Genomic DNA, 230686 nt, shown 5'->3' on the forward strand with positions numbered 1-230686 from the left:
TGCCCAGCGTCACCGCGAAGCCGCGCACCGGTCCCGCGCCCAGCATGTAGAGCACGGCGGCCGCGATGAAGGTCGTGATGTTGGCGTCCAGAATGGCCGAGAGGGCGTGGTTGTAGCCATTCTCGATCGAACTCGCGAGCGTGCGCCCGTTCTGCCATTCCTCGCGTATGCGTTCATAGATTAGCACGTTGGCATCCACCGCCATGCCGATCGTCAGCACGATGCCTGCAATGCCCGGCAGGGTCAGCGTCGCCTGGAGCCCTGACAGAGCCCCCAGCAACAGGAAGATATTGGTGATCAGTGCCGCCGTGGAGACCACGCCGAAATAGCCATAAGCCAGCCACATGAACACGATCACCAGACCGAACCCGATGAGGATGGCGATCTGGCCCCGCTCGATGGAGTCTTGCCCCTGGCTGGCGCCGACCGTGCGCTCCTCGATCGGTGCCAGGCGTGCCGGCAGCGCGCCTGCCCCGATCATGGTGGCCAGGTCCGTGGCCGTGCGGACCGTGAAATTGCCCTGAATGATACCCGATCCGCCCAAGATGGCAGAGCGGATCACCGGCGCGGTGATGATAACGTCATCAAGCACCACAGCGAAGCGCCGCCCGATATTGGTCTGGGTGGCTTCGCCAAACGCACGCGCGCCGGACTGATTGAAGGTGAAGGCGACCACGGGCTGGCCGTTTTCGTCAAAGCTCTGACCGGCATTGGTGAGCTGCTCGCCCGTCACCAGGGCGCGGCGCTGAACCGCCAGGCAAGGCTCGTTGGGATCGTCAGTCGGATACACCACGATGCCCGGTGGTGTGCGGCCGCGGCAGTCAGGACCGACATCGACGCCCGTTTCCACCATGTGGAAGGTCATGCGCGCCGTCGTGCCGACCAGTTCAATGATGCGCTGCGGATCACTCTCTCCGGGCACCTGGACAAGCACCCGGTCATCGCCCTGGCGTGCGATAATGGGCTCGGTCGTGCCCATGCCATCGATACGGCGGCGGATGATGGAGATGGATTGCTGCACCGTACGCTGGCGGATTGAGTCCAGCTCAGCATCAGTGATTTCGATCATGATGGTTCGCCCGTCCCCGGAATCACGAATGTTCAGGGTATTGGCCGTGCCCGCCTGGCCGCCGGCGGCGGTGACCCGCTCATTGATCTCGTCGAGGCGCTCAAGCGCCCGGCTCATGTCCGCCGGGTCCGTCAGCCGCACCACCACCTGGTTGTCGATGACAGCTGGCGGGGCCGACAGGATCGGCTGGGCGCGCCGGAACAGGGATCGCACATCGTCCTGAAGATTGTTCAGCCTGTCCTGGCGCACTTCATCCAGATCGACCTGGAACACCAGATGCGAGCCGCCCTGGAGATCAAGGCCCAGATTGATGGTCTGGTTGGGCAGGAACGACCACGGTGCACTCGCCTGCCCGTCGCGGTCATACCGGACGGACTCCGGCACGAAGTTGGGCAGGGTGAACAAAAAGCCGACGAGGATGACGGCCAGGATCAGCACCGTCTTCCAGGGGGGGAAATACAGCATGGGCGTTCCGGTCTGACTGGCGCGGGAGCCGGTGATCAGCCCCGCGCGGCGCGCTTATTCGGACGGCGTATCGCCGGCGGGCTTGGCCGGGGCCTTGCGGGCGGCGGGTTTGCGCGCAGCGGGTTTCTTGGCGGCAGGTTTCGGCGCGGGCTTGGTCTCGCCGTCATCATCGTCTCCGGCGTCATTGGCCGGCTCGGTGCGGGTGCGCACCTGAGTGATCGTGCTCTTGATGACCTTGACCCGGACGCCCTCAGACAGCTCCAGCGTCGCTTCATCGTCGGTCAGGCGCGTCACCTTGCCGATCAGACCGCCGCCGCTGACCACTTCGTCACCCCGGCGCAGATTCGCGATCATCTCACGATGACGTTTCACCTGCTGCTGCTGGGGACGCATGATGAGGAAGTAAAAGATGGCGATAAACGCCACAATCATCAGGAGCGTGCTGAGAAACTGAGAGCTTCCGCCTGCTGCGGCGATAAGGAAAGTGTCGGTCGCGACGGTCATAAGCGCTCCACGGTTGAGGGGGATTGAACTGCGCCGCGACTATATCGGGGTGCGCCCGCGTTGCAACAAGGCCTGACGGCTGATTTCTAACGCCTGGGCAATTGATCAATCGGATTGACCGGCGTCACTCCGCGGCGAATCTCGAAATGCAGCACCGGCCCCTCGCCAGGCCCGGCTCCGCCCGCGTCCGCGATATGGTCGCCAGCATTCACCCGCTGGCCCTGCTGCACCCGCAAGACAGAGTTGAGCCCATAGGCGGTCACCCAGCGGTCCTCATGACGGATCAGCACCAGCTCGCCATAGCCCTGCAGTTCATTGCCGGCGTAAACGACTTCCCCGGCTGCCGCGGCGCGCACCGGTTCACCGACACGCGCCGAAATCCGGATGCCGTCGAGGCGCCGGCCAGACGTGTTGCCGAACTGCGCCACGACCGGTCCCTGGAGGGGCCACACGAATGCCGGTGCCGTGGCGCTCGCCGGCGGCGGGGGTGGAGGTGGTGGCGGCGGACTGGCCGTGACAGGCGGCCGCGCAACCGTGCCGCCGCCCGTGGTCTGGCGCGGCGGGGCCTCCGCGACCGCCTGACGCGGCGCGCCGGATACCCGCAATTCCTGCCCGGGATGAATGGTCGTGTTTTCGCTGATACCGTTGAGCCGGGCGAGCTCCCGCGTGCTCATGCCGTGATTGAGGGCAATCCGGTACAGATTGTCGCCGCGCCGCACTCTGTAGACCGACGGGCCGGGGATACGCAGCGTCTGACCCGCTCGCAAGGTGTACGGCGACGAGAGGCCGTTCTCGGCTGCCAGCGCCTGGATTGTGGAGCCACATCTCACGGCAATTGCGCTGAGCGTGTCGCCGCGCTGCACGGTCACGGAACGTCCGCAGGACGCCGCAGGCGGGCTGGACAGATCGCCATGGTCAATGGGTGCCGGCGCGCGCGGGGCGGTTCCGCACGCGCCAAGCGCCAACACCACACTTCCAAGCAACAGGCGCCGGGCGCTCTGACGCATGGCTGGAAACCCTCGCCAATGATCCATAGTCACACGCGATCATGACGCGGGAGCGTTAACCGCGCGTTGACTAATAGTTCGTTTCTCCGCCCGCCGCAGCGGCCGGTTCCACGCGCTCGAACACACCAAGCCCGCAGGCACCCGCCTCCATGCGTGACCCGGTATCAATGACGCGGACGATCTCGCCCCGGCACAGCTGGCTGCCTGACACCTGATACTGGAGATAATTGAACGAGCTGGCCGCACCGTGGCAGCCGCGGCTGACCTGGTTGATATACGTGCCGCCGCCGCGCATCGTCACCAGCCACCGCGTATCATCAATGGGCGTGATGCTCCGGATACGGGTTGTCGACAGGCAGGTGGTGGTCTCGCCGGTCGCTGTGAACTCCGCCAGACGCGCTTCGGCGCGCTCCTCTGCGGTCTGCCCGAGGGCGGCGGCACTGACACCGGCAGACAGGATGGCGGCGCAAATCAGATGCTTGATCATAGCGGTCTCCTCAACGTTCGCGCCGATGCAAAGCCATCGTCGCGTGAGCTGATGATAGCATTGTTTCGCGCCATTTCCTCCCGGCGAGTTTCGATACCTGATTAATTCCCACTCAGATTGCTTTCATGCCGGAGCGCAGGGGGCGGCATGAACGTTGCGGTCAATTGCACATCGCCCTGATCCATTGCGGAAATGCGCACCATGATGAAACACCTCATCGTTCCCATCGCTCTCGCCGTGTTAGCCAGCGCCAGCGCAGCAGCCCAGAACCCTGGCCAGATCGCACGCGCGCAATCCGGAGCTGATTGCCCCGGCTGCAATCTGTTCCAGGCCGATTTGTCCTATCGCGCCCTCGACCGCGCAGATTTCTCTCGCGCCCGGCTGCGTCAGGCCGATCTGAGCCTGTCGACCTTCAATGACGCCCGCTTCGACGGTGCCGACCTGGTGACAGCCAATCTGTTCGCGGCGCGTTTCACCGGTGCCAGCTTCATGAATGCCGATCTCAGCCGCGCGACCCTGGTCGGGGCTCATTTCGGCGGCGCCAATCTGGCTGGTGCGCGCCTGGACGGAGCGAATATGTCCGGGGCCGAGCTGGCCGGGGCCCGCGGCCTGACGCAAGCGCAACTCGCTGCCGCGTGCGGCGACGCCGCCACCACCCTGCCCGCTGGATTGAGCACGCCGCCGTGCCGCATGACCGGCCTTACTGCGAATTAAGTCGCGTCCTACGCCTGTGCGCGCTAGCGTTGGCGCTATGATCCTGCGTGTCTCACTCGCCATCACGTGCGCCTTTTTTGTTGCCGCGACCCAGGCCGCGGCGCAGGAGCCCCATCGTCGGCTCGTGATCAGCGGCGACTGCTTGCAGTGCGACTTTGCGGGCAAGAATCTTGCGGGCATTCATATTCTGGGCGGGGATTTTTCCGGGACGACTCTGGCCGGAGCTGAAATGCTTGGGGCACGGATCCTGGACGTCCGGCTGGAGGGTGCCGATCTGTCGGGCGTCTCGCTGGCCGAGGCACACCTGGCCGACACCTCGCTTGAAGCGGCCTCACTGACCGGTGCCCGGCTGGACCGGGCGCGCCTGCACCGGGTCAATCTTCAAAATACCCGTATGGACGGGAGCCGGCTGGACGGCGCAGTCATGCTGCTGACCGACCTGTCAGGTGCCCGGCTGCGCGAGGCCAGCGCGGTCGGGGCGGTCTTGCGCCAGACCAGTCTCGAACGCGTCGATGCCCGTGAGGCGAATCTGAGCGGTGCCCATATTGTATCAGGCCGCCTGGGCGGCGCTGATCTGCGCGGCGCGATCATGACCGACATGATTATCGAAAATTCCGATCTGACAGGCGTCGATTTGCGCAGTGCCAGCCTGACTGGCGCGCGCTTTATCGCCGTCAACCTTTCCGGTGCCGATTTTCGGGGCGCTGAGGGTATGGATGCAACAACCTTCCGCCTGGCTTGTGGCGATGACCAGACACGCCTGCCGGATGCCACGGCACTGCCTTCGTGCAGTGAGCCCATTCAGATAGCCCGCTATGTCACGGCGCAGCGCTCGGGCCGGTTGTCTGGCGACCAGCGAGCCCGGATGCATGATGTGCGCACGGCACTCGAGCAGGCGCTGGCCGAATCCGAGCGCGCCTTCATGTCGCGCCACCATGCGCCGTCCGAAGCCTTCGAGGCCGCCCGTCAGGGCCTGCGCGCTGCCGCCGAGGCCATGGCCGCCGCCGAGCTGGATGCCGAACAGACCACTTGGCGCTTTGAAATGCGCCGGTCGGAAATCGGCGAGCCGCTGCGCGTCATGATCGAACAGTCGGCCACACCCCGGCGCTCAGCCTTGACGGCGGAGCCGGTGCGCCCCGCCCAGCCGCCCGAGCCGCGCCGGGACCGGCCGGACCGCTAGCGCGCAACCGGCCTGCCCAGGGCATTCCCGATCTGTTTCAGGCCTTCTTCGGCTCCGGTGCCACCGTGCGCAGGTGCAGTTCGCGCAGCTGGCGCAGTTCTGGCTCGGCGGGCGCATTCATCATCAGATCGCGCGCCTGCTGGTCTTTGGGGAACATCACCACTTCGCGCAGATTCTCCACGCCCGCCAGCAGCATCACGATGCGGTCCACGCCCGGCGCGATCCCGCCATGGGGCGGTGCGCCGCAGCGGAAGGCGTTGAGCATGCCGCCAAACGCCGTCTCGACAGTTTCGGGGCCGTAGCCGGCGAACTCGAAGGCTTTCAGCATCACGTCCGGGCGGTGGTTCCGGATGGCGCCGGAGGAAAGCTCCACGCCGTTGCACACAATGTCGTACTGCCAGGCGTTCAGGCCCAGCAGCGTCTCGTGATCGTCCGGCCTGAGCGCCATGAAGGCGTCGGCGTCCATTTGCGGCATGGAGAACGGGTTGTGGGAGAATTCCACCTTCTTGTTCTCCTCGTCCCACTCATACATCGGGAAATCGATGATCCAGCAGAATTTGAAGACATTCTCCTCAAACAGGCCCAGCTCGCGCCCGACCACGTCGCGCGCCTTGCCCGCAAAGCTGTAGAACGCCTTGGGGTCACCTGCTGCAAAAAACACCGCATCGCCCGCTTCCAGGCCCAGCTGGGTGCGGATGGCGTCGGTGCGCTCGGGACCAATATTCTTGGCGATGGGGCCGGCCCCCTCGAGCGCACCGGCCTCCTCGCGCCAGAAGATATAGCCGAGCCCCGGCTGACCTTCTTTCTGTGCCCAGGCATTCATCCGGTCGCAGAAGGCGCGGCTGCCGCCGGAGCTGGCCGGGATCGCCCAGACTTCCACTTTCGGGTTCTTCTCGATCATGCCGGCGAACACCTTGAAGCCGGACCCGGCGAAGTGCTCGGTGACCGCCTGCATGCGGATAGGGTTGCGCAGATCGGGCTTGTCCGACCCATAGGAGCGGATCGCCTCGGCATAGGGAATGCGCGCGAACGCCTCGTCGGGGACATGGCGGTCACCAGCGAATTCCTGGAACACGCCGTGGAGCACAGGCTCTATGGCGTTGAACACGTCTTCCTGGGTAACGAAGCTCATTTCCATGTCGAGCTGATAGAACTCACCCGGCGCGCGGTCGGCGCGCGCGTCCTCGTCGCGGAAGCACGGTGCGATCTGAAAATACCGGTCAAAGCCCGAGACCATGATCAGCTGCTTGAACTGCTGGGGTGCCTGGGGCAGTGCGTAGAACTTGCCCGGATGCAGGCGCGACGGCACCAGGAAGTCGCGCGCACCCTCCGGCGAGGACGCGGTCAGGATCGGGGTCTGGTACTCGGTAAAGCCCTGATCGACCATGCGGCGGCGCAAAGAGTCGATGATCTTGCTACGCAGCACGATGCGCTTGTGCAGGCTGTCGCGGCGCAGATCGACATAGCGGTGCTTCAGGCGCACCTCCTCGGACCAGTCAGGCTCACCGAACACCGGCAGGGGCAATTCCTCGGCGGCTGACAGCACCTGCACGTCGGTGACCCGCAGTTCGACTTCACCTGTGGGCAGACCAGCGTTCACCGTGTCGCCGGTACGCGCCACCACCTCGCCTGTGACGCACACCACGCTCTCTACCCGCAGGCGCTCCAGCGTGGCGAAATGGGTGTTGTCCGGCTCCAGCACGCACTGGGTCAGGCCATAGTGATCGCGCAAGTCCACGAACAACAGCCCGCCATGGTCGCGCTTGCGATGGATCCAGCCGGACAGGCGCGCGGTCTGGCCGACATCGGCCTTGCGCAGGGCGCCGCAAGTATGAGTGCGATAGGCGTGCATGGCGTGATGATCCGATCCGGAGTGGCGGGAGTGACGTGCAGGCAGGCGAGCGCGGGTTTTGGCGGCGCCTGCGCGCGCTTGTCAAGGAAGGCGCCGCCGTCTTGTGAAGCGGCAAGAACCTCTCCAGCATGCGCAGCCATGCGTGCACACATCTTCAACGCCGGTTTCTGGGCTCTGTCAGCCCTTGCGGTGCTCCTCTTCTCGCCTGTCCTGCTGCTGCCCGGCCGGGGCGGCGTGGCCTTCGCCATTCACTGGCATGCGCGCGCGTTTCGGCTGTGGCTGAAGGCCTGCGGCGTCAGCGTGGAGTATCGCGGGCTGCACCACGTGCCTGCCATCCCCGCCCCGGTCTTCGCAGCCAAGCACCAGAGCTGGGGCGACGGACTCTTGCAGGTCGCGCGTGATTCTGAGCTCGCCTATGTCATCGGCGACCACATGCTCGCCTTCCCCCTGGCGGGGCGGTATCTGCAGAAAGCCGGCGCGGTCGTGGTGGACGCGAGCGCCGGCGGGCGCCGCGCGCCGGGTGCATTCGAAGCCGGCGTGGAGCGCCTGGCGCGCGAGGGGCGCGCCGCGTTGATCTTTCCCGAAGGCGGCATTGCCGAGGTCGGGACGCGCCTGCGCTACCGCAAGGGTGTGCACAAACTCGCGCGCGCCCTGGACCGCCAGGTGATTCCCGTGGCGACCAATCTGGGATGCTTCTGGCCGCGGAAGGACTGGACGCTGACGCCCGGCAAGGCAGTGGTTGAATTTATGGCCCCCATGGCCCCCGGCGATGACGCCATCGCTTTCGTCAAGCGGATTGAGGACGTGATCGAGACCCGAACACGCGCGCTTGAGGCCGAAGCACGCCGCGCAACGTGGTGAATGAGCGCTCACTCATTTTTCTATTGACCGGCCGGTTTTGTCTCGATATTGAATGAGTGAACGCTCACTCATGCGCCCAGCGAGGCCAAACATGTCCACGCCGTCAAAGCCTGCAACCGAAACCGCAGTCCCAGCCGATGCCGACAATCGCGGCGTCATCGCCGCTGACGGCACGCCCATGGCGCGCATCGAGCGCGCCGCGCTGGTTCTGTTTGCCGCCAGCGGCATTGACGCGGTTACCACCCGCGCGATCGCCACGCGGGCGGGTGTCGCTGAAGGCTCGATCTATCGCCATTACCCCAGCAAGGAGGCCCTCGCCCGCGCCCTGTTCGACGCCATCCACGGACGGCTCTATGCGCTGGTCGAGGACGCCATCACCGGTGCAGGCGACGATTTCGAAGCGGCGGTGGCGCAGGTTGTCGCGGTCTATTGCGAAGCCGCCGACCGGGACCGCATCCTGTTTGAATACCACCTCACCCACATGTTCCGGTTTGCCCGTGCTGAGAGTCCCGGGCGTCCCGACCCGACGGCGCTGATCGTGACGCGCGTCCACCGTGCCATGGCCGATGGCGATTGCCCGCGCGGCGATGCCGAACTGAAAGCCGCAGCAGCGCTGGGCGTGGTCCTGCAGCCCGCGGCGCACCGCATGGCGGGCCGTTTCTCATTCGGTCTGTCGGAACAAACCGAATCGCTGGCACGCGCGGCGCTGGCGGCCTTGCACGCGGCCTAGGCCGCTATTCCTGACATTCGCCAGCCCCGGCTGGCCCTGTTTCACCCTGGAGCGATCTCATGATCCGCAGCCTTGCGCATGTCATTGCCTACTGGCTCATCACCCCGGTGGCGGCGATCGTTTGCGCCCTGCTCGCGCTCTGGCCCGGGCGTGGGCCGCTGGCTGCCGCCATTCGCCTCTATGGCATCGCTCAGGTGCTGGCTTTGCGCTGGATCGCCGGCGTGCAAATCGACGTGCGCGGCCGCGAGCGCCTGCCGGACGGTCCCACCGTCATCGCGGCCAAGCACCAGAGCTGGGGCGACGGCTTCGTCATGGTGGCCGAGATACCGGGCCTGGCCTTCGTCGCCGGAGATCATCTGCTCAGATTTCCGCTGATCGGCTGGATCCTGAACCGGCTGGGCACCATCGTCCTGTCCAACAATGGCGGCGAAGCCGAGCGTCAGCGTATGCAGACCGGTGTTCTGGGCCTGAAGCGCTCGCACCGGTCTGTGCTGATCTATCCCGAGGGCCATCTGGCGGCACCCGGTGAGGCGCACCGTTACCGCAAGGGCGTGTTCCACCTGTATGACGCGCTGCAACGCCCCTGCACGCCCGTGGCCACCAGCCTGGGGCTGGGCTGGGACCGCCAGAGCTTCCGCAAACGCCCCGGGCGCGTCACTGTGGAATTTCTGGACCCGATCGAGCCCGGCCTGGGCAAGGAGGACTTCATGTCGAGACTTGAGGCCGTCATCGAGGCGCGCACCCACGCCCTGCTGGCGGAGGGCCGCGCATGAGCCCGCTCGCGACGTTCGCATTGCTGGGCCAGAGACGCTACTGGCCGATCTGGGCCGGACAGGTTCTCGGCGCTTTCAATGACAATCTGTTCCGCTATGCGCTGGTGACGATGGCGGCGTTTCAGGGCCTGTCTGTGTTCAGCATGACGGCAGAAGAAATGGCGCCCATCGCTGCGACAGCCTTTACCCTGCCGCTCTTCGTGTTCTCCGCGGTCGCCGGCCAGATTGCAGACAAGTTCGACCGCATGAAGATCATGAAGGTCACCAAGGTCGCCGAAATCGTACTGATGGGGCTGGCGGGGATCGGATTCCTGCTGGGACAGGCCTGGATCCTCCTGGCGGTGCTGTTTCTGATGGGGGTGCAGACGGCATTCTTTGTCCCGGCCAGGTCCGCCGCGATGCCCAATGTACTGGAGCGCCAGGAGCTCGTCGGAGGCAATGCGCTGCTCTCGGGTGCCATCAACATCATGATCCTGGCCGGTGCCATTGGTGGCACCTTGCTGGTGGGAGAAGCCTGGGGCCCCGGAGCGCTGGGCGCGATCTTAATCAGCTGCGCGGTGCTGGGCTGGCTGGCCATGCGTGAAGGCGTGCCTGCGCCGGCCAGCAATCCGGCCTTGAAAGTCAGCTGGAATATCGCCGGTCAGACCTGGCGCATTCTCGTCTTCGGGCTGAAAGACCGCCTGGTAGTGGGGCCGCTGCTGGGTGTGGCCTGGTTCTGGCTGCTCGCCGCCGCCGTGATCACGGTTCTGCCGGTGCTGACGGCGAATGTGCTGGGCGGCGCGCCGTCCGTGGTTGCGCTGTTCCAGCTCATGTTCACTGTCGGTGCGGCGCTAGGTGCTGTCCTGTGCGCCGTGCTGGCGCGCGGCGGCGAGGCGCGATGGCTGTCCATTGTGGGCGCGGCAGGCCTTGTCATCTTCCCGCTGGACCTGGCGATCCAGGCGCTGGGCCGCACGCCGGGGCCGGAGCTCATCGACGCCGTCACCTTCCTGAATGCGCCGGAGAATTTGCGCTTCCTGATCGGGTTGACGCTGGCGGCGGTCTCCGGCGGCCTGTTCCTGGTGCCGCGCCAGGCCATGATCCAGGGCCGGGCCTTGCCGGAGCGCCGCGGCCGGGTGCTGGCCGCCAGCGGCGTTCTGAACGGCGCGTCCGCGACGCTGGGCCAACTGGTGCTGCTGGCACTGGCCTGGCTCGGGGCACCGCTGCCAACCGTGTTCATTCTGATCGCGGCCGGATCGGCTATTATCGTGCTGACCGATATTCTGCGCCCCAGCGGTCCGCCCCCGCGCCGGAGCGAGTGATGAGGCCTCTCGCCAAATCGCAGCGGCGGGGCTAAGCCGGAAATCATGGAGTGGATATCTGACACAGCCCGTTTGGCCGACGCGTGCGCCGAAATGCGCAAGGCCGAGTTTGTGGCGGTGGACACCGAGTTCATGCGCGAGACGACGTTCTGGCCCCAGCTCTGCCTGATCCAGGCAGCGGGCGGGACACGCGAGGTGCTGATTGATCCGCTGGCCGAAGGGCTGGATCTCACCCCTTTTCATGAGCTGCTGACCGATCCGTCGGTGGTCAAGGTCTTCCACGCCTGCCGCCAGGACCTTGAGATTTTCTTCCACTCGGGTGGCGGGCTGATCCCGACGCCGCTGTTCGACACCCAGATCGCGGCCATGGCTGTGGGTCTGGGCGATTCGATTTCCTACGACAATCTGGTGCGCGCCTATCTGGGCCAGGGCGTCGATAAGGGATCGCGCTTCACTGACTGGTCGCGCCGGCCCCTGTCGGACGCCCAGAAAATCTATGCGCTGGCGGACGTCACGCTGCTGCGTGACCTGTTCCCGCAGCTGCGCAGCCAGCTCGCCGAAAGCGGGCGCGAAGGCTGGCTCGCCGAGGAAATGAAGACGCTGACCGACCCGGCCACCTATCAGATGAAGCCGGAAGACGCCTGGAAGCGTCTGAAGCTGCGCAAAACCACGCCCAAATGGCTGGCCGCCCTGAAAGCCGCCGCCGAATGGCGCGAGATCGAAGCCCAGACCCGCGATATACCGCGCAGCCGGATCATGAAGGATGACGGGCTCTACGAGCTCGCCCAGGCCGCGCCGCAGAGCGTGGAGGAGCTGGGCGTGCTGCGCGCCGTGCCCAATGGCTTTGAACGCTCCAAGCCCGCCGAGCGCCTGATCGCACGCATGCAGATGGCCTTGGCGGACCCCAAGGCCTATGCGCCCAAGCTTGACCCGCTCACCGCCGTGCCGCCCAATCTCGGCCCGGTCATCGAGCTCCTCAAAGTGCTGCTGAAGGCCGTCGCGGAAGACGCCGATGTGGCGCCGCGCCTGATCGCCACCATGCCCGATCTCGAACAGATCGCCGCGTTCGACGACGCAAAGGTCGCCGCCATGAGCGGCTGGCGGCGCAAGGTGTTCGGCGACAAGGCCTTGCGCCTCAAGCGCGGTGAGCTGGCTCTGGTGCTGGAAAACGGCAAGGTCGAAGTGGTCGAACTGGAATAGCGCCACGCGTCCCGGTCTGCCACACTGCGTCCATGACGACGCAACCTGCTCCTGTTGTCGCGCAACGCGCCCGCCCGGCTGGCGGCGCCATGGCGCGTGCGCTCCTGACTCTGGGTGTGGTGTGTTTTCCGCTGGGCATCACCCTGCCGGTGATGGAGACGACACGCTTCTGGGTGTTTCGCGACAGCTATTCGCTGTTCGGCGCGGTCAGTAAGCTGCTTGAAGCGGGCGAGTGGCGGCTCGGACTGTTGGTTGCCCTCTTCTCCATGGGGGCACCGCTGGCCAAGATGATGCTGGTGGCGGCGCTGCACGCGCGCCCGGCCGGGGCAGACGGTGGCTGGCTCGCACGCTGGGTGGAGCGGCTGGGCAAATGGTCCCTGACCGATGTGCTGGTGGTCGCCTTGCTGATCGTGATCTGGTCCGGCGGTGCCATGGTGACGGTGGTCAGCCAACCCGGCCTGTGGTTCTTCGCCCTCAGCGCGATCTGCCTGATGCTGGCGTCCGGGCGGATCATGCGCGATCTGACGCCGTCACCACAGCCATAACCGCACGCCGCGTCACGGCAGTTCTCTGGAATGAAAATGGTCGGAGCGGCCGGATTCGAACCGGCGACCCCTGGTCCCCCAGACCAGTGCGCTAACCGGGCTGCGCCACGCTCCGATACCAAGTCGTCCGGGCAGTGCCCGGTCCCCGGCCCTCGGTGCCGGGAGGCGTCTTATAGGCGGGCCGCACGGCTGCGGCAACCGGGCGCGGCACCCGCCTGCAAACGATATCCAGGTGTCCCGTCAGCCCGCCGGGCCAAGCACCTGATCAAGCCGCGCACGCGCCGCCTGCACATGGTCCAGCGCCCGTTGAGCGGCGGACCGCTGGGCGGGTGTCAACTCCATGGAATGAGCCGGGATGGGACCGGAGGCGCGGCCGGGGGCAACGGCCCGGGGCCAATCCTCATCGTCACGCATCTCCACTGGCTGACGCGCGCGCGCCGGCGGTGTCTCGATCTGCGGGGCCGCGCCGGCGGCATCAGGCGCATCCGCCCCGCCGGGCGATGCGGGCGCGACGGTGCCATCAGCGAGCGCGCAGACCCCGGCCACGCCGTGATCCTTCAGGTATTTCTGGGCCCCCTTGATAGTATAGCCTTCTTCATAAAGAAGATGCTTCAAGCCCTTGAGAAGATTAATGTCATGGGGACGATAAAGCCGCCGCCCGCCGGCTTTTTTCACCGGCTTGATCTGGATGAACTTGCTCTCCCAGAAGCGCAGCACATGGGCCGGCAGTCCGGCTTCCTCGCCCGCTTCGGAAATGGTCCGGTAGGCGTCAGCAGACTTGCCGCTCATGCGCGCTTCCTAGCGTGACAGAGCCGTATCGACCCTGTCCTTGAGAACCTGGGAGGGTTTGAACACCAGAACGCGCCGCGGTTCAATCGGCACTTCCTGACCGGTTTTCGGATTGCGTCCGACGCGGCCATTCTTGTCACGCAGCACGAACGAGCCGAACGATGACAGCTTCACCGACTCGCCATCCACCAGTGTCTCGGCCACCATATCCAGCACGGCCTCTACCAGTTGCGCGCTTTCCTGCCGGGAGAGCCCAACCTCCCGGTTGACGGCATCGGCCAGATCCGCCCGCGTCAGTGTCTTGGAACCCATATGTCATCCCCTAACCTGTCCTGTGCCCCACACGTTACGGCGAGCACCGCGGCAAGGTCAATGTTAACCATAATCACAGGGTTAGTACCGCGCTAACGCCGCGCCCCAAGTGAACCCGCCACCCATGGCTTCCATCAGAACGAGATCTCCCCGTTTGATGCGCCCGTCCCGCACCGCCACGTCAAATGCCAGCGGAATCGAGGCAGCCGATGTGTTGCCGTGCAGGGCGACGGTGGAGATGACGCGCTCGTGCGGAATGTCCAGCCGGTTGGCGACACCCACCAGAATGCGCTGGTTGGCCTGGTGCGGCACGAACCAGTCAACGTCGGCGATGGCGATTCCGGCCATCTGCGCCAACTCACTCATGGAGCCTGCGATCTTGTTGACCGCGTGGCGGAACACCTGATTGCCCTGCATGCGCAGATGCCCGACCGTCTTGGTACGCGACGGCCCGCCATCGACATAAAGCATGTCGCAAAACTCGCCGTCCGATCGCAGGTGGGTGCGGATGATGCCTTTGTGCGCATCGCGCGACCCGGTCTCGGCAGTGAGCACCACCGCTCCAGCCCCGTCGCCGAACAGCACGCAAGTGGTCCGGTCGGTCCAGTCGAGAATACGCGAGAACGTCTCCGCGCCGATCACCAGGGCCGTCGTGGCCTGACCGCAGCGAATGAAATTGTCGGCGGTCGCCAGGGCATAGAGAAAGCCCGAACACACCGCCTGCACATCAAACGCGCAGCCGCGCTTCACGCCCAGTTTTTCCTGAACAATGGTCGCAGTGGCCGGAAAGGTGAGGTCCGGCGTGGCGGTGGCCACGATGATCAGGTCGACATCCGAGGCGGACAGGCCGGCATGGTCCAGCGCCCGGCGGGCCGCTTCCACGCCCAGATCGGACGTGTACTGCCCCTCCGCCACGATATGGCGCTGGGTGATGCCGGTGCGTTCGCGGATCCACGCGTCCGTGGTTTCCACGATGGCTTCCATCCCGGCATTGGTCAGCACCTTTTCCGGAAGATAGGATCCGATGCCGGCGATGCGTGAATAAACGTCTGTCACGCTGATTCCCTTTGCGCCTGATCCGTGCCGCCCTCGCCCGGCACCTCAATGGCGGCCAGACGCGCCAGATTGGTCTCGATTTCTCTGAGAAAGGCGCTGTCGGCCATCTCCAGTGCGATACGCAGTGATGTGGAGAAACCGGCAGCATCGGTTCCGCCGTGGCTTTTGACCACCACACCGTTGAGGCCCAGAAAGACCCCGCCATTGACGTTGCGCGGGTCCATGCGGGCGCGCAATTGCTTGAGGGCGCCCAGCGACAACAGGGCCGCGCCGGCCTTGGCCAACAAAGAACTGGTCATGGCTTCCTTCATCCAGCCCCCGACCAGCCGCGCGGTGCCTTCAGCGGTCTTCAGCGCCACATTCCCAGTAAATCCGTCGGTGACGACCACATTGGTGGTGCCCGCCGAGATATCGTCGCCCTCGATGAATCCGCGATAGTCCATGTCCAGCCCGGCCGCACGCACCAGCGCATCCGCATCGCGGATCACCTGGCTGCCTTTGAGCTCTTCCTGACCGACATTGAGCAGGCCCACGGTCGGGCGCGCCGCGCCATGCATGGCGCGATGAAAGGCTTCGCCCAGCACGGCAAACTCGACAAGCTGAGAGGGTGTGCAATCCACGTTGGCACCCACATCCAGCACGGTGGAAAACCCGCTGGGGGCCGGCCAGCTGGCGGCAATGGCGGGGCGGTGGACGCCCGGCTTCATGCGCAAAATGACCTTGGATATCGCCATCAGCGCGCCGGTATTGCCTGCCGATACGGCCACCTGCGCCTCGCCGTCCTTGACCGCGTGCACAGCGTTCCACATGGAGGACCCGCGCGAGCGGCGCACCGCTTCGGACGGTTTGGCGGACATGTCCACCTCGGTATCGGTGTGGCGGACCTCGCTGGCATCGCCCAGCACGTCATGGCGCGCGATCAGGGGTGCCAACACGTTTTCATCGCCATGGAAAATGAGGCGGACCTTGCGTCGCCGGGCGCTCAGAAACAGCGCCGCGCCGTCCACGACGCTTTGCGGCGCGTGATCGCCCCCCATGGCGTCAAGCGAGAGAACCAGTCCTGTTGTCATATCAAATCCGGACAAAATGAATGGACATCGCGCCTGAATGCGGGCGGCGCGCGCACCTTACCTTGCGCCCTTCGCGATGCAAACCGCGCCAGCTCAGCCGATGAGCGATCGCGCAAAACGGGGCGTTTCGCCTTCAATCAGCGCCTGCGGTGCCTGATCGGCCAGCTGTGCGGCGCAGGTCATCGCATAACGCGCGAACGCGGCCGCCTTGGGGCCGGCACCGGCATCGCCATCAAACATGTTGCGCGACATGGCCTCGGCCAGGGCGCTTTCGTCCCCGGCGGCAAGTGCGGCTTCATAGGCTTTGGCGCGGCCATAGAACGCCTCGCCCATCGCCTTGATTCGCTTGCCGACAGACAGGTCCCCGGTGCCCATTTCGCGCAAGGCCGCATCCATGTCATCGAACATGATGTCGAACACAAGCTGGGCCAGGCGCTTGCCCGACTCGCCCCCGTCGCGCAGCCGCCGCAACAGCAAAATGGCATGCAACACGATCAGATCGAAGCGCCCGTCCACCGTGTCCGGCGCCCCGTTGGCACCATACAAAGCCGGGCGGCGCGCGGCCTCGAGCACCGCGTCATACAGGACGCGGGCACGCGCCTTGAGAGGGTCTTTTGCGAACAATCGGCCGAACATGCGCGAACATCTCCCAATCAGGCCCGCTTGAAGCTATGGTCGCGTCACGGTACGTCAATACGACAAGCCGCAAGCCCGCTTGCGGCCTTTTGACAGCGTTTGCAGGAGAGTTCCATGGCCTTTCGCCGCGCCCTCATCGCCTCCGCCATCATTCTGGCGGGCGGGCTCGTCACGGCCTGTAACCCGACCCTGCGCAGTCACGGTTTCCGGTTTCCTGATGGCGAAGTGCCAGTCATCACTGCAGGCGAGGACACCCAGGCAAGCATTCTGGCGACGCTCGGCAGCCCGTCCACGCGCGGCATGTTCGACGACAACACCTGGTATTATATCGCCGATACGCGCGAGTATCTGGCCTATCTGCGTCCCGAAACCCGCGAACGCCGCGTTATCGCCGTGCGCTTCGACGAAGCCGGTGTGGTCAGTGCCGTCGACGAGTACGGGATGGAAGACGGCCGCATTGTCGCCTTTGTGGGCCGGGAGACGCCGACGCGTGGACGCGAACTGTCCGTGCTCGAGCAATTGCTCGGCAATGTGGGTCGTCCCTCGGCTGATCAGTTTGGCGAACAGCAAAACCTGCCCGGCGGCGCCGGCGGCCCGCGCCGTCAATAGGATTCCAAAGCGATGGATCTGGTGATTCCCGCACCGGCGCTGGTTACCGCGCCGGTCGAAGGCGGCGGCGATTTTCCAGTGCGCCGGATTTACTGTGTCGGGCGCAATTATGCTGACCATGCCCGCGAAATGGGTGCCGACCCCACACGCGAAGCCCCGTTTTTCTTTTCCAAGCCGCGCGATGCACTGGCCGCAGGCGGCTACATCCCCTATCCGCCCGCCACCGCCGATCTGCACTATGAGGTCGAGCTGGTCCTGGCGCTGGGCAGCGGCGGATCCAATCTGACGCCGGACGCAGCGGCAGCCTGCATCTGGGGCGCCGCGGTCGGGATCGACTTTACCCGCCGTGACTTGCAGGCTCAAGCCAAAGACAAGGGCCGCCCCTGGGATACCGCCAAAGGATTTGACGCCTCTGCGCCCATCGGACTGATCCGCCCCGGTTCTGCACCGGGCAGCGGTGCCATCACGCTGAGCGTCAATGGGCAGATCCGCCAGAGCGGCGATGTCGCCGACATGATCTGGTCATCTGCGGAAATCCTCAGCCATCTGTCTGCCCTGTTTGACCTGGCCGCCGGCGATCTGGTTTTCACCGGCACCCCTGCGGGCGTAGGCCCGGTCAGCATCGGCGACACGCTGGATGCGCGCGCGGGCGATTTGCCCGGCCTTCAGCTGACGATCGCGCCGCGCACCTGACCTTGCCGCATCCCATGGGCAGGTCTAGACCGGCAGGCCATCTGCGAGCGGAGCATGTCATGAGCGAGCGCATTCGCACGTCAGTCGACCTCGAAGGCGAGAACATTCACTGGGACCCGCGCGACGGGCTGTCCTACAGCAAGTATCTCGGTATTGACGCCCTTCTGGCGGCCCAGACACCACTGACCGATGAACATGACGAGATGCTGTTCATCATCATCCACCAGGCCAGCGAGCTGTGGCTGAAGCTGTGCCTGCACGAGCTGAATGGCGCCATCGCCCATGTCCAGCGCGACGAGGTGGGCCCGGCGCTGAAAATGCTGGCGCGCTTCGCCCGCATCCAGGAGCAGCTGTCCCAGTCCTGGGCCGTTCTGGCGACGATGACGCCATCGGATTATCTGCGCTTTCGTGACAAGCTCGGGCACTCTTCAGGCTTTCAGAGCTGGCAGTACCGTTGCATGGAATACCGCCTTGGCAACAAGAACCCGGCCATGGCGCGCGTGTTCGCCAATGAACCCGACGCCCAGGCCCGGGTGATGACGGCGCTCAATGCGCCCAGCCTCTATGATGAAACCCTGGCCATGGCGGCACGCCGCGGCCTGCCGGTGCCTGCCGCGGTGCTGGAGCGGGATTTTGCGAGGGCCTATGAGCCTTCACCTGGTGTCGAGGCGGTCTGGCGTACAGTCTATCACGACACTGCGCGCTGGTGGGAACTCTACGAATTTGCCGAAAAGCTGGTCGACGTCGAACAGAAGTTCGCGCAATGGCGCTTCAATCACATGAAAACCGTTGAACGCATTATCGGTTTTCGCCGTGGCACGGGGGGTAGCTCGGGCGTGTCCTATCTGGTTAAAGCCCTTGATTTGCGCGTCTTCCCCGAACTGTGGACCGTGCGCACCGCGCTCTGACACGACAAGGAAACTCCATGCATTTCGGCGTGTTCGACCTGTTCAAGATCGGTGTGGGTCCGTCAAGCTCCCACACCGTGGGGCCGATGAAGGCAGCGCGCAGCTTTCTAGAGCGCATTGAGGCCGAGCACGGGCTGGAGGCGGTGACACGCATTCAGGCCGAAGCCTATGGATCACTGGCGCTCACCGGTTCGGGCCACGCCACGGACCGCGCGATCCTGTGGGGTCTGGAAGGAGTGCGGCCTGAGGAGGCGGACCCCGACGCCCTGCCTGCCATCATCGAGCGCATACTTGAGGCAAATGAGCTGCGTCTGCTGGGCGGGCATACAATCGCGTTTGATCGTCAGCGCGATTTGCTGATGAAAGGCGAAGTCCGCCTTCCCTTCCATTCAAATGCCATGAAATTCATTGCCTTCAATCAAGAATGCGATGTGGTGCGCGAGGAAATCTGGTATTCAATCGGCGGCGGTTTCGTTATCGATGAAGCCGAGGCCGGACGCAATTCCGCCGCCGAGGCTCATACCGGCGAGCCCTATCCTTTCGACAATTGCGACCAGCTGCTGGCGATCTGTGACCGCGAGGGCCTGTCCATTCCCGACGTCATGATGGCCAATGAAACCGCCTTCCGGCCCGAGGCCGACGTGCGAGCCCATATCGCCGGGATCGCCGCGGCCATGGAGGCCTGTATCGAGCGCGGCACGCGCATCGACGGCGAACTGCCCGGCGGCCTGCGGGTGCAGCGCCGCGCACCGGGCATGCGGCGCAAGCTGATGGCGGCAGCGGCCCGCGCCGAGACCGACCCGCTGGCGTCCATGGAATGGGTGAATCTGTGGGCCATGGCGGTCAATGAAGAGAACGCCGCCGGCGGCAAGGTGGTCACCGCGCCGACCAATGGCGCGGCAGGGATCATTCCGGCGGTCGCGCGCTACTACGACCGGCATCACCGGCGCAGCGAAGATCACAACGCCATGGCGCGCTTCTTCCTCACCGCCGCCGCCATCGGCGCGCTGTACAAGAAGAACGCGTCCATTTCCGGTGCAGAGGCGGGCTGCCAGGGCGAGGTGGGGGTGGCCTGCTCAATGGCCGCCGGCGGGCTGGCCGCGGCGCTGGGTGGGTCAAATCGCCAGATCGAGAACGCCGCCGAGATCGCCATGGAGCATAATCTGGGTCTGACGTGCGATCCGGTGGGCGGGTTGGTGCAGATCCCGTGCATCGAGCGCAATGCCATCGGCGCGATCAAGGCGATCAACGCCGCGCGCCTGGCCCTGATCGGCGATGGCGCCTACAAGGTCAGCCTTGATCAGGTGATCGAGACCATGCGCCAGACCGCGCTAGACATGTCTGACAAGTACAAGGAAACCTCCACCGGCGGCCTGGCCGTCAATGTGCCGGTGTGCTGAGAGGTTCGGGACCGGACCCACGCTCGGACACAGGGCCAAGATTAGCCGTCACGAGCGCCGATTCCATGTACGCGCCGCGGAAAATGTGCGTACTCAACGCGCTGAGGATCAGATACGCGCCTGCGCCGGCCCATGAGGATGGTATGTCTCCGGCGGAACCGGCGAACAGAGCAATTGACTGAACCGGCACGCCACGTGTCAGGTCGAACAGGACCCAGACCGCCGTATTGACGGCGGTGAGGACAAAGAGTGCCCACGCAAACCCCCACAAATGCCGTTGCACGCCTGAAAATCCGGCGAAGACCGACATGCGCCCCTGCACGATTGTGAGGGAGACCCCGCAAATAAACCGGTACGCGATGAAGGCCACGATCAGACCTATCGGCGCCACGATCAGCCCGACGACCGGGGGCGGCGCGCCCGCGCCCTGCGACAATAACAGCCAGAACGGCCCCAGCACGGCGAAGGTGCAGATCAGCAGCACACCAATCAGAATCAAGGCCACCACCGAGGCGCCGAACACGAGCCCCTCCTCATGCCACAGCCGCCAGGGCAGTCCGGCGCGGGCCGGCTTGCCAGCCAGAAATCTCTGCCAAGCCGTCTCCCACATCAAATACATCAGGAGCATGGCGACGACCGCACACGCGGCCAGCGGCCCCTCCTGCCAGCCTGGCGGCTTGGTCGCCATGAAGGCGGGCCAGGCGAACAGGAAAAAGCCCAGGATCAACCCGATCGCGACGGCGTCCATGGCGAACAGCCGCGCCGCCTCGGACGGGCGGTCCGCGACCGTGCGCACGAACCGGGTCAGCGCACCGGCGGCCGAGAAACGGTGGGTCGTGTAAAGGTCAGTCATCGCCGCTCCGTCTGTCAGGGGCGATCGTGCATCAGCGATACGCCTGCATCAATCCGGAGATTGCGTCTCTTGTACGCTTGTTGTGTCATGGCGACGCATCGCAAACACGCCTAGCGCGACCACCAGAACTGCCATCGCGGCCATCTGGCCGAAGACCTGGGGCGGCAGACCGGTCCCCTCGCCGCCCGTACCGGTGGCGGAGGTCAGGACGCGGGACAGGATCTCGCCTGCGTCAAGGTCCGGGCTTACGGCGTAAAGCGCGATGGCCGGCACCGCCACCGCGAGGGCATTGAACATGCCATGCGCACCGCACGCCTCGATGATCGAACCGCGCCACAGGCAGAGCATGGCGAAGACCAGCCCGGTCAGCCCCAGCGTGACCAGAGCCGAAATGCCGAACACCAGCCCGGACACCAAAACATGGGCGTGCAGGAGCATGAAAGCGGTGCTGGTGACAATCACGCCTGTGCGCAGGCCCCAGCGCGCGACCAGAGCACTCATAAGCCAGCCACGAAACACCAGCTCCTCGACTGCGCCCTGGATAAGAAAGCCGAGCGCGACCAGTCCCAACAGGCCTGCGAACGCCAGCGGGACCGACCGTGTATCCGCTGCCGCCACCAGTGCGGGACCGTCAGCCGGTGCCATCACAGCCATTGCTGCCAGCCCGCCAAGGCTGGTGAGTGTCAGCATGAGGATGCCGACCAGCAGGCCAACCGCGAAGCGGCCGCCAGCGCCCCGCCAGCTGAGGCCGAGGCTAGACGCCCCACGGCGCTCCACAAGGCCGGCCCACAACGCTGTCAGCACAGCCCACAGCACGAACTGGCCGAGCAGCAGCGGCAGCAGGTCAACGACAGAGGGCTGTGTCCCGCCTGCCTGCAGCGTCAGGATGACGGTTCCGATGATCACCGGCAGGCTGGACAGGACATAAGCCACCACCAAAACGCCGATCGAGGCCAGACCCGGCAGGCTGCGCGCACCCTCGGGCCAGGGCGCGTAAAGGGCAGCGCGGATCAAGAGGCCCACCCGGAACGGAGCACGGCCACCATCATCCGGCGGACGGCTCGGGTGCCGGGTCCGGCGCAGCAGCCGGCGTATCGGCCGCCACCGCCTCTGCCACCGCGCCATGGCGGCGCGCGACATAGGCCCCGACACCGTGCCACAGGCCCTCAAACGCGATCTGGAACGCAAACTGGGTCACAACAATGATTGCCACCAGCACCATCCCCATCGGCGATGTCAGCGTCTCGCCCAGGATTGCGAACACTTCGGATGCATCCGGTTCGCCCGCCCCGTCCATCGCCATAAACGCCGCCACCAGATCCGAGGCGGCGAACAGAAGCGCGACCTGCTGGATCATCGACACGACAATGGCCCCGGCGATCCAGACACCGACCAGGACGAGGTAAGACAAGAACATCATTCCGGCGACGCCTTTGGACGCGGCCACCGCGCCGAACAGCCGGAAGCGGCGGTCATGAACTGACATCGCCGGTGCCGCTGCAAACCGCAGGCAGATTATGATCAGCACCACGACGGCGATCAGGACGGCAATCGTGCCGGCCAGCGCCCCGACCGCAATGCCGCCAGCACCATCCATGGCTCCGATCAGGACGGCACCGCCCAGGAAGGCGATGGAGAGAACCAGGTAAACGGCAAACCAGAACGCGATGAAGACGAAATTCACACCGAACAGGCGCAGTTCATCAAGGCCCAGACGGAAGGGAATGACGGGGCGCATTTCATCACGCGTCAGAAGCCGCAGCCATGCGCCTTGCGAGGCCAGCGACAGCAACAGCGCGCCCAGACCCAGAAGCATGAACCAGCCGGACGATTGCAGCAATGTCTGAAGGACAAGGGCCTCATCATTCATGTCGGTCTCGGCCGCGAGTGTCAGCAGCGGCCAGAAAGCGGCGAAAAACCCCGCCATCAGCGCACAGATCAGCACCATCTGCAGGAAGCCGATCCAGAGCGCGGCCATGGGGCGGCGGGCGACCACCTGGAAAAACTGGAAGGTCGCGGCCAGAAAGTCATACGGCGGTTTGGTCATGATAGTCCCCCCGGGATCAGTTGAAACGCTCCGGAGGGGAAATCTATCGCCCTGAACGCGACGCGTCTCGCCCAATCAGGCTGTGGCTGTCGTATCTGAGGGAAATTTAATGTAAAGCGCCCCCAGAGCCACAGCGCCCGGTGCGATCACCAGCGCCAGCTTGAGGGCGCCATGGATCGCACCCAGCAGCGTCACGGCGGCCAGCGAGCCCGCTCCGGCACCGAGATGGGCGGCCCCCGGCCAGACCCCGAACAGCGCCTGCGCCGTAAGATTGAAAGCGATCAGGATCGCCACGCCCGGTGCAGCAGCGGCCAGCAGAGTCAGGCTGATCTCGATCCAGCGTTTTGACGAGACCGGCCAGATCGACAGGACCCGTACCCGCCCGCTGTGCAGCGTGGCAGGCAGGCTGACGGCAAGGCGCGCGACAAGCCAGAGCGAAAACCCGACAAAGGCGATGAGCAGGAACCCGGCCACAATCCATTCGCCAATCCCGAACAGGGCGTAGATATCCACCATCCCGGCGGGTGGCTCCGCAGCGACATCCACATTGATGACCGCCAACGCTGTGAGCATGAACATCAGGGCGAGACCCGCCGTGCCCAGCACGGTGAACAGCAGCACCCAGATCAGCGCCATCACGCCCAGTACGCGCCGCTCGTCATCGCCAACGGCCAGGCGTCCCGCCTGTTCGAGACCGATGCGGCCGAAGGCAGCAAGCGCCGGGACAGTGGCAACGAAGCCGATCACCATAGCGCCAAGCCACTGCCACAGCGGTGCCTCGCCTGCCGCCAGCCTGAAGGCGGTCAGGGACTCCAGCGCGTAGGCGAGCGCGTAGATCGCTGCAGCCACAAGCGCGATGCGGCCATGGCGCAGGACGCTGACGATTCCGGTGCGGGCGGAGGGGAGATCAATGAGGTTCATGGCGCGGGACGTAGACCGAAACCGCGGCCGGGCCAAGCGGGTGCGCGCTCAGGGCGCAGGTGCGCGCCCGATACAGTTCGCCTCCGGCCAGCGCGCCGCGCCATCAGCCGGGTAGCGGGGCTCGTTCAAGACAGTGCGCACCACCCGCCAGCGGGACCACTGGAAGCGGTCTGCGGTCGCGGTGTTCCGCTTGCGCCAAGGGGCCGGTTGCGCGCACGCTCCGCCCGGCTTGGGTCCGCCTGCGCCACGACCCAGAGGCTGTGCCGCCCACAGACAGACACCGGCATCCCGCTGCAACGCCCCCCACACGCCGGGCGCAGGCCGGGGCTTTAAGCCGGTCGCCCCGGCGCGTATATCTCGGCCCCATGACACACCCGATACACATTATTGGCGGCGGCATGGCCGGATCGGAAGCGGCGTGGCAGGCGGCTGAGGCCGGTGCGCGCGTCGTGCTGCACGAGATGCGCCCGGTGCGCACCACCGAAGCCCATCAGACCGATGGCCTGGCCGAGCTGGTCTGCTCCAACTCGTTCCGCTCCGATGACCATGAGACCAACGCGGTCGGGCTTCTGCATGAGGAAATGCGGCGCGCCGGCTCGCTGATCATGGCCAAGGCGGAGATCGCCCGCGTGCCCGCAGGCGGCGCGCTGGCGGTGGACCGGGATGTGTTCAGCAAGGCCGTGACGGGTACGCTGGAGGCCCATCCGCGCGTCGAGATTGTCCGCGAGGAAGTCGCGAGCCTGCCGCCCGAAGACTGGGACAGCGTGATCATCGCCACCGGCCCCCTCACCTCGCCCGCACTGGCCGAAGCGGTGCACGGACTGACGGGCGAAGGCGAGCTCGCTTTCTTCGACGCCATCGCGCCCATTATCCACGCCGACAGCATCGATATGGGCGTGGCCTGGAAGCAGTCGCGCTATGACAAGGGCGACACGGAGGAGGACAAGGCCGCCTATATCAACTGCCCGATGGACCGCGACCAGTACGAGGCCTTCATCGATGCGCTGATCGCCGCGCCCAAGACCGAGTTCAAGGACTGGGAGAAGGACACGCCCTATTTCGACGGCTGCCTGCCGGTGGAGGTGATGGCCGAGCGCGGGCGCGAGACCCTGCGCCATGGTCCCATGAAGCCGCGTGGCCTGACAAACGCTCACAACCCGGATGAAAAACCCTACGCCGTCGTGCAGCTGCGCCAGGACAATGCGCTGGGCACGCTGTTCAACATGGTCGGCTTCCAGACCAAGATGAAATACGGCGCGCAAGCCGATGTATTTCGTATGATTCCGGGGCTGGAGAACGCGAGCTTCGCGCGCCTGGGCGGCATTCACCGCAACACCTTCCTCAATTCGCCGCGCCTGCTCGACGGCCTCATGCGCCTCAAGGCGCGCCCCAGCTTGCGCTTCGCCGGTCAGATCACCGGGGTGGAGGGCTATGTAGAGAGCGCGGCCATGGGATTGCTGGCCGGGCGTTTTGCCGCCGCCGAGCGGCTTGGACTGGCTTTGACGCCCCCGCCGCCCACCACAGCGCTGGGCGCACTGCTCACCCACATCACCACCGGCCATGTGCCGGGCAAGAAGGGCGCGTTCCAGCCCATGAATGTGAATTTCGGCCTGTTCCCGGACATGGAAGGCCCCAGCCGCGGTCCCAACGGCGAACGGCTGCGCGGCGCGGCCAAGGCGCAAGCCAAGAAACGGCTGATGAGCGCACGCGCCCTGGCCGATCATGAGGCGTGGCTGACGGGCGCGATTGCAGCGGCAGCAGAGTAGCAGCGCCCGGATCAGACCTGGCCTGACGCCCGGTCTGGCTCGCTGGTCGCGGTGAGGGCCTCGGCCACCGCGCAGTGTGCGCGCGTGGTGTTACGGCAGGTGCGCAAGGACGCCTCCAGCTGCGCTTCTATCTCGCGCAGGTCTGCGATTTTCGCCCTTACGGTCTCCAGGTGCCGCGAGGCCAGCGCGTCAATCGCGCCGCACTCGGCCTGCCGGTCTTCCAGGAGGTTCAGGAGGTTGGACACGTCGGCCAGGGCAAAGCCCAGGCTGCGCCCACGGCAGATGAAGCGCAGCCGCTCCTCCTCGGCCCGTGTGTAGGTGCGGTGCCCGCCCTGCGTGCGCGCGGGCGCATTGATCAGGCCCAATTGCTCATAATAGCGGATCGTCACCACCTTGCAGCCGGTGCGGCGCGCCAATTCTCCAATGGTCAGAACCTCGTGCATGACAGGCTTGAACCTATAGCGGCTGTAGAAATTACGCTGTGCCCGACTCGGCCGCTCAAGAATCCGGCCCGCGCCTGAGACGGGGATTGATCGCATGACGCTGCGCATTTGCCTACCGGAACGCTTGCACCGGTTCCTCTTGAGCGCTTCAAGCGCCGCCCTCTTCGGCCTCGCAGCGGCTGGCCCCGCCCCCGCTCTCGCATCATCCGATCCGCATCCCGGACACGCAGAACACGAGGAGGAGGATGCGCACGATTCGCACGATGGACACGACGCGCATGACGAGGACGTCGTCACAGTCAGCGCCACCCGGTCACGCCGCCGCGTGCAGGATGATCCGATCCGCGTCGAAGTGATCGGGCGTGAGGAGATCGAGGAAAAGATCATCATGTCGCCGGGCAATATCTCGGTATTGCTGGCCGAAACCGGCGGGCTTTGGGTGCAGGCGAGTTCGGCGGCGCTGGGTTCGGCGGGCATCCGCGTCCAGGGGATGAGCGAGCGATACACCCTTCTGCTCGCCGACGGCCTGCCCCTCTATGGCGGTCAGGCGGGCTCCATCGGGCTGTTGCAGATTCCGCCGACAGATCTGGCGCGGGTAGAGATCATCAAGGGCTCCGCCTCGGCGCTCTATGGCGGGTCAGCGCTGGGCGGGATGATCAACCTGATCACCCGGCGGCCGGGCGATGCGCGCGACGGCGATATCCTGATCAATCTCACCAGCGAGCGGGGTGCGGACATCACCACCTATGCCGCCGCGCCTCTACCGGGCGGCTGGGGCTATTCGGTCACGGGCGGCGGCCACTGGCAGGATGTGCGCGATCTGGACGGGTCAGGCTGGGCGGATATTCCATCCTATGAGCGCTATACGCTGCGCCCGCGCCTGTTCTGGGACCGGGCCGCCGGCGGCGGTGCCCTGTTCACATTTGGCTACGCTCAGGAAACCCGCAGCGGCGGGACCCTGCCCGGCCGCACTGTACCCGATGGCGATCCGTTCGCGCTGGGCCTGGACACCCAGCGCCTCGACGCCGGGTTCAGCCTGGATCTGCCGATTGGCGAGGATCTGGACTTTGGGGTGCGGGCCTCCGCCATGGAGGCGCGCCACCGTCACCGGTTCGGCACCGCGATGGAGCGCGATCAGCGCCGCACCCTGTTTGGCGAAGCGACACTGGCCTGGTCTCATGACGGGCACAGCCTGGTGGGCGGGGTGGCGGTGCAGGCCGATGCCCTGGACACGGACGATTTTCCAAGCCTCGACTATAGCTTCACCGTGCCGGGCGTGTTCATTCAATATGATCGCGAACTGACCGACGACTTCACGGTGTCGGGCAGCCTGCGCGCGGATTCACACAGCGAATATGGCGACTTCCTCAGCCCGCGCCTGTCAGTGCTGTGGCGCCCGGGCGTCTGGACGCTGCGGGCGTCAGCCGCACAAGGCTTCTTCGCGCCCGGCCCCTTTATTGGTGCGATTGAGGAGACCGGCCTGTCGCGCCTTGATCCCCTGACAGGTCTCGAGGCCGAACAGGCAGAGAGCCTGTCCTTCGATATCGGGCGCCGGTTCGGGCCGGTTGAAGCCAATATCATTGCGTTCCAGACACGCGTGACCGACGAGGCTTTGCTGATCCCCACCGGCGCGGTCATGCCCGATGGCACAAACCGGCTGCGCATCGTCAATTCACCGGGCGAGACCGAGACGCGCGGTGGCGAGTTCCTGCTGCGCTATCGCTATGAGCACTACGTGGTGACGGCGAGCTATATGTACACCCAATCAGACGCCCGCGATCCGCTCACCGGCCGGCGCAGCGAGACGCCCCTCACCCCGCGCCATTCGGCCGGCTTGGTCGCCATGTGGGAAGATCATGATCGCGGCCGGATCGGGTTCGAGGCCTATTACACCGGCGGACAGGCGCTGGAGGACAACCCCTACCGCGCCCGGTCGCGGCCCTTTGTCAATATGGGGGTCCTGGCCGAATGGCGCGTGGGACGGTTCAGCGTGTTCGGCAATGCCGAGAACATCCTCGACATCCGCCAGAGCCGCTACGACCCGCTGGTGCGCCCCGCGCGCGGATCAGACGGACGCTGGACCGTCGACGCCTGGGCGCCCACGGACGGATTTGTCTTCAATGGCGGGGTGCGCGTGCGCTTCGGGGCGGCGCAGTGAGGACGCATCCGGGGCTGAGGCAAGGCCGTCGCACTTGACCGCTGAGCGCTTGCTCCCTCCCCTTCAGGGTATTTGGACCGGGCCTATCAGTCCTCCCTCCCCCACCGGGGGAGGGCCGGGGTGGGGGCGCGCCTTTTCAGCAACCCTGACGCTACCCCTTACCGCCGCACACCCCANCCCCGTCAGACGCCTCCGGCGTCTGACCCCCTCAAGGGGAGGGAAAAAGTGCTCAACGCTCAAATGCGATAGCCCTCCCCCAGCGGAGAGGGAGAGCCGCCTGCACGGCTCCACCCAAACCTGACTAAGCCGTCCAAAAGCGATCATCCTCAGGGCTGAGGCGGGTGGGATTTAAGCCGCCACGCCTTCCTTCACCCGGAATTTCGCTTCGGTCTGGGCCTCGATCTGATCCAGCGTGACGCCGGGTGCCATTTCGATCAGCTCCAGCCCGCCCTCGACCACGTCAAACACGCCCAGCGTGGTGATGATGCGGTCCACGCACGCCTGGCCGGTCAGCGGCAGCGAGCATTCTTTCAGGAGCTTGGGTTCGCCCGCCTTGTTGGCGTGATCCATGATCACGACCACGCGCTGCACGCCCGCAACCAGATCCATGGCACCGCCCATGCCCTTGACCATTTTGCCCGGGATCATCCAGTTGGCGATATCGCCCTTTTCGGAGACCTCCATGGCCCCCAGGATGGACAGGTCAATATGGCCGCCACGGATCATGCCAAAGCTGTCCGCCGAGCTGAAATAGCTGGTGTGGGCGAGCTCTGTGATGGTCTGCTTGCCCGCATTGATCAGGTCGGGGTCCACCTCGTTCTCACGCGGGAACGGCCCCATGCCCAGCATGCCGTTCTCCGACTGCAAGGTGACATCCATCCCGTCGGGAATGTGGTTGGCCACCAGCGTCGGAATGCCGATGCCCAGATTCACATAGAAGCCATCCTGCAGCTCCCTGGCGGCGCGTTCGGCAAGCTCGTCGCGGGTCCAGGCCATGGTCATCTCCTTATGCGGGCGTGCGGCCAATTGACCGCTCGGGTGAAACTTACAGTGTTGGCCGCGCGTTACTGCGAGGCACCGCGCAGCAGGGTCGCCGCCTCGCGGTTATCCTGCGGCAGGTCGCGCCCGCCGGCGCGGGCCCGGTCGAGCTGGATACGCAGCGCCAGATCGCGCGCCGCCTGCTCGTTCGGGACGATATAGAGATTTTCAGTCCGGCACATGCGGGTGCCGGAGCGCACCGTGCGCGGAGCGCATAAAGCGGCGCTGGCGGGCAGGACGCGGCGGCCCACATCCAGCATGCGGCACGGCTCTTCGAACTCGATCAGCACGGTGCGCGCCTGACCGCTCACCTCCACCCAGTGGAAACGCTGTTCATAGACATCGTCGGTCAGCCAGGCTTCGCGGCGAAAATCATTCGGCGCGGGCAGGCAGCGCTCGGCAACTTTCAAGGAGGCAGGATCGACGTCCAGGTAATCGATGTCAGATGCGCCGGCCGGCGCGGACATCATGGCGGCGGCAACGGCGAGCGCGGCCAGACAGGTCAGGGATCGCATGTGCGCATCACTCCTCATCAGCGTTGTCAGCCCCGTCATCATGATAGCGCAAAGACCCGCGGATCGCTGCCCTTGAAATGTGACACCTGCGCCTGAGCTGGCGTCAGCTGCGCACCGTGCGCTGTTCGATGCGCTTCTCGTGGCTACCCTTGATCAGGCGCTGCACAAAAATGCCCGGCGTGTGGATGGCGTCGGAATCGAGCGCGCCTGCTTCGACGATCTCTTCCACCTCGACCACGGTGATCTTACCCGCTGTGGCCATCATCGGATTGAAGTTCCGCGCGGTCTTGCGGTAGATCAGATTGCCTGCGGTATCGGCCTTCCAGGCTTTGACCAGCGACACATCGGCGATGAGGCCGGTCTCCATGATATAGGTCTCGCCGTTGAAGTCCTTGTGCTCCTTGCCCTCGGCCACCAGCGTGCCGACGCCGGTCTTGGTGTAGAAGCCCGGAATCCCTGCCCCGCCCGCACGGATGCGCTCGGCCAGCGTGCCCTGGGGATTGAATTCCAGTTCCAGCTCGTTCGACAGGTATTGCTTTTCGAAGGTCTTGTTCTCCCCCACATAGGAAGAGATCATTTTCCGGATCTGGCGGGTGTGCAGCAACAGCCCGAGCCCGAAATCATCCACCCCGGCATTGTTGGAAATGACGGTCAGACCGGTGACGCCGCTATCGCGCAGCGCCGTGATGAGGTTCTCCGGAATGCCGCACAGGCCGAACCCGCCCGCCATCAGCGTCATGCCGTCGAACAGCAGGCCATCCAGCGCCGATGCCGCATCCGGATAAATCTTGTCAGCCACCGCGCCGTCTCCTTCAGACCCGAATTTCAACGCTCGTTTAATCTGTGCCCCGGTTATAGCGCCGGCACCGCAAAACGCCAGTAGGCTTAGCCCAGCGCGCCGCCCGCTTTCAATGCGGCGATGTCACTTGCGCTGAAGCCCCAATCGGCCAGGACCGGTTCGGTATCCGCGCCAGGCCTGGGCGCCGGTCCCTGAATGGCACCCGGCGTGCGTGAGAAGCGCGGCGCGGGGGCTGCCTGCATCACCCCGTCCACCGCTTCGAACACGCCACGCGCCTGCATGTGGGGATGGTCGCGCGCCTCGTGGATATCCAGCACCGGCGCAAAGCAGGCATCAGCGCCCTCCAACAGGGCCGTCCAGTGATCGCGCGGCTGGCTGGCGAAGGTATCGGCCAGAAGCCGGCGCATGGCCGGCCACTGCGCGGCATCAAACTGTTGGGCCATAGCGGGGTGGTCATGCAGCCCCAGCTTGCCGATCAGCAGGGCGAAAAACTCCGGCTCCAGCGGCGCAACTGACACAAACTTGCCGTCGGCGCAGCGATAGGTGTCGTAGAACGGTGCCCCGCCATCGAGCAGATTCTCCCCGCGCGGAGCGCTCCACAGCCCCATGGCTGACAGCTGGTGTACGGCGGCCAGGAGATGCGTGGTGCCATCCACTATGGCGGCGTCCACCACCTGGCCTTCGCCGCTGACACGCGCATGCAGCAGAGCGGCTAGAACGCCCACGGCGAGGTACATGGAGCCGCCGCCGAAATCGCCCACCACATTCACCGGGGGCACGGGGCGCTCTTTGGGGCCGATGGCGTCGAGCGCACCGGTCAGCGCGATGTAATTGAGATCATGACCGGCAGCATGGGCCAGCGGGCCGTGCTGACCCCAGCCGGTCATGCGTCCGTATACCAGCGCCGGATTGGCCTTCAGGCAGACATCCGGTCCGAGCCCGAGCCGCTCCATCACGCCTGGACGATAGCCCTCCAGAAGGATGTCGGCAGACGTGAGGAGCTTGAGACAAGCCACTACAGCTTCAGGCTTTTTAAGATTGAACGCAACGCTTCGGCGCCCCCGTGCCAGCACCTCCGCCGCGCCGCCGCCACCGGCACCGGGCCGGTCGATGCGCACCACCTGCGCACCGAGATCGGAGAGCAGCATGGCGCAGAAGGGTGCCGGGCCCAGCCCGACAAACTCAATCACTTTAACGCCGTGCAAAGGCCCTTGTGCTTTGTTCTGTCGGGGCATTCTTTCGTCCCAGGCTGAGAAGTCAGGAAAACGGGTTGTGGCGCCGAAGCTGGACAGACACAATACACTCGGGACAATCCGCGGGGGGAGCATGGGCCGGGCGTATTCGATCCTGGTGATTGCCAAGGGCGACGCCGCTATCGACGCGGTCGCCGGTCTGCGCCCGTTGGGCTTCGATGTCACCATGGCCGGGCCGGACAACGCGGCACAGTCGCACGCCTTCGAAGCGGTGGTTTCTTTCAGCCCGGTGCGCGCCAGTGACATTGCCGACCGGGTCCATCTGGCCGTCGGCGATCACACGGCGTCCGGCGCCGGCGGGCGGTTGCAGGCCGGGGCTCATCCCATTCAGATTGCGGCACGCTTGCGCGCGCTGATCCGCCTGAGCGTGCTGGAAGACGCCGCCCGGCTGCGCGCCGAGGATGCGCGGGCTGCGGGCGCCGCCCCTGCCGCCATGCCAACCGGCACAGACAGCGGCGGCGTGCTGTTCGTCGGTGCCCCCAGCCCGGGCTTCCTGCGCCTGGAGCATGCGCTGCGCGGTGCCAATGTGGAGACAGTCGCAGCCTTCTCGACGTTCACCGCGTTCGACTATCTCCATGAACGCCCGTTTGACGCCGTGGTGCTCAACGCCGAGCCCGATCCCGATCTGGCCCACACGGTGTGCTCGGCCATGCGCCGCAATACGCGCCTGTACCACACGCCCGCGGTTCTGATGACGCGCAGCGATTCTTATGCCGGCGCGGACGAGGCATTTGCGCGCGGGGCGTCGGATCTGGTCTCGGCGCGCGCGGACGACACCGACATGCGCACGCGCATCACAGGCCTGGCCGCCGAGCGCCGCCGGCGGCGGCGTGCCAAGACTTTGCTGGAAGCCTGCCGGGCCCCCGGCTTTCTCGACACCCACAGCGATCTGTTTGCATCCGGGTTTGGCGAGCGCCACCTGACATCGCTGCTGATGCGCGCCCAGGATCGCGGACAGGCGCTGGCGCTGGTGGGCCTGACCGCCGAGGCGCCGGCCGATTGCGGACCGGCCCACGCGTCTGCTGCGCTGAACCAGTTCGCGGCCATGCTGCGTCACTGCGTGCGCGCCGAGGACCTCGCCGTGCGTCAGGGACCGGGACGCTTCTGGCTCGCCCTGCCCAATACCCGCACTGAAGACGCCCGGCTGGTGGCCGCCCGGGTCGCAGCCATCGCCGAATGTACGGCCTATGAGGGCAGCGACCCGTTGCGTCCGTTCCTGCTGGATGTGCGCAGCCAGGTGTGTGAACCGCCCGCCGGAGCCGACGCCAAAGCCGCCCTCGCCCTGGCGTTCGCGCCCGAACCGGCGGCCCGCGCCGCTACCGGCTAGGCGGCGTCGCGGGCGCGCCTCGCCGCATCCGCGATCGGCGCCAGCAGGCGCTGCACGCCCTTGAGGCGGTCGATGATCTCCGGGAAATCGCCCCGCAGCACGATGGAATTGTCCGGGCGCAGCTTGTAGTCCAGCGGCCGGCGCGTCATCAGATCCACCAGAGCGGCCGGATCGGCGAAGGCGTGCTCGCGGAAGGTCGCGACCGCGCCCTTGGGCCCGGCGTCCAGCTTGGACACCCCGGCGCGCTTGCACAGACCCTTGATGGCGACCACCTGCATCAGGCTCTCCACCTCTTCAGGCAGCGGGCCGAACCGGTCGATCAACTCGGCGGCGAAGCCTTCGCGTTCAGCCTTGGTCTCCAGCCCCGACAGGCGGCGGTAGAGCGCCATGCGCACGTCCAGATCGGGCACGTAATGGTCCGGGATCAGCACCGCGGCACCCACATTGATGGCCGGCGACCAGTCGCGATTGTCTTCCGGGGCCTGCCCCTGCAGCGAGGCGACGGCCTCTTCGAGCATGGCCTGATACAGCTCCACTCCCACATCGCGGATATGGCCCGACTGCTCCTCGCCCAGCAGATTGCCGCCACCGCGCAGGTCCAGATCATGGCTGGCCAGCGTGAAGCCCGCGCCCAGATTATCCAGCGATTGCAGAACTTTGAGCCTCTTGTCCGCGCCTTCGGTCATGGACTGGTTGGCGGGCGTGGTCAGATAGGCGTAGGCGCGCGCCTTGGAGCGGCCGACCCGTCCGCGCAGCTGATAGAGCTGGGCCAGGCCGAACCGGTCGGCGCGGTGGACGATCAGTGTGTTGGCGGTGGGAATATCGATGCCGGATTCCACGATGGAGGTGGACACCAGAACATCGTACCGGCCCTCGTAGAACGCCGTCATGATGTCTTCCAGCTGGCTGGCCGCCATCTGGCCATGAGCCAATGTGAAGCTGACTTCGGGCACCTGCTCGCGCATGAAGGTGGCGATCTCGTCGAGATCGGTGATGCGCGGTGCCACAAAGAAGCTCTGACCGCCCCGGTAGCGTTCGCGCAGCAGCGCCTCGCGCACGGTCACCGGATCAAACGGCGTCACATAGGTTCGCACCGCCAGGCGGTCGACGGGGGGCGTCGCGATGATGGTCAGATCGCGAATGCCCGACATGGCCAGCTGCAGCGTGCGCGGAATCGGCGTGGCGGTCAGCGTGAGCACGTGCACGTCGGTGCGCAGCTCTTTGAGCCGCTCCTTGTGCTTGACCCCGAAATGCTGCTCCTCGTCGATGATCATCAGGCCCAGCGATTTGAACTCGATAGTCTTGGCCAGCAGGGCGTGTGTCCCCACGACGATGTCGCATCGCCCTTCGGCCAGGTCCTTGCGTGTCAGTGCGGCGTCCTTGGCCGGGACCAGCCGCGACAGCTGGCGCACCTGGACCGGCCAGCCGCGGAATCGCTCGGCAAACGTGGAATAGTGCTGGCGCGCCAGCAGAGTCGTGGGCGTGACCACCGCCACCTGACGCCCGCTCATGGCGGTGATGAAGGCCGCGCGCAGGGCGACCTCGGTCTTGCCGAAGCCGACGTCGCCACAGATCAGCCGGTCCATCGGACGGCCCTTCTTGAGGTCCTCGAACACATCCTCGATGGCGCTGAGCTGGTCGTCGGTTTCCGCAAAGGGGAAGCGCGCCGCGAACTCGTCATACAGGCCGGACGGGGCCTCGATCACCTCGGCGTCCCGCGCATTGCGGGCTGCAGCGATGCGGATCAGCTGGTCAGCCATATCGCGCAGGCGCTTCTTGGCCTTGGCCTTGCGCGCCTGCCAGGCCGCGCCACCCAGCCGGTCCAGCTGCGCGGTCTCGCTGTCAGCGCCATAGCGCGACAACAGTTCGATATTCTCAACCGGCAGGTAGAGCCGAGACTCCCCGGCATATTCAAGCTCCAGGCAGTCATGGGGCGCGCCGGTCACGTTCAGGGTTTTGAGGCCCATATATCGGCCCAGACCATGATCGGCGTGGATGACCAGGTCGCCGGGGGTCAGCGCGCCGGCTTCGGCGATGACATCGCTGGCCTTGCGGCGCTTGCGCGGCCGGGCGAGGCGGTCGCCCAGAACATCCTGCTCGGAAATGACGACGAAATCGGGCGTTTCAAACCCGTGTTCCAGCGGCATGACGATGCGCGCAATGGCTTTGCCGGGCAGGCGCAACGCCTCGTCCCAGCTGCCTACGGCTTGAACCGGCGACAGTCCATGTTCACCCAGAACGCCACCCAGGCGCTCTGATGCCCCCTCGCTCCAGCTGGCGAACAGAACCCGCTTGCCAGTCTGGCGCACGCTGGCGGCGTGCCGCGCGGCAGCTTCAAACACGTTCTGGTCGCCCTGCCGCTCGGCGGCGAAGCTGCGGCCCTGCTTGCCGCCCGCGTCCAGCACGTGCTCGCCGGGTTCCTGAAAGCTGGTGAAGCGGCGCACCGAGCGCGCGCCCAGCGCCGCCTCCCACTCGTCTTCATCCAGGAACATGGCTTTGGGTTCAATGGCGCGATAGGCCGGCGCGCCCATGGCCCCGGCACCGGATTTCTGGGCCTCCTGGCGGGCCTCGTAATAGTCCCGAACCAGTTCCAGCCGCTCTTCCAGCGCGGGCCGTGCCAGCGGATCGAGGCCGATCAGCGCGTCTTTGCCCGCATAATCAAAGACCGTGTCGAGATGATCGTGGAACAGGGGCAGCCAGTGCTCGGCTCCGGCCGGGCGGGCCCCGGCGCTGACCGCGTCATAGACAATATCGCCTGATCCGGCCGCGCCGAAACGCTTCAGGAACCCGGTGCGGAAGCGCGAGATCGCGGCGGCGTCCAGCAGAACTTCACTGACCGGCGTGAACCGGACTGCCTTGAGCTGGCGTGTGGTGCGCTGGGTTTCGGGATCGAAGGCGCGCACGCTTTCCAGGCTGTCACCGAAGAAATCCAGGCGCACCGGCTCGGACGCATCGGCGGGAAACACGTCGATCACGCCGCCGCGTACGGCATAATCGCCGCGCTCGGTTACGGTGGCGGCGCGCACGTAGCCGTTCGTGGTCAGATGGGTCTTGAGCACTTCGCTGTCGAGTATTTCGCCCGGACGCGCAGACAAGCCGCCACCGGCCATCGCATCACGCGGCGCACACCGCTGGACCACCGCGTTGACCGTGGTGATCACCAGAAGCGGGCTGTCATTCGCCGTTCGTTGGGCCAGGCGGTGCAGCCCCCCTGCCCGGCGCGCGGCTGTGCGCGGGCTGGGGCTGATCCGGTCATAGGGCTGACAATCCCAGGCCGGAAGGCGCAGGCGGTCCAGATCAGACGCGAAGAATCGCACTGCCGCGTCAAACGCGCTGGCGCGCGCCTCGTCAGCGGCGATGTACAGGCCGAGCCCGCCGCGGGCCCGCAGCGCATCACAAAAGATCAGCGCATCAAACCCATCCGGCGCGCCACAGACTGTCAGCGCACCGGGGGTGCGGGCAATACGGTCAAGATCGTTCAAGGAGCGGCCCTTCCAGAACGCCAATGGGCCCGCGAGGCGAATATTCGCCCCCGGGTCAAGGCAGGTTGTTCAAGCCCCAGCCTGCGCGCAGGTCAAGACGCGAGGCGCGTTTATAGCTCGCAAGCCTCACGCAGAAAGGCCGCGTGCTGATCAAGGATGACCACCATGCGCCAATCTGCGCCCTCGGCTACCAGGCGCTCGCGCCAGTGGCCGATTACGGTCTCCTGGGTCATCAGCCAGTCACGCACGGAATCGGACAGGGGGCTCGGCCCGGGGCCGCGCGCCGGCCCTGCCCGCTGAGCCAGGCTGCGCGGGCCGGGAAAGGCGATGACCTGGGCGCTGGCATGAGGCATGGCGAGTCCTTCTGGCGTTCCGGGATCACCATCTTGCGACTCACTCGCATTCGCGTCAAGCGCAGGGCAGCAAAAAGCCCCTGCGCCGCAGCGCAAGGGCCTTCATGCCACGCTCAGGCAGGCGGCTACGACCTAGAAGCGGCGGACGTAGCCGAGCGTCCAGACATTCGCATCGCCGTCGAAGTCATACCGGGTGTAGTCGAAGCGAATCGCGTTCGGACCCGAGAACGCCCACTCGGCACCCACGCCATAGGCCGGGCCGTCATTGTCTTCCTGGATGGTGAGGCCGGACGCCGACGCGTCAAATTCACCCCACGCATAGCCGGCACGGGCGAACACGGAGAATTGCTCGGACACCGGGTATTGCGCTTTGGCAAAGCCAGCGAGGCCATAATTGAGGCCGACATCGGCGGTCAGTCCGCCACCGATCGCCACTTCGTCATCCTGAATGCCGATCTGGCCCTCGGCTTCCACGCCAAAGAACGCGGTCAAGTCGAACCCGCCGCGCACGTAAATGGCATTGAAGTTGGCACCGTCAGCGTCGAAATGGGCGACACCGCCGCCGATATGGGTGCGGCCGTCTTGAGCCGAAGCGCCCGACGCCAGAACCAGCGCTGCGGCGGTGGAGAGGAGAATCGTTTTCATGAGTTGTTTTCCTTGTTGTTAGAACCGGAACGCGTCCGGCCCGTCACAAGACAAGCGCCTCCCGCCACGGGGCAGCAAGCCGCTCCTGGCATCTGTGACCGTTCTGCGAATGAGGTGGTGGCGAACAAGATACGCACACAGGCAGAAGTGTGGCTGAACCGACCTGAATGTGGCCCCTTTGTGCCCAACATAACCAAGATATTTCAGCTATTTAATTAAGTGGATGTCATGTTTGACATCAGACCGCGCACTGGCCACCGGACAGCAACCGCGCTAAGGCGCGCCCATGCGTCTGACCTTTACCGATTCGCTTCTCGACCATGCCGGCCTGCAGCGGGCGAACCCCGACTGGATGGCGCAGCAGCATGTGCACGCCGAGGGCCGCGCTGTTCTGTTCGCCGGAGGCTCCATCGCCCTGGCCGAGGACGGCACGCCGCTGGTTCTGCCGGCGGGCATCGCCTCCGGCCTGGCGCTGAAATGGCCCGGCCTGATCTTCATCGGCCTGCAAAACGGCGCGCCCTGGTTTGCTGGCGCGCTGGAAAACGGCTTTGCCGAGCGCGGCCCGGATTTCCGCATGACGGCCATGCAGTTGGCACCGGAGCTGGCTTGCGTTTTCGGGCGGGCCCGCTCCATCCTCATGTGGTCCGGTCGCAGGCGTTTTTGCTCCAATTGCGGGTCGAAGAACGAGTTCTTCGACGGCGGGCTTCGCCTGACCTGCCCGTCCTGCGGTATGGAGCATTATCCGCGCACCGATCCCTCCATTATCCTGCTGCCCTATTCGGGCGACCGGTGTGTGATGGGCCGCCAGCCCAGCTGGCCGCCAGGCATGTACGCGACGCTGGCCGGCTTCGTGGAGCCGGGCGAAACGCTTGAGGCGGCCTGTGCGCGCGAGACGGCGGAGGAAGTTCACCTCAAAGTGCTGCGCACCGAGTATGTGGCCAACCAGCCCTGGCCCTTCCCCTCCGCGCTGATGATCGGCTTTCTGGCCGAAGTCGAGGACGGCGAGGTGCAGCCGGACGACGATCTCGAAGACGCCAGATGGTTCACCCGTGACGAGGTGCGCGAACTCTATGACGGTGCGATGGCCAATTGGGCCCCGCGCCACTTCTCGATTTCCAGATTGCTGATCGAGCGCTGGCTTGGACGCGATGACGGCGCGACCCTGTGACGCGTCTTGTCCGCGGCGACTTGCGTTACATGGATTAGGCGTGTGTACCGGTTGCTTCGCCGGGCCGGGCGTGCCAAACACCCGGCCCGTAATCAATGAAATCTGTCGAGGGCGCTGATGGGCGATCTTTTCTTCAACAAGGTGGCGGGCGTGATCCTCGCCGTGGCCCTGTTCATGATGGCGCTGGGCGAGTTGTCCAACATCGTGTTTGGCGGTTCGAAGACCGCGGAACTCGCCTATCCGATTGATCTCGCCGCGCTGCAATCGGCTGCGCCGGTGGAGGACATCGAGAGCGGCCCGGTGGACTTCGGCCTTCTTCTGGCCAGCGCCGACCTGTCCGCAGGCGAGCGCGTCGCGCGCCGCTGCGCGGCTTGCCATACCTTCAACGATGGCGGCGCGAATGGCACCGGACCGAATCTGTGGGGTGTGATGGGCCGCGGCGTCGCAGAGGTGGCCGGCTTCAATTACTCCGGCGCCATGAACGCCTATGGCTCGGGCGGCACGCGCTGGCTGTTCGAGAACATGTACGAGTATCTCGAAAACCCGCGCGGCTATGTTCCGGGAACCTCCATGAGCTTCGCGGGCCTGCGGAACCAGGAAGAGCGCATCAACATCATTGCCTACATGCGCAGCCAGGATGATGATCCTCTGGCCCTGCCCGACCCTCTGGCCGCAGCGCCAGCCGGTGACGACAGCGTTGCCGGGCCCGAAGCCGAACCCATGGCGGCGGACGCCTCCCCTGCAGAAGCCGGAGACGACAGCCAGGAGCCTGCGGACGAGGATGGCGGCGCGCTTTAGGCCCCGCCCCTCACGACGCACACAAGAAGAGGCGCGCGCTGCACAGCGCGCGCCTTTTTCGTTTCTGCCAGGCCGGGATCAGGCGTGGAACACCAGAATGGTCCAGCCGTCTTGGGACTGCCCGGCCGCAGGGGTCAGTCCGGCCTTCACATACGCCTCACTGACACGGTCCGCCTGTTCATCCAGGAGCCCGGCAAGGATGACCCGGCCGCCCGGTGCCAGATGACCTGCAGACTGTTCAGCCAGGGTGATGAGCGGGCCAGCCAGGATATTGGCGAAGATCAGGTCGAACCGGCGCCCCTCGAACACCGGATGGTCATAACCGTCCGCCTCGATCGACTCGATCCGCGGGGCCACGCCATTCTTCTGTGCGTTCACCAGGGTCTCGGCGACGGATTCACAATCGATGTCCGTGGCGATGATCTGCGCGCCCGGCCACAGCTTGGCTGCCGCAATGGCGAGCAGTCCTGACCCGGCACCCAGATCCAGCACGCTGGCGGGCTCAAAGCCCTCGCGCTCGATGCGGTCCACAGCCTCAAGACAGCCACGCGTCGTGGCGTGATGGCCGGTGCCGAAGGCGGGACCGGCTTCCACTTCCAGACCGATGCAGCCTGGTGCCAGATCTTCCGCAGCATGGGCACCGTACACGGCGAAGCGACCGGCCTGCACGAGCGGCAGCCCTTTCAGGGACAGCGCGACCCAGTCTTCCTCGGGCAAGGGCGCGATGTGAACATCGATGGACACCGCATCCAGCCCCGGCGTCGCCGCCATGGCTTCGGCGGCGGTCATCGTCTCGCACAATATATCGAGGCGACCGGCCACTTCCGACCCGTCCTCGAACAGCGACCAGCTCAGGGCCAGAGGCTCTGGAACGGCGTCCAAAACAGCCAGAACCTCCCGCAGTGCGGCCATGGGGCCGCGCGCTTCAACCCGCCACAAAACACTCATTCCCTCACCTCATGCGCCAGCAGGCGCTCAATCTCGCCGACAATCACTGCCCAGGCCGGGGCGGCCGGGTCAATCAGTTCAAAATGCCCGGCCTCCGGCACGACGATCTCCCTCACCGGGTCACCGGCCGCTTGTGCGGTCCGGGCATAGCGGGTTCCCAAGGCCGGGGGAATGATGGCGTCAAGCTCGCCCGAAATGACCACTTGGGCCACGCCCAGTGGCAAGAGACGCGCCGGAGAGGTGTCCGCAAAACGGTCACCGCCGCGATCAGCGCCGGCCAGCGACATCACTGTGTCCGGTTCGCCGCAGCGTCCCGGGCCGTCGGCCGCAAACGCCTCGAGATCCGGAATGCCGGCCAGCGCGATGACACCCGCGACCGGCAAGGGCGCGTCAACGGCCAACGGTCCGTCCGCGATTCGCCCGCGCGCGGCCGCCCAGACTGCCAGATGGCCTCCGGCTGAATGCCCGGTCAGGACCATACGATTGAGGTCGATGGCATGGTCGTCAGCCAGCCTGCGGACATGGTCCACGCCGGCTGAGATGTCGAGAAATGTGCCGGGCCAGCCGCCTGTGTCGTGCCCGATGCGGGCATATTCCAGATTCCAGACCGCGAAGCCCCGTGCGCGCAGATCACCCGATGTCAGGTCCTGCAGTTCCAGCCCTGGCATGCTCGCGAGCCAGCACCCGCCATGGATCATGATCACCAGCGGGTGCGGTCCCGGCCCTTCCGGCAGCCAAAGCTCGCCAAATTGATGCTCGCCGGGTCCATAGGCGATCCGGTGATCGGCAGCGGGGCGCTCACGCTCCATCAGAGTGGTGAACCGGATCGGACGCTCCGCCGCGTACGGATCAACCGGCGCGTCGTCCGGCGCGCTGCGCGGCCCGCAGGCCGCCAGCAACGCAACCAGGATGATGAATGGCAGACGGCTGATCATGGCGCGTTCCCCTCATGGTCACGCGCCGCTTATGTCATCACAGCCCGGATTGAGAAAGCCGTCCGGGTCAGCGCCGCGTCAGGCCGCGCGCGCGTCCGACAGCATTTCGGCGAAGAAGTCGGTCTCGTCATCGACGACCTGGGCGTAATCAGGCTTGTTCGCCAGACGCAAGGCATCGCGATAGATCGAATAGACCAGCTTGTCAGCCGGAGCAGGCTTGGCGTCCGGGCTGTTGAGCCCATCATGGACCCAGCGCCAGAGCGCCAGTTTCGAGGTCAGATCATCCCAGTCGGCGCTGGGGACGCTGGCCACAGCGGCCAGAAGATGGGCCGGCGGCTGCGCGCCTTCGTTTTCCTTGACCTCACGCCACATGCGAAAAGCCAGGGTGATGAAGCGGCTGTTCTGTTCCATCGTTCAACTCTTTCTGCCCCGCTGCGCCGTCACCGCGCAAAGCTCAATCAGATACCAAGGCGGCAGCTCAGCGGCGCGCGTCTTGACAGGCCGCGCCGGCAAACTTGCCATGAGGCTGCAGACCCGCGCTGGGCACCTCTGCTGCCGCGGGCTTCCTAGAGACGAAAAAGGGCGCAATCGCGGCGAGTATGCGGCACTGCACAAAAACCATCATGAAAATGATGGAATGCCCTCGAGCCGTCGGCAAACCGCAGCGCCGCCCGCTTGCATCTGCACCGGCCAGCCCCGATAATCATTTATAGGAAGGTCGGCGGCGGACGAGCCCCTCGCCAACCCGGTCAGGTCCGGAAGGAAGCAGCCGTAACGAGTTTTGGTTCGGGTCGCCGTCCGGCCTTCCGCCACCTTCCGCCTCTTTCAAGGCCCGTATCGCCGGGTTCGCACGCGCGGGAGCCTGATATCCCATGATGGACGACGACGCGCCCGGCCCCGACGCCCCGGACAGCAGCGACAGCCCCGCCCTGCCCGGCTTCGAGCCGGCGCCAGCGGGACCGGCGGGCTATCAGGTGCTTGCGCGCAAATACCGCCCGCAGACATTTCCCGATCTCATCGGCCAGGAGCCGATGGTGCGCACCCTCACCAATGCCTTCGCCGCCGGGCGCATCGCCCATGCCTACATGCTCACCGGCGTGCGCGGGATCGGCAAGACCACCACGGCCCGCCTGATCGCCCGGGCGCTCAATTTCGAAACCGACACCATCAAGACACCGTCGATCAATCTGGATCCGCCGGGCATTCATTGCGCGGCCATCACCAAATCCTCCCATGTGGACGTGATGGAAATGGACGCCGCCTCGCGCACCGGCGTCGGCGACATTCGCGAATTGCTGGACGGCCTGCGCTATTCACCGGTCAGCGCGCGCTACAAGGTCTACATCATTGACGAGGTGCACATGCTGTCCACCTCGGCCTTCAACGCGCTCCTGAAGACGCTGGAAGAGCCGCCGCCGCACGTGAAATTCATCTTCGCCACCACGGAAATCCGCAAAGTGCCGGTGACCGTGCTCAGCCGCTGCCAGCGCTTTGACCTGAAACGCGTTGACCGCGCGGTGCTGGCAGAGCACCTGGCCAAAATCTGCGAGACTGAAGGCGCACCGGTGGAGCCTGAAGGCCTGATGGCCATCGCCCGCGCCGCAGAAGGCTCGGTGCGTGACGCGCTGTCCTTGCTGGATCAGGCGATCGTGCAGGCCGAAGGCGGCGGACCGGTGAGCGCCGCGCAGGTGCGCGACATGCTGGGTCTGGCTGACCGGACGCGGGTGCTCGACCTTCTGGCGGCTGCGCTGGAGCACCGCGCGGCGGACGCGCTCTCTGAGTTGCGCCACCAGTATGATTCGGGTGCCGACCCGGTCGTTCTGATGCGCGACCTGCTGGATTACCTGCACGCCATGACGCGCCTGAAGGCCGCCGGTCCCGACGCCGATCTGGGCGAGGCGAAAGAGACCATTGCGCGCCTTGCGGCCCTGTCTGACTCCCATTCGCTGGCCTCGCTGGGACGGCTGTGGAAGACGGCGCTGACCGGCCTTGATGATGTACGCACCGCGCCGGACCCGTCCTCGGCGGCGGAAATGGCCGTGATCCGCCTGATGAGTGCGGCCAGCCTGCCCTCGCCGGAAGACGCCGCGCGTCTGCTGGCCGGCGCCCCGCGCGCAGAAACACAGGCGGCGGCGCAGCCCGCCTTGCCCTCCGCACCGGCTCCGGATCAGCCGGAGGCGCGCGGGCCTGAAAACAAGATCGTGCCGTTCAGCCGCCCCGCCCCGCCCCCGCCTGCCGAAGCCCCGCCAGCCGACGACGCCGGGTATGACGATCACGAACCCATCGGCGACGCCCTGCCCGGGCCGGATAGTCTGGACGCGCTGATCGCCGATATCGAGGCTGCCCGCGAAATCGGGCTGAAGCTGGATGTGGAGCGCTACGTCAAGCTGGTATCCTTGCGGCCTGGGGCCCTGTCATATGAGCCGGCCCCCGGCGCGCCGTCCGATCTGGGCGGACGGCTGGCGCGCTTCCTTCAGGACGAGACCGGTGCGCGCTGGCTGGTGGACAGCTCGGCCAGGAATGGCCAGGAGACGGTCCATGACCGCCGCCGCCGCGAGGCCGAGGCCGAACGCGACACGGTGATGAAAGACCCGGCCATGGTCAGCGCGCTGGCCGCCTTTCCCGATGCCGAGTTGATCGCCGTGGAACCGGCACCCATGGCCGCCAAACCCGCCCAAGACCGCCAGGAGACCCAGCGATGAAGGACCTTGCCGGCCTGATGAAGCAGGCCCAGGAGATGCAACAGCGTATGCGCCAGGCGCAGGAACGGCTGGAGACGCTGGAAGTCACCGGTGAAGCGGGCGCCGGCCTGGTGCGCGTCACCCTGACTGCCAAGGGCGAGCTGCGCGCGCTGTCGATCGATCCGTCCATCGTCACGCCGGACGAAAAAGAAGTGCTTGAAGACCTCATCAAGGCGGCCCACGCCGACGCGCGGCGCAAGGCCGAATCCGCGCAGGCCAAGGTGCTGGGCGAGGCCACCAGCGGCATGTCCCTGCCGCCCGGTTTCGATATGCCCTTTGGGATCAAGCCCTGAGGCGCACGCCTGGTCGCTTTGCTATCCTCAAACGCGCTCTATCTTGCATGACAGACGCCAATTCGGGGACACGGTTTCATGGACTTACCGGTAGAATGGATCATCGCAGCGGCCGCAGCCGTGATTGGCGCGTGCATGGGGCTGTTAAGCCTGATCGTACCGCAATGGGGCGCGAGCGTGGTGCGCCTGGCCCCCGATCCGCGCTGGAAAGGCGGCTTCGCCGAATTTCGCGCCAGCTATGGCGGCGCGCTGGTGCTGGCCCATGGCGCGGTGCTGCTGACCCTGGCCATGAGCGGTCAGGCCGGGGCCGGTGCGGTGATGGGCGCCAGCTTTGCCGTCGCGCTGTACTGGGGCGGCATGGCGATAGGCCGGGCGGCCTCCATGGTGCTGGACCGCCACAAGGAGACCGTCACTGGCTATAATGCGGGCGCAGTGGGTTTTGAGACCGTGATGGCGCTGGCGCTGGCCGCGCCGTTTATCGCGCATCTGGGGTGAGGCTAATCGCTTAGCGCTCGAACTTGAGCCGTAGTGGCTTGGTGTGCCAAACTACGTGCTTGATGTTCCTGATTGCGGACTTTTCGTGCCGCCTTGTGGTGTTTGCTACGCAGAAGAACAAATATTCGCCAAAATCTAAGATTCCTCTTATTTCAATAAGGTTTGCTTGCGCATTTGATTTCGAAATCACACTTTGATGATCCGAATTTTGAAAGTGCGGAACCAATGTTGTTATAACGTCATTTCCGTAAAATGACCTTACCCTCATCACCATCATTGAATGAAGATCATCAATCGAATCGTTATTTTTACTTTTCAACCAAAAACCTACATACATGAAATTGGTGTGGTACAACGCACTCTCGAACGAGTGTGTGATAGGATACATAACTGCTGGACCCAACCCGTAGCGCGTACTGTCTATCACCCACGCAAATGGAGCAAGGAGTAGCGCGCCAGCACCCCCTGCATGAGGGATCCCGAACGCGCCTTGAAATTGACTGAGCTGTGTGGGCGAAAGGATTTCCAATTCAATGTTGCTGGAAAGGCTGGAAACCCGCTCATAGGCCGCGTCCGTATACCCCTTATTCGTAACAATTATAAATCTGTCGCAGCCAATATCTTCAGCCATACCAATGGCGGATTCAACTGTTTTAATGCTAACCTTCTTATTATAATATTTGCAATCTATCGCCGATATTATTTTATCAGTTCCAAATTTTTCAACGACGCAGACATCCACTTCTCTAACTATTTTTGATGTTTTGCCAGCCACCTTTGCATTCTTGGTGACAGTAGCACCGGGAAGCTTGAAACAGATTTCTTCATAAATGTAGTTTTCATAGTCACGCCACGTTCGAATATCCATCACGTGCGCCCCTCGCTCACGCCCTCTCCGCAATGCTCCACGCATAATCGGCCATCGGCGCCACCAGCGCGCCCAGCTCCTTGGCCCGCTCATTCGAGGCATTGCCCTGCACCGAGCGCGCATATACGCCCTGGGCGATGCCGGCCAGGCGGAAGATGTTGTAGACAAAATAGAAATCGAGATTCTCGATGCCGTCGCGTCCGGTGCGGCGGCAATAGGCGGCCACGTATTCATCTTCGGTGGGGATGCCAAGCGCCTTCAGGTCCACGCCGAGAAAGCCGGAACGGATTTCCTTGGGCGTGCGCCACTGCATCAGCTGGTAGGTGAAGTCGGCCAGCGGGTCGCCCAGCGTGGATAATTCCCAGTCCAGTACCGCGATGACGCGCGGCTCGGTGGGGTGGAAGATCATGTTGTCGAGGCGATAATCGCCGTGGACCACGCTGATGCGCTCCTGCGCCGGCGCATGGGCGGGCAGCCATTCGATCAGCCGGTCCATGGCGGCGATGGGCGTGGTCTCGGCAGCTTTGTACTGCTTGGTCCAGCGTGCGATCTGGCGCTCGAAATAATTGCCCGGACGGCCATAGTCAGACAGCCCCGCCGCCTCCACGTCGATGGCGTGCAATTGCGCCAGCGTGGCGTTGGACGCGTCGTAGAGCGCGGCACGCTCGGCCGGCGCCAGATCGGGCAGATAGGCGTCCCAGAATATCCGGCCCTCGACAAAATCCATCACGTAAAACGCCGTGCCGATGACGCTTTCGTCCTCGCACAGCGCATGCATGTGCGGGGCGGGGAAACCCTGCCCGCCCAAGGCCTTCATCACCTGATATTCGCGTTCGACCGCATGGGCCGAGGGCAGGAGCTTGCCCGGCGGCTTGCGGCGCAGGACATAAGAATGACGCGGCGTGGTCAGCTTGTAGGTGGGGTTTGACTGACCGCCCTTGAACTGCTCGACGGTGAGCGGTCCGGCAAAGCCCTCCACATGCTGGTCCATCCAGTTTTCCAGCGCGCGCTGGTCGAATTTCAGCGCGTCGGCGACCGCCTTGGTGCCGGAAAACGCGTCATCAAGCTGGGACATGCGGGCAGTCTCCTGAGCAGGCGGCAAAACGGAGCGGCGTCCGGCGTGCAGTTCACCCGGTTCGGACGCCCGCCTCAAGGGCGATGGTCATTCGGCATCGGCGCGCCACGCCACAGCGCCATCGATGACCGTCATCACAGGGCGGGCATCGCGCAGATCGAGGTCGGCTGCGGTCATCAGATCGGTGTCGAACACGCTGAAATCGGCGCGCTGGCCCACGGCGATCTCGCCCAGATCCCCGTCCAGATGAACCGTCCAGGCCGGCCAGAGGGTGAAGAGTTTCAGCGCATCGTCGCGGTCCAGCGCCTGATGCAAATTCCACCCCTCCCCGGCGTAGCCCTCGAGATCGCGGCGCACGGCGGCGGCGTAGAACTCGATGCGCGCTTCACCGCGTTCCACCGGCGCGTCGGACCCGCCCGCGACAATGGCACCGGTCTCCACCAGCGACCGCCAGGCATAGGCGCCCTCCAGGCGCTGCAGCCCGATGCGCGCCGGCGCAAAGTGCAGATCGCCGATGGCGTGGCTGGGCTGCATGGACGCGACAACGCCCAGCGCGCCGAAGCGCGCAATATCATCGGGGTGCAGCACCTGGGCATGCTCGACCCGCCAGCGCGGCTCAGGCCTCGCGCGTTCGCCGGCCGGCACGGCGTCCAGGGACGCCTCCATCCAGTCGAGCAGGCGGCGATTGCCCGCATCCCCGATGGCGTGGGCGGATATCTGCACGCCATCTTTCAGCGCCCGGCGCATCATCGCCTGGCTCGCCTCGTCACGCGCAATGAACAAGCCGGTCGAGCCCGGCGAGTCGTCATAGGGCGACAGGAGCGCTGCGCCGCGCGAGCCCAGCGCGCCATCCATGTAGAATTTGATCCCGTTGGCGGTCACCCGGCCGCCGGCCTCGACGCGCGGTGCACGCCCGGCCACCGCGTCATAGTGTTCGGGATTGGCGAAGACATGGACGCGCAGGGGCAGCCGGCCCTCTTGCGCCAGCTGCGCCAGAATATCCACGTCGTCATAACGCACCGACATGGAATGCGCGCCGGTCCAGCCGGACGCCGCCAGAACGCGCGCGCCCGCCTCATAGGCACGCACCCGGGCCTCGCCTTCCGGCTCGCGCAGGAAGATGGAAAATGGCGCCATGGCCGTGTCGATGATCATCCCTGTCGCCGCACCGGTCTCGTCGCGCAGGATTTCACCGCCATCGGGATCGGGCGTATCCGCCGTCACCCCGGCCTCGGCCAGCGCAGCCGAATTGGCCACCAGCGCATGCCCGTCCGCGCGCACCAGCACGACCGGGCGGTCCGGCACGACGGCGTCGAGATCGGCAGCGGTGGGAAAGCGGCCTTCGGGCCAGTGCGTCTCGATCCAGCCGCGCCCCGCCACCACGTCCACGGCCCCATCAGCGGCGGCCGCGACGCGCGCCTGCAGCTCGGCAATGGATCCCACGCCTTCCAGATTGAGGTTCAGCTCTCGCAGGCCCACGCCCAGGATATGCACATGGGCGTCCGTGAAGCCGGGAAACATCGCCGCGCCATTTAGATCGACGCGCTCGGTCGCGGGGCCGGCATGGGCCTCACAGGCCTCGGGCGCGCCTGCGCACACGATCCGGCCGCCCGCCACAGCGACCATGTCCACCTGACGGTTTTGCGTGCCACCGGTATAGATCACGCCCCCTTCAAAAATGCGCTCGGCAGCCGGCGTTCCGGATGCGGCGGGCAAATCCGGATCCTGGCAGCCGGCCAGCGCCAGAACCGCCAATCCTGTCAGAATGATGCGCATGTCTTCGCCTCCCCGCGAGTGAGTCCCTGCGCACGCTAGCGCGCCGGGGCCCGGACGCCAAATCGCCCGGCGGCCTGCTACCGGCCCTCCCGGCGCCAGGCACCGCCCAGCAGCCCCATCAGCACAATCGCCAGCGCCAGCCCGGGTGCCAGCGGCGTACGCTCGGCGCTGGTGACCACATAGGCCTCGTTGCGTTGCAGCCCGGCCCAGTTGGGTCCGGCCTGGCGAACGCCAGCGCGGGTGCGCCGCAGGTCCGGCACGCTGACCTCCGACCCCAGCATGAACACCCCGCCACCGCTGGCGTCGGCCAGCGCGGACAGACCTTCGGGGTCGGGACGCAAATCGGTGAACTCGCGCGGATTGAGCGGGCCGGACGCGGTCACTGCGGTGAGATCGCCCGAGCGCAGGCGCACCAGCCCCTGCTCCTCGGCGTCGGTGGCCGCTGTGAACCGCCCGGGCTCCACCTCGCTCATGTCCAGCACCTGGCTGGCACCCGACGGCCATTCGATCTCGAGCGGCGGTGCGGTTTCAGCCAGCGTGGTGCGCGTCACCGAGAGCTGCCCGCCCGACACGCTGGCGGTCAGGCGCTCCTCATCCAGCTCCGGCTCGCCCATCAGCCAGTGGGCCACCCGGCGGAACAATTCATCATGCGGCCCGCCGCCGTCATACCCACGCGCCCACAGCCAGGCCTGATCAGACAAAAGGATCGCCGCACGACCCTCGCCGGCCCGCGCCAGAGTCAGCAGTGGCGCGCCATCGGGGCTTTCCAGCACGGTCTCGCCTGCGACCGACCGCGCGCCGATGCGCCTGTGCCAGTCGCCCCAGCCCGCCTCACCGCCCGCCATGGGCGCGGTCACGGGATGACGCGCGCCGGCCTCGGAGATGCGCGGCGTGAAACGCGTCTCGATCACCGTGCCGTCCGGGGATGCCGGCAGAACGCCTGCCAGCGCCGTGCGCGCCAGGCTGTCAGGACCCGCAAACGGCGGCCCCGTGGTGACCAGCAGCGCGCCGCCTTCTTCCACGTAGCGGGCAATGTTTTCAAAATAGAGCGGACGCAGAATGCCGCGGCGGCGATAGCGGTCAAAGATGACCAGATCGAATTCGCCGAGACGCATCTGGAATAGCTCGAACACCGGAAACGCGATCAGAGCGAGCTCGTCAGCGGGGACTGAATCGTCCCGGTCGAGAGGGCGCAGAATGGTGAAATGCACCAGATCCACGCTCGGGTCAGACTTCAGGAGATTGCGCCAAGCCCTTGCGCCATTATGGGGTTCTCCGGTGATCAGCAGCACTCTCAGCCGGTCGCGCACTCCGGTCACGCTCACCGCCGCCCGGTTATTGACCAGGGTCAGCTCTTCTGTGCCCGGCTCCACGGCGATCTGGACCACATTGGTTCCGCGATTTCGGATTTCAGCCTGGACCTGCACCTCGCGGCCTATGGCCACGCGCGCCTCGATGGGTTCGCCGCCATCCACCGACAGGGTCACCAGAGCGGTCCCGCCCTCATCGGCTTCATCCTCGACGCGCAAGGTGAAACTGACCAGCTCGCCCACCAACCCGTAGCGCGGCGCTTCGGAAATGATCAGGCGGCGGTCGCGCGCCCGCGGGTCGCCGGTAACCAGGTGATGCAGGGGCGCGGTCAGACCCAGTGCATCGCCGTCGGCCGGCGCATCGTGGACCTGGCCGTCCGAGGCGACGAGCACCCCGGCCAGGCGCTCACGCGGTATGCCGGCGAGGCCGCGCTGGACCGTCTCCATCAGGCGCGTGCCGTCGGCGGCGCGCCCGCCGCGCACTTCCACCAGCTCCAGCGAGCCGTCACGGTCGGCCAGCGCACGCGCCGTCCCGGCCACGGCCTCAGAGGCGGCGGCACGCCCGTCCACCTCCATGGAGGCACTGTCATCGATCACCAGAAGCGCGATATCGGTCAGCGGCTCGCGCGCCTCGCGCACCAGTGCTGGGTTCATCAACGCGGCCGCGATCCCCAACGCCGCCAGCGTCCGCCACAGCCAGCCCTTGAGACCACGCGCCAAAGCCAGCCCGGCACCCGCCAGCGCCAGCGCCGCCAGCACGGCGATCACCGGGGCGGGGATCAGCGGCGCGAAGATCAGGCTGGTTGCATCCATCACTGGCGCCCCAGCCGCTGCAGGATGGCCGGCACGTGCACCTGGTCTTCCTTGTAGTTTCCGGTGAGCGCATACATCGCCAGATTGACACCAAACCGGTTGGCCAGCTCGCGCTGGCGCGCTCCGCCCTCGACCGGGGCCAGCGCCCGGCCCGCCTCATCCGCCGCCCAGGCAGAAGCCCAGTCGGCCGATCCGATGATCAGACCGGAGACGCCGTCGCGCGCCGACCCGTCGCGGCTGGCCTCCACCCAGACCTCGCCACCGGCATAGCGGCCGGGGTAATCGCTCAGGAGATAGAAGGTCTTGCCCAGGACATGATCGGGACCAATGCGCTGCAAGGGTGGCACATTGATGCGCTCCAGCGTGCGCATCAGGCCGGGATGGGGCTGGCCGGCACCGGCGCTGTCGCGTCCGTCGCGGGTGTCAAAGACGATCAGGCCGCCGCCCTGAAGGTACGCGCTGACCCGCGCCGCGGCTTCATCTGACAGCGCAGGCGCCTCCGGCGTCAGCGGCCAATAGACCATCGGGAAGAACAGGATGTCATCGGTCTCGATGTTCACCGCCGTCGGGGTGCCCGGCTCGACAGCACTGCGCCGCCGGGCTTCGCGCGACACGCCCTCCAGCCCGGCCCGGCTGATGGAGTCGATGCGGCTGTCGCCGGTGAGGACATAGGCGAAGCGCACTTCCAGCGCGTTGGCCGCGTCATCGGCTTCGGCCGGGGCGGGCAAAGCCAGGCCGGCCGCAAACACAAGCGCGATCGCGGCCGTGCTGCGCGGGACCGCCACCCGCGGCATCCGCCCCGACAGGGTCAGCGCGATCAGGGCGTCGATGGCAAGAATGAGCAACGCCAACGCCAGCAAGGCCCCGGCGAAGCGAAGCTCTCGCCCCTGGCCGCGTGCCTCGTAGACCGCCCCCGGCAGATCGCGCGCCAGCGGAGCCAGCGCATCGCCCTGGCGCATGACATTGAGCGGCGCACTCGCTGCCCCGATGGCATAAATGCCCGGCGGGGTGCGGGCACTTGCCCGTACCAGGTGAAACTCATCAGCAGGGACCGGGTCGGTATCAGCGCGTGGGTCCACCAGCGCTCCGGCCCCGTCCAGCATGCGCTCCAGCCTCCAGGCCCCGCCCTGCACCTGCGCGGGCTGGGCCGCTGCGCCGCCTGACAGGGCCAGGACGCGCTCCAGCATGGCCGGATACAGGCCTGACAAAGGCAAGCTGGACCAGTCAGGCCCCGCCGTGACGTGGAACAGCACCAGCCACCCATTACCGCGCCGGTCTGCGGTGACCAGCGGCGTGCCATCCTCCAACCGCGCCCAGACGCGCGCATCCAGCGCCGGTCCGGGTTCCGCGAGCACCTGACGCGTTACGCGCGCCTCGGGAGACGTCGCAAGGCCGGCGAAAGGACTGTCATCCGCAAAGGCCGCAATGCCCTGGGGCGCTTCCCAGGCCATCGCGCCACCAAACAGCCTTCCGCCCTCGCGCAGCGGGGCCGGCACCAGCTCGCCGCTGCGCACCGCCAGGCGCGGGCCGGCAAAACGGATGATCAGGCCGCCGGCTTCGAGGAATTCGACAAGGCGGGGGTCCTGGGCGCTGGCGGCATCCACGATGACGAGGGCGGCGGGTTCTGCCTCCAGCACCGTGTCGAGATCATCGGCCACGATTTCAGAAATGCCCGCAAGCGCCTGACGCGCATAATGAATATCGGACAGAAGTGGCTGGCCCTCGCCGCCCCCGCCTTCGGCTTCCAGCAGGCCCACGCGCGGCCGGCGCCAGCGATCGCCGGTCACCTGTACCGCGCCGGCGGACGCCTCGCCGTCGATCTGCACCCGGGTGATGCGATTGCGCAAATCCAGAGGCAGCCGCGCCTCAAGGCGTAGCGTCCGGGCACCGTCCGCCAGTTGACCACTGGCCACCGCCAGCGCTCGTCCATCCGCGCCCAGCGCGGTGATGGCGACCGGCCTCGTCCCGCTCCCGCCTGCGCGGGTGACCACAGCGGCAAAACCATCCGGCTGGGCTTCCACCGTGGACAGGCCCAGCGGTCCGGCACCCGGCTGCGGCATCAGCACCCGCAAGGGTCCACGCGCCTGCGCGGCCCGCGCCAGTCTCACATCGCCCTCGCCCCCACTCACGCCGTCATTGATCCAGACCGTCTCGATGCGCGAAGGCGCGCCGTCGGCGCTGAGCGCGGCTTCCAGACGCTGCGCGGCATCGGCGCGGTCTGGCGCCCAGGCGCGCGGCGCATGCGCGTCCAGCCGCGCGACCGCCTCGCGGGCATCCACAAAGCGGATTGTGCCGGCGCTGCGCGGTGTGGGCGCGGTAAACAGGATTGCCGCCGGGCGGCCGTCGGCGCGCGCCGCGTCGAGCCGGGCACGCGCTTCAGCAGCGGCACCGGGCCAGGCCGCAGCCGCAGTCCAGCCATCATCCACAATGACCAGAAGCGGATCGGTGGAGCCGGCGCCCGCATCGGGCTGCCAGACCGGCCGCGCCAGCGCCAGAATGATCATCGCTGCAAGCAGGAGCCGTAGAAGCACCAGCCACCAGGGCGTGGTCTGTGGCGTTTCCGGGGTCCGCGCCAGGCGCTGCAGCAAGCGGATCGGGGCAAACACCACCGTGCGCGGCGCCGGCGGTGTGGCGCGCAGCAGCATCCAAAGCAGCGGCAGGGCGGCAAGCGCCGCCAGCGCCCAGGGCGCTGCAAAGGCAAGCGGACCGAAGCTCAGCATTACACGCCCCCGTCCAGCGCCTGATAGAGCGCCAGCACGGCAGCACCCGCCGGACGGTCCGTACGGTGGGTGATCAGCGTCCAGCCAGTGCGCCGGGCCAGATCGCTCAAAGCCACTGTGTGCTCGGCCCACAGGCGCGCATAGCCCGCCCGCGCCGACTCAGCCCGTCCGAACATCAGGGACTCGCCTCCGCCCGCCGGGTCAAACCGCGTGCGGCCTTCGAAGGGGAAATCTTCTTCGGACGGATCGATGATGCGCAGCATGATGCCGCGCGCGCCTGCCGCAGACAGCGCAGCCAGCCGCCGAGCCCACGTCTCGGGCGGGTCCAGAAAGTCGCTGGCCAGCACCAGGCGCGCATGGCGGGGCAAGTCCGGCGCTTCGACACTGGCCAGCGCGCCGGGGCCATCGGCCAGCGCCCGGCCCGTCAGTTCCAGCCCCGCTTGGCGGGACCGCGCCCGGCCGGTTTCGCCCAGTGCTGCAATCCGCTCGCCGCCGCGCACCAGCAGGCTGGCGCAGGCCATCAGGCAGACCGCGGCCCGGTCGCGCTTGGCTGCAAGTCCGGGACTGTGCGCGTCCATTCCTGCGGACCCGTCGCGCCAGAGATAGACGGCATTGGCCGCCTCCCACTCGGTCTCGCGCACGAATAATTGATCACCGCGCGCCGAGCGCCGCCAGTCCACGGCGCGCGCGCCGTCCTCGGCGCGGTGGCGGCGATATTCCCAAAACGTTTCGCCCGACCCGGCGCGCCGGCGCCCATGGGATCCGAATGCCACGGTCGCGGCGATGCGCTCAGCCTGCGCCAGCAGCGCCGGAAAACGCGATGCGGCCTGCGCCGCGTCGCGGCGCAGGCGGTCATGGGTCCGGGGCGTTTTGGATACGGCCATGGACAGGTGTTCTGCCTCCTCGCGCGTCAGGCGGCTTCAGCGGCCAGGCGCCGGATCAGCGCCTCCACCGCCAGCCCGTCGGCGCGCGCGGCGAAGGTCAGCGCCATGCGGTGCTTGAGCACGGGCTCGGCCAGCGCGATGACATCCTCGGTCGACGGTGCCAGGCGGCCCTGCAGCAAGGCGCGCGCGCGCACGGCCAGCATCAATGACTGACCCGCGCGGGGTCCCGGACCCCAGGCGACGCCTTCGCGCACATCGGCGTCTTCAGATCGGTCTGGCCGCGCGCGCTCCAGCAGCGCCAGGATCGCATTCAGTACCGCATCGCCCACCGGCATGGCGCGCACCAATTGCTGCAGCCCGGCGATCTCATCGGGCGACAGCACAGCCACGGCCTCCCCTTCGTCGGTGCCGGTGGTCGCCAGCAGGATCGCCCGCTCCTCCTCGCGTGACGGGTACGGCACGTCGATCTGCATCAGGAAGCGGTCCAGCTGGGCTTCGGGCAGCGGATAGGTGCCTTCCTGCTCGATCGGGTTCTGGGTGGCCAGTACGTGGAAAGGTCTGGGCAGGTCATGGCGCTGACCGGCGATGGTGACGAAACCTTCCTGCATGGCCTGCAGCAGGGCTGCCTGGGTGCGCGGGCTTGCCCGGTTGATCTCGTCCGCCATCAGGAGGCGGCAGAAAATGGGGCCGGGAATGAAGCGGAAAGCGCGCTTGCCGCCGGGGGCTTCCTCGAGCACTTCCGATCCCAGAATATCGGCAGGCATCAGATCGGGCGTAAATTGCACCCGCTTGTCCTCAAGCCCTGTCACCACCGCCACAGCATGGACCAGGCGGGTCTTGGCCAGACCCGGCGCGCCGACCAGCAATCCGTGACCGCCGGCCAGGATCACGGCGAGCGTGCGTTCGACCACTTCGTCGAGCCCGATAATGGACCGCGCGATGGACGCGCGGGCCTCTGAAAGCCGCGCTGCGGCTGCGTCCGCCCGTACTGCAATGTCGCCGGAGTCTTTCATCGCGCTGGTCATAGCCCTAGATCCTTTGGAGCGAGACGTCCTTGGCCAAACATGGCCGCAGCCTGCCGAGGTGTCCATGGCCGGGCCTGACCATGACCAAGATGCAATGCAGTCGCTGATCAAAGCGGCCGAGGCCGCCAGTGGTGCAAACGGCTATCCGCCCGTGGAGCGCTGGGAGCCGGAGTATTGCGGCGAGATGGACCTCGTTATCCGACGGGACGGCAGCTGGTGGCATGAGGGAACCCGCATCGGCCGCGAGCGCATGGTGCGGCTGTTCGCCCGCATCCTGCGCAAGGATGCCGATGGCCAGACCTATCTGGTTACGCCGGTGGAAAAGATCCGCATCAAAGTGGACGCCGCGCCGTTTCTGGCGGTCGCGGTGGAAAGCACCGGCGAAGGCCGGCACCAGACCCTCGCGTTTCGCACCAATCTTGACGACGCTGTCATCGCGGACGCTGATCATCCCATCCGGGTCGAGACCGGCCCGGAGGGTGCCCCCGACCCCTATGTCCTGATACGTGGCCGGCTGGAAGCGCTGATCACGCGCGCGGCCTTCTATGACCTGGCCGCCCTTGCCGTGCCGGGCCAGGACGAGGCCGGCCAGCCCGTGATGGGCGTGTGGAGCCGGAGCGCGTTCTTTCCGCTGGGGCCGGCTGCATGAGCGCCTCTGCCGCCATGGCAAACCCTGAAGATATCCTCGCCCGTCTCCAGTCCGTTCTGGACCCGGTGGATGCGCGCATGCCCGCGCCCCGGCTCGGCGATGGCGATCTCAATGGCGAACCCTCGCCCAGCGGGCGGTTGCTGCGCCCGGCCGCGGTGCTGGCCCTGCTGGTGCAGGACGCCGACGCGCTGCGCATCCTGTTCACCCGGCGCGCGGACCACTTGCAGGCCCATGCCGGTCAGGTCAGTTTTCCCGGCGGGCGCCAGATGGCGGGGCGCGAGACCCTGGCCGAATGCGCCTTGCGCGAAACCCAGGAAGAGATTGGCCTGACACCGGACCGCATCACACTTCTGGGCCGCTGGGAGAGCTATGAGACGGTCACCGGTTTCGAAGTCACCCCCTTCGTGGGCGTGACCCGGGCGGGCTTCACGCTGAATCCCGATCCCGGCGAAGTGGCCGAAGTGTTTGAAGCGCCCTTCGACTTCCTGATGAATCCCGCTAACCACCGGCTGGAGGAGCGTGAATTTCGCGGCATGCTGCGCCGATATTACGCAATGCCCTGGCAAGGGCGCTATATATGGGGCGCGACGGCGGGCATGCTGCGCGCGCTCTCGCGGCGCTATGCCGAGGGCCGCCCCGGCGGCCCGCAATTCGCCGGAAAGGCCGCCCGATGATGCGCATGATCCTGATTTCCGCCCTCGCCTTCATCATCCCCTTCATCGTCTGGTACGCGGCTGCGCGCGTGCGCAAGCATGACGGCCACGCACCCATCGGCCTGTTGTCACTGGCCGGTGCGGCCTGTGTGATGGTGACGGTGACGGCTCTGGCGCTGGTCGCGTCGGACGATGGCGACGGGGCACAGGACTACGCGCCACCGCGCATTGAACGCGAGCGCACGCCGCCCGGTCATCTGGGGCCGAGAGGCGATTCGCCCGGTCAGCACCGGACCCCGAATGACCCCGGTCCGAGCGATCCGGATCTTGAGCCGGTTCGCGAACCGGCACCCGGGCCCGCCCCCGAACCCGCTCCCGCTCCCGATCGCTGAGGTGGGTCATGGGGGAGGTTCGGCTCGATCCGCATGCCCACCCCTGGCTGACCGCTCCGGCGGTGCGCGCGGTGATGGATGCCCTGAGCCCGGGTGCCAGTGACCAGGCACGCTTTGTTGGCGGATGCGTGCGCAGCGCCCTGCGCGGCGAGCCGGTCAACGATATTGATGTGGCCACTTGCCTGCGGCCCGAAGCAGCGGTGCACGCGCTGGAAACGGCCGGCATTCGCGCAGAGCCCACCGGCATTGACCACGGCACGGTTACGGCCATCGTCAGCGGGCAGACGATCGAGGTGACCAGCCTGCGCCGCGATGTCGAGACGGACGGGCGGCGGGCCATCATCGCCTATACAGACGACTGGGCCGAAGACGCCGCCCGGCGCGACTTCACCATGAACGCCGTCTATGCCCGGCGCGACGGGACGCTGTTCGATCCTTTCGGCGGCGTCGACCACGCCTGCACAGGCCAGGTGATCTTCATCGGCGACCCGCGCGCGCGCATCGCCGAGGACCATTTGCGCATCCTGCGCTTCTACCGCTTCGGCGCCTGGATGGGCGGGGCGCTCGACCCCCACGGGCGGCGCGCCTGCGAAGCGCAGGCAGATACGCTCAGGCTGCTGTCGGCCGAACGGATCTGGAAAGAGCTCAAGAAACTGCTCTGCGCACCCGACCCCGGCCCTGTGGTGGAGGCGATGCACAAAGGCCACGTTCTGGAGGTCTTCTGGCCCGGAACACTCGACTTCAAGCTTTTCTTAAGCTTAATTAACAGCGATCGAGGGAAGGTCCGGCCTGCTGACGCGCTTGTTCGCATAGCGGCCTTGGCCGGGCAGGATGGGGACACAGTGGCAGGCTTGAGCGCACGCATGAAAGCCTCGCGGGCCGAGACCGTCCGGCTGGCCGCCATGAGCGGACCGGTGCCAGCGCGCGCCGGCGTGGTGCGCGCGCGCATGGCCGATTGCGATCTGGACCGCGCGCTTTACGTGCTTGGCCCCCAAGCTGTCTCAGACCGGCTGCGTCTGGACGAGGCGCGCTCGGGAGACGACGCCTCACCTGCCCTCGCCCAGGCCGCCCAATGGACCCGTCCGCGCTTTCCTGTGACCGGCCATGATCTGATCGCAGCGGGTGCCGCGCCCGGTCCGGAGCTGGGTGCCCGTCTGGAAGCACTGGAAGATGCCTGGATCGCGTCTGGTTTCACCCTGCCGCGCGAGGCCCTGCTCGCCGGGGTGGACCGGTCATGAGCGTCACCGAGCTCTTCAGTCAGCGTTATCAGGCGCGGATCGGATGCGGGGATCTGTTCCACGACGATCTGCACCTGCATGACTACCGCGCCCTCGAGGAAGAGGCGCGCGACTTGCTGCTTCAGCCCGGTGACGCCGCCCAGCGTCATCTCGACGCCGAGCACGCCCTGCGTGCTCAGGTCCAGCGCGCCATTGACAACGCCAATGAGCAGCGCACCGTCAAGGACCTGCCCCGGCGCGCCCTCAGGCGCATGGCGGACGCCTATCTACAGGCGCGCCTGCCCGCCCACGCCGAAGCGGCGGAAGCGGGCGTAAACTGGCTGTTCGACCTCAGCGGTCCCGCCCCGGCCGGCCCTGTTTTCGAGCAGGGCCCCTACGGGGTCGCGGCAAACCTGCTGCTGTTCGATTTTGTCGAAGTGTTCTTCGACCTGTTACCCGCTGAAGAGCAGCTTGATTTCAGCCGGGATCTGAACACCCGCCTGCAGCGCGGCGCGTCACGCTGGTATTTCCAGCTCGGCCGCTGGCGGCGCGATGACTGGCCGCGCGATCGCGACGCCCAGTTCGACCTGATCCTGTTCTCTCTCAAGCGCCAGTCCGAAGCGGCGCTCACCCGGCGCGAGAACCTGGCCGACGCTGTGCCCGGCGTGAGCTTCGATGCACAGACGGCGTCGGATTCGCTGGAAGCCGCAGCGCGCAGCCTTTGGCAGGCTGACCGGCTGCTGTCGTCTGATCTCCTGTCAGACAAGGTGCGCCATTCTGCCGCCGTGCGCGCCGCCCGGCAGGCTTTCGACGCCTGCCTGCGCAGCTTTGGCGGGGTTGTCCGCGGCCCGTTCGTCGCCGCCAAGCCGCCGCGCGACACCCGCACCCGTATGGGCCGCCTGTTCGGGCCGGCGACGGAAAAGGTTTCGTCCGCCGCCCTGAAAGGCGTTGAAGAGCCGTTGGCAGCCGCCTATCGGATCAAGCGCCTGGGCGAGGCGCTGGCGCAAGGTCACGGCATTGACCGGGCCGAGCGGGTGAAGCTTCTGGAGCGGGCCAATCTCGCCGAGTTTGTCATGCGGCTGGTGCTGTTCGGCCTGCCCGCCGACAAGCCGGACGCCGAGGACGCCGAGTCAGACGAGGTGCGCCGCTATTCCAAGCTCACCCGCACCGATGCGCCCACCATCATCGCGGGCAAGCGGCTCAGCCACGGCGAGGGTGCGCTGCATTTGCAGCTCCACGAGAAGGCCACGGCGCGTCTGGCCGTCGATCTGATGGCGCGGCTCAGCCAGTTCGCGGCGGGCGCGGCCACCAGCCATCCCGGCGGCGACGCCCATGACTCCCTGCCCGACGCCGCCTTCGCCCGCCATCCCCGCCAGGCCGATCTGGCCCGCGCGATGTTTTGGCGGCGGGTCGGATTCGGCTTGATCATCACAGCGGCTGCCTGCGCGCTGGTAGCGCTGGGCGTGGCGGTTGGTATGCGGGTGTAGGCGCTAGCCCGCCTTCGAAAAATCCGGGGGACGGCGCTCCAGGAAGGCCGTGACCGCTTCCTTGAACTCCGCCGAGGCCAGCTGGTGAGCGAACACGTCGCCCTCGGCGCGGATCACATCCATCAGCGCCGACTGGCCGGCCAGGATCAGCGCCTTTGACTGGCGCATGGCGTCGGGGGCCTTGGCGGCCAGCGTGCGGGCGCGCGTCATCACCTCACCCTCGAGAGCCTCGGGCGCAAACACGCCATTGACGAGACCATAGCGCTCGGCCCGCGCCGCATCCCAGCTTTCGCCCAGCAAAAGCAGCTCGCCCGCCACGGCGCGCCCGGCGAGACCGGGTAGCAGCACGGACGACCCGAACTCCGGCACCAGCGCCAGATCGACGAAGGGCGTGCGGAAGACCGAACGGCCTGTGGCGTAGGCGAAATCGCAATGGAGCAGAAGGGTCACGCCGATACCGATGGCCAGGCCATCCACCGCCGCGATGACGGGCTTCTCACACCCCATCAGCGCCCGCATGAAATGCTCGACCGGCGGCGTCTCCGCCCCGCCGATATGCGGCGGCGACTCCATGAAGTCCATGAGATCATTGCCCGCGGTGAACACCCCGTCCGTGCCCGCGATCACCACCACGCGCACAGCCGTGTCGGAACTGGCGCTATCAAGCGCCTCAGCCATCGCCGTGTACATGGCGCGGGTGATGGCGTTCTTCTTGGCAGCGCGGTTGAAGCGCACAATGCGCACGCCGTCGGCATCCTCAACGCGGATATCATCAGTCATGGAACAATCCTTCATGGGATTCGCAAGTCAGCCTGCATAGGGGCAGACGAGCACATGCCCGTCAAACACGGCACCAACCAGAAGCCGGCCATCGTGCACAGCGCCGACGCTGGCCGAATTGATCAGGGACCCGTCATTCATGAACACGGTCCGGCGCTCGCCCGTTTCGGGATCCAGGCGCATGACCACTGACGGCGCGAGGGCCTCCGGGTCGGTCGAATGGGCCAGAAAGGCGAAGACATCCACATTGCCGCCGACATAGAGCGCGCCATCGGAGCCGATCTCAATATTGTCCGCGCCCATGGGCAGGCGGTGCGAGGCCAGGCGGCGCAGTGATCCGTCAGACGCATCGCGCTCGAACACCCGCACTTCACGGCCGAGGAATGCCGCAACGTAGAGCCGGTCGCCCGCGCCGCTCACATTGATGCCATTGGTGTAGATAAAGCCGCCGGCGACGATGCGCGCCGCCTCGCCGTCAAAATATGCCACACTGCCCAGCGGCAGCCCCAGAAAGGCTTCCAGAAAGCCCATGGGCGTGTCGCCAAAATACGTATCATTGGTGATGTAGAACTGGCGCGGCCCCACCCCGACCACATCATTGGGCGAGCGGATGTCCGGCGCGCTGACTGTCTCCAGATGTACCAGCGCCCCGCCCTCGCCCACATCATAAATCAGCACGCGGCTGCCACCCGCCGGGTGGCTGATCACGAACAGGCGGGCGATGTCTTCGCCGTCCGGCCCCCTACCGCGCCACAGGCTGATGCCGTGGGGTCGAAAATCGGCGGGCGAATCAATCGATGCCAGCGTCACCCGCGACGGGTCAGCCGGGTTGAACACATAGATGCCGTTGGTCTGGGCCATCGCGCCCGCGCGCCCGCCCTGGGTGGCCGCGCCTGCGCGCCGGTCCTGGGCTGAGACGAAGGCGAGACCGGTCACAGGGTCGACGGTCACGTCCTCGGTCCCGGGTGCCACCGCGACCCGCTCGCATCCCTGCGTCCCGATCTCGCTGACAGGCGTCAGCGCACCGGACGCCGGGATGACGATAAAGGCCATCCTCGCCGCAATCAGCAGCACGATCAGTCCAATCGCCCAGAGCCCGTAGCGCATCTCACCCTCCCCACATGCCCGAACCGGCAGAGCCGGCATTCAGGCCAAGCACCCTAGGAACCGGCTCATACGGCGTCCAGCACAATGCGGGCAGGTCCGGCACCGGATTTGCCATCCCGCAGTTGACAATCATTCGCACTTGCTGCTTGATGCGTTTGCGAATGATTTGCGGGAATGGCGTGCCGACCCCGCCATCGCCACAGACCAGATCAAGGACGCCGCATCCATGTATGTCTGCCTTTGCAACGCCCTGCGCTGCCGCGACATCAAAGCCGCCGCTGAAGGCGGCGCGCGCGATACAGCATCGGCGTTCAAGGCCTGCGGGGCCAAACCCCGCTGCGGACGCTGCCTGGAAGAGGCCGGCCGCATGATTGCGGCAATGGGGCCTGCGCCCGCTCACATGGTTCCGGCAGAATAAGCCCTAGCGGGCATACCGGACCACTGTCTGCTCAATCGCCCCGAAGATCGACTTGCCGGCTTTGTCCTGCATGTCGATGCGCACCGTATCGCCGGGGATCATGAAGCGGGTCTTCGGCGCGCCATCCTGGATGGTCTCGATCATCCGGATTTCGGCGATGCAGGAATACCCCTTCCCGCCATCCTTCACCGGCTTGCCCGGCTCATCGCCCAGCTTGTTCGAGACCGTGCCCGAACCGACAATCGTGCCGGCGGTGAGCGGACGGGTTTTGGCCACATGGGCCACCAGCTGAGCGAAATCGAAATGCATGTCCACCTGGCAGTCCGGCTCGCCGAACAGCTCGCCATTGAGCCAGGAGCGAAGCGGAAGATGCACCCGGCGGCCGTCCCACGCCGCGCCGAGCTCGTCCGGCGTCACGGCTACCGGTGAGAAGGCCGTGGGCGGCTTGGACTGGAAAAAGCCGAATCCCTTGGCCAGCTCGCCCGGGATCAGGCCGCGCAAGCTGACATCATTGAGGATCATGATCAGGCGGATGGCACCGGCCGCCTCCTCCACCGAGCACCCTTGCGGCGCGTCACCCGTCACAACGGCGACTTCAGCCTCGAAATCGAGGCCCCAGCTGTCATCGCCCAGCGGGATGTCCTCACGCGGTGCCAGAAAGGCGTCAGACCCGCCCTGATACATCAGCGGATCGGTCCAGAAGCTCTCGGGCAGCTCGGCGCCGCGCGCCTTGCGCACCAGCTCCACATGATTGACGTAGGCCGAGCCGTCCGCCCACTGAAACGCGCGCGGCAGCGGCGAGAGCGCCTGGCGTTCGTGGAAACGCTCGCGCGGAATGGTTTCACGCTCCAGCTCTTCAGCCAGCGTACGCAGCGCCGGCTCGATGCGCGTCCAGTCATCCAGCGTGGCCTGCAGGGTGGGCGCGATATGGCGCGCATCGGCGCACCAGTTCAGGTCATGAGAGACCACCACCAGGCGGCCATCGCGGCCAGTGGACTTCAGACTGGCGAGTTTCATGGGATTTCCTCCGCGCGGAGCGCGTCCGCATCATCAAAGCTGACAGGGCGGAACACGCTGTCCTCATCCATCCATTCCAGCACGCCATCGGCGATCCCGAAACGGGCACCGTGCAGGCAAAGCCGGCCGTGCTCCACCGCCTCGGCCACGAATGGAAAGCCGATCAGGCGTGCCAGCGAATGGCGCACAGAACGCAGTTCCAGATCATCGCACAGCGCGTCCTCACCGGCGTCATCCCCCAGCGCATCGCGCGCTTCAATGCAGGCCGGCTGCAGCGGATCGAGCCAGCGCTCGATGAATTGCGTGCCGCAGGCCGATCCGGTCGCCGCCGCTTTCACGCCGCTGCACAGCCGGTGCCCCAACACGACGATATGATCCACCTGAAGCGACTTCACGGCGAACTCCAGTGCTGCAGAGACGCCGTGATGGGCCCCATCGGGCTCGTAGGGCGGGACCAGATTGGCCACGTTGCGCACGATGAACAGCTCGCCGGGGCCGGCATTAAAGATGGCGGCCGGATCGACCCGGCTGTCGGCGCAGCCGATCACCAGCGCCTTCGGGGACTGACCCATGGAGAGCCGCCGCCACAGGCGCTGCTTGTTTTCGAAATGCTCCGCACGAAACTGCGCGTAACCGTCTCTGAGCTGGCCGGGTATCAAACGCCCCTACCCCTTCCAGGAATTGACATAGTCGGGATTTTCCACCCGTGCGGCATCGGCACCGACATTGAGCGGATCGCGGGTGTCGATCATCACGGCGTACTCGTTGGTCGCCGGTTTGGACTGGGTGAGCATGTTTTTCAATGCCTTGGGGTGCGGCCCATGGGTGAAGCCCGACGGGTGGAAGGTCATCATGCCGGCATCGATATTGTCGCGGCTGAAGAAATCGCCGGCATGGTAGAACAGCACTTCATCATAGTCGTCATTATTGTGAAAGAACGGGACCTTCAGCGCCCCCGGATCGGTCTCGAACGGGCGCGGCGCAAAGGTGCACACCACAAACCGGTCGGAGAGGAAGGTCGTGTGGGCGCTGGGCGGCACATGATAGCGATGGCTCATCAGCGGGCGGATATGGCGCACATTGATGCGCACCGGATGCAGCTCGCCATGCCAGCCCACCGCGTCCAGCGGATTGTAGGGATAGGTGATGACGCTCACCTGCCCGCGCTTCTTCACCTCTACACGCCATTCATGATCAGCGTCCGCCTGCTGGGCGCGGAAGGCCTCGTCCATCGCGGGCACATCGAACATCGCGGGATCAAAGATCGCGTGCGGCCCCACCAGGCCCTTGTCCGGCAAAGTGTAATGGCTATTGGTCGCCTCGATCATCAGCACCGCGACCGGCTCTGACGGTGCCAGCCGCCACATGGTGCCGCGTGGCAGGACGACATAGTCGCCCGCCTCGACGGTCAGATGACCAAAGTCACAGTACAGCGACCCGGTCCCGGTATGGATGAACAGGATCTGGTCCCCGTCGCCATTGCGGGCCAATGCCGGCATGGCCGCATCAAGTTTCCAGAACCGAATCTCGCATGACGCGTTGTGCAGCACCACCGGGGCCGCCCAGGGCGAGGCGTCGTGCACCTCCAGCCGCGTCAGATCGAAGGCGTAAGGTTTCAGCGGGCCTTCAAAATTGCTCCAGCCGGTGGGCGGGCGTTTGTGGTGCAGGAAGGCGGCGGGGCCGAAAAACCCCTCCTTGCTCATCTCGCGCTCATACGTGCCTCCGGGCAGATCGGCGTGGGCCTGACGAGAGGCCGTGCCCTCCGTGCGCGAGGCGTAAATCCATTTTCGAGCCATGGGCGGTCTCCGTTCAGTCAGCGCGTCAGAACCAAATTTAGTTACAAATGAAACCAATTGGAAGCCGGGCGAACGCCTTGCCGCAGACCCTTCACACGCTTATACCGCGCCGACGCAATGCGCGAGGGCTCATGAACCGGACCGGTTTCAGCTACGATTTTCCCCACGCGAGCCTCGTTTCCATCGGCGATCTCAATCCGCTCGATGTGCGGATGATCTTTGAGCGCAGCGCGGTGCATTTTGATCATAACCGCGCCGGGGTGCGGGCCGAGCGCACGCTCGACGGCGCGACGCTGATCAATCTGTTTTTCGAAAACTCCACCCGCACGCTGGCAAGCTTCGAGATTGCGGCCAAGCGGCTGGGCGCGCATGTGGTCAATTTCTCGGCCGGCAGCGCCTCCATCTCCAAAGGCGAAAGCCTGGAAGACACCGCGCTGAACCTGGCTGCGATGCGGCCTGATATCCAGGTCGTGCGTCACAGCGCTGCGGGGGCCGCAGCACATTTCGCGCGGGTCACCGGCGTGTCCACGGTCAATGCCGGGGATGGTGCCCATGAGCACCCCACCCAGGCGCTGCTGGACGCCTTTACCCTCTCGCAGCGCTGGGGTGAGGTGGGTGGGCGCCGCATCCTGATCGTCGGCGATATCCTGCACTCGCGCGTGGCGCGCTCCAATGTGGCGCTGCTGAACATGCTCAACGCGGACGTGAGGCTGTGCGGCCCGGCGACACTGTTGCCGGAGGATGCCGACCGCTGGGGTGTTCAGGTGTTTCACGATCTGGACACCGCGCTGGAGGGCTGTGACGCGGTGATGGCGCTGCGCGTACAGCGTGAACGCATGAGCGGCGGGCTGATCCCGTCAGACCGCGAGTACCGCACCCTGTACGGCCTCGATCATGGCCGGCTGGAGCACGCCAAGCCGGACTGCCTGGTCATGCATCCCGGTCCCATGAATCGCGGCGTCGAGATTGACGGTGCCCTGGCCGACGACGGCGAACGGGCGGTGATCCTGGAGCAGGTCGAGGCGGGTGTCGCAGTCCGTATGGCCGTGCTGGAACTGATCAGCGCCGCCTCCCCTAACCAGCGCTATCACGACCGCACGCGAAGCGAGGCGTACTCATGAGCGCGATCCTGTTTCGCAAGGCCCGGGTGATCGACCCGGCGGCGCGCCATGATGCGCCGGGCGATGTGCGCATTCGCGGCGGCGTGATTGCGGAGATCGCGCCGTGCCTCGATCCGCAGAGTGGCGAGCGGGTGATCGATCTCGACGGCGCGGTGCTGGCGCCGGCGCTGATCGACGCGCGCTGCTGGGTGAACCCCGCAAGCACCGGGCAGTCCGGGCTGGATGCAGCGGCGCGCGCGGCGGCGGCGGGCGGAATCGGCACGCTGATCCTGGCCCCTGACAGCGGGACCGGGCTCAGCCGGCCCGAGCACTTCGCTGCCATCGAAGCGGCCAGCCTGACCAGCCCGGTGCGGCTGATGGCCTCCGGCCTCGCCATCGATCACAGCGGCGAGATGGGAGAGATCGGCCTGATGCTGCGTGCGGGCGCGGCCTATGTGGGCGATGGCGGACGACCCGAAGCCGATACGCGTCTGGTACGCCGGGTGCTGTCCTATGCCGGCGGGTTCGACGCCTGGACGGCGCTGATCTGCGAGGATGCCGCCCTGTCGCGCGGGACCTGCGCCACGGAAAGCGACCTGTCCATGCGCATGGGCCTGCCGGCCCGGCCCGCAGCCGGTGAGCGGCTGGCGATCGAGCGCGCCGCCTTGCTGGCTGAACTGACCGGCGCGCGCATCCTGCTGGACCGGGTGACCACGGCGGGGGGGCTGAAAGCCCTTGAAGCCGCTTTGGCGCGCGAGCTGGACATCGCCGCCACGACACCGATTACCCATCTCATCTTCAACGAGATGGATGCGGGCGGGTTTGATGCGCGCTTCCGGCTGGAGCCACCCTTGCGCCGCGAGGAGGACCGGCTGGCGCTGATCGAGGCGCTGGCAGGCGGGACGATTGCCGCCCTGGTGTCAGACCACCGCACCTGTACAGGCGAATCCAAGGCCCACCCCTTCCCCGAAGCGGCACCGGGCTCGGCCAATCTCGAAGCGCTTCTGCCGGCGCTCTGCACGCTCGTGGCTGAAGGCCGCCTCAGCCTGCTGGACGCGCTCTGGCCCGTCACCGCCGGACCGGCGGATTTGTTCGGGCTGGACCAGGGCTGTCTCGCGCCCGGCTCGCCGGCGGATCTGGTGGTCTTCGATCCCGATGCACCGGTAGTCTATGGCCGCGGCGAGCGGGTCTGCATCGCGTCCAGCGCGTTCGAGAACCGCCGCATGGCGGGAAAGGTCTTGATCACGCTCGTGGAAGGCGCGATCATCTATCAACCTGAAGGATAGACTATGCCGTTTGATCCGGTTCTGATCCTCGCTCTGACGGGCGGATACCTGTTCGGCTCCATTCCGTTCGGCCTGGTGCTGACACGGATGGCGGGGCTGGGCGATATCCGCACTATCGGGTCAGGTAATATCGGCGCGACCAACGTGCTGCGAACCGGCCGCAAGGATCTGGCGGCGGCCACGCTGGTGCTCGACAGCGCCAAGGCGGGCATTGCGTGCCTCCTCTTTACATTTCTGGTCTCCACACCGGCCGGCCTGATCGCAGGCGGCGCGGCCTTTTTTGGCCATTGCTTCCCGGTCTGGCTGAAGTTCAAGGGCGGCAAAGGCGTGGCGACGTTTCTGGGCGTACTGCTGGCTGCGGCCTGGCCCGTGGGCGTACTGACCTGCCTGACATGGCTTGGCATGGCCTTGCTGATGCGCATTTCCAGCCTGTCGGCGCTGGTCGCCGCGGCGGCTGCGCCGGCGCTGGCGCTGGCTTTTGACCGGCCCGACGTGGCTCTGCTCACGCTGGTGCTGGCCCTGCCACTGTACCTGCGCCACAAGGACAATATCGTGCGCCTCCTCGATGGCAGCGAGCCGCGCATAGGAGCGGCCAAGACGTGACGCCGGCGCGCCTGTCCGACGCCGGCCGGCTCGACTGGCTCAGGCTCGCGCGCACCTCCGGGGTCGGACCGGTCACGTTTCACCAGCTCCTCACCCGCTTCGGTACGGCCGACACCGCCATCGCCGAGCTGCCAAGGCTCGCCAGGCGCGGCGGCAGGGCGGGCCGTCTGCAGATTGTAACAAGTGATCAGGCGCGCGCCGAGCTGGACCGGCTCGACGCGCTGGGTGCCCGCCTGATCTGCGCCTGCGAGCCGGACTTCCCCAAACTGCTGGCCGCCCTCGACCCGCCCCCGCCCGTCCTCTCGGTCATCGGCCCGCTGGATCCGGACGCCCGCCCGTCCTGCGCCATTGTCGGCGCACGCAACGCCTCGGCGGTGGGCCTGCGTTTCGCGGGCGACCTCGCGCGCGAACTGGGCCGGCGTGGGGTCACCGTTGTTTCAGGCCTCGCACGCGGCATTGACGGTGCGGCCCACGCCGCCTCGCTGGAGACCGGGACCATCGCAGTCATTGGCGGCGGTCTGGCGCGGATTTATCCGCCCGAACATGCTGATCTGCACCACGCCATAGCCCGCGAGGGGCTGATTGTCAGCGAATCACCGCCCGATTACACCGCGCAGGCACGCGATTTTCCGCGCCGCAACCGGCTGATCGCGGGCCTGTCGCTGGGCGTGTTGGTAGTGGAGGCGGCGGAACGCTCCGGCTCCCTGATCACCGCCCGGCTGGCGGGCGAGCAGGGGCGCGAAGTGATGGCCGTCCCGGGCTCGCCGCTGGACCCGCGCGCCCGGGGCACGAACCGCTTGCTGCGCGACGGTGCGGCCCTGATCGAAAGCGCCGATGATGTGCTGGCCATCCTCCAGAATATCCGCCCGCCGCTGATGAAGGAGCCCGGCGGATACGACTATGAGAACGAGCCGGACGATGCGGCGTCAGCCGAGGCCGCAGCAGACACGGTGCGTGAGCGGATCGCAGAGCTGCTCTCTCCTGCCCCGGTGTCCAAGGACGAACTCGCCCGGCTGACCGGCGCGCCGGTCGGCGCGGTGCTGGCGGCTCTCGTGGAGCTGGAACTGGCCGGGCGTTGCGAAATCCAGCCTGGCGGCATGGTGCGCACGGCCTACCCTGAACCTTAACCGAGCCTTCACCGTGCCGCTTAACCTGGATTTGAGGCCGAACCTTCATGATTGGCAGCGAAGGAGCACGTCATGGCCAAAGCTGTCTTTCACAAGCACCAGCGGGTCTTCGTTCGCCCCGTCGGGACCTGGGCGCTGATCGAGCGGGTCAAGCCGCAATGGGTTAAGGATGTCGAGGAGCCGGTGCGCATCTATTATGATTGCGGGTTGGGGCGCGATTTCACCACAGACGAATTGTCCGCCGAAGCCATTGATCAAAGCGATCCGGGCCAGTGGCGCCTGATGCGCGCCCACAACAAATGGCAAACGGCTGAGGAGTGCGCCCACCACCCGCAACCGGGCACCTATCCGGTGGTGGTGACCGACGCCCAGAACTGGGGCGGCTGGCGGGTGCCGGGCGCCGAATATGACCGCGACCCGAACCGCATCGAGCAGCAGGCGCGCCTGATTGCACAAAGCCCGCGCCTTCTGGCCCTGGCCGAAGCGATCGCCCGTCTTGCCGCCGAGGACCCTGATGCCAGCCCGGACTGGGTCGCGCTCGCACGTCGTGCCAAGGATATGGTGCGGGCGGTGAAAGCCCGGCCTGACGCAGCCGCCCAGATTGCGGCTGCAGCCGAATAATCTATAACGATCATTAGGCGTCTCACTGCTTAAGGCATACACTTTAAGCGGGCGTAGCGTCCGGGAGAAGGCCGCCCTGTGATAACTGGTATCAATCGCCTGTCTGCACTGATCATTGATGACAATGCGCACATGATTTCCATTGTCCGCTGCATGCTTCTGGGCTTTGGAATCAACAAGACATGGGAATCGCGCGACGCCGCCGAAGCGCTCGAGATTGTCCGCCACGAGGCGGTGGACATCGTCATCACCGACCTGCAGATGCCCATGCTGGACGGGCTGGAGTTCACCCGCCTGGTGCGCACGAGCGATGATGTGCGCAACCCCTTCATCCCGATCATTATGCTGACAGCGCACTCCGAGCGCTCGCGCATCGTGGCTGCGCGCGATGCTGGCGTCACGGAGATTTGCGCCAAGCCGATCAATGCCCGCGAGCTTTGGTCCAAGATTGCAGCGGTAGTGAACCAACCCAGACCGTTTGTGCGCACGCGCAGCTATGCCGGGCCTGACCGGCGCCGGCGCAATGCTCCATACGAGGGCAAGGAACGGCGCAAGACTCAGCCGAGCGCCCAGGTGTGAGCCCGCAGGGCGACACCGCGCGCTCATTGAGCCGCAACCCGCTTACCAACGCTGGACGCGGATAGCAGCGGCGCTTTAGCTTCAAACTCATGATTCGCAAGCGCGACGCCCGACGCAAACGGACCGGCTCGGCTCAGGCAGGCCAGACCCTGCGCCGCGGTGCCTCGGCGCGCCTCGCGTTTGCCCTGGTTCTGGGCTTTGTGATCGCGTTCGGCGGAGTCATCGCCATCAAGCTCTGGCAGGACTGGCGCTCGGCGGAAGCCGAAGTGACCAGCACACAGGCCCGGTCTGCCGCCTTTCTGGCCGAACGCGTCGCCGGACGCCTGGCGGAGGTGCGCAGCGCGCTCTCCATGGCCGCCGTCCAGCTTGAGGCCATCGCACCCGAGCACGCTGCCCGGCCTGCACTGGAGACGCTGACACGCTCGCCCTGGGTGGAGAGCGCCGCTTTGCTCCTCCCCGATGGACGGGTGATCGCCACGCAGGACGCGTCCGCAGAGTCGTTGCGCGCCGCGGCTGACGCCGCGCTGGCGTCCAGCGCCGGCATGCATGTTCAGGCTGGCACCGCCAACCCCGTGGCCATCGCCTACCCGGCACGGCTTGCCGATGGCGCGGTGGGCGCGCTTCTGGCCCTGGTCGATCCGTCTGCACTGCTGCCGCGCCGGACCGAAGGCGAAATCGCACTGATCACCGACGCCTCCGGGCGGCTGATCGCGGTGCAACCGGCAGCACCGTTCGAGGGCGCGCCGCTGGCGGCGGAGCGGTTCGGGCTTGATCCGGCGGCAGTGGCACGCATGGCCGAGCGCGGCGGCGCGCTGCGCGGCGCCAGACTGGGGGGCGCAGACAGCGTTCTGGGTGCCGCCGCCATCGCCGGTTCACCACTCCATGCCCTGACACTCGGGCCGGGCGCGGTTGACAGTGCCGCCTGGCACCAGACCCTTCTTTTCAACCTGCTGCTGTTTGCCGCCACCCTGGGCGCGTCTGTCGCGCTGTTTCTGGTCCTGCACCGGCGCATGGGTGAGCTGGGCGTGGCTGAAGGCCGGCTGCTCGAATCCCAGAACCGCCTGCATCTGGCGATGGAAGGGGCCCGGGTGGGCGTTTGGGACTGGGACATCGATACCGACACTGTGCTCTTGACTGACTGGTTTGCACAGATTCTCGGGCGCACCCAGGCCGAGGAAATGTCCGGGCCGGAGTTTCTGTTGCTGCTCAGCGAGGAGGACCGCAACCGCGTGCGGGCCGCCCTGCGCAGTGCGGCGCAGTCTCATGATGTGGATGTGGAAGTGCGCGCAGCCCAGCTGCCGGTCTGGCTGCAGATGCGCGGACGGGTGATGGCAGGATCGCGCCGCCTGGTGGGCGTGGCCATCGATATCACCGAACGCAAGGGTGCCCAGGCACGGGTGCAAGCGGCCGAGACCCGCCTGCGCGCGGCGCTGGAATCCATGACCGAGAGCTTCGTTCTGTGGGATTCCCGGCGCCGTCTGGTGCTGTGGAACCGCAAGTTCCGCGACTTTTTCGGCCTCGCCGACACCGCCCTCAAACCGGGCATGCGCTATGGCGATGTGGAGGCGCTGGCAGCAAGCTCAATCCGGCATGTCCATGGCGCGGCCAGCGCCGAGTCCTATGACCTGGAACTCGCCGACGGGCGCTGGCTGCACTATTCCGAGCGTCAGACTGCTGATGGCGGTTTGGTCAGCGTGGGCGCGGACATCACCGCCCTGAAAACCCAGGAAGCGGCACTGCGCGACAATGAACGCGCCCTGCGTGGCACGGTGGAGAATCTCAAGCGCAGCCAGGCGCGCGTCGAAGAGCTGGCCAGCGCGCACCAGCAAGAGCGCCTGCGCGCCGAGGAAGCCAATCGCTCCAAGTCGGAGTTCCTGGCCAACATGTCCCATGAGCTGCGCACGCCACTCAACGCAATCAACGGCTTCTCCGAAATCATGACCGGCGAAATGTTCGGCCCGCTCGGCGATGAACGCTATAAGGGTTATGTCACAGACATCCTCAGCTCGGGCCAGCACCTCCTTCTGCTGATCAACGACATTCTCGACATGTCCAAGATCGAGGCCGGCAAAATGCAGCTTCAGCCCGAAGTGGTCCGTCCGGACGAGCTGATCGAGCAGTGCGTGCGGATCATGCGGGCGCGCGCCGAAGAGAAGTCCATCGCCCTGATCGTGGAGGCTGGCGCCCTCCCCGAGATCGAGGCGGATCCGCGCGCGCTCAAGCAGATCATGCTGAATCTGATGGCCAATGCGGTGAAATTCACGCCGGACGGAGGTCAGGTCAGGGTGCGCGGCTTCGATGCCGCCGACGGCGTGGTTCTGCAGGTGGCCGACACAGGCATCGGCATTCCCGCCGAACAGCTGCCAAGGCTCGGGCGCCCGTTTGAACAGATCGAGAGCCAGATCGCCAAGAGCCATCAGGGATCAGGCCTCGGTCTCGCCCTGTCCAAGTCGTTGATCGAGCTGCATGGCGGCACGCTGCGCATCGATTCGGTGCTGGGCAAGGGCACGACCGTGTCCTTCACCCTGCCTTCCCGCGTACGCTCCGCCGCTTCCGGTGAACGACCCGCCCTTGCGAACGTTCAGGCCGCCGGCTCGGCCTAATTGGCCCAGCCCGGTCGTGGCTTCACCGCATAGCGCTCGCCATCAAAACCGGTGAATAACTCCTGCGTGCCGGGATGGCCCACCGCGCCATTGTGGGCGTCGGGCAGCAAATTCTGCTCTGACACATAGGCAGTGTAGTAGTTCTGCTCGTTTTCAGCGAGCAGGTGATAGAAGGGCTGGTCCTTGGCCGGGCGGATCGCCTCGGGGATCGACAGCCACCATTCCTCGGAATTGGCGAACTCGGGATCCACATCGAACACCACGCCCCGGAACGGAAACAGCCGGTGACGCACCACATCGCCCGGCGCGAACTTCGCCTGTCTCATCGCTGAATCGTATGTGGTCATCGTGGTGGCCTCCCGGTTCTACAAGGTAGGCGATCCGCCAGCCGGTTCCAGACCCGGGTGCCGCCCGCAGCTTACGCTGCGCGTGAAGCGTGGTATGGTTGATGCCAATTGGAGACAGCGTTGCGATGGAATGCAGCGGGCTGCGCCCCCTTGAATGGCGGCGCGCCACGATTCCACCGCCCGCAAAGGGACGTGGAAACATGGCGAAGGATGCCGCCGGGGCCGATTCGCCCAAGCCGCGGCCGGATGGGGCCAACCGCCGACGGTCCACCGACCCGGTCTACGGGGCAATCGATCTGGGAACCACCAATTGCCGCATGCTGCTGGCCTGCAAGACCCACCACGGATTCCGTGTGGTGGACGCCTATTCGCGCATCGTGCGCCTGGGCGAAGGCCTTTTGTCGACCGGTCAGCTGTCCGAACCGGCCATGACGCGCGCCCTGGAAGCGTTGAGCGTGTGCGCAGACCGGGTCAAGCGCCGCAATGTGACGCGCCTGCGCGCCATCGCGACCGAGGCCTGCCGGGCTGCCACGAATGGCCCTGAGTTTCTGGCGCGCGCGAAAGAATTGACCGGGCTCGATCTGGAAATCATCACGGCCGAGGAAGAGGCGCGCCTGGCCGTGCAGGGCAGCCTGGACCTGCTCGACCCGGCCTACGACGCGGCCGTGGTGATCGATATTGGCGGCGGTTCGACAGAGCTGTGCTGGGTGGATCTTGCCGAGTGGCGCGCGCGCGGTGCCCTGAAATCGGGTGGACGCCCGCCCTTGCGCGGCTGGTCGACCATGCCGCTGGGCGTGGTGACGCTGTCTGACCGGTTCCCTGAACCGTCCGACCCGGCGCAGCGGGCCGCCTGGTATCAGGCCATGAAAGCTTGTGCGACCGAACATTTACGGCCACCCAAGGGCGCGCGGCGGCTGCGCCCGCTGTTTGAGTCAGGGCGGGCCCATATCGTGGGCACGTCGGGCACGGTGACATCGGTGGCCGGAGTGCATCTCAATCTGGACAAATATGTCCGCGACCGGGTCGACGGCATGTGGATGAGCACGCAGGACGCCCGCATCGCCTGTCATCGCCTGGCCACGCAAGGCCGGGCCGACCGGGCGCGCGAGGGCTGTATCGGTGATGACCGCGCCGACCTGGTGGTCGCCGGCTGCGCCATTTATGAAGCGGTGATGGATGCCTGGCCCACCGAACGCGTGCGGGTGGGCGATCGTGGCCTGCGCGAAGGCATTCTGCTGGGGCTGATGCGCCCGCGCCGGCGCCGGGGTGCCAGAGGCCGATCCGGGTCACGCAAAGGAAAAACGCCCTCATGAGCGGCTCTGACGACGACACCGAAGAACCGCGCCGGCGCCGCCAGTCGGGGCCGGTCACCGCAGGCGGCGACGCCCGCTCGGCCAAGCAGTTGCGCACACGGGTCAAAACCGCGCGCGGGCGCAAGCACTCCTCCCAGCGCTGGCTGGACCGCCAGCTGAACGATCCCTACGTGGCCAAGGCGCGTCAGGAGGGCTATCGCTCACGTGCCGCGTACAAGCTGATCGAGCTGGACGACAAGTTCCAATTGCTCCACCCCGGGATGCGCATTGCCGATCTCGGTGCGGCACCGGGGGGCTGGACCCAGGTGGCGCTCAAGCGTGGCGCCAGCCATGTAGCCGGCATTGACCTGCTGGAAATCCCTCAGATTCCCGGCGCGATCCTGCTGGAGTTGGATTTCACCGCGCCGGGGGCACCAGAAGCCCTCAAACAGGCGCTGGGCGGGCCGGCGGACCTGGTCCTGTCAGACCTGGCCCCCTGGACCACCGGGCACAAGGCAACCGACCATTTGCGGATCGTCGCCCTGGTGGAGGCCGCCGCCCTGTTCGCGATGGATGTGCTCAAACCCGGCGGCGGGTTCGTCGCCAAAGTGTTCCAGGGTGGTGCCTCGCAGGACGTGCTGGACGCGCTCAAGACCCGGTTCAAGAAGGTGCGCCACTACAAGCCGCCCGCCAGCCGGTCGGAAAGCGCAGAGACTTTCCTCATCGCCCAGGGCTTCAGGGGCTAGGACTTCTTCGCGTACGGGTTTTCGCCCGCCTTCACGATCAGCCGGATCGGCACGCCGGGCAGGCCGAACGCTTCGCGCAAGCCATTGACCAGATAGCGCTTGTAGCTCTCCGGCAGATAGGCCGCGCGCGACGCCATCAGCACGAAAGTGGGCGGGCGGGCCTTGGTCTGGGCCATGTATTTGGCTTTGACCCGGCGCCCGTCCACCGCTGGCGGCGGATGGCGCTGGGTCATTTCACCCAGCCAGTCATTGAGATCGCGGGTCTTTACCCTTGCATTCCAGTTGCGGTGCAGAGCTTTGACCTCGGGCATGATGCGGTCGAGCCCGCGCCCGGTCACCGCCGAAATCGGGATCAGCGGCGCGCCCTTGATCTGGGGCAGCAGCCGCTCGAACATCTCGCGCAGCTCGGCCAGGCGCGCCTGCTTGTCGGGCACCAGATCCCATTTGGACAAAAGCACGATCAGACCCCTGCCCTCCGCCTCGACGCGCGAGGCGATATTGAGGTCCTGGCGCTCGAAGGGCTGCTCGGCATCGACCAGCAGCAGCACCACTTCAGCGAACTTCACTGCGCGCAGCGTATCGGCCGCGCTCATCCGCTCGATGCGGTCATCCACCTTGCCGCGCTTGCGCAGGCCGGCCGTGTCGTGCAGGCGCACGCGGCGGCCTTCCCATTCCCACTCCACTGCAATGGCGTCACGCGTCAGGCCCGCCTCGGGCCCGGTGATGACCCGCTCCTCGCCGATCAGGGCATTCACGAGCGTCGACTTTCCGACATTGGGGCGGCCGACGACGGCAATGCGCAGCGGCGCACCCTCGTCCAGCTCCACGTCTGCGTCGGGATCGAAATCGGCGTCCACATGATCGGGTTTAACCGGGTCTTCCGGCGCGCCCGGCGCGGGCGGGATATCAAGGTCGATCTCGTCAATGACGGCCGCCAGGCGCACGAACAGATCACTCATGCCCTCGCCATGGGCGGCCGAAACCGGCACCGGCTCGCCCAGCCCCATGGACCAGGCTTCGTCCAGCCCGCCATCGCCGCGTGCGCCCTCGCACTTGTTCACCGCCAGAACCACCGGCCGGCCCGACCGGCGCAACAATTCGGCAAAGCGCTGATCCAGTGCGGTCACGCCCTCGCGGCCATCAATGAGGAAGATGCAAACATCCGCATCCAAAAGGGCGCGCTCGGTCTGGGCGCGCATGCGCACTTCAATACCGGTGGCGGCGTCTTCGTAGCCGGCTGTATCGATCAGGCGCAGGTCCAGATCGCCCAGACGGCCACGGGCCTCGCGCCGGTCGCGCGTGATCCCCGGCCGGTCATCGACGATAGCCAGCGGCTTGCCGGCCAGCCGGTTGAACAGGGTGGACTTGCCCACATTGGGGCGGCCGACAATGGCCAGAGCGGGCAGGCGTTTCAACAGAGACTCCGATCACCGCTTGGCCCGCCGCGCACCTAGCGCAGCGCGATCAGGCGGCCGTTATTGGTGACGACCACGACGGTCTCGGCAGCGATAACCGGTGCTACAAACACCGGGTCGCCGAGGTTACGCGTTGCGCTCACTGCGCCGGTGGCCGCGTCCACAATCACAAGCTCGCCACCTGACGACGCCAGAACCAGACGATCGCCAGCCAGTACAGGCCCGGCCCATGCAACGCGATCCCGGCGGCGGCGCTCGTTTTCGAACTGGCGCAGCTGGGTCAGCCAGCGCACTTCGCCCGTATTGCGATCAATCGCGGTCAGCCGGGCGTCCACGGTGACGAGAAACAGGAAATCACCCGCCAGCGCCGGTGTATGCACACCGCCAGCCGGCAGGGTCCACAGGCGCTGGCCGGAGCGCAGATCGAGCGCCGCCATGACGCCCGAATGGCTCATCGCATAGACACGGTCACCTATCACCACAGGGCTGGCAGCAATATCGTTGATGGTCGACATCGGCGTCAGACCGCCGGCACGCGTCAGTGCCTCGGTCCACAGCTCGCGCCCGTTGGGCACGCTCAGCGCCGCCACTTCGCCCGAGCTGTACGGCGCAATCAGCGTTGTACCCAGAACAGCGGGGCTCGGCGTTGCCAGCACCCGGGCTGTCTCGGCGATCGACCGGTGCGACCAGACCACCTCGCCGTTTGCGGCATCAAGTGCCAGCAGCTCGTTGTCATCCGTGGTCACGAACACGCGCCCGTCAGCAATCGTGGGCGCAGAGTGATACGGTGTCAGCGCGGTGCGCCGCCACAGCTCTTCCCCCGACCGCGCATCCAGCGCGACGAAGAAGCGCCCGCCTGTATGTGCAAACAACCGCCCGGAATCATACCCGATGGAGCCGCCGAAGGTCGGCGGCTGGGACGACCCGCCCATGAAGGGAATCCACGAGCCGCCCGCCGACGCGCTGCTTTCTTCGCGGACCTGGACGCGCCAGTTTTCAGCGCCGGTGTCCAGCGACCTTGCCGAAATCTGCCCTTCAGCATCCATCGCATAGACCACGCCGTCGGATATCACCGGACGTGCGCGCACGCGCCGGTCGCGCGAGGAGCCCGCGCCGATATCCACACGCCATACGCGGTTCAGATCACCGGAGGCGCGCGTGTGCTGCATGGCATGGGTCGGAAAACCGTCCGACTGCGGCCACGATGTGTTCACATAGGACCGTGGCAGCGTCACCGGAGCCGCGTCATCGGCAGCCGCCAGCCGGGCGTCAAGCTCGAGAACCGGAATCCGCTGATCGCGCGGCGGGGCGTTGGGATCGTCGCGCTCCTCACCGGAAAACGGATTGATGCGGCTGAGCTGCTCGCCCGCCCCGCATCCTGCCAGAGCCAGGCCCGCGCACAGGGCAAGCGTCAGGCGAAACAGTCTGGCTAGGCTCATTGCCCGTCCTCCTCATCATCAGCACCGGCATTGCCGGCCTGCTCACGCAGGCGCCGCAGGGCCTCGATCGGATCGTCTTCATCGGGTGCGGGCGCAGTTTCATCCATCACCCGGCGCAGGGAGTCAGGCAATTGGCCGTCCGTACCGTCGTTCGCCGCAGGCTGACCTGCATCGTCCGCCGGCGCGTCAGCTTCGGCAGGTTCCACCGCCATTTCGGCGGGGGCATTCTGTTCAATGAAGGCCAGGGCCTCGCGCGCCCGCCGCTGGACGCCGGCAGGTGCATCGAGCGCAATGGACAGCAGCTCATACCGGCGGCGCGCATCATCCCAGCGCTGGTCGCGCAGGGCCGCCGCCGCCATCAGTTCACGCGCGAGCGGACCCACCGCCGAATCCGAACGGGTCAACGGCTCCAGTCGCAGATTGAGGTCATCCAGAGACAACACATCGAACACAGCGAGGACCGCGCGATACCGCGCGATATCCCGGGTCAGCGGGTCCGGCGAGCGCTCTGCGGCTGCCTCGTAAAGGCGTGCCGCTTCCTCGGCGTCGCCGGCCGTCTGGGCGATCGCGGCACGGCGCATCAGGGCCAGGGTGGCGTACCCGCGCGGACCGGTGTCTGCGAGGCTGGCAAACGCGGCATCCGCTTCATTCAGCGCATCGGCTTCATAGAGCGTGGCAGCCGCCTGGTAGGCGTCGGACGCAGCGTCCGCAGCCTGCCTTGAGGTGGCGGTCCAATACTGGTAACCCGCCGCGCCCAGCACGATCGCCGCAGCAACACCGGCGACCCAAGGGCCCCATTTGCGCAGCATCGCCTGATAGCGTTCGCGGCGCAGTTCTTCTTCGACTTCGTCGAATGCGTCAGCCAAGACAGGGCTCCGGATTGATACTCAAAACAGTGCGCGCGACCCTAGCCGCGCCGTGTCCCACGGGCAACAACGCCGTGCCGCTCAGCGCGGGCTCATGATGGCTTGGGTTTGTAGACCTGATCGGGTCCGGGGAAGGCGCGTGACCGCACATCATCGGCATAGGCCTTCACGCCGTCCTCGACCTGCCCCTTGATGTCCGCGTAGCGCTTCACAAACCGCGGCGTCCAGTCGAACAGGCCCAGCATATCCGGGGTCACCAGAATCTGGCCGTCACAGGCCGCCGAGGCGCCAATGCCAATCGTGGGCGCTCTGACCTTGCCCGTGATTTCCGCGGCAAGATCCTCCGCCACGCCTTCGATCACGATGGCGAAGGCACCTGCCTCATCGGCCGCGATCGCTTCTTCCAGCACCTTGGCGCGGCTGGCCGCGTCGCGGCCCTTGGCCTTGAACCCTCCATCGGCCAGCGAGGCCTGGGGCCGCAGGCCGATGTGCCCGATCACCGGAATGGCCCGTTCAGCCATGAAGCGAATGGTGTCGGCAATATAGACGCCGCTTTCCACCTTCACCGCATGGCAGCCGGTTTCGCGAAGGATGCGCGAGGCATTGTCAAACGCCTGCTCCCTGGAGCGCTCATACGTGGAGAACGGCATGTCCACAGCCACCAGCGCGCGCCTGGAGCCGCGCATGACCGCCTGACCGTGCAGGATCATCATCTCCAGCGTGACGGGCAAGGTATTGGGCAGGCCGTGCACCACCATGCCGACCGAATCGCCCACCAGCAGCAGGTCGCAATGCGGGTCGAGCAACGCTGCCATGGGCGCGTCATAGGCGGTCAGACAGACCAGCGGCTCGCCGCCCTTTCGGGCGCGAATATCCGGCGGCGTGATGCGCCGCACATCGGGTTTGGATTGGGCAGACATGGATCGCCTCGCACGCCGCGCCGGGCTGTTTAAGGGTATGCGCCCCTAGAGGCCCGGAATTTCAGGCTCTTCCTCAACCGGCGCCGGAGCCGGCGTATCGCCGGTTTCCGCGTCCGGCTGAGCGCCATCCGCCTCATCGTCCGGCATGGTCGTAAAGTCGAACGGCAGCTGGTCGGTCTGTTGCCCGCCCATGCGGTCAATCACCGAGCGCCCGCTATCATCCACGCTCGCCAGAACGGCCAGCAGAATGGAATTACCAACGAACAGCGCGCCCAGGATCATCGTGGAACGCGTCAGCAGATTGGCCGCGCCGCGTCCGCTCATCATGCCGCCCGGCCCGCCACCGCCAATACCCAGTGCACCGCCTTCCGAGCGCTGCATGAGAATGACGGTCACCATCGCGGCGATAATCAGAAGGTGGATAATCAGGAGAACTGCAATCATCTCGGCGCGGCCCTGTGGTGCAAATGGCGCGCCGGGGCTCCGGCGCGCTTAACTTGCCGCGCGTTTTAGCTCAGCCGCAGCCGCAACGCCACTATCGGGCTGCGCCTTGCGCACAGACGCCTGGGCCATGCGTTGCTGAAGCAGCTGAACGGCCGATTCGATTTCGTGGCGCGACCGCTCGATCCCGTCATCCCCGGCGAACGCCACATAGGCCGCCATGGCCAGCTCGCGCGCCAGCGACAGATTGGCCACCGTGAAACCGCCCGGCTCGCGCAGCTCTGCAGCCACCTCACACAGCGCGTGGGCGACCCGCTTGGCCTCAGCCGACCGCGAACGGGCGAGCCGCGCGCGCACTTCGCGTGCGCCGCGCTCCAGATCGGACAAATCCATGACCGGTTGGCGCCCGGCATTCAACTCGGCCGCCGCCGCCTCGGCACCGATGACCACCCGCATGCAAAGCCTGCGCAGGCGCTCACCGTCCACGGTGCGGCGCGCCTCGTCGATCCAGACGCGCGCGTGCGCCAGGGCTTCAGCATCATTCTCGACGATCGCACGCAGAACATTGGGCGCATCAATCGGCTGCGCCGAACCTCCGCCGCGTGCCTTGTCGCGCCGGCGGTCCGGGCCGATGTAATCGCTGGTGACGATGAAGGGCTTGCGGGCGCGGACCAGGGTGCGCACCCGGTCTTCGGCAAAAGATGTTGAGAACGGGCGGATGATGACATCATCGGCACCCGACCCGATCGCCTCGCGCACCAGACCGGTGTCGCGCCGCCAGGTGGTCAGGAGGATGGCGGCGAACGGATTGGTCGAGACTTCGCCAGCCCGGATCGCCCGGACCATGCGGAATACGTCTGCCTCGTGGTTTCCGGTTTCGATCACCAGCAGATGCGGGGCCTCATCGGCGAGCCTGCGATTGAGCTCGGCCATCGAGTTGAGGGACACGATCTCCCGGAATCCGATTTCATGCAGCGCATATCGAGTTATGCGCAGGTTTACATGCACGGGATCGAAGAGCGCCACGGTTGCGCGGCGATAATCCAGTTCTGCCATCCGCCACTCCAGCGCCCGCTGTCCGGGTCTCGTGAGTTATGGATGACAATCCTATTCAGGAAGTCTGAAGAACGCCTTACCCGGCCGTGCGAATGATTGCCGCGAAGCTGGCGGCATCAAGACTGGCACCGCCGACAAGCGCCCCGTCAACGTGCGGGCGCGACAGAAGGCTGGCCGCATTGTCCGGATTGACCGAACCGCCATACAGAATGCGCAACTGGTCGCCATCGCCGGAACGCCAGGCCTCGCGGATGGCCCGATGCATCCGGTCAGCGTCCTCGGGACTGGCGTGCAGGCCCGACCCGATCGCCCAGACCGGTTCATAGGCGAGGATAACGCGCCCGGCGGCCGCGTCCGGCACGCTGGCGAACATCTGGCGCAGAACCACTGCCTCTGCCTCGCCGGCCTCGCGCTGCTCCAGCGTTTCGCCGATGCAAATGACCGGCGTCAGCCCGGCGTTCAGCGCCGCCTCGGATTTGGCGCGCACCAGCGCATCGCTCTCGCCATGTAGCCGCCTGCGCTCGCTGTGCCCTGTGATGACAAAACGCGTGCCGAGATCGGCGAGCATGGCCGCCGAAACATCCCCGGTCTGCGCACCGCCGGCCTCTGCGGCACAGTCCTGGGCCCCGACCGCCACCCAGCCCGGCGCACGTGCCTGCATTCCCGACAGCAAAGTGGCGGGCGGGCAAACCAGAACCTCACTGCGCGGCGGCACGGCCAACAGGCCGGACAACTGGTCCGCCCAGGCCAGATCGGCGCTGAGCCCGTGCATTTTCCAGTTGCCTGCAATCAACTTGCGCCGCGTCATGGGCTGCTCCCCCGCTGGTCCGGACGTCCCATGCGCCCCGCCGGAACTTCGGCGCGGAGCGATACCAGCCGGACGCCTGCGCCGCAATGCAGGGCGCGGCGCGCACGCGGCTTGCCGCTGCGGCGCCGCCCGGCTAGGTTCGCCCTCCTTTCAAACGGCCCTGGAACCGGTTCACCGCATGCTTACGCTCATCCGTCAAATGGCCAAGAACCCGCTCATTGGCGGGATCATCATTGCGCTGCTCGTCGCCGCCTTCGCCCTTTGGGGCGTCACTGACATCATTCGCGGCGGCGGCACCTCCGCCATTATCGTCGGGCCCGAGCGGGTCAGCGCACAGGAATTGCTGCGCACATACAACCGCCAGGTCGCTCAGGTTCAGCGCGAGAATCCGCGCCTGACCCGCGAGGAGATCGATGCCGCCGGGTTTGGCGAGCAGGTTGTCCAGCAGATGACGCTGCAGGCGGCCCTGGCCGGCAAGGCGAACGAGCTGGGCCTGTCGATCTCGGACCGGATGGTGTTCGACGCCATTCAGGAAATCCCCGCTTTCCAGAACCCGTTCACCGGCCGGTTTGACCGGGCGACCTTCCTCGAAGTGCTGTCCCAGAACGGATATGCAGGCGGCGCGATCGACCGCCAGTTCGAGCGCGATATCGCCCGCGAGCTTCGCCAGGGACAGTTTGTCGACGCCCTCTTGGGATCCGTGCAGGCTCCGGCGTTGTTTGCCGAAACGCGCCAGGCCTGGACCAATGAACGGCGCGCCCTGCGCGCGCTTCTGATTCCGCCCAGCCTGGCTGGCGATGTGGGCGATCCCGATGAAGCCGCACTTGAAGCGTTTATCGCGGACAATGCCGGCGTGTTTGAACGGCCCGAACAGCGCAGCTTCACGCTGATCCGCTTTGCGCCGGCGCTGTTTGAGCGCGATGCCGAGGTGAGCGCCGCCGACATAGAAGACCTGTACGCCTTCCGTCTCGACCAGGGTGATCTGGCCGATCCGCAGGTGCGATCCTACGAGCAGTGGGCCGCCCCCGACGAAGCCACCGCCGAAGCCGCCGCCACCCGGCTCGCGGCTGGCGAGGCGGCTGCGGACGTCCGCGCGGCGCTTGAGCTTGGCGAGCGGGTCGCCTTCACAGAGCTTCAGCAAACCCAAGTGCCCGATCGTGCCATCGCATCAGCCGTGTTCGCCATGAATGCCGGTGATGTGCGGGTTGTGGACAGCCGGCTCGGCTGGCGCGTCGTCCGCGTGACCGAGGCCGTCGATCCGCAAGCGCCGTCTCTGGATCAATTGCGCGATGAGCTTCGCTCGGAACTGGCCGCTTCACAGGCCGAAGACGACATGTTCACCGCCATGAGTGCTTTCGAGGACGCCCGCCGGCGCGGGTTTGATCTTGATCAGGCCGCGTCCGAAACCGGCGTTCCGATGGAGCGCTTCGACTTCATCACGGCTGACGGGTTCACGCTCGAAGGCGCGCCCGCGTCCTCTCTGCTTGAAGAAGGCGGCGACGCCATCCTGCAGCTGGTCTTCTCCCTCACCCCCGGCCTCGACAGCGAGCTGGAGCCTTATGGCGAGGGCAGCTATGTGGTCGTGCGGGTCGACTCCGTCGAGGCACCGCGTCTGCCGCGCGTGGATGAAGTGCGCGACGACGCCGAAGCGTTCTGGCGGCTGCGCACGGTAGACGAACGCCTGCAGGAGATTGTGGATGACGCGCTGGCGCGCTCGGAAGCGGGCGAGAGCCTCGAAGGCATTGCCGCACTCATCGGCGGCGGTGCCAGTGTCGAGATCGCCACGCTGGGACGCGAGGAAACGGCCGGACCGTTCAACCGCAATCTGGTCTCCCAGGCATTCAGCGTTGCCCCTGGTGGCCGCTTCGCTGCCCGTGCGGGTGATCAACGCACCCGCGCCATTGTGGTGGTGGACGAGGTCATCGCCCCGGCCGTGACCATGGCCGGGCCCGAGTTGCAGACAGCCATGCGTGAGGAGCTCGAAAACGATATCGCGATTGCGCTTCAGAACGCCCTGCTCGAGGCCTATGAAGTGCGTGCCGATCAGCGCCTGATCGATCAGGCGCTGGGCCGCATCGATCCCCAGCAATAGCGGCGCGGCGATGTCCCAGCCGGAATTTGCGCCTGATCTCGACGCCGCGCGCGCCGAGCTGGCCGCTGGCCGCCCGGTGCTGCTCACCGCGCGCCGGGTGGATGATCTTGAGACCCCGGTTTCGGCCTATCTCAAGCTCGCTGCTTCGCATGCGAACACCTTCCTGCTCGAAAGCGTCGAGGGCGGTGCCTATCGCGGCCGGTATTCGGCGATCGGGCTGGATCCAGATCTGGTCTGGCGCTGCACCGGAGACACAGCCGAACAGGCCCGGGCCCCGGGTTCCGGCATGGCACCGGGCCGATTCGAAGCCTGCGCCGAACCGCCGCTGGAATCGCTCAAACGCCTGATCGCCGACAGCGCCATGGACCTCCCTTCGGGGATTGCGCCGCTGGCTGCCGGCCTGTTCGGTTATCTTGGCTATGACATGGCGCGCCTTGCCGAGCGCCTGCCGTCAAACGCTGCACCCGATCCGCTAGGTACGCCGGACGGGTATCTCGTGCGCCCGCGCGTGATGGTGATCTTTGACGCCCTGCGTCAGGAAATCCTGGCCGCAGCCCCGGTACGCCCGGAGCCCGGCGCCGACCCGGCCCTTCAGATTGATGCGGCGCGCCGCCGGATCGAGGCCGTCTTCAACCGGCTTGATTCCCCGGCCCCGCTGCCTTCGGGTGCCAGCGCGGCCGCCACGCCGGACCCCCAGGCGAACATGAGTGAGGCCGATTTCCGCGCCAAGGTGCAGACCGCGCGCGCCTACATCAAGGCAGGCGACGTGTTCCAGGTGGTGCCCAGCCAGCGCTTCTCCACGCCTTTCACTGCGCCGCCGTTTGCGCTCTATCGCTCGCTGCGCCGGACCAATCCGTCACCCTTCCTGTTCTTCTTCAACCTGCCGGGCTTCGCCATCGCCGGTTCCAGCCCGGAGATCCTGGTGCGCCTGCGCGGGTCGACCGTCACCGTGCGCCCCATTGCCGGCACCCGCCCGCGCGGCGCCACACCGGAAGCCGACGCCGCGTTCGAAGCAGATCTCAAAGCGGATCCCAAGGAGCGCTCGGAACACCTGATGCTGCTCGATCTGGGGCGCAATGATGTGGGCCGGGTGGCGCGTCCGGGCAGCGTGCGGGTCACCGAGCGCGAGACGGTCGAGCGCTACAGCCATGTGATGCATCTGGTGTCCAACGTGGAAGGCGATCTGGCCGAGGGCGAGGACGCGGTGTCTGCCCTGATGGCCGGCTTCCCGGCGGGCACCGTATCGGGCGCGCCCAAGGTACGCGCCATGGAAATCATCGACGAGATGGAGCCGCACCGGCGCGGGGTTTACGCCGGCGCCGTGGGCTATTTCGGTGCCCAGGGCGATATGGATGTGTGCATCGCCCTGCGCACCGCGGTCATCAAGGACGGGCGCATGCACGTCCAGGCCGGTGCCGGCGTGGTGCTCGATTCCGATCCCGAAGCCGAGCGCCAGGAAACCGTGAACAAGGCCCGCGCCCTGTTCCGCGCCGCGGCCGAAGCATGGCGGTTTGTGTGAGCGCACGATCCTTGAAGTAAAAACACTCGCGTCCGGGCCCGCCGCTCGTATAGCCTTGCCGGCTTGAGAGCCAGACGGCCCCGAGGGACAGGCATGCCAGATTGGTTCACGCTAGACACGCTTCAGATGGTGTTCGTGCTGGCTCTGGTCGGCGCGGTATTTTTCGGATTCGCCCGGGAAATCCTGCCGCCGGACATCATTGCGCTGGTGGCCATGGGCCTGTTGCTCATCACCGGGATTCTCACCGCCAACGAGACCTTGTCGGTGTTCTCCAACGCCGCGCCGATCACCGTGGCGGCCTTGTTTGTCCTGTCCGCCGCCCTTGAACGAACCGGGGTGATTGACGCCGCCGCAAAGCTGGTGTCGCGCCTGTCCAAAGGCTCCCACCCGGCGACCGCCCTGATCGCGCTGATGGCGGGGGTGATCGGCATGAGCGCCTTCATCAACAACACGCCTATCGTGGTAGTTGTTATCCCGGTGGCCATCGGGCTGGCGCGGTCACTGGGCGTGGCACCATCGCGCTTTCTGATCCCTGTCTCCTTCGCCGCGATTTTCGGCGGCACCACCACGCTGATCGGCACCTCGACCAATTTGCTGGTGGACGGCGTGGCCCAGACCGGCGGCATGGCCGCGTTCGGCATTTTCGAGATCACGGCAGCCGGCGTGATCATGGCGGTGGTCGGCTGCATCTATCTGGCCATTGCCGGACCGTTTCTGCTGCCGGATCGCGATACGCTGGCCGGGCTTTTGCCCGACCCCAAGGAGCGCCGCTTCCTCGCCCACGTCGCGGTACCGTTTGATTCCGAGCTGATCGGCAAGACCCTGAACGAAGCCGGCCTGACCGCACGCAAGGGGTTCTCGATTGTGGACGTGGTCCGCAAACGCCAGTCCTTGCGCCACGCCCTGACCGATGTCGTGATCGAGGGCGGTGACCGGGTGGTGATCAAGTCACGCATGTCAGAAATGCTGTCGCTGCGGGACCAGGGCGATGTGGCGCTGGGCGTTACCGGCGGACGTCATGCCTTCGAGCCCATCGAGACCAGCGAAACCGTGATGCGCGAGGGCGTGATCGGGCCCAATTCGGGCCTGATCGGACGGCCTCTGGGACGGCTCGGCCTGGCCCGCCTGTATGGCGTCTATGTGCTGGCGGTACACCGGCGCGGCGAGAATGTCTCCCGCAAGGGCGAGGCGTTGCGCCTGGAAGTGGGCGATACGCTGCTGGTCGAAGGCACGCCGGTCGATTTGCGCACCATGTTCGATGACGGGCTGCTCAATAATCTTGCCGAACCGCAGGACCGCCCGTGGCGCCGGGAGAAGGCGCCCATCGCCATCGCGGCCATCCTGGCGGTGATCGCCCTGGCGTCGTTCAACGTGCTGCCTATCGTGGCGCTGGCGCTGATCGCGGCGGGCGCGGTGATCGCACTGGGCTGCCTCGATCCCAAGGACGCCTATGATTCCATCCAGTGGAATATCCTGATCCTGATTTTCGGGATGCTGGCGGTCGGGATGGCGCTGGAAAAGACGGGCGCGGCAGCCCTTCTGGTCGGCTTTCTGGCCCAGCACGCGCAGGGACTCGGCCCCATTGCCGTGCTGGCCCTGATCTATGTGGTCACGTCAGCGCTGACAGAGACGATCTCCAACAATGCCGCGGCGATCCTGATCACGCCCATTGCGATGGGTCTGGGCGTAGAGCTGGGCGTGGACCCGCGCGCCTTCGTGGTGGCGGTGATGTTTGCGGCCAGCGCCAGCTTCGCCACGCCCATCGGGTATCAGACCAACACGCTGGTCTATAATGCCGGTGGATACAAATTCATGGACTTCGTGCGAATCGGTTTGCCGCTTAACATCATCCTCGCCGTAGTGGCCGTGATCGTGATTCCGATCTTCTGGCCTCTGTGACAAAGGCGTGTACGGGCCGTTCTCCTATGCCTCCGCCCGCGCTAGGATGAGACTGACAGGACCATGAATAGCCAGGGACGCCCGTGACCCGACCGTTCAACACCCGCCAGCTGCCGTTCTTTCTGACAGCGCCCTCGCCCTGCCCCTATCTGCCGGGGCGGCTGGAGCGCAAGGTGTTCACCCGCGTCGATCCCCATGAAGGTCCCGGCCTCAACGATACCCTGACCCATGCCGGTTTCCGCCGGTCCCAGGCGATCCTCTACCGCCCGGCCTGCGAACGCTGCGCGGCCTGCAAGTCGGCGCGCATCCCGGTGGAGGCGTTTGAGCCCAGCCGCAGCCAGCGCCGAATCCTGCGCCGCAATCAATCCCTTCTGCGCCTGCCGCGCCATCCCGAAGCCACGCCCGAACAATACGCGCTTTTGAGCCGCTATCTGGACGGGCGTCACGGCGATGGCGACATGGCGGGCATGGATTTCTTCGACTTTGCCACCATGGTGGAAGAAGGCGCAGCGCGCACCGAGCTGGTGGAGTACCGCGACGCGGCGGGCACCCTTGTGGCCGCGGTGCTGGTTGACCGGCTCCAGGACGGCTTTTCGCTTGTGTATTCCTTCTTCGACACCACGCGCGAGCGCGACAGCCTGGGTGCCTTCATCATCCTCGATCACATTGCGCGCGCCCGAGAGGCGGGACTGCCCTACGTCTATCTCGGATATTGGGTGCAAGGCAGCCGGAAGATGGACTACAAAGCGCTCTACCACCCGCTGGAAGTGCTGGAGCCGTCCGGCTGGCGCCTGCTGGCCGAGAGCGACCGCCTGGCGGCACCCGAGCCGCTCAAGCAGGTGGGCTGAACGGTGCCCGGCTGCCGCCGACGCTAAAAAAACAAATAAACGGCTTTTGGGGGAGAGACATCATGGATCGCCGCACATTCCTTTCCGGTGCCGCAATCGTGGCCGCAGGGGCCGCCAGCGCGTGCTCGCAGGACGCCGGCACACAGAACGGACCCGCCGCGCCCGCCGTGGCGCGCCGGCGCACGCGGCGCCTACGCATGGTGACCACCTGGCCGGCGGGCTTTCCCGGTCTTGGCACGGCGGCGGAACGCACCGCGCAGTTCATTCGCGACATGTCCGGGGGTGAGCTGGATATCCGCGTCCACGGCGCGGGCGAGATTGTCGGCGCATTTGAAGTCTTTGACGCTGTCTCCGGCGGGGTCGCCGACATGTATCACGGGGCGGAGTATTACTGGCAGGGCCGCTCGCCCGCCTATAATTTCTTCTGCTCGGTCCCGATGGGCCTGACCGCTACCGAGATCATGGGCTGGGTGGAGTATGGCGGCGGCCAGGAGCTCTGGGACGAGTTGGCCGGCCAGTTCAATCTGATCGCTTTCCAGGCCGGCAATACCGGCCACCAGATGGGCGGCTGGTTCAAGCGCGAGATCAATGCCCTGTCCGATTTCCGCGGCTTGCGCATGCGAATCCCCGGCATCGCCGGCAATGTGATCCGCGAGCTGGGCGGCGCGGCGGTGGCGCTGTCAGGCGGGGAAATCTACCAGGCGCTCCAGTCCGGTGCCATCGACGCGACCGAGTGGGTGGGCCCATGGAACGACATGGCGTTCGGCTTCTATCGCGAGGCCCCGTACTATTACGGCCCCGGCTTCCATGAGCCCGGCGCGGCGCTGGCGGTGGGGATCAATCGCAGCGTCTGGGACTCGCTGTCCGCCGATCACCAGGCCATCGTGCGCGCGGCCTGCCGGGCGGCCAATAACCAGAGTCTGGCCGAGTTTACCTATCAAAACGGCCTGGCGCTGGAGACGCTGCGCACCCGCCATGGCGTGCAGCTGCGCGATTTCTCAGACGAGATCTGGCGCGAGATCGGACGCGTGTCCGAACAGGTTGTGGCCGACAGTGCCCAGAGCGATCCGCTGACCCGCCGGGTCTATGACAGCTATATCGAAGCGCGCCGGGTCATGCGGTCGTGGAGCTCGATCTCCGAGGCACCCTACCTGCAACGCCGCGACATGATCCTGGGAGGCTGACGGCATGCGCGCCGGCGACGCGCTGTTACTGGTATTGCTGGGAGCAACCCTGGCCGGACTGGCGGTGGACGCCGCCTCGGGCGGCTCCCTCGGCGCGTGGCTGCAAGCCAATTTGCCCGCACTTGGCCAAAGCACAGGCGCGGCGCTGGGCTGGATCGGGCTCATTCTCTCGCCGCTCCTGGCCATCCCCCTGCTCGCCGGGCTCTGGGGCCGGTTTGCCGGATTGCCAGCCCCTGTCGAAACCCTCCTGCGGCGGGGTGCGGGGTCTATTGATGCGGTGAACACCGCCATCGCCGACATGGTGCGCTGGGCGGCCCTGGCGCTCGTCGTCGTCACCGCTGTGATCGTGGTCCAGCGCTATGTGTTCGGCCTGTCGCTCTCACGCCTGCAGGAAAGCGTCATCTATCTGCACTCGGCATTGTTTCTGCTGACGAGCGCGGCGGCGCTGCTCAATGGCGGACATGTGCGCGTGGATATCATCTACTCAAAGCTCTCGGCGCGCGCCCGCGCCTGGACCGATCTGGCGGGCACCTATCTCGCTCTGATGCCGATGTGCTGGCTGATCCTGTACACCTCCACCGGCTATGTCGGCGGGGCCTGGCGCATTCTGGAGCGCTCGCGCGAGGGCGACGGCCTGCCGCTGATCTTCCTGCTCAAGACCCTGATTCCGGTCTTCGCCGTGCTGATGATCGTGCAGGGCGCGTCCATGGCCGCGCGTGCCGCGCTGACACTGGCCGGACGCACGGCACCTGCACCGCCCGGCGACCTGGCCGGACAGGAGCTCTAGATCATGGAACTGGTGATTGATCTCCTGCCATTCGTGATGTTCGCCGCCGCCTTCGCAGCGCTGCTGCGCGGCTATCCGGTAGCGTTCACGCTGGCGGGCGTGGCGATTGTCTTTGCGCTGATCGGACTGGCGCTGGACCTGTTCGATCCGCTGCATCTGCGCGCCTTCCCGCAGCGCATCTACGGCAACATCATGGAGATGGACAAGGCGATCCTGGTGGCCGTGCCGCTGTTTGTCTTCATGGGCGTGATGCTGGAAAAATCACGCATCGCGGAAGAGCTGCTCGAGGCCATGGGGGCGCTGTTCGGGGCCATGCGCGGAGGCCTCGGGATTTCAGTGGTGATTGTCGGGGCCTTGCTGGCCGCCTCCACCGGCATTGTCGGTGCGACGGTGGTGACCATGGGCCTGTTGTCCCTGCCCACCATGCTCAAGCGCGGCTATGATCCAGGGCTCGCATCGGGCACCATTGCCGCATCCGGAACCCTGGGCCAGATCATTCCGCCTTCCATCGTGCTGGTCTTGCTGGGTGATCAGCTTTCATCGGCCTATGCCGATGCCCAGCGCCGGCAAGGTGTTTTCTCGCCCGATATCATTTCTGTGGGCGATTTGTTCGCCGGCGCGCTGATCCCCGGCCTGATGCTGGTGGGCGCGTATATTCTCTATCAGGTGTTTGTCGCCATCACCCGGCCCGGCGCCGCGCCAGCTGCACCGCGCTCCGAAGTGAAGGCCGACTGGGGCAAGATCCTGGCCGCCCTCCTGCCCCCGCTTGTGCTGATGATCGCCGTGCTCGGCTCGATCCTGGGCGGACTGGCTACACCCACAGAAGCGGCCGCCGTCGGCGCGGTCGGCGCGACCTTGCTGGCGGGCTTCCGCAATGCCGGGGGAAGCGCCAACCCGCTGGCGGGGCGCGGCGTTGTCGCGATCGGGGCGCTGGCGCTGGCGGTCCTTATCGGATCAGTGCTGGTCATAGATTTGCGGTCGGGCGCTCCGGGCGCAGCGCTCACCGCAGGCTATGCCCTCGCCGCGATGGCCGCAGCGGGCGGTGCGTTTGCGCTCTGGCGGTTGCACCGCACCGGCGTGCTCGATGCCGTTATGCGCGCGACTGCCCAGATCTCGGCCATGGTGTTCGTGATCCTGATCGGTGCCAGCCTGTTCGCCCTGGTGTTCCGCGAACTGGGCGGCGACGAAACCGTGCGCGCCGCGCTGGAAGCTGTGCCCGGCGGGATATACGGCGCACTGGCCGTGGTCATGATCATCATGTTTCTGCTGGGCTTTTTCCTCGATTTCATCGAGATCACCTTTGTGGTGGTGCCCATCGTCGCGCCGGTGCTCCTGTTCATGGGCGTGGATCCGATCTGGCTCGGCGTATTGATGGCGCTGAATCTGCAGACAAGTTTCCTGACGCCCCCCTTCGGTTTTGCGCTATTTTACCTGCGCGGCGTGGCGCCGCCGCAGGTCACCACCGCAGCGATCTACCGTGGTGCCATGCCCTTTGTCGGCATCCAGATAGCGGCGATCATCGCGGTGATCGCCCTGCCCTGGCTGGCGACCGCTTTGCCAAGGATGCTCTATGGTTCATGACGCGCGCCGGCTGCAGCTTCAACGGGTCTTCATTGTCGCGCTCGCGCTGGGCCTGACCGCCGTTTTCCTGTGGATGATCCGAGATTATCTCGGCGCGCTGTTTCTGGCCGCCGTGATGGCCATTTTCCTGATGCCGGTTCAGCGCAGGCTTTCATCACTGCTGGGCGGGCGGCCCAAGATCACCGCGTCCCTGCTTCTGGTTCTGGCCGTGTTTCTGATCCTCCTGCCCCTGCTGGCAGTCCTTGCCGTGGTCGCCCAGCAAGCCGTGGAGGTGGGCCAGACCGTGCTGCCCTGGCTGCAGGGCGAGATCCGCAATTTCCGCGAAGAAGGCCTGGCCGGTCTGCCCGACTGGGTGCCGTTCAAGGACGCCCTCGCCCCCTATCAGGGCGAAATGGCCCGCCGGCTCAATGAGCTGGCCTCCGGTCTGGGCGGCGCGATGATCAATGGCCTGACCCGCGCTACGGGCGGCGCGCTGGGTTTTGCGCTGGGCGCCATCGTCTTCCTGTTCGCCCTGTTCTACCTGCTCACGTCCGGCGAAAGCTCGCTCAAGGGCGCCATGAACCTCCTGCCCATGCGCGACACCGACCGTGAATTGCTGGCTGAACGCACCCTGTCGACGATCCGCGCGACCGTGAAAGGGACCTTCATCATCGCCCTTATCCAGGGTTCGCTCACCGGCGGTGCCATGGCCATTGCGGGCGTGCCGGGCTCGGTGTTCTGGGGCGCGGTTGCGGGCCTCATTTCAATCATCCCGGCCGTGGGCACGCCACTGGTGTGGGGCCCGGCAGTCATCTGGCTGTTCGCCACGGGCTCGCCCATTGCGGCGGTCGTGCTGGCGATATTCGGCTTCGTCGTCATCATGCATGTCGACAACGTGCTGCGCCCGATGCTGGTGGGCAAGGACGCCAAAATGAGCGATCTGATGGTGCTGCTCTCCACCCTGGGCGGCCTGACCCTGTTCGGCTTTATCGGCCTGGTGATCGGCCCGGTCGTCGCCGCCCTGTTCACCTCGGTCTGGTTCATCTATGCGCGCACGTACGAGCAGCTGCTCAATGAGGATGATGCGCCTCAGACCCCGGCCCGGACCGACGATCCGCCGGCATAGGCTTCCAGCGCCGCAATCCGCTTGGGGATCGGCGGATGGGTCGTGAACAGGCCGGCAAAGGACGCCGTGTCATTGTCGAGGAACATCTGGCGCACCTCTTCGGGTGCCTCCTCAATCGCCGATCGCCCGGAAATCTTGCGCAGCGCCCCGATCATGGCGTCGGGATTGCGCGTCAGCTCCACCGCGCCGGCATCAGCCATGTATTCGCGTTTGCGCGACATGGCGAAGCGGATCAGGAGCGCCAGCACATAGCTCAGCGCCACAATGGCCAGCGCCACGAGGATCAGGACGCCCGCATTGCCGCCCCCGCCCCGGCGTGCCCCGCCCGCACGCACCATGGAGCCACGCAGCATGCCGCGCGCAAACAGCTGGCCGACGAAGGAAATGATCCCCACGAAGATCACCGAGATCACCAGCAGGCGCACATCGCGGTTGCGAATATGCGTCAGCTCATGGGCCAGCACCGCTTCGAGCTCGTCATCCTCAAGGCTGTCCATCAGCCCGCGCGTCACGGTCACCGCCGCCTGGCGCTCGCTGAGGCCGGTGGCGTAGGCGTTAAGCGCCGGCGTCTCGATAATGCGCAAGGCCGGCATGGTCAGCCCGCGCGAGATACACAGATTTTCCAGGAGGTTATAGAGCTTGGGCTCATCGGCCCGGCGCACGGTCCGCGCACCGGTGGCCGCATCGATCATCTTCTGGTAGCCGAGCCAGGCAATGATGAACCAGATCCCGGCCGCCACCAGCACGAAGGGGATGGCCGACAGCGTCCAGTCCAGCGCCAGCGCGAATTCCTGCTGGCCCGGCGCGTCCACCGAGTACGCGATAAAGAACAGCGTTCCGGCATAGGTCAGCGCCAGCAATAACAGCGGGAACCCTGCCATCAGGACGATGGATTTCAGGTTGTTGTTCCAGATATGCGTGCGCAGACCCGCCGCAGCGATCATAGGCGGCTCCTCCGGAGCGTGTCAGGGACCCCCAGACTAGAAAGACACAGACGGCGTCGCGCGCTCGGTCCCGCCGATCTCGAAGAATTCCTTCTCCGTGAAGCCGAACATGCCCGCCAGCACGACCGCCGGGAATTGCTCGATGGCCGTGTTGTATTCCGACACGGCGTTGTTGAAGAAGCGGCGCGCGGCGGCGATCTTGTTTTCCAGATCGGCCAGCTCGTTCTGGAGCTTGAGGAAGTTCTGGTTCGCCTTCAGGTCCGGATAGGCTTCCGACAGGGCGAACAGCTGGCGCAGCGCGCCCGACAGCATGTTTTCCGCCTGGGCCAGATCCTTGACCGAGCTCGCGTCCACCGCCTGCTGGCGGGCTTTGACCACGTTTTCCAGCGTCTGGCTTTCGTGGGCGGCGTAGCCTTTCACCGTCTCCACCAGATTGGGAACCAGATCGTGGCGCTGCTTGAGCTGGACGTCTATATCGCCCCAGGCCTGACGCGTCGTCTGACGCAGCGCGACCAGGCGGTTGTAGATCAGGACGATGACCAGGCCGATCACCACGATGATGGCCAAAAACACCATGAATTCCATGTCGCACTCCTCAAGCCCGGCGCGAGTCTGCGCCTCTTGCCTTATGGTTTAACGCGCAGGCGCGCCGACGCCAACTGACAACGCAGACAGGGTCAATGCCCCGTCGAGCACCCCGTGCCTACCGCCCGTCAAACCTCTTGGAAGAAAAGCCCTTGGGCGCCAGCTTGCCAGCCTGGGCGCGCCGCCCCTCGAAGAGACGCCAGTCCTCGACCAGATGCCTGCGGCCCGCCGGATCAATGCGCAGCAGACCTTCTTGGCTGGCGAACACTGCAATGTCGGCGAGCCCGGCCTGCTTGGAGCCGCCGATCAGGCGCACGCCCTTGCCGCGCACCATCTCGGGCATGTCGTCGAGCGGGAAGACCAGGAGCTTGCGGTTCTCGCCCAGCACGGCCACCCGGTCGCCGGCGACCGGCACAGCGGCCATGGCGCGTGCGCCGGCCCCCAGTGTCAGCACCTGACGGCCTGCCCGCTTGGAAGCAGGCAATTCCTTTTCTTCAACCACGAAGCCATGGCCCGATGTGGAGGCAAGCAGCAGCTTGCGCGCCGGGTCATGGCGCAGCAGCGTCACCGGGTCGGCATCGTCGGCGGCATCCACCATCAGGCGCACCGGCTCGCCAAAGCCGCGCCCGCCAGGCAATTTCGCTGCATCCAGCGTGAACCAACGCCCGTCTGTGGTGAACAGGAGCAGCTTGTCGGTGGTCTCGGCCTTGACCGCGAACAGGGTCTCGTCCCCGTCCTTGTGCTTCAGCGTCGACAGATCATCCACATGGCCCTTCAGGGCGCGAATCCAGCCCATGCGCGACAGGATGACCGTGATCGGCTCGCGCGCGATCAGCGCTTCATCCACCGCGTCGGACAGATCGGCGGACGGCGCGTCGGCGAAATCGGTGCGGCGCTTGCCCAGAGGCGTGGCGGGGCCGAAGCGCTTCTTCACCTCGGCAATCTCGCTATCCACGGCTCTCCACTGCACCGCCTCGTCAGCGATCAGCTCCTGCAGCGCCGACCGCTCCCCGCCCAGCGTGTCCGCCTCGGCGCGCAGCGTCATCTCTTCCAGCTTGCGCAGAGAGCGCAGGCGCATGTTCAGGATCGCCTCGGCCTGACGCTCGGTCAGGCTGAACGCCGCCATCAGGACGGGTCGCGGCTCGTCCTCCTCACGGATGATGCGGATCACCTCATCGAGATTGAGGAAGGCGATGATGTAGCCGGCGAGAACCGCCAGCCGGTCCTCCACCTTTTCCAGCCGGGCGCGGGCGCGGCGCACCACCACCACCTGGCGGTGGTCGAGCCAGATGCGCAGCGCCTCTTTCAGTCCCACCACGCGCGGCGCGCCTGTGGCGTCCAGCACATTCATGTTCATGGCAAAGCGCACTTCCAGATCGGTGACCCGGAACAGCGATTCCATCAGCAGGGCCGGATCGACGGCGCGGCTTTTGGGCTCGAACACCACGCGGATATCTTCCGCGCTCTCATCCATCACATCGGCCAGAAGCGGCAGCTTCTTGAGCTCCATCAGCGATGCAATACGTTCAATCAGGCGCGATTTCTGGACCAGATAGGGAATTTCGGTGACGATCACGCGCCATTGGCCGCGCGCCGCCTCCTCAACCTCCCAGCGCGCGCGCAGGCGGAAACCGCCGCGCCCGGTCTCATAGGCCTCCAGCATGGAGCCGGCCGGCTCGACGCACACCCCGCCGGTGGGGAAGTCGGGACCCTTGACGTAGTTCATCAAGGTCTCGGTGGCGGCGTTGGGGGTCTTGATCAGATGGCGCGCCGCATCGCACAGCTCGGCGGCGTTATGGGGCGGGATATTGGTGGCCATGCCCACCGCAATGCCCGCCGATCCGTTGGCCAAGAGGTTCGGGAAGGCCGCCGGCAGCACCAGCGGCTCCTCATCCTCGCCGTCATACGTGGTGCGAAAATCGACCGTGCCGGCGTCATAATCCTGCAAGATCAGGCGGGCGGCTTCGGTCAGGCGCGCTTCGGTATAGCGCATGGCCGCCGCGCCATCGCCGTCCACATTGCCGAAATTGCCCTGGCCCTCGACCAGCGGATAGCGGCTGGCGAAATCCTGGGCCAGGCGCACCAGCGCCTCATACACCGCCTGGTCGCCATGGGGGTGGAAGCGGCCGATCACATCACCCACCACGCGCGCGCATTTCTTGAAGGCCGAATCCGGGTCCAGCTTCAAAAGCCGCATGGCGTATAGCAGGCGCCGGTGGACCGGTTTCAGCCCGTCGCGCGCATCGGGCAGGGCCCGCTGGGTGATGGTGGACAGCGCATAGGCGAGATAGCGCGAGGACAATGCGTCCTCAAAGCTCTCTTCGAAAATCCGCCCGCCGTCTCCGGGAAACTGCTCGCCCATATCGTCCTCGCGATTCGATCAGGCTCGACTATACGCGGTGATGCGCGTGAGCGAGGGGTGCGCGGCGCAGCCCGTTCAACACCTCATCACGTCTCCCACGGCCGCCCCCGCCGCGCGTCGTTGGCGGTGCGCAGGCGGATGACGCGGCCGTCGCGGATCCACACTTCGGCCCCACCCAGTTCGTCGCGCGCGCGATCATCCAGCAGGATGGCGGCGCAGCGCCTTTTGCGCCAGGCGCTGGCACGGCCGTCAAACAGGATCAGGTCAGCGCGCTCGCAATCCTCCACCAGCGCTTCCGGGTTGCCTGTCACGGCCACCAGTACGCCTTCCACCGTGCGGCCCGCACAGCCCAGCCCGTCACAGGCGAGGCCGGCGCGCGCCACCGGGGCCCCGCCCTCCCCGGCCCGCTGCAGCAGGGCCGTGGCGGCAAAGCGCGCGCGGCGGGTATGGGTCGTCTGAAACCCGCCGCCGTCTTCAAAACGGGCCAGCACCACGCCGCCGTCAGCGATCATCAGATCAGGCGGGCTTTGCGCGCTCCACAGGGCCAGCGCCAGAAGCGTCACGGCCCCACCTGTCAGACGCGCCAGCCCTAGGCCGATGGTCAGCAGCGCAAATCCGGCCGCATACAGCGCCACAACCCGCCCGTCAGCGGCTGTCACCTGCACCGCCGCGCCGTCCAGCCGCGCCGTCCAGTGGGCTATGGCGAGCACGATGCGCAGACCCTGGTCCATGGCGAACAGGAACACACTCTCCAGCCCGAAGGGCGCAGCGGCCAGCGCCATCACGCCCGCCGGCATCACCCAGAAGGTGAAGACCGGCATGGCCAGCAGGTTAGCGACCATGCCGTACGCGGCCATGCGCTGGAAATGAAAGGCGGCGAAGGCACCAGTGGCCGCGCCCGCCACCAGCGATGTGACGGCGAGACCGGCAAAGCTGCCCATGGCGCGCCCGATCAAGCCGGGGCGGCCTTCTGGCGGGGGCCGCACCCGCATCCACGCCTCATACACCGCGATCAGCGCCGCCACGGCGGCAAAGCTCATCTGAAAGCCGGCATGAATCACGCTTTCGGGTGCGATCAGCAGCACGGCCAGCGCCGCCAGCGCCAGCGAGCGCAGGGAGAAGGCCCGCCGGTCGATCAGCACGCCGATGAGCACCACGCAGGCCATGATCCAGGCGCGCTGGGTCGACACGGCCGCGCCAGACAGGATGAGATAGGCGGTGGCCGCCAGGATCGCGATCAGGGCGGCGGGCTTTCGCGGATCATGGGCGCGCGCCAGCGGCTCGATACTCGCCAGCATGAACCGCACCGCGAAGAACACACCGCCTGCGAACAGCGCCATGTGCAGGCCGGAAATTGCCAGAATATGCCCCAGGCCCGACAGGCGCAGCGCTTCGGCGTCCTCTTCGCTGACCCCCGCACGCTCGCCGGTCAGCAGGGCGGCGGCCACAGCACCGGTTTGCGCGCCTGCCACCGCCTCGACCCTCTGGGCCAGCCGCCATCGCAGCCCCGCCAGCCATCGACCGAACCCGCCGCTCTCCACCGCAGCGGGCTCAAGCGCCACAATCGCGTAGCCCGTCAGCGCCACAGAATCGAACCACGCCGCACGCCCGCCATCATATCCGCCCGGCGCGGCCGGTCCGGACGGACGGCTGAGCACCGCGCGCAGGCGCACCCCGTCCCCCGGCGCGAAATCAGCAAGGCCTGCCCGCACCCTTATGCGCCGGGGCGGCTCGTCGGTGCCCTCCATGGCGGTGACCCGGATGCGCAGGCGCGGCCGCGAGCCGCCACGCTCCACCGCCTCGATCCAGCCCTCCACGGCGACGGCGCGCCCTGATGTTTCCAGCGGCGGGGGCGCGGTGCGCTCGGTGCGCATCTGGGCGTGGCCAAGCCCGAATACGAACACGGCGGTGAGAATGAGGACGTAGAGAACCACGGCACGGCTGCGCGCCAGCACTCCGCCCACCAGCAAAACGAGCGCGAGCGCCATCAGGGCACGCGCGGCCCAGGCCGGCGGTTCTTCGGGCAGCGCAAAATACGCCGCGGCACCTGCCGCTAAGGCGCAGGGCAGCCACAGGATCAGACGTGACGGATCCGGCGCGCTGAAGCCCGCAGGGGCGCCCAGCACGGCTACAGCGCTGCGCTCCCAGAAGCCAGGCGCGCGCCGGAAGGGATCAAAAACCGCATCCACACGGGAAAGTTTTGCGCCTGTGACGCGCCACGCGCAAGGCATGTTCGCGCGGCGCGCGAACCGGTTACGCTTTGGCGAAGAAGCTCTTCATGGCGCGCGCCGCCTGACGGATACGCTGCTCGTTCTCCACCAGAGCCAGACGCACATGGGTGTCGCCGCGCTCGCCAAAGCCCAGACCCGGCGCGACGGCCACATCGGTCTCTTCCAGCAGGCGCTTGGCAAACTCCACCGATCCCATATGGGCGAAGGGCTCCGGGATCGGCGTCCAGGCAAACATGGTGGCCGGGGGGCTGGGGATGTTGAAACCGACCCGGCCAAAGCTCTCCACCATCACGTCACGGCGTTTGAGATAGGTCATGCGTGCCGCCTCCACCCCGTCCTGGGGGCCGTCCAGCGCTGCCACAGCGGCAATCTGGATCGGCGTGAAGGCACCGTAGTCCAGATAAGACTTCACCCGCTTGAGCGCGTCCACCAGACGCGCCGACCCGGCGGCAAACCCGATACGCCAACCGGGCATGGAATAGGTCTTGGACATGGAGGTAAACTCCACCGCCACGTCGCGCGCGCCCTTGACCTGAAGGATGGAGGGCGGCGGCCCGCCATCGAACCAGATATCGGCATAGGCCAGATCAGATATGATCACGAGATTATTGTCGCGCGCCAGCTTGACCGCCTCTTCATAGAAGTCGAGGCCGACGACCCGCGCCGTGGGATTGGACGGAAAGTTCAGCACCAGGGCCGACGGGGCGGGAATGGAACGTTTGCACGCCAGCGCCACATCGCGCAGGAACGTCTCCGGATTGTCGAACCCCACCGGGCGCACCGCGGCACCGGCAATGATGAAGCCGAACATGTGGATGGGATAGGACGGGTCCGGCACCAGGATCACATCGCCGGGCGCGGTAATCGCCTGCGCCAGATTGGCCAGCCCCTCCTTGGAGCCCAGCGTGACGCAAACTTCGGTATCGGGATTAAGCGCCACGTTGAACCGGCGGTCGTAATAGCGCGCCAGCGCCCGCCGCAGCGAGGGCAGGCCCTGGCTCGCCGAATAGCGATGCGCGCGTGGATCGGCGGCGACTTCCTTGAGCTTGTCGATGACGTGCTGGGCCGGCGGCAGGTCCGGATTGCCCATGCCGAAATCAATGACGTCCCGCCCCGCCTTGCGGCTGGCGGCTTTCATCCGGTTCACTTCCGCAAACACATAAGGCGGCAGACGCCGCTCCCGGTAAAACACATCAGTCGGGGACGCGGTCATGGAAAGATCCGGTTGCTGCGCTGCCACATGGACGCCCAGCTTTCAGCCTCAGCGCCGCGCGCGTCAATGGCGCAATGCGGCGGGGGCTACTCATCCCTCGCCCGGAACACCCCGCTCACCGGGGCGTGCCGGTAGGCGATGCGCATGACCGCGCGCGAGACCGGCTCGGCCACGGTCAGCATGTGGAAAGCGTTGGCGTGAATGATCGTGTCCGGCGAGGTGAGAATGCCCACATGGCCCGGCCAGAACATCAGATCGCCGCGCTGCAACCCGCCCAGTTCTTCGTCGATGTCCACCTCGTCCCAGTGGGTACCGGCCCAGGCTTCCTGATCGCCGCTATCACGCGGGACCAGCACGCCGCAGCGCTCCAGCGCGGTCTGGACAAGGCCTGAGCAATCCAGCCCCAAACTCTCCTTGCCACCCCATTGATAGGGCGTGCCGACAAAGCGCTCGGCCACTGCGGCAAAGTCGGTTTCATGGGCACCCAGCGGTGCCAGATGGCTTTCGAAAACCCAGCCAAGGCGTTGTGCTTCAACGAACTTCCCGCTGCGAGATCCGGCGGATAACTTGGCGTTCATGGAGACAAGAAAGCGCGGGGCGGACTTCAGATCGGGCTCTGAGAAGACATAGGTGCGCAGCACGGAGACGGTGTGAGTGGGGATCAGCACCGGCGCGGACAAGGCCTCCATGGCGACCCAGCCGCGATAGCCGTCGAGGCGCGAGACGCCCTCACCCCATCCTGCCTCTTCCCGCTCGACATGAAACACTTCGCCCGCCAGCAGCTGGCTGATCTGCATGGCGTCGTCTTCGGGCGCCTTGCGGATCGGAGCGACGCCGGCCGTGACCTGGAAATCCGTCATCGCCTAACCCTTGTAACGTTGTTTCAGGAAATGCCAGAGCGCACGGCCACCCAGCAGCTCGCCACCGGCGGGGCGGCCGGGCCGGGCCGACGGGTTCCATCCGAAAATGTCGAAATGCGCCCAGGCGCGCGCCTCGCGGGCGAAGCGGCGCAGGAACAAGGCCGCCGTCACAGACCCGGCGAACTTGCCGCCCGTATTGGAGAGGTCGGCGATCGAACTGTCGAGCAAGGCGTCATAGCCGTCCCACAACGGCATCGGCCAGACCGGATCGTCCACGTCCCGCCCGGCGGCCGTCACGGCGTCGCGCACGCCCTCATCGTCGGTGTAGAGCGGCGCCAGTTCCGGACCCAGCGCCACGCGCGCCGCGCCGGTAAGCGTGGCCATGTCCACCACCAGATCAGGATCAAACTCGACAGCGCGCGTCAGCGCGTCGGCCAGCACCAGGCGCCCCTCCGCGTCGGTATTGCCGATCTCCACCGTCAGACCCTGACGCGAACGCAAAATGTCACCAGGACGGAAAGCATTGCCGGAGATGGCGTTTTCCACCGCCGGGATCAGCACGTGCAGGCGCACCGGCAGGCGCGCATCCATGATCATGGACGCCACGCCCATCACGCTGGCTGCGCCCCCCATATCCTTCTTCATCAGCAGCATGCCGTCGCCCGGCTTGATATTCAGCCCCCCGGAATCAAAGCACACGCCCTTGCCCACCAGCGCCAGTCGGGGGTGGTTGTCCTCGCCCCAGTGCAGCTCGATCAGGCGTGGCGCATCGGTGGAGGCCCGCCCAACCGCATGGATCAGCGGATAGTTTTCCACCAGCAGATCGTCGCCGGAAATGACCGACACGTCCGCCCCGAACCGCGCAGCCAGGCCGCGCACGGCCGCCTCGAGATGGCTGGGCAGCATGTCCCCGGCCGGCGTGTTGATCAGGTCGCGCGTGAGCATGACGCCCTGCGCCACGCGCATGGCTTCGGCCCGGTCCGCACCCGCCGGCAGGACCAGCCGTGCGGCGGCCCGGCGGGGTGCCTTGTAGCGGGTGAACTGGTAACCGCCGAGCGCAAAGGCCGATGCGAACACGGTCGGATCCCACCCTTGAGGCATATTCTCGAACCGCCAGTCGCCTTCGGGCAGGGTCAGCGCCGCGCCCGCCGGGTCAAACGGGCTCGTGCCGGGCCCGGCACCCACCAGCGCGTCGGCACCCGATCCCGGCGGCAACATCACCACCTGGCCCGGCGCAGCTTCGAATCCGCAATCAACCGCATGGGCGCGCGCCGGATCCGGCAGGCCGGCCAGCGCGTCGGCCAGCCCGTGCGATGTCACCAATCGCGCCAGCCGCCCCGTGGCAGAGGCGTCGGCGAACAGGTCCAGGATCTGCGTCATGTCAGGCATTCCATATCGGCTGGGGCGCGGCAGTCGTTAACCGCTTCTTGACCGGCGCGCGTGAGTACTGGGCAAAGAAGCGCTGGCAAAGAGGTAGAGCATGCGCGCGCCCGTATCCGCAATCGCCCTTGTGAGCCTTGTCCTGACCGGCTGCGGTGCCACAACCGGCGGCACCCGCCTGACGCCCCAGGAAGAATCACTTTCACAACAGATGCAGGCGCGCTCACTGGCACCGGCCACCGCCGATGAGCGGGCGGCGATCCGCAATCAGGACCTGCTCACCCAGTCGGCCTTCTGGGCCGAGGCCTATCAGATGAACCCGGCAGACCGCGAAGCGGCGCTGGAGCTGGCCACCGTGCTGCGCCAGCTTGGCGGCGCGGGGCGCGCGGCCGAAGTCGCACGCCAGGCCCTTGCCCTGTATCCCGACGATATGGCCTTGCTCACCCAGTTTGCGCTGGCCCAGACCGCGTCTGGTCAGGGCACACAGGCGGTGGAATCTTTCAATCGCGTGCTGCAATCACGCCCGAATGACTGGCGGCTTTACAATGCTTATGGCGTGGCGCTGGAGCAGGCCGGGCGCAGCGAGCGGGCCAGGGCCCTGTTCCTGGAAGCGCTGGCGCTGAGCCCGGGTGAACCGGCAATCCTGACCAATCTGGCCATGAGCCACATGCTGGCCGGCGATCCCGAAGAGGCCGAGCGCCTGCTGCGCCAGGCGGTTGATCATGACCGTGCCGCGCCGGAAACCCGCCAGAATCTCGCGCTTGCCCTCGCCCTGCAGGGCCGGTTTGCCGAAGCGGAAAGCATCGCCAGCAGCGATCTGCCCGCGGACATGGTCGCGGCAAACATGGAATTTGTGCGCGATCTGATGAGTTCGCCGCGCACCTGGGACCGGCTGCGAGAGGCTGATCTGCGCGGGCGGTAGAGGTCGCCGCACAGCCCGCCCGTCACCCGTCCGGACCATCAAGCGGCGACATGCACCGCAATAGGCTTCCGTTCGGATCGAGCAGGGCAAACATGCGATGACCTGACGGGTCGTCCCAAGGCGCAGTCAGCCGCGGGATTCCTTCGCCCGGGAGGCCGATTTTGGTCCACTCCCGATGCAGCGCATTGGCATCCGAAACCCGCACGCAGGCGCTGAACGCGGATTCGCGCGGGTTCAGATCGGGATAGGGAAAAATTCGATCTCGAGCGGGCCTCGGGAGAGAATCATCCAGCCCGCATCTCTGAAATCCACCGCAAAGCCGAGCCTTTCGTAAAACGCGACGGTCGCTGCAAAATCGATCGCTGGCAGATTGGCGCTAATCCGCTCGGTCATGGCACTCCCCTCCTGCAGGCCAAGCCGGGCTGCCCCTGACCTAAACCGTTCAGCTTTTGGCACCCGGCGCTGCATCCTGGGCAAGCGGGTGACCTTGCGGGATCACACCGGCCGGCAGCCGGTCCGGCTGCACGATCCCGAACGAGATGATCAGCTTGGCTGCCTCCTCGATGGTCAGGTCCAGCGGCACGGCTTTTGAGCGCGGAACGAACAGCAGGAAGCCGGAGGTCGGGTTGGGCGTGGTTGGGATGAACACACCGATCACCGGTTCGCCCTGGCCCACCACCTGGCGGATGACGCCCCGCCCTTCCGAGGCCACAAACGCCACGGCATAGCTGCCCGCCATGGGGTATTCCACCAGCACCACCTCCTTGAAAGAGTGCTGCTGACCCTGAAACACTGTTTCGATGATCTGTTTCAGCGCGCCGTAAACATTGCGGATAAAGGGCAATCCGTTGACCAGACGCTCGCCAATGGCGATGACCGTACGGCCCAGAATGTTCGCGGCCAGTGCGCCCAGAAGGGTCAGCGCCAGGATCGCGATCAGCACGCCCATGCCCGGAATGGCGAAGGGAAGATAGCTTTCCGGATTGTACTGGGCCGGAATAAGCGGCTTGATCGTATTGTCGATGAAACTCACCACGGTGACGATCAGCCAGACGGTGATCGCCAGCGGCGCGGCCACGGCGACGCCGGTCAGAAAGCGGGTGCGAAGCCAGCGCAGCACGGTTCACCAACCTCCAACAAGAACGCGACTTGCCATGATGATGTGTTTTGAGGCATTGGCCAAATCATGGCTGCACTTGCCCGGCGGGGCTTTGAGGGCTTAGCTGTCTGCCATGATCCCGGCCCCTTCCATCCCGCTTCTGCGCCGTTGGCTCTGGCGTCTCGTACTGGCCGGGGCGGCGCTGTTCGTTGTGCTGACCCTGATCGCCGCCTGGATCATGCGCGAGCAGATTTTCCAAACCTTTCTTGATCCGGGCATTCCGTTCCAGACCTATGAGCGCCCACCCGCGCCGGACTACGCCCTGGCCGAGGCTTGGGCGGTTCGACCCTCCGCACCACCCGAGGATCCGGACACAGCGGCGGTGTTCTTCGTGCACCCCACCACCTACGAAGGCGGCGCGCACTGGAATGCGCCTTTCGACCGGCCGCAGGAGGCTGAGGTCATCGCGCGCTCGGCACTGCCAAACTTTGCCGCCCCGTTTCTGGTCCATGACGCCGCGCTTTACGCCCCGCATTACCGCCAGGCGGCGCTGTATACGTTCCTCAACAATCGCGAGGACTCCGTACAGGCGCGCCAGCTGGCGTTCGAGGATGTGCGCGCGGCCTTCGACGCCTTTGCGCGCGAGATCGGGCCCGACCGGCCTTTCATCATTGCGGGCGCCGGACAGGGTGCCAGCCAGGCGCTGGGCGTGCTGATCCATCAGGTGGCACCAAACCCTGAGCTGCGCGCGCGTCTGGCTGCGGCCTACCTCATGGAAACGGCCGTGCCGCTGGACCTGTTCGCCGGACCGCTGGCAGATGTCCCGCCCTGCCACCGGCCCGAGGACGTGCGCTGCGTCATCGCATGGGCCGCCGCGCGGTCCAATGAGCGCGGGCGGATTGAAGCCATCACCCAGCGCGCCCGCGCATGGGACGCCAGTGGCGATCTGGTGCCAGTCACCGGCCGGGCCTTGCTGTGCGTCAATCCTGTGCTTTGGACCACGGCAGAAGATTACGCCCCGGCCCGCCTGCATCGCGGCGGCGCAGCGGCAGAGGGCCTCGACCTGACCGACACCCCCTCACCCATGGCGGGCCAGACCGGCACCCGGTGCGAGGACGGCGTGCTGATGATCGACCAGCCGCGCACCCGGGCCCTGCGCCGGGCGGCGCGGGTCGGTGAGGACCGGCGCACGCCTACCTCCAACCTGTTCTACATGGATATCCGCATCGATGCGGAGCGCCGCCTGGAGACGCTGGCGGGCCTGCTGGCGGAGGAACGCCGATGGGCCCCGCCACTGGAGGACATTGAGGAGATCGACGTGGCCCCGGTTGTGCCGATGCGCGGCGGCTAGCTGCCGGCAGCGCGAAAATCGTTCAGCGCACCGGACAGGGCATAATCGCGCGCGCCGACGGTTTCAAACCGGGTTTCGGCTTCTGTGCGGAACGCATTGATCAGATAGCGGATCGCGCGCGAGCGATTGGTGTCCACCAGCACCTGCAGGATCGGATTGCGGAAATGATAGCGGATCCAGAAATCCACAAGCGTCGATCCGTCCTCCAGCGCATGAAACCGCCACTGATTGGCCAGATCATCAAACGGGCCTGAGAGGTATTCCACATCGATCCGGCGCTCGAGGCGCTTGAGCGATACCCGGGTGGTGAAGCGCTCACGCACAAAGCGGAAGCGCACCCGCGCCTCGGCGTCGAGCTCGCCGACACCGGCGGTCACGTCCTCCCGCATCACCCGCATGGCGCTGATCAGGGGGATGAAGCGCGGATAAGCGCGCACATCGCTGACCAGATCGAAGAGATCGTCGGGCCTGTGGCGCAGGCGCAGGCGTTCGACGTGCTCAGAGGACACGGCTAGACCGCGCGCCCCGAGGCCAGCGCCGCCGCGCGTGCGGCGCGCAGGCGCTGGAAATCCTCTCCGGCATGATAGCTCGAGCGCGTCAGCGGAGACGCCGACACCATCAGGAAGCCCTTGGCACGCGCGATGGTCTCATAGCCCTTGAACTCGTCCGGTGTCACATAGCGCTCCACCGCCGCGTGCTTGCGCGTCGGCTGCAGGTACTGGCCGATGGTCAGGAAATCGACACCGGCTGAGCGCATGTCGTCCATAACCTGCATGACCTCTTCCTTCGTTTCGCCCAAGCCCACCATCAGGCCGGACTTGGTGAACTGGGAAGGATCGCGCTCCTTGACCCGCTCCAGCAGGCGAAGGGAGTGATAATACCGCGCACCGGGACGGATGGAGAGGTAGAGCCGCGGCACGGTTTCCAGATTGTGGTTGAACACATCCGGGCGCGCATCAATCACCTGTTCGGCTGCGCCGGCCTTGCGCAGGAAGTCCGGGGTCAGGATCTCGATTGTGGTCTTCGGCGTCGCGGCGCGGATCGCGGCGATGACCTCGGCGAAATGCTGCGCGCCGCCATCGGCCAGATCATCGCGGTCCACCGAGGTGATCACCACATGCTCCAGCCCCATGGTGGCAGTCGCCTCGGCGACGCGGCGCGGCTCGTCCGCGTCCAGCGCGGCCGGCAGGCCGGTCTTCACGTTGCAGAAGCTGCACGCGCGCGTGCACGTGTCGCCCATGATCATGAAAGTGGCATGCTTCTGGGACCAGCACTCGCCAATGTTCGGGCAGCCCGCCTCCTCGCACACGGTGACGAGGTTGTTGTCCTTCACCAGCTTGCGGGTCTCGGCGAACACGGCGCCCGCAGGCGCGCGCACGCGAATCCAGTCCGGCTTGCGCAGAACCGGCGTGTCTTCACGCTTCTGCTTTTCCGGATGGCGCTGGGCGCGGGCGGTGCGGGCGTCGATGAGCGTCGTCATGGCGCGCAAGATGGACCTCGCGCGCGGCAGGTTCAAGCGCGCCCTGCTGAAAAGGCGCGCCGCCGCGCCAACGGGGCGCAGCGGCGCTTGCAACACACGTCAGATCAGATGGCGTCGGGCGCGCCGGCCTCTGCCTCCAGGCCCTTGAGCGACTCGCGCCCGAAGATCGCCAGGGTCCAGGCCCCCAGACCGATGCACAGGACCACCGGAAGGATGATGAAGCCAAGCACCGGCACGGCACTCAGCGCGATGATCGCGATGATGGCCAGGAACAGCGATGCGATGCGCAAGCCCAGGCCTGCCCGCCCGCCCGAACGGTTCATCACCGCGTCGCCGATCACCACGCCGCCAAACGCGAACGCCAGGAAGTACAGGATGGGTGCCGCCAGGATCAGCAGCACAGCCAGCGGAATGCCGATGATCGTGATCATCAGGAGCACCATCAAGGTGGCAATCAGCACCGGCGACATGGCCAGCACCACCAGGCCCAGAAAGCCGGAGACCCACGGGCGGCGGCGGAAGGCCAGCGCCACGGCGGCGACACCGCGCGGCACGATCACCGATGCGAGAAAGCCCAGCATGAATGCGCTGGCACCCAGCACACCCCCGACCGCCCACGGCGACGGCAGGAAGCTCAGCGACACATCATTGCGCGCGTGGTTGTCCTCGACGAACGGCGCTTCGACATAGGTCAGCTCACCCATGACCGCACCTTCGGCCACCCGCGGCGGGTTGGGTGCGCGCACCGTCACCGGGCCCTCGATCCGCGCGCTCGCCGTAAAGCTGATATCGCGCCCCGCCATATCCAGCGGTCCGTTGACTGTGCCCGAAATGCTGATGTCGCGCGCCCCCAGCTTGCCGCCCTGGCCCAAGACGCCGTCGACAATGATCTCGCGCGCAGCAAAATCGGCTTCGCCCGAGACACGGGCTTCCCGCCCGATGGTGATGACGGCACCGCGCGCGCTCATATCGCCGCCGACCACGCTGAGCAGCGTGACATTGGCCCCCGCCGCGTCGAAATCGCCGCCCACAGGCGCATCCAGCGTGATGTTCGCCGCAATGCCCGTCACATCGCCATGGACGGGGCCGGCCACGGTGACATTCGCGGCGGCCATCTCCAGATCGCCGCCGATATCGGCACTGGTGAAGAAATCGGCAGACGCCACCGACACCGTGCCGCCGACCCGGCCGGTCAGGCGCACATTGGCACCGGCAATGCCGATATCGCCGCGTTCATCCAGGTCCAGCTGCAGATTGCCGCCGACATACTGCGCAGAGGCCGGCCCCGCCAGAACGGCGGCAGCGGCCAGGGCGGCCAGCGCGATCGACTTGAACACTTTGATCATAGGCGTCTCTCCTCGTGCGGTTCCGCCCCCGCCGGGTGCCGGCCTTTTGGCCTGGCGTCCCGTCGGGCAGGGCGGCAGTCTCTCGTATGGGACCAACCATATCGAAACTCGATAACATATCGAAACTCGATATCAAAGAGAAATTTTCCGAAAAACGATAAATTCAGCCTGCGGTTCTTGGCACCCGCGAACCGGCCTGTCGGCTAGATGTGGAGCGCGCGCCCATAGGCGTCCAGCACGCTTTCATGCATCATCTCGCTGAGCGTGGGATGCGGGAACACCGTATGCATCAGCTCGGCCTCGGTGGTTTCGAGCGTGCGGCCCACCGCGAACCCCTGGATCAGCTCGGTCACTTCCGCGCCGATCATGTGGGCACCCAGCAATTCACCGGTTTTGGCGTCGAAGATCGTCTTGACCAGGCCCTGATCCTCGCCCAGCGCAATCGCCTTGCCATTGCCCACAAAGGGGAAGCGGCCGATTTTGAGTGCGTGTCCGGCCTCCTTGGCGCGCGCCTCGGTCAGACCCACCGATGCGATCTGCGGGTGGCAGTAGGTGCAGCCGGGGATATTGGTCTTGTCGATGGGATGCGGATGAAGCCCGGCAATGGCTTCGACACAGATGACGCCTTCATGGGACGCCTTGTGCGCCAGCCAGGGCGCACCGGCGACATCGCCGATGGCATAGAGCCCTTTGACATTCGTGCGCCCGTACCCGTCGGCAGCGACATGCCCGCGCTCCACCGTCACGCCAAGGTCTTCCAGCCCCATGCCTTCCACATTGCCGGTAATACCGATGGCCAGAATCACCCGCTCGGCCTCGATGGATTGCGCCTTGCCGTCCTTGCCGGTGACCTGAGCCGTGACGGTTTTCGCACCCATTTTGAGGCCGCCGACCTGCGCCGACGTGAGAATGGTCATGCCCTTCTTGCGGAAGGTCTTTTCGGCAATGCCAGAGATTTCCGCGTCTTCCGCAGGCAGGATGCGGTCGACCATCTCCACAACGGTCACCTGCGCACCCATGGTGTGGTAGAAGCTGGCGAACTCCATGCCGATAGCGCCTGACCCGATGACCAGCACCGATCCGGGCATGGTTTCAGGGACCATGGCCTCCTTATAGGTCCAGATCAGCTTGCCGTCCGGCTCCAGCCCCGCCTTGGGCAGGGTGCGGGCGCGCGCACCGGTGGCCAGGATCACGTGATCGGCAGACAAGGTGTGCTGCTGGCCGTCCTTGCCGTTCACCACCACATCCGGGGCCGCCTCGCCCGGCTGCAGGCTGGCTTCGCCATCGAACACCGTCACCTTGTGCTTCTTCATCAGACCGGAGACGCCCGACGACAGGCGCTTGGCCACCAGGCGTGATCGCTTGACGACAGCGCCGAGGTCGAAGCGCACATTGTCCGCCGCCAGGCCAAACTCGTCTGCACGCTGGAACAGCTCGTACACATCCGCGCTGCGCAGAAGCGCCTTGGTGGGGATGCACCCCCAGTTCAGGCAGATACCGCCCATATGCTCGCGTTCGACCAGAGCGGTCTTCATGCCGAGCTGGGAGGCGCGGATCGCGGCGACATAGCCGCCCGGACCGCCGCCAATGACGATCAGATCAAAGCGCGTTTTGGACATGGGGGTCTCGCTCTGCGGACAGGTGTGCTGTGGTCATCCCCCAGCAGACATGGAAAATCAACCGCGCCACGGCGATGCGCGCCGCACCTCAGTCACGACGGGTCAAATCAAAGCTCGCCATGCCGGCCAGATTGACGATGTCAGACACGGGCGAGCCGACACGCGCGATCTGGACCGATTTCTCGAGCCCGATCAACAGGCCTTCGATCACCGTGGCCCCGCCCGCCGCCTTGAGAAGGCGCGTGGCGATGGAGGCCGAGTGCACTGCCGGCATGATCAGCACATTGGCCGCATCCGACAGGCGCGAGAACGGGTAGGCCTCATGATGGTCGGGATCGAGCGCGATGTCGGCGGCCAGCTCGCCCTCATACTCGAACGCCACGCCGCGCTCTTCCAGTATCTCGACCGCACGCTGGACCTTGGCCGTGCGTTCGCCGGGCGGGTTGCCGAAGGTGGAATAGGACAGGAAGGCGACCCGCGGCGACAGGCCCAGGCGCCCCGCCGCATGGGCTGCACCTTCCGCGATTTCAGCCAGATCCCCGGCGTCGGGAAACTCGGTCACATTGGTGTCGGCAATCACCAGCGTGCGGCCCTTGGCCAGCGCAATGGACAGACCGATGATCCGCCCGCCCGGTGCCGGATCGAGCACCAGGCGGATATCTGACATCGTGTTGGTGAAGTGGCGCGTGACGCCGGTGACCATGCCGTCTGCATCGCCAAACCGCAGCATGCAGGCGGAGAAGACATTGCGGTCATTATTGACCAGGCGCTGCACGTCCCGGCGCAGATAGCCGCGGCGCTGCAGCCGCTCGTACAGCCAGTCGGCATAGTCGGCATTGTGGTCCGACAGCCGGGCATTCCAGATTTCCAGATCATCCTCCGGCAAGCCCAGCTCTCGCATGTTGCGCCGGGCAATATCGTCGCGCGCCACCAGCACCGCGCGCCCCAGCCCCTGGGACTGGAAGGCGTGAGCGGCGCGGATGACGCTGGGCTCCTCGCCTTCGGCGAACACGATGCGCTTGCCGGTGCCCTTGATGGAAGCGGTGATGCGCTGCTGCAGAGCCGCCGTCGGATCGAGGCGCCGCGCCAGGCGCCGGCCATAATCCTGCGGATCTTTCAGCGCGATGCGCGCCACGCCGGACTCTACGGCCGCCCGCGCCACATAGGGCGGCACGAAGCTGAGCAGGCGCGGATCGAACGGTGAGGGAATGATGTAATCGCGCCCGAATTTCAGCGCGCCGGACTTGTTGGCGGCCGCAACTTCATCGGGCACATCCTGACGGGCCAGATCAGCCAGCGCGTGGGCGGCGGCCAGCTTCATCTCCTCATTAATGGTCCTGGCGCGCACATCCAGCGCGCCGCGGAATATGTAAGGAAAGCCCAGCACATTATTGACCTGATTGGGGAAATCGGATCGGCCCGTAGCCACTATCGCATCGGTGCGCACGGCGCGCACCAGATCGGGCATGATCTCCGGGGTCGGGTTGGCCATGGCGAAGATCACCGGATCGGGTGCCATGGATTTCACCATGGCCGGGGTCACAATCCCGCCCGCCGAGAGGCCCAGCATGACATGGGCGTCCACCATCGCCTCCTCCAGCGTGCGCAGCGGCGTGCGGCGCGCATGACGGCGCAGCCGCTCGTGCAGATCATTGCGGTCGGAGTGCACCACGCCCTTGAGGTCGATGATCGTGACGTTCTCGTCGCGCACGCCCAGCGATTTGAGCAACTCCAGCACCGACAGGCCCGCCGCGCCGGCACCGATCAGCACCAGGCGAACCTCCTCCAGCGTACGGCCCGTCAGGCGGCAGGCATTCATCAGACCCGCCGCGGCAATGATCGCGGTGCCGTGCTGGTCATCGTGGAAGACCGGGATGTCGAGCATCTCGCGCAGGCGCGCCTCGATCTCGAAGCATTCCGGGCTCTTGATGTCTTCCAGATTGATGCCGCCAAACGTGTCACCGAAGCCCGCCACACAGTCCACGAACCGGTCAGGATCGGTGTAGGCAATCTCCAGATCGAAGGCATCGATATCGGCAAAGCGCTTGAACAAGACCGCCTTGCCTTCCATCACCGGCTTGGACGCCGCCGGCCCCAGATCGCCAAGACCCAGAATCGCTGTGCCGTTGGACACCACGGCGACCATATTGCCCTTGGAGGTGTAGTCGTAGACGGCGTCGGGATTGGCCGCGATGGCGCGCACCGGCGCGGCCACGCCGGGCGAATAGGCCAGCGCGAGATCGCGCTGGGTCGCCATCGGCTTGGTGGGTTGCAGCGCGATCTTGCCGGCCGGTTCGGCGCGGTGAAACGCCAGCGCATCTTCATCGGTCTGGGACAGGCGTTCGATTTCAGACATGGCGCATTCCGGTCAGCGAGGAATAGAAACGAATAGCGCGGCAGCTATACGCTGGCCCTGCGCGCACGGCTACCGGGTGACGGCGAGGCGCTGCAGAGCCCGCACCCGCACGCGCCGGTCGCGTTCCCGGCCGAGCGCGTCAGGCAGGCCCGCCAGCACATCGCCCGCGCTTGCGCCCGGCCCCAGCCGCCGGCCCGCATCGCCATGCAGCCAGACGGCGGCAGATGCCGCGTCGAATGGCATCTGGCCCTGCGCCAGCAATGCCCCGGTCAGCCCGGCCAGCACATCGCCCGTGCCTGCGGTGGCCAGCCGCGCGCTGGCATGGACGTTGACCCGCACCGCCCCGCCGGGCGCGGCAATGACGGTATCGGGGCCCTTGAAGACGATCACGGCGTGGGCCAGACGCGCCGCCTCACGCGCTGCCTCGATCTTGTTGATCGCGCCCGAAGCCAGTCCGGGGAACAGGCGCTCGAACTCGCCGGCATGAGGCGTCAGCACGCAGCGCGGATGCAGCTGGCTGAAAAGCGTTTCCGGCGCGTCGGCGAAGACGCTCAGCGCATCGGCGTCCAGGACCAGCGGAATGCGTGCGGCGCAGGCCGCCGCGACGCGCGCTTTCAACGCCTCATCCGGCCCCGCGCCCGGCCCCAGCACCGCCGCGCTGGCACGCGCCGACGCCAGCGCCGCGCTGAAGTCGCCCTGCCCCAGAGCGCGCGTGACCAGCAGCGGGTCAACCGCTGCCTCCGCCACTGCGCCGGGCGGGCATGCCAGCGTCACGAACCCGGCTCCGCCGGTCAGCCCCGCCTTCGCGGCCAGCCGTGCGGCCCCGCTGGCACCCGGCGGACCTGACAATACCAGCAGCCGGCCACGCGCATGCTTGTGGGTGCCCGCCTCCAGCTCCAGCCCCGCCACGGGCCACAGATCGGGATGGTTGAGCTCGCCGCAAGGCACGGCCTCGTGCTCCCAGCCCGCCGGGATGCCGATATCGGCGCACACGATCTCTCCGCAGAGCGCCCGGCCCGGCTGCAGCACATGGGCGGGTTTGAGCCGGTGAAACGTGACGGTCAGAGCGGCCTGGAACACAGGCCCGCCGGCTTTGGCACCCAGGCCATCGAGGCCGCTGGGCACATCGGCGCTCACAACAATGGTGCCGTGTCCGCAAGCCGCCGCCAGCCGCGCTGCCTCACCGTCCAGCGGCCGGGACAGGCCGGCACCAAACAGCGCATCAATGACCAGGCCGAACGTCCCTGGATCGCAGCCGTCCAGCGCCTCCACCGGTCCGGTCCAGCCCTTCGCCGCGCCCGCCGCATCGCCTTTCAATGCCCCGACCGGGCAGGCGGAAAACACCCGCACCGGCCAGCCGCGTTGCGCCAGAAAGCGCGCCGCCACCCAGCCATCCCCGCCATTATTGCCGGGCCCGCACAGCACCGCGGTGGGTCGGGGTGCCCAGCGGGCCGATATGGCATCCGAAATGGCCCGGCCCGCGGCCTCCATCAGCGCTGCGCCTGACACACCCCGCGAGATCGCGAACTGATCCGCACGCGCCATGGCCCCAGGCGTCAGGAGGGCGTGATCAGGGTTCATAAGCGTCTCCTGCGCTTCACCGGCGTGCACGGGCGCCTCATGACAGGGCGCCGCTCAGCCATTGGCATCGAGGCCCGTGCGCAGACATTGCCTGGGCGCAGCGCCCGGCTAGCGTGCCCCACGATGCGGAGGCCGACATGAAAAAAATCGAAGCGATCATCAAACCGTTCAAACTCGATGACGTGAAGGAAGCCCTCCAGGAGATCGGCCTGCAGGGCCTGACCGTGACCGAAGCCAAGGGCTTCGGGCGCCAGAAGGGCCATACCGAACTCTATCGCGGCGCCGAGTACGTCGTCGACTTCCTTCCCAAGATCAAGATCGAGCTGGTGCTGCCTGACGCCCGGGTGGACGCCGCCATCGAGGCCATCGTTAACGCCGCCCAGACCGGGCGCATCGGCGACGGCAAGATTTTCGTCATGCCGGTGGAGGCGGCGATCCGCATCCGTACCGGCGAAACCGGCGATGACGCGCTTTGAGCGCCCGCCCCTGCCCTTACTAACCCCCTGACCGGAGCCCTACCTCAATGTCTGACAAGATCATGAAACTGATGGAAGAGCAGGATGTCGAGTATGTCGACCTGCGCTTTTCCGATCCGCGCGGCAAGCTGCACCACGTCACCTTCCACAAGGACATGGTCGACGAGGACTTCTTCGAAGACGGGCAGATGTTCGATGGCTCCTCGATCAATGGCTGGAAGGCCATCAACGAGTCGGACATGACGCTGAAGCCGGACGTCGACACCGCCCATATCGACCCGTTCTTCCAGCAGACGACGCTGAACATCATCTGCGACGTGCTCGATCCGTCCACCGGCGAAGCCTATAACCGCGACCCGCGCACCACCGCCAAGAAGGCTGAAAAATTCCTCGCGGCCTCGGGCATTGGCGATACCGCCTTCTTCGGCCCGGAAGCTGAATTCTTCGTCTTTGACGATGTGCGCTGGAGCGTGAAGCAGAACGATACCGGCTATATCCTCGACTCCGAGGAAGGCCCGTACAACTCGTCCAAGAAATACGAAGGCGGCAATCTCGGCCACCGTCCGGGGCCCAAGGGCGGCTACTTCCCCGTCCCGCCCATCGATTCGCTTCAGGACATGCGCTCTGAAATGCTGACCGTCATGTCCGATCTGGGCATGCAGCCGGAAAAGCACCACCACGAAGTGGCACCCTCGCAGCATGAGCTGGGCATGAAATTCGCCACGCTCACCACGATGGCCGACCGGATGCAGCTCTACAAATACGTCATCCACAACGTCACCGCCGCCTATGGCAAAACGGCGACCTTCATGCCCAAACCCGTCTATGCCGATAACGGGTCCGGCATGCACGTGCACCAGTCCATCTGGAAGGGCGGACAGCCCCTGTTCGCCGGCGACAAATATGCCGATCTGTCCGATATCTGCCTGTATTATATCGGCGGGATCATCAAGCACGCCCGCGCGATCAACGCGTTCGCCAACGCCTCGACCAATTCCTACAAGCGTCTGGTGCCCGGCTTCGAAGCGCCGGTTCTGCTCGCCTACTCGGCGCGCAACCGCTCGGCCTCGATCCGCATTCCGCACGTATCCTCACCCAAGGCCAAGCGCATCGAGACGCGCTTCCCCGACGCGGCGGGCAATCCCTACCTCACCTTCGCCGCGCTCCTGATGGCCGGCCTCGACGGCATCGAGAACCGCATCCATCCCGGCGAGGCGATGGACAAGGACCTCTATGATCTGCCGCCCGAGGAGCTCAAAGACATCCCCACCGTCTGCCGCTCCCTGCGCGAGGCGATGGAATCGCTCGATGCCGACCGTGACTTCCTCAAGAAGGGCGGCGTATTCGATGACGACCAGATCGACGCCTATATCGAGCTGAAGATGGAAGAGGTGACGCGCATCGAGCACCACCCTCACCCGGTCGAGTTCGAGCTCTATTACAAAGTCTGACACGCCTGGCGCGCCAGCCAACCGGCACAGCGGCCGGCCCGGAATATCCGGGCCGGCCGTTTGCGTGCGGGCCTGCGCCTGCAACCGCTGCCGCAGCGCCGCTGCAGTGTCGACGCCGGACGCATCATGGGCTAGACACTTGATCCGACGTTCTGTGTCTGCACGATGCAGGCGACCAGTCTGGAGACCCGCCGCATGCGCCGCAGCCTTCTCGCCGCCGTTTCGACCCTTGCGATCGCCGCCAGCCCGGCCCTCGCCCAGGAAACCCGCGTTGAGAACGAGCGCACCACCCCGATTGATACAGCCACCGCTGGCAATATCGTCATTGCGCCCAGCGGCCGTGTCACCCTGACCGGACAACCCGGGCCGGCCGTGCGGGTCAATTCCAACAACACGGTCACAACGAATGCCGGCTCACGCATCGAGATCGCCGATCAGGATGGCGCCGTTGGCATCCAGGTCGATCCAGGGACAACCGCGGACGTGGCCCATGGCGGCGTCATCGCTCTCAGCGACCCCTTTGTGGCCCCGGTCGACGAGGACAGCGGCGTTCCTGACGGGCCGTTTGCCGAAGACCAGAACAAGACAGGCATTCTCATTGGGGCTGTGGACGGCAGCTTTGATGCAGTCCCGGGCCAGGCCGCCTTTGACGGCTCGCTGGCCGCCGGGGTGAGCAGCGTCGTCGATGTCGCGGGCCAGAACAGCTTCGGCGTGCGCACCGTCGCGGGCGTCACCGGCGATGTCCTGCTGCAGGGCCAGGTCAATGTGCGCGGCGAGCGGACACGTGGCGTTTCGATCGAGAATGGCGTCGGTGGCGATGTCGAGATTCGCGCCGTCTCCGCCGTGACGCCGGACGGGTCCGGCGTGGTGGTCGAAGGCCCTGTCGGCGGCGGCATCCGTCTGACCGGCCCGATTGACGTCACCGGCTACCGCGTCCCCAGCCGGGTCGCACGTGACCTGTTCGAACAGCTCGCCGGCCTGGATGTGTCACAGAATGCCAACTCGGCCGTGATCATTGCCGGATCGGTGCAGAATGGCGTCTTCATTGGCACCTCGTCGGTCATCAGCCAGAGCAGCGGTCGCGGCAGCGCCGTCGAACTGCGCCCGGGCGAGGCCGCGGCACAGGACCAGGTGATCGGCGGGACGGTCCTGCCGGCCAATTTCGGTGTCGCTGAAGCCGATATTGACCCGAATGCCGGTCCCGAAGCGCTCGGCTACAGCGTCGTCAACCGGGGCACTGTCGCCGCCCGCGGCGTGTTTGACGGGCGTGACGCGACCGCTTTCCTGATCGCCGGACGCGATGTGAGCGGCGTGATGCGCGCCGTCATCCTGACCGAGACGGGCATGCGCAATGACGGTGCCATCGATGCAGCCGCCTTTGACGCAGACGCGACAGGCCTGCGCGTGGGAGCCGGCGCGCAACTCGACACGTTCCACAATCGCGCCGAACTGCGCGCAACGTCGAGCCTCGGCTTTGAGGATGACGGCTTTGATGACGCTGCGCATGGCACCGGCCGCGCGTTTGCCCTGGTCCTGGATGAGGGGTCCGATATCCGCCGCATCCTCAACGAACGCGGGACTATCTTCGCTCTGGTGGAGCGCGGCGGACAGGCCGCGACCGCAATCACGGTGAACACCCAGTCACTGGACCGCATCGATAACTCGGGCACGATTTCGGCCCGGGCGATCAATCTGGCCGATGGTGCTGACCCGGTGTCCACGATCGCCATCGACGCACGCAATCACGATGCCGGCCTGCTGATCCGCCAGACGGCCCCGGTCGACGATGAAGGCAATCCGGTTACTGATCTGACCGCGGCCATCATCGGCGACGTGATGCTGGGCGACGGCAACGACACAATTGAACTCCTGTCGGGCGATTTGCTGGGCGATGTCAGTTTTGGCGGCGGCAATGATACGCTTGTGATCAACGGGGCCCGGCTGACCGGCGCGATCACCAATGGCGGCGGCGAGCTGAATGTGTCGGTCACCGACGGGCGCATCACATTGACCGGTGCCAATGCCGTCGAGCTGACCAACGCCGTGTTCAATTCCGGCGGGGTCCTCGACCTGCGTATAGATTCTGCGGGGCGTACCGACGCCTTCATCAACGCCAGCGGCGATGTGTCCTTCCTGGACGGATCAGACCTGTCCATCAGCCTGGCTCAGCTGGTTGGCGGCGGGCGCGATTTCCAGCTGATCACGGCGCAGACCCTGACGATCAGCAATGAATCCGAGCTGCTGACCGTGGCCGATGCGCCCTACATCTACAATGCGTCAGTCCGGCGCGATGACACCGACCCCAATACGCTCATCCTGAGCCTGGAGCGCAAGAACGCCGACCAGTTGGGCTTCAACGCGAACCGGGCGGCCGCCTACAGCGAGGCGCTCGCCGCGTTCGATGCTGTGGACGGCCTGGGAACAGCGATCGCGGCCCTGCGCACCCAAAGCGAATTCTTCGGTGCCTATGACCAGCTCCTGCCTGACTATGCCGGCAGCGCCATCCAGTTTGCGCTGGCGTCCAATGATGCGGCGGCCGGCGCCCTGGCGGCCCGTCTTGAAAATGCGCGCCGCGCACCTGACCAGCTGGCGGGCATCTGGATACAGGAATTTGCCTACTTCGTTGACCGCGCGGGCGGCATGGTCACCGATCCGGGCTATCGCGGCCAGGGTATCGGCCTTGCTGCAGGCGTGGACATCCCCTGGGGGCCGTTCTACGCGGTTGGTCTCAGCGTATCGGGTGCCAGCAGCGACATGCGCCGCCATGAAGGATTCAATGATCCGATGGTGGCCTTCACCGGCCAGTTCGGTGCCTATTTCGGTATGGATGTCGGCGGGTTTGATGTGTCCGGCTCCGCCGGGGTCGGGTTCGACCGGTTCGAGACCGAGCGCAGTATCCGCATTCAGGACTTCAGCGCTCTGACCGTCGCGGACTGGAGCGGCTGGCACTTCACCGCTTCGGGCCGTGTGGGCCGCGACTTCACGCAAGGCCGCTGGGTGATCCGTCCGGAAGCCACCCTGACCTATCTGAGCCTGTTTGAGAGCGCGTTCAATGAGACCGCCGAAGGCCTGAACGCCGATACGGCTGCGCGCCTGGCGCTCTATATCGACGACCGGGAATCCTCGACGCTGCTCGGTGCGGCCACCCTCACCGCGGCGCGCCGGTTCGGCAATGACACGTCCTGGTGGCTGCCGTCCCTGCGAATCGGCTATCGCGGCGAGTTTTCCAACCGGGCACCAGACACCGTGGCCCGCTTCGGGCCCGACGGCGCGGCCTTCACGCTCAATCCGCGTGCAGTCCCGGGTTCGGGTGTTCTGCTCGGCTTCGGTTTGTCGGCAGGGTCGAATTATTCGACCTTCACCTTCGGTTATGACGCCGATGTACGCGATGACTTCATCCGCCACACGGCCCGCATCCTGATTCGCCTCGCCTTCTAGGCGATTTGTATTGCACCCATGAGGGTGTTCGCCTATCTTTGCAGGGTCCGGATAAACCAGTCCCCCATACGTGTTGCCCGGAAAGCTGGCGTGGCCGTTCCCCTTGCGGCCGCCGGCATTGGACCCGGTCCCCGGTCCCTGACACAGGGACCGGGGACCGTACCGGGCCGTTTTGAGCCCTTGTTAACCCTGCTGACGCACTCTCCGGCGCATGATCCGCTGGACCCACATTGTGCTGCTCGCCGCTGCACTGGCGCTGACAGGCTGCGCCTCGCGCCCGCCGGAGCAGGCGCATGATGCCTGTCTGCTGCTGGAGGATAACCGGTCCTGGTGGCGCGCCCTGCAGCGCACCGAGCGCCGCTGGGGCATTACGCCCGGCGTCCAGCTTGCCATCCTGAAGCGCGAATCCAGTTTCAACGCCCGCGCCCGCCCGGCGCGCCAGCGCCTGCTTGGCATTGTCCCCAGAGGCCGCCCGTCCAGCGCCTATGGATACGCCCAGGCGCTGGACACGACATGGGAATGGTATCAGCGCGATTCCGGAAACCGGCGCGCGCGCCGCACCGATTTCGCCGACGCTGTCGATTTCGTGGGATGGTATTCCCAGAAGAGCCGCCAGCTCTCCAGCATCGGGCTGGACGACCCGTACAATCTGTATCTGGCCTATCACGAGGGTCATACCGGCTTTAACCGGGCCACCTATCGCGGCAAGGACTGGCTGATCGGTGCCGCGCGCCAGGTGGAGCGAGATGCCCGCCAGTATGACCGGCAACTGGCCGGCTGCCGGCGCCTGCAGCGACGATCGCGGTTCTTCTGAGCGCTGCGCCCGCCTGCGAGAAGGCTTTCCAATCCGAAGCCCGCGCGTCCATTCTCGCTCCTATCATGGCTCACGATTCGCAAAACGATCTGTTCAATGCCGGGACCCCCGACCCGCACCCCAAGCCGCAGCCGGAGGCCCCGGCCACGCCGGTGACACCGGCTGCGCGCCCCGCTGCGCCCAAGGCAGCCGCGTCTGCCCCGGCCGCGGGCGGCGGCTATGACGCCTCGTCCATCGAGGTGCTCGAGGGTCTGGAACCGGTCCGCAAGCGTCCGGGCATGTATATCGGCGGCACAGACGAGCGCGCGCTCCACCACCTGTTCGCCGAAGTGCTCGACAACGCCATGGACGAGGCCGTCGCCGGCCATGCCGACCGCATCGAGGTGAGCCTCGATGACGAGGGTTTCGTCACGGTCGTGGATAATGGCCGGGGCATCCCGGTGGATCCCCACCCGAAATTCCCCGGCAAATCCGCGCTGGAAGTGGTGATGTGTACGCTCCACTCCGGCGGCAAATTCTCCAACAAGGCCTATGAAACCTCGGGCGGGCTGCACGGCGTCGGCATCAGCGTGGTCAACGCCCTGTCCGAGCGGCTGGAGGTGGAAGTGGCGCGCGAGCGCACGCTGTGGCGCCAGGTCTTCGAGCGCGGAGCGCCCCAGGGTCCGCTGGAGAATGCAGGCACAGTCTCCAACCGGCGCGGCACGTCCGTGCGCTTCAAGCCCGACGCCGAGATTTTCGGAGCGCGCGCCGCGTTCAAGGCCCCGCGCCTGTTCGCCATGGCGCGCGCCAAGGCCTTCCTGCGCCGGGGCGTCCAGATCCGCTGGCGCTGCCCGCCCCATCTGGTGGAAGGCACGGATATTCCGTCCGAGATCACGCTGGCCTTCCCCGGCGGTCTGGCTGATCGCCTCACCGAGCTGTGCGGCGAGTCCGGCCTGGTGCTCGACATCTTCGCCGGCCGCGTCGAGCGCGACGGGCGCATGGGCGCGGTGGAATGGGCGGTGGCCTTCGCCGAAAACGGCTTCGCCGAGGCTGACGCCTTCTGCCAGAGCTTCTGCAATACCGTGCCCACCCCCATGGGCGGCACCCACGAGCAAGGTCTGCGCGCGGCGCTGTCGCGCAGTATTCGCGGCTATGGCGAGCTGGCCGGCCAGAAGAAGGCCGCCCAGATCACCGCTGATGACGTGATGGGCGGCACCGGGGCGCTGGTGTCGGTCTTCGTGCGCGATCCCGAGTTTCAGGGCCAGACCAAGGACCGGCTCTCCACCGCCGAGGTCCAGCGCCTGGTGGATGCGGCCATCCGCGACCAGTTCGACCACTGGCTGGCCGCCCGCCCCAAGGACGCCGCGCGTCTGGTGGACTGGGCCATCGAGCGGGCCGAGGACCGCCTCAAGCGCAAGCGCGACAAGGAGGTCAAGCGCCAGTCCGCCACGCGCAAGCTGCGCCTGCCCGGCAAGCTCGCCGACTGTTCCCAGAACCATGCCGACGGCGCGGAGATTTTCCTGGTCGAGGGCGACTCGGCCGGCGGCTCGGCCAAGCAGGCGCGCGACCGCAAGACGCAAGCCATCCTGCCCCTGCGCGGCAAGATCCTGAACGTCGCCTCGGCCACGCCCGACAAGATCGCTGCCAATCAGGAGATCGGCGATCTCCTGCTGGCGCTGGGCGTCCAGCCGGGCAAGAAGTTCGATCTGGAAGACTTGCGCTATGAGCGCGTCATCATCATGTGCGACGCCGACGTGGACGGCGCCCATATCGCGGCCCTGCTGGCCACCTTCTTCTACAAATTCCTGCCGGGCCTCATCGAGTCCGGCCGCCTCTTCATGGCGCAGCCGCCGCTCTATCGCCTGACGCAGGGCGGCCGCACGCTCTATGCCGCCGACGACGCGGAAAAAGACAAGCTGATCGCCACGGAATTCAAGTCCGGCAAGGTGGAGGTCGGCCGCTTCAAGGGCCTGGGCGAAATGACCCCGCCCCAGCTCAAATCCACCACCATGAACCCGGAGACCCGCTCGCTGGCGCGCGTCATCGTCACGCCCGACATGCGCGAAAGCGCCGACGCGCTGGTGGAGACCCTGATGGGCAAGAAACCCGAACTGCGCTTCCAGTACATCCAGGATCACGCGCCGTTTGTGGACGCGGTGGATATTTGAGGATCGGGTCAGACCGCTTTCAGCGTGAACTCCGGTGCCCCGGACCAGACCAGCGTCCAGCTCGCGCCGGGGCGGACGTTCTGGATGATGCCGGGATCGAATGCGACGAAGCAGCGGCCGCCCGGATGGCGCACTGAGGGATATAGCAGGCCGCGATGGCCCTGCCGCCGCAGCGCACCGGCCAGCGCCTGACCCGCGCGATAGCCGGTCTCCGGGTCCGGGTGCAGCGCCGGATGGCCGGGCTCGCCGTCAAGATCGGGGAAATCCCCGATGAAGTCGGCCAGCAGCTCCACATATCGCGCTTCGCTCTCGAAAACGCCGATATAGCCAAGCTCGCGCGTGCGGTGATAGCCGACCTCGGCCGCCGAGGTCAGGATGGAATAGCTGCAATACCACGCGCCACGATCCCCCGCGTTGAAACGATTGCCGCACGCGCGCGTATAGGCGAACGCCGCATTGATATGGCTCTGGCCATAGACCCTGAGATCATGGGCGCGGCGCGCAAACGCCAGCTCGCGCCGGTCCAGCGCCGGGCCGCCTTCGCGCTCGGCGACAAGGCGCGCGCTGGTCTCGCCTTCAAGGCTGGCGAGAATTTCGGCTTCTTCGTCGCTATCGACCAGACCGCGCAGCACGGGCGGCTTGTGGCGGGTTTCCGAAATCAGCCGGATCAAGCCGCGATCATTGACCGGCGTGATTTTCAAACGCCGCCCCGCAAAGCGTCCACATAACCGCGCACGCGCAGGATTTTCGGCAAGCCGCCCCGGATCATGGCGTCCACCGGACGCTGGCCGTCAAACTCCGGTCCGAGATTGGGCAGCTTCACCCACTGAGCCGACAGCGGCGGGTCAAAATACAGCTCCAGCGATTTGTACAGCCCGGTCAGGGCGCTCAGCCGCAGCATCTGATCGCGCGTCAGCTCACCGGCATAGCCGGGCTTGCGGGCGCGCTTCCAGGTGGATTCAGACATGTCCGCCAGACCGGCCGCCTCCCGCCCGGTCAGCGACCACGCATCGGCGATCCGGCCAAAGGCCTTGAGCGCAATCGCCTGAACCTCAGCCGCAGCGCGCTCCCTGACAGCGCCATCCATGATCGGCCCTCCATATGACCATAATGATAGGGCCATATGGACCACAGAGCAAGAATGTTGGCCCGCCTACCCTCGCACCCTCACCCCAACGCTCACCTGTCGCGGCTCGCCGGGGAAGTAGCGGAAGTTTCCGAACGCGAAGTCGGCGCGTTCGGCGTAGCGAGCGTCGAGCGCGTTGCGCAGGGCGGTGAAGACCTCCACGCCCTCTCGCACCTGCCAGCGGGCGCGCAGATGCAGGAGGTCATGGCCGTCATAGCGCGCGGTATTGCCGGCATCGGCGAAGTATTCGCCCACATGCGCCCATTCGGCCTCGGCCTGGAACGCCTCTGACGGCGTCCACAGGAGGCGCAGATTGCCCAGCCAGTCCGGCGCAGTATCCACGCGCGCGCCGTCGGCGATCACTTCAGACAGATTGGTCAGCGGCCGGTCGAAGGCATAGGTGTGGCGCGCCCAGGTCAACGCGCCCGACAGGGTCAGCTGGTCCGTCAGCTCCAGCCCGGCGTCCAGCTCCACGCCCTGGTGGCGCGTGGCACCGTCGGTAACGTTGAAGCCGTCGGCGTCGCGGAAGAACACATGGCGCTTCTCCATGGCAAAGCCGGTGAGCTCCACCCGCCCGCGCGCCCAGGTGCGGCGCAGGCCCGCCTCCAGGCTGTCGAGGACTTCAGGCTCGATTCCCTCGATCTCCTGACCGGGCTGCAGGCGGTAAAGCTCATCAGTTTGCGGCGCGCGCACGCCCCGGGCGGCGCGGGCGAAGACCTGAACGCCCTCGGCCGCGTCCCAGACCACGCCGGCGCTCGGCGCAAACGTGGTGTAGTGGTCGCGCCGGTCCGCCGGGCGCAAATACCGCCCGGTCACGCCATCGGGTGCCGCGTTGACATAGTCGTACCGCGTGGTCTCCACCCGCGCGCCCGCCTCTACGCGCAGGCTGCCGGTCAAAGCGTGGCGTGCATGGACGAAGCCGGCGAGCACCGCCGCATCCACCGTGTAGTCATAGTGCAGGCCCTGCACGAACGGCCCGACCGTGGCGCGCGACTGAAACTCGTAGAGGAAGCCGCGTGTCAGCTCTGCGTCAATCCCGGCGGACAACCGGGTGGCCCCTGTGTCCGCGATGATCTGCGTCTGGGCACCCAGGCTCTGGTGACCCGTGCGCTCCAGCGCCCGCGACGGCAGGAAGTGAAGCAGGAACTCCATGGTATTGGCGCGCGCATAGACCACGCCCTGCCCCGTTACCCCGCCGCCGAAATCATGCTCGCCATGGAGCGCCACGCGCGCGGCGGTGGCGCGCCGGAAGGCTTCCGGATTGGGATTGCGGCGGGCGAGCGAACGGTCCCGGAAAGACCCCTCGCCCTGCACGAAGGTTGCCGTGTCCTGATCGAGATGGATCAGCGCCGCGCGCAGCGACCAGGCGCTGGCGCGCGCATCGCCATCCAGCCGGCCTTGCAGCGCGGCGCGCACCAGGCCCGCATTGTCGCGCCAGCCCTGTTCGGTGCGCACGGACAATCCGACCACGCCCGCGCCGATTTCATTGGGACCGCCCGCCTGCACGCGCAGGCGCGCCCGGCCATACTGGCCGACTTCAACCTCGGCCAGGCGCGCATCCCGGCGCGGATCGGCGCCGATGACGTTCACAAGGCCGTGAAGCGCGTTGGAGCCGTACTGGGCCGGACCCGGTCCGCGGATCACCTCGATCCGCCCGGCCAGATCATCGGCCGCTTCGAACAATCCGTTGACATTGGCGAAGCCCGCCGCGCGCAGCGGCACACCGTCTTCCAGGTAGAGAAAGCTGCCCGCCCCGGTACCGCCGGTCAGCACCGGAGAGCGGATGGCGGTGAGATGCTCGGCCCCGTTGCCACGGTGAATCATTACGCCGGGCAAGCGGTTGAGGGCTTCGCTGACATGCTGCGCGCCCAGCCGCTCGATCTCGCCAGCCTCCATCACCGCGACGGGCGCGGGGCTCGCCGAACGCAATTCTCCCGCCCGGCTGGCGGTCACCACAATGACATCGGAGGGGCGCGGCGTGTCCGCCCCGGTGCCCGCACCCGCTGCGCCCAGCGTCAGAGCGGCGGCCTGCGCCAGCATCATGATTGCCATATCCATCCCGCTTCCATTGCCACTCGCCGCGCCCTCACACATAGCGCAGTGCCCCGCAAACAGAACCCCGCCCGGTGCCGCGCGCTTGACCGGCCCCGTCCGGGGCGTACCGTGTCAACCCGTTTCTTGCTGTGACGCCCGGCCACGCCGGACGATTTGGGGAAGTTTCTGATCATGCTGCGCCTGCTCGCCACCGGTATCGCCGTGCGTCTCACCGCCCTTGTGTCTTCCGCGCTCGCCGCCAGCCTTGCGCTGGTCCTTACGCCGGCGTCCGCCCAGGACTATGAGCCCAAGCCTGTCGAGGCGCTGCTCAATCAGGACATCACCTATGATCCCGGCACGCCGCGCCCGGAACAGGTCACCGGCTTTGCGCTCGGCGACATCATCTGGACGCCGGCGATGCATAACGAATATGCGCGCGCTGTCGCTGCCTCGTCGGACCGCATGACCATCGAGACGGTGGGACGCAGCACGTTCGGCCGTCCGATCCAGCGGGTGATCATCACCTCCCCGCAGAATCACGCGCGGCTGGACGACATCCGCCAGACCCAGCTGGGCCTGATGCGTGCGGGCGCAGCCGCCGCTCCGGACGATCATCCCGCGATCATCCAGACCACGTTCGGCGTGCACGGTTCAGAACCGTCGAGCTATGATTCCGCAGCCCTGCTGCTCTATCACTTCGCGGCTGGCCGGGGCGAGGCGATCGACCGGATGCTCGATGAAACCGTGATCATCCTGGTAATCATGGTCAATCCCGACGGCGCGGACCGTTTTGCCAACTGGACCAATATGCACCGCGCCCGCACGCCCGTCGCCGATCCGCAGAGCCGCGAGCATTATCACGAATGGCCCTGGGGCCGGACCAATCACTACTGGTTCGACCTGAACCGGCAATGGCTGCCGGTCATGCAGCCCGAAGCGCGGCTTCTGGTGCGCGTGACCCATGAATGGCTGCCCAATATTGCTGCCGACATGCACGAGATGGGATCGAACACGACCTATTTCTTCTCGCCCGGCCCGCTGGACGGCCTGCACCCGCTGCTCAGCCAGGATGCGCTTCAGCTCAATCTCACCATGAACCGCTTTCTGCGCGACCAGCTGGACGGCGAAGGCCAGCTGTATGTCAGCGAGGAATTGTTCGACGATTTCTATCTCGGTTACGGATCGAGCTATCCCGGCCTGATCGGCTCTGTGCCCTACCTGTTCGAACAGAGTTCCACGCGCGGCATCCTCATGGACACCGATTTCGGCGTGCAGCGCTATGACGACAAGGTCGGCCAGCAGGCGCGCGCCCTGCTCGCCCTCTACCGCGCCGCCCAGCACCACCGCGCCGACCTGCATGCCCATATGCGCCAGTTCTTCAATGAAAGCCGGCGCCGGGCCGCGGCGGATCCCGTCAGCGCCTGGGTGTTCACCTCCCATGACCGGGCGCGCATGGCCGATTTCTTCGATGTGCTCGACACGCACCAGATCGAAGTGCGCGAACTGGCCCAGACCCTGCGCCAGAACGGGCGCGTCTACCGCCCGGGCGAGGCCTTCATCATTCCGGTGCGCCAGGATCAGTACCGCATCGTCCAGGGCCTGTTTGAATCCCAGATCGTCGACGACAAGACCGAGTTTTATGACGTGTCCGGCTGGACCCAGCCGCTGGCCTGGGGGCTGGAATATTCCGCCGTGCGCACCGGCCTGTTTGCGCCCACTCTCACCGGCGAGCGGATCACGCGCATCGAGCGCGCCGCGCCCGAGCCTGCCCGCGCCCGCATTGCCTATGTGATGAGCTGGGACAGCTATTACGCCCCGCGCGCGCTCTACCGCCTGCAGGCCGCGGGGGTGCGCGCCCAGATGGTCCCCGATCCGATCACGGTGGTCACCGATGATGGCGAGGTCGAAATGGCCCGCGGCGCCATCGTGGTGCCGGTCTCGCGCCAGCCGGTTGATGCCGACGCCCTTCACGCGCTGATGGCGCGCGCCGCACGCGAGGATTCCGTCACCATCCACGCCGCGCGTACATCGCACACGACGCGCGGGTCGGATCTGGGCGGGTTTGCCCTGTCGGCGCTGACACAGCCCTCCATCCTCCTGGTGACCGGACGCGGCGTGAACGTGAATGACGCGGGCGAGCTGTGGCATCTGATGGACGCCGAAATGCACATGGCGGTCTCGCAGATCGACGTCACCGAGCTCTCGCGCGCCGATCTCAGCCAGTATAACCGCATTATCATGCCGCACGGCAGCTATGGTGCCCTGCCCGACACGATGACGGCCCGGCTGGACAGCTGGGTGCGCGCGGGCGGCGTGCTGATCGCGACACGCGGCGGCGCGCGCTGGGTGATGGACCGGGAGCTGTCCTCGGCCCGCTTCGCCGAGCGCGGCAGCGGCGACGGGAGCACCCCGGAGCCGCGCGCCTATGAGGATATGAGCGTCTGGGACACCGAAGAAGACATCGCCGGCGCAATCTTCGGTGCCGAGGTGGATCTGAGCCATCCGCTGGGCTTCGGCCTGGGCGAGCCGGGCCTGGCGCTCCAGCGCATCGGCGAGGACGCGTTCGCAGCAGGCGACAACCCGTTCGCCCTGCCCCTGCGCTATGCCGGGCCGGACCCGCTGCTCGCCGGATACGCGTCACAGGCCAATCGCGATGCGCTTGCCGGACTGGGCGCGGTGCATGCCGAGCGGCGCGGATCGGGCGCGGTGATCCTGTTCGCTGACAACCCGGCCTTCCGGGCCTATTTCCGGGGCAGTTCGCGGGTGTTCATGAACGCGGTCCAGTTCGGTGACAGCTTCCGCAATCCGAGCCGCCGGGGGGAGTAAGTCCCGCCCCATGGCACCGCGGCCACAGCCGCCCGCGCACCGCTGCGGCGCGCGGGCGGACACATTGACTCACAATAGCCAGAGCGTATGTTGCGCCGCACGAAATGAGCGCCCCGAAGCGGCGCTAGGTACTGCCCGCCGGATGTCGGCTGGCCAGAGAAAGCACCCCAGAGGCGTATGACCTTCGAAGAACTCGGGCTGAGCCCCAAGCTGTTGTCGGCTATCGCCGATGCCGGATATACCTCGCCGACCCCGATCCAGGCCGGCGCCATTCCCTTTGCCCTGCAAGGCCGGGACGTGCTGGGCATCGCCCAGACCGGCACGGGCAAGACCGCCTCTTTCACCCTGCCCCTGATCGAGCGCCTGTCGCGCGGCCGCGCCCGCGCACGCATGCCGCGCTCGCTGATCCTGTGTCCGACGCGCGAGCTGGCCGACCAGGTGGCCGAGAACGTCAAGACCTACGCCAAGAACCACAAGCTCACCATGGCGCTGCTGATCGGCGGCGTCGCCTTCGGCCCGCAAAAGGACATTCTCGACCGGGGTGCCGACATCGTGATCGCCACGCCGGGCCGGATGCTGGACCATGTGGAGCGCGGCGGCCTGCTTCTGATGGGCGTGGAAATCCTCGTGATCGACGAGGCCGACCGCATGCTCGATATGGGATTCATCCCGGATATCGAACGCATCGTCGCCCTTTTGCCCGGCCGGCGCCAGACCCTGTTCTTCTCGGCGACCATGCCCAACGAGATCCAGCGCCTCGTCGCCTCGTTCCTGAACAATCCCGAGCGGGTTGAAGTGTCCCGCCCGGCCCATGCCGCCGATACCATCAAGCAGTACGTGGTGCGCGTGGCCGATGATCAGCCCAAGACCAAGCGCGAAGCCTTGCGCGCAGCGATCAATCGCGACGGCGTGAAGAACGGCATCATCTTCTGCAATCGCAAGCGGGACGTGGACACGGTGGCCCGCTCGCTCCAGCGTCACGGCTTCTCGGCCGCGCCCATCCACGGCGATCTCGACCAGTCGCTGCGCACCAAGACCCTGGCCCAGTTCAAGTCCGGCGAGCTGCGCCTGCTGGTCGCGTCCGACGTGGCCGCGCGCGGTCTCGACATTCCGGCGGTGAGCCATGTGTTCAACATGGATATCCCGCGCAACGCCGATGACTATGTCCACCGGATCGGGCGCACGGGCCGCGCGGGTCTGCTGGGCGAATCCATCACCATCGTGACGCCCGCCGACCGCAAGGCGCTGGCCGCCGTGACCAAGCTGGTCGGCAGCGAGCCTGAAACGCTGATGCTGGATGGCTCGGATGCGCCGGTGCGCGACGCCGCGCCCGCTCAGCCTGTCGCAGACGCCCCCACCCGCGCGCCAGCTGAAGACACGACGGCAGAGCGCCCCGCAGCCCAGGCTGACCAGCCCGAAGGCGATGGCCGCCCCGCCCCCTCCTCGCGCCGCCGCCGCGGGGGGCGCCGCTCAGGTGGCGGCCGCGACCGCTCTGGCGGCGAGCGGACCGGGCATGACCGGCCAGAGGGCGAGCGCGACGCCGATGCGCGGCCTTCTGCGGCACCCCGCCCCGGCACCGAACGCCCCGCCGCGGCACCGCAAACCGTACGGCCCGACAGCGCACCGCGCGCGCCGCGTGCGGATCACAGCACCCGCGATGGCGACGATGCGCCGATCGGGTTTGGCGATCACGTGCCAGACTTTCTGTTGCGCAAAGGCCTCTGATTAACGCCGCCGTTTACCCGATATTTCCTTTCCCGAGCCTAGTCTCCCGTCAAGCAGGTTGCAGAAAGCGGCCAGGCAATCAGTTCGGGGGACGCGGCGTGAGCGGCAGGCTACAAACATCCGAAGGCATCGAGATCGCGCGTAAAGCGCTTGATCTCATGGCGGAAAAGAGCGTCGCGCCGACGCCTCAGAATTACGCCCTCTTCACCCATTACGCCGCTGATTGGAACGGCGAGCTGTGCGCCGAGATGCGCGGCGCCCTCGATGCCGGCGGGCCGCTGGAAGCGGCTTTTCTGGATGAGCTCTATGATCGCCATTTCACTTTCAAGCGCATCCAGGACGCCGTGCTTGAAGTCGGTGGCGCGATGAGCCGCGAACTGGGCGCGGTCGTGAAATCGCTGGAAGCGGCCGAGCGCGACACCGCCGCCTATGGCCAGGTTCTGGCCGGAGCCACGGGCGAACTGGACTCTGCAACCGACGCCGCCTCCATGAAGCGCATGATCGAAGGCCTGGTCTCGGCCACCGCCCGCATGCAGCGCCGTTCGCGCGATCTGGAAAAGCGCCTGCTGGAGACCCATCAGGAGGTCAGCCTCCTCAAGACCAATCTTGAAAAAGTGCGCGAGGAATCCATGACCGACGCCCTGACCGGCGTCGCCAACCGCAAGCGCTTTGACGAATTCATGCGCGCCGCCCGGCGCGAGGCCGACCAGAAGAGCACACCCATGTCGCTGATCATGTGCGACATCGACCATTTCAAGCGCTTCAACGACACTTGGGGCCATCAGACCGGCGACCAGATTATCCGCTTCGTGGCGGCGTGCCTGGCACGCTTCTCCAAGGATTATCACGTGGTGGCGCGCTACGGCGGCGAGGAATTTGCCATCGTCATGCCGCGCACTGGCATGAGCGAGGCGCGCGACCTGGCCGAGAAAGTCCGCGCCACGGTGGAGAGCAAGCGCCTCCTGCGCAAATCCACCAGTGAGGATCTGGGCAATATCACCATCTCGCTGGGCGTGTCGCAGTATCGCCAGGGCGAATCCATCGAGGCCCTGATCGAGCGCTGTGACACCAATCTCTACAAGTCCAAAGAGACCGGCCGCAATCGCTGGACCGCCGATGGCAACGCCTCGTCCCAGGGCGCTGTAGCGGCCTGACCGGCCTTCCACCCCGGCTTTTCAAAGCGCCCGGTCCAGGCTCATCTCGCCTCCGGTCGCGACATGCAGGACGGGCTATGGTGCGGCACCATGATCTGGGCGGGGACGCTCAGCTCACCTGGCGCGCCGGCGACAGATCGCGCACCGGGACCCTGCCCGGCATGGCACACGGGCCAAAGCCCGGGTCCGAAAACCTGAAACCCGGACAGACCCCTAGGCGCCTGCAGGCGGCACGGTCTGGATGAAGCTGTCCCGGGCATCCCAGCGCGCGCAGAACTCGGCAAGCTCGGGATGACGGTCGCGCCAGCGATACTCGGCATAGCGCAAATCCATATAGCCCAGCGCCGCGGCCACCGAGAGCGCGCCGAGATCCACCGACCGCTCGAACTGGGCGCGCTCGTCATTGAGCGTGGTCAGGGTGCGGGCGATGGCGCGCTCCCAGCGCGCGGCCCAGAACGGGTATTGGAGGGCAGCCTCGCGGCCCATTTCGATGCGCCGGCCCATGATCAGATCCACCAGCCCGTCGGCCAGCGCCTGCTGGCGCAGCACGGAAAACCGGCTGGCACCACGCGCCGGGATCCAGTTCTCCTCGGTCAGGCTGTCGATGTACTCGCAGATCAGCGGAGAATCCATCAGCGCCGGGGCGCGGTCACGCTCCAGCACCGGCACCTTGCCCAGCGGATTGGCCGCCAGCAGGTCTTCCGGGTCGTCCAGCGGAGTGCACGATACGATCTCAATCCGGCTTTCCAGGCTCTTCTCGATGATCAGAGCCCGGCATTTGCGCGCATATGGAGACGTCGGCGAGACATAGAGCTTCACGAGTCACCCCCCTGAGGATCAGCGACGCCACAAAGCCCCGTCAGCCGATGGACTTCAAGCGCGCGGCGCAGAACTCAGCCGGCTGCGCTCGCCGCGGTCAGGGTCACGCTTTCGCCGCAGCCGCAGGCATCGGTCTGATTGGGATTGCGGAATACGAATTTGGCGTGCAGCGGCGTGATCTCGTAATCGAGCTGGCAGCCCAGAAGGAAGAGCAGCGAGCTGGCGTCCACGACAATCTCCACGCCCTTGTCTTCCACCCGCTCGTCCAGCGCGGCGGGCTCGGTGACATAGTCCATGACGTATTCCATGCCCGCGCAGCCGCCGTTTTTCACGCCGACGCGCAAATACCCCTTGCCCTCGCGCGCCATCAGCGTCTTGACGCGCTCGGCAGCAGCATCGCTCAGGGTCACGGCTTTGGGGCGGGGGCGGGTCATGGCTCGGTCTCCGGTCACAGCATGTTCAGTGTCAGGCGCGCTTCATCGGACATCCGCGCCGGTGTCCAGGCCGGATCGAAGGTCAGGCTGACATCGGCGCGCGACACACCGTCCACGCGCTCGCACGCATCCTTTACCCAGCCGGGCATTTCGCCCGCGACAGGACAGCCCGGCGCGGTCAGGGTCATCTCGACCTTCAGCACGCCTTCGGCCTCCAGGTCGACCTGATAGATCAGGCCCAGCTCGTAAATGTCGGACGGAATCTCCGGATCGTGCACCGATTTGAGCGCGGCGATCACATCCTCGGTGATGCGCGCGATCTCTTCAGGCGGCAGATCGGACTCCGCCGCGCTGGTGCGCGCCTGGGCAGGCGCATCGGCACCCGGCCCGGCCGCAGCCGCCGGGGCATTGAGATCGATGATATCGCGAGGGGCCGAAGCACCGGTGTCCATGGTCATGATCCCTAGATGAGGAATGTGATCGACTTGCGCAACGCCTCGAGGAAGGCGTCAGCGTCTTCTACCGTGTTGTATGCAGCAAAACTGGCGCGCACCGTGCCCGTGACGCCATAGCGCTGCATCAGCGGATGGGCGCAGTGATGGCCCGCCCGCACCGCCACGCCATACTTGTCCATGATCTGCGCCAAATCATGGGGATGCGCACCCTCTATGGTGAAGGAGGCGATGGCACCCTTGTCCTGGGTGCGCCCGAACAGGCGCAGGCCCTTGATATCGCTCAGGCCCGCCTCGACCCGGTCCAGCAAAGCGCGCTCGTGCGCCATCACCCCGGCCCGGTCCAGCGCCTGCACCCAGTCAATCGCCGCGCCCAGCCCGATGACCTCGGCGATCACCGGCGTGCCCGCTTCGAACTTGTGCGGCGGATCGGCATAGACCACGCCGGTTTCGCTGACTTCGGCGATCATCTCGCCGCCGCCCTGCCACGGTGCCATCCGGTCCAGCCAGTCGCCGGCCGCATAGAGCACACCGACGCCGTTGGGGCCGTACAGCTTGTGGCCGGTGAAGACATAGAAATCACACCCGGTCTCGCGCACATCCAGCGTCAGGTGGACGGCGGCCTGGGTACCGTCAAACAGGATCGGAACGCCATGGGCATGGGCGATGTCCGTCAGGCGCCGGGCCGGGTTCACACTGCCCAGCACGTTGGACATGTGCACCAGGCTGACAAAGCGCGTGCGCGGGGTGAACAGCGCCTCATAGGCGTCCATGTCCAGCGCACCGTCTTCGGTCACCGGCACCCATTTGATCACCACGCCCTTGCGCTCGCGCAGGAAGTGCCAGGGCACGATGTTGGAGTGATGCTCCATCTGGGACAGGATGATTTCATCACCCTCGACCAGCGTCTCGCCGATGGAGGCCGCCACCAGATTGATGGCTTCGGTCGCGCCCTTGGTGAACACGATCTCCTGCGCCCGCGCGGCGCCCAGGAAGCGCGCCGTCTTGCTGCGCGCCGCCTCGAAGGCTTCGGTCGCCTCATTGGCCAGCGTATGCAGGCCGCGATGCACATTGGCGTAGGAGTGACGCCAGACATCGGCCACCGCCTCGATCACCGCTTCGGGCTTCTGGGCCGAGGCCGCATTGTCGAGATAGACCAGCGGCTTGCCATTCACCTGACGCGTCAGGATCGGAAATTGCGCGCGCACCGCATGGGGGTCGAACATTGTTTCAAGGCATGCGGCCGCCGTCATGACAGGGCCTCCAGCGCCGTTTGCAGTTTCGCCAGCAGCGACGCGCGCATCGCCTCGTCCGCCAGCCGCTCCAGCGGCTCGGCCAGGAAGCTCTGGGTCAGGAGCGCGCGGGCGCGCGGCTCGGACAGCCCCCGCTGGCGCATGTAAAACAGCGCCGCGGCGTCCATGGCACCCAGCGCATTGCCGTGGGCACACACCACGTCGTCGGCGTAAATCTCCAGCTCCGGCTTGGCGTCGATTTCGCTGCGACCGTCGAGCAGGAGCCCGCGATGGTTCATCTTCGCGTCGGTCTTCTGGGCCGCGCGCTCCACATGGATTTTGCCCTGGAACACGCCGCGTCCGCCGCGCGCCGCCGCGCCCTTGAACAGTTCGCGCGTGGTCCCGCCCGGTCCGGTGTGGCGCACGATCCCGGTCTGGTCGAGATGCATCCCCTCGCCCAGCAGATACGCGCCATTCATCTCCAGCGACGCGCCCTGGCCGGCATGGCTGATGTCTGTTTCGAGCCGGGCGAGTTTCGCGCCGAAGCCCAGCGAAGTCTGGGCGGCGTGGGCGCGCTGGGACAGATCCATCGTCGTGGTGACCACGATCACCGCGTCGGGAGAGGCGTCCTGCTCGATGATGCGCGTGAGATGCGCGCGCGGCGAGACGGCATAGTGAATGTAGAGATTGAGCGTGGCGCCCGGTGCCGCACAATAGCGCTCGCGCACGACCGCGTGCACGCCGTCGCGCGCGCGCACCACGATGGCGCCATGTCCGGCGCCTGACGCTACTGAGGCGTCGAGGGTCAGTGTTTCGCCATTTTGCAGATCATACACCTGCGCCTGACCGCCCAGCGCGGCGGCCAGGCGCGCCATGATCTGGTCGGGCGCATCGATCAGGGGCCGGCGCGCATCAGGCGCGCGCGAGGCATCCAGGATCAACTCGCCTGAATCCGCCGGCAGGCGCGCCAGCGCCGTGCGCAGATCACTCCATTTCCAGTCTTCCACGCGACGGTGCGGCAGGCCGCGCGCCTCAAGCTCGGCGCGCAGATCGCCCGCCGGCAGCTGCGCGGCCAGAGCCTGTTCAAAGGCGGAGAGTTTGACGGCAATGGTCATCAGGCGGCCGCTCCGGCGTATTTCTCATAGCCTTCCGACTCCAGCGTCAGGGCGAGCTCCGGCCCGCCCGTCTCGACGATGCGGCCGGCGGCCATCACATGGACCACGTCGGGTTTGAGGTAATCGAGCAGGCGCTGGTAGTGCGTGATCACCAGCATGCCGCGCTCCGGGCTGCGCAGGGCATTCACGCCCTCAGCCACCACTTTGAGCGCATCGATATCGAGGCCGGAGTCCGTCTCGTCCAGGATCAGGAATTTGGGTGCCAGCATCAGCGCCTGGAAAATCTCCATGCGCTTTTTCTCGCCACCGGAAAATCCGACATTCACGGGCCGCTTGAGCATTTCGTTGGAAATATCCAGCTTTGCGGCGTTTTCACGCGCCAGCTTGAGGAATTCCGGCGCACTCACCTCCGCCTCGCCGCGCGCCCGGCGCTGGGCGTTGGCAGCTTCCTTGAGGAAGGTCAGCGTCGGCACGCCGGGGATTTCCACCGGGTATTGAAACGACAGGAACAGGCCCTTGGCCGCGCGTTCTTCGGGCGCCAGCGCGCCGATATCCGCGCCTTCGAAGACCATGGCGCCGTCGGTGATCTCATAGCCGTCATGGCCGGCCAGCACATAGGACAGGGTCGATTTCCCGCACCCGTTCGGCCCCATGATGGCGTGCACCTCGCCCGCAGGCACCGTCAGGTCCACGCCCTTGAGAATGGCCAGCGCCTCACCCTCGTCCGGGTTCACGCGCGCATGGAGGTTTTTGATTTCAAGCATGACAAACGTCTTTCAAGTTTTTGTTTTTATTGGGATTGAAGCGGATCGAACCCATCACCCCACACTCCCTTCCAGCGACACTTTCAGCAGCGCCTGGGCCTCGACGGCAAATTCCATGGGCAGTTCCTGGAGCACCTCGCGGCAGAAGCCGTTGACCAGGAGGGCCACCGCCGTCTCCTCGTCCAGGCCGCGCTGGCGGGCGTAGAAGAGCTGATCCTCGGAGAGTTTGGACGTGGTCGCCTCGTGCTCCAGCGTGGCGTGGGGCGTCTTGGCTTCGATATAGGGCACGGTGTGGGCGCCGCACTGATCCCCGATCAGCAGGCTGTCGCACTGGGTGAAATTGCGCGCGCCTTCCGCCTTGGCGTGCACCGAGACCAGACCGCGATAGGTCTGGTCGGAGCGCCCGGCGGAAATGCCCTTGGCGATGATGCGCGAGCGCGTGTTCTTGCCCAGATGGATCATCTTGGTGCCGGTATCGGCCTGCTGGCGGCCATTGGTCACCGCGATGGAGTAGAACTCGCCCTGGCTGTTATCGCCGCGCAGCACGCAGCTTGGATATTTCCAGGTGATCGCCGAGCCGGTCTCGACCTGTGTCCAGCTGACCTTGGAATTCCTGCCCCGGCAATCGGCGCGCTTGGTGACGAAATTATACACCCCGCCCTTGCCGTCCGCGTCGCCCGGCCACCAGTTCTGCACGGTGGAGTATTTGATCTCGGCATCGTCCAGCAGCACCAGCTCCACCACGGCGGCGTGCAGCTGGTTTTCATCGCGCATGGGCGCGGTGCAGCCTTCGAGATAAGACACATAGGCACCCTTGTCGGCGATGATCAGCGTGCGTTCAAACTGGCCCGTGCCTTGCGCGTTCATCCGGAAATAGGTGGACAGCTCCATCGGGCAGCGCACGCCCGGCGGCACGTAGACGAAGGAGCCGTCCGAAAACACCGCGCTGTTGAGCGTCGCGAAGTAATTGTCCGTAGGCGGAACGACGCTGCCGAGATACTGGCGCACCAGCTCAGGATATTCCTGCAGCGCGTCGGAGATGGACATGAAGATCACGCCGGCCTTGGTCAGTTCGGCCTTGAAGGTGGTCGCCACGGAAACCGAATCGAACACGGCGTCCACCGCCACGCGCGGACGCTCGCGCGCCTCGGCCGCCGTGGTGTCTTGCGCGCCTTCGACACCCAGCAGAACCTCGGCCTCGCGCAGGGGGATGCCGAGCTTTTTATAGGTCTCCAGAATCTCCGGCGGCACCTCGTCCAGGCTCTTGTACTTGGCCGCATCCTTGGGCGCGGCGTAGTAATACGCGTCCTGATAGTCGATCTTGGGATAATTCACATTCGCCCAGACCGGCTCGTCCATCTTCAGCCAGCGCGCGAACGCCTCCAGGCGCCAGTCCAGCATCCATTGCGGCTCGTTCTTCTTGGCCGAGATGAAGCGCACAATGTTCTCGTTGAGGCCCTTGGGCGCGTATTCCTGCTCGATCTCGGTGGTGAAGCCGTACTTGTACTTGTCAGCTTCCAGCTGACGCACGTCCTCGATGGTTTCTTTCACCGCAGCCATGTTATGCCACTTTCTTCATCGCTTCAGACCGCCACGGCCGCGCGCGGCCGTGCGCGTGACCGGGCATCCAGATAAGCCGTGGCGAATGCCTCGGCCTCGTCTTGTGTGCTCGACCAGCCAAAGCTGACCCGCAGGGCGCTTTGCGCGTGATCGTCGCCCGCGCCCATGGCGTCGAGAACCTTTGAGCGCCGCACCTTGCCCGACGAACACGCCGCGCCCGCGCTGACCGCAAAGCCCGCCAGATCCATGGCGATCACCTGGATCTCGCTCGCCCAGCCCGGCGCCGACAAACAGCTCGTGCCCGGCAGGCGCGGCGCGTCTGCGCCCCAGATGGTGATGTCCGCGCGCGCGTCACTCAGGCGCGCGTCCAGACGGTCGCGGATGGCGGCAATGCGCGCCGCCTCGCCTGTATCGGCCAGCGCCGCGTCCAGTGCCGCGGCGAACCCGGCAATGCCGGGCAGATTTTCCGTGCCCGCGCGCCGGTAGCTTTCCTGACCGCCGCCGCGAATCTGGGCGCTGACGCCCGCATCGCATGCGGCAATCAAAGCGCCCACGCCCATGGGCCCGCCGCATTTGTGCGCTGACAGCGCCGCGAAATGGGCCAGCGATCCCGCAAAATCAAAGTCCGCCTTGCCCGCGATCTGCACCGCGTCGACATGGAACAGATGACCCGCCTCGCGCACCAGACGCCCGGCCTCGGCCACCGGCTGGATCACGCCGGTCTCGTTATTGGCCGCCATCAGCGCCACCAGCAGCCGCTCGTCGCCGGCCCCCGCCAGCCGCGCCTCCAGCCAGGCCATATCCACAACGCCCGTGCTCAAGACCGGCCAGATCTCCACCGGCAGGCCGCTGGCCGCCGCCGGCGCCGTCACAGCGTCATGTTCAAACGCCGCATGGATGATGCGCTGGGCGCCGGCGGCCCTGGCCGCCGCGATCGCCAGATTATTCGCCTCGGTGCCGCCGGAGGTGAAGATCACATCCTCGGCCCGCGCCGTCATCAGCGAGGCGATTGTGCGCCGTGCCGTTTCCAGCCGCGCCCGCGCCGCCCGGCCCGGCCCGTGGACCGAGGAGGGATTGCCGCACGCGCTCAGCGCCTCGCCCATGGCGGCAAGCGCCTCGGGGCGCAGGGGCGCGCTGGCGTTATGATCAAGATAGACCGTCACTCGGCCGCCTCGAGCATGAGCGGATTGAGCGCCGCACGCCCGGCCACGCGCTGGCGGATGACGTCATCCAGGCTGACGCCGGTGAGAAACAGCTGGATCTGACGGCCCAGCTCGTCCCACAAATCATGGGTGATGCAGCGCGCGCCCGCCGTCATGCAGCCGCGCACCGCGTGGCGGCAGCGCGTCACGTCCACCGGCTCTTCCACCGCCAGCATGATGTCCGCCACCCGCGTCTCGGCCGGCGTGCGCGCCAGGCGGTAGCCGCCGCCCGGACCGCGCACAGACTTGACCAGACCCGCCCGGCGCAGCTTGGCGAACAGCTGTTCGAGATAGGACAGGGAAATCTCCTGGCGCGAGGCTATATCACTCAGCGTGACGGGGCCTTCGGCGCCCATGCGGGCGAGATCGGCCATGGCCATCACGGCATAGCGGCCCTTGGTGCTCAGCTTCATGGTCTCATCCTTCGCTGGGGCGGGTACAGCACGCCCGGCTCGCACTGTGCGCCCGGCCTGTGGTAAGAGGCCGCTCCTATATCCAACCCGATGGCGCTATTGAGGATGTAAGTCTCCCAGTGCCGGAGTCAAGAATTGACGGCCAACTTCGCCAGAAGCCCTGCTGCGCGCCCGCGCGGACACCTGACTGGAAAGCTTGGTTATCTGAACACAGGACGCGTGAACCGCCCATGCCCGACGTGATCATTCCCGGCCCCGCGGGCCGTCTTGAAGGCAAGTACAGCCCCGCCAAGGATACCGGCGCGCCGCTGGCCCTCGTGCTCCACGCCCACCCGCGCGGCGGCGGCCATATGGAGACCCCGGTCTCCCTCATGCTGTACGACCAGTTCAAGGCGCGCGGATTCTCCGTGCTGCGCTTCAATTTCCGCGGCATCGGGCGCAGCCAGGGCAGCTATGACCAGGGGCTGGGCGAGCTGTCGGACGCCGCCACGGCGCTCGACTGGGCCCAGGCGCACAATCCCGGCGCCAGCTATTGCTGGGTGGCCGGCCATTCCTTCGGCGCCTGGATCGCCATGCAGCTTTTGATGCGCCGGCCGGAGATTGCCGGCTTCATCTCGGTGTCGCCGCCCACCAACATGTATGATTTCACCTTCCTGGCGCCCTGCCCGGCCTCAGGGCTGATCGCCCACGGCGAACACGACGCCATCGTGCCGCCCGACGACATGGTGCGCGCCATGGCCAAGGTGCGCAGCCAGAAGGGCATCACCATCTCCACCGAGATCATCCCCGGCGCCGGCCACCTCTTCCGCGACCATCTCGAGCCGCTGCAAGCCACCATCACCACCTATCTCGACAAACGCCTGCCCGAAGTGGCGCGCGAGAAGGCGGAGCCGGGGCCTGTGGGGAAGCGCTAGGCGGCGATGATCCGGACGGCGTCCCGCAAGGCCAGCACGTCATCTTCCGAGTTGAAGATGGCTGGGGTCACACGCACACACGCCCCGCTGGCCAGCCCGTCGCGCATAACGGTGAAGATCCCGAATTCATCAGCCAGGCGCGCCGCCAGAGCAGTGTTCTCCTGAACGCTGGTGCGCCCGGTCAGGCGGAATGACGTGATGCCCGCATGCAGGGCCGGGTCGGCGGGTGTGAGAATCTCCACGCCGGGATGTTCGCGCAGCGCTTCCGCCCATAGCCCGCGCAGATAGCGCAGGCGCGCCTCCTTCCGGGACGGGCCCAGCGCATGGTGCAGCGTCAGCGCTTCGGGGACCGCCAGCAGGGCCGCGAGATTGACGGTCCCGGTCTGCACCCGCGCCCGGATGCTCTGAGGTGCCGGATCGGACGCATTCATGTATGGCTCGATGTCGGCGATCCGGTCCCGGCGGATATAGATGGCACCCACGCCCAGCGGCGCGCCGATCCATTTGTGCAGGTTCAGCCCGACAAAATCGGCACCCAGCGCGTCCACATCGAAATCCACCTGCCCGAAGGCATGCGCCGAATCCACCAGCACGTCGGCATCGTAGCTGCGTGCCAGCGCCACCAGGTCACGCACCGGCAGCACCAGACCGGTGCGGTGGCTGACATGCGTGGCCAGGACAAGCCTGATGTGAGGATGCGCCTCCAGCATCGCCGCATAGGCGTCGAGAACGCCCTGATGGCTCGCCGGTTCGGGCAGTGCGACGCTGTGCACCCGGGCACCGCGCCGGCGCGACAGCCAGTCCATGGCTGTCTGCATGGACGGGTAATCGAGATCGGCAAACAGGACGCCATCGCCGGGCCGCAAGCGATGATAGCCGGAGATCAAGGCCTGCATCGCCTCGGTGGCGTTGCGCGTGAACACAATCTCGTCCTCGCCCGCACCCAGCGCAGCGGCTGTCTGCTGCAGGACGGCGCGCGCGTCGGCACCGAACCGGGTCCGAGCGTAAATGGCCGTGCGGGCATTGACGCTGGAGAGCGCCGCCGTGTGCGCGTCCAGCACAGACCGCGCCATCATGCCCCAGTTTCCATGTTCGAGATGGATCATCTCGTCGGTGATGTCGTAAAGACCGCGCACGCCGCGCCAATACCCCTCGTCGCGCGCCGCTTCGGCCGGATCCGCTGAAACGGAAGGCAGATCGGCAAGAGTGCGCGCCGCCGCCGGTCCGGCAGTAACGAGTGGCGCGGCAGCGAGCATGGCGCGCCGGGTCAAGTGCGTCATTGCGAAATCCCCTGTTGCAGTCACATGGCGAAAGGGCGGCGCTGGCGCGCCGCCCCTGGCCGTTTCATGTGGCCGGAACCCCAGCCTAGAATTCAGCCGTGAACCGGAGATACCATTTCCCGCCATCGGTGTCGTACGGCGCATTGCGTGAGTAGATCAGACCGCGATTGGCCTGATTGCGCGATTCATCGGGGAAGGTATTGAAGACGTTCTCCGCACCGGCCCGGACCTGAACCTGCTCGGTCAGGCGCAGGGACACGCCCAGATCAAACAAGGTCATCGCGCCGAAATCCTGGAACACAACGTTGGCACTGTCATCGATATCGGTCCACTGGCCATAATGGCGCGCGCGCGCCAGCAGACCCCAGCGCCCGCGATTATACTCGGCCGTGAAGACAGCGTTGTGCTGAGGCAGACCCTCTTCGAACAGTCGGCGCGAGACATCATTGAACACACCGGCAATGGCTTCGCGGGTGACTTCAGTCTCATTCCAGTTATACGCCCGCGCGCGGCGATTTCGCCGTCCTTGTCCATCGCCTCGCCGGTGTGGCTCTCGATCAGGGCATCAATCAGCCCGTTGCCGGGGCCGGTATCGAACGCGGTCAGCGTGCCGTCACTGCCGATATGGGTGATGTTGGCGACGCCGCCGATATTGATGATCGCAAGCGGCCGTTCAAGGCCTGACCATTCAGCCAGCGCCCGGTGATAGACCGGCACCAGTGGCGCGCCCTGCCCGCCTGCGGCCACGTCTGCCGAGCGGAAATCATAGACGACCCGGCAGCCCAGCCGGTCGCTGAGCGCCTGCCCGTCGCCGATCTGGAGCGTACGGCCCGGCACGCCGGCCTCGGGCCTGATCGCCAACGGCGAACACGACGCCATCGTGCCGCCCGACGACATGGTGCGCGCCATGGCCAAGGTGCGCAGCCAGAAGGGCATCACCATCTCCACCGAGATCATCCCCGGCGCCGGCCACCTCTTCAGCGACCATCTCGAGCCGCTGCAGGCCACCATCACCACCTATCTCGACAAATGCCTGCCCGAAGTAGCGCGCGAGAAGGCGGAACCAGGGCCGGTGGGGAAGAGGTAGCGGGGGGAGTATCCTTACGGCGTCCCGCAAACGGGAACCGAGGACACACACTCATTCTCCGGCCTTCACCCGCAGGCGGCCCGGCGGAATCGCGGTCAGACCACAGTAGAGCGCGTCATCAGCCTCGCAAAAGACTGTTGGCTGACGCCCGCTCCCACACTGCGTCACATGATGGGGCTGCCCCGGAACCACGATGCGTGCCGCGCGCGCCATCCCCGCACGCTAAATGCCATATCCGAGTGAAACACTCGCGCCCTACGCGCCCTACGCGCCCCTGACGGGGAAATAGGGTATGCTCACAGGCTACAATCCCGGCTCACAATAACGTAACTGGATGTCCTGAAAATTCTAACAAAATCAAAAAATTACCTCGCTCAGCATTCCCTGTCGACTCACGAAACCGTCATCAATTATACAATCAAATGTCAAATTAACTGTCGGAGGCCAGTGGGATCAATTCTGACTTGATTTCGCGTTGCGTATAAACCTAACCTGCTGACGGGGAATAATGGGAGGGGGGCTCATGGACCAGATTGCTTCGTTCTTACAGGAGCGGTTCCTGGTTGGTCTCCTTGAAAGCCTTTTCTACGGCTTTCTGACTTCCACCATCGTCGTCATCGGCACACTTGTCTGGCGCAACACCGTGAAGTTCTCCGACGGGCTCGGTCGTGGCTTTTCCGAAACGGTCGCCGTGTTCCGCGAGCGGCGCATACAGGCTGCACTGGACGAAATTGCGATCGTCGGTCGAGTGTACAAGATCCTAATCCATTTGGTCTTTATTCTGCCCGTTGTACTTTTCCTGGCAGCAGCGATCCACATAGTTGGGTCATTGTTCCTGTACGCCGTTGCAACAGATGCTGTGGTCGGATCGGCTTTAAACCTAACGCAAATAGGTGAGTGGGATTTCCCGGGATATCTGCTAGCCGTTGCTGTGGCGGTGCCTCTCGCATTCTGGGTCTTCCGAGGATGGGTCGTTCGCCTCATGCTTGGTTCTATAATGACGCTTATAGTGCTAATATTTGGTGGTGGTGCCCTTGCTATTTTCAGCCCGCTTGTTTTGTCGGAGGGCTGGGTTCTGCCCGCAATCGCTTATCTAAGCCCACTGGTGTCAGCAATTTTCGGGGGTTGGCTGGTTTATGTTGTGACCCCTGAATACTTGAAACAAGAAGCGCAATTCTCAGGCTTCAACATCTTTACCCCGATTTCCGCTCTGCCAGCTCTAATAGTTGGGATCTCTCGATCACCTTTGCTTTTAGGAGGTATTCAACATGGTTGAACGAGCGCTAGAGCTGATTGCTCAGGCAGGTCGTGATCAATTGGCGCAATTCATGTTCTTCGTGACCCTACTGACCATTGTGACCATTTCAAACTGGATCCTCGTGACCATTCGGCTCGTTGGTCGCGAATCTCTCGGGTTTATCAATGTTGCAAGATCGGCAGCGGTCGACTTCTTGGGTCGTTTCCGTCCGGACCAGCGGCTCAACTATCTGGCCGTATTTGCGCTGCCTCGAGCGCTCTTTACGATTGTCGCCAGCGTGCTTCTTTACATGCTTCCGATCTTGATCTGTATTGCCGCCGTCATGCTGGCTCTGTCGGTCATCATTGAACCAGGCTGGGCTTGGCTCCAATCGTCGGGATTTCGTGGCGTCACCGAACTGCAGCCTTATGTTGAACCAAGTGACGAACAGGTAGGCAGAACGCTGCTCATCCTTGTTTTGGTTGCGACAGGCATAGCGGTCGTGGTGCGACACTTGCCCGGTGTGAGGCAGGTTTTCAGTAATCTCGGCGCGGCGGCGGCCCTCATGTTGTACATGCCTGCTTTCGCCGCCGCAGCGATGCTGACGATCTTCGCACTTTCTGACTACCTCCTTGCCTCAATCTCGCCGCGCGTGTTCAGCGCTGAAGGCGATCAAGTCATCTTGTTCTGGGTTGTCGTCGCAGCCGCCGTGCTGGCGGTTCCGGTTTGGTATTTCGGGCGTGCGGCGTTCGAAGGGTGGACGACCGCCGCACGAGGCGTGAAACTTCCAGCGTTGTGGAGCAATCTAGCCGTCGTCCTTGTCGGCGCGGCAGCAAGCGTCGCTGGTTGGTTTGCGATGTATGATCACCTGTCTGCGGCTTCGTGGATGCCATTTTAGCGGCAAAAAGGGCTGCATCGAACCACAGCCGCCCAGGGCCGGAAGCTCGGTTGTCGCCGCGCTGGCGCGCACGGAATGCCCTCCGCCGCACCGGAACTCCCGCGTCCAAAGCCGCGCCTCAGGACACACGGCTCCCGCGTCAAATGACGCCCGAGCGCGGTCCGAATCCGGGGACACCGAATCCGGGGACACACACCTATTTCCCCCCCCCGGCGGCGACGATCCGGTGCTCATTCCTCCCCGTCGTTCCATGCTGGAAGAAACTCCAAAATGGCTCAGCAAGGAGCGATGGGGAGATGAGGTCGCATTCAGGGCGTCATCCTGCGCCCCCGCTGCCTTGGTGAGCCATCGCTTTTTGAGCAGGTTTGTCAGATTTGGGTGATGCCGGTTCGGTCAGCACGTCCTCCCCAAGGGGCGTAAACCAGGGACACCCCCCTACCCCCCACAACCCTCCCCCCGCTCATCGCCGCCTTCACCCCCGTGCTCCCCGGCCAGCTGATCGGCAGCCCCCGCGCGGTGCGCGCGGCCATCACGGGGCACGCTGCCGATCGCCCCTACGCAAACCGGGGAAAGACACGTGTTTTCCAGCCTCGGCACGCGGGCGGCCAGGCGGTCTAGCGGCCAGATCGCAAGTAGGGCGCGTCATCCGAATCGGTAAAAAGTGTCGGCTCGGGCCTGTTTTGATCAGGATGCCCGGCAAAGCGACGTGTGCCTTGCGCGCCATCCCTCCACACAAGTGAATATGTCGGTGATGGAAAACCCCGCAACGAGCCCATAGCTGGAAAATAGGTGTGTGTCCCATTTTCGGAAGGGTGACTTACTCAGGGGCCAAGGCTTCAGCGGCTTCAAAGTCAGGCGGGAGAATGTCGAGGCTCCAGATTTCGATCCATTCGGCTCTCTCCCGGCCGTGATAAACGCCCGCCTCTCGGCTATAGTCTGCAACCATCAGATGTTCGCCATCGCCCAGTGCCGAAAAGACCCTGGTTCCCGCCGGAAGTGAGGCAATAGTCCCCGGGGGGAACGTTCTGCCATCAGGTTCCAGGTAGAGCCGCGACCAACTCAGTGTGGGGGCGCCATCATCCACATAACCCGGGGGATCATACTCTCCGCGCCGTGAGCGTTGCAGATAGTTAAGCCCAGCAGCCAGGCGCTCGTCCTCGTAGCGACGTTTCACTGCCTGCCAGCGGGCAAATTCGACGCTCTCTGCCTGGCGTGCGCAATCATCGCCAAATCGTGTAAAAAAATCCTCTCCATACGGAGCAAGTTCGATGGTGCAGCGAATCTCAATCGCGTCTCCTCCCGTGGGCTGCCAGCTTGTTCCAGGTGAAACCCGCAAGGTCAAAACCGCGCGCCGGGTATAGTCCGCGTCGGTCAAGGCCAGGATCGCGGCATATCGATCGACCGTTTCACGAGCCATCGTGTCCAGCCGGCTGACTGTCCACATGGAGACTACGACGAGAACCAGCAACAGCCCCCGCCCCAGCCAGGTGGTCAGCATCCAGATCACAATTTTGAATGGGAGAACGAAAATGACCCATAAGGGAAAAATAAGAAGGGCGTTGAGGTTACCAAAGGCGGATCGGTCATTCACGCCTCGCCAGTACTCAGCACGCTCAATGCCCGACGCTTTGTCCCCCAAATGGCCGCCCGCCTTTCCTCTTTCGTAAGGTTCGGTCATTGAGCCCCCTTGGCATACACGCTGATCCCGGCTAAGTCCTGGTACTATCAACTCTTTTCCCGGCTCCACCCACAGGTCGACCTACGGATTGCCATCGGGCAGGTGCCCGTCCTGAGCGAAGACTTCGCGTTGATTAATGCTGAAGTTAGCTTACGGAGCGTTCTGGATCCGGGCAAGACCAACGCTTCAGAAGCGCCACCCTACCTATCCCCCCACAACCCTCCCCCCGCTCATCGCCGCCCTCACCCCCGTCGTGCCCGGCCAGCTGATCGGCAGGCCCCGCGCGGTGCGGGCCGCCAGCACGGCGAAGGCTTCGGCTTCGATGAGGTCGCCGCGCCAGCCGACGGCTTCGGCCGGGACGGCGGGCACGCCGCAGGCGGCGGCGATGCGGGCGATGAGGTCGGTGTTCTTGCGTCCGCCGCCGCACACAATGAGGCGCTTTGGGGCTTCGGGCAGGCGGGACAGGCCCAGGCCCACCGAGGCGGCGGTGAACTGGGCCAGCGTGGCCGCGCCGTCCTCCACGGTGAGATTGCGCGCCGCATCGATGGAGAAATCCCAGCGGTCCAGCGATTTGGGGCCGTCGAGGGCGAAATGAGGGTGGGCGAGGAGCTCGGCAAGGCCCGCCTCCAGCACCTTGCCCCTGGCGGCCAGCGCGCCGCCGGCATCCATGGGGGCGCCGGTGCGCTCCTCTACCCAGGCGTCGATGAGGCCATTGCCCGGCCCGGTATCGAAGGCGGTCAGCGATCCGTCTTTGCCGATCAGCGTGATATTGGCGACGCCCCCGATATTGAGCACGCCCAGCGGGCGCTCCAGCCCCGACCAGTCGGCCAGCAGGCGGTGATAGATCGGCGCCAGCGGCGCGCCCTGCCCGCCCGCCGCCATGTCAGCGGTGCGAAAATCAAACGCCACGGGGGCGTTGAGGCGCGCGGAGAGGCCCGCCCCGTCGCCCAGCTGCAGCGTGCGGCCAGGGCGTCCGCTGGCAGGCGGTTCATGCACGACGGTCTGGCCGTGAAATCCGATGAGATCGAGCGCGGACGGCGCGATCCCGGCGGCGGCGCAGACCGCCTCCACCGCGCGCGCATGGGCGTTGGTGAGCACGGTTTCCGCCTCGGTGAAGATCGCGGGCGCGGGACCTGAAAAACGCCAGGCGAGCGCCGCGTCCACGGCGGCCTTGAGCACCGCGCGCTCGTGCGGCGCAAAGGGCGTCTCGAAGCCGGGGCCGAAACGCGTGATGGTCTCGCCATCAGTGTCCAGTATGGCCGCGTCCACCCCGTCCAGCGAGGTGCCGCTCATCAGCCCGGCGATGATCATTCCGGTTCTCCTGGGGGCGGGGCGGGATCCTCCGGCGCGTCATCAGACTCGGCCTCGTCCGGCTCGGCGTCGTCAGACTCGACCTCATCCGGTCCGGCCCCATCCGGCTCAGCGGTGTCAGGCCCGGAACCGTCTCCGGCCCCGGCGTCCGGCCCTTCTTCCGGTACCGGTGCCGCGCCCTCCCCTGCGGCTTCGCCGTCCGTGTCCGCTGCGCCGGCGCGGGCCAGGCGCGCAGCCTCCAGCGCATCGAGCTCGCGTTCCGCCGACGTGCCTTCAAAAATCCGCCGCAGCACGCCCGGCGCCAGCGCCGACAGCGGATTGGCGGTGACGCGGGTGGAGTTGAACGGGCCGTTGACCGAGAAGGTGACGCCGATCACCCCCTCGCCGGCGCGCGAGGTGAGCAGCCCGCCAATCACCGGGAGTCCTCCGAGCACCGAATTGATCCCGTAGGAGGGCAGCAATGTGCCATCCATGTCCATGCGTGACCCCTCAAGGTTCACCACACCACTCCACGTGACCCCCAGAGACGGGCCGGCGGCGCGCGCCTCGCGCAGCTCCAGAACGCCGTCCTCCCAGACGAAATCGGCGCGAAGGCGTTCAAAAACAATCCCCTGCCCGCCGCCCATCAGGCTCGCCAGACCCTCCAGCGACCCCGCCGCCAGCACCCGGGTCAAAAGTGGCATCCGCTCCAGCGTAAACGCCTGCGCCTCCACCTCCCCGGCAAATCCGCCCGGCTGTCCACGCGGCGGCGCTGTGGCACTCAGGCGCAGTGGGCCGCCGGTGACGTTATCATAGCCGCCATAGGCGGTTAGCAGCTGGCCGGCGTCCGGGCCTGACGCGGTCAGGCGGCGCATCCCGGTCTCATCCGCCGCCAGTTCCACCCCGACCGGACCGCCCGCCATGTCGGCGTCCAGACGGAAGCGCTCCAGGTGCGCCTCGCCCGTCTCCAGCGACAAGTCCACATTGGTGAATGGCACGCCGCGCACGCGCACATTATCCACCGCCGCCTCAAGGATCACCGCCCCGCCCAGCCCCCCGCCGGGTCCATCCAGCGTCAACAAATCCCGGCTGTCGAGAAACGCTCCGGTCAGCACCAGGCGCAACGGGCCATCCTCGCCGCGCGGCCGGTCTGCGCGCGCGGACAGATCGAACCGGCCCTCCAGGCGGATGGTCGACGCATCCGCCGATAACAGGCGTCCATCGGGTGCCAGGCGCGCCGAGGCCTGGATGTCGACACCGTCTGCGGCAAGGACGAAATCGTCCAGCGCCACCGCATCGGGCTGCAGGTCCAGCGTGAAGCGCGCGGCAGCCGGTGCGCCGGGTGCCTTCTCCCACAAATCCGCCGGCAGGGCGACGGCGGTGCGTTCCAGATCCAGCTCCACATCGATACGCTCGAACGCCAGTCCGCGCCCGGTGACCGACGCCTCGACCCCGACAGCTCCATCCAGGAACTGCCGCACCGGCAGGCCAAGCGCATCGAGATCGCGGCCCGTCATGACCGAAGACAGCCGCATCAGGCTGGACGCCTCGCCCGGCTCCAGTCCAAAAGTCTCGATCCATTCAATATCAGCCCGCGCCGTCGCGATCCGCGCAGCCCCGGACGCGGTCAAGCCGGCCTCGCTGGCGCGGATCTCAACGTCACCGTCCTGGAAGCCGGGCCCGTCCGGTCCCAGTTCCGCCGACACGCCGGTGAAGCGTCCGCGCGCTGCAAAGCGCAGGTCTTCGGCCGGCACGTCGCGCAGCATCGGCCGGCGGATTTCAAACTCGAACGCACCGTCGCCTGCGAAGGCATCGGGCGAAATGCCATAGGAATCGGTCAGGCTGATCGGTGGCTCGGCCAGCAAGGTCAGCAGATCGCGCGCGCCGCCGCGGCCGGTACCGCCAAAACGCGCCAGTCCGCCACGCGGGTTGAGCCGCTCGATCTCGACAAATATCGTATCGGCCTGCAGGTCGCCGATCCGCCCCCCGCGCCCGTCCAGCGACAGCGAGTTGCCGCGCAGTTCCGCCGAGCCGGACAGACCGCGCAGCGGCGTCATGGTCGACACATAGCGCACGGCCGCATCGGCGAAATCAAAGCGCAACGAGAGCTGGTCATCGTCCAGCTGACGGCGCTCCAGCGCCTCGCCGGTCAGCTCGATGTCCAGCATCACCCCGCCCAGACTTCCGCCCAGCACGGCATCGCGGATCCAGTCACGCGCACCCAGGGCGAAATCCACCGGCCAGTGACGCAGCACATCGTCGCGGGTGAACCGGCCCTCCACCGGCCCGGTCAGCGCCAGCGCCGGGAACCAGCCGCTCTGTGTCTCGTCGGCCCCGATATAGCCGGTGAACTGCGCGGTAGCGCCGGGAATGGCGGCGTCGAACTGTTCGAAAGTGGCGCGCACTTGCGAGCGGTCGATCCGCCCACGCGCCGACAGGCTGTCCCAGCGCACGGCTTCGGGAAACACGCCCGGCGGGTCGACATAGCCCGGCCCCACATCCAGCTGATAATTGGCGAAGGTGGGCAGCGCGTCTTCAAAACCCGACAGATCGGTGATGGCCCCGCTCAGGTCAAAAGACACCAGATCGGACGCTATACGCCCTGTCTCGATCTCGATTACGCCGGCAGTGGCGTCGAACGCGGCGCGCAGATCCGCGCCTGCCAGCGCGAACGCCACGCCGCCGGCACGCACCTCGCCGGCGTCTGAGGAGAGATTGATATAGGCGGTGCGAAGCCCTTCCCCGGCAGATGCATCCACCACCAGCTCCAGACGCACCGGCGCATCGAGCCCGGCCAGCGCCGCGAATGCCCCGCGCTGCGGTGCCACGGCGGCGGGCACAAGTCCGGTCAACCGCAAATCCATGAAGACCCGGTCCAGATCGGCGCCCGTGCGCAGATCCAGCGCGGCCTCTGCGCGTCCGGCCGAAGTGATCAGCGCACCGGTGATGGCGGCGTCCACCGCGCCGCCGTCCAGACGCAGGCGCGCGCGGGCGTCCTGCACGATGAGCGCCATGCCGGTGACATCGTCGCGCACCTGTAGCGAAACGCCCGTCAGATCAATCTCGGTCAGACGCGACAGAAAGTCCGACCCCATGCGGCTGGCCAGCAATCCTGATGGCCCGACGCCCGCCAGGCTGCGCGCCTCCACCACGTCAGGCGCACCCAGGCCCGCTGCGACGGCCCCTGACGCTGTGCGGACAATCGCGAAGGCACCGCCCTCGGCGGCGATGCGCACCGGGGCTGCGCGCCCGGTCAGCAACAGATCCAGTGCCAGCGCCGTCTCGATGCGGCGCGCATTGACCAGGGTCAGGCCGTCTGCATCGCGCACGGACACCTCGCGCGCCGTGACCACAATGGCCGCCAGCGCCGGATCAAAGCGCACATCCAGCGTGCCAATGGCAGCCTCGTCGCCCTCTACTGCCTCCATCAGAGCCTGCGTGGCCCAGGGACGCAGAAGATCAGCATCGACCGGTCCGGCAGCCAGGCGCCAGAGCACGGCCGCGCCAACCAGAATCACCAGCGCCAGAAGCGCGGACACCGCCTCGAGCAGATAAAGCATGGCGAGTCGCAAGGTGCGGCGCATGGGCTTTCCAGGCTGCGCTGTCAATTCCAGTTCCGCCCCTTTACGGGACAGGTCTGGCGGACAATCTTCGCCGCCAGTTGCGGCGGGATCGGCCCGCCGGCCGAGGACAGGAGCAAGTGATGGGCGATATCAAGGCCGGGGACAAGGCCCCGGACTTCACCGCGCCGGCCGATGGCGGGCGCGAGGTGTCTCTGGCGCAGTTCGCTGGCAATCCGGTTGTCCTGTATTTCTACCCCAAGGATGATACGCCCGGCTGCACCAAACAGGCCATGGGCTTTAGCGAGCAGGCCGATGACTTCGCCGCGGCGGGCGCTGCCGTCATCGGTATATCCAAGGACAGCGCCGCCAAGCACGACAAATTCCGCGACAAACATGGCCTCAAAGTGATCCTCGCCTCGGATGCCGACAGCGACATCTGCGAGCGCTATGGCGTGTGGGTGCAAAAGTCCATGTATGGCAAGACCTATCTGGGCATCGAGCGCGCCACCTTTCTGATCGGGGCCGATGGCAAGGTCGCCCGGGTCTGGCGCAAGGTGAAAGTGCCCGGCCATGTGGAAGAGGTGCTGGAGGCGGTGCGCGCGCTTTAGGCGCGCTGCTGCCTAAAGGTCGAATACGCCTGTGATCGGCACGTGATCGGACGCCTTCTCGCGTCCGCGCACGGACGAATCGATCTGTACGGACTTGAGCCGGTCGCCGGCCTGCGGGCTCATGAGTAGGTGGTCGATGCGGATGCCGTTGTTTTTATTCCAGGCCCCGGCCTGATAATCCCAGAACGTGTACTGGTGGGCGCGCCCGTCCACCTGCTCGAACGCGTCGGCATAGCCCAGCCATTTGATCGCCGAGAAGGCGTCGCGCGATTCTGGCCGGGTCAGGGCGTCGCCCTCCCAAGCGGCCGGGTCGTGCACGTCGCTCTCGCGCGGAATGACATTGTAATCGCCGGCGAGAATCACCGGCTCCTCGAACGCCAGCAGCGCAGCGGCGCGCGCATGCAGGCGCTTCATCCAGGCGATCTTGTAATCAAATTTCGGCCCCGGTGCCGGATTGCCGTTGGGCAGATAGATGGACGCAATGCGCACCGGGCCGGACTGCGCGCTGATCACCGCCTCGATATAGCGCGCCTGGTCATCGCTCTCATCGCCCGGCAGGGCGGTCATCGCGACCTCCTCAATGGGCAGGCGCGACAGGATGGCGACCCCGTTATAACTCTTCTGCCCCACCGTCTTCACATTATAGCCCAGGTCTTCAAGCTCCATGGACGGGAAGGCCTCGTCCACGGTCTTGATTTCCTGCAGGCACGCGACATCCGGCCGCGCCGCCTTCAGCCAGTCGAGGACATTGGGCAGGCGCGCCTTGATCGAATTGACGTTCCAGCTGGCGACAGACAAGGTCATGGGCGGGGGTCCTGGGAGGGGCGGATGAGAGACGGTCTCGACACGGTGGTCACACCGCGCATCACGGTCATAGCAGTTGTCGCCATGGTGGTGGCAAGTCTTGTCGCCCTCCTCATCGGATGGGCCGGCTTCCAGCTGTGGATCCCCAACGTCATCACCTTCTCCAACCTGCAGGCCGTCAGCACCAGCCCCAGCGTGGAGCAGGCGGTGTACATCTTCCTGTCCGCCGGGCCGCTGATGGCCGGCGCCGGACTGGCGCTGGGCTGGGTCGCCTTCCTCATCTTCCGCAGCCCCGGCGCAGGCTGGCGCCTGGCACTGTTCACGCCGCTGATCTGGGCCGTGGCCGTGATGGCCTATCTCGCCCTGGTGTCGAGCGTGTGCGAGGGCCGGTTCGCCTGCGGGCTGTAATCCGCCGGCCTAGGCCAGCGCCCGCGCAAACAGGTCCGGCTCCACATTGCCACCCGACAGCACCACGACACTGAGGCCGGCCGACACATCCACCCGTCCTGCCAGCACGGCCGCCAGCGCCGCCGCGCCGCCCGGCTCCAGCACGATTTTGAGGTGTTCGAAGGCAAAGCGCATGGCGCGCAGTGCCTCCTCGTCGCTGATCACGGCAACGCCCTTGAGGCGCGGCTGATTGATGGCAAAGGTCAGCACGCCCGGCGTTTCCGACAGAAGCGCATCGCACAGCGAGCCGCTGCGCCGCGCATTGGTCTCGCGCCGGCCTGACACCAGCGAGCGGGCGGTGTCATCAAAGCCTTCCGGCTCTGCGCCCCAGATGTGCGTCTGCGGCGACAGGGCCCCGGCGGCCAGATTGATCCCACCGATCAGCCCGCCCCCGCCGACACAGCAGATCAGCCGGTCCGCAGTCAGGCCTTCATCGGCCAGCGTCTCGAAAATCTCCAGTCCCGCCGTGCCCTGGCCGGCAATGATATCGGGATGGTCAAAGGCCGGGATGACAACCGCGCCGGTGGCCGCGCTGATCTCGGACGCGATGGCTTCGCGGCTCTCGGTGTCGCGATCGTACAGCCGCAGCTGCGCACCCCGCGCGATCACGCCGCGCTGCTTGATGCCCGGCGCGTCGGACGGCATCACGATGGTGGCCTGCAGGCCCAGAAGCTGCGCCGCCTCGGCCACGCCCTGGGCGTGATTGCCCGAAGAGAACGCCACCACGCCGCGCGCGCGCTCGGCGGCATCGAGTTTGGACAGAGCGTTATACGCCCCGCGAAACTTGAACGACCCGGTGCGCTGCAACGGCTCGGCCTTCAGCCGCACGCTGCCCCCCGTCAACGCATCCAGCGCCGGACAGGACAGCAAGGGCGTACGCACCGCATGCCCGGCAAGCCGCCCAGCGGCGGCACGCACATCATCGAAAGTCGGGAGCGGGGGATGGGTCATGGCCCTCTTCCACCCCATCTCCCGTCCTGCCGCAAGCGGAATTCTGCGTGCGAGGGATTGCACTCACGCGCCTGTGCGCCTTTCATGTCGCCGAGCTCAAACATGAGATGCGGCGCGCCGCGAAAGGCGCGCCCGAGACACCCGGGGAGGAGACACCAATGCTGCACGGTCAGATGATGGACCGTCCGCTCATGATCGCGGACATTCTCAAACATGCGGCCCTCAACCACGGCAAGCGCGAGATCGTCTCACGCATGCCCGATACCGGTGAGGTGCACCGCTACGGCTATGCCGACTGCCATGCCCGCGCCCAGCGCCTGGCCAATGCGCTGACCGGGCCCATGAAAGTGAAACCGGGCGACCGCGTCACCACGATCGCGTGGAACACCTACCGCCATATGGAACTCTATTACGCGGTCTCGGGTGTGGGCGCGGTGATCCACACCGCCAATCCGCGCATGGGCCCCGAGCAGCTGGCCTGGGTGATCAATCACGCCAAGGCCAAGCATGTCTTCTTCGACGTCACCTTCGCCCCGCTGGTGGACGCCATCGCGGCCCACTGCAAGAGCGTGAAGAGCTGGGTGGCGATGACCGGCACGTCCACCAAGCCGGACATGAAGACCAAGGCGCAGGTCTATGAGACCCTGCTGGCCAATGCCGATCCGGTCTATAACTGGCCGTCGTTTGACGAGAATTCGGCCGCCGGGCTGTGCTACACCTCGGGCACCACGGGCGAGCCCAAGGGCGCGCTGTATTCGCACCGCTCCACCGTGCTGCATGCGATGGCGTGCCTGGGCGGGGATGTTATCGGGGTCGGCTCGCGCGGCGTCATCATGCCGGTGGTGCCGATGTTCCACGTCAATGCCTGGGGCGTGCCCTACGCGGCGGCCATGGGCGGTGCCAAGCTGGTCATGCCCGGTGCCCAGCTCGACGGTGCCAGCCTGCAGGGCCTGATCGAAGCCGAAAGCGTCAGCCAGGTGCTGGGCGTGCCCACCGTGTGGCTGGGCCTGCTGCAATACCTGCGCGAGAGCGGCAAGCGTATCGATTCGGTCCAGAACGTGCTGATGGGCGGTTCGGCCATGCCCGAATCCCTGCTGCGCGCCTATGAGGGCGAATACGGCGTGGACATGCAGCAAGGCTGGGGCATGACCGAGATGAGCCCGCTGGGCACAGTCGGCAAGCTCCTGCCCAAGCATGATGACCTGTCCGAGGACGAGAAGGTCCGCATCAAGCTCAAGCAGGGCCGGCTGATCTTCGGCGTGGAAATGCGCGCTGTGGACGATGACGGCAATGTGCTGCCGCGCGACGGGCAGTCATCGGGCCATATCCAGGTGCGCGGTCCCTGGATCATCGAAAGCTATTTCCGCGGTGCCGGCCCGGAAGCCTTTACCGATGACGGCTGGTTCCGCACCGGCGATGTCGGCTATCTGGACGAAGATGGCTACATGACCATCACCGACCGGTCCAAGGACGTGATCAAATCCGGCGGCGAATGGATCAGTTCCATCGATCTGGAAAATGCCGCCATGGGCCATCCGGACGTGCTGATGGCCGCCGCGATCGGCATGCCCCATCCCAAATGGCAGGAGCGTCCGCTGCTGATCATCCAGCCGCGCCCGGGCACCACGCCCACGGCAGAGTCCATCCGACACTATCTGGCCGAACGCGTCCCCAAATGGTGGCTGCCCGAAGGCATCGAGTTCATCGCCGAAATGCCGTTGGGTGCCACGGGCAAAATCCTCAAGACCAAGCTGCGCGAGATGTTCAAGGACTATCAATTCCCTGAGGAATAACGACAGCTTCGCCTGCGCGATCACGGCGGGCGGCGCGTGCGGGGTAGCCCTGCACGCGCCGCTTTTGTAGGGTTGTATTCCATGCAGCCATGACCGGGGGAAACAGGATGCCCGCCAGCGAATGGGGCGCACGCCTGAGAACCTTCCGCCAGCGCACCGGCCTGAAACAGCTGGCGCTGGCCGAGGAGTTGGGCGTCAGCCAGGCTTTTCTGTCGCGCCTTGAAACCGGCGCCACCAACCCGTCAGAGGCGCTGGCCGCGCGAATCGCCGCTTTGCTGGACCGGCCCCGCAACCGGCTCATTTTTGACGACTGGCGCGCCACTGTGGCGCTGTCTCCCGGCCTGTCGAGCCTGCTCAGCCGCCATCAGGGTGCTGTGCGCCTGTGCGAGTTTTCCGCCGGCTTCCGGGCCATGGGTGGCGCGTTCGAAACCTCACGCGAAGGCGACGGGCTGGAAGGCCTGCTGGGCGAGGATGCCGACCGCCAGTTCGCGGTTCTCACCGAGGCCGGCGCCTTTGACGGCGAGATCGCGGTCAGCGAAAGCACCTGGAGCACGCTCACCGCAGACGGCAAACAGGTCTGCTTTCACTCGGTCAGCGTGCCTGTGCGCGACGATTACGGCCACTGGCGCCTGCACTCCACGCACACCCCGATCAGCCTGGCGCACTATCGCAGCCGCATGGACTCCGGGCTGGAGACGGTCATCCGCGCACGCAATCCATAAAGCCCTTGCCAGCCCCGGTCAGCTCTCCTATCTTTATCGAAAATCGATAAAGGAGGCCTCCCCATGGAATTCATTCTCGCCGTCGTCCTGGTGCACTTTCTGCCGACGATCATCGCGCTGGCGCGCGGACACCATAATGGCTTCGCGATCTTCCTGACCAACCTCCTGCTCGGCTGGACGGTGATCGGCTGGATCATCGCCCTGATCTGGTCGGTGACGGCGATCGAGCGGCGGGTGGTGGCTTAGGAGGGGTCCCGTCCGGCTCCCCCGTCTGGTTGGGGGTCGAACTCAACCCACCCTGCTTTCCCGGACGGCGTCGCCGATCCGGGATCCATCCCTGAGCCTATCCACGGCTGCGAAGACAGCCAGGGTTCATGGATGGGTCCGGCGCGTTCTGCGGTCGGCCGGGACGGCCGGTGTCGTGATGGGCCCCGGCACCCGCCCTGTCTGCGGCGCAAGCTGCCCCCCTCACCGGAAATCGCAAATCCCGGCCAGCGGCTTCTTCACCGCGGCATGGGCCGGATACGCCGCCCCGTCCGCCGGATAGCCGGTGACGATCAGCATGACGGGTTTCTCGCGGGCCGGGCGCTCGCAGAGTTCTGAGAGGAACCCCATCGGGTTGGGCGTGTGGGTGAGCGTGGCCAGCCCCGCCTGATGCAGGCTCGCCAGCAACAACCCGCAGGCAATGCCGACGCTTTCGGTGACGTAGTAGTTCTTTTTGTCATCGCCCGGCCGCGGCCCGCCGCGCTTCTGGCCGAACACGGCGATGATCCACGGCGCGGTTTCCAGAAACGGCTTGGACGCGTCGGTGCCCAGCGGGGCCAGCGCCTCCAGCCATTCCTCGCCCGCCTTGCCGGCATAGAAGGCGCGCTCTTCAGCTTCAGCCGCCTCGCGCAGGCGGGCGCGCAGCGGTCCCTGACCCAGCACCGTGAAATGCCAGGGCTGGTGATTGGCGCCATTGGGAGCGGTTCCAGCGGTCAGGATCGCCGTCTCGATGATGGCGCGCGGCACGGCGCGGTCAGAGAAGTCGCGGATCGTGCGCCGCGTGCGCATTGCCTCATGGAAAGCCTGCGCCCGCATCAGCATCTCGGCCTCGGGCAGCGCCTCGTATGCCAGCGGCAGGAGGTCAGGCGCGCTCACCTCACACCCCCTGCCAGTCCAGGATCACCTTGCCGGACTTGCCCGACAGCATGGCATCAAACCCGGTCTGGAACTCTTTGGCCGGCAGCCGGTGGGTGATGAGTTTCGAGACATCGAGGCCCGATTGCAGCATGGCCAGCATTTTGTGCCAGGTCTCGAACATCTCGCGGCCATAGACGCCCTTGAAGGTGATGGCGCGCATGATCAGCGAGCCCATATCCAGGGTGAAAGGCTTGGCCGGCAGGCCCAGCATGGCGATCTTGCCACCCATCACCATGTGCTCGACCATCTGGTGGAAGGCAGGCTCGGCGCCGCTCATCTCCAGGCCCACATCAAAGCCTTCGGTCATGTTCAGCCGTGCCATCACATCGCGCAGATTCTCCAGGCCCGTGTTGACCGGTGTGGCGGTCGGGCAGACCGCTTCCAGCAGGCGCAACCGGTCGGGATTGATATCGGTCACCACCACATGGCGTGCGCCGCAATGGCGCGCGACAGCCGCCGCCATGATCCCGATGGGACCGGCACCGGTGACCAGCACGTCCTCTCCCACCAGATCGAAGGCCGTCGCCGTGTGCACCGCATTGCCCAGCGGGTCGAGGAAGGCGGCAATCTCCATCGGAACCTGGTCAGGCAGCGGCACCACGTTGAAGGCGGGCAGGCTCAAATACTGCGCGAAGGCGCCAGGCATGTTCACGCCCACGCCCTTGGTCTCGGGATCAAGGTGAAAGCGCCCGGCGCGCACGGCGCGGCTCTTCTCGCCGACCACATGGCCCTCACCCGACACGCGCATACCGGGGCGCACCCGCGTCACATCGCGCCCGACCGCTTCGATAACCCCGCCGAACTCATGGCCCACCACCATGGGCACCGGCACGTTCTTGCGCGCCCAGTCATCATATTTGTAGATATGCACATCGGTGCCGCAGATCGCGGTCATGTGGACGCGGATCAGCACATCATCCGGACCGATATCGGGCCTGGCCACATCCTGCATCCAAAGGCCTTCACGCGGCTCAGCCTTCACAAGCGCTTTCATGGTCTGGGACATGGCGGCGACCCTCCGGGTTCTGCAGGTTTCAACGGCGCGAGCGTTCTAGCGCAAACCGCTACGCTGCGCGACGGGGGCCGTCTGTAGCAAAACTGTGGTCAGGGGCCGGTATCACGGTGGCACAACCGCCCGGACGCCTGACGTGAAAAGGACGCCGCCATGATCCGCTCTTTGCTCGCCATTGCCCTGACCTGCACCCTCGCTGCGCCGGTCATCGCGCAGGCACCGGCACCCGAAGTGCAGCTGCCGGTGCCGGTGACCGATGCCCCGCGCGCGCCGGGCGCGCCCTTCCTGCCCGGTGGTGCCGCCGACCGCATCATCCTGACCCCCGGCGCAGACGCGTCGCGTGCCATGGCGGTGAGTTTCCGCACCCATACCGGCCAGACCGAAACCCGCGCAGAAATCGGCCTCGTTCTGGACGGTCCGGCCAGCGCCCGTGATCCGGTCGAGGTCACCGGAACCAGCCGCATCGTCGCTGATGCCGACGGTGCAGCGCGCTATCACCATGTGCGCTTTGATGGCCTGGAGCCGGCCAGCCGCTATGTCTACCGCGTGCACGGGCTGGACGGCTGGAGCCCCTGGCTGCCCTTCCGCACCGCAGCGGACGGCTTTGCGCCGACGCGCATCCTTTACTTTGGCGACATTCAGGACCGCATTGGTGATGCGGCCACGCGCGTGGTGGCAGAAGCCCTCACCCGGCCTCACGATATCGTTCTCCATGCGGGCGATCTGGTCGATGCGCGCCAGTCCATGGCCCATGACGATGAATGGGGGCTATGGCATGCGGCGGGCGGGCTGAATTATGCTATCCGGCCCCAGTTTCCCACACCGGGCAATCACGAGCATGTTCGCGTCGATCTGGCTGACGGATCGCGCACCCGCGTGCTGGTTCCCCACTACCCGGCCTTCTTCGCCGTGCCGCAGAACGGGGTTCCGGCGCTGCAGGACACCACATTCTTCGCTGATTATCAGGGCGTGCGCGTGATTTCGCTCGATTCCACCGCGGCCACCGAGCTGGGCGGGCTGGAAGCCCAGACCGCATGGCTGGAAAACGTGCTCAGCGATAATCCGGCGCGCTGGACCATCGCGCTGTTCCACCATCCGGTCATCACCTGCGCCCGGCCGGAGAACACGCGCTTCCTGTCCGACCACTGGGCGGCGCTGTTCGAGGCCCATGGCGTGGATCTGGTCCTGCAGGGCCATGACCATTGCTATGGCCGATGGAGCGCGCTGCATCTGCCGCGCGGCCCAGAGCGTGACGCTGCCAAAGAGGCGCTGGACGGGCCGGTCTATCTGGTCACCGTGGCGGGCTACAAAATGTACGCCCTCAATGACCGGGTCATGGATGAGGCCGACCGCTACGGTGCCGACACCCAGACCTTCCAGCTCATCGAGGCACATGAAGACCGTCTGACCTTCGAGGCGTGGACGCCGAGCGGCGCACTCTACGACGCGTTCACGCTGGAGCGCCGCGCCGACGGGCGAAACCGCCTCATCGAATCCGACCGCACGCTGGCGCCGGTGCGCCTGTGTGACGGCAATACCGGTCCTGATGGCGGGGTCTGTCACGGGCGGCCGCGCTAGCCACCTCCCGCCGTGACGCTTGGCGCAGCGGCGCTTGCGCGCGTATGATGCCTGCAGACACGGCCGGAGGGGGCTCCATGACACAGGAATTGCGGCGATGAGCCGGGCCGCGCCCGCCGGCGTAATTGCAGGCATTGCCCTGGCACCCGGCTTTGGCGCGCTGGTAGCGGTGGCGGGGATGATGACCCTGTCGGCCCTGCAAGGCTCGGCGGCGGCCAATCTGCCCCTGGGCCAGCTCGCCCCGCTGGCGGGCGAGGTGTGGCTGTACGCCCTCGCCTTCGCTTACCCGGCGGCGGCGGTCTTCCTGATCCTGTGGCTCGCCCTGCGCGGGCTTGGTGGTCTGGGCACCGCGCTGGCCGGCGCGCTGGCGGGGCTGGGTGCCATGGCCGCGTATCTGCGCCGCATTCATGACGGCGACTGGATGTGGGCACTGGCCGACGGGCGCGACATCGCCACCCTCACCTTGCCCGAAGCCCCCGGTGCCTTCGCCCTGCCCCTCACCGGCCTGATCGCCGGTCTGGCCGCCGCCTGGCTGTTCGGCGCGCTGGCGGGTCGAAAGTGAGCGGGGACAGCATTCCCGTCTGAGGGCGCCGTTTGACCACATTGTGGTGTAGTCTTGGCGCGATCCGCCGACGAAGACATGAATGCGGCGGTTTTGACCCCGTAAATGGCGGTTTTGACCCCGTAACGGTTGATTTTGAACCCGTAACGGGTGGTTTTGAACCCCTAAACTGCGCTCTGGAGCCCTTCATGACAGCCCTTTTCCGCCTGATAGCCGTCGCCGCAATCGGGGGATTTCTGGCGGCCTGCGCCAGCACTCCGGCACCGTATTACGGGCCCTCATCCATGTTGCGCGATGGCAGCGGCTTCTCAGACCTGCGCATCGAAGACCGCCGCTGGCGCGTCAGCTATCAGGGCGCGCCCGGCATGAGCGCGGGCGAGGCCGAGCGTCTGGCGATCCGCCGCGCGGCCGACATCGTGCTCAATAACGGCTTGGAATGGTTCACGATTACGGACAGCCGCGCCCTCCCGCCACCTCAGGTGCGCAGCGGCGGATCGCCCGTACGGGTCGGCGGGTCGGTGGGCCGCGGCTGGGGCTCGGGCGGGTTTCGCAGCTCCAGCGTCGGCGTGGGCCTATCCATGGGCGTAGGCAACACGTCCCAATCGGGCCCGCGTGCCGAAGCCATCATCGAAATCATTGCCGGCGCAGGTGAACCGCGCCCTCACGGGGCCTATGACGCGGCCATCATCGCCGCCGAACCGCTGAGCTGAGCCCGGGCTTGTCCCCGCTCAAATTGACGCTTGCCAAGCCGGGCTGACACCCTAGACCATGCCCGGCATGGATCCGCTCGCCGAACGCCTGACCGCCGGAAACCGCACTGCCCTTGCGCAGGCGATAACCCTTGTGGAATCAACACGCTCCGACCATCAGGCCCGCGCCCGCGCCTTGCTGACCGACATCATGGACCAGACCGGCCGTGCCTGGCGTATCGGCCTGACCGGCGTGCCGGGGGTGGGCAAATCCACCCTTATTGAATCGCTGGGAACCCATGTGACCGGGCTTGGCCGCAAGGTGGCGGTGCTGGCCGTCGACCCCTCCTCCAGCCGTACGGGCGGGTCGATCATGGGGGACAAGACGCGCATGGGCGCGCTGGCGACTAACCCCGCCGCCTTCATCCGTCCCTCACCCAGCGCCGGCACGCTGGGCGGCGTCACCCGCAAGACACGCGAGACCATGCTGCTGTGTGAGGCGGCAGGTTATGATGTTGTTATTGTTGAAACTGTTGGCGTCGGCCAGTCAGAGACGGTCGTCGCCGACATGGTAGATGTGTTCGTCGCGCTCATGCTGCCGGGCGCGGGCGACGAGCTTCAGGGCATCAAAAAAGGCCTTCTGGAACTGGCGGAAATCCTGTTCGTCAACAAGGCGGACGGGGATAACGCCACGCGCGCCCGGCGCGCCGCCCGCGACCTGGAAGCGGCGCTGCACCTGCTCGCCCCGGCCTCGCCCCACTGGACCGCGCAAGTGCTGACAGGCTCGGCCCTGACCGGTGACGGAATCGCCGGTTTATGGGACGTCATCACCACCCATCGCGACATAATGGAGCGCGCCGGGGTCATGGCGCAGCGCCGTTCGGGTCAACAGGTGCGCTGGCTGTGGTCGATGGTGGAGAGCCGCGTGCTGGACGCGTTCAAAGCCGATCCATCCGTCAAATCCGCCGCCGGGGAGCTGGAACGCGCCGTCGCCTCGGGCCGCCTGCCCGCAAGCGAAGCGGCGGAGAGATTGCTGACGGCGGGCGGGATAGTCAGATAACCCCCAGCTCACGCCCCACTGTCGCAAACGCCGCCACAGCACGGTCAATCATCTCTGGCGTATGCGCCGCGCTCATCTGGGTGCGGATGCGGGCCTGGCCCTTGGGCACCACGGGGAAGAAGAAGCCGATCACGTAGACACCTTCATCCATCAGCGCATTGGCCATACGCTGGCTCAGGGCCGCATCGCCCAGCATGACCGGGATGATCGGGTGCTCGCCGGGCAGCAGCGTGAAGCCGGCATCTGTCATGCCCGCACGGAAGCGTTTGGCGTTATCGAACAGACGCTTGCGCAGATCATCGCCGCGCTCCACCAGGTCCAGCGCGGTCAGGCTGGCACCGGCGATGGCCGGGGCCAGCGAGTTGGAGAACAGATAGGGGCGCGAGCGCTGGCGCAGCATGTCGATCACGCTCTGACGCGCGCAGGTGAACCCGCCCATGGCACCGCCCAGCGCCTTGCCCAGCGTGCCGGTGACGATGTCGATGCGGCCCATGACGCCGCAATGCTCCGGCGTGCCGCGGCCTTTGGCGCCCATGAAGCCGTGGGCGTGGCAGTCGTCCACCATGGTCAGCGCGTCATAGCGCTCGGCCAGATCACAGATCCCGGACAGGTTGGCGATATAGCCATCCATGGAGAACACGCCGTCGGTGACGATCAGAATGGTGCGCGCGCCGTCCGCCCGCGCCTGCTTCAGCTTGGCCTCCAGATCATCCATGTCCGAGTTGGCATAGCGGTAGCGCTTGGCCTTGCACAGGCGCACGCCATCAATGATGGAGGCGTGGTTGAGCGCGTCGGACACGATGGCGTCGTGCTCGTCGAGCAAGGGCTCGAACAGCCCGCCATTGGCGTCGAAGGCGGCGGCGTAAAGGATCGCGTCCTCGTGGCCTGTGAAGGCGGCCAGGCGCCGCTCCAGCTGGCGATGGACGTCCTGCGCCCCGCAGATGAAGCGCACCGAGGCCACGCCATACCCGTAGCGATCCAGCGCCGTCTTGGCGGCCTCGATCAGGCGCGGATCATTGGCCAGGCCCAGATAATTATTGGCGCAGAAGTTCAGGACATCCTGGCTACCGCCTTCAGACTGAACAGAAATCTGCGAGAACTGCTGGGAGGTGATCACCCGCTCGCGCTTGTAGAGACCATCGGCTTCGATCTCCTTGAGAGTGTCGGACAGACGCTCGTAGAAACTCGCGCTCATAGATTTCCTCCAGGGGCCTTGCCCCTCAATCGATTCACAATCGTCGTGGTGGACAGGCCGGCCGCCAACGGCGCCAGCACCACCTCGCCGCCACGCGATTTGACATAGGCCGCGCCGGGCAAATCATCCGCGATATAGTCAGCGCCCTTGACCATGACATGGGGATCAAGCGCGCGGATCAATGCCTCGGGCGTGTCGTCCTCGAACACCACAACCCGGTCCACCATCTCCAGCGACGCCAGCATCAGGGCGCGCGCCGCCGCGTCATTCACAGGCCGGTCCGGGCCTTTGAGGCGCGCGACAGAGGCGTCGGAGTTAAGCCCAACGACCAGCCGGTCGCAAACCGACGCGGCGTGACGCAGCACCGACAGATGACCCGGATGCAGCAGGTCAAAACAGCCATTGGTGAAGCCTACGCGCAACCCATCGGCCCGCCAGCGCGCGCTCAGGCGCGCCGCATTGTCCTGGTCCAGAATGCGCCAGTCCGGGGCGGCATGGCCACCCGACGCATCCTCGATCAGCTCATCAGGGGTCACCACCGCCGTGCCGGCCTTGCCCACCGCGACACCAGCGGCCAGATCGGCCAGCGCCATCGCTTCGGTCAGTTCCACGCCAGCGGCCAGGGCCAGTGACAGCGCGGCCAGGGCCGTATCGCCGGCCCCCGACACGTCAAACACGCTGCGTTGGCGCGAGCGCTGGTGATGCAGCATTCCGTCATCGGTGAGCAGCGTCATCCCCGCGGCACCGCGTGTGACCAGCAAAGCGCGGGTCTGCGGCAGGCGCGCCTGCAGCGCGCGCAGAGCGGCCTCGGTTTCCCCATCATCGCCCACAGGCAGGCCTGTCTCGGCGGCCAGTTCGGCGGCGTTGGGCTTGATCACCATCGCGCCGTCATAACGCTCATAGCCCGACCCGCGCGGGTCCACGCTCACCGGCACGCCGGCCTTGTGCGCCGCCGCGATCAGCCGGGCTGTCAACGACGGCGTCAAAAGGCCCCGTCCATAGTCTGACAGGATCAGCACTCCGGCCTCGTCCAGACGGCTTGCCGCCGCGTCGAACACCGCCTCGGCGCTCGGCGCGCCGACCGCAGATCCCGGGTCGCGATCCACGCAGAACATCTGCTGGTTCTGCGCCACATATCGGATTTTGGCGGGCGTCAGGCGGCCCGCTTCCGTCACCAGCAAGGCGGCCTCGCCACACGCCTCGCGCGCCAGAGCGGCGGCTTCTGCGCCTTCGGCGTCATCGCCCGCCACCGAAACCAGGATGGCGCTGCCGCCCAGGCTGACAATATTGCGCGCCAGATTGCCGGCACCCCCCAGCATCACGCTGCGGCGCGTTTCCGACAGGATCGGGACAGGCGCTTCACGCGAGATGCGCTCGGTGCGCCCGTAGACGAACCGGTCAAGGATCAGATCGCCAACCACCAGGGCGCGCTGGCCCGCAATGAGCGACAATAGTCGGGCGGCGCGCTCGCGCTGCATGGGCGCCTCCCGGGCTAAAGCGCTGTGACCGGACTGGATTTTGCCATCGCATCAAAGGCCTTGAGGTCACGCATGATGGCCTCGAACTTGTTGATCGGGATCATATTGGGTCCGTCAGACGGCGCATGGTCCGGGTCCGGATGCGTCTCCATGAACACCGCCGCAAGGCCCAGAGACACCGCGGCGCGCGCCAGATAGGGCGCAAATTCGCGCTGACCGCCGCTGGAGCCGCCCTGCCCGCCGGGTTGCTGGACCGAGTGCGTGGCGTCAAACACCACCGGACAGCCGATCCGGCCCAGAATGGGGATCGCCCGCATGTCGGTGACCAGCGTGTTATAGCCGAAGCTCACGCCGCGCTCGCATGCCATCACATTGGGGTTGCCGGCACTGGTGACTTTTTCGACCACGTTCTTCATATCCCAGGGTGCCAGAAACTGACCCTTCTTCACATTGATCGCCTTGCCAGTCTCGGCCGCCGCGATCAGGAGATCGGTCTGGCGGCACAGAAAAGCCGGGATCTGCAGGACGTCAACAGCCTGGGCCGCGATGGCGCATTGCTCGGCCGTGTGCACGTCGGTCAGGACGGGAAGACCCGTGGTCTCGCGAATCTCGGCGAAGATCGGCAGTGACGCTTCAAGGCCGAGCCCACGCTGGCCCTTCAGGCTGGTGCGGTTGGCCTTGTCGAACGAGGTTTTGTAGATCAGCCCGATCCCCACACGGTCAGCCATTTCCTTGAGCGCGGCAGACACTTCCAGCCCGTGGGCCCGGCTTTCGAGCTGGCAGGGACCTGCGATCAGGACCAGCGGCAATGCATTGCCGATTTCCAGATCACTGGTGCGCGGGCGGGCAAGACGGATGACGGCATTGGGTTCGACAGACACGGGCAGCGGCTCCAGGCGGCAGGCGAGGCGCGCAGCTGCACACGCTCGCAGCGGCGGATTGATCCGCCAGAACATGCCTTGCGTATTACGATACAAACGCTTTTTCGTCACCCGCCGCGCGCTGCTGAGACCTCATGACCTCCCCTGCCGCCCCCGTTCTGATCTGGTTTCGACAAGACCTGCGCCTGACGGACAACCCGGCCCTGCTGGCCGCAGCCGCCACCGGCGCACCTCTCGTGGCCGTCTATGTCCTTGACGATGTGTCACCCGGAGACTGGAAGCGCGGCGCCGCCAGCCGCTGGTGGCTGCACCATTCGCTGGTGTCGCTGGCGCGCGATATCGCGGCGCTGGGCGGCACCCTCACCCTGAAACGCGGCGATGCGCGTGAGGTGATCCCGGCGCTGGTGCGTGAGACCGGTGCCAAGGCCGTCTACTGGAACCGCCGCTACGAAGCCTGGGCGCGCACCCGCGACGAAGCGATCAAGACCACCCTGAAACAGGACGGCGTCGACGCCCGCTCCTTCAACGGATCGCTGATCGTTGAGCCCTGGAGCATCTCCACCAAAACCGGCGCGCCGTACAAGGTGTTCACCCCGTTCTGGAAATCACTGCTTGCCAATCATGAACCCTCAGAACCGGCCGGCCGTCCCAAGGCATTGAACTGGGCGGCGTTGCAAGACAGCACCTCGCTGGACTCGCTGCAGCTGCTGCCCACCAGGCCTGACTGGGCGGGCGGACTGCGGGACAGCTGGACGCCCGGCGAAGCCAGCGCCCGGTCCCGCCTGAGCGAATTTGTCGAGGCGCGCGTCAACGCCTATGCCGACACGCGAAACCTGCCCGCACAGCACGGCACCTCGCGCCTGTCGCCGCATCTGCATTTTGGTGAAATCTCGCCAAGACAGGTCTGGCAGGCCGTGCGCGAAGCCGGGCTGGCGCAATCCGATGGCGGGCGCACTTACCTGAGTGAAATCGGCTGGCGCGAGTTCAGCTATAATCTTCTGTACCACTTCCCCGAACTGCCTGACGCCAATTTCCAGCCCCGGTTCGACAAGTTTCAGTGGACCGGAACCCGTGACCAGTTTGCCGCCTGGACCCGCGGCGAAACCGGTTACCCGATCGTCGACGCCGGGATGAAGGAGCTCTGGCATACCGGCTGGATGCATAACCGGGTGCGGATGATCGTGGCGAGCTTCCTGATCAAGGACCTGTTCGTTCACTGGCGTGAAGGCGAGGCCTGGTTCTGGGACACGCTGGTGGACGCCGATCTGGCGAGCAATGCCGCCAGCTGGCAATGGACCGCCGGCTCCGGTGCGGACGCCGCGCCGTATTTTCGCATTTTCAATCCTGTGTCTCAGGGCGAAAAGTTCGATCCGGACGGGACTTATGTGCGTAAATGGATTCCACAGCTGGCACGATTGCGCGGGAAAGCGATTCACGCGCCATGGACAGTTGACCGCGCTACACTGGCGCGTGCAGGGGTGAGTTTGGGGACCGATTATCCTCTTCCGATCGTAGATCATGCCGAAGCGCGCAAGGCCGCGCTTGCGGCGTTTGAGACAATCAAGGACGCAGCATGACTTCTATCGAGCCGGTTCTGACCCGCCGTTCGCGGATCGCCGTCATTGGTGCCGGCGTATCCGGCCTGGGTGCCGCATGGGCGCTTCGCACCATGCACGACGTGACCGTGTTCGAGAAAGATTCCCGGCTGGGCGGCCACGCCAACACGGTGACCATCGATTATGACGGGACACCCATCGACGTAGACACCGGCTTCATCGTCTATAACGAACTGAACTACCCCAACATGACTGCCCTGTTCGCCGAGTTGGGCGTGGGCACGTTTCATACCGATATGAGCTTCGGCTTCAGCCTGGATCAGACGCTGGAATGGTCCTCCAATGGGCTGTCAGGCCTGTTCGCCGATCCGTCCAATCTGTTTCGCCCCGCATTCCTGCGCATGCTGCGCGATATCCTGCACTTCAACGCCTGCGCCCAGCGCGATCTGGCTGCCGGCAAGCTCGACGGGCTGACGCTTGGCCAGTATCTCGACCAGATCGGTGCCGCAGAGCAGTTCCGGGTCTGCTATCTTCTGCCTATGGGTGCCGCGATCTGGTCCTCGACCGAGAGCGCCATGGCGGACTATCCCGCTGAAGCCTTCGTCAAATTCTTCAACAATCACAGACTGATGCACGCCAGTCGGCCGAAATGGCAAACCGTCAAGGGCGGCAGCCGGCAATATGTGACGCGCATTGTGGCCGATCTGGATTCGGCCGGCTGCGCCTTCGCGGGTGCCGCCGCCAGCGTGCGCCGCGACTCCCGTGGCGTCGAGGTGACCGATGCCACCGGCACCGCGCACCGATTCGACGAAGTGATCCTGGCCTGCCATTCTGACCAGGCGCTCGCCCTGCTTGCCGACGCGGATACGGACGAGCGCGAACTGCTGGGTGCCATTCCCTACGCGGCCAATACCGCGGTTCTGCACCGTGACACCACGCTGCTGCCGCGCCGCAAGGGGGCCCACGCCGCCTGGTGCTATCTGCGTGAAGCGGGCCATGAGGGCGCGTCTGTGACCTACGACATGAACCGGCTGCAGGGGATCGACGCGGACAAGCCGCTGCTGGTCACGCTCAACCCGGCGCGCGAACCCGATCCGGACAAGGTGTTCGGACGGTATGAGTATGACCACCCGCAATTCACCTCGCCGGGCCTTGCCGCACAGCGCATCTTCAACCGCATCCAGGGCGTCAGGCACACCTGGTTCGCCGGCGCGTGGCTGGGATACGGCTTCCACGAAGATGGCCTGCGGGCCGGGCTGCGGGCCGCGCTGCGTCTGGGCGGTCAGGTTCCGTGGGCGTTTGCAGACGGGGACATCTCGGGCGGTGCGTGGGGGACAGCGGCCGCCGCAGACCGCTCCCAGCGCCGCACATCCGGTGTGACGGCCGCCGAATGACAGCGGTTCCTGCCCCGGTAGAGCTTTATGTCGGCCATACGGTCCACGAGCGGCGCGCCCCCTTCCTGCACAGGTTCCGCTACCGGATTGCCTCCATCCTGATTGATCTGGACCGGCTCGGCGAGGCGGGCCGGATGAGCCGGTTGTTTTCGGTAGAGCGCTTCAATCTGTTCGCTTTCCGCCAGCGTGATCATGGGGCCCGGGACGGATCGTCCCTGTCCGCCTGGGCGCGCGCGCGGTTTGACGAGGCGGGCATTGCCATTGGTGACGCCCGCCTGCGCCTGCTCTGCTCGCCGCGCGTGTTTGGCTATGTGTTCAATCCGCTCTCGGTCTATTTCGCCGAGGGGTCAGACGGCGTGCTGAAAGGCGTGATCTATCAGGTGCACAATACGTTCGGCGACCGGCACGCCTATGTCGCGCCCTGCGCCGGAACGACGCCCGAGCGTCAGGAGGCGGACAAAGTCTTTTACGTCTCGCCCTTTTTTGATGTGAGCGGACGGTATGAGTTCACCTTGCGCGCGCCCGGCGAACGCTTTCAGCTGACCATCCTGAAACACCGTGAAGACGGGCCGGATCTGTTGGCCACCATGGCCATGAAACGCACGGCGCTGACCGGCGCTGCGCTGGCCAGGCTGTTCGCGAGCCAACCCTTTTCCACGCTGAAAACCATCACCGCCATCCACTTCGAAGCCCTCAAACTCTGGCTGCGCGGGGCGCGCTATGTACGCCACCCCGAACCGCCTGACGCGCCCACCCTCGCCCGCCTGTCCGACGCGCGCCCTCCGGCTTCGCTTGGCCACAACCCGAAAAACCAGTAAATTCAGTCTCGAGCCGAGACGCGACGGAGCCTCCATGACCAAGCCCGCCGACATGACTGCTCACCAGGGTGCCCTGCGTGCCGACAGCGCCGCCATCGACAGCCTCAAGGGCGTGCCACGCATGGCGCGCTTCGCGCTGCGCATGCTGTTGAAGCTGAAAAGCGGCTCTCTGACCGTCGTCCTGCCGGACGGAACGGCGCTGCGCTTTGAGGGGGCCGCGACCGGACATCAGGCACGCATGGACCTGGCCAGCTACGCCATTGTGCGCAAGGTCTTGTCCGGCGGCGATGTCGGCTTCGCCGAAAGCTTTATGGACGGGGACTGGACCACGCCGGACCTGCCAGCCGTTCTGACGGTGTTTTCCGACAATCTCGACCAGATGCCGAGCATCGCAACGGGCGGCCCCGTGACCCGCTTCATGCACTGGATCTATCACCGCCTGCGCGCCAACACCAAAAGCGGCGCGCGCAAGAATATCGAGGCCCACTACGATCTGGGCAATGAATTCTATGAGCGTTGGCTCGACCCCTCCATGACCTATTCGTCGGCACGGTTTCCAACTGCCGAAACCAGCCTGGAGGATGCCCAGCGGGAGAAATATGCCGCGCTGGCCCGGTCCATCGACCTGAAGCGCGGCCACAGCGTTCTGGAGATCGGTTGCGGCTGGGGCGGATTTGCCGAGTACGCGGCCAAGGAGATTGGCGCGCAGGTCACCTGCCTGACCCTGTCGCCGTCGCAGCGCGACTATGCGCTCGAGCGCATGCAACGCCACCAGCTGTCCGACCAGGTGGACATCAAGCTGCAGGATTATCGCGATGAAACCGGGCGCTATGACCGCGTGGCGTCCATAGAAATGTTTGAGGCGGTCGGCGAAGAATACTGGCCGAGCTTCTTTTCCAAGGTGGGGGAGGTGCTCAAGCCCGGCGGCCGCGCCGGCCTGCAGATCATCACTATCCGCGATGATCTGTTCCACAGCTACGCACGCCGTACCGATTTTATCCAGCGCTACATCTTTCCCGGCGGGGTCCTGCCGAGTGTGACAAAGCTGCGCGAGCAATTCGATCAGGCCGGCTTGAGTTTTGACGCCATGGAGCAGTTCGGCGAGGACTATGCGCGCACGCTGAATACGTGGCTGCAATCCTTCCGGCATGCCTGGCGCGATCTCCAGCCGCTCGGATTCGACGAACGGTTCCGCCGGATGTGGGAATTCTATCTGGCCTATTGCGAGGCCGGCTTCCGGACCGGGCGCGTCAATGTCGCCCAGTTCGCCTTAAGCAAAGGGGCTGCGTAACCGCATCCAAACCCCATAGACCCTTGCTATCGAAGGCCAAGAAATTATCGATTTCATTTCTGAAGGGCCTGGTGCCAAAGTGTTCGGACAGTGGCGGTGCTGCAGCGTCCCCCAACCTCCGGCCGCCCTGTCAGGCGCAAGCCTGTGAACCCTGACTGCCTGACGCCCCCGGAGCTTGCCCAAGCTCCGGGGGTTGTCGTCTGGGCCTTCCGGGTGCTGTCAACCGCAGCGCACCGCGATCACGACGCCGCGCTCATCGGTGACGATGTTCAGACGGTCCGGCCGGTAATCCATGGTGACAGGATCGCCGTGCGCATAGATCCGCCGCGGGGACGGCAGGCTGTCTGTGTGAACTTCTGAAACCCTCTGCCCCACCAGGACCTGATACTGCTCGGCAGCGCACTCGCGCCCTTCGCCGGTGCGGTCAACGACCGGATAATCCGGCTCGGCGCTGTCAGTCGGGTCCGGCATGGTCTGGCACGCTGTCATGAACATCGCGGCAAGACAAATGGCGATCATGCGTTTCATGCTGACTTCTCCCAGCGGCCCGACGTGTTCTGTTTCCAGTAAGATACCGGCGTTTGAGACTTTTTCCGGGCGCTCCAGAGCCCGCGCGCCCAGGACATCGCCGCCTCGTCATCTGATTCAAACAGGATCACGACACGCTCCCAGCCCATGTCTGGTCCGGGATCAGCACCGTCGAGGCAGAACATCATGGTGGCCTCGTTCAGATTCTCTGGCACCTGTGACAGCACAACAGGGTGTTGCTCCGCACGCGGCCGGTCAGCGCGTCCGTGAGGCAGAAAGCTGTCATCGGCAAACGTCCAGAGATGCTGATCCAGACTGTCAATGCGTGCCTCAAGCGGGCTGACCACCACGGCTTTCCCGCCCCGCCCGAGCAGTTTCTGGAGCAGTTCAGGCAAAGTGTCGGCGATGCGCGCGCGCTCGTGATGATAGAACCAGAACTCGCTCACCGGATTATCCCGAGGCTGGACAGGCCTGCGCTCCGGCCCGCATGGCGGCACCAGAGCGCAGGGCTGACATCATGGTTCGTAATGATCGCGCACCAGACGGTCGAGCAGGCGCACGCCAAAGCCCGTGCCGAAGGTCGGCAGGCGCGGGTCCTTGGAGCCCGAATACATGCCCGTACCGGCGATATCGATGTGGCACCAGGGGACGTCATTGGTATAGCGCTTGAGAAACTGAGCCGCCGTTATGGACCCGGCCAGACGCCCCTGACCGATATTCTTCATGTCGGCAATGTCGCTGTCGATCTGGCGATCATATTCCGGCCCCAGCGGCAGACGCCACACGCCCTCGTCAGAAGCCTTCCCCGCCTTGAACAGCTGATCGGCCAGCCGGTCATCATTGGTGAAAATGCCTGCGTGCTCATGGCCGAGCGCAATCAGAATCGCACCGGTCAAAGTCGCCAGATCGATCATGAACTTCGGCTTGAATTCCTTCTGGGTGTACCAGAGCGCATCGGCCAGCACGAGCCGCCCCTCGGCGTCCGTATTGAGGATTTCGATGGTCTGGCCGGACATCGAGGTCACGATGTCGCCCGGACGCTGGGCTTTGCCATCAGGCATGTTTTCCACGAGCCCGATCACGCCGATGACATTGGCCTTCGCCTTACGGCCTGCCAGGGCGGTCATCAGGCCGACCACGGCGGCGGACCCGCCCATGTCGCCCTTCATCTCGTCCATTTTCTCGCCGGGCTTCAAAGAGATGCCGCCGGTGTCAAACGTGACACCCTTGCCGACGAAAGCGATGGGCTGATCGCCTTCTTTGCCACCCATCCATTTCATCACGACAAACTGGGATTCCTGCGCTGAACCCTGTCCGACACCGAGCAGGGCGTTCATGCCCAGCTTCTTCATGGCCGCTTCGCCCAGCACCTCGATTTCAAGCCCGAGCTTGTCGAGCTTCTTGACGCGGCGCGCATACTCTTCAGGGCCGAGGAAGTTCGGCGCTTCATTGACAAGGTCGCGGGCCAGTTCGACGCCGTCGCAGACCGGCTCCCATTCCTTCCAGACCTTCTTGGCGGCTTTCACGTCGGTGACGACCATTTCGAGCGCTTCAAGGGACGGTTTTTTGTCGTCCGAGAGCCGGGTGCGATATTTGTCAAAGCGATAGGCGGCCAAGCGGGCACCCAGACCGGCGCGCGCAACACCCTCCAGATCAGCTACGCCATCCATCCGCACCGACACCATCCTGGCACCGGTGGTCAAAAGGCTTTTCACAACGCCGGCCGCCGCCTGCTCGAGTGCGTTTCCATTGAGCGTCTTCTTGTCGCCCAGGCCAAACAGGACAAGGCGCGCCGCCGGCATGTCGGCCGGTGCCGACAGCGTCAACACCTGACCTGGCGCGCCGGTAAAGCGCGAGGTTTTCAGCGCTCGGGTGATGGCACCGCCTGCTTCGGCGTCCAGCGCCTTCGCAGCGTCCGACAGGGCCGCTCCGGTATAGACCGGTGCAGCAATCGCATCGCCTGTAGCGATTTCGTTGAATTTGATTTTCATGGGCTTCCTTTCGGCAATCGGACGGGACGCGCAGCAAGCAAGCCCTGCAGCGCATGAATGTAGCACGCCTTCGCCAGTGGTATCGCATCGCACGCCGGGTTAGAAGACAGGGTCATCACACGCACCTTCGCGCCCCTCCACTCCCGAGCCGGCCATATGACCCTGTTTCAGCGCTATGCTTTCCGACAGGCGCTCTGGCCTTTTCTGGGCGCGATCGCTGCACTGGGCGGGCTGGCCGTCCTCACGCAGTCGCTGTCCAATCTGGACCTGGTCGCTGACCAGCGCGACGCCGCCTTGCGCTTTGTGTGGATCACCCTGCTGGCGATGCCTCAGGTCATCGCGCTCCTGATACCGGTGGCGGTGTTCATCGCCTGCGCCATGGCATTCAACCGACTCAACAGTGATTCCGAACTGATCATCGGCGCTGCGGCCGGCATGAGCCGGCGCCAGCGGCTGACCCCATTCCTTCGGCTCGCCGCCTATGCGATTCTGCTCAATCTGGTCATCAACCTGTTCGTCCAGCCCGCCAGCTTCCGCCAGATGCGCGAACAGGTATTCGAGATTCGCACCGACATCGCCGCCAGCCTGATGCGCCCGGGCGAATTCATCACCATGGGTGACGGTGTCAGCTTCTATGCCCGCGAGATCGGCGAGGACCAGGTCCTGCATGGTGTTTTCATTGAAGACAGCCGCGGCGCATCAGCCACCGCCTATGCCGCGCGCCGGGCCTTCATCGCCCGCAGCGACCGTGGCCCGGTTATGCTGCTGGAAGACGGCGTCCTGACCCAGCTTGATGAATCCGACACGCTGGCGAGCCTGACTTTTGATCGCTACGAGTTCGGTCTGGGTGCCTTTATCGACACATCGTCGGCTTTCTTCTTCAAGGAAAGCGACCGGTTCCTTCCTGAACTCCTGCGCCCGAGCGCGGCTGACAAGGCCCGCGCCCGGCACCCGGCCGATCTGGCCGCCGAGGGACACTACCGCCTCGCCTCGCCGCTCTATAACCTGGCGTTCGCGCTGATTGCTGCCGCGGCCTTCCTTTCTGTGGAGCACCGGCGCACCGGCTATACCCGCTTCATTCTGATCGCTGGCGCTTCGGCGCTTCTGCTGCGTCTGGCCGGCTTTGCCGTGCAAGCCGGGGCCTCGAACAACACCGACCTCAACGCCTTGCAATACGCCGTGCCGCTCATCGGCGCGGCGGCGGCTCTTTGGCTCATTGCGCGGCCGAATCGCGGGATGCGTCAGAACCAACGCCCCGTTGCGGAGGCCGCATGATCACCACGCGCCTGTCCCGCTATATTTTCTGGCAAACCCTGGCCGGGGTGATCGGCGCTGCGTGTGTCATCGTCGCTGTCATCGTCCTGATCGATTTTGTCGAGACATCACGGGACATTTCACGGCGTGCAGATGTCGGTGCCCTGCAGGCGCTTGAGCTCACTTTGCTCAAAACCCCGCTTCTGGTTCAGGACACGCTGGCATTCATCGTACTGTTTGGGGTCCTGTTCACGTTTTTTCGCCTGAACCGGCGCAGCGAGCTGATTGTCATGCGCGCGTCCGGCTATTCAGCCTGGCGCATTCTCGCGCCGGCAGGCCTGCTTGCATTGCTGGCCGGCCTGCTGGGTGCGGCGGTTCTGAACCCGTTGAGCGCTGCGGCAAACGCGCGGTTCGAGAGCTTGCGCGACGCCTATGTCGACGCGCGCGCCGGGCCATCGGCATCCGATACCAGTATCTGGCTGCGCGAGGCAACGTCCGGCGGATTCATCGTGATCGGCGCGGCGGGCATCGACCCGGACGCCTCGACCTTGCGCGAGCCGGTGTTTCGCTACTATCTCGAAGACAGTGTCGGCATTCCGCGCCTCGAGCGCACGGTGATGGCCGAGAGCGCCGAGCTTCGCGGCGGGTTCTGGCTTTTGTCTCGGGCGCTTGAAGCCTTGCCTGGTGACCCGCTGCAGACGCTTGGCGATGTGTCCCTGCCGACCCAGATTGGCGGTCAGGCCTTGTTCGAGCGGGTGCGCTCACCCGGCGGTGTGTCGTTCTGGCGTCTGCCGTCCGTCATCGATTCCGCACGCCAGGCGGGCTTGTCGAGCCGGCCTTATGAGCTGCGCTGGCAGAGCTTGCTGGCTCAGCCCCTGCTCCTGTTCGCAGCGGCGCTGCTGGCGATTACAGCGACGTTGCGTCTCCACCGGCTCGGCGGCGCAGCCGGTTTTGCTGCTGCAGGGGCCGGGGTCGGTTTTCTTCTTTATTTCTTCCAGGAGCTTTTGCTGGGCCTGGGCTCGGCCGGCACGCTGGATCCGATAACCGCGTCATGGACAGCCCCAGCGCTTTTCACGCTGGCAGGCCTGTTCTTCCTCGCCGCAACCGAGGACGGCTGACCTGCAGCGTCCCGCGATTGCACCTGAGCGCGCAATGGGTATCTTGCGCCAGAGACCAAACAGGGTGGTTGACCGCATGCTTCTGAGCCGATTTTTGCGTTTCGCAATTCTGATCGCGGCGCTCGTGATGGCCGCGCCCGTTGCGCGTGCGCAGATCGTCGAGGGTATTGCGGCCGTCGTAAATGACGAGCCGATCACCACGCTCGACGTGCGCGACCGCATGCGCCTTATCCTGTTTTCGGCCGGCGTAGAGCCGACTGAGGAGATTCTGGCGCAGGTGCTGGACCAGGCCTTGCGCGGCCTGATCGAGGAAAGCATCCAGCTGCAGACCGCCGCCGAGTTTGAGCTGGTGGTCGAAGAGGAAGAAATCGACAACGCCCTGTCCAATCTCGCCCAGTCCAGCGGCGAGTCGCTTGAGGTGCTGCAGAACGATCTGGCCGGTGCCGGCGTTCCAATCGAGACATTGCGCCGTCAGGTGCGCGCCGAGATCGCCTGGCAGATCCTGACCAGCGGACGGTTCCGCCCGCGCATCCGCGTGTCCGATCAACAGATCGAAGTTGCCATGGAGCGGCTGGTCTCAGCCGCCCAGCAGCAGCAATTCCGCATGCTGGAAATTCTGATCGAGGCACCCTCCGGCGCGGGCGGCGAAGAGCGCGCGCTCGAAACGGTGCGCACGATTTACAGCATTATCGAAAGCGACGAAGTGCCCCTGCAGTCGGTCGCCCAGCAATTCTCCGCCGCGCCCAGCGCGGCGGTGGGGGGCGACACCGGTTATGTGACAGCCGCCTCCATGCGCCCGCAGGTGCTGGAAGTCGCCCGGCAGATGCCGCCCGGCTCCATTTCCAATCCGATCCGTGTGCCCGGCGGCTATATGATCGTGGCGCTCATCGACCGGCGCGAAGGCCGGGTGGTTGAACAACTGAGCTTGTATCAGGCGACCGTGCCGAACTCGCGCATCACCGATGCATCGCGGCCTGCGATGACGCGCGCTGCAGCCAACCTGACCGGTTGCGATGATGTGGCGGGTGCCATGTCGGGTGTCGAAGGCGTGATTGTTTCCAATCTGGGCGCTGTGGCCGTGAACGCTCTGGTGCCGCAGATCCGTGACGCGGTGAGCGGCCTTCAGGCCGGCCAGGCAACGAGCGTTCTTGAAACCGGTGCCGGGCTGCAGGTTTTTGTTATGTGTGGCCGCGAGCTGACCGGCCCCGGCGTTCCCACGACGCAGGAAATCGAGCGTCAGCTCATTGACCAGCAGCTGGGCCTTCTCGGCCGGCGCTGGCTGCGAGACCTGCGCCGCGAAGCGACGGTCGATATCCGCGACATTCAGTGACCACCGCACCGCTCGCGCTGACCCTGGGCGATCCTGACGGGATCGGACCGGAGATCGCGCTCAAAGCCTGGCAGGCGCAGCGTGATTGCGGTCCCCGATTTGCCCTGCTGGCCGATCCTGCTCATGCCTTTGAGGCCGCCCGCCTGCTGGATCTGCCGCGCCCTGAACCGGTCGCCAGCTGGGTCGAGGCTTCAGCCGCCTTTGCTGACGCCCTGCCGGTAATGCCTTTGCCCGCTGCAGACGGCGCGCGAGCGGCGCTCGATTCCATTGACGCCGGTGTGACAGCCGTATTGTCGGGGGACGCCTCAGCGCTGGTCACCAATCCGGTCTCGAAAGCGCGCCTCTACGAGGCGGGCTTCACGTTTCCGGGGCACACCGAGTATCTGGCTCACCTCACGGCGTGCGCACCTGTTACCGGACCACGCGGCCCGGTCATGATGCTGGCGGGCGGCGGGCTGCGGTGTGCGCTGGTGACCATCCACAGGCCGTTGCGCGAGGCGATCGATGCCCTCACACCCGAAGCCATTGTTCAGACCGCGCGCATCGTTGCGCATTCGCTCAGGCAGGATTTCGCGATACCCCGCCCCCGGCTGGCGCTGGCAGGCCTGAACCCCCATGCCGGCGAAGGCGGTGCGCTGGGACGCGAGGAGATCGACATTCTGGCGCCCGCGCTCGAGACGCTGCGCGCTGAAGGGCTGGACATCGCGGGCCCCCTGCCGCCGGACACCATGTTTCATGCAGAGGCCCGGGCGCGTTATGACGCCGCGATCTGCCTCTATCACGACCAGGGCCTGATCCCGGTGAAGACGCTGGATTTCCATGGCGGGGTGAATGTCACGCTGGGCCTGCCCATCGTGCGCACCAGCCCAGACCACGGAACAGCGTTCGATGTCGCCGGCCAGGGCATTGCCCGGCCTGACAGCCTGATCGCCGCCTTGCGGCTGGCCGCAGAGATGGCCGCCTGCCGGTCGGGGGCGCTGTCATGAGCCTCGACGCCCTGCCGCCGCTTCGTGACGTGATCGCGCGCCATGGCCTTGGCGCGGACAAGCGCTTTGGTCAGCACTATCTGCTGGACCTCAATCTGACCGGCAAGATCGCCCGGCTGTGCGGCGACATGACAGGGCTGGACGTGATTGAGGTCGGCCCTGGCCCCGGCGGCCTCACCCGCGCCTTGCTCGCCGCCGGCGCGCCGCGCCTGACGGTCATCGAACGCGACGCCCGCTTCCTGCCTGCGCTGGAAGAGATTGGCGAAGCGGCACCCGGGCGACTGCACATCGTCAAAGCCGACGCGCTGCAAGCCGACGAGCCGGGCCTGATCGCCGGCCCCGCCTTGCTGGCATCGAACCTTCCCTACAATGTGGGCACCGCCCTGCTGATCAAATGGCTGGAAGCCTCGCCGCCCTGGTGGCGCAGGCTTGTGCTGATGTTCCAGAAGGAGGTCGCCGAGCGCGTCGTGGCCGCGCCCGGCGAAGAGGCCTACGGCCGCCTGGCCATTCTGGTCTCATCGGTCGCCCGGGCCCGTTACGCGTTCACCGTGCCGGCGCGCGCCTTTACCCCGCCGCCCAAGGTCGACAGCGCGGTGGTGGTGCTCGAACCCCTGCCCGACGCGCACCGATTTGGCGATCTGGAAGCCCTTCGCATCGTTACTGAAAGCGCGTTTGGCCAGCGCCGCAAAACCTTGCGCCGCTCGCTCGCACAGGCCGCTGCCCGGGCGGCAGTGTCCACAGAAGCCCTGCTGGAGGCCGCGGGCATTGACCCGGGGGTGCGAGCAGAGACCATTGCCCCGGAGGGCTTCATGCGGCTGGCGGTGGCCTGGCGCGCAGCGCGCGCCGGTGGCTAGCCCAGATCAGAAACCAGCGAATCGCGTCAGGTATCGCTATACTGCTGTGACAAGCCGGGGGATGAATGGCGCGCGCTGAGACTGTTTATGTCTGCCAGTCCTGCGGAGCGGTCCACGCCAAGTGGGCCGGCCGGTGCGACGCGTGCGGTGCGTGGAACTCACTGGCCGAAGAAGCCTCGGCCAGTGCGCCCCTGGGGAGCGGCTCCAAGGCCGCGCCTGCGCGCGCCAGCCGGCGGCCCAAGCTGGAGCTGGTCGACCTAGGCAGCGAGACACCTGACCCGCCCCGGCTTGTCACCGGCATTGACGAGCTGGACCGGGTGGCCGGCGGCGGCCTTGTGCCCGGCTCGGCAATCCTCGTGGGTGGCGATCCGGGAATCGGCAAATCGACGCTGCTGCTGCAGGCGGCAGCGCGCCTGGCATATGCGGGCGCATCCACCGTCTACATCTCCGGCGAGGAAGCGGCCGGTCAGGTCCGGCGGCGCGCGCGCAGGCTGGGCCTGGCTGATTCGCCGGTGCGCCTGGCGGCCGAGACCTCACTGGAGGTCATCCTGGATGGCCTGCGCAAGGAAAGCCCCGACGTCGCCGTGCTGGATTCGATCCAGACCCTCTGGTCCGATCAGCTGGCCGCCGCCCCGGGCACAGTGGCACAGGTGCGCGCCTGCGCTCAGGAACTCGTGCGTTTCGCCAAGAAGCGCAACACGGTTGTCGTGCTGGTGGGCCACGTCACCAAGGACGGCCAGATTGCGGGTCCGCGTGTCGTTGAGCACATGGTGGACGCGGTGCTCTATTTTGAAGGCGAGCGCACCCACCAGTTCCGCATCCTGCGCGCCGTCAAGAACCGTTTCGGCCCGGCTGACGAGATCGGTGTCTTCGAAATGGCCGAGTCCGGCCTGCAGGAAGTGTCCAACCCGTCTGCCCTGTTCCTGGACGGGCGCGGCGCGAACACATCGGGTGCCGCCGTATTCGCTGGCATGGAGGGCACAAGGCCTGTGCTTACGGAAATCCAGGCGCTGGTGGCACCGGCCGCCTTCGGCACGCCGCGGCGGGCCGTGGTGGGCTGGGACTCAGGGCGCCTTGCGATGGTGCTGGCCGTGCTGGAAGCGCGATGCGGCCTTGGCTTTGGCGGCCGTGACGTTTATCTCAACGTCGCGGGCGGACTGAAAATCGCCGAGCCTGCGGCGGATCTGGCGGTGGCGGCAGCCTTGATCTCATCCTTCCTCGACACTCCCCTGCCCGGTGATGGCGTTGTTTTCGGCGAGATCGCCCTGTCAGGCGATGTGCGCCCGGTCGGCCGAACCGAAGCGCGCCTGAAGGAAGCCGCCAAGCTGGGCTTCAATCGCGCCCTTGCCCCGCAAGGCGCTGACGGCGCGGGCCTCAGGATCGACAGCGTGGATACCGTGCAGGCGCTGGTGCGCCGGCTCGGCCAGGACCCGGCTTAAGCTCAGGGCCAGGAGGATCACCATGGATGCAACCCTGACCGGTTTTGATCTCTTCGCCCTGATCATCCTGTTTGCATCCGGCGTAATGGCCTTGATGCGCGGGTTCGTGCGCGAAGCGCTCACCGTTACCGCCTTCGTCGCAGCAGCCCTCGCAGCGCTGTGGACCCGTCCCGTGTTCGCCGGCTTGCTCCAGGGCGTCATCGCGTCAGATATCCTGGCCAATCTCATTGTGGTGGCCGTGGTGTTCCTGCTGGTCTATCTGGCGGTCAGCTTCGTCACCAGCTCCTTGCAGAAGGGGGTGAAGAGCGGCGAGGACGTGACCGTGATCGATCGTACAGCCGGCTTCATCTTCGGGCTCGCACGCGGCCTCGTGCTCCTTGGGCTGCTGGTGCTGGTGTTCAAGAATACGTTACCGGGTTCCGAACCGGCTTGGCTCATGCGATCTCAGGCCTATCCCTTGGCCAATGCGACGGCTCATCTGCTTCAGTCTCTGGCACCCGAAGGCAGCTGGGCACGCGACGGCGCTGCTGACGGACGGCAGGACGATGTTGACGAGGACGAGTTGGGGCGGCTTATCGAGCGCACACTCGACGGGAGCCGATGACATGAGCTTTCCCAGTCTCACCTACGACGCCGCAACTGATCGTCCGCGCGAGGAATGTGGCGTGTTCGGGGTGCGCGGCGCGGCGGAAGCTGCGGTTCTGACGGCCTTCGGGCTCCACGCGCTCCAGCATCGCGGCCAGGAAGCCTGCGGCATCACCAGCTACAATGCCGGACGCTTCCACTCAGAGCGTCATCTGGGCCTGGTGGGCGACCATTTCACCGACCCTGCACGCCTGAAGGCGCTGGCAGGCGACATGGCGATCGGCCATGTGCGCTATTCCACGTCAGGCGGCGCGGTGATGCGCAATGTCCAGCCGCTTTATGCCGATGTCCGCGGAGGCGGCGTGGCGCTGGCCCATAACGGCAATCTGACCAATGCCCGCGCTATCCGCGACGAACTGGTCGCGGGCGGCGCGATTTTTCAGTCCACCTCGGACACCGAAGTCATCCTGCAGCTTTCCGCCCGCTCCAAGAAGACCAAAGCGGTGGACCGTCTGATCCAGGCGCTGACCCAGATCGAGGGCGCGTTCGCGCTGGTGGGCCTGACCAATGACACACTGATCGGCGCGCGCGACCCGCTGGGCATCCGCCCGCTGGTCATGGGCGATCTGGATGGCGCGGTCATCTTCGCCAGCGAGACCTGCGCGCTGGACATGATCGGTGCCCGTCTGCTGCGCGAGGTGGAACCTGGCGAAGTGGTCATCGTGTCTGACAAGGGCATCGAGTCGCGCCGCTATGCGCCCCGCACTCCGGCGCGCCCATGCGCGTTCGAGTACATCTATTTTGCGCGCCCGGATTCGATCATTGACGGTGTGTCGGTTTACGAAGCGCGCAAGCGCATGGGACGGCGGCTGGCCGAAGAAACCCCCGCCGACATCGATGTGGTCGTGCCTGTGCCGGACTCGGGCATGGCCGCTGCGTTGGGGTTCGCCGAAGCGATCGGACGCCCGTTTGATCTCGGCATCATCCGCTCTCACTTTGTCGGGCGCACTTTCATCCAGCCAACCCAGGCCAAGCGCGACCTGGGCGTGCGGCGCAAGCACGCGGCCAATCCGTCTGTCCTGAAAGGCAAGCGCGTCCTGCTGATCGACGACTCCATCGTGCGCGGCACCACATCGAAAAAAATCGTGCGCATGGTACGCGAGGCCGGCGCGACGGAAGTGCACTTCCGCTCGGCCTGCCCGCCCATCACCCATCCCGATTTCTACGGCATCGACATGCCCATGCGCGAGGAGCTGATGGCCGCGAGCCACAACCCCGAACGCATGCGCGCCATGCTCGAGTGCGATTCGCTGGGTTTTCTGTCGGTGGAAGGTCTGTACTGGGCGGTGCGCGGCGAAGCGCGCGACCCGGACCGGCCGCAACTGGCCGATCACTATTTCACCGGGGAATACCCGACCCGGCTTGTGGACCGCGACATGGCGCGCTCCAACAAGGATGAACAACTCTCGCTTCTGGTGGATGCATGACCCAATCGCGCCCGTTTGAGGGCCGCGTGGCGCTGGTAACCGGTGCCTCGCGCGGCATAGGCTTTTCTGTGGCTCTGGCACTGGCGGGCGCAGGCGCGCACGTGATTGCCACGGCGCGCACCCAGGGTGGCCTGGAAGACCTTGATGACGCCATCCGCAAGCAAGGCGGCTCGGCGACCCTGGTGCCGATGGACATGACCTCGGCGGACGGCATCGAAAAGCTTGCCGAGGCTGTGGAGCAGCGCTGGGGCAAGCTGGATATCCTGGTGGTCAATGCCGGTGTGCTGGGCATGCTCACCCCCACAGCGCAGATTCCGGCCAAGGTCTGGAACGAGGTGCTGGCGGTCAATCTTCTGGCCCCGGCCCGACTGATCCGGGCATTCGAGGCGCTTCTGAAGGCCGCTGACGCAGGCCGCGCGGTCTTCACGACTTCGGGTATCGGAAGCCAGCGTTCACGCGCCTACTGGGCGGCCTATGGCGCGTCCAAGGCCGGGCTGGATGCGCTGGTCAAGAGCTGGGCCATGGAGCTGTCGGGCTCCAGCGTGCGCGTCAACCTCCTGGACCCGGGCAGTGTGCGCACGCGCATGCGGGCCAAGGCGGTTCCCGGTGAAGACCCGCAAAGCTTGCCCCACCCTGACGAGATCGCCCCGGCATTCCTGGCGCTGTGCTCGGCCGAAGAGACGCGCACGGGCGAGATTATTCGGGCCAGCGACACAGCTTAGCGCGGCCCGTCACCGCTCCGGTCGCGCCGCGGCCGGTCACGGCGCGCCACGGTCTCCTCGATAACGCGCCCGCGTGTCTGAGGATCCATGTCCGCGAGAGTCTCCAGGATCACCGCCTCGGATCGCGCTTCAAACCGGGCGCGCGCATCGCGCGCCGCGGCAGTGGCGGCGCGGGCGGCGGCAGGGTCAAAAGGCTCGGCGCGTAAAGCATCAAAGGCCGCCTCCTGTGCCCGCCAGGCCGACCGGCCAAGATCCCTCAACTCCGGTCCGGCCGCCTGAAACCGCGCCCGCACCTCGGCCCGGCTATCATCGGGAAGCGCGCGCATGAAAGCGCGCATGCTGAATGCGCCGCTTGGGCCGGACGGCCTGTGCTGCTGCGCCGTTTCAGGCACTGGCGCGGCCAACCAGGTACGGGCACCGGCACCGATCAGGACACCATTGACCAAGACCGAGACAATCAGAAGGATGATCCAGATATTGAGCTTGGTCATCGCGCCGCCTCCTCCAGCCAGTCAGTCTCATCTTCAGCCAAAACGGCAAAGGCGCGCTCAAACAGCACTTCGTCATCGGATTGGGGGGGCTCGGTGGTCAGCCAGCCGGCGCTGACGCCGACCAGCAGAGCCGCAGCCGCCGCCATTGCTGACCAGCGCGGTGCTGCGTCGTGCGCAGCCGGCGCACTGGCGATCACGGCGTCGTAGAGGGCCAGGCCCGGCACCGCATCACGGGCCGATTCCAGAAGATCATTCAGCGCGCTGACCTGCGCCAGCGCGGCGCGGGCCGCCTGCGGATTTGCGGCCATGAAGGCCTGCGCCGCGCCCCGCTCCGCCTCTGGCCAACGCGCCAGGTCCGGACCCAACAGTCCGGCCAGGTCTTCAAAGCGGTCAAGCGTCATCATGTCTCGCCTCCTCGCCCATCGCTGAGCGTGCCGATCATAGCGGCGGCCTCGTTAAGAAGCGCTGTTTTCAAACTCCGCCGCGCGCGCGCCAGCAGGGATTCCAGAGCCTCTTCGCTCACGTCAAGAATATGCGCGGCCTCAGCCTGGCTCATATCCTGAAAGTGGCGTAGTTCCAGTGCGATGCGCTGACGCTCGGGCAAAGCTGCCACCGCTGCGCGCACCCGGCTGGCGGCCTGGTGGGCCCCCATGGCCTGTTCTGCATCAGGCGCCGGGTCCGGCAGGTCCGGCGCATCATCGTCCGCCAGGGGGGATTCGCGGCGTTTGCGCAGGCGGTCGTAGCAGGTGTTGATGGTGATGCGGCCGATCCAGGTCTCCAGCTTGGCCCGTTCAGGGTCATAGCTCGAGATTTTGCGCCAGACCTTGACGAATACCTCCTGGGCAACATCCTCGGCCTCGCCGGGGTCACGCAACAGGCGAAGCGCCAAGCCGTAAACCATTGGAAGACAACGTTTTGTCAGGGCGGCGATCGCGTCACGATCGCCGCGTGCCACGCCGTCCGCCAAGGCCCGGTCTGCAAGCGTCTGCTTCCCGCCTGCCCCGGCGTGGGAGCCGGAGCGGCCTGTAATCAGGCGCAGGGCGGGACGCGTCATGACGGCTCCTTGGGGCGTCAGCCTCCGCGGCGTTGACCACGGCCGCGGCCTTCGCCATCGCCGCGGCGCTCGCGCATACGCTCACGCATCTGTTCGGCAGCGGCACGGCGTTCTTCAGCCGAAACAATACCATCGCCGTTCGCATCAACCCGGTCAAACATGGACAGGCTGCGTTCGATGAAGGCGTCGCGGGTCATTTCGCGGGGGGCGGCGTCTGCGCCCTCGCGTTCACGCCAGGCCTGGGCCCGGGGGCTGTTGCGCATGCGCTCTATCCGCGCCTGCTCCGCCGGAGAGGCGTCTTCAGCGGTCAGGACGCCGTCGCCATTGCGGTCACGGAAGTCGAACTCGGAACCGATAAACTCAATAAAATCTGTGCGTTGCAGGTCGGCATCTTCACCTCCGGCGGCGAGGCCCAGCATGCCGGCTCCGCGGGCGCCACGGCGGCCTTGTCCCCAGTTTCCGGCCGGACGTTCGGTGGCGGCGTGGTCGTCAGCGGTAAAGACCGCCGCTTCGACAGCACCGGCAGAACCGGCGGCGAGCGCGAAGGCGGCCATCGTGGTCAGGAGCTTGATTTTCATCAGATTTACCTTTCATGGCGAGGGCCCCAGCCCCCTCATGACAGGTGATACGCACCCCGCACGCCCTATCCGTCGCCGCCAGCCGCTATCCACGCCCCTGTGCTACAACCTATCCCCCGATGAGGGTACGAAAATGCTCCCGCACGGTACATGAATGGGCCTCCATGAGACGAACCAGCGCCTCCATGGAGTCACAGCCTGCAGAGCGCGCCAGGCGACGGGCGAAGGGGGCGCTGGCACCCGCCGGATCGAAGCCGCCGCCGTGGGCGGCCCGGATCAGCTGGGTCACCGCCGCATAGTCGCCATGCGCCGCGATCAGCGCTTCGGCTTCGGCCGGCTTCAGGGCTCCGGAGGCGGTCAGGGCGGCGAGGGCTGGCGCGGTGCCGGGGTCGGCGCGGCGTCCGGCAATGAGCTGGGCGGTCTGGGCGATGAACTCGATCTCGATCAGGCCGCCCTCACGCATTTTGAGGTCCCAGGCCGAGCGGGCCGGCTTCTCGCGCAGAAGCCTCGCGCGCATGGCCGCAGCGTCAGCGCGGAGGGTCTCGGCGGGAACCTTGCGGGCGATGGCCGCCGCCACGGCCTCGTCGAGCTCCGCGCCCAGCCCGCCATCGGCCACAATGCGGCCGCGCGTCAGGGCCATGCGTTCGAAGGTCCAGGATTCCTCGCTGGCGTAATAGGCGGCAAAGCGCGACAGACGCACCGCCAGCGGGCCCTGACTGCCCGAGGGGCGCAAGGCCATGTCGACGGGGTAGAGATCGCCCTCTTCAGTGGGCGCCGACAGGGCCGAGACCAGCCGCTGGGCAAAGCGGATGAACCAGGTCTCCACCCCCAGCGGCTTGGGGCCGTCGGAGCTGTCCGCGTCGGCTTCATAGACCAGCATGAGATCGAGATCGGAATCGGCCGACAACTCGCGCCCGCCCAGCTTGCCCAGACCCAGCACCGCCCAGCGCCCCGGTGCCGGGCCGTGGCGGCGGGACATTTCCTGCTGCGCGGAGATGGCCATGGCCGCGATGGCCGCGTCCGCCAGCGCCGCAAACGCGATGCCCGCCTCGGTGGCACCGGCGCGTTCCAGCAGGAGCTGGGCACCGATGCGCAGGCGCTCTTCGCGGGCGATGCGCCGGGCCGTGTTGAGCGCGTCCTCGAACGGCAGATCGGCCAGCGTGGCAAAGCGCTTGGCGATCAGGCCCGGCGGGTCCTCGCGCAAGGGCCGGACGAAAGACGGCTCCAGCATCACGTCCAGCAGGGCGGGACGCCGGGCCAGCAATTCGGCCAGACGCGGTGCCAGCCCCAGAATGACCATCAGCTCACGCGCCAGGTCGGGCTGATTGACCAGCAGGGACAGGACCTGAACCCCGCTGGGCAAGCCTTCAAAGAAGGCCGCAAAGCGCGCCAGAGCGGCGTCGGGATCGCCGGTGGCGGCGATGGCGGTCACCAGCCTGGGCGCAAAGCGCGAGAACAGCCGGCGCGCCCGTTCGGTGCGGGCCGCCCGCGCCCGGCCCGCCGCCCAGCCCGACAGGCGCGTCCAGACCTGGGCGGGGTCTTCGAACCCCAGCCTGGTCAGGGTGGCGATGGTGTCGGGCGTCGGCTCCACCCCGGTGAGCACCAGGCTGCCGGCGTCGGTGGCCAGACTCTCCCCATCCTCGAACTGGGCCGAGAACAGGGCATGGACCTCCTGCAAGGTGGCGCGGATGCGGGCATCGAACGCGGTGAGGTCCCCCTCCCCTGACAGCGCCGCCACGGCGCGCCGGGCGTCATTGGCCTCGGGCAGGGTCTGGCTCTGGGCGTCCTCGATCATCTGCACGCGGTGCTCGGCGTCGCGCAGGATTGTATAGGCGCGCGCCAGCGCCTCGGCCTCGCCGGCCTCGATCAGCCCCTCTGCGGCCAGCGCCGCCAGCGCATCCAGCGTCCCCGCCGGGCGCAGGGCGGGCTTGCGGCCGCCGAACACCAGCTGCAGCACCTGGGCATAGAACTCGATCTCCCGGATGCCGCCGCGTCCCAGCTTGAGATCATGGCCCGCCGCGCGCACTTTCGAGCGCTCGCCCACGGCCTGAATCTGCTTGGCCAGAGCCCGGATATCTTCAACCGCGGCGAAATCCAGCGCCCGGCGCCAGATGAAGGGTTTGAGATCAGTGAGAAACGCGTCGGCGCACGCCCGGTCGCCCGCGCACCAGCGCGCCTTGGCGTAGGCCGCCCGCTCCCAGTTCTGGCCCACCGCCTCAAAATACCGCCGCGCCATGTCCGCGCTCACCGCCGGCGGGGTCGAGCCCGGATCGGGGCGCAGACGCAGATCCACGCGGAAGACATAGCCGTCGGCCGTCACCTCCTGCATCAGGAAGGCGAGCTTCTGGGCCAGGCGATTGAAGCTCTTGGGCCGGTCCTTGCCGTCTGGGCCCTGCGCGATCTCCGGCTCCCAGGCGATCACAAGGTCCACATCGGAGGAAAAGTTGAGGCTGCGCTGGCCGTGCTTGCCGAGCGTCAGCACGAAATAGCCGGGCACAGGATTGGCGGGGTCATCCACCTCAAACCCGGTGAGGCGCGCCGCCGCCGCCAGAGACGCCTGCACGCTGGCATCGGCAAAATCCGACAGGGCGCGCGTGACGGTCTCCAGCGGCCAGGCACCCACCAGATCGGCCAGCGACACGGTGAGGTGCATGTCCGCCTTGGCCTGACGCAGCGCGCGCAGCACATCGGCCTCATCCTCCAGCGCGCCTGCGGCCCGCGCCGCGTCGAGCGCCCCCGCCAGCACGGTTTCAGGTGCGCCTTCGCCCAGCGCCTGCAGCGTGGCGGGCCGGCGCGCGGCGGTGCGGGCGAGATAGGGCGCGGCGGCGAATACGGCGTCCAGAAACGCCCCGCCCGCCTCCCAGGCCGCAAACGCCTCCGGCGCAATCCGCTCACGCCAGCGCGCCGCACGCGCAGGATCGATCATGGGCAGGGTGCGGGTGAGGCGTTGCGGCAGGGGCGCGGTCATGGCTGCCAAACTGGCCCGCTCCGCGGGGAACGGCAAGGCGCGCGATCCGGGCGGCGCCCCCCCGTTCAGCACGGGTTCATGGCGAGATTCCAATCTTGCCGCCCGTTACCCGGCCGGAACCCGGCGTGCTCAATTGGCAGCTCGATTTATCTTGGAGGCGCATGATGGTTTTGAGCTCTATCGCGCTGGCGATGCACCTGACGACCGCGCAGCCCGCCATTTCATGCTTTAGCGTCGCGCATCGCTTCTACACTGCGCAGCGGGCCGCCGAAATTTGCAGGAATGTTGGAAGCCAGTTCTGCTTCAGGCAGGCCTACAATACCTATACGCTCGAACGTTCAGCAGACATATGCCGCAATGTTTATAACGATGTCTGCATGCGTGACAGCTATCGCTACAATACTCTTGAATATTCGGCGCGGATGTGTGCGCACGTCAGCGCGAACGAATGCTACCAGACCCAGCGCCGGTATTATGGCATCCAGAGATCAGCGGAGCTTTGCCGCACACAATGACGGACGTCCGGTGATGGTGCTGCAGCGGCGGACGTGATTTTGGAGCCCGGCTTGAGCCCCCTAACACCCTAGGGCAATCGCATTTGGGCCTTGAGTACTTATTCCCTCCCCTTAAGGGGGTCTGACGCCGAAGGCGTCTGACGAGGGTGGGGTGTGCGGCGGTGACGGGTGACGAATCTGTGGTTGAAGCTGCATGCCCCCCACCCCGACCCTCCCCCAAGGGGGAGGGAGAGCGGACCGCGCCGTCTTCACCCAAATCCGGCAATTCCGGTCCATATGCGATTCCCCTGCCTAACACCCCGGGTTCAGCGCCACGCCCAGCCGGGCCATGAGGCGGCTGACCAACACCTCGCGGTCGGCGGCGTCCAGCGGCAGGGTGTGGAGCACGTCCGACTGCATCAGGCTGGCCAGACCATGCAGGCAGGACCAGGTGAACAGGGCGTCGTGGCGCGCCGGATGGTCCGCCTCCACAGCCACATCGCGCACATTCAGAGAAGTCAGCCGGTTTTGAAGGACGTCGAAGGCATGACGCGCCTTGGCCATCATGTCGGGATGATCGGAGGGCGTGGGCAGGGGCGCGTTGAACATCAGCCGGTATTTCAGCGGAAACGTGCGCGCATAACCCAGATAGGCCAGCCCCATTTCCCCCAGATCCGCCCAGCCGTCGTCATGACGAGGGCGGGCCTCCAGAAAGGCGGCGAACTCGGCGTAGCAGCGCGCCACCACGGCGGCCAGGATATGATCACGCGTGGGAAAATGCTTGTAGGGTGCCTGGTGGGAGACGCCCAGCCTGCGGGCGACCTCGCGCAGGCTCAGCTGCTCGACGCCATCGGCCTCGATGATCTCGAGCGCGGTGTCGATACACGCATCCTTGATGGTGTCAGGCCTTGCTCGCGTCGCCATTCGTGTGCCGGGTCATGCCTTTCATGATCGTGCTCATGATCCGCCGGCGGGCGAATCGCGGGAGCATCGCCAGACTGTAACCCAGCAGCTTGGCCAGCGCGCCCGGCCGCACCAATCCGGTCCGCCCCAGCGCCGCGAACGCGCCGCGCGCAATGCTCACGGGCCGGGCCGCGCCGCCCATCTGCATGCCCGCGCGCGCCGCAAAGCCCGAGTTGACGGGACCGGGCGCCACGGCCAACACGTCGATCCCGCGCGGGCCCAGCTCCATGCGCAAGCCTTCGGCGAAGACCTGCACCCAGGCCTTGGTCGCGGCGTAATTGGCCGAGCGGGCCACGCCCTGGAAGGCCACGATGGAGCTCATCAGGATGATGGCCCCCTTGCCGCGTTCCATGAAGCGCTTTGAAAACACATGGGTGAGCGCGGCCGAAGCGCGGCAATTGACGTCGATCATGCCCAGCTCGTCTTCGGCGGGGATATCGACGAAATCGCCCGAGGTACCGTACCCGGCGCAATTGGCCAGAAGGCCGATATCAAGCTCCGCCGTCTGGCCGGTCACGGCGCCCACGCCGGAGGCTTTGGCCAGGTCCGCCACGATGACGCGCGTCTGCACCGCGTAGGTCTGCATGAGCTGAACGCTGATATCGGCCAGCCGGGCTTCGTTGCGCGCCACCAGCACAACATTGAGGCGCCGGCGGGCGGCCTCGAACGCCATGGCCTCGCCAATGCCCGATGACGCGCCGGTGATCAGGGCCCAGGGTCCGTATTTTTTCTGAAAGGCTTTCGCGCCCATGGCGGCATCTCCGAGCAGGTTGACAGCGTCAACTCAATATGGGAGCAGGTAGACGCTGTCAACTGACGAGGCGTCCGCCATGACGAAAACCCCTGAAACCCTTGTCTATGTGTCGATCACGGGTCTGAGCGTGCGCCATCCGCACCACACAGCGACCGTGCCCGGCTGGGCCGATGTGCCCCGGCTGTGGCGCGAGCAGGGCCGAGACGTGTGAGCCGGTTCGAGAGGCGCCCCCCTACCCCCGCCGCAGCGGGATCGTCAGGCCGTGCGGTCCGCAAGCGCCCGCCTAATCCTCGCCCGGCGGGAAGGTGAGCGCGATACGCAGGCCGGGGCCGTGGCCGTCCACGGCGCCGGGGCCGTCATCCAGGGTGAGGCTGGCACCGTGGACCTCGGCGATGGCCTGGACCAGGGACAGGCCCAGGCCGACGCCCGGCAGGGAGCGCGATTTTTCCAGCCGCACAAAACGCTCCAGCACCCGCGCGCGATACTCCATTGGAATGCCCGGGCCGGTATCGGTGACGGAGATTTCCAGCGCGCCCGCGCCGGTGCGCCGGCCGCGCAGCACCACCGCGCCGCCGCCGGGCGTGTATTTCACGGCGTTGTCGAGGATGTTGGCCACGGCCTGGGCGATCAGCTCGCGGTCGCCCAGCAGCGTCAGGCCGTCCGGGCAGTCGCAGGCGAACTCCAGCCCTGTCTCCTCGCACACCGGCTCATAGAGCTCCGCCACGTCGCCGAGCAGGGCAGTGATGTCCAGGGTCTCGAACGCCCGGCGGCGCTCGCCGGCCTGCAGGCGGGCCAGCGACATGACGGCGTTGAACGTGCGCAGAAGCTCGTCAACATCACTGATGGCGCGCTGGAGCGCGGCCTCGCGCGCTTCGGCATCATCAGAATCGATCAGCGCGCCTTCGAGGCGCCCGCGCAGGCGCGTCAGCGGCAGGCGCAGATCGTGGGCGATGGAATCGCCCGCCGTGCGCATGCGCTGCATGAGGTGCTCCACCCGGTCGAGCATGGCGTTGAAGTTGGAAGACAGCTCGTCGAGATCATCGCCGGTGTGCGTGCGCGGAGCGCGGGTCTCGAGCCGGCCGGCCTTGATGGCGCGGGCCGCCGCATTGATGGCGTCGAGGCGCCGGGAGAAGCGGCGGCTGACCACGGCACCGGAAATGATCCCCAGTCCCAGCGCCAGAGCCGAGGCGAACAGCACGGCATTGAGCGTGTTGGAGACGAAGCGCGCCTCCTCCTCCACATCCATGCCGACAAACACGCGATGACCGCTGGCCAGCGCGGCGATCTGGCCGCGGGCATTGCGCGCTGCCCCGCCATCGGCACCGTCGGCGGGCGCGCGGTCATAGACGAAGCGCAGGCGCCCTTGCGCATCGGCAGGGGCAGCGGGCAAGCCCGAAATATTGCCCGACAGACGGCGCTGGTCGGCGTCCAGGAAGAGATAAAGAAATTCGCCGCCCCCCACCGAGCGCTGGACGATATAGCGGTTGGCACCCGCCGCGCCCCCGGCGGCATAGCGCGCCTCGATCTGGGCGATCTCGGCGGCGATGGCCGTATCGGCCCGGTTCATGGAGGCCCCGACGGTGGCCGCATAGACCAGCGCCAGGATCACGAAGCTCGACAAGGCGAACAGCCCCGCTGACAGGAGCGTCAGGCGGAAGGCGGTGGTCCGCAGGAAAGGCGGCAGGCGCCAGATGTGTCCTGCAGGCTGGGTCACGCCGCCTCCGGTTCGGGTCTTGGGGCCGGGCTGAGGGGTTATGTCACGGCTGGAGACGATAGCCCGCCCCGCGCACGGTGTGCAGCATGGAGGTGCTGAACGGCTTGTCGATCTTGGCGCGCAAGCGCGAAATGTGCACGTCGATCACATTGGTCTGGGGATCGAAGTGATAATCCCAGACCTTTTCCAGCAGCATGGTGCGGGTCACCACCTGGCCGGCATTGCGCATGAGGAACTCCAGCAGGCGGAACTCGCGCGGCTGCAACAGGACGGCCTCGCCGCCGCGCTTTACGGTGCGCGCCAGCAGGTCCATTTCCAGATCACCGACCTCCAGGCGGGTCTTCACCGCGTCCGGATTGCGCCGGCGGGCGAGCGCGTCGACCCGGGCGATCAGCTCGGACGGGGCGTAGGGCTTGACCAGATAGTCATCGCCGCCGGCCTTCAGGCCTTCGACCCGGTCATCGACCTCGCCCAGCGCCGACAGGATCAGCACCGGCGTCTTGTCGCCCTCCTCACGCAGGGCCGAGATCATGGACAGCCCGTCGCGCCGGGGCATCATCCGGTCGACGATGAGAACGTCGAACGCGCCCTCGCGCGCCAGCGCCAGCCCGTCCTCGCCGTCATGGGCGGCGTCGGCGACGTGCCCGCATTCGCGCAACATCTTCGCAATATTGCGTGCGACCTCCCGGTCATCTTCGACAATCAGAACCCGCATGGCGATCTCACATCCTGTGTCTATGCGCCAGCGCGCCCTGACGGGCCGACGCAGAGGCTTCTAGTCCATCGAGTCCAGATCCAGCGCGGCATAGCGCTGCTGACCGCCCTGCATGGCGACAAACACCAGCAGCGCCGCGCGGCCGCGCGCGCGGGCCGCTTCAGCCGCGGCGCGGAAATCCTCGATCGTGCGCACATCGCGCCCGCCTGCTTCCAGGATGGCATCGCCGGGCCGCAGGCCCTTGCGCGCCGCTTCGGAGTCCGGCTCCAGATCTGCCACGAGCAGGCCGCGCTGACCCAGTTCCAGCCGGGCGCGGTCCTGTTCGGACGGCGTCTCCAGTGTCATGCCGAAGAAGCGCGGCGACTCTTCAGGCTGGTCGGGCCGGGCCGGCGTTGCGGGACCGCCCGCATCGGCGGGACGTTCGGCCAGACGCACGCGCAATGTGCGCTCACGGCCGTCGCGCAGCACGCCCAGCGTGATCTGCGCGCCCGGCGCGAACGCGCCCACGCGCTGGGTCAGCACGCGCGCGCCCGACACGGCTGCACCATTGATGGTGGTGACGATATCGCCGTTCTGCAGCCCGCCCTGCTCGGCCGGCGTGCCGGCCAGCACCTGGTTGATCAACACGCCCTGGAGATCCTCGTCCAGGCCCATGGCGTCGCGCAGATCGTCCGTGAGGTCGGCCGGCGAGATACCCAGATACCCGCGGCGCACCTCGCCCCCTTCGATCAGCTGATCAACGATGGAGGCGGCCACGTCGGAGGGGATCGCAAAGCCGATGCCCACATTGCCGCCCGTGGGCGAGATGATGGCTGAGTTCACGCCCACCACACGCCCGTTGAGATCAAAGGCCGGACCGCCCGAATTGCCCCGGTTGATCGGCGCATCGATCTGCAGGAAGTCGATATAGGCCTGGGCCGGGCTCATCTCGCGTCCGATGGCCGAGACGATGCCGGCCGTCGCTGTGCCGCCCAGACCGAAGGGATTGCCCACCGCCACGACCCAGTCGCCGACGCGGACCTCCAGCTCGCGCGCCAGTTCCACATGCTGGAAGGGGCGCGAGCCCGGCTCGACACGCAGCAGCGCCAGATCGGTCAGCTCGTCGCGCCCGACCACCTCGGCATCGAAGCTGCGCCCGTCGCTCAGGGAGACGCGGATGGAATCAGCGCCTGCGATGACGTGGTTGTTGGTGACCAACAAGCCGTCCGCGCTGATGAAGAAGCCCGAGCCTTGCGAGCGGCGCGGGCGCGGTGCCGGCTGCTGGCCGGGCATGCCGCCAAAGCGCTCGAAGAACTCACGCAGCTGCGGCGGTACCTGGCTGAGATCCGGCGCGCCTTCGGGATTGACCACGCCTTCGGCCTCGATGGACACCACGGCGGGGCTGACCCGCTCGATCAGGTCGGCAAAACTCATCGGCGCCCCGTTGGGCGCGGCATAGGTCTGGGCATGGGCCGGAACGGCCGTCAGGGACAGGCCGGGCATGGCGGCGGTCAGAGCCAGACCGGCGGCGGCGGAGACGAGCAAACGCTGGGTAAAGGTCATTCGGTTGGCGATCCTGTCGCTGGGGACGCGCGGGCAGACCGGCGCGCCGTGTAGGTCACTCAGGCATGACGGAAGATGGGTCACCGCATTATTACGGCAACATTACGAATGGGCAATCTGGTCAGCTGTGGTCCGCCGCCGACGTTTCGATATGGCTGACGCGTTCCAGGGTACGGTGCACCGGGCATTTGCCCGCGATCTCCACAAGCTTGTCAGTGAGATCGCCTGCCCCGCCTGCCACGGAGATCACGCGGCTGAACATGTCGCGCGGCGCACCGGAGGCATCTTCGCCGCGCTCATGGGTCACCACAGTGCGGATGCGGCCCAGATCATGGCCCTTGCGCTGGGCATACATGCGCAGCGTCATGGTGGTGCAGGCCGCCAGCGAGGCGCAGAGCAGCTGAAACGGATGGGGTCCGCCCTCCAGCCCGCCCATGGCTTCGGGCTCGTCCACGATGAAGGCGTGCGGGCCAGCAGCGGCCCAGCTGTGATAGCCGCCAAGCCCGGTCTCCTCCACCACTGCTGATCCCTTGCCCTGCGGCGCCCGGGGCGGCTCGGGCCAATCACCCAGCCCGGCATAGCGCAGCGCCCACGCCGCAATGACATCGGCGGCGTGGTGGGCATCGGCTTCCTTTGAAAGAAGATGATCGGCGTGATCGAGGCCAAGAAATGTCTTGGGATGCCTGGCCGCCACGAACAGGCGCGTGGCGTTGTCGATGCTGACCGTTTCATCCACGGGAGAGTGGGCGATCAGCAAGGCGGCCTTGAGGCTGGCGACAATGTCGTCGAGCTTGTGACCTTCAATATCGTCCAGAAATTGCCGGCGGATGCGGAACGGCCGCCCGGCGAGCTTCACCTGCGCCTCACCCTCGCGCTCGATTTCGTCGACATGGTCCATGAACTGCTTGCGCACATGGGCGGCGTCGGCGGGCGCGCCGATGGTGGCCACGGCTTTCACATGGGCCAGGCGCGCGGCCGCTGCGATCACCGCTGCGCCGCCCAGGGAATGGCCGATGAGCAATCCCGGCGGAGCATGTTCCGCCGCCAGCCATTCAGCAGCCTTGACCAGGTCCTCGATATTGGAGCTGAAATTGGTGTTGGCGAAATCACCCTCGGACTGGCCGAGCCCGGTGAAGTCGAACCGCAGAACAGCAATGCCGTGACGCGTCAGGTGCCGGGCAATGCGTTGGGCGGCGTGGATGTCCTTGGAGCAGGAAAAGCAATGGGCGAACAGCGCCCAGGCGCGCGGCGGGCCGGCCGGACGCTCCAGACGCGCGGCCAGCGTTTCGCCAAGCGCGCCTTCAAAAGTCACCTTGTCCGTGCGCATGGCGCTGTGCCCCCGTGCTTCCATCCCCTCAAGGGTGGGGATGGCAAGGCACCGGGACAAGGCCCGCAGCGATCACGGCCGCGTGCGGGGCTTGCGCATTGCCGTGAAGAACAGCGCCCCGCCCAGCAGCATCAGGATCAGCGGCGCGATCCACAACGGCGCCGTGCGCGCATCAAAGGTGGGGCGCATCAGCACTTCATGGCCGAACCGCTCCACCATGGCCTGACGCAGATCGGCGTCGGTCTGGCCCACCGCCACCTGTTCGCGGATGAAGCGGCGCATGTCCTGGGCCATGGGGGCGTTGGAATCCATCACCGACTCGCCTGCGCACACCATGCAGCGGACCTCGCGCATCAGCGCCTGGGCCCGTGCTTCCTCTTCCGGCGGCAATCCGCCGGGCGCGGCCTGCAGGGCCAGGGCGAGCATGAGCGCCTTGACGATCATGCGCCCGCCTCCGCGGCATCCAACGGCGCAGACGCTGCGCCCGGCTCGGGCGTCTCTCTGCGCACCCGCGCCGGAGCGCCGGACATGAGCCGTCCGGTCAGAGCCAGACCACCGCCGCCCACCACCAGGAATGCACCAAATCCCAGCATCCAGACCAGCGGGTGATAGGCTGCGCGCAGCTCATAGACCATCACCCCATCTTCACGCAGGCGCGCTTCGCCCACGGACAGATAGAGATCGCCGCGCCAGTCTGACCGCAGCCCGACTTCGCGCGTGGTCTGGTCGGCGGCCGGGTAGAAGCGCCGCTCCGGGCTGACGGTGTAGCGGTCATCCACGCGGATGGTGGCACGGTCTGCCATGTAATTGCGGCCATCCGCGCGGCGCACGCCTTCCAGCGTCAGGGTCCGGCCCGCAATCGACAGGCTTTCGCCCGGGGCCAGCGAGCGGTGCAGATCGGGCGGGCGCGAGGCGTCGGCAGCGGCCCCCAGCGCAATGAAACCGACCCCGGCATGGGCCAGCGCCCGGCCGGCTACCGAGAAGCGCGCGGCCCGCGCCTTGGCGGCACGCCAGTGCACGCCCACATCCATGGCCGCGCCGCACAGCGCCCAGGCCCCCACGCCGCCCGCGACCACTGCCAGAACCGGCGCGCCAAAGGCGATGAAGGCGATGATGACGCCCGCCACCGGCACCAGCAGAAGCGCCGCCCGCATCTGCTTGAGACCCGGCTTCGCGCCGCCATTGGCCCAGGGCATGAAGGCTGCCACCGGCATCAGGGCGGCCGCCAGAATGAGCAGCGGCGTGGCCGAGGCATCAAAATAGGGCGGACCCACCGAGATCATGGGCCAACCCATGAGATCGACAAACAACGGGTAGAGCGTGCCGATCAGCACCACGCCCGCGGTCACGGCGAGCAGGAGATTATTGGCGCCGATGAAGGCCTCACGGCTGGTCGGTTCGAACCCGTCACCCTCGCCCAGAGAGCCTGCGCGCAGGGCGAAAAGCGCGAACCCGGCCACGGCGGAAATGCCCAGCATGCCCAGAATCCACGCGCCGCGTTCGGGATCGAGCGCAAAGGCATGCACCGAGGTCAGCACACCCGACCGCACGAGGAAGGCACCCAGAATAGACAGGATGTAGGCGATGAGCGCCAGGAAGACGGTCCAGCCGGGAAACGCGCCGCGCTTTTCGGTCGCGATGGCCGAGTGGACCAGCGCTGCGCCGAGCAGCCAGGGCATAAAGCTGGCATTCTCCACCGGGTCCCAGAACCACCAGCCGCCCCAGCCCAGCTCGTAATACGCCCACCAGGCCCCCAGCGCGATGCCGCCCGTCAGGCTGACCCAGGCGCCCAGCGCCCAGGGGCGCAGCGCACTGGCCAGTTCACGCCCGCCGGACTTCTGCATCAGGCCCGCCGCGGCGATGGCGAATGCCGCTGACAGACCGACATAGCCCACATAGAGCATGGGCGGATGGATCGCGAGCAGCGGGTCCTGAAGGATCGGATTGAGGTCCGCACCCTGGATCGGAGCGGGCAGAATCCGCTCGAACGGGTTGGACGCAAAGGCCAGAAACGCGAAGAAGAGCGAGGACAGAAGCCCCTGGAAGCTCACCGCGCGCGCGCGCAGCGCCGGGTCCTTCGGTCCGATGCGCGCCAGGCCCAGCCCGAACAGGACCAGAATCCAGCACCACAACAGCATCGAGCCTTCATGTCCGCCCCAGGTGCCGGAAATCTTGTACAGAAGCGGTTTGTCCACATGGGAGTTGGACGCGACATAGGCGATGGAGAAATCGGAGCGCACAAAGCTGATAACCAGCAGCAGGAAGGCGACACCGGCGGCGATCACCGCAATCTCCGCGGCCGCCGTGCCGGCCCGCGCCGCGCCCGAGCGTCCGCCCTGGTCCGCGCCGCGCCAGGCCAGAAGTGTCTGGGCGACACATGCCAGGAACGCCAGCGCTATGAGGAAGCGGCCAATCTCTGCGATCATCGGCCCGTCTCCTGAACACTGTCACCATAACTTGAAGCAGGCGCGTTTTCATCCTGCCAATAACCCGAATCGCGCAAGGCCCGCGCGACTTCAGGCGGCATGTAGCTCTCGTCATGCTTGGCCAGCACGTTGGCGGCCGTAAAGCGGGCGTCATCGCCGAACACGCCTTCGGCCACGATGCCCTGGCCTTCACGGAACAGGTCCGGCAGAGCACCGGCAAAAAGGATGCGGATCTCGGCATTGCCGTCCGTAACGGTGAAATTGGCACCGCCCGAGGACGGGCGCTCCACCGACCCGGTCACCACCAGACCGCCGACGCGTACGCGCTGGCCAGGCTCGGGCGGATTTTCCGCGACCATGGTCGGCGAATAGAAGAACACCATCGCATCGCGCATGGCCGTGAAGGCGAGCGTGGCGGCGAGGATGAGCACCGCGCCGGCGGCGGCGGTGATCCAGAGGCGTCTGCGGGCTTTGGTCACGCGTCGGTCTCCTCAAGTTCAAAAGCGGCGCCCAGCGCGCTGATCAGCGCGCGCGCGCCCGGGTCGTCGGCGAAGGCGGCGCGGCCACGGGCCAGCGCGCTGGCGGCGGCCTGCGGATTGTCCTGCATCATGCGCGCCCGCGCCAGCGTCATCCAGCCCGATACATCCGCCGGTTCGGATTCCAGCCGGGTCTCCAGCCGGGCGATCATGCCCTCGATCATCACCTCCACGTCCGGGCGTTCAGCGCCCTCGGTGAGGACCGCCGGATCGGCCCCGCCCATGGACGGGCGCGACAACAGATCGGCAGCGCGCGAGGCGATGGCGGCGCGGTAGGGGTCGTCCTCATCCAGCCGCATGATGATCCCGCCCCAATAGGAGGCGGCTGCCGCGCGGTCACCGGCTTCATAGGCGGCAGCCCCGAGAAAGAAGGCCGGCTCGGGCATGGCGGGGTCTTCGGTGTGGGCGGAGGTGAAGGCGCGCGCGGCCTCGGGCGTGACCGTGCCCTGGTTCAGCGTGACAATGGTCTGGCCAAGATCATTGAACAGGCGCGCCTGCGGGCTGACACGGATGGCCTGCTCGAAATGGGCGATGGCTTCCAGCTCGCGCCCGGTGGCCGCCAGAAACCGCCCGAGCAGGCGGCGCGCCTCGATATCGCGCCCGTCGCGGCGCACGGCATCGCGCAGCCATTCTTCCTGCTCCACCGGGCTCAGCGTTTCGGGATCGGCGCCGCGCAGCGCTTCCATGCGGGGCTGATAGGGCGCGCCGGGCGCGTCGGGCATGCCGTTGACCCAATAAGCGCTCAGCGCCCCCAGCGCCAGGAACGCCCCGGCCCCGACACCGATCAGGCGCGCCGCGCCCGCTTCCTGCAGCAGGGGCCGGGCGAGCCAGATCGCCGCCGCTGCGCCAATGCCCATACACACCAGGGTGAAGGCGATCATGACGCACTCCGTTGATAGCTCACGAGCCGGTTATGGGCCGGCATCTCCAGCCGGCCTGCCCGCTCAAACCCGCAGCGCGCCGCCAGTGCATCGACCGCGGCCAGCGCCCGCACACCCCAGCCGGGATGGCGCGCACGCAGGCTGGCGTCAAATTCCAGATTGGACGGTGCGGTGGCCTCACCCTCGAGGAAGGGGCCATAGAGATGCAGTTGCGCACCGGGCTTCAGGATGCCGCCGGCACCGGCAAACAGGCCCTCCGCCGCGGTCCAGGGCGCGATGTGGATCATGTTCGCGCAAAAGATGGCGTCGGCTTCGAGCGCAATCTCCCAGCCATCCCGGGTCACGTCGAGATCGCGCGCCGGGGCGATCGCCCCACCCGCGTCCAGAGCCCAGGCATCGATGCTGGCGCGCGCGTCCGGATCGGGATCGCTGGGCGTCCAGATGAGGTCCGGGCGCGCGGCAATACAGGCCAGCGCATGCTCGCCCGTGCCGCTGGCGATTTCCACGACACGCGCCCGCCCGGGCAACAGCCCGGCCAGAGCCCGGGCGATGGCGTCGCGATTGCGCGCCGCGCTCGGCGATGACAGGCGCGCGCCAGCGGCGGCGCGAGCTTCAAGAGCGGAAGGAAGCGATGATGTCATAAGTGTCTAGATAGAGCGGTCCGGGCCCGCTTTGAAGGAATTTACGCCGCCAGGGCTGCGGCGCCTCGGCGCAGGAGGACTGCGCCCGCCTCGCGCTGCCCCAGCGCGTGCATCAGCGCGGCAATGTAGTTGAGGCGCGCCGAACCGGCCTCACGGTGCTGTGCGTCCTGGCTGCGCAGTGCATCCAGCGCGCCCTGGCCAGCGCGTTCGAACGCATTCGCCAACTCGGCGATCACGCTGTTGTGCGCACCGCCGACCGCCGCACGGCCCGCGTCGTCGCGTGTCAGCGCGAGGAACAGACAATGCGCCAGCGCCTGTTCCATGTCCTCCTCACGCGGCTGGGTGAAGCGGCGCGGGCCCTTGTCAGCCTCCGGCAACACGCGCCCGACAGCGCGGCGGGCGGCTTCATGGATGGCCGTCATCTGTTCGCTGGCACGCGCGCGCAAATCCATGATGCGCTTGCCCCAGGGCCCGTCCTTGCGAATGCCGATTTCCCGGCTCATGCCCACGGTGACCGCCGCAAAAGCGGTCACTGCCGCAGCCGCGGCGCGCGCTTCAGCCTCGGTCCGCGGGGCGGCGCGGAAACCGGCAAGATGGTAGGCGGCATCGCGCAAGAGCACGTCACCGATCAGGGCCATGTCCGTCTTGCCCACCAGAAGGTCATCATCGCGATGCGTCAGACGCTCGAACACGCGCAACAGCCGCCAGGGCCGGTTGAAACGCGCCATGATGAGCAGCAGCACCCACGGACCCGCATCAGGGTCAGATGCCGCGGCGGCTTCGTACCGGTCACGAATAAATTCGCACTGGGCGTCATCGGGATCGTCGATCACCGGGGCCAGCCCCGTCAGCGCCATGCGCAGCACCGGTGCCAGGCGCAGCATGGTGGCCACGTCGCGCGCCTCATCAAAGCGCTCCACGTCCAGACGCGCCTGCAGGCGCTTACGCGCCCGAGGGTCGTTCTCGGCCTGCTTGAACGCCTCCACCATCAGTGCCGCACCGGCGGCGCGCTCCGGGTCCAGCTGGCCCGGCGTGTCCGGCGAACACGGGTCCAGGGCAATGGCGCGCACGCGCGCAGCGATATCAGGTGACAGCTCCTCACCCAGCCAGGCCCACAGGGCCCGCAACAGGGCGACCGGCACCACCGACACCGCGGGGCGGTCCGAACCGGGCTTTCCCGATAGCGGTGCAAGAGGGGCAAAGAATCGCTCGCGCGACAGTTCGTCAGGGTCGCTCAGGCAATTGCCCAGCAGACGTCCCAGCGCCGGATCGGCCTGCCCCGCCATGGCACACAGGCGCTGCGCCATATCGCCAGGAAGGCTGGCGAGAAGGCCACGCAACTGATCCATTTTCGCCGGCACCAACGGCCCCATGCGACACTCCTGCCAACACAACTGAATGCGTTTAGCCCGAAAAGGGTTAACAGGACTTGAGCTAGCCCCCGGCACCGCCTGGCAGATCGAGGCAGGCGCGCAGCCCCCCCAGGGGCGAGCGGTCCAGTGATAGCGTCCCGCCATACGCGCTGGCCAGATCCGTCACGATGGCCAGACCCAGCCCGGTGCCGGGTGACTGTTCGTCCAGGCGCACGCCGCGGGCCAGCGCCTGGTGGCGCTGGTCCTGCGTCAGGCCCGGCCCGTCATCATCGACGATGATCTCGAGGCGCCCTGCCAGGGCAGGCAGGAGCGTGACATGCACCTGGCCGGCGGCCCATTTGCAGGCATTGTCCATCAGATTGCCGGCCAGGTCCTCAAGGTCCTGGCGCTCGCCACGGAACACCGCGCCAGGCGCGGTATCCCAGTCGATCCGCACGCCCCGGCGCTCATAGATGCGCCGCAGCGTGCGGCCCAGATCATTGATCACGGCGTCGGCGGGCGTGCGCGCGCCGATGGCGCGGGCGTTCGCGGCGGCGCGCGCGCGGCGCAGATGATGCTCGACCTGATCAGTCATGGACTGGGTCTGACGTGTCACCAGCTCGGCCAGCGGCCCGGACTGGCCGCGCGCCTCATTGCCCAGCACCGTCAGCGGCGTCTTCAGGGCGTGGGCGAGATTACCCACATGGGTGCGGGCGCGCTCGACCACTTCACGTGAATGATCAAGAAGCCCGTTAAGCTCTTCGGCCAGCGGTTTGATCTCGCGTGGAAAATGGCCACTCACCCATTCGGTCTGACCGTCGCGCACGGCCGCGACAGCAGCCCCCATGCGCAGAATTGGCCCGAGCGCCCAGCGCACCAGCACCACCACGCCCGCCGCCAGCGCTGCGGCAAATGCGGCCAGCAGACCGGCCGCCGCCATGGCAAAATCGCGCACCCGCCGGTCCGACGGGCGCCGGTCCTCGGCGGCGGCGAACACCACGGGTCCGCGTCCTTCAATCAGGACAGCGCGCACATGCATGCGCAGGGGCTCAAGATTGGGTCCGGGTGTTTCGCCGATGATCGTGATGCCCGGCTGGCCCAGCGCCGCGCGCACCAGCGGTCCGGCGGTATCAAGACGCTCATTGGCCAGCGAGTCCGAGCGCAGGATGGACGGGGCCGCATCGGCTCCGGCTGCGAAGACCTGCCAGTAACGCCCGGACAAAGCCTGGAAATAGCCCGGATCAATCGGCCGCAGATCCAGCTCCAGCCCGCCGCCGGCGACAGGCTCGACATGGGCCACCATGGAATCCACCACCCCGGCGAGCCGGTCGTCGAGATCGCGCAAGACGGTCGATTGAAACAGCAAGGTCAGCGCACCCGCACCGAACACCAGCAGAATCACCGCCCAGCCCAAGGCGGCCAGCACCAGGCGCCGCACCATGGAACCCTGTTCTATAAGGTCCGGTCGCCCGGTCTGGTCGTCGCGTGTGCTCACCCGGTCCTTGCGTCCATGCGTCCGGTGTCTGGGTCGACCAGACGATAGCCCAGTCCGCGCACGGTTTCGATCCGGTCATTGCCGATTTTCTTGCGCAGGCGCCCGACAAACACCTCGATCGTATTGGAGTCGCGGTCGAAATCCTGATCGTAGATGTGTTCGACCAGCTCGGTGCGCGAAATCACCCGCTCCTTGTGGTGCATGAGATAGCTCAGGAGGCGGAACTCATGGCTGGTCAGCTTAACCAGCTGATCGCCCAGAAAGACGCGCGCGCCGCGTGTATCCAGCGTCAGCGTACCGCTTTCCATCATGGCGCTGGCGTGTCCGGCGGCGCGCCGGGTCAGGGCGCGCAGGCGCGCCAGCAATTCTTCCGGGTGGAAGGGCTTGGTAAGGTAGTCATCGGCACCCGCGTCAAACCCGGCGACCTTCTCGCTCCACCGGTCACGCGCGGTCAGGATCAGCACAGGCGTGGTCACGCCCGCCTTGCGCCAGCGCTCCAGCACCGAAACGCCGTCCAGCTTGGGCAAGCCGAGATCGAGCACGATGGCGTCATACGGCTCGGTCTCGCCCAGATGCCAGCCATCTTCGCCGTCGGCGGCGGAATCCACCGCATAGCCGGCATGGTGCAGCGTATCGGACAGCTGGCGGTTCAGATCGGCGTCGTCTTCCACGATGAGCGCGCGCATGGGCGAAGCTCCTTCCCTGTTAACCGATGACACGGCCGGTGCGCGCGTCCACGCGCACGTCGCGGCGCTGACCCTCGCGGGTCACAATACGGATGATGTAAAGCGGCTGCGCCCCGCTTTCGAAGCGGCCGGTGACGTATTGCGAGCCGGGATAGGCGCGCAGCGCCGCATCGATCGCCACACGCATCGGCACAATGTCTGCCTGCGCGGACGCCTCATGAACGCCCGGCAGTTCGGCTGCATGCGCGCCGGCAGCCGGCAAAGAGCCGGTCGCCGCGATCGCGGCCAGAGCGAGGAAAGAGGCGAGAAGTGTTTTCATGAGACCTGTTTTGCCAAGATGGGGCTGAACGCGCTGTGAACATGCATGAAGAAGGCCATTCATCTGCACGGTCATGCGCAGGAGCCTGTGCACAGCGTGTCTCACCCGCCGCGCCGCCGCCTTGGATCGTAGCCTGCAGGCGGGGTCCAGGTCTCTAGAAAGGCCTCCAGCTCCGGATCGCCGGCCGGCACGTCAATGATCAGGCGGATGATCTGGTCACCGCGCTTGCCATCTCCCGCCGGCGCGCCCTTGCCGCGCAGGCGCAGGAGCGCCCCGGAGGTCGAGCCGGCCGGCACACGCACTTCCACCACGCCGTCCACGGTGGGCGCACGCACCACACCGCCCAGTACCGCCTCTTTCAGGCTGATCGGCAGATCCAGCCGGATGTCAGCCCCGTCACGCTGGAACTGGGCGTGGGACCGGATGCGCACCGTGATCAGCGCGTCGCCGGCCGGCCCGCCAGAGAGCGATGGAGCGCCCTGCCCGCGCAGGCGCAGCACCTGGCCGTCCTCCACGCCTGCGGGCACGCTGATCTCGTTGGCCCGCCCGCCCTGGAAGCTGACGCGCTTCTTGGCACCCAGCACCGATTCTTCAAAGCTGACATTGATCTCGCCGCGCATGTCAGGACCCGGTGCGTTGCGCCTTGCGCCGCCGGGGCCTGCGCTGGCACCCGCCGTGCGCGCGCGCTCGGCGAACAGGTCGGAGAACAGGTCGGATATGTCTTCAAACCGGCCCGTCGGACCCCGCTGGCCCGGGGGCGCATCGGGGTTGGAGCGGTAATGAAAGGGGGCGCGCTCGCGGCCCTCGGCATCGATCTCGCCGCGGTCGAACTTGGCGCGGGTCTCGGCGTTGGACAGAAGCTTGAAGGCGCGCGTGACCTCCTTGAACCGCTCCTCCGACTTGGCGTCATCGGGACGCGCATCCGGGTGCAGTTCTTTGGCCAGCTTGCGGTAGGCGCGCCGGATCTCGTCGGCCGAAGCCGATTTGGGCACGCCAAGAATCGCATAGGGGTCACGCATCACGGTTCAGCCTGTAGCAGGACTGCACTGTCCTTGCGAGCAGAGTGAACGGCAATTGGGCACGCCGCGCGCGCGCCACAAGGCGGACACGATCACCCCAGCAGCTTGCGGTTCAGGATCTCGTTCACGGCCTGCGGATTGGCTTTGCCGCCTGTGGCTTTCATCACCTGACCGACAAACCAGCCCAGCGTCTGGGGCTTGGTTTTCACTTTCTCGGCCTGCTCGGGGTTCGCCGCGATCAGCGCGTCCACCACCTTTTCAATCGCGCCGGTGTCGGTGACCTGTTTCAGGCCACGCGCTTCCACGATGGTCTCGGGATCACCGCCCTCTTCCCAGACGATCTCGAACACGTCCTTGGCGATCTTGCCGGAGATGACGTTGGAGGTGATGAGGCTCACCAGCCCCGCCAGCTGGGCCGGGCTCACCGGGCTTTCGGTGATGGAGAGGCCTTCCTTATTCAGGCGGCCGAACAGTTCGTTATTGACCCAGTTGGCCGACAGCTTGGCGTCCGCGCCCTCGATCACGGCCTCGAAATAATCGGCCCGGTCCTTGTCGGCGGCCAGCACCGAGGCGTCGTACTCGGACAGGCCCAGCACCTCGACAAAGCGCTTGCGCTTGTCGGCGGGCAATTCGGGCAGATTGGCCTTGATGTCCGCAATCCACGCCGCGTCCAGCACCAGCGGGGTCAGGTCGGGATCAGGGAAATAGCGGTAGTCATGCGCCTCTTCCTTCGACCGCATGGACCGGGTCACGCCGGTATTGGCGTCGAACAGGCGGGTCTGCTGGATGATCTTGCCGCCCTCTTCCAGAATGTCGATCTGGCGGCGCGCTTCATACTCGATGGCCTGCATGATGAAGCGCAGCGAGTTGACGTTCTTGATCTCGCAGCGCGTGCCCAGATGCTTGAAATCGCCGCTGGCGGCGAATTTCTCATACTGGCCGGGCTTGCACACCGACACGTTCACGTCGGCGCGCATCTGGCCCTTTTCCATGTCGCCGCCGCAGGTGTCGAGATAGCGCAGGATCGTGCGCAGTGTGCGCACATAGGCCGCTGCATCGCCGGGGCTGCGCACATGGGGGCGCGAGACGATCTCCATCAGCGCCACGCCGGAGCGGTTGAGGTCCACATAGGTGGCGGTGGGGTCGAGATCATGGATCGACTTGCCCGCATCCTGCTCCAGGTGCAGGCGCTCGATCCCGACTGTGAAGCGCGAGCCGTCATCACGCTCGCACTCGATCTCGCCCTCGCCCACGATGGGGTGGGCGAACTGGCTGATCTGATAGCCTTGGGGCAGGTCGGGATAGAAGTAATTCTTCCGGTCAAAGCGCGAAAACGCGTTGATCTGCGCGTTCAGGCCGAGGCCTGTGCGCACGGCCTGCTCGACGCAGAATTTATTGAGCACCGGCAGCATGCCCGGCATGCCCGCATCCACGAGGCTGACCTGAGTGTTGGGCTCTGATCCGAACTCGGTGGAGGCGCCGGAGAACAGCTTGGAGCGGCTCTTGACCTGGGCGTGGACCTCAAGGCCCACGACAATCTCCCACTCGCCCGTGGCACCGGGCAGAACATAGCGATGGTCGTCAGCGTCGAGCGGCATGGCGGCAAGGCTTCCTGATCAGGGGATGTAACGCGTCCATCCCTGTTTCGGCCCGCCGCGCCGCGCCGTCAAGCGTGCGGTGTGCGCCAGACTGGTCCGGTTGCGTGACCGCACGTGTCAGGCAGTATGGATTGGGCCGCAAGGAGAGTCGGTCCGGCTATCCCCGGACACGCCTGCGCCGTGCGCCGCATGTCCGCCAAAATGTCCGGCAATCGGGCGGGCGCCGGGCCAAAAGGGGAGTGAAAGCCTTGTTGTCAGGCGAATTCCTGAGCCCGTGCGGGACAGAGATCTTCCAGTTCAGTGTCGGCCCCATAGAAGCGTCTGACATCGCGCCCTTCAGCTGCGGTGTGAAACTGTACGCCATAGAGAGGGCTGATTTCATTATCGACAGCCGGGTCTATGGAGAAAGCGCGTTTCAGGCGTTGGAGCTCGCCACGGCGCTGATCTCGGACCTGTCAGGCTGGGCTGAGGCAATCAAGCGCGGCTGAACCGCCAACGATCAGCGACCCGCCCCCAGAGTAATGTCGCGGCAGAATACGATTACTCCGACAGGTTCCACGCGCTCCGCGGCGCCCCCTCACCGCTGCGGCGTGGCGGGGCCGTAAGCGAACCACTCCAGCTGCACCAGCTCCAGCACCAGCACACAGACAATCACCAGCCATATCGCGGCGGTGATGACGGTCGTCAGCCAGAGCTTGGCGCGGATTTGCGGATCGGTGGGCGCGCCCGGTTCTGAACCGGGGACAATGTCGCCATCCTCGTGCTGGCCGCGGATCTGGCGCGGCAGGACCGTGAAGAACACCATCCACCAGGCGCACAGAAACACCACCAGGCCCGAGACCATGCCGATATTGGGCGAAGCGATGAAGGCCAGCGCGATCCACATCAGGGCTGCGGCGATCACCAGAGCCTGGCTGAGGCGCTGACGGGTCATCAATGGCCGCCTTCGTACTGCGCGGGGTCCTGCATCAGCTCGATGAGCACGCCGCCGGTGTCCTTGGGATGGACGAAGATCACCGGCACGCCATGGGCGCCGAGATAGGGCTCGCCGGTGCCCAGAACCGTTGCGCCGCGCGCGCGCATGGCGTCGCGGGCGGCGAGGATGTCGGGCACTTCAAAACACATATGATGCTGGCCGCCCTTGGGGTTCTTCTCGAGGAATTTATGGACGGGGCTCCCCTCGCCCAGCGGCTCGATCAGCTCGATCTGCATGTTGGGCAGGGTGACGAAGACGACGCGCACGCCCAGTTGCGGGAAATCCCTGGGCGCGGTGGCGTCGGTTGCGCCGTAAAGCTCGGCATAGACACGCGCCGCCGCTTCAACGTCCGGCGTGGCGACGCCCACATGGTTGAGCCGTCCGAGTTTCATTCCCGTCTCCCTCAGCCCGCCATGACGATGGCGTCTACCGCCGGCTTCTTGCCCCAGATGCGCGCGGCCTCGCGGCGCACGGCCTGGCGCAGGACTTCCTCTACGGCGGCCTCGTCGCGGCGCTCGCGCTTGCCCATGCGCTTGAAGGCGGCTTCGGCGGCGTCGGCCAGATCGTCCAGCAGCGCGTCGAGATCATAGCCGGACTGGTCCGGCACGCCCATGGCGCGCAGGTCGAGCCCGTTCTGAAGCGTGCCGTCGCGCAATATGGCGGCCACGGTGATGTGGCCGGCGACGGACAACTTGCGGCGCTCGCGCATGGCTTCGTGGCCGTCATTGATGATGAAATTGCCATCCACATAGAGCCGCCCCGCCGGCGCCTCGTCGACGATGCGGGCGCCGTCGCGGTCGATGCGGATCACTGCGCCATTGAACGGCTCCAGCGAATGGGGCACGCCCAGCGTCCTGGCGAAGGCAGCATGTTCTTTCAAATGGCGCAGCTCGCCATGGACCGGAATGGCCACATTGGGCTGAGCCCAGGCGTACATCTGGGCCAGCTCGTCGCGGCACGGGTGGCCGGAGACGTGGATATGCCGGTCGCGCTCGGTGATGAGGTTGACGCCGCGCCCGGCCAGCCGGTTCATCAGCTCGAAAATCCCGCGCTCATTGCCCGGAATGATGCGCGAGGAAAAGATCACGCAGTCGCCCTGCCCCAGCGTCACATTGCGGTGGGCACCTTCGGCGATGCGTGACAGCGCGGCGCGCGGCTCGCCCTGGGATCCGGTGCACAGATAGAGGATTTTATCGGCGGGGAAGTAGGCCGCCTCCTCCTCGTCGATGAAGTCCTGATACTGGCTGAGCAGCCCCACCGACTTGGCCGCGCCGGTGATGCGGTGCATGGACCGGCCGACCAGGCAGACCCGGCGGCCATTGGCCTCGGCCGCGTGAATGGCGGTGTCCAGGCGCGCCACGTTGGACGCAAAAGCCGCAATGGCGACCTTGCCTTTCTGCTCGCCCACCAGCTTGACCAGATTGTCACGCACGCCCGCTTCGGAGCCGGATTCGCCCTGGGTGAAGACATTGGTGCTGTCGCACACCATGGCCATCACGCCTTCGCGCCCGACGGCCTCCAGCGCGGAAATGTCGGTGCTGGCACCGATCACCGGATCGGGATCGATCTTCCAGTCGCCGGTATGCAGGATCAGGCCGGCAGGGGTGCGGATGATCAGCCCGTTGGGTTCGGGGATGGAGTGGGTGAGCGTGACCAGCTGGAGGTCGAAGGGGCCGATTTCAAAGCGGCTGCTCATGCCGACCACATGCAACTCGGCCTCGCCCAGAATGCCGTGCTCAGCCAGGCGGTCGCGCATCAGATAGGCGGTGAAGGGCGTGGCGTAGATCGGGCAGCGCAGGCGGCGCCACAAATGGGCAACGGCGCCCATATGGTCCTCGTGGGCGTGGGTGAGGACGATCGCCTTCAATTGATGGGCGCGCTCTTCGATGAAGCGGATATCGGGCATGATGATGTCGATGCCCGGCGTCGACAGATCGCCGAAGGTCACGCCGCAATCGACGATGATCCATTCGCGGTCCTCTTCCGGCCCGTAGCCGTAGAGATTGAGATTCATCCCGATCTCGCCCGAGCCGCCCAGCGGCACGAAATACACGGCGTCGCCGGTGTTGGTTTTAGATTTTTTGGTCACTGAGTAACTTTCTCAAGGCGCATTGCGCCGCCACACTTCGAGCAATCCTCGGATCGTCACATCCGGGTCGAAGTGATCAATGGTTTCAGCCGCGCCCTCGAACAATGAGGCAACGCCGCCGGTCGCGATGACCGTCATCTCCTGGCCGATCTCGGCCTTGAGCCGGCGCACCAGCCCGTCGATGAGGTCGATATATCCCCAGAAGACGCCCGACTGCATGGCGCCCACGGTATCCTTGCCCAGCACCTGGGGCGGGCGCTCGATGGCGATGCGCGGCAGGCGCGCAGCGGCCTGGTGCAGGGCCTGCATGGACAGATTAATGCCCGGCGAGATGATCCCGCCTTCAAAATTGCCCTGCGCCGAGACCACGTCAAATGTGGTGGCAGTCCCTGAATCCACGATGATCAGGGCACCGGGATACTTCACCCGGCAGCCCAGCGCGTTGACCAGACGGTCGGCGCCGGCATCCTGGGGCCGCTGAAGATTCACGCCCACGCCCAGATCAATACCCGGATCGCCCACCACCACCGGCTCGGTTCCGATATAACGCCGGGCCAGATTGCGCAGGTTAAACAGCGATTGCGGCACCACGGTGGAGATCACGCAGGCTTTCAGGTCCTTCAGCGCCAGCCCCTGCAGCTGCAGGAGCTGGTTGAGCCAGACCGCGTATTCATCCGCTGTGCGGCCCGAATGGGTCGCTGTGCGCCACTGGGCGCGCCAGTCAGTCCCGTCATGAACCGCGAACAGGGTGTTGGTGTTCCCGCAATCAATGGCCAGCAGCATGTATGGCTCCGTCAGGGCGCGCCGGCGCCGGGGAAGAACACGTCTCCCGCCGAGATAAGCCGTCTCGTCCCATCCTTCAAATCCAGGCGCAGCGCGCCGTCCTCGGCGAGGTCTGCAAACACGCCCTCCACCGTCTCACCATCAAGGCGCGCCGTACAGCGCTCGCCCAGGCCATGGGCACGCGACAGCCAAGCGGCACGCAGCGGCGCAAATCCGTCCGCCGCCCAGCGCTGACGCCAATGCTCAAAGCGCGCGGCCAGCAAGTCCAGCGCCGCTTCCGGCGCCAGATGCGCGCCATGAACCGTGAAGTCCGTCGCCGGGCGTTCGCTGTCGTCAGGGTGGTGAGCCAGATTGACCCCGATCCCTACCGCCAGCCACAGCCCGCCATCGGGATGGGTGCCGCTTTCCAGCAGAATGCCTGCCGCCTTGCGCCCGCTGATCAGGAGATCATTGGGCCATTTCAGCTTTATGAGAGCCGGATCCATCACGCCGGCGGCCAGATCGCCCACTGCCAGCGCGGCGGCGAAGGAGAGCTGCGCGGCGCGGGCGGGCCCGGCCTCCAGATGGTATAGCCCGGTGCAGAACAGATTGCCCGATGCGCTGGTCCAGTTGCGTCCGCGCCGTCCGCGCCCGGCACTCTGGACGCGCGCCATGATCCAGAGCGGGCCCGGCTCTCCTGAAAGTGCGCGCCGCCTGGCCTCCTCATTGGTGGAGTCCAGCTGGTCAAAAACCTCGATGCGCAAACCCGGGCCGCTCGCGCTTATGAGGACACGCTGATCGCTGTGGCGAGCACAATGCCCGCCACCGGCACCAGCGCCACCGTGGCCAAAGCCGCGGCCCGGCTGATGAAGGCGACGCCTGCCGGGGCCGGCTCAAACACGCCCACAGGCTCGTCAAACCAGATCACCTTCACCACGCGCAGATAATACGCGATCGACACGGCAGAGAAGACCAGGCCGATCAGCATCAGCCACCACAGACCCGCTGACGCCGCAGCGTAGAAGACGAAGAGCTTGCCGAAAAAGCCAACAAGGAAGGGCATGCCGCCGATGGAAAACATCAGGGCCGTCATCGACCAGCCAAGCGATGGCTGGCTTTTGGCCAGGCCCTTGAGGTCATCGATCTGCTCGACCATGCCTTCGGCGCGGCGCATGGACAGGATGACCGCAAACGCGCCCAGCACACCGACGACATAGAGCGTCATGTAGAACAGCACCGCCCAAAGCCCCAGTGCTGTCCCGGCAGCCAGGCCCACCAGCGCGTAGCCCATATTGCCGATGGAAGAATACCCCATCAGGCGCTTGATATTGGACTGCATCAGCGCGCCGAGCGCGCCCACGCCCATGGACAGCACGGCCAGCACCACGATGATCTGGCGCCACTCATCCGTCATGGCGGCGAAGGGTTCGTAGAGCACGCGCGCAATCAGGACCATGGCCGCGAGCTTGGGCGCAGTCGCGAAGAAGGCCGCAACCGGCGTCGGGGCCCCTTCGTAAACGTCCGGCGTCCACATATGGAAAGGCGCGGCGGAGATTTTGAACGCCAGGCCGGAGATCAGGAAGACCAGGCCGAACAGCAACCCGATCTTGGCCCCGTCCTCGCCCGCCGCCGAGGCGATGGCGTCAAATCCGGTGGCACCGGCGAAGCCATAAATCAGCGAGGCACCGTACAGCAGCAGGCCGGACGACAGGGCACCCAGCATGAAATATTTGAGGCCCGCTTCCGAGGCGCGCAGCGAATCCCGGTTGAAAGCAGCCAGGATGTAGAGCGCCAGCGATTGCAGTTCGATGCCCAGATAGAGCGTGATCAGGTCGTTGGACGACACCATGACCGACATGCCGGTCACCGCCAGCAGGGCCAGCACCGGGTATTCGAATTTGGCCAGGCGCTCGGTCTCGAGATATTTCGAGGCCAGTACCAGCGCGCCGGCCGAGGCGAGATAAATCACCGTCTTGGCGTAAAGCGTGAACGCATCCAGCTTGAACGCGCCATGGAAGGCGGTGCCGCCCTCCTGCCCCGCCAGCCAGACCGCGGCACCGGCGCACAGCAGCAGCAGCACGATGGACAGGCGCATGATCAGGCGCGCGGCCGCTTCCTCGCCCTTCCAGAACACGCCCAGCAGCAACAGCGCCATGGCGCCGATCGCGAGCATCAGCTCGGGCGTCAGCAGGCGCAGATCGGACAACAGCATCTCGACAGTCATGATCAGCCTTCGGACGGAACCAGATCCGCCGCCTCCTGGGTCAGCGCCGACTGGTATTGCTCGATGAGCTGGTTCACCGAGGCGCGGGTGACATCGGTGACCGGTGTGGTGAAGAAGCCAAGCCAGATCACCCCGACGCCCAGGACGCCCAGATTGATCCACTCGCGCATATTGAGGTCCTGCGCGGCTTCAAGCTTGGGATTGGTCATCTCGCCAAAGGTCACCTTCTTGTAGAGGGTGAGCATGTAGACCGCCGAGAAAATCACCCCGAGTGCCGCGCCCGCCGCCCAGATGGGGGCCACCATGAAGGCACCGGTCATGGTCATCAGCTCGCCCACGAAACCCGACGTGCCCGGCAGGCCCACATTGGCCATGGCAAACAGGGCAAAGAAGGCAGCGAATACCGGCATCTTGTGCACCAGCCCGCCATAGAAGGCGATGTCGCGGGTGTGGAAGCGGTCATAGATGACGCCCACGATCAGGAAGAGCGCGCCGGAGATCAGGCCGTGGGAAATCATCTGGAAGATGGCGCCCTGCACCCCGATCTCATTCATCGAGAAAATGCCCAGCGTCACAAAACCCATGTGGGCCACGGACGAGTAGGCGATCAGTTTCTTGATGTCGGTCTGACGAAACGCGATCAGCGAGGTGTAGACGATGGCGATGATCGACAGCACGAACACCATGGGCGCAAAGAAGGCGCTGGCGTCCGGGAACATGGGGATGGAAAAGCGCAGGAAGCCGTAGCCGCCGAGCTTCAGCAAAATACCCGCCAGGATCACCGAGCCTGCCGTGGGGGCCTGAACGTGGGCGTCGGGCAGCCAGGTGTGCACCGGCCACATGGGCATCTTCACCGCAAAGCTGGCAAAGAAGGCCAGCCACAGCCAGGTCTGGATGTCGCGCGCGAACGGGTGGGTCAGCAGGACCTCGATATCGGTGGTGCCCGCGGCGATGAACATCATGATCATCGCGCCCAGCATCAGCACCGAGCCGAAGAAGGTGTAGAGGAAGAATTTGAACGCGGCGTAGATGCGCTCGGCCCCGCCCCACACCCCGATGATCAGGAACATCGGGATCAGCGAGCCTTCGAAGAAGATGTAGAACAGCACCAGATCGAGCGCGCAGAACACGCCGGTGATCAGCGTCTGCAGGATCAGGAAGGCGGCCATGTAATCGGCCACGCGCCGCTCGATCTTCCAGCTGGCCAGGATGCAGATCGGCATCAGGAAGGCGGTCAGCAGCACGAACAGGACGGACAATCCGTCCACGCCCATCTTGTAGCTGATGCCCACGGAGGTCAGCCAGGGGATGGTTTCCACGAACTGGAAGCCGGACTGGGCGGTGTCGAACTCCACGACCAGAAGCACGGACATGGCAAAGACGAACAGGGTGACGAACAACGCCACGCCGCGCGCATTGCGCTCCAGCAGCGCCTGGTCCTCGGCGCGCATCAGGGCGCGCAGGATCAGGATCGCCACCGCGCCGACCGCAGGCAGGAAGGTGATGGCAGACAGGATGGGAAGCTGGCTGAGCATAGTCGTTACACCCCCACCCCGGCGATGAGCCAGAGGCACAGCCCCACGACGCCGATCAGCATCACGAAGGCGTAGTGATACAGATAACCGCTCTGCCAGCTGGCGATGCGCCGCGCGCCGGCCATCACCGTGGCCGCCACGCCATTGGGGCCCAGCCCGTCAATGATGCGCTTGTCGCCGCCCTTCCAGAACAGATCGCCGAGCGCGCGCGTGGTGCGCACGAACACGACATCGTAGATCTCGTCGAAATACCACTTGTTCAGAAGGAAGCTGTGCAGCGGGCCGCGATTGGCGGCGATCTTGCCGGGCAGGTCGGGCTTCAGCATGTAGAAATACACCGCTGCCAGGAAGCCGGTCAGCGTCACGGCCACGGGGGCCACGAGCACCCAGGCCGGCGGATGATGGCCGGTGGCGTCCGGACCGTAATTGCCCTCGGCATAGGGTCCCGGCGGCAGCGAACCGGCCCAGAACTCCATGGCACCGCTTTTCACGAAGTCGGACACGAACACGCCGCCCGCGAACACAGCGCCAATGGCCAGCAGGATCAGCGGGATCAGCATGACCCAGCCGCTTTCATGAGCGTGCTTGAGAGTTTCAGGATCGCCGCGGTGCTTGCCGTGGAAGGTCATGAAAATCAGGCGCCAGGAATAGAAGGAAGTCAGGCCTGCCGCCAGGATCGCAATCCAGAAGGCCAAGAGGCCGAACGGCACGCCGTCCATGCCGGCCATGAAGGCTTCCTCGATGATCATATCCTTGGAGAAGAAGCCCGCAAAACCGAGCCCGACGAAGGGGATGCCCACGCCCGTCAGCGCCAGCGTGCCGATGATCATCAGGATCCAGGTGGCCGGCAGCAGCTTGTAGATGCCACCCATATTGCGCATGTCCTGCTCGTCATGCAGCCCGTGGATCACCGAGCCGGCACCCAGGAACAAAAGTGCCTTGAAGAAGGCGTGGGTGAACAGGTGGAACATGGCCGCCGAATAGAGGCCAAGCCCTGCGGCGAAGAACATGTAGCCCAGCTGCGAGCAGGTCGAGTAGGCGATCACCCGCTTGATGTCGTTCTGCGCCAGGCCCACCGTCGCGGCGAAGATCGCCGTCACTGCGCCAATGACCGTGATGATGGCCGAAGTGGCGTCCGCCAGCTCGTAGATCGGATAGGAGCGGCAGACCAGGAATACGCCCGCTGTCACCATGGTCGCGGCGTGGATCAGGGCGGATACCGGGGTCGGGCCTTCCATCGCGTCGGGCAGCCAGACGTGCAGGAAGAACTGCGCCGACTTGCCCATGGCGCCTACGAACAAGAGGAAGGCGATCAGCTCCAGCGCGGCGAAATTCATCCCGAACACGGTCAGCACCGTGTCGGCATGATCGCCCACGGCGGCGAACACATCGTCGAATTTCAGCGTGCCGAACACCGCAAAGATCGCCGCGATGCCCAGCACCAGGCCGAAATCGCCGACGCGGTTGGTGACAAACGCCTTGATGGCTGCGTCATTGGCCGACTTCTTCTTGTACCAGAAGCCGATCAGCAGATAGGACGCCAGGCCCACGCCTTCCCAGCCGAAGAAGAGCTGGATGAAATTGTCCGCGGTGACCAGCGCCAGCATGGCAAAGGTGAACAGCGACAGATAGGCGAAGAAGCGCGCCCGGTGCGGGTCGTGGGACATATAGCCCCATGAATAGACATGCACGAGCGAGGACACCGAGGTGATCACCACCAGCATGACCGCCGACAGCGTGTCGAGGCGGATCGCCCAGGCGATCTCGAACGACCCCACCGCCATCCAGGTGGCCAGCTCGTAGGTGCGCGCATTGCCGCCCAGCGCCACATCGACGAACAGCCAGGCCGACCCCAGCGCCGCCGCAATGGTGGCACCGGTGGTCACGAGTTGAGCCGCGCGGTCGCCGATCTGACGCTGGAACAGTCCGGCAATGATGGCGGCGATGAGGGGGGCGAAAACGACGATGTAAGCCATGGCGCGCGTCAGCCCTTCATCATGCTGGCACCGTCAACCGCGATATCGCCGTGATTGCGGAAGAAGACCACGAGGATGGCGAGGCCGACGGCCGCCTCGGCGGCGGCGACGGTGAGGATGAACATGGCGAAGACCTGACCGGCCAGATCGCCCATATAGGCGGAGAAGGCCACCAGATTGATGTTGACCGACAGCAAGATGAGCTCGATCGACATCAACAGGATGATAACGTTCTTGCGGTTCGCGAAAATCCCGAACACCCCGATGGTGAGGATCATCGCCGACAGGGCGAGATAATGGCCAAGCGTAATGTCGAACATCAGCCGATCCCTTCGCCGCGTTTGACGTCAATGACTTCCACCGCTTCGGCGCGGGTGCGGTTGACCTGGCGGTGCATGTCCTGGCGCTTGACGCCCTCGCGGTGACGCAGGGTCAGCACGATGGCACCCATCATGGCCACCAGCAGCACCAGGCCGGCGAGCTGGAAGAACAGCACGTAGCGGTCATAGATCAGCGCCCCGAGCGCTGCGATATTGTGCGTATCGTCCGGGGTCGGTGCCTGGAAATGGACGCTGGCACCATCCGCGCTGACCCAGGCAAAGCCCACCAGTGCCAGCTGCGCGGCCAGCACGATGGCGATCAGCCCGCCCAGCGGCAGATAACCCGTGGACCCGGCTTTCAGCGTGGCGAAATCGATGTCGAGCATCATCACCACGAACAGGAACAGCACCGCGACCGCACCGACATAGACGATCACCAGAATCATCGCGAGGAACTCCGCGCCCAGCAGCACGAACAGACCGGCCGCGGAGAAGAAGGTCACGATCAGGAACAGCACCGCGCGCACAGGGTTGCGCGACGTCACCACCATGAAGGCCGAGATCACCCCGGTGGCGGCCAGAATGTAAAATGCGGCGGCTGCCAGCATGAAAACGCCCCCTTTGGCGTGCGGCGAGGCAGGGTGCCTCGACGGTCGGGATCGTCAGGCGGAGCCGGGCAGATTCGCCGGTCCGGAAGTGAGAGTGCGCAGCGTCATAACGCTAGCGGTAGCGCGCGTCGAGTTCGAGGTTCCGTGCGATCTCACGTTCCCAACGGTCGCCATTGTCCAGGAGCTTGGCCTTGTCGTAGTACAGCTCCTCGCGGGTCTCGGCGGCGAATTCGAAATTCGGCCCTTCCACGATGGCATCCACCGGGCAGGCCTCGGCGCAGAAGCCGCAATAGATGCATTTGACCATGTCGATATCGTAGCGCGTGGTGCGCCGCGAGCCGTCTTCGCGCGGTTCGGCCTCGATGGTGATGGCCTGGGCCGGGCACACCGCTTCGCACAGCTTGCACGCGATGCAGCGCTCCTCACCGTTGGGATAGCGGCGCAGTGCATGCTGGCCACGAAAACGCGGGCTCAGACGCCCCTTCTCGAAGGGATAGTTGATGGTCGGCTTCTTGCGGAAGAAATACTTCATGCCGAGGCCGAACGCGCCCCAGAAGTCGAGGAGGGCCGCGCCGCGCAGGGTCTGTGCAATCCGGCTCATGGGTTTCCTAACCAGCGTTCGAGTAAACGACGATCCCGCCCATCACGGCCACGGCCGCCAGCGAGGTGGGCAGGAAGATTTTCCAGCCCAGGCGCATCAGCTGGTCGTAGCGGTAACGCGGGACGAGAGCTTTCACCATGGCGAACATGAAGAAGCAGAACACCACCTTGATCGCAAACCAGAACACCGGATGGATCCAGGTGAAGGGCGCGATGTCGAACGGCGCATGCCAGCCGCCCAGGAACAGCACCGTCATCAGCGCACACATCAGCACGATGTTGAGGTATTCCCCGATCATGAACAGCAGATAGGGCGTGGAGGAATACTCCACCTGATAGCCAGCGACGAGTTCTGATTCCGCTTCGGGCAGGTCAAAGGGCGGCCGGTTGGTCTCGGCCAGCGCCGAGATGAAGAAGATCACGAACATCGGGATGGTGATCAGGAAGGCCGGCCAGGGCAGCATCCCCGCTGACAGGACATGCCAGTTCCAGAAGCCGCCCGCCTGGGCGTCCACTACAGCCGACAAATTCATCGAGCCGACCATGAGCAGCACGGTGACCAGCACAAAGCCGATGGAGACCTCGTAGGACACCATCTGGGCGGCGGACCGCAGCGAGCCGAGGAAGGGATATTTGGAGTTGGACGCCCAGCCGCCGATGATGATCCCGTAAACACCCAGCGACGAGATCGCGAACACGTAGAGAATGCCGACATTCAGGTCGGAGATGACCCAGCCGGGTGCCACCGGGATCACCGCCCAGGTCACGAAGGCGAACACGAAGGTCAGCAATGGCGCCAGCAGGAAAAGCGCCCGGTCCGCGCCCGCCGGCACAATGATTTCCTTCAGCACGAACTTGATGAAGTCGGCAAAGGACTGCAGCAGGCCGAACGCGCCGACCGTGTTGGGGCCCTTGCGCATCTGCACCGCTGCCCAGACCTTGCGGTCCATCAGCAGCAGGAAGGCCAGCGACAGGAGCAGCACGATCACGAAGCCCATGATCTGGCCGATGGCCATGACCGTGCCCCAGAGCGGGCCGTGATTGGTGACGAACTCGTACATCAGCCCCTACTCCGCCGCCTGCAGCCGGACGCGCGCATCGGCGGCCATGGCCGAGCATTCGCCCATGGTTTTCGACGACCGCGCAATGGCGTTGGTCAGGTAATAGTCCTTGATCGGGCTGGCGAAAGCCTCAGCGGACACCTCGCCCGCCTCGCCCAGCGTGGCCGGATCAATTTGCGCCGCGCCATCAGCGCCCGGGGCGTAGTCGATCTGGCCGAACACCGGGTTTTCCTCGATCAGCGCGGCGCGCAGGGCGTTGAGATCGTCGTAGGGCAGCGTCTTGCCCAGACGCGCCGACAGCGCGCGGAAAATCGCCCAGTCCTCTTTGGCCTCGCCCTTGGGGAAGACCGCGCGCAGCGCCAGCTGGGCACGTCCTTCGGTGTTCACATAGAGGCCCGGCTTCTCGGTATAGGCCGCACCCGGCAGGATGAGGTCAGCGCGCATGGCACCGGCATCGCCGTGATGGCCGACATAGATGACGAAGGCGCGGCCCAGCCGGTCCATGTCGATCTCGTCGGCACCCAGCAGCACCACGGTGTCCACCTCGCCTTTTGAGGCGGCGTCGAGGATGGCGTGCGTGTCACGCCCGCCCTCGCCCGGCAGGAAGCCGAGATCGAGCGCGCCAACACGGCTCGCCGCCGTGTGCAGCACGTTGAAACCGTTCCAGTCCGCACTCACCACGCCCACCGCCTTGGCAAGCTCGCCCGCGGCGCGCAGCACCTGAGCGCCATCGCGGCGCGCCAGCGCGCCCATGCCCAGAATGATCATCGGGCGTTTGGCATCCTTGAGGGTCTTGATGAAACCCGAACGCTTTTTGGCAAGCCCGGCCAGAGCGTCGGGCCCGGTGCCCAGATGCTCAAACGGATAGGTCAGATCGCCAGCCTCGCCGATCACGGCGATCTGGCAGTCGCCATTCAGCCAGCGCTGTCGGATGCGGGCATTGAGCACCGGCGCCTCGAGGCGCGGGTTGGAGCCCACGATCAGGATGGCGTCGGCCTGATCAATGCCGGCAATGGTGGAATTGAACAGGTAGGACTGACGCGGCGCAGAGCCATCACGGGCACCGAGCTTCGCGCCGTCCTGGCGGCCATCAATGGACGCCACGCCCAGCGCGTCGAACAAATCCTTGGCTGCTTTGAGGCTTTCGACATCATTGAGGTCGCCCGCAATCGCGCCGATGCGCGCCGGGTCGCCCGACAGCTTGTCGGCCGCCATGCCCAGCGCCTCATCCCAGGCAATCGGGACCAGCCGGCCGTCCTTGCGCGCATACGGGCGGTCGAGGCGCTGGCGGCCCAGCCCGTCCCACACAAAACGGGTCTTGTCGCCGATCCACTCCTCGTTCACGTCGTCATGGATGCGCGGCAGGATGCGCAGCACCCCGCCCGAGCGGCTGTCCACGCGGATATTGGCACCCAGCGCGTCCATCACGTCGATGGTCTCGGTCTTGGTCAGCTCCCAGGGGCGCGCATTGAAGGCGTACGGCTTGGAGGTCAGCGCACCCACCGGGCACAGATCGATGACATTGCCCGACAGCTCCGAGGTCATGGACTGTTCGAGATAGGTGGTGATCTCCATGTCCTCGCCGCGCCCGGTGGCGCCGAGCTCGGGCACGCCGGCGATCTCGGTGGAGAAGCGCACACAGCGCGTGCACTGGATGCAGCGGGTCATGATCGTCTTGATCAGCGGGCCCATATACTTGTCTTCCACCGCGCGCTTGTTTTCCGCATAACGCGAGCCCGAACGGCCATAGGCCATGGACTGGTCCTGCAGATCGCACTCGCCGCCCTGGTCGCAGATCGGGCAGTCCAGCGGGTGGTTGATGAGCAGGAACTCCATCACCCCTTCGCGCGCCTTCTTCACCATGGGCGAGAGCGTGCGCATGGCTGGCGGCTCGCCGTTGGGCCCGCCGCGCATGTCGCGCACCAGAAACGCGCACGACGCCACCGGCTTGGGCGCACCCACCAGCTCCACCAGGCACATCCGGCAATTGCCCGCGACCGACAGGCGCTCGTGATAGCAAAAGCGCGGAATCTCCCCGCCCGCCGCCTCGACCGCCTGAAGCAGGTTGTAATCCTGCGGAACAGCGATCTCCTCGCCGTCAATGATGATGGTGCGAAGATTGTCGGTCATGGCCTCTACTCCGCCGCCACCGGCATGAATACCGGCTTGCCGGCGCGGTAATTGTTGATGCGCTCTTCGATCTCGTGGCGGAAGTGGCGGATCAGGCCCTGGACCGGCCAGGCCGCCGCATCGCCCAGCGCACAGATCGTGTGGCCTTCTACCTGGCTGGCCACGTCCAGCAGGCCGTCAATCTCGGCCATCTCCGCCTCGCCGCGCGCCATGCGTTCAAGCACGCGCCACATCCAGCCGGTACCCTCGCGGCAGGGCGTGCACTGGCCGCAGCTTTCATGCTTGTAGAAATAGCTGATGCGCGCGATCGCCTTCACGATGTCGGTGGAGTTGTCCATCACGATGACCGCCGCCGTGCCCAGGCCCGACTTGTGTTCGCGCAGGGCATCGAAATCCATCAGCACGTCGTCGCAAATGTCCTTGGGCAGAAGCGGCACGGACGAGCCGCCCGGGATGACCGCTTTCAGATTGTCCCAGCCGCCGCGCACGCCGCCGGCATACTGGTCGATGAGAGTGCGCAGCGGGATGCTCATCGCCTCTTCGATATTGCACGGCGCATTCACATGGCCGGAGATGGAGAAGACCTTTGTGCCGGCATTGCCGTCGCGCCCGAAGCCGGAGAACCAGTCGGCACCGCGGCGCAGAATGGTCGGGACCACGGCGATAGACTCCACGTTGTTGACCGTGGTCGGGCAGCCATAGAGGCCCGCGCCGGCCGGAAACGGGGGTTTGAGGCGCGGCTGGCCCTTCTTGCCTTCCAGGCTTTCCAGAAGCGCCGTCTCTTCGCCGCAGATATAGGCACCGGCGCCGTGATGGACGTAGAGGTCGAAATCCCAGCCGTGGATGTTGTCCTTGCCGATCAGCCTGGCCTCATAGGCCTGCGCGATCGCGGCTTCCAGGCGCTCGCGCTCCAGCACGTATTCGCCGCGGATATAGATGTAGCAGGCATGGGCCTGCATCGCGAAGGACGCGATCAGGCAGCCCTCGACGAGGTGATGGGGGTCGTTGCGCATCATCTCGCGGTCCTTGCACGTGCCCGGCTCGGACTCGTCGGCATTGACCACCAGATAGTGCGGGCGCGCGCCCACCTCCTTGGGCATGAAGGACCATTTCAGACCTGTGGGGAAACCCGCCCCGCCGCGTCCGCGCAGGCCCGACTTCTTGACCTGATCGATGATCCAGTCGCGGCCTTCTTGAAGAATGTCCGCCGTGCCATTCCAGCAGCCGCGCTGGCGCGCCGCCTCCAGGCGCCAGTCATGGCGGCCATAGAGATTGGTGAAGATGCGGTCCTTGTCCTGAAGAAGCATGATCTATTCGTCCTTCTTCGCAGCGGGCTTCTTGGCGGCAGGCTTTTTCGCAGCGGTCTTGGTCCCGGCGGGCTTTCTGGCCGGCTGCTTCTTCGCCGCCGGAGCCTCTGACTCCGCCTTGGCATCCGCTGCTGTCTTGCGGTCCTTCTTGGGCGCTTCGACAGCCGCCTTGGCGCTGCCGGCGGCACCGGAGGCCGGCTTGCTCTTGCGGTCGCTGTCGGGTTTCGCCGCAGCGCGCGCAGAGTGCGGCAGCGTGATCGCCTTGGCCTGCGAGCCGTCAAACAGGGCGGCGTCTTCCAGCACCTTTACCTTCGCCTCGGTCGGCTCGGAGCAGTGGCGCCGGGTCACCGGGCCGGTCTCAACGGGTTTGCCTGCGGCCAGATCGTCCAGGATCGCTTCCAGCGCCTGCGGCGTCAGGTCTTCGTAGTAGTAATCCCCGTCCGCGTTGGAAATCTGAACCATGGGCGCGTTGGAACAGGCACCCAGACACTCCACCTCTTCCCAGGAAAACTTCCCGTCGGCGGACAGATGGCCGCGGCCCTTGGGCCCGATGCGCTTTTCGCAGACCGCTTTCAGCCCGTCCGCGCCGCGAAGCCAGCACGGCGTCGTACCGCAGACCTGGATCAGATGCTCGCCCACGGGCTCGAGATTGAACATGGTGTAGAAGGTCGCGACCTCGTAGACGCGGATATAGGGCATGGCGCAGCGCGCCGCGATCTCGCGCATGGCGGGCTCGCACACCCACCCCTCCTGCTTCTGGGCGATCCACAGGAGCGGGATCACCGCCGAGGCTTTGCGCTCTTCAGGGTATTTCTTCATCCAGAACGCGATCTTGGCTTCGCTGTCGGTATTGAACGCAAAGCTCTCGGGCTGGATTTTGGCCAGGCGGCGCACGCTCATCGGGGCGACCCTTCCTTGATGAAGTCCACGCGCGCGATCAGGCCGTCGCGCACGGTGTAAATGACAACGAGATCGATGGGCGCGCTCTTGCCCGGCCCGTCCAGCCAGACGCGTTCATGGTCGATCACGCGCTCGCCAATGACGGCGCGATGCACCGCAATGGCGTGCAGGCCCTCGCTCCTGAAGCGCTCCACATAGCGGGCGCGGAACGCCTCGCGGCCCTGAACAGACAGCACGCCGGGGAAGTCATAGACTTCCACATCCGGCGCAAAGCAGGCGGCGAACGCATCCAGATCGCGCGCATTGTACGCAGCCAGCTGGCGCTCGGCCAGGACGGCCGGGCTCTGCGCAGCCTGAGCGATGGCGTGAGCGGCGAGCATCAGCGGTCAATCTCCCCGAACACGATGTCGAGAGACCCCAGAATCGCCGACACATCAGCCAGCATGTGACCCTTGTTCAGGTGATCCATGGCGGCCAGATGCGCGAACCCGGGTGCGCGGATCTTCACGCGGTAGGGCTTGTTGGTGCCATCGGCGACCATGTAGACGCCGAACTCGCCCTTGGGGGCCTCCACAGCGGCGTAGCAATGACCCTCGGGCACGTGAACGCCCTCGGTGTAGAGCTTGAAGTGGTGGATGAGCGCTTCCATGGAGCGCTTCATCTCGGCGCGGCGCGGGGGCGCGAATTTGGTGTCGGTGGGTAGCACCTCGCCCTGGTTCTCCGGTTTGGAGAGCCATTCGCAGCACTGGCGCATGATCTTCACCGACTCATACATCTCCTCCACGCGGCAGAGATACCGGTCGTAATTATCGCCGTTCTTGCCCACGGGGATTTTGAAGTCGAGCTCGTCATAGACCTCGTAGGGCTGGGCGCGGCGCAGATCCCACGCCATGCCCGAGCCGCGCACCATGATGCCGGAAAAGCCCCAGGCCAGCGCATCGTCTTTTGACACCACGCCGATATCGACATTGCGCGCCTTGAAGATGCGGTTGCCGGTCAGCAGGGTCTCAATATCAGCCAGCGCCTGGGGGAAGGCGTCACACCAGGTCAGAATGTCGTCGATCAGCGCTTGGGGCAGGTCCTGATGCACGCCGCCCGGACGGAAGTAATGAGCGTGCAGGCGCGCGCCGGACGCGCGCTCGTAAAAGCCCATCAGCTTCTCGCGCTCTTCAAACCCCCACAGCGGCGGAGTGAGCGCGCCCACGTCCAGCGCCTGGGTGGTGATGTTGAGAAGGTGGTTGAGGATGCGGCCGATTTCACAATAGAGCACGCGCACATAGGAGCCGCGCTTGGGGACCGGAATGTCCGCCAGCTTTTCGATGGCCAGGCAGAAGGCGTGCTCCTGATTCATCGGCGCGACGTAGTCGAGCCGGTCAAAATAGCCGATGCCCTGCAGATAGGTCTTGTGCTCCAGGAGCTTCTCGGTGCCGCGGTGCAGCAGGCCGATATGGGGATCAACGCGCTCGACCACCTCGCCATTGAGCTCCAGCACCAAGCGCAGCACGCCGTGGGCGGCCGGGTGAACGGGCCCGAAATTGATCGTGAAATTGCGGATATCGGTTTCGGCCATGATGCTTACGCCTTGCCCTCAGCCTTCTCATCACCGGGCAGCACGTATTGCGCGCCTTCCCAGGGTGAGAGGAAATCGAAATCACGGTATTCCTGGACCAGCGCCACCGGCTCGGACACCACCCGCTTCTGCTCCTCGTCATAGACGACCTGGGTGAAGCCGGTCAGCGGGAAGTCCTTGCGCAGCGGGTGACCGTGGAAGCCGTAATCGGTCAGGATGCGGCGCAGATCGGGATGGTTGTCGAACAGCACGCCATACATGTCGAACGCCTCGCGCTCGAACCAGTTGGCGGCGGGAAAAATGTCCACCAGCGAGTCCACGGGCGTGTCCTCGTCGGTGGCCAGCACCACACGCACGCGGTGGTTATGGTGCATGGACAGCAAGTGATAGACCACGTCGAACCGGTCGGCGCGCGCGGGCCAGTCCACGCCGCAGATATCGACCAGTGTGGTGAACCGGCACGCAGCGTCATCGCGCAGGAAACGCATCACCTTGGCGACGCGGTCACGGTGAATGCTCACCGTGAGCTCCCCGGACGCAATCTCCCAGCCGCGCACATGCTCGTTCAGCGCCGCCTCGATATGCTCAGCCAGTTCGTTCAGCGTATCGGTTGTGCTCACCACACCCTCGTTCAGGCCGGGCCGCCGGCCGATCTGCAGCGCCTAGCGCTCGATCGACCCTTCGCGGCGGATTTTCTTCTGCAGTTGCAAGATGCCGTACACCAGCGCCTCGGCGGTGGGCGGGCAGCCGGGCACATAGATGTCCACCGGAACGATCCGGTCACATCCGCGCACCACTGAGTATGAGTAATGATAGTACCCGCCGCCATTGGCGCATGACCCCATGGAGATCACGTAGCGCGGCTCGGGCATCTGGTCGTAGACCTTGCGCAAGGCCGGGGCCATTTTGTTGGTCAGCGTGCCCGCCACGATCATCACATCAGACTGACGGGGGCTGCCGCGCGGCGCCGCGCCGAGGCGCTCGATGTCGTAGCGCGGCATGGAGGCCTGCATCATCTCAACAGCGCAGCACGCCAGCCCGAACGTCATCCACATCAGTGAGCCGGTGCGCGCCCAGGTGATCAGATCGTCGGCAGCGGCCACGATGAAGCCCTTGTCGGCCAGCTGATCGCTGACGCCGTCAAAGAACGGATCATGCTTCTGGGGATCATAGCCAGGGGTCGTGGCCCGTGCGCCCGACCCGGCGGGTATGATGAGTTCCGCCATGGCCCTACTCCCAGTCCAGGGCGCCCTTGCGCCATTCATAGAGGAACCCGACCAGAAGCACGGTCAGGAACACCATCATCGACCAGAATGCGAACAGATTCCCCTCGAAGATCGGGAAAATCCACGGGAACAGGAAGGCCACTTCCAGGTCGAAGATGATGAACAGGATGGCCACCAGATAGAATCGCACGTCGAACTTCATGCGCGCGTCGTCGAACGCGTTGAACCCGCATTCGTAGGTCGACACCTTCTCCGGGTCGGGATCAGACGGTGCCAGTACAAAGGCAGCCAGAATGAACGCAATGCCGAGCGCGGCCGCGATGCCCGTGAAAATAGCGATTGGCAGGTATTCCAAGAGCAGCGCGGTCATCTGCGACGCACCCCTTGCAGCGAAGGTTATGATCCGGGTTCCGGCCCGGCGCGCCAGCCCGGTCTCGATCGCGGCGGAAGCTAGTGCGGTGCGCCATGAGCCGCAAGACGAAACCACTGTTCAGATACGGCCATAATGCCGCTGGAACGGGCTTTATTTGCAAACGCTTCTCATCTGCAAACTTTTGGCTGTCCTTAAATTCACTTCTGCGACGGACCGCAACATGCTAGCGCGTCTAACCCGGGCGGCGTCCAGTCTGACGCTACGACAATTCTGGAGAACGCGCGTGACACGCAAGCTTCTGGCGCTGGCCGCAATCGCGGTTCTCGCCGCGATCGCGGCATGGTTTGTGTTCCTGCGCGATTCCGCCACAGATGCCGGCGGATTGCAGGTGGAGACGGCGGCTCTGGAGCAGCGCAATCTGTCAAGGGTGGTCTCGTCATCGGGCCGCATCGCGCCGCTCGTAACGGTCGAAGTGGGCTCCCAGCTGTCAGGCCAGATCGAAGCGCTGAACGTGGACTTCAACGACGCGGTCACCGCCGGTCAGGAACTCGCGCGCCTTGACCCGCAAACCTACGCGACGCGCGTGCGCGAGGCCGAAGCCAGCCTGGAAGTCGCCCGCGCCCAGGTCACGGTGTCACAAGCCAACGTCCAGCGCGCCCGCGCCGAGCTAACAGCCGCCGAGCGCGCCTTTGAACGCGCCGTCTCCTTGCGCGAACGCGGCACGTTTTCCGAAGCCCAGTACGACAATGTGGAGACCACGTTCCGCAGCGCCCAAGCCGGGGTGCTGGTCGCAGAGGCCAACCTGCGCAATGCCCGTGCCGGTCTGCAGCAGCGCGAAGCCAGCCTGGAAAGCGCCGGGGTGGACCTGGAGCGGACATTCATCCGGTCGCCCATCGATGGCGTGGTGATCGATCGCCGCATCGATGTCGGCCAGACCGTCGCCGCCAGCCTGAACGCGCCCATCCTTTTCCTGATCGCCCAGGATTTGTCGCGCGTGCAGATCGAGGCACAGATCGACGAAGCCGATATCGGCGATATAGCCAATGGCCAGACCGTGACCTTCGACGTGGACGCCTTCCCCGGCGTGCAGTTTGACGGTGTGGTGACGCAGGTCCGCCTGGCCGCGCTCGAGCAGCAGAACGTCGTCACCTACACAGTCGTGATCGAGGCCGACAATCCCCGCCAGCGGCTTCTGCCCGGCATGACGGCCAACGTGTCGATCGTCACCGGCACAGTCAGCGGCGCGCTTGCCGCCCCCAACGCCGCCTTGCGCTTCACCCCGCGCGGCGCGGCCGAGGCCCTGGTGACACAAACGGCGGCATCCGGTCCGGCCGGACGCGGCGCAGGCGGTGGACGCGGGGGTGCCGGCGGCGGGGGCCAGATGCTCGACCAGCTCGCCGAAGAGCTGGAGCTTACCGACGAGCAGCGCCGCGACGTCCAGCGCGTGATGCAGGAGGCGTTCGCGCGCATGCGCGCCCAGGCGCAGGCCCAGGGGGCCGGTGGCGGCGGCGCACCGGGCGGCGGCCCGGCGGCGTTCCAGGCGCAGATGCGCTCGGCCCTGGCCCAGGTGCTGACGAGCGAACAGATGGCGCGCTATGATGCCCTGATCGCCGAGCGCGCCAATCGCCGCCAGGACGTGCGGCGCGGCACGCTGTGGGTTCAGACCGCTGATGGCCGCCTGGAAGCGCGCCAGGTGGGCCTCGGCCTGTCGGATGGTCAGTTCACGCAGGTGCTGGGCGATGAGCTGGGCGATGGCGAACAGGTCGTCGTGCGCGTGCGCGAGGCGGGCTAGATGAGCGCGCCGCTGATCCGCGCCCGCGGCCTGACCCGCGTCTACAAGCTGGGCGGCGGCGACGTGCACGCCCTGCGTGGGGTCGATCTGGATATTGCACGCGGCGAGTACTGCGCGATCATGGGCGCGTCAGGCTCGGGCAAATCGACCTTCATGAACCTTTTGGGCGCGCTGGATCGTCCCAGCGGCGGCTCGCTGACGATCGATGGAGAGGCCCTGCAGGACAAGCGCCCGGACGAGCTGGCGCAGTTCCGCAACCGCGCCGTCGGCTTCGTGTTCCAGCAGTTCAATCTTCTGCCGCGCACGACCGCGCTCGATAATGTCGCCCTGCCCCTGCTCTATCGCGGTTGGAGCATGCGCCAGCGGCGCGAGCGGGCCGAGGAATGCCTGCGCATGGTTGGACTGGCCGAGCGCATGGATCACCACCCCTCCCAGCTCTCCGGCGGCCAGCAGCAGCGTGTGGCCATCGCCCGTGCGCTGGCAGGCAAACCCGCCATCCTGCTGGCGGATGAGCCCACCGGTGCCCTCGACAGCCAGACCTCCGACGATGTGATGGATATCTTTGACCGGCTGAATGCCGACGGCATCACACTCATCATCGTCACGCACGAAGCCGAAGTCGGCGCACGGGCGCGCCGGCGAATCACTTTCCGGGACGGGCTGGTTGTGGAGGACGTGACATGAGTCTTCTGGCCGCTGTTCTGGTCGCGCTGACCGCCCTCAGGGTGAATGCGCTGCGCTCTTTCCTGGCGATCCTGGGCGTCATTTTTGGCGTCGCCGCGGTGATCACCACCGTCTCGCTGGCTCAGGGCGCGCGCGATGCAGTGGAGACGCGGATCGCCTCGCTGGGGGCCAGCACACTCAATATCACCGCCGGATCGCGCTCGCGCGGCGGGCGCCAGGGCGGTGCCGGGTCCGGCACGCCCTTCTCGGACGCCGACGTCAATGCGTTGCGCACCGAGCTCGACTTCATCACGGCCGCATCCGGCCTGGTCCAGGCCAATGTCACAGCAGTGGTGGACGGCCTGAACTGGCCCACGCAGATGATCGGGTCCAATGCCGATTATGTGGAGGTGCGCGACTGGTCGCTGGCCGAAGGACGCATGTTCAACGAAGCCGAGTCCCAACGCGCCTCACGCCTGGTCGTGATCGGTCAGACGACGGCGCGCGAACTGTTTCCGTCCGGCGGCGCATTGGGCGCAGTGGTGCGGGTCAACAGTCAGCCGTTTGAAGTCATTGGCGTGCTGGGCGATCTGGGCGCGGGTGCCTTCGGTCAGGACCAGAATGACGTGATGCTGGCACCGGTCAGCACGGTGCGCTCTCGGGTCACCGGGTTTTCACGGGCCGGCGTGCGCGACCCGGTCCAGCAGGTCTGGATCAAGGTGGCACCGGGCGTGGACATGGCCACGGCGACGCTGGAGCTGGAAGACTATCTGCGGGTGCGCCGCAATGTGGCGCCCGGCGCGGATGACAACTTCTCGATCCGCAATTTCGCCGACCTCATCCGCGCCTTCAACGAAACCC

At 66.2% G+C, this 230686-nt stretch carries 213 protein-coding genes, 1 tRNA gene, 1 other RNA gene and 2 pseudogenes (2 of these 217 running past the window's edge); 85 read left to right on the forward strand and 132 right to left on the reverse strand.

What is annotated here, in order from left to right; all coding sequences use genetic code 11:
• The 4 genes from secD to L2D00_04075 form a co-directional block, all read right to left on the reverse strand.
• On the reverse strand, window positions 1-1534 hold the 5' portion of the coding sequence (gene secD / locus L2D00_04060; protein WBQ13863.1) for a protein translocase subunit SecD. The gene continues 98 nt to the left of window position 1, outside the view; the window shows 1534 of its 1632 coding nt (coding positions 1-1534); the start codon lies at window positions 1532-1534; its stop codon lies beyond the left edge, outside the window.
• A gap of 54 nt (window positions 1535-1588) precedes the next feature.
• Complete coding sequence (gene yajC / locus L2D00_04065) at window positions 1589-2038, reverse strand: preprotein translocase subunit YajC (GenBank protein ID WBQ13864.1); 450 nt, start codon at window positions 2036-2038, stop codon at window positions 1589-1591.
• 86 nt (window positions 2039-2124) lie between these two features.
• The gene (locus L2D00_04070; protein ID WBQ13865.1) at window positions 2125-3045 is read right to left on the reverse strand and encodes a M23 family metallopeptidase; all 921 of its coding nucleotides are present in this window, start codon (window positions 3043-3045) and stop codon (window positions 2125-2127) included.
• A gap of 70 nt (window positions 3046-3115) precedes the next feature.
• Window positions 3116-3532 carry a hypothetical protein gene (locus L2D00_04075; GenBank protein ID WBQ13866.1) on the reverse strand — a complete coding sequence of 139 codons (417 nt, stop codon included), beginning with the start codon at window positions 3530-3532 and terminating at the stop codon, window positions 3116-3118.
• A gap of 201 nt (window positions 3533-3733) precedes the next feature.
• Here L2D00_04075 and L2D00_04080 point away from each other — a divergent pair, with 201 nt between their 5' ends.
• Window positions 3734-4246, forward strand: coding sequence for a pentapeptide repeat-containing protein (locus L2D00_04080; protein ID WBQ13867.1), 513 nt, complete (start codon window positions 3734-3736; stop codon window positions 4244-4246).
• 124 nt (window positions 4247-4370) lie between these two features.
• A complete protein-coding gene (locus L2D00_04085) occupies window positions 4371-5426 on the forward strand; it encodes a pentapeptide repeat-containing protein (protein WBQ13868.1) in 1056 nt (351 codons plus the stop codon).
• Window positions 5427-5463: 37 nt separating this feature from the next.
• On the opposite strand, the gene aspS is transcribed toward L2D00_04085, so the two are convergent.
• Complete coding sequence (gene aspS / locus L2D00_04090; GenBank protein ID WBQ13869.1) at window positions 5464-7278, reverse strand: aspartate--tRNA ligase; 1815 nt, start codon at window positions 7276-7278, stop codon at window positions 5464-5466.
• A gap of 138 nt (window positions 7279-7416) precedes the next feature.
• Here aspS and L2D00_04095 point away from each other — a divergent pair, with 138 nt between their 5' ends.
• The 6 genes from L2D00_04095 to L2D00_04120 all read left to right on the forward strand — a co-directional run bounded on the left by L2D00_04095 (window position 7417) and on the right by L2D00_04120 (window position 12685).
• Window positions 7417-8139 (forward strand): 1-acyl-sn-glycerol-3-phosphate acyltransferase, encoded by a 723-nt coding sequence (locus L2D00_04095; protein WBQ13870.1) that lies wholly within the window; start codon window positions 7417-7419, stop codon window positions 8137-8139.
• Between the two features lie 91 nt (window positions 8140-8230).
• Window positions 8231-8869, forward strand: coding sequence for a TetR/AcrR family transcriptional regulator (locus L2D00_04100; protein ID WBQ13871.1), 639 nt, complete (start codon window positions 8231-8233; stop codon window positions 8867-8869).
• A gap of 59 nt (window positions 8870-8928) precedes the next feature.
• Window positions 8929-9642, forward strand: coding sequence for a 1-acyl-sn-glycerol-3-phosphate acyltransferase (locus L2D00_04105; protein WBQ13872.1), 714 nt, complete (start codon window positions 8929-8931; stop codon window positions 9640-9642).
• On the forward strand, window positions 9639-10940 hold the full coding sequence (locus L2D00_04110; GenBank protein WBQ13873.1) for an MFS transporter: 1302 nt from the start codon (window positions 9639-9641) through the stop codon (window positions 10938-10940). Before L2D00_04105 ends, L2D00_04110 begins: the two co-directional genes overlap by 4 nt.
• Window positions 10941-11012: 72 nt before the next feature.
• A complete protein-coding gene (gene rnd / locus L2D00_04115) occupies window positions 11013-12140 on the forward strand; it encodes a ribonuclease D (protein WBQ13874.1) in 1128 nt (375 codons plus the stop codon).
• An 89-nt stretch (window positions 12141-12229) separates the two neighbouring features.
• Window positions 12230-12685: a paraquat-inducible protein A gene (locus tag L2D00_04120; GenBank protein ID WBQ13875.1), complete on the forward strand. Its 456-nt coding sequence runs from the start codon at window positions 12230-12232 to the stop codon at window positions 12683-12685.
• A 37-nt stretch (window positions 12686-12722) separates the two neighbouring features.
• Here the strand turns inward: L2D00_04120 and L2D00_04125 are convergent.
• The 6 genes from L2D00_04125 to L2D00_04150 all read right to left on the reverse strand — a co-directional run bounded on the left by L2D00_04125 (window position 12723) and on the right by L2D00_04150 (window position 16548).
• A tRNA-Pro gene (locus tag L2D00_04125) sits at window positions 12723-12800 on the reverse strand.
• A 125-nt stretch (window positions 12801-12925) separates the two neighbouring features.
• The gene (locus L2D00_04130) at window positions 12926-13474 is read right to left on the reverse strand and encodes a MerR family transcriptional regulator (protein ID WBQ13876.1); all 549 of its coding nucleotides are present in this window, start codon (window positions 13472-13474) and stop codon (window positions 12926-12928) included.
• Window positions 13475-13483: 9 nt separating this feature from the next.
• A complete protein-coding gene (locus L2D00_04135) occupies window positions 13484-13786 on the reverse strand; it encodes an integration host factor subunit alpha (GenBank protein WBQ13877.1) in 303 nt (100 codons plus the stop codon).
• An 81-nt stretch (window positions 13787-13867) separates the two neighbouring features.
• Window positions 13868-14842, reverse strand: a complete 975-nt coding sequence (locus tag L2D00_04140; GenBank protein WBQ13878.1) for a ketoacyl-ACP synthase III — start codon at window positions 14840-14842, stop codon at window positions 13868-13870.
• Window positions 14839-15912, reverse strand: coding sequence for a phosphate acyltransferase PlsX (plsX, locus tag L2D00_04145; protein ID WBQ13879.1), 1074 nt, complete (start codon window positions 15910-15912; stop codon window positions 14839-14841). Before plsX ends, L2D00_04140 begins: the two co-directional genes overlap by 4 nt.
• 93 nt (window positions 15913-16005) lie before the next feature.
• The gene (locus L2D00_04150; GenBank protein ID WBQ13880.1) at window positions 16006-16548 is read right to left on the reverse strand and encodes a ubiquinol-cytochrome C chaperone family protein; all 543 of its coding nucleotides are present in this window, start codon (window positions 16546-16548) and stop codon (window positions 16006-16008) included.
• Window positions 16549-16662: 114 nt separating this feature from the next.
• On the opposite strand from L2D00_04150, the gene bamE reads away from it, so the two are divergent.
• Genes bamE through L2D00_04170 form a run of 4 tightly spaced genes read left to right on the forward strand, consistent with a single transcriptional unit; the run spans window position 16663 to window position 20158 of the window.
• Window positions 16663-17157, forward strand: coding sequence for an outer membrane protein assembly factor BamE (bamE, locus tag L2D00_04155; protein ID WBQ13881.1), 495 nt, complete (start codon window positions 16663-16665; stop codon window positions 17155-17157).
• A 12-nt stretch (window positions 17158-17169) separates the two neighbouring features.
• Complete coding sequence (locus tag L2D00_04160; GenBank protein ID WBQ13882.1) at window positions 17170-17850, forward strand: fumarylacetoacetate hydrolase family protein; 681 nt, start codon at window positions 17170-17172, stop codon at window positions 17848-17850.
• A gap of 59 nt (window positions 17851-17909) precedes the next feature.
• Window positions 17910-18758: a tryptophan 2,3-dioxygenase gene (gene kynA / locus L2D00_04165; protein WBQ13883.1), complete on the forward strand. Its 849-nt coding sequence runs from the start codon at window positions 17910-17912 to the stop codon at window positions 18756-18758.
• A 17-nt stretch (window positions 18759-18775) separates the two neighbouring features.
• Complete coding sequence (locus L2D00_04170; protein ID WBQ13884.1) at window positions 18776-20158, forward strand: L-serine ammonia-lyase; 1383 nt, start codon at window positions 18776-18778, stop codon at window positions 20156-20158.
• Here L2D00_04170 and L2D00_04175 read toward each other — a convergent pair.
• From L2D00_04175 to L2D00_04190, 4 genes are all read right to left on the reverse strand, one after another.
• Window positions 20139-20954 (reverse strand): hypothetical protein, encoded by an 816-nt coding sequence (locus L2D00_04175; protein WBQ13885.1) that lies wholly within the window; start codon window positions 20952-20954, stop codon window positions 20139-20141. The genes L2D00_04170 and L2D00_04175 overlap by 20 nt on opposite strands.
• Before the next feature lie 105 nt (window positions 20955-21059).
• Window positions 21060-22025 carry a CPBP family intramembrane metalloprotease gene (locus tag L2D00_04180; protein ID WBQ13886.1) on the reverse strand — a complete coding sequence of 322 codons (966 nt, stop codon included), beginning with the start codon at window positions 22023-22025 and terminating at the stop codon, window positions 21060-21062.
• Window positions 22026-22056: 31 nt separating this feature from the next.
• The gene (locus L2D00_04185; protein ID WBQ13887.1) at window positions 22057-23058 is read right to left on the reverse strand and encodes a hypothetical protein; all 1002 of its coding nucleotides are present in this window, start codon (window positions 23056-23058) and stop codon (window positions 22057-22059) included.
• 75 nt (window positions 23059-23133) lie between these two features.
• Window positions 23134-23979 (reverse strand): hypothetical protein, encoded by an 846-nt coding sequence (locus tag L2D00_04190; protein ID WBQ13888.1) that lies wholly within the window; start codon window positions 23977-23979, stop codon window positions 23134-23136.
• 365 nt (window positions 23980-24344) lie between these two features.
• On the opposite strand from L2D00_04190, the gene trmFO reads away from it, so the two are divergent.
• The gene (trmFO, locus tag L2D00_04195; protein WBQ13889.1) at window positions 24345-25745 is read left to right on the forward strand and encodes a methylenetetrahydrofolate--tRNA-(uracil(54)-C(5))-methyltransferase (FADH(2)-oxidizing) TrmFO; all 1401 of its coding nucleotides are present in this window, start codon (window positions 24345-24347) and stop codon (window positions 25743-25745) included.
• A gap of 11 nt (window positions 25746-25756) precedes the next feature.
• On the opposite strand, the gene L2D00_04200 is transcribed toward trmFO, so the two are convergent.
• Complete coding sequence (locus L2D00_04200; GenBank protein ID WBQ13890.1) at window positions 25757-26188, reverse strand: helix-turn-helix domain-containing protein; 432 nt, start codon at window positions 26186-26188, stop codon at window positions 25757-25759.
• A 94-nt stretch (window positions 26189-26282) separates the two neighbouring features.
• Between L2D00_04200 and L2D00_04205 the strand changes: the two genes are divergently transcribed.
• Window positions 26283-28346 carry a TonB-dependent receptor gene (locus L2D00_04205; protein WBQ13891.1) on the forward strand — a complete coding sequence of 688 codons (2064 nt, stop codon included), beginning with the start codon at window positions 26283-26285 and terminating at the stop codon, window positions 28344-28346.
• Between the two features lie 348 nt (window positions 28347-28694).
• Here the strand turns inward: L2D00_04205 and L2D00_04210 are convergent, their stop codons facing one another.
• The 4 genes from L2D00_04210 to L2D00_04225 all read right to left on the reverse strand — a co-directional run bounded on the left by L2D00_04210 (window position 28695) and on the right by L2D00_04225 (window position 31933).
• Window positions 28695-29342: a CoA transferase subunit B gene (locus L2D00_04210; GenBank protein ID WBQ13892.1), complete on the reverse strand. Its 648-nt coding sequence runs from the start codon at window positions 29340-29342 to the stop codon at window positions 28695-28697.
• Window positions 29343-29410: 68 nt separating this feature from the next.
• Window positions 29411-29899, reverse strand: coding sequence for a hypothetical protein (locus tag L2D00_04215; GenBank protein WBQ13893.1), 489 nt, complete (start codon window positions 29897-29899; stop codon window positions 29411-29413).
• Window positions 29900-30002: 103 nt separating this feature from the next.
• A complete protein-coding gene (locus L2D00_04220) occupies window positions 30003-30698 on the reverse strand; it encodes a CoA transferase subunit A (GenBank protein ID WBQ13894.1) in 696 nt (231 codons plus the stop codon).
• 86 nt (window positions 30699-30784) lie between these two features.
• Window positions 30785-31933 carry a CoA transferase gene (locus L2D00_04225; protein ID WBQ13895.1) on the reverse strand — a complete coding sequence of 383 codons (1149 nt, stop codon included), beginning with the start codon at window positions 31931-31933 and terminating at the stop codon, window positions 30785-30787.
• Window positions 31934-32024: 91 nt separating this feature from the next.
• Here L2D00_04225 and L2D00_04230 point away from each other — a divergent pair, with 91 nt between their 5' ends.
• Window positions 32025-33278: a hypothetical protein gene (locus L2D00_04230; protein ID WBQ13896.1), complete on the forward strand. Its 1254-nt coding sequence runs from the start codon at window positions 32025-32027 to the stop codon at window positions 33276-33278.
• Here L2D00_04230 and mfd read toward each other — a convergent pair.
• The 3 genes from mfd to L2D00_04245 all read right to left on the reverse strand — a co-directional run bounded on the left by mfd (window position 33275) and on the right by L2D00_04245 (window position 37758).
• Window positions 33275-36760, reverse strand: coding sequence for a transcription-repair coupling factor (gene mfd, locus L2D00_04235; protein ID WBQ13897.1), 3486 nt, complete (start codon window positions 36758-36760; stop codon window positions 33275-33277). The genes L2D00_04230 and mfd overlap by 4 nt on opposite strands.
• A gap of 110 nt (window positions 36761-36870) precedes the next feature.
• Entirely contained in the window at window positions 36871-37113 is a 243-nt protein-coding gene (locus L2D00_04240) for a hypothetical protein (GenBank protein ID WBQ13898.1), read from the reverse strand.
• A 132-nt stretch (window positions 37114-37245) separates the two neighbouring features.
• Window positions 37246-37758, reverse strand: a complete 513-nt coding sequence (locus tag L2D00_04245) for a porin family protein (GenBank protein WBQ13899.1) — start codon at window positions 37756-37758, stop codon at window positions 37246-37248.
• Window positions 37759-38044: 286 nt separating this feature from the next.
• Between L2D00_04245 and nudC the strand changes: the two genes are divergently transcribed.
• Window positions 38045-38926 (forward strand): NAD(+) diphosphatase, encoded by an 882-nt coding sequence (gene nudC / locus L2D00_04250; protein ID WBQ13900.1) that lies wholly within the window; start codon window positions 38045-38047, stop codon window positions 38924-38926.
• A 117-nt stretch (window positions 38927-39043) separates the two neighbouring features.
• Window positions 39044-39724, forward strand: a complete 681-nt coding sequence (locus L2D00_04255) for a cytochrome c family protein (GenBank protein ID WBQ13901.1) — start codon at window positions 39044-39046, stop codon at window positions 39722-39724.
• 78 nt (window positions 39725-39802) lie between these two features.
• Here L2D00_04255 and L2D00_04260 read toward each other — a convergent pair whose 3' ends face one another.
• From L2D00_04260 to L2D00_04270, 3 genes are all read right to left on the reverse strand, one after another.
• Window positions 39803-40672: a 50S ribosomal protein L11 methyltransferase gene (locus L2D00_04260; protein ID WBQ13902.1), complete on the reverse strand. Its 870-nt coding sequence runs from the start codon at window positions 40670-40672 to the stop codon at window positions 39803-39805.
• Window positions 40669-41607 (reverse strand): alpha/beta hydrolase, encoded by a 939-nt coding sequence (locus L2D00_04265; GenBank protein WBQ13903.1) that lies wholly within the window; start codon window positions 41605-41607, stop codon window positions 40669-40671. The genes L2D00_04260 and L2D00_04265 overlap by 4 nt, the downstream gene beginning before the upstream one ends.
• A 78-nt stretch (window positions 41608-41685) precedes the next feature.
• Window positions 41686-42018 (reverse strand): hypothetical protein, encoded by a 333-nt coding sequence (locus L2D00_04270; GenBank protein ID WBQ13904.1) that lies wholly within the window; start codon window positions 42016-42018, stop codon window positions 41686-41688.
• Between the two features lie 301 nt (window positions 42019-42319).
• Between L2D00_04270 and ffs the strand changes: the two genes are divergently transcribed.
• From ffs to L2D00_04290, 4 genes are all read left to right on the forward strand, one after another.
• Window positions 42320-42418: signal recognition particle sRNA small type (gene ffs / locus L2D00_04275), an RNA gene on the forward strand.
• A 61-nt stretch (window positions 42419-42479) separates the two neighbouring features.
• On the forward strand, window positions 42480-44309 hold the full coding sequence (locus tag L2D00_04280) for a DNA polymerase III subunit gamma/tau (protein ID WBQ13905.1): 1830 nt from the start codon (window positions 42480-42482) through the stop codon (window positions 44307-44309).
• On the forward strand, window positions 44306-44641 hold the full coding sequence (locus L2D00_04285; protein ID WBQ13906.1) for a YbaB/EbfC family nucleoid-associated protein: 336 nt from the start codon (window positions 44306-44308) through the stop codon (window positions 44639-44641). The genes L2D00_04280 and L2D00_04285 overlap by 4 nt, the downstream gene beginning before the upstream one ends.
• 78 nt (window positions 44642-44719) lie before the next feature.
• Window positions 44720-45136: a hypothetical protein gene (locus L2D00_04290; GenBank protein WBQ13907.1), complete on the forward strand. Its 417-nt coding sequence runs from the start codon at window positions 44720-44722 to the stop codon at window positions 45134-45136.
• A 10-nt stretch (window positions 45137-45146) separates the two neighbouring features.
• Here the strand turns inward: L2D00_04290 and L2D00_04295 are convergent, their stop codons facing one another.
• The 8 genes and pseudogenes from L2D00_04295 to L2D00_04330 form a co-directional block, all read right to left on the reverse strand.
• Window positions 45147-46004: a restriction endonuclease gene (locus L2D00_04295; protein ID WBQ13908.1), complete on the reverse strand. Its 858-nt coding sequence runs from the start codon at window positions 46002-46004 to the stop codon at window positions 45147-45149.
• A 16-nt stretch (window positions 46005-46020) separates the two neighbouring features.
• Window positions 46021-47079: a phosphotransferase family protein gene (locus L2D00_04300; protein ID WBQ13909.1), complete on the reverse strand. Its 1059-nt coding sequence runs from the start codon at window positions 47077-47079 to the stop codon at window positions 46021-46023.
• An 87-nt stretch (window positions 47080-47166) separates the two neighbouring features.
• Window positions 47167-48855, reverse strand: coding sequence for an amidohydrolase (locus L2D00_04305; GenBank protein WBQ13910.1), 1689 nt, complete (start codon window positions 48853-48855; stop codon window positions 47167-47169).
• Window positions 48856-48932: 77 nt separating this feature from the next.
• Window positions 48933-50978, reverse strand: a complete 2046-nt coding sequence (locus L2D00_04310; GenBank protein WBQ13911.1) for a hypothetical protein — start codon at window positions 50976-50978, stop codon at window positions 48933-48935.
• Window positions 50978-51772 (reverse strand): DUF4159 domain-containing protein, encoded by a 795-nt coding sequence (locus tag L2D00_04315; GenBank protein WBQ14488.1) that lies wholly within the window; start codon window positions 51770-51772, stop codon window positions 50978-50980. Before L2D00_04315 ends, L2D00_04310 begins: the two co-directional genes overlap by 1 nt.
• Before the next feature lie 1728 nt (window positions 51773-53500).
• A pseudogene (locus tag L2D00_04320) lies at window positions 53501-53623 on the reverse strand (BatA domain-containing protein).
• A 74-nt stretch (window positions 53624-53697) separates the two neighbouring features.
• Window positions 53698-54582, reverse strand: coding sequence for a DUF58 domain-containing protein (locus tag L2D00_04325; GenBank protein ID WBQ13912.1), 885 nt, complete (start codon window positions 54580-54582; stop codon window positions 53698-53700).
• Window positions 54583-54608: 26 nt separating this feature from the next.
• Entirely contained in the window at window positions 54609-55607 is a 999-nt protein-coding gene (locus L2D00_04330) for a MoxR family ATPase (protein WBQ13913.1), read from the reverse strand.
• A gap of 94 nt (window positions 55608-55701) precedes the next feature.
• Here L2D00_04330 and L2D00_04335 point away from each other — a divergent pair, with 94 nt between their 5' ends.
• From L2D00_04335 to L2D00_04355, 5 genes are read left to right on the forward strand one after another with little or no spacing between them, the layout of a single operon-like run.
• Window positions 55702-56256 carry a DUF1285 domain-containing protein gene (locus L2D00_04335; GenBank protein ID WBQ13914.1) on the forward strand — a complete coding sequence of 185 codons (555 nt, stop codon included), beginning with the start codon at window positions 55702-55704 and terminating at the stop codon, window positions 56254-56256.
• Entirely contained in the window at window positions 56253-56930 is a 678-nt protein-coding gene (locus L2D00_04340; GenBank protein WBQ13915.1) for a CoA pyrophosphatase, read from the forward strand. The genes L2D00_04335 and L2D00_04340 overlap by 4 nt, the downstream gene beginning before the upstream one ends.
• Window positions 56927-57301: a hypothetical protein gene (locus L2D00_04345; protein ID WBQ13916.1), complete on the forward strand. Its 375-nt coding sequence runs from the start codon at window positions 56927-56929 to the stop codon at window positions 57299-57301. Before L2D00_04340 ends, L2D00_04345 begins: the two co-directional genes overlap by 4 nt.
• A gap of 8 nt (window positions 57302-57309) precedes the next feature.
• A complete protein-coding gene (locus tag L2D00_04350) occupies window positions 57310-58539 on the forward strand; it encodes a CCA tRNA nucleotidyltransferase (protein ID WBQ13917.1) in 1230 nt (409 codons plus the stop codon).
• Entirely contained in the window at window positions 58536-60005 is a 1470-nt protein-coding gene (locus L2D00_04355) for a hypothetical protein (protein ID WBQ13918.1), read from the forward strand. Before L2D00_04350 ends, L2D00_04355 begins: the two co-directional genes overlap by 4 nt.
• A gap of 3 nt (window positions 60006-60008) precedes the next feature.
• Here the strand turns inward: L2D00_04355 and L2D00_04360 are convergent, their stop codons facing one another.
• Together L2D00_04360 and L2D00_04365 are read right to left on the reverse strand one after the other, a co-directional pair.
• Window positions 60009-60785 (reverse strand): enoyl-CoA hydratase, encoded by a 777-nt coding sequence (locus tag L2D00_04360; protein WBQ13919.1) that lies wholly within the window; start codon window positions 60783-60785, stop codon window positions 60009-60011.
• A gap of 27 nt (window positions 60786-60812) precedes the next feature.
• Window positions 60813-61892, reverse strand: a complete 1080-nt coding sequence (locus L2D00_04365; GenBank protein WBQ13920.1) for a hypothetical protein — start codon at window positions 61890-61892, stop codon at window positions 60813-60815.
• Between the two features lie 139 nt (window positions 61893-62031).
• Between L2D00_04365 and L2D00_04370 the strand changes: the two genes are divergently transcribed.
• Entirely contained in the window at window positions 62032-62310 is a 279-nt protein-coding gene (locus L2D00_04370) for a hypothetical protein (protein ID WBQ13921.1), read from the forward strand.
• 3 nt (window positions 62311-62313) lie between these two features.
• Here L2D00_04370 and L2D00_04375 read toward each other — a convergent pair whose 3' ends face one another.
• The 3 genes from L2D00_04375 to L2D00_04385 form a co-directional block, all read right to left on the reverse strand.
• On the reverse strand, window positions 62314-63327 hold the full coding sequence (locus L2D00_04375) for a fumarylacetoacetate hydrolase family protein (protein ID WBQ13922.1): 1014 nt from the start codon (window positions 63325-63327) through the stop codon (window positions 62314-62316).
• A complete protein-coding gene (locus L2D00_04380) occupies window positions 63324-63899 on the reverse strand; it encodes a carbonic anhydrase (protein ID WBQ13923.1) in 576 nt (191 codons plus the stop codon). The genes L2D00_04375 and L2D00_04380 overlap by 4 nt, the downstream gene beginning before the upstream one ends.
• A gap of 93 nt (window positions 63900-63992) precedes the next feature.
• Complete coding sequence (locus tag L2D00_04385; protein ID WBQ13924.1) at window positions 63993-65123, reverse strand: homogentisate 1,2-dioxygenase; 1131 nt, start codon at window positions 65121-65123, stop codon at window positions 63993-63995.
• 131 nt (window positions 65124-65254) lie between these two features.
• Between L2D00_04385 and L2D00_04390 the strand changes: the two genes are divergently transcribed.
• The 7 genes from L2D00_04390 (at window position 65255) to L2D00_04420 (ending at window position 73042) form a co-directional block, all read left to right on the forward strand.
• On the forward strand, window positions 65255-66244 hold the full coding sequence (locus L2D00_04390) for an aspartate carbamoyltransferase catalytic subunit (protein WBQ13925.1): 990 nt from the start codon (window positions 65255-65257) through the stop codon (window positions 66242-66244).
• Window positions 66241-67509 (forward strand): dihydroorotase family protein, encoded by a 1269-nt coding sequence (locus tag L2D00_04395; GenBank protein WBQ13926.1) that lies wholly within the window; start codon window positions 66241-66243, stop codon window positions 67507-67509. The genes L2D00_04390 and L2D00_04395 overlap by 4 nt, the downstream gene beginning before the upstream one ends.
• Before the next feature lie 3 nt (window positions 67510-67512).
• Window positions 67513-68112: a glycerol-3-phosphate 1-O-acyltransferase PlsY gene (gene plsY, locus L2D00_04400; GenBank protein WBQ13927.1), complete on the forward strand. Its 600-nt coding sequence runs from the start codon at window positions 67513-67515 to the stop codon at window positions 68110-68112.
• Window positions 68109-69239, forward strand: coding sequence for a DNA-processing protein DprA (dprA, locus tag L2D00_04405; GenBank protein ID WBQ13928.1), 1131 nt, complete (start codon window positions 68109-68111; stop codon window positions 69237-69239). The genes plsY and dprA overlap by 4 nt, the downstream gene beginning before the upstream one ends.
• A gap of 72 nt (window positions 69240-69311) precedes the next feature.
• On the forward strand, window positions 69312-69860 hold the full coding sequence (locus L2D00_04410) for a hypothetical protein (GenBank protein ID WBQ13929.1): 549 nt from the start codon (window positions 69312-69314) through the stop codon (window positions 69858-69860).
• 132 nt (window positions 69861-69992) lie between these two features.
• Window positions 69993-70439, forward strand: coding sequence for a response regulator (locus L2D00_04415; GenBank protein WBQ13930.1), 447 nt, complete (start codon window positions 69993-69995; stop codon window positions 70437-70439).
• Window positions 70440-70528: 89 nt separating this feature from the next.
• Complete coding sequence (locus L2D00_04420; GenBank protein ID WBQ13931.1) at window positions 70529-73042, forward strand: ATP-binding protein; 2514 nt, start codon at window positions 70529-70531, stop codon at window positions 73040-73042.
• On the opposite strand, the gene hspQ is transcribed toward L2D00_04420, so the two are convergent.
• A complete protein-coding gene (hspQ, locus tag L2D00_04425; GenBank protein ID WBQ13932.1) occupies window positions 73039-73389 on the reverse strand; it encodes a heat shock protein HspQ in 351 nt (116 codons plus the stop codon). The genes L2D00_04420 and hspQ overlap by 4 nt on opposite strands.
• Before the next feature lie 200 nt (window positions 73390-73589).
• On the opposite strand from hspQ, the gene L2D00_04430 reads away from it, so the two are divergent.
• Window positions 73590-74702, forward strand: coding sequence for a Ppx/GppA family phosphatase (locus L2D00_04430; GenBank protein WBQ13933.1), 1113 nt, complete (start codon window positions 73590-73592; stop codon window positions 74700-74702).
• Window positions 74699-75427, forward strand: a complete 729-nt coding sequence (locus tag L2D00_04435) for an RlmE family RNA methyltransferase (GenBank protein ID WBQ13934.1) — start codon at window positions 74699-74701, stop codon at window positions 75425-75427. Before L2D00_04430 ends, L2D00_04435 begins: the two co-directional genes overlap by 4 nt.
• Here L2D00_04435 and der read toward each other — a convergent pair.
• From der to tpiA, 7 genes are all read right to left on the reverse strand, one after another.
• The gene (gene der, locus L2D00_04440; GenBank protein ID WBQ13935.1) at window positions 75424-76842 is read right to left on the reverse strand and encodes a ribosome biogenesis GTPase Der; all 1419 of its coding nucleotides are present in this window, start codon (window positions 76840-76842) and stop codon (window positions 75424-75426) included. The genes L2D00_04435 and der overlap by 4 nt on opposite strands.
• A gap of 35 nt (window positions 76843-76877) precedes the next feature.
• A complete protein-coding gene (locus tag L2D00_04445) occupies window positions 76878-78281 on the reverse strand; it encodes a PQQ-binding-like beta-propeller repeat protein (protein ID WBQ13936.1) in 1404 nt (467 codons plus the stop codon).
• Window positions 78278-79147: a tetratricopeptide repeat protein gene (locus L2D00_04450; protein ID WBQ13937.1), complete on the reverse strand. Its 870-nt coding sequence runs from the start codon at window positions 79145-79147 to the stop codon at window positions 78278-78280. The genes L2D00_04445 and L2D00_04450 overlap by 4 nt, the downstream gene beginning before the upstream one ends.
• A 92-nt stretch (window positions 79148-79239) precedes the next feature.
• Entirely contained in the window at window positions 79240-80067 is an 828-nt protein-coding gene (panB, locus tag L2D00_04455; GenBank protein ID WBQ13938.1) for a 3-methyl-2-oxobutanoate hydroxymethyltransferase, read from the reverse strand.
• A gap of 45 nt (window positions 80068-80112) precedes the next feature.
• Complete coding sequence (secG, locus tag L2D00_04460; protein ID WBQ13939.1) at window positions 80113-80511, reverse strand: preprotein translocase subunit SecG; 399 nt, start codon at window positions 80509-80511, stop codon at window positions 80113-80115.
• Window positions 80512-80559: 48 nt separating this feature from the next.
• Complete coding sequence (locus L2D00_04465) at window positions 80560-81564, reverse strand: hypothetical protein (GenBank protein ID WBQ13940.1); 1005 nt, start codon at window positions 81562-81564, stop codon at window positions 80560-80562.
• A 76-nt stretch (window positions 81565-81640) separates the two neighbouring features.
• The gene (gene tpiA / locus L2D00_04470; protein WBQ13941.1) at window positions 81641-82372 is read right to left on the reverse strand and encodes a triose-phosphate isomerase; all 732 of its coding nucleotides are present in this window, start codon (window positions 82370-82372) and stop codon (window positions 81641-81643) included.
• Window positions 82373-82550: 178 nt separating this feature from the next.
• Between tpiA and L2D00_04475 the strand changes: the two genes are divergently transcribed.
• The 8 genes from L2D00_04475 to L2D00_04510 all read left to right on the forward strand — a co-directional run bounded on the left by L2D00_04475 (window position 82551) and on the right by L2D00_04510 (window position 93387).
• Window positions 82551-84464 carry a peptidylprolyl isomerase gene (locus tag L2D00_04475; GenBank protein WBQ13942.1) on the forward strand — a complete coding sequence of 638 codons (1914 nt, stop codon included), beginning with the start codon at window positions 82551-82553 and terminating at the stop codon, window positions 84462-84464.
• A gap of 10 nt (window positions 84465-84474) precedes the next feature.
• On the forward strand, window positions 84475-85983 hold the full coding sequence (gene trpE / locus L2D00_04480) for an anthranilate synthase component I (GenBank protein WBQ13943.1): 1509 nt from the start codon (window positions 84475-84477) through the stop codon (window positions 85981-85983).
• A gap of 93 nt (window positions 85984-86076) precedes the next feature.
• Window positions 86077-87882 (forward strand): SLC13 family permease, encoded by a 1806-nt coding sequence (locus L2D00_04485; protein WBQ13944.1) that lies wholly within the window; start codon window positions 86077-86079, stop codon window positions 87880-87882.
• A gap of 83 nt (window positions 87883-87965) precedes the next feature.
• Window positions 87966-88730 carry an arginyltransferase gene (locus tag L2D00_04490; GenBank protein WBQ13945.1) on the forward strand — a complete coding sequence of 255 codons (765 nt, stop codon included), beginning with the start codon at window positions 87966-87968 and terminating at the stop codon, window positions 88728-88730.
• A gap of 62 nt (window positions 88731-88792) precedes the next feature.
• Entirely contained in the window at window positions 88793-89914 is a 1122-nt protein-coding gene (locus L2D00_04495) for a TRAP transporter substrate-binding protein (GenBank protein WBQ13946.1), read from the forward strand.
• Between the two features lie 4 nt (window positions 89915-89918).
• Window positions 89919-90701, forward strand: coding sequence for a TRAP transporter small permease subunit (locus L2D00_04500; protein ID WBQ13947.1), 783 nt, complete (start codon window positions 89919-89921; stop codon window positions 90699-90701).
• 3 nt (window positions 90702-90704) lie between these two features.
• Window positions 90705-92282, forward strand: coding sequence for a TRAP transporter large permease subunit (locus tag L2D00_04505; protein ID WBQ13948.1), 1578 nt, complete (start codon window positions 90705-90707; stop codon window positions 92280-92282).
• Complete coding sequence (locus L2D00_04510; GenBank protein WBQ13949.1) at window positions 92272-93387, forward strand: AI-2E family transporter; 1116 nt, start codon at window positions 92272-92274, stop codon at window positions 93385-93387. Before L2D00_04505 ends, L2D00_04510 begins: the two co-directional genes overlap by 11 nt.
• Here the strand turns inward: L2D00_04510 and L2D00_04515 are convergent.
• The 7 genes from L2D00_04515 to L2D00_04545 form a co-directional block, all read right to left on the reverse strand.
• Complete coding sequence (locus L2D00_04515) at window positions 93351-94331, reverse strand: M48 family metallopeptidase (GenBank protein WBQ13950.1); 981 nt, start codon at window positions 94329-94331, stop codon at window positions 93351-93353. The genes L2D00_04510 and L2D00_04515 overlap by 37 nt on opposite strands.
• Window positions 94332-94367: 36 nt before the next feature.
• Window positions 94368-94916 carry a LemA family protein gene (locus L2D00_04520; GenBank protein ID WBQ13951.1) on the reverse strand — a complete coding sequence of 183 codons (549 nt, stop codon included), beginning with the start codon at window positions 94914-94916 and terminating at the stop codon, window positions 94368-94370.
• Window positions 94917-95034: 118 nt separating this feature from the next.
• On the reverse strand, window positions 95035-97278 hold the full coding sequence (gene parC / locus L2D00_04525; protein ID WBQ13952.1) for a DNA topoisomerase IV subunit A: 2244 nt from the start codon (window positions 97276-97278) through the stop codon (window positions 95035-95037).
• An 86-nt stretch (window positions 97279-97364) separates the two neighbouring features.
• Entirely contained in the window at window positions 97365-99404 is a 2040-nt protein-coding gene (locus tag L2D00_04530) for a ComEC family competence protein (protein WBQ13953.1), read from the reverse strand.
• 127 nt (window positions 99405-99531) lie between these two features.
• A complete protein-coding gene (locus L2D00_04535; protein ID WBQ13954.1) occupies window positions 99532-100722 on the reverse strand; it encodes an LL-diaminopimelate aminotransferase in 1191 nt (396 codons plus the stop codon).
• An 86-nt stretch (window positions 100723-100808) separates the two neighbouring features.
• Window positions 100809-101582 carry a C40 family peptidase gene (locus L2D00_04540; GenBank protein ID WBQ13955.1) on the reverse strand — a complete coding sequence of 258 codons (774 nt, stop codon included), beginning with the start codon at window positions 101580-101582 and terminating at the stop codon, window positions 100809-100811.
• Between the two features lie 3 nt (window positions 101583-101585).
• The gene (locus tag L2D00_04545; GenBank protein ID WBQ13956.1) at window positions 101586-102962 is read right to left on the reverse strand and encodes a leucyl aminopeptidase family protein; all 1377 of its coding nucleotides are present in this window, start codon (window positions 102960-102962) and stop codon (window positions 101586-101588) included.
• Window positions 102963-103062: 100 nt separating this feature from the next.
• On the opposite strand from L2D00_04545, the gene L2D00_04550 reads away from it, so the two are divergent.
• Window positions 103063-103884 carry a tetratricopeptide repeat protein gene (locus L2D00_04550; protein WBQ13957.1) on the forward strand — a complete coding sequence of 274 codons (822 nt, stop codon included), beginning with the start codon at window positions 103063-103065 and terminating at the stop codon, window positions 103882-103884.
• 234 nt (window positions 103885-104118) lie between these two features.
• On the opposite strand, the gene L2D00_04555 is transcribed toward L2D00_04550, so the two are convergent.
• Both L2D00_04555 and L2D00_04560 read right to left on the reverse strand, forming a co-directional pair.
• The gene (locus tag L2D00_04555; GenBank protein ID WBQ13958.1) at window positions 104119-104277 is read right to left on the reverse strand and encodes a hypothetical protein; all 159 of its coding nucleotides are present in this window, start codon (window positions 104275-104277) and stop codon (window positions 104119-104121) included.
• A gap of 49 nt (window positions 104278-104326) precedes the next feature.
• Complete coding sequence (locus tag L2D00_04560; protein ID WBQ13959.1) at window positions 104327-105004, reverse strand: DUF502 domain-containing protein; 678 nt, start codon at window positions 105002-105004, stop codon at window positions 104327-104329.
• 112 nt (window positions 105005-105116) lie between these two features.
• Here L2D00_04560 and L2D00_04565 point away from each other — a divergent pair, with 112 nt between their 5' ends.
• Entirely contained in the window at window positions 105117-106334 is a 1218-nt protein-coding gene (locus tag L2D00_04565; protein ID WBQ13960.1) for a DUF3089 domain-containing protein, read from the forward strand.
• Here the strand turns inward: L2D00_04565 and L2D00_04570 are convergent.
• The 6 genes from L2D00_04570 to L2D00_04595 all read right to left on the reverse strand — a co-directional run bounded on the left by L2D00_04570 (window position 106331) and on the right by L2D00_04595 (window position 114716).
• Window positions 106331-106843 carry a type II toxin-antitoxin system RatA family toxin gene (locus tag L2D00_04570; protein WBQ13961.1) on the reverse strand — a complete coding sequence of 171 codons (513 nt, stop codon included), beginning with the start codon at window positions 106841-106843 and terminating at the stop codon, window positions 106331-106333. The two genes, L2D00_04565 and L2D00_04570, sit on opposite strands and share 4 nt — an antisense overlap.
• Before the next feature lie 2 nt (window positions 106844-106845).
• On the reverse strand, window positions 106846-107850 hold the full coding sequence (gene lipA, locus L2D00_04575) for a lipoyl synthase (protein ID WBQ13962.1): 1005 nt from the start codon (window positions 107848-107850) through the stop codon (window positions 106846-106848).
• 68 nt (window positions 107851-107918) lie between these two features.
• A complete protein-coding gene (locus tag L2D00_04580) occupies window positions 107919-109160 on the reverse strand; it encodes a hypothetical protein (GenBank protein ID WBQ13963.1) in 1242 nt (413 codons plus the stop codon).
• 203 nt (window positions 109161-109363) lie between these two features.
• On the reverse strand, window positions 109364-110779 hold the full coding sequence (lpdA, locus tag L2D00_04585) for a dihydrolipoyl dehydrogenase (protein WBQ13964.1): 1416 nt from the start codon (window positions 110777-110779) through the stop codon (window positions 109364-109366).
• Between the two features lie 88 nt (window positions 110780-110867).
• Window positions 110868-113135 carry an NADP-dependent malic enzyme gene (locus L2D00_04590; protein WBQ13965.1) on the reverse strand — a complete coding sequence of 756 codons (2268 nt, stop codon included), beginning with the start codon at window positions 113133-113135 and terminating at the stop codon, window positions 110868-110870.
• A 69-nt stretch (window positions 113136-113204) separates the two neighbouring features.
• On the reverse strand, window positions 113205-114716 hold the full coding sequence (locus L2D00_04595) for an NAD(P)H-hydrate dehydratase (protein ID WBQ13966.1): 1512 nt from the start codon (window positions 114714-114716) through the stop codon (window positions 113205-113207).
• Window positions 114717-114853: 137 nt separating this feature from the next.
• On the opposite strand from L2D00_04595, the gene L2D00_04600 reads away from it, so the two are divergent.
• From L2D00_04600 to parE, 5 genes are all read left to right on the forward strand, one after another.
• The gene (locus L2D00_04600; GenBank protein ID WBQ13967.1) at window positions 114854-115192 is read left to right on the forward strand and encodes a P-II family nitrogen regulator; all 339 of its coding nucleotides are present in this window, start codon (window positions 114854-114856) and stop codon (window positions 115190-115192) included.
• A gap of 47 nt (window positions 115193-115239) precedes the next feature.
• A complete protein-coding gene (gene glnA, locus L2D00_04605; GenBank protein WBQ13968.1) occupies window positions 115240-116643 on the forward strand; it encodes a type I glutamate--ammonia ligase in 1404 nt (467 codons plus the stop codon).
• 195 nt (window positions 116644-116838) lie between these two features.
• A complete protein-coding gene (locus L2D00_04610) occupies window positions 116839-120081 on the forward strand; it encodes an autotransporter domain-containing protein (GenBank protein ID WBQ13969.1) in 3243 nt (1080 codons plus the stop codon).
• A gap of 211 nt (window positions 120082-120292) precedes the next feature.
• The gene (locus L2D00_04615; protein ID WBQ13970.1) at window positions 120293-120895 is read left to right on the forward strand and encodes a hypothetical protein; all 603 of its coding nucleotides are present in this window, start codon (window positions 120293-120295) and stop codon (window positions 120893-120895) included.
• A gap of 65 nt (window positions 120896-120960) precedes the next feature.
• Window positions 120961-123042 carry a DNA topoisomerase IV subunit B gene (parE, locus tag L2D00_04620; GenBank protein WBQ13971.1) on the forward strand — a complete coding sequence of 694 codons (2082 nt, stop codon included), beginning with the start codon at window positions 120961-120963 and terminating at the stop codon, window positions 123040-123042.
• An 8-nt stretch (window positions 123043-123050) separates the two neighbouring features.
• Here parE and L2D00_04625 read toward each other — a convergent pair whose 3' ends face one another.
• The 3 genes from L2D00_04625 to L2D00_04635 form a co-directional block, all read right to left on the reverse strand.
• Window positions 123051-123713, reverse strand: a complete 663-nt coding sequence (locus L2D00_04625) for an RES family NAD+ phosphorylase (protein WBQ13972.1) — start codon at window positions 123711-123713, stop codon at window positions 123051-123053.
• Window positions 123714-123739: 26 nt separating this feature from the next.
• The gene (locus L2D00_04630; protein ID WBQ13973.1) at window positions 123740-124129 is read right to left on the reverse strand and encodes an MbcA/ParS/Xre antitoxin family protein; all 390 of its coding nucleotides are present in this window, start codon (window positions 124127-124129) and stop codon (window positions 123740-123742) included.
• 66 nt (window positions 124130-124195) lie between these two features.
• Window positions 124196-126226, reverse strand: coding sequence for a TonB-dependent receptor (locus L2D00_04635; protein ID WBQ13974.1), 2031 nt, complete (start codon window positions 126224-126226; stop codon window positions 124196-124198).
• A gap of 168 nt (window positions 126227-126394) precedes the next feature.
• Between L2D00_04635 and L2D00_04640 the strand changes: the two genes are divergently transcribed.
• The 3 genes from L2D00_04640 (at window position 126395) to L2D00_04650 (ending at window position 131907) form a co-directional block, all read left to right on the forward strand.
• Window positions 126395-129028, forward strand: a complete 2634-nt coding sequence (locus tag L2D00_04640; GenBank protein WBQ13975.1) for a M14 family metallopeptidase — start codon at window positions 126395-126397, stop codon at window positions 129026-129028.
• 177 nt (window positions 129029-129205) lie between these two features.
• Complete coding sequence (locus tag L2D00_04645; protein ID WBQ13976.1) at window positions 129206-130753, forward strand: DEAD/DEAH box helicase; 1548 nt, start codon at window positions 129206-129208, stop codon at window positions 130751-130753.
• Between the two features lie 98 nt (window positions 130754-130851).
• Window positions 130852-131907: a GGDEF domain-containing protein gene (locus tag L2D00_04650; GenBank protein ID WBQ13977.1), complete on the forward strand. Its 1056-nt coding sequence runs from the start codon at window positions 130852-130854 to the stop codon at window positions 131905-131907.
• Between the two features lie 213 nt (window positions 131908-132120).
• Here the strand turns inward: L2D00_04650 and L2D00_04655 are convergent, their stop codons facing one another.
• The 9 genes from L2D00_04655 to L2D00_04695 all read right to left on the reverse strand — a co-directional run bounded on the left by L2D00_04655 (window position 132121) and on the right by L2D00_04695 (window position 139898).
• Window positions 132121-132726 (reverse strand): glutathione S-transferase, encoded by a 606-nt coding sequence (locus tag L2D00_04655; protein ID WBQ13978.1) that lies wholly within the window; start codon window positions 132724-132726, stop codon window positions 132121-132123.
• 74 nt (window positions 132727-132800) lie between these two features.
• Window positions 132801-133160, reverse strand: a complete 360-nt coding sequence (locus tag L2D00_04660; GenBank protein ID WBQ13979.1) for an iron-sulfur cluster assembly accessory protein — start codon at window positions 133158-133160, stop codon at window positions 132801-132803.
• Window positions 133161-133174: 14 nt separating this feature from the next.
• Window positions 133175-133612, reverse strand: coding sequence for a DUF59 domain-containing protein (locus L2D00_04665; GenBank protein ID WBQ13980.1), 438 nt, complete (start codon window positions 133610-133612; stop codon window positions 133175-133177).
• Between the two features lie 11 nt (window positions 133613-133623).
• Window positions 133624-134865: a cysteine desulfurase gene (locus L2D00_04670; protein WBQ13981.1), complete on the reverse strand. Its 1242-nt coding sequence runs from the start codon at window positions 134863-134865 to the stop codon at window positions 133624-133626.
• Window positions 134862-135959 (reverse strand): SufD family Fe-S cluster assembly protein, encoded by a 1098-nt coding sequence (locus tag L2D00_04675; GenBank protein ID WBQ13982.1) that lies wholly within the window; start codon window positions 135957-135959, stop codon window positions 134862-134864. Before L2D00_04675 ends, L2D00_04670 begins: the two co-directional genes overlap by 4 nt.
• Entirely contained in the window at window positions 135959-136723 is a 765-nt protein-coding gene (gene sufC, locus L2D00_04680) for a Fe-S cluster assembly ATPase SufC (protein WBQ13983.1), read from the reverse strand. Before sufC ends, L2D00_04675 begins: the two co-directional genes overlap by 1 nt.
• 54 nt (window positions 136724-136777) lie before the next feature.
• A complete protein-coding gene (gene sufB, locus L2D00_04685; protein WBQ13984.1) occupies window positions 136778-138283 on the reverse strand; it encodes a Fe-S cluster assembly protein SufB in 1506 nt (501 codons plus the stop codon).
• A 23-nt stretch (window positions 138284-138306) separates the two neighbouring features.
• On the reverse strand, window positions 138307-139446 hold the full coding sequence (locus L2D00_04690) for a cysteine desulfurase (protein ID WBQ13985.1): 1140 nt from the start codon (window positions 139444-139446) through the stop codon (window positions 138307-138309).
• Window positions 139443-139898 (reverse strand): Rrf2 family transcriptional regulator, encoded by a 456-nt coding sequence (locus L2D00_04695; GenBank protein ID WBQ13986.1) that lies wholly within the window; start codon window positions 139896-139898, stop codon window positions 139443-139445. Before L2D00_04695 ends, L2D00_04690 begins: the two co-directional genes overlap by 4 nt.
• Before the next feature lie 230 nt (window positions 139899-140128).
• Between L2D00_04695 and L2D00_04700 the strand changes: the two genes are divergently transcribed.
• Window positions 140129-140812 carry an alpha/beta hydrolase gene (locus L2D00_04700; GenBank protein WBQ13987.1) on the forward strand — a complete coding sequence of 228 codons (684 nt, stop codon included), beginning with the start codon at window positions 140129-140131 and terminating at the stop codon, window positions 140810-140812.
• Here L2D00_04700 and L2D00_04705 read toward each other — a convergent pair.
• From L2D00_04705 to L2D00_04715, 3 genes and pseudogenes are all read right to left on the reverse strand, one after another.
• Entirely contained in the window at window positions 140809-142092 is a 1284-nt protein-coding gene (locus L2D00_04705; protein WBQ13988.1) for an aminotransferase class V-fold PLP-dependent enzyme, read from the reverse strand. The genes L2D00_04700 and L2D00_04705 overlap by 4 nt on opposite strands.
• Window positions 142093-142177: 85 nt before the next feature.
• Window positions 142178-142546: a TonB-dependent receptor gene (locus L2D00_04710; protein WBQ13989.1), complete on the reverse strand. Its 369-nt coding sequence runs from the start codon at window positions 142544-142546 to the stop codon at window positions 142178-142180.
• Window positions 142547-142638: 92 nt separating this feature from the next.
• Window positions 142639-142971 (reverse strand): annotated as a pseudogene (locus L2D00_04715) (anhydro-N-acetylmuramic acid kinase).
• Between the two features lie 28 nt (window positions 142972-142999).
• Here L2D00_04715 and L2D00_04720 point away from each other — a divergent pair.
• The 3 genes from L2D00_04720 (at window position 143000) to L2D00_04730 (ending at window position 145314) form a co-directional block, all read left to right on the forward strand.
• The gene (locus L2D00_04720; GenBank protein WBQ13990.1) at window positions 143000-143179 is read left to right on the forward strand and encodes a hypothetical protein; all 180 of its coding nucleotides are present in this window, start codon (window positions 143000-143002) and stop codon (window positions 143177-143179) included.
• Between the two features lie 523 nt (window positions 143180-143702).
• On the forward strand, window positions 143703-144455 hold the full coding sequence (locus tag L2D00_04725) for a hypothetical protein (protein WBQ13991.1): 753 nt from the start codon (window positions 143703-143705) through the stop codon (window positions 144453-144455).
• Complete coding sequence (locus L2D00_04730) at window positions 144448-145314, forward strand: hypothetical protein (protein ID WBQ13992.1); 867 nt, start codon at window positions 144448-144450, stop codon at window positions 145312-145314. Before L2D00_04725 ends, L2D00_04730 begins: the two co-directional genes overlap by 8 nt.
• Window positions 145315-146131: 817 nt before the next feature.
• On the opposite strand, the gene L2D00_04735 is transcribed toward L2D00_04730, so the two are convergent.
• From L2D00_04735 to L2D00_04745, 3 genes are all read right to left on the reverse strand, one after another.
• On the reverse strand, window positions 146132-146992 hold the full coding sequence (locus L2D00_04735) for a hypothetical protein (protein WBQ13993.1): 861 nt from the start codon (window positions 146990-146992) through the stop codon (window positions 146132-146134).
• 204 nt (window positions 146993-147196) lie between these two features.
• Window positions 147197-148303 carry an anhydro-N-acetylmuramic acid kinase gene (locus L2D00_04740; protein ID WBQ13994.1) on the reverse strand — a complete coding sequence of 369 codons (1107 nt, stop codon included), beginning with the start codon at window positions 148301-148303 and terminating at the stop codon, window positions 147197-147199.
• The gene (locus L2D00_04745; GenBank protein ID WBQ13995.1) at window positions 148300-151866 is read right to left on the reverse strand and encodes a DUF3971 domain-containing protein; all 3567 of its coding nucleotides are present in this window, start codon (window positions 151864-151866) and stop codon (window positions 148300-148302) included. The genes L2D00_04740 and L2D00_04745 overlap by 4 nt, the downstream gene beginning before the upstream one ends.
• Window positions 151867-151985: 119 nt before the next feature.
• On the opposite strand from L2D00_04745, the gene bcp reads away from it, so the two are divergent.
• Complete coding sequence (bcp, locus tag L2D00_04750) at window positions 151986-152453, forward strand: thioredoxin-dependent thiol peroxidase (protein WBQ13996.1); 468 nt, start codon at window positions 151986-151988, stop codon at window positions 152451-152453.
• 12 nt (window positions 152454-152465) lie between these two features.
• Here the strand turns inward: bcp and L2D00_04755 are convergent, their stop codons facing one another.
• Window positions 152466-153257, reverse strand: a complete 792-nt coding sequence (locus L2D00_04755; protein ID WBQ13997.1) for an exodeoxyribonuclease III — start codon at window positions 153255-153257, stop codon at window positions 152466-152468.
• 24 nt (window positions 153258-153281) lie between these two features.
• On the opposite strand from L2D00_04755, the gene L2D00_04760 reads away from it, so the two are divergent.
• Entirely contained in the window at window positions 153282-153665 is a 384-nt protein-coding gene (locus L2D00_04760) for a hypothetical protein (protein WBQ13998.1), read from the forward strand.
• A gap of 9 nt (window positions 153666-153674) precedes the next feature.
• On the opposite strand, the gene L2D00_04765 is transcribed toward L2D00_04760, so the two are convergent.
• Window positions 153675-154655, reverse strand: coding sequence for a threonine/serine dehydratase (locus L2D00_04765; GenBank protein ID WBQ13999.1), 981 nt, complete (start codon window positions 154653-154655; stop codon window positions 153675-153677).
• A gap of 158 nt (window positions 154656-154813) precedes the next feature.
• Here L2D00_04765 and L2D00_04770 point away from each other — a divergent pair, with 158 nt between their 5' ends.
• From L2D00_04770 to L2D00_04780, 3 genes are all read left to right on the forward strand, one after another.
• Window positions 154814-156448 carry a long-chain-fatty-acid--CoA ligase gene (locus L2D00_04770; GenBank protein ID WBQ14000.1) on the forward strand — a complete coding sequence of 545 codons (1635 nt, stop codon included), beginning with the start codon at window positions 154814-154816 and terminating at the stop codon, window positions 156446-156448.
• Window positions 156449-156555: 107 nt separating this feature from the next.
• Window positions 156556-157170: a helix-turn-helix domain-containing protein gene (locus L2D00_04775; GenBank protein ID WBQ14001.1), complete on the forward strand. Its 615-nt coding sequence runs from the start codon at window positions 156556-156558 to the stop codon at window positions 157168-157170.
• A gap of 63 nt (window positions 157171-157233) precedes the next feature.
• The gene (locus L2D00_04780; GenBank protein WBQ14002.1) at window positions 157234-157416 is read left to right on the forward strand and encodes a superinfection immunity protein; all 183 of its coding nucleotides are present in this window, start codon (window positions 157234-157236) and stop codon (window positions 157414-157416) included.
• A gap of 222 nt (window positions 157417-157638) precedes the next feature.
• On the opposite strand, the gene L2D00_04785 is transcribed toward L2D00_04780, so the two are convergent.
• Together L2D00_04785 and tdh are read right to left on the reverse strand one after the other, a co-directional pair.
• Complete coding sequence (locus L2D00_04785) at window positions 157639-158310, reverse strand: nitroreductase family protein (protein WBQ14003.1); 672 nt, start codon at window positions 158308-158310, stop codon at window positions 157639-157641.
• Between the two features lies 1 nt (window position 158311).
• The gene (tdh, locus tag L2D00_04790; protein ID WBQ14004.1) at window positions 158312-159358 is read right to left on the reverse strand and encodes an L-threonine 3-dehydrogenase; all 1047 of its coding nucleotides are present in this window, start codon (window positions 159356-159358) and stop codon (window positions 158312-158314) included.
• Between the two features lie 159 nt (window positions 159359-159517).
• Here tdh and L2D00_04795 point away from each other — a divergent pair, with 159 nt between their 5' ends.
• The 4 genes from L2D00_04795 (at window position 159518) to meaB (ending at window position 163253) form a co-directional block, all read left to right on the forward strand.
• Window positions 159518-160942, forward strand: coding sequence for a metallophosphoesterase family protein (locus tag L2D00_04795; GenBank protein WBQ14005.1), 1425 nt, complete (start codon window positions 159518-159520; stop codon window positions 160940-160942).
• Between the two features lie 97 nt (window positions 160943-161039).
• The gene (locus tag L2D00_04800; protein ID WBQ14006.1) at window positions 161040-161504 is read left to right on the forward strand and encodes a hypothetical protein; all 465 of its coding nucleotides are present in this window, start codon (window positions 161040-161042) and stop codon (window positions 161502-161504) included.
• A gap of 188 nt (window positions 161505-161692) precedes the next feature.
• Complete coding sequence (locus tag L2D00_04805; protein ID WBQ14007.1) at window positions 161693-162214, forward strand: hypothetical protein; 522 nt, start codon at window positions 161693-161695, stop codon at window positions 162212-162214.
• 58 nt (window positions 162215-162272) lie between these two features.
• Window positions 162273-163253 carry a methylmalonyl Co-A mutase-associated GTPase MeaB gene (gene meaB, locus L2D00_04810; protein WBQ14008.1) on the forward strand — a complete coding sequence of 327 codons (981 nt, stop codon included), beginning with the start codon at window positions 162273-162275 and terminating at the stop codon, window positions 163251-163253.
• On the opposite strand, the gene L2D00_04815 is transcribed toward meaB, so the two are convergent.
• From L2D00_04815 to kdsA, 3 genes are read right to left on the reverse strand one after another with little or no spacing between them, the layout of a single operon-like run.
• On the reverse strand, window positions 163246-164448 hold the full coding sequence (locus tag L2D00_04815) for a glycine C-acetyltransferase (GenBank protein ID WBQ14009.1): 1203 nt from the start codon (window positions 164446-164448) through the stop codon (window positions 163246-163248). The genes meaB and L2D00_04815 overlap by 8 nt on opposite strands.
• Complete coding sequence (gene rfaE2, locus L2D00_04820; GenBank protein ID WBQ14010.1) at window positions 164445-165926, reverse strand: D-glycero-beta-D-manno-heptose 1-phosphate adenylyltransferase; 1482 nt, start codon at window positions 165924-165926, stop codon at window positions 164445-164447. Before rfaE2 ends, L2D00_04815 begins: the two co-directional genes overlap by 4 nt.
• A gap of 14 nt (window positions 165927-165940) precedes the next feature.
• Entirely contained in the window at window positions 165941-166807 is an 867-nt protein-coding gene (kdsA, locus tag L2D00_04825) for a 3-deoxy-8-phosphooctulonate synthase (protein WBQ14011.1), read from the reverse strand.
• A gap of 134 nt (window positions 166808-166941) precedes the next feature.
• On the opposite strand from kdsA, the gene L2D00_04830 reads away from it, so the two are divergent.
• The 4 genes from L2D00_04830 to L2D00_04845 are packed head-to-tail and all read left to right on the forward strand — an operon-like array spanning window position 166942 to window position 171866.
• Complete coding sequence (locus tag L2D00_04830; protein ID WBQ14012.1) at window positions 166942-168384, forward strand: DNA photolyase family protein; 1443 nt, start codon at window positions 166942-166944, stop codon at window positions 168382-168384.
• Entirely contained in the window at window positions 168381-169757 is a 1377-nt protein-coding gene (locus L2D00_04835) for an FAD-dependent oxidoreductase (protein ID WBQ14013.1), read from the forward strand. The genes L2D00_04830 and L2D00_04835 overlap by 4 nt, the downstream gene beginning before the upstream one ends.
• Window positions 169754-170575, forward strand: coding sequence for a DUF1365 domain-containing protein (locus tag L2D00_04840; GenBank protein WBQ14014.1), 822 nt, complete (start codon window positions 169754-169756; stop codon window positions 170573-170575). Before L2D00_04835 ends, L2D00_04840 begins: the two co-directional genes overlap by 4 nt.
• 34 nt (window positions 170576-170609) lie before the next feature.
• The gene (locus L2D00_04845) at window positions 170610-171866 is read left to right on the forward strand and encodes a cyclopropane-fatty-acyl-phospholipid synthase family protein (protein ID WBQ14015.1); all 1257 of its coding nucleotides are present in this window, start codon (window positions 170610-170612) and stop codon (window positions 171864-171866) included.
• Between the two features lie 219 nt (window positions 171867-172085).
• On the opposite strand, the gene L2D00_04850 is transcribed toward L2D00_04845, so the two are convergent.
• The 3 genes from L2D00_04850 to L2D00_04860 all read right to left on the reverse strand — a co-directional run bounded on the left by L2D00_04850 (window position 172086) and on the right by L2D00_04860 (window position 174385).
• Window positions 172086-172394, reverse strand: coding sequence for a hypothetical protein (locus L2D00_04850; GenBank protein WBQ14016.1), 309 nt, complete (start codon window positions 172392-172394; stop codon window positions 172086-172088).
• Entirely contained in the window at window positions 172391-172840 is a 450-nt protein-coding gene (locus L2D00_04855; protein WBQ14017.1) for a DNA polymerase III subunit chi, read from the reverse strand. The genes L2D00_04850 and L2D00_04855 overlap by 4 nt, the downstream gene beginning before the upstream one ends.
• 69 nt (window positions 172841-172909) lie before the next feature.
• Window positions 172910-174385, reverse strand: coding sequence for a leucyl aminopeptidase (locus L2D00_04860; protein ID WBQ14018.1), 1476 nt, complete (start codon window positions 174383-174385; stop codon window positions 172910-172912).
• A 156-nt stretch (window positions 174386-174541) separates the two neighbouring features.
• Between L2D00_04860 and L2D00_04865 the strand changes: the two genes are divergently transcribed.
• From L2D00_04865 to L2D00_04905, 9 genes are all read left to right on the forward strand, one after another.
• The gene (locus L2D00_04865; protein ID WBQ14019.1) at window positions 174542-175660 is read left to right on the forward strand and encodes an LptF/LptG family permease; all 1119 of its coding nucleotides are present in this window, start codon (window positions 174542-174544) and stop codon (window positions 175658-175660) included.
• Window positions 175657-176757, forward strand: a complete 1101-nt coding sequence (locus tag L2D00_04870) for an LptF/LptG family permease (protein ID WBQ14020.1) — start codon at window positions 175657-175659, stop codon at window positions 176755-176757. The genes L2D00_04865 and L2D00_04870 overlap by 4 nt, the downstream gene beginning before the upstream one ends.
• 94 nt (window positions 176758-176851) lie before the next feature.
• Window positions 176852-178087 (forward strand): peptidylprolyl isomerase, encoded by a 1236-nt coding sequence (locus tag L2D00_04875; GenBank protein ID WBQ14021.1) that lies wholly within the window; start codon window positions 176852-176854, stop codon window positions 178085-178087.
• Window positions 178084-179073 (forward strand): 4-hydroxythreonine-4-phosphate dehydrogenase PdxA, encoded by a 990-nt coding sequence (gene pdxA, locus L2D00_04880; protein ID WBQ14022.1) that lies wholly within the window; start codon window positions 178084-178086, stop codon window positions 179071-179073. The genes L2D00_04875 and pdxA overlap by 4 nt, the downstream gene beginning before the upstream one ends.
• Window positions 179070-179927 carry a 16S rRNA (adenine(1518)-N(6)/adenine(1519)-N(6))-dimethyltransferase RsmA gene (gene rsmA / locus L2D00_04885; protein WBQ14023.1) on the forward strand — a complete coding sequence of 286 codons (858 nt, stop codon included), beginning with the start codon at window positions 179070-179072 and terminating at the stop codon, window positions 179925-179927. The genes pdxA and rsmA overlap by 4 nt, the downstream gene beginning before the upstream one ends.
• A 65-nt stretch (window positions 179928-179992) precedes the next feature.
• Window positions 179993-181366 (forward strand): DNA repair protein RadA, encoded by a 1374-nt coding sequence (gene radA / locus L2D00_04890; protein WBQ14024.1) that lies wholly within the window; start codon window positions 179993-179995, stop codon window positions 181364-181366.
• Between the two features lie 22 nt (window positions 181367-181388).
• Window positions 181389-181970, forward strand: coding sequence for a CvpA family protein (locus tag L2D00_04895; protein WBQ14025.1), 582 nt, complete (start codon window positions 181389-181391; stop codon window positions 181968-181970).
• A 1-nt stretch (window position 181971) separates the two neighbouring features.
• Window positions 181972-183438 (forward strand): amidophosphoribosyltransferase, encoded by a 1467-nt coding sequence (gene purF, locus L2D00_04900; protein WBQ14026.1) that lies wholly within the window; start codon window positions 181972-181974, stop codon window positions 183436-183438.
• The gene (locus L2D00_04905) at window positions 183435-184160 is read left to right on the forward strand and encodes an SDR family NAD(P)-dependent oxidoreductase (GenBank protein ID WBQ14027.1); all 726 of its coding nucleotides are present in this window, start codon (window positions 183435-183437) and stop codon (window positions 184158-184160) included. Before purF ends, L2D00_04905 begins: the two co-directional genes overlap by 4 nt.
• Here L2D00_04905 and L2D00_04910 read toward each other — a convergent pair.
• The 5 genes from L2D00_04910 to L2D00_04930 all read right to left on the reverse strand — a co-directional run bounded on the left by L2D00_04910 (window position 184157) and on the right by L2D00_04930 (window position 189251).
• Window positions 184157-184651 carry a periplasmic heavy metal sensor gene (locus tag L2D00_04910; GenBank protein WBQ14028.1) on the reverse strand — a complete coding sequence of 165 codons (495 nt, stop codon included), beginning with the start codon at window positions 184649-184651 and terminating at the stop codon, window positions 184157-184159. The genes L2D00_04905 and L2D00_04910 overlap by 4 nt on opposite strands.
• Complete coding sequence (locus L2D00_04915; GenBank protein WBQ14029.1) at window positions 184648-185055, reverse strand: hypothetical protein; 408 nt, start codon at window positions 185053-185055, stop codon at window positions 184648-184650. The genes L2D00_04910 and L2D00_04915 overlap by 4 nt, the downstream gene beginning before the upstream one ends.
• Window positions 185052-185705, reverse strand: a complete 654-nt coding sequence (locus L2D00_04920) for an RNA polymerase sigma factor (GenBank protein ID WBQ14030.1) — start codon at window positions 185703-185705, stop codon at window positions 185052-185054. Before L2D00_04920 ends, L2D00_04915 begins: the two co-directional genes overlap by 4 nt.
• 17 nt (window positions 185706-185722) lie before the next feature.
• Complete coding sequence (locus L2D00_04925) at window positions 185723-186283, reverse strand: hypothetical protein (protein WBQ14031.1); 561 nt, start codon at window positions 186281-186283, stop codon at window positions 185723-185725.
• Window positions 186284-186392: 109 nt separating this feature from the next.
• Entirely contained in the window at window positions 186393-189251 is a 2859-nt protein-coding gene (locus tag L2D00_04930) for a bifunctional [glutamine synthetase] adenylyltransferase/[glutamine synthetase]-adenylyl-L-tyrosine phosphorylase (GenBank protein WBQ14032.1), read from the reverse strand.
• A gap of 161 nt (window positions 189252-189412) precedes the next feature.
• Here L2D00_04930 and L2D00_04935 point away from each other — a divergent pair, with 161 nt between their 5' ends.
• On the forward strand, window positions 189413-189766 hold the full coding sequence (locus L2D00_04935; protein ID WBQ14033.1) for a hypothetical protein: 354 nt from the start codon (window positions 189413-189415) through the stop codon (window positions 189764-189766).
• Between the two features lie 291 nt (window positions 189767-190057).
• On the opposite strand, the gene L2D00_04940 is transcribed toward L2D00_04935, so the two are convergent.
• The 17 genes from L2D00_04940 to gatB all read right to left on the reverse strand — a co-directional run bounded on the left by L2D00_04940 (window position 190058) and on the right by gatB (window position 207713).
• Entirely contained in the window at window positions 190058-190669 is a 612-nt protein-coding gene (locus L2D00_04940; protein WBQ14034.1) for a TetR/AcrR family transcriptional regulator, read from the reverse strand.
• A complete protein-coding gene (locus tag L2D00_04945; protein ID WBQ14035.1) occupies window positions 190647-191459 on the reverse strand; it encodes an SDR family NAD(P)-dependent oxidoreductase in 813 nt (270 codons plus the stop codon). Before L2D00_04945 ends, L2D00_04940 begins: the two co-directional genes overlap by 23 nt.
• Before the next feature lie 286 nt (window positions 191460-191745).
• Window positions 191746-193176: an ATP-binding protein gene (locus L2D00_04950; protein ID WBQ14036.1), complete on the reverse strand. Its 1431-nt coding sequence runs from the start codon at window positions 193174-193176 to the stop codon at window positions 191746-191748.
• A gap of 43 nt (window positions 193177-193219) precedes the next feature.
• On the reverse strand, window positions 193220-193891 hold the full coding sequence (locus L2D00_04955) for a response regulator transcription factor (GenBank protein WBQ14037.1): 672 nt from the start codon (window positions 193889-193891) through the stop codon (window positions 193220-193222).
• 60 nt (window positions 193892-193951) lie between these two features.
• A complete protein-coding gene (locus L2D00_04960) occupies window positions 193952-195433 on the reverse strand; it encodes a Do family serine endopeptidase (protein WBQ14038.1) in 1482 nt (493 codons plus the stop codon).
• A 121-nt stretch (window positions 195434-195554) separates the two neighbouring features.
• Window positions 195555-196760 (reverse strand): alpha/beta fold hydrolase, encoded by a 1206-nt coding sequence (locus L2D00_04965; protein WBQ14039.1) that lies wholly within the window; start codon window positions 196758-196760, stop codon window positions 195555-195557.
• Window positions 196761-196832: 72 nt separating this feature from the next.
• The gene (locus tag L2D00_04970; protein WBQ14040.1) at window positions 196833-197204 is read right to left on the reverse strand and encodes a cytochrome c-type biogenesis protein CcmH; all 372 of its coding nucleotides are present in this window, start codon (window positions 197202-197204) and stop codon (window positions 196833-196835) included.
• Complete coding sequence (locus tag L2D00_04975; GenBank protein WBQ14041.1) at window positions 197201-199186, reverse strand: heme lyase CcmF/NrfE family subunit; 1986 nt, start codon at window positions 199184-199186, stop codon at window positions 197201-197203. Before L2D00_04975 ends, L2D00_04970 begins: the two co-directional genes overlap by 4 nt.
• A complete protein-coding gene (ccmE, locus tag L2D00_04980; protein WBQ14042.1) occupies window positions 199183-199665 on the reverse strand; it encodes a cytochrome c maturation protein CcmE in 483 nt (160 codons plus the stop codon). Before ccmE ends, L2D00_04975 begins: the two co-directional genes overlap by 4 nt.
• Complete coding sequence (locus L2D00_04985; GenBank protein ID WBQ14043.1) at window positions 199662-200603, reverse strand: hypothetical protein; 942 nt, start codon at window positions 200601-200603, stop codon at window positions 199662-199664. The genes ccmE and L2D00_04985 overlap by 4 nt, the downstream gene beginning before the upstream one ends.
• A complete protein-coding gene (locus tag L2D00_04990; protein WBQ14044.1) occupies window positions 200600-201244 on the reverse strand; it encodes a class I SAM-dependent methyltransferase in 645 nt (214 codons plus the stop codon). The genes L2D00_04985 and L2D00_04990 overlap by 4 nt, the downstream gene beginning before the upstream one ends.
• Window positions 201245-201285: 41 nt before the next feature.
• Window positions 201286-202617, reverse strand: a complete 1332-nt coding sequence (locus L2D00_04995) for a hypothetical protein (GenBank protein WBQ14045.1) — start codon at window positions 202615-202617, stop codon at window positions 201286-201288.
• 61 nt (window positions 202618-202678) lie between these two features.
• Entirely contained in the window at window positions 202679-204037 is a 1359-nt protein-coding gene (locus tag L2D00_05000) for a sensor histidine kinase (protein ID WBQ14046.1), read from the reverse strand.
• A gap of 50 nt (window positions 204038-204087) precedes the next feature.
• Window positions 204088-204777 (reverse strand): response regulator transcription factor, encoded by a 690-nt coding sequence (locus L2D00_05005; protein ID WBQ14047.1) that lies wholly within the window; start codon window positions 204775-204777, stop codon window positions 204088-204090.
• A gap of 19 nt (window positions 204778-204796) precedes the next feature.
• Entirely contained in the window at window positions 204797-205096 is a 300-nt protein-coding gene (locus tag L2D00_05010) for a PepSY domain-containing protein (GenBank protein ID WBQ14048.1), read from the reverse strand.
• 101 nt (window positions 205097-205197) lie between these two features.
• Entirely contained in the window at window positions 205198-206115 is a 918-nt protein-coding gene (locus L2D00_05015; GenBank protein WBQ14049.1) for a J domain-containing protein, read from the reverse strand.
• 92 nt (window positions 206116-206207) lie between these two features.
• Entirely contained in the window at window positions 206208-207713 is a 1506-nt protein-coding gene (gene gatB, locus L2D00_05020) for an Asp-tRNA(Asn)/Glu-tRNA(Gln) amidotransferase subunit GatB (protein WBQ14050.1), read from the reverse strand.
• 251 nt (window positions 207714-207964) lie between these two features.
• Here gatB and L2D00_05025 point away from each other — a divergent pair, with 251 nt between their 5' ends.
• Entirely contained in the window at window positions 207965-208201 is a 237-nt protein-coding gene (locus tag L2D00_05025; GenBank protein ID WBQ14051.1) for a hypothetical protein, read from the forward strand.
• 89 nt (window positions 208202-208290) lie between these two features.
• On the opposite strand, the gene L2D00_05030 is transcribed toward L2D00_05025, so the two are convergent.
• The 20 genes from L2D00_05030 to L2D00_05125 all read right to left on the reverse strand — a co-directional run bounded on the left by L2D00_05030 (window position 208291) and on the right by L2D00_05125 (window position 227367).
• Window positions 208291-208647 (reverse strand): DUF1467 family protein, encoded by a 357-nt coding sequence (locus tag L2D00_05030; protein ID WBQ14052.1) that lies wholly within the window; start codon window positions 208645-208647, stop codon window positions 208291-208293.
• Window positions 208647-209081, reverse strand: coding sequence for a methylmalonyl-CoA epimerase (gene mce, locus L2D00_05035; protein ID WBQ14053.1), 435 nt, complete (start codon window positions 209079-209081; stop codon window positions 208647-208649). Before mce ends, L2D00_05030 begins: the two co-directional genes overlap by 1 nt.
• 11 nt (window positions 209082-209092) lie before the next feature.
• Entirely contained in the window at window positions 209093-210778 is a 1686-nt protein-coding gene (locus tag L2D00_05040) for a ribonuclease J (protein WBQ14054.1), read from the reverse strand.
• Between the two features lie 12 nt (window positions 210779-210790).
• Window positions 210791-211561, reverse strand: coding sequence for a type III pantothenate kinase (locus L2D00_05045; protein ID WBQ14055.1), 771 nt, complete (start codon window positions 211559-211561; stop codon window positions 210791-210793).
• Window positions 211562-211572: 11 nt separating this feature from the next.
• Window positions 211573-212304, reverse strand: coding sequence for a biotin--[acetyl-CoA-carboxylase] ligase (locus L2D00_05050; GenBank protein WBQ14056.1), 732 nt, complete (start codon window positions 212302-212304; stop codon window positions 211573-211575).
• Window positions 212305-212321: 17 nt separating this feature from the next.
• On the reverse strand, window positions 212322-213764 hold the full coding sequence (nuoN, locus tag L2D00_05055; protein ID WBQ14057.1) for an NADH-quinone oxidoreductase subunit NuoN: 1443 nt from the start codon (window positions 213762-213764) through the stop codon (window positions 212322-212324).
• Window positions 213765-213766: 2 nt separating this feature from the next.
• Window positions 213767-215299 (reverse strand): NADH-quinone oxidoreductase subunit M, encoded by a 1533-nt coding sequence (locus L2D00_05060; protein WBQ14058.1) that lies wholly within the window; start codon window positions 215297-215299, stop codon window positions 213767-213769.
• A 5-nt stretch (window positions 215300-215304) separates the two neighbouring features.
• A complete protein-coding gene (gene nuoL / locus L2D00_05065; protein WBQ14059.1) occupies window positions 215305-217275 on the reverse strand; it encodes an NADH-quinone oxidoreductase subunit L in 1971 nt (656 codons plus the stop codon).
• A gap of 8 nt (window positions 217276-217283) precedes the next feature.
• A complete protein-coding gene (nuoK, locus tag L2D00_05070; GenBank protein ID WBQ14060.1) occupies window positions 217284-217595 on the reverse strand; it encodes an NADH-quinone oxidoreductase subunit NuoK in 312 nt (103 codons plus the stop codon).
• Window positions 217595-218203: an NADH-quinone oxidoreductase subunit J gene (locus tag L2D00_05075; protein WBQ14061.1), complete on the reverse strand. Its 609-nt coding sequence runs from the start codon at window positions 218201-218203 to the stop codon at window positions 217595-217597. The genes nuoK and L2D00_05075 overlap by 1 nt, the downstream gene beginning before the upstream one ends.
• Window positions 218204-218315: 112 nt before the next feature.
• Window positions 218316-218804: an NADH-quinone oxidoreductase subunit NuoI gene (gene nuoI / locus L2D00_05080; GenBank protein WBQ14062.1), complete on the reverse strand. Its 489-nt coding sequence runs from the start codon at window positions 218802-218804 to the stop codon at window positions 218316-218318.
• 7 nt (window positions 218805-218811) lie between these two features.
• The gene (nuoH, locus tag L2D00_05085; protein WBQ14063.1) at window positions 218812-219864 is read right to left on the reverse strand and encodes an NADH-quinone oxidoreductase subunit NuoH; all 1053 of its coding nucleotides are present in this window, start codon (window positions 219862-219864) and stop codon (window positions 218812-218814) included.
• A gap of 6 nt (window positions 219865-219870) precedes the next feature.
• A complete protein-coding gene (nuoG, locus tag L2D00_05090; GenBank protein ID WBQ14064.1) occupies window positions 219871-221994 on the reverse strand; it encodes an NADH-quinone oxidoreductase subunit NuoG in 2124 nt (707 codons plus the stop codon).
• A gap of 5 nt (window positions 221995-221999) precedes the next feature.
• Window positions 222000-223301 carry an NADH-quinone oxidoreductase subunit NuoF gene (gene nuoF / locus L2D00_05095; GenBank protein WBQ14065.1) on the reverse strand — a complete coding sequence of 434 codons (1302 nt, stop codon included), beginning with the start codon at window positions 223299-223301 and terminating at the stop codon, window positions 222000-222002.
• Between the two features lie 3 nt (window positions 223302-223304).
• A complete protein-coding gene (nuoE, locus tag L2D00_05100) occupies window positions 223305-224201 on the reverse strand; it encodes an NADH-quinone oxidoreductase subunit NuoE (protein ID WBQ14066.1) in 897 nt (298 codons plus the stop codon).
• A complete protein-coding gene (locus L2D00_05105) occupies window positions 224198-224581 on the reverse strand; it encodes a nuclear transport factor 2 family protein (protein WBQ14067.1) in 384 nt (127 codons plus the stop codon). Before L2D00_05105 ends, nuoE begins: the two co-directional genes overlap by 4 nt.
• A complete protein-coding gene (locus L2D00_05110) occupies window positions 224581-225771 on the reverse strand; it encodes an NADH-quinone oxidoreductase subunit D (GenBank protein WBQ14068.1) in 1191 nt (396 codons plus the stop codon). The genes L2D00_05105 and L2D00_05110 overlap by 1 nt, the downstream gene beginning before the upstream one ends.
• 5 nt (window positions 225772-225776) lie before the next feature.
• Complete coding sequence (locus L2D00_05115) at window positions 225777-226391, reverse strand: NADH-quinone oxidoreductase subunit C (protein ID WBQ14069.1); 615 nt, start codon at window positions 226389-226391, stop codon at window positions 225777-225779.
• A 42-nt stretch (window positions 226392-226433) separates the two neighbouring features.
• A complete protein-coding gene (locus L2D00_05120) occupies window positions 226434-226997 on the reverse strand; it encodes an NADH-quinone oxidoreductase subunit B (GenBank protein ID WBQ14070.1) in 564 nt (187 codons plus the stop codon).
• A gap of 4 nt (window positions 226998-227001) precedes the next feature.
• Entirely contained in the window at window positions 227002-227367 is a 366-nt protein-coding gene (locus L2D00_05125; protein ID WBQ14071.1) for an NADH-quinone oxidoreductase subunit A, read from the reverse strand.
• Window positions 227368-227653: 286 nt separating this feature from the next.
• Between L2D00_05125 and L2D00_05130 the strand changes: the two genes are divergently transcribed.
• The 3 genes in view from L2D00_05130 to L2D00_05140 are tightly spaced (each overlapping or abutting the next) and all read left to right on the forward strand, a layout consistent with a single transcriptional unit that may run on beyond the window.
• Window positions 227654-229162: an efflux RND transporter periplasmic adaptor subunit gene (locus L2D00_05130; protein WBQ14072.1), complete on the forward strand. Its 1509-nt coding sequence runs from the start codon at window positions 227654-227656 to the stop codon at window positions 229160-229162.
• Window positions 229163-229846: an ABC transporter ATP-binding protein gene (locus L2D00_05135; protein ID WBQ14073.1), complete on the forward strand. Its 684-nt coding sequence runs from the start codon at window positions 229163-229165 to the stop codon at window positions 229844-229846.
• Window positions 229843-230686, forward strand: partial view of an ABC transporter permease gene (locus L2D00_05140; protein ID WBQ14074.1) — the 5' portion only. Its footprint extends 410 nt past the window's final position; 844 of the gene's 1254 nt are visible here — the first part of the coding sequence; it begins with the start codon at window positions 229843-229845; the stop codon falls past the right edge of the window. Before L2D00_05135 ends, L2D00_05140 begins: the two co-directional genes overlap by 4 nt.

Source organism: Hyphomonadaceae bacterium BL14, from assembly GCA_027627705.1.
Taxonomy (GTDB): domain Bacteria; phylum Pseudomonadota; class Alphaproteobacteria; order Caulobacterales; family Maricaulaceae; genus Oceanicaulis.

Coding starts and splice junctions, on each gene's coding strand:
- yajC (WBQ13864.1), bottom strand. CDS start 2,038: ATGACCGTCGCGACCGACACTTTCCTTATCGCCGCAGCAGGCGGAAGC.
- L2D00_04070 (WBQ13865.1), bottom strand. CDS start 3,045: ATGCGTCAGAGCGCCCGGCGCCTGTTGCTTGGAAGTGTGGTGTTGGCG.
- L2D00_04075 (WBQ13866.1), bottom strand. CDS start 3,532: ATGATCAAGCATCTGATTTGCGCCGCCATCCTGTCTGCCGGTGTCAGT.
- L2D00_04080 (WBQ13867.1), top strand. CDS start 3,734: ATGATGAAACACCTCATCGTTCCCATCGCTCTCGCCGTGTTAGCCAGC.
- aspS (WBQ13869.1), bottom strand. CDS start 7,278: ATGCACGCCTATCGCACTCATACTTGCGGCGCCCTGCGCAAGGCCGAT.
- L2D00_04095 (WBQ13870.1), top strand. CDS start 7,417: ATGCGTGCACACATCTTCAACGCCGGTTTCTGGGCTCTGTCAGCCCTT.
- L2D00_04100 (WBQ13871.1), top strand. CDS start 8,231: ATGTCCACGCCGTCAAAGCCTGCAACCGAAACCGCAGTCCCAGCCGAT.
- L2D00_04105 (WBQ13872.1), top strand. CDS start 8,929: ATGATCCGCAGCCTTGCGCATGTCATTGCCTACTGGCTCATCACCCCG.
- L2D00_04110 (WBQ13873.1), top strand. CDS start 9,639: ATGAGCCCGCTCGCGACGTTCGCATTGCTGGGCCAGAGACGCTACTGG.
- L2D00_04120 (WBQ13875.1), top strand. CDS start 12,230: ATGGCGCGTGCGCTCCTGACTCTGGGTGTGGTGTGTTTTCCGCTGGGC.
- L2D00_04130 (WBQ13876.1), bottom strand. CDS start 13,474: ATGAGCGGCAAGTCTGCTGACGCCTACCGGACCATTTCCGAAGCGGGC.
- L2D00_04135 (WBQ13877.1), bottom strand. CDS start 13,786: ATGGGTTCCAAGACACTGACGCGGGCGGATCTGGCCGATGCCGTCAAC.
- plsX (WBQ13879.1), bottom strand. CDS start 15,912: ATGACAACAGGACTGGTTCTCTCGCTTGACGCCATGGGGGGCGATCAC.
- L2D00_04150 (WBQ13880.1), bottom strand. CDS start 16,548: ATGTTCGGCCGATTGTTCGCAAAAGACCCTCTCAAGGCGCGTGCCCGC.
- bamE (WBQ13881.1), top strand. CDS start 16,663: ATGGCCTTTCGCCGCGCCCTCATCGCCTCCGCCATCATTCTGGCGGGC.
- L2D00_04160 (WBQ13882.1), top strand. CDS start 17,170: ATGGATCTGGTGATTCCCGCACCGGCGCTGGTTACCGCGCCGGTCGAA.
- kynA (WBQ13883.1), top strand. CDS start 17,910: ATGAGCGAGCGCATTCGCACGTCAGTCGACCTCGAAGGCGAGAACATT.
- L2D00_04170 (WBQ13884.1), top strand. CDS start 18,776: ATGCATTTCGGCGTGTTCGACCTGTTCAAGATCGGTGTGGGTCCGTCA.
- L2D00_04185 (WBQ13887.1), bottom strand. CDS start 23,058: ATGACCAAACCGCCGTATGACTTTCTGGCCGCGACCTTCCAGTTTTTC.
- L2D00_04190 (WBQ13888.1), bottom strand. CDS start 23,979: ATGAACCTCATTGATCTCCCCTCCGCCCGCACCGGAATCGTCAGCGTC.
- trmFO (WBQ13889.1), top strand. CDS start 24,345: ATGACACACCCGATACACATTATTGGCGGCGGCATGGCCGGATCGGAA.
- L2D00_04200 (WBQ13890.1), bottom strand. CDS start 26,188: ATGCACGAGGTTCTGACCATTGGAGAATTGGCGCGCCGCACCGGCTGC.
- L2D00_04205 (WBQ13891.1), top strand. CDS start 26,283: ATGACGCTGCGCATTTGCCTACCGGAACGCTTGCACCGGTTCCTCTTG.
- L2D00_04210 (WBQ13892.1), bottom strand. CDS start 29,342: ATGGCCTGGACCCGCGACGAGCTTGCCGAACGCGCCGCCAGGGAGCTG.
- L2D00_04215 (WBQ13893.1), bottom strand. CDS start 29,899: ATGCGATCCCTGACCTGTCTGGCCGCGCTCGCCGTTGCCGCCGCCATG.
- L2D00_04225 (WBQ13895.1), bottom strand. CDS start 31,933: ATGCCCCGACAGAACAAAGCACAAGGGCCTTTGCACGGCGTTAAAGTG.
- L2D00_04230 (WBQ13896.1), top strand. CDS start 32,025: ATGGGCCGGGCGTATTCGATCCTGGTGATTGCCAAGGGCGACGCCGCT.
- L2D00_04240 (WBQ13898.1), bottom strand. CDS start 37,113: ATGCCTCATGCCAGCGCCCAGGTCATCGCCTTTCCCGGCCCGCGCAGC.
- L2D00_04245 (WBQ13899.1), bottom strand. CDS start 37,758: ATGAAAACGATTCTCCTCTCCACCGCCGCAGCGCTGGTTCTGGCGTCG.
- nudC (WBQ13900.1), top strand. CDS start 38,045: ATGCGTCTGACCTTTACCGATTCGCTTCTCGACCATGCCGGCCTGCAG.
- L2D00_04255 (WBQ13901.1), top strand. CDS start 39,044: ATGGGCGATCTTTTCTTCAACAAGGTGGCGGGCGTGATCCTCGCCGTG.
- L2D00_04260 (WBQ13902.1), bottom strand. CDS start 40,672: ATGAGTGTTTTGTGGCGGGTTGAAGCGCGCGGCCCCATGGCCGCACTG.
- L2D00_04265 (WBQ13903.1), bottom strand. CDS start 41,607: ATGATCAGCCGTCTGCCATTCATCATCCTGGTTGCGTTGCTGGCGGCC.
- L2D00_04270 (WBQ13904.1), bottom strand. CDS start 42,018: ATGGAACAGAACAGCCGCTTCATCACCCTGGCTTTTCGCATGTGGCGT.
- L2D00_04280 (WBQ13905.1), top strand. CDS start 42,480: ATGATGGACGACGACGCGCCCGGCCCCGACGCCCCGGACAGCAGCGAC.
- L2D00_04285 (WBQ13906.1), top strand. CDS start 44,306: ATGAAGGACCTTGCCGGCCTGATGAAGCAGGCCCAGGAGATGCAACAG.
- L2D00_04290 (WBQ13907.1), top strand. CDS start 44,720: ATGGACTTACCGGTAGAATGGATCATCGCAGCGGCCGCAGCCGTGATT.
- L2D00_04295 (WBQ13908.1), bottom strand. CDS start 46,004: ATGGATATTCGAACGTGGCGTGACTATGAAAACTACATTTATGAAGAA.
- L2D00_04300 (WBQ13909.1), bottom strand. CDS start 47,079: ATGTCCCAGCTTGATGACGCGTTTTCCGGCACCAAGGCGGTCGCCGAC.
- L2D00_04305 (WBQ13910.1), bottom strand. CDS start 48,855: ATGCGCATCATTCTGACAGGATTGGCGGTTCTGGCGCTGGCCGGCTGC.
- L2D00_04310 (WBQ13911.1), bottom strand. CDS start 50,978: ATGGATGCAACCAGCCTGATCTTCGCGCCGCTGATCCCCGCCCCGGTG.
- L2D00_04315 (WBQ14488.1), bottom strand. CDS start 51,772: ATGCCGCGGGTGGCGGTCCCGCGCAGCACGGCCGCGATCGCGCTTGTG.
- L2D00_04325 (WBQ13912.1), bottom strand. CDS start 54,582: ATGGCCGTATCCAAAACGCCCCGGACCCATGACCGCCTGCGCCGCGAC.
- L2D00_04330 (WBQ13913.1), bottom strand. CDS start 55,607: ATGACCAGCGCGATGAAAGACTCCGGCGACATTGCAGTACGGGCGGAC.
- L2D00_04335 (WBQ13914.1), top strand. CDS start 55,702: ATGCAGTCGCTGATCAAAGCGGCCGAGGCCGCCAGTGGTGCAAACGGC.
- L2D00_04340 (WBQ13915.1), top strand. CDS start 56,253: ATGAGCGCCTCTGCCGCCATGGCAAACCCTGAAGATATCCTCGCCCGT.
- L2D00_04345 (WBQ13916.1), top strand. CDS start 56,927: ATGATGCGCATGATCCTGATTTCCGCCCTCGCCTTCATCATCCCCTTC.
- L2D00_04350 (WBQ13917.1), top strand. CDS start 57,310: ATGGGGGAGGTTCGGCTCGATCCGCATGCCCACCCCTGGCTGACCGCT.
- L2D00_04355 (WBQ13918.1), top strand. CDS start 58,536: ATGAGCGTCACCGAGCTCTTCAGTCAGCGTTATCAGGCGCGGATCGGA.
- L2D00_04360 (WBQ13919.1), bottom strand. CDS start 60,785: ATGACTGATGATATCCGCGTTGAGGATGCCGACGGCGTGCGCATTGTG.
- L2D00_04365 (WBQ13920.1), bottom strand. CDS start 61,892: ATGCGCTACGGGCTCTGGGCGATTGGACTGATCGTGCTGCTGATTGCG.
- L2D00_04375 (WBQ13922.1), bottom strand. CDS start 63,327: ATGAAACTCGCCAGTCTGAAGTCCACTGGCCGCGATGGCCGCCTGGTG.
- L2D00_04380 (WBQ13923.1), bottom strand. CDS start 63,899: ATGGGTCAGTCCCCGAAGGCGCTGGTGATCGGCTGCGCCGACAGCCGG.
- L2D00_04385 (WBQ13924.1), bottom strand. CDS start 65,123: ATGGCTCGAAAATGGATTTACGCCTCGCGCACGGAGGGCACGGCCTCT.
- L2D00_04390 (WBQ13925.1), top strand. CDS start 65,255: ATGAACCGGACCGGTTTCAGCTACGATTTTCCCCACGCGAGCCTCGTT.
- L2D00_04395 (WBQ13926.1), top strand. CDS start 66,241: ATGAGCGCGATCCTGTTTCGCAAGGCCCGGGTGATCGACCCGGCGGCG.
- plsY (WBQ13927.1), top strand. CDS start 67,513: ATGCCGTTTGATCCGGTTCTGATCCTCGCTCTGACGGGCGGATACCTG.
- L2D00_04410 (WBQ13929.1), top strand. CDS start 69,312: ATGGCCAAAGCTGTCTTTCACAAGCACCAGCGGGTCTTCGTTCGCCCC.
- L2D00_04415 (WBQ13930.1), top strand. CDS start 69,993: ATGATTTCCATTGTCCGCTGCATGCTTCTGGGCTTTGGAATCAACAAG.
- L2D00_04420 (WBQ13931.1), top strand. CDS start 70,529: ATGATTCGCAAGCGCGACGCCCGACGCAAACGGACCGGCTCGGCTCAG.
- hspQ (WBQ13932.1), bottom strand. CDS start 73,389: ATGACCACATACGATTCAGCGATGAGACAGGCGAAGTTCGCGCCGGGC.
- L2D00_04430 (WBQ13933.1), top strand. CDS start 73,590: ATGGCGAAGGATGCCGCCGGGGCCGATTCGCCCAAGCCGCGGCCGGAT.
- L2D00_04435 (WBQ13934.1), top strand. CDS start 74,699: ATGAGCGGCTCTGACGACGACACCGAAGAACCGCGCCGGCGCCGCCAG.
- L2D00_04445 (WBQ13936.1), bottom strand. CDS start 78,281: ATGAGCCTAGCCAGACTGTTTCGCCTGACGCTTGCCCTGTGCGCGGGC.
- panB (WBQ13938.1), bottom strand. CDS start 80,067: ATGTCTGCCCAATCCAAACCCGATGTGCGGCGCATCACGCCGCCGGAT.
- secG (WBQ13939.1), bottom strand. CDS start 80,511: ATGATTGCAGTTCTCCTGATTATCCACCTTCTGATTATCGCCGCGATG.
- L2D00_04465 (WBQ13940.1), bottom strand. CDS start 81,564: ATGGCAGAACTGGATTATCGCCGCGCAACCGTGGCGCTCTTCGATCCC.
- tpiA (WBQ13941.1), bottom strand. CDS start 82,372: ATGACGCGGCGCAAGTTGATTGCAGGCAACTGGAAAATGCACGGGCTC.
- L2D00_04475 (WBQ13942.1), top strand. CDS start 82,551: ATGCTTACGCTCATCCGTCAAATGGCCAAGAACCCGCTCATTGGCGGG.
- trpE (WBQ13943.1), top strand. CDS start 84,475: ATGTCCCAGCCGGAATTTGCGCCTGATCTCGACGCCGCGCGCGCCGAG.
- L2D00_04485 (WBQ13944.1), top strand. CDS start 86,077: ATGCCAGATTGGTTCACGCTAGACACGCTTCAGATGGTGTTCGTGCTG.
- L2D00_04495 (WBQ13946.1), top strand. CDS start 88,793: ATGGATCGCCGCACATTCCTTTCCGGTGCCGCAATCGTGGCCGCAGGG.
- L2D00_04500 (WBQ13947.1), top strand. CDS start 89,919: ATGCGCGCCGGCGACGCGCTGTTACTGGTATTGCTGGGAGCAACCCTG.
- L2D00_04505 (WBQ13948.1), top strand. CDS start 90,705: ATGGAACTGGTGATTGATCTCCTGCCATTCGTGATGTTCGCCGCCGCC.
- L2D00_04510 (WBQ13949.1), top strand. CDS start 92,272: ATGGTTCATGACGCGCGCCGGCTGCAGCTTCAACGGGTCTTCATTGTC.
- L2D00_04515 (WBQ13950.1), bottom strand. CDS start 94,331: ATGATCGCTGCGGCGGGTCTGCGCACGCATATCTGGAACAACAACCTG.
- L2D00_04520 (WBQ13951.1), bottom strand. CDS start 94,916: ATGGAATTCATGGTGTTTTTGGCCATCATCGTGGTGATCGGCCTGGTC.
- parC (WBQ13952.1), bottom strand. CDS start 97,278: ATGGGCGAGCAGTTTCCCGGAGACGGCGGGCGGATTTTCGAAGAGAGC.
- L2D00_04535 (WBQ13954.1), bottom strand. CDS start 100,722: ATGACCGCGTCCCCGACTGATGTGTTTTACCGGGAGCGGCGTCTGCCG.
- L2D00_04540 (WBQ13955.1), bottom strand. CDS start 101,582: ATGACGGATTTCCAGGTCACGGCCGGCGTCGCTCCGATCCGCAAGGCG.
- L2D00_04545 (WBQ13956.1), bottom strand. CDS start 102,962: ATGACGCAGATCCTGGACCTGTTCGCCGACGCCTCTGCCACGGGGCGG.
- L2D00_04550 (WBQ13957.1), top strand. CDS start 103,063: ATGCGCGCGCCCGTATCCGCAATCGCCCTTGTGAGCCTTGTCCTGACC.
- L2D00_04555 (WBQ13958.1), bottom strand. CDS start 104,277: ATGACCGAGCGGATTAGCGCCAATCTGCCAGCGATCGATTTTGCAGCG.
- L2D00_04565 (WBQ13960.1), top strand. CDS start 105,117: ATGATCCCGGCCCCTTCCATCCCGCTTCTGCGCCGTTGGCTCTGGCGT.
- L2D00_04580 (WBQ13963.1), bottom strand. CDS start 109,160: ATGATCAAAGTGTTCAAGTCGATCGCGCTGGCCGCCCTGGCCGCTGCC.
- lpdA (WBQ13964.1), bottom strand. CDS start 110,779: ATGTCCAAAACGCGCTTTGATCTGATCGTCATTGGCGGCGGTCCGGGC.
- L2D00_04590 (WBQ13965.1), bottom strand. CDS start 113,135: ATGTCTGAAATCGAACGCCTGTCCCAGACCGATGAAGATGCGCTGGCG.
- L2D00_04595 (WBQ13966.1), bottom strand. CDS start 114,716: ATGAACCCTGATCACGCCCTCCTGACGCCTGGGGCCATGGCGCGTGCG.
- L2D00_04600 (WBQ13967.1), top strand. CDS start 114,854: ATGAAAAAAATCGAAGCGATCATCAAACCGTTCAAACTCGATGACGTG.
- glnA (WBQ13968.1), top strand. CDS start 115,240: ATGTCTGACAAGATCATGAAACTGATGGAAGAGCAGGATGTCGAGTAT.
- L2D00_04610 (WBQ13969.1), top strand. CDS start 116,839: ATGCGCCGCAGCCTTCTCGCCGCCGTTTCGACCCTTGCGATCGCCGCC.
- L2D00_04615 (WBQ13970.1), top strand. CDS start 120,293: ATGATCCGCTGGACCCACATTGTGCTGCTCGCCGCTGCACTGGCGCTG.
- parE (WBQ13971.1), top strand. CDS start 120,961: ATGGCTCACGATTCGCAAAACGATCTGTTCAATGCCGGGACCCCCGAC.
- L2D00_04630 (WBQ13973.1), bottom strand. CDS start 124,129: ATGGATGGCGCTGTCAGGGAGCGCGCTGCGGCTGAGGTTCAGGCGATT.
- L2D00_04635 (WBQ13974.1), bottom strand. CDS start 126,226: ATGGATATGGCAATCATGATGCTGGCGCAGGCCGCCGCTCTGACGCTG.
- L2D00_04640 (WBQ13975.1), top strand. CDS start 126,395: ATGCTGCGCCTGCTCGCCACCGGTATCGCCGTGCGTCTCACCGCCCTT.
- L2D00_04645 (WBQ13976.1), top strand. CDS start 129,206: ATGACCTTCGAAGAACTCGGGCTGAGCCCCAAGCTGTTGTCGGCTATC.
- L2D00_04660 (WBQ13979.1), bottom strand. CDS start 133,160: ATGACCCGCCCCCGCCCCAAAGCCGTGACCCTGAGCGATGCTGCTGCC.
- L2D00_04665 (WBQ13980.1), bottom strand. CDS start 133,612: ATGGACACCGGTGCTTCGGCCCCTCGCGATATCATCGATCTCAATGCC.
- L2D00_04670 (WBQ13981.1), bottom strand. CDS start 134,865: ATGACGGCGGCCGCATGCCTTGAAACAATGTTCGACCCCCATGCGGTG.
- L2D00_04675 (WBQ13982.1), bottom strand. CDS start 135,959: ATGACCATTGCCGTCAAACTCTCCGCCTTTGAACAGGCTCTGGCCGCG.
- sufC (WBQ13983.1), bottom strand. CDS start 136,723: ATGCTTGAAATCAAAAACCTCCATGCGCGCGTGAACCCGGACGAGGGT.
- sufB (WBQ13984.1), bottom strand. CDS start 138,283: ATGGCTGCGGTGAAAGAAACCATCGAGGACGTGCGTCAGCTGGAAGCT.
- L2D00_04695 (WBQ13986.1), bottom strand. CDS start 139,898: ATGAAGCTGAGCACCAAGGGCCGCTATGCCGTGATGGCCATGGCCGAT.
- L2D00_04700 (WBQ13987.1), top strand. CDS start 140,129: ATGCCCGACGTGATCATTCCCGGCCCCGCGGGCCGTCTTGAAGGCAAG.
- L2D00_04705 (WBQ13988.1), bottom strand. CDS start 142,092: ATGACGCACTTGACCCGGCGCGCCATGCTCGCTGCCGCGCCACTCGTT.
- L2D00_04720 (WBQ13990.1), top strand. CDS start 143,000: ATGGCCAAGGTGCGCAGCCAGAAGGGCATCACCATCTCCACCGAGATC.
- L2D00_04725 (WBQ13991.1), top strand. CDS start 143,703: ATGGACCAGATTGCTTCGTTCTTACAGGAGCGGTTCCTGGTTGGTCTC.
- L2D00_04730 (WBQ13992.1), top strand. CDS start 144,448: ATGGTTGAACGAGCGCTAGAGCTGATTGCTCAGGCAGGTCGTGATCAA.
- L2D00_04735 (WBQ13993.1), bottom strand. CDS start 146,992: ATGACCGAACCTTACGAAAGAGGAAAGGCGGGCGGCCATTTGGGGGAC.
- L2D00_04740 (WBQ13994.1), bottom strand. CDS start 148,303: ATGATCATCGCCGGGCTGATGAGCGGCACCTCGCTGGACGGGGTGGAC.
- L2D00_04745 (WBQ13995.1), bottom strand. CDS start 151,866: ATGCGCCGCACCTTGCGACTCGCCATGCTTTATCTGCTCGAGGCGGTG.
- bcp (WBQ13996.1), top strand. CDS start 151,986: ATGGGCGATATCAAGGCCGGGGACAAGGCCCCGGACTTCACCGCGCCG.
- L2D00_04755 (WBQ13997.1), bottom strand. CDS start 153,257: ATGACCTTGTCTGTCGCCAGCTGGAACGTCAATTCGATCAAGGCGCGC.
- L2D00_04760 (WBQ13998.1), top strand. CDS start 153,282: ATGAGAGACGGTCTCGACACGGTGGTCACACCGCGCATCACGGTCATA.
- L2D00_04765 (WBQ13999.1), bottom strand. CDS start 154,655: ATGACCCATCCCCCGCTCCCGACTTTCGATGATGTGCGTGCCGCCGCT.
- L2D00_04770 (WBQ14000.1), top strand. CDS start 154,814: ATGCTGCACGGTCAGATGATGGACCGTCCGCTCATGATCGCGGACATT.
- L2D00_04775 (WBQ14001.1), top strand. CDS start 156,556: ATGCCCGCCAGCGAATGGGGCGCACGCCTGAGAACCTTCCGCCAGCGC.
- L2D00_04780 (WBQ14002.1), top strand. CDS start 157,234: ATGGAATTCATTCTCGCCGTCGTCCTGGTGCACTTTCTGCCGACGATC.
- tdh (WBQ14004.1), bottom strand. CDS start 159,358: ATGTCCCAGACCATGAAAGCGCTTGTGAAGGCTGAGCCGCGTGAAGGC.
- L2D00_04795 (WBQ14005.1), top strand. CDS start 159,518: ATGATCCGCTCTTTGCTCGCCATTGCCCTGACCTGCACCCTCGCTGCG.
- L2D00_04800 (WBQ14006.1), top strand. CDS start 161,040: ATGAGCCGGGCCGCGCCCGCCGGCGTAATTGCAGGCATTGCCCTGGCA.
- L2D00_04805 (WBQ14007.1), top strand. CDS start 161,693: ATGACAGCCCTTTTCCGCCTGATAGCCGTCGCCGCAATCGGGGGATTT.
- meaB (WBQ14008.1), top strand. CDS start 162,273: ATGCCCGGCATGGATCCGCTCGCCGAACGCCTGACCGCCGGAAACCGC.
- L2D00_04815 (WBQ14009.1), bottom strand. CDS start 164,448: ATGAGCGCGAGTTTCTACGAGCGTCTGTCCGACACTCTCAAGGAGATC.
- rfaE2 (WBQ14010.1), bottom strand. CDS start 165,926: ATGCAGCGCGAGCGCGCCGCCCGACTATTGTCGCTCATTGCGGGCCAG.
- L2D00_04830 (WBQ14012.1), top strand. CDS start 166,942: ATGACCTCCCCTGCCGCCCCCGTTCTGATCTGGTTTCGACAAGACCTG.
- L2D00_04835 (WBQ14013.1), top strand. CDS start 168,381: ATGACTTCTATCGAGCCGGTTCTGACCCGCCGTTCGCGGATCGCCGTC.
- L2D00_04840 (WBQ14014.1), top strand. CDS start 169,754: ATGACAGCGGTTCCTGCCCCGGTAGAGCTTTATGTCGGCCATACGGTC.
- L2D00_04845 (WBQ14015.1), top strand. CDS start 170,610: ATGACCAAGCCCGCCGACATGACTGCTCACCAGGGTGCCCTGCGTGCC.
- L2D00_04850 (WBQ14016.1), bottom strand. CDS start 172,394: ATGAAACGCATGATCGCCATTTGTCTTGCCGCGATGTTCATGACAGCG.
- L2D00_04860 (WBQ14018.1), bottom strand. CDS start 174,385: ATGAAAATCAAATTCAACGAAATCGCTACAGGCGATGCGATTGCTGCA.
- L2D00_04865 (WBQ14019.1), top strand. CDS start 174,542: ATGACCCTGTTTCAGCGCTATGCTTTCCGACAGGCGCTCTGGCCTTTT.
- L2D00_04870 (WBQ14020.1), top strand. CDS start 175,657: ATGATCACCACGCGCCTGTCCCGCTATATTTTCTGGCAAACCCTGGCC.
- rsmA (WBQ14023.1), top strand. CDS start 179,070: ATGAGCCTCGACGCCCTGCCGCCGCTTCGTGACGTGATCGCGCGCCAT.
- radA (WBQ14024.1), top strand. CDS start 179,993: ATGGCGCGCGCTGAGACTGTTTATGTCTGCCAGTCCTGCGGAGCGGTC.
- L2D00_04895 (WBQ14025.1), top strand. CDS start 181,389: ATGGATGCAACCCTGACCGGTTTTGATCTCTTCGCCCTGATCATCCTG.
- purF (WBQ14026.1), top strand. CDS start 181,972: ATGAGCTTTCCCAGTCTCACCTACGACGCCGCAACTGATCGTCCGCGC.
- L2D00_04905 (WBQ14027.1), top strand. CDS start 183,435: ATGACCCAATCGCGCCCGTTTGAGGGCCGCGTGGCGCTGGTAACCGGT.
- L2D00_04910 (WBQ14028.1), bottom strand. CDS start 184,651: ATGACCAAGCTCAATATCTGGATCATCCTTCTGATTGTCTCGGTCTTG.
- L2D00_04915 (WBQ14029.1), bottom strand. CDS start 185,055: ATGATGACGCTTGACCGCTTTGAAGACCTGGCCGGACTGTTGGGTCCG.
- L2D00_04920 (WBQ14030.1), bottom strand. CDS start 185,705: ATGACGCGTCCCGCCCTGCGCCTGATTACAGGCCGCTCCGGCTCCCAC.
- L2D00_04925 (WBQ14031.1), bottom strand. CDS start 186,283: ATGAAAATCAAGCTCCTGACCACGATGGCCGCCTTCGCGCTCGCCGCC.
- L2D00_04930 (WBQ14032.1), bottom strand. CDS start 189,251: ATGACCGCGCCCCTGCCGCAACGCCTCACCCGCACCCTGCCCATGATC.
- L2D00_04935 (WBQ14033.1), top strand. CDS start 189,413: ATGATGGTTTTGAGCTCTATCGCGCTGGCGATGCACCTGACGACCGCG.
- L2D00_04940 (WBQ14034.1), bottom strand. CDS start 190,669: ATGGCGACGCGAGCAAGGCCTGACACCATCAAGGATGCGTGTATCGAC.
- L2D00_04945 (WBQ14035.1), bottom strand. CDS start 191,459: ATGGGCGCGAAAGCCTTTCAGAAAAAATACGGACCCTGGGCCCTGATC.
- L2D00_04955 (WBQ14037.1), bottom strand. CDS start 193,891: ATGCGGGTTCTGATTGTCGAAGATGACCGGGAGGTCGCACGCAATATT.
- L2D00_04960 (WBQ14038.1), bottom strand. CDS start 195,433: ATGACCTTTACCCAGCGTTTGCTCGTCTCCGCCGCCGCCGGTCTGGCT.
- L2D00_04965 (WBQ14039.1), bottom strand. CDS start 196,760: ATGCGCACGGACAAGGTGACTTTTGAAGGCGCGCTTGGCGAAACGCTG.
- L2D00_04970 (WBQ14040.1), bottom strand. CDS start 197,204: ATGATCGTCAAGGCGCTCATGCTCGCCCTGGCCCTGCAGGCCGCGCCC.
- L2D00_04975 (WBQ14041.1), bottom strand. CDS start 199,186: ATGATCGCAGAGATTGGCCGCTTCCTCATAGCGCTGGCGTTCCTGGCA.
- L2D00_04985 (WBQ14043.1), bottom strand. CDS start 200,603: ATGATCGCCTTCACCCTGGTGTGTATGGGCATTGGCGCAGCGGCGGCG.
- L2D00_04990 (WBQ14044.1), bottom strand. CDS start 201,244: ATGACATCATCGCTTCCTTCCGCTCTTGAAGCTCGCGCCGCCGCTGGC.
- L2D00_04995 (WBQ14045.1), bottom strand. CDS start 202,617: ATGGGGCCGTTGGTGCCGGCGAAAATGGATCAGTTGCGTGGCCTTCTC.
- L2D00_05000 (WBQ14046.1), bottom strand. CDS start 204,037: ATGGTGCGGCGCCTGGTGCTGGCCGCCTTGGGCTGGGCGGTGATTCTG.
- L2D00_05005 (WBQ14047.1), bottom strand. CDS start 204,777: ATGCGCGCGCTCATCGTGGAAGACGACGCCGATCTGAACCGCCAGCTG.
- L2D00_05010 (WBQ14048.1), bottom strand. CDS start 205,096: ATGAAAACACTTCTCGCCTCTTTCCTCGCTCTGGCCGCGATCGCGGCG.
- L2D00_05015 (WBQ14049.1), bottom strand. CDS start 206,115: ATGCGTGACCCCTATGCGATTCTTGGCGTGCCCAAATCGGCTTCGGCC.
- gatB (WBQ14050.1), bottom strand. CDS start 207,713: ATGCCGCTCGACGCTGACGACCATCGCTATGTTCTGCCCGGTGCCACG.
- L2D00_05030 (WBQ14052.1), bottom strand. CDS start 208,647: ATGACCCGTCAGCGCCTCAGCCAGGCTCTGGTGATCGCCGCAGCCCTG.
- mce (WBQ14053.1), bottom strand. CDS start 209,081: ATGAAACTCGGACGGCTCAACCATGTGGGCGTCGCCACGCCGGACGTT.
- L2D00_05045 (WBQ14055.1), bottom strand. CDS start 211,561: ATGCTGCTGGCCATTGATTGCGGGAACACCAACACCCTGTTCGCGGTT.
- nuoN (WBQ14057.1), bottom strand. CDS start 213,764: ATGACTGTCGAGATGCTGTTGTCCGATCTGCGCCTGCTGACGCCCGAG.
- L2D00_05060 (WBQ14058.1), bottom strand. CDS start 215,299: ATGCTCAGCCAGCTTCCCATCCTGTCTGCCATCACCTTCCTGCCTGCG.
- nuoL (WBQ14059.1), bottom strand. CDS start 217,275: ATGGCTTACATCGTCGTTTTCGCCCCCCTCATCGCCGCCATCATTGCC.
- nuoK (WBQ14060.1), bottom strand. CDS start 217,595: ATGTTCGACATTACGCTTGGCCATTATCTCGCCCTGTCGGCGATGATC.
- L2D00_05075 (WBQ14061.1), bottom strand. CDS start 218,203: ATGCTGGCAGCCGCCGCATTTTACATTCTGGCCGCCACCGGGGTGATC.
- nuoI (WBQ14062.1), bottom strand. CDS start 218,804: ATGAGCCGGATTGCACAGACCCTGCGCGGCGCGGCCCTCCTCGACTTC.
- nuoH (WBQ14063.1), bottom strand. CDS start 219,864: ATGTACGAGTTCGTCACCAATCACGGCCCGCTCTGGGGCACGGTCATG.
- nuoG (WBQ14064.1), bottom strand. CDS start 221,994: ATGACCGACAATCTTCGCACCATCATCATTGACGGCGAGGAGATCGCT.
- nuoF (WBQ14065.1), bottom strand. CDS start 223,301: ATGCTTCTTCAGGACAAGGACCGCATCTTCACCAATCTCTATGGCCGC.
- nuoE (WBQ14066.1), bottom strand. CDS start 224,201: ATGAGCGTGCGCCGCCTGGCCAAAATCCAGCCCGAGAGCTTTGCGTTC.
- L2D00_05105 (WBQ14067.1), bottom strand. CDS start 224,581: ATGCTCGCCGCTCACGCCATCGCTCAGGCTGCGCAGAGCCCGGCCGTC.
- L2D00_05110 (WBQ14068.1), bottom strand. CDS start 225,771: ATGGCCGAAACCGATATCCGCAATTTCACGATCAATTTCGGGCCCGTT.
- L2D00_05120 (WBQ14070.1), bottom strand. CDS start 226,997: ATGGCGGAACTCATCATACCCGCCGGGTCGGGCGCACGGGCCACGACC.
- L2D00_05125 (WBQ14071.1), bottom strand. CDS start 227,367: ATGACCGCGCTGCTCTTGGAATACCTGCCAATCGCTATTTTCACGGGC.
- L2D00_05135 (WBQ14073.1), top strand. CDS start 229,163: ATGAGCGCGCCGCTGATCCGCGCCCGCGGCCTGACCCGCGTCTACAAG.